This is a genomic window from Mycoplasmopsis caviae (genome assembly GCF_024498215.1).
In the GTDB taxonomy this organism is placed as follows: Bacteria; Bacillota_I; Bacilli_A; order Mycoplasmatales; family Metamycoplasmataceae; genus Mycoplasmopsis; species Mycoplasmopsis caviae.
Window position 1 is genome coordinate 115,343 of sequence record NZ_CP101806.1, and the last position, 230,686, is coordinate 346,028.

206 protein-coding genes, 8 tRNA genes, 2 other RNA genes and 3 pseudogenes (1 of these 219 only partly in view) are annotated in these 230,686 nt (G+C 27.8%); 125 read left to right on the top strand and 94 right to left on the bottom strand.

Annotation, left to right across the window (positions count from 1 at the left end; all coding sequences use genetic code 4):
- Nucleotides 1–194: 194 nt before the first annotated feature.
- Together NPA07_RS00535 and NPA07_RS00540 are read left to right on the top strand one after the other, a co-directional pair.
- Nucleotides 195–353 carry a hypothetical protein gene (locus tag NPA07_RS00535; RefSeq protein WP_256553223.1) on the top strand — a complete coding sequence of 53 codons (159 nt, stop codon included), beginning with the start codon at nucleotides 195–197 and terminating at the stop codon, nucleotides 351–353.
- Nucleotides 329–778, top strand: a complete 450-nt coding sequence (locus NPA07_RS00540; RefSeq protein WP_256553224.1) for a hypothetical protein — start codon at nucleotides 329–331, stop codon at nucleotides 776–778. Before NPA07_RS00535 ends, NPA07_RS00540 begins: the two co-directional genes overlap by 25 nt.
- A gap of 70 nt (nucleotides 779–848) precedes the next feature.
- Here the strand turns inward: NPA07_RS00540 and tyrS are convergent, their stop codons facing one another.
- From tyrS to secG, 8 genes are all read right to left on the bottom strand, one after another.
- A complete protein-coding gene (gene tyrS, locus NPA07_RS00545) occupies nucleotides 849–2,087 on the bottom strand; it encodes a tyrosine--tRNA ligase (protein WP_126118124.1) in 1,239 nt (412 codons plus the stop codon).
- Between the two features lie 8 nt (nucleotides 2,088–2,095).
- Nucleotides 2,096–2,731: a TyrS-associated PheT N-terminal domain-related protein TapR gene (gene tapR / locus NPA07_RS00550; RefSeq protein ID WP_126118123.1), complete on the bottom strand. Its 636-nt coding sequence runs from the start codon at nucleotides 2,729–2,731 to the stop codon at nucleotides 2,096–2,098.
- A 148-nt stretch (nucleotides 2,732–2,879) separates the two neighbouring features.
- Nucleotides 2,880–3,887, bottom strand: a complete 1,008-nt coding sequence (gap, locus tag NPA07_RS00555) for a type I glyceraldehyde-3-phosphate dehydrogenase (protein ID WP_126118122.1) — start codon at nucleotides 3,885–3,887, stop codon at nucleotides 2,880–2,882.
- 190 nt (nucleotides 3,888–4,077) lie between these two features.
- Entirely contained in the window at nucleotides 4,078–4,362 is a 285-nt protein-coding gene (locus NPA07_RS00560; protein ID WP_126118121.1) for a hypothetical protein, read from the bottom strand.
- Nucleotides 4,363–4,371: 9 nt separating this feature from the next.
- Nucleotides 4,372–5,916: a methionine--tRNA ligase gene (metG, locus tag NPA07_RS00565; protein WP_126118120.1), complete on the bottom strand. Its 1,545-nt coding sequence runs from the start codon at nucleotides 5,914–5,916 to the stop codon at nucleotides 4,372–4,374.
- Nucleotide 5,917: 1 nt separating this feature from the next.
- The gene (locus tag NPA07_RS00570) at nucleotides 5,918–6,703 is read right to left on the bottom strand and encodes a tRNA1(Val) (adenine(37)-N6)-methyltransferase (RefSeq protein ID WP_126118119.1); all 786 of its coding nucleotides are present in this window, start codon (nucleotides 6,701–6,703) and stop codon (nucleotides 5,918–5,920) included.
- A 2-nt stretch (nucleotides 6,704–6,705) separates the two neighbouring features.
- On the bottom strand, nucleotides 6,706–8,901 hold the full coding sequence (rnr, locus tag NPA07_RS00575) for a ribonuclease R (RefSeq protein ID WP_126118118.1): 2,196 nt from the start codon (nucleotides 8,899–8,901) through the stop codon (nucleotides 6,706–6,708).
- 4 nt (nucleotides 8,902–8,905) lie between these two features.
- On the bottom strand, nucleotides 8,906–9,142 hold the full coding sequence (secG, locus tag NPA07_RS00580; RefSeq protein WP_126118117.1) for a preprotein translocase subunit SecG: 237 nt from the start codon (nucleotides 9,140–9,142) through the stop codon (nucleotides 8,906–8,908).
- Between the two features lie 471 nt (nucleotides 9,143–9,613).
- Here secG and NPA07_RS00585 point away from each other — a divergent pair, with 471 nt between their 5' ends.
- The 6 genes from NPA07_RS00585 (at nucleotide 9,614) to NPA07_RS00610 (ending at nucleotide 14,882) form a co-directional block, all read left to right on the top strand.
- Entirely contained in the window at nucleotides 9,614–10,918 is a 1,305-nt protein-coding gene (locus tag NPA07_RS00585) for a hypothetical protein (protein ID WP_256553225.1), read from the top strand.
- A gap of 97 nt (nucleotides 10,919–11,015) precedes the next feature.
- Nucleotides 11,016–11,630: a guanylate kinase gene (gene gmk, locus NPA07_RS00590; RefSeq protein WP_126118115.1), complete on the top strand. Its 615-nt coding sequence runs from the start codon at nucleotides 11,016–11,018 to the stop codon at nucleotides 11,628–11,630.
- Entirely contained in the window at nucleotides 11,615–12,382 is a 768-nt protein-coding gene (locus NPA07_RS00595) for a PP2C family protein-serine/threonine phosphatase (RefSeq protein WP_126118114.1), read from the top strand. The genes gmk and NPA07_RS00595 overlap by 16 nt, the downstream gene beginning before the upstream one ends.
- Nucleotide 12,383: 1 nt before the next feature.
- Entirely contained in the window at nucleotides 12,384–13,382 is a 999-nt protein-coding gene (locus NPA07_RS00600) for a serine/threonine-protein kinase (protein ID WP_126118113.1), read from the top strand.
- A gap of 11 nt (nucleotides 13,383–13,393) precedes the next feature.
- Nucleotides 13,394–14,230 (top strand): ribosome small subunit-dependent GTPase A, encoded by an 837-nt coding sequence (rsgA, locus tag NPA07_RS00605; RefSeq protein WP_126118112.1) that lies wholly within the window; start codon nucleotides 13,394–13,396, stop codon nucleotides 14,228–14,230.
- Nucleotides 14,223–14,882, top strand: coding sequence for a ribulose-phosphate 3-epimerase (locus NPA07_RS00610; protein ID WP_126118111.1), 660 nt, complete (start codon nucleotides 14,223–14,225; stop codon nucleotides 14,880–14,882). The genes rsgA and NPA07_RS00610 overlap by 8 nt, the downstream gene beginning before the upstream one ends.
- A 315-nt stretch (nucleotides 14,883–15,197) precedes the next feature.
- On the opposite strand, the gene rpmB is transcribed toward NPA07_RS00610, so the two are convergent.
- Nucleotides 15,198–15,398: a 50S ribosomal protein L28 gene (gene rpmB / locus NPA07_RS00615; protein ID WP_126118110.1), complete on the bottom strand. Its 201-nt coding sequence runs from the start codon at nucleotides 15,396–15,398 to the stop codon at nucleotides 15,198–15,200.
- 232 nt (nucleotides 15,399–15,630) lie between these two features.
- On the opposite strand from rpmB, the gene rpsT reads away from it, so the two are divergent.
- Complete coding sequence (gene rpsT / locus NPA07_RS00620; protein WP_126118109.1) at nucleotides 15,631–15,906, top strand: 30S ribosomal protein S20; 276 nt, start codon at nucleotides 15,631–15,633, stop codon at nucleotides 15,904–15,906.
- 57 nt (nucleotides 15,907–15,963) lie between these two features.
- Here rpsT and NPA07_RS00625 read toward each other — a convergent pair whose 3' ends face one another.
- From NPA07_RS00625 to argS, 4 genes and pseudogenes are all read right to left on the bottom strand, one after another.
- Nucleotides 15,964–17,328 (bottom strand): FAD-dependent oxidoreductase, encoded by a 1,365-nt coding sequence (locus NPA07_RS00625; protein ID WP_126118108.1) that lies wholly within the window; start codon nucleotides 17,326–17,328, stop codon nucleotides 15,964–15,966.
- 154 nt (nucleotides 17,329–17,482) lie between these two features.
- Nucleotides 17,483–18,793: an MAG3090 family protein gene (locus NPA07_RS00630; protein ID WP_126118107.1), complete on the bottom strand. Its 1,311-nt coding sequence runs from the start codon at nucleotides 18,791–18,793 to the stop codon at nucleotides 17,483–17,485.
- Between the two features lie 329 nt (nucleotides 18,794–19,122).
- Nucleotides 19,123–20,817: pseudogene (locus NPA07_RS05735) on the bottom strand (IS1634 family transposase).
- 306 nt (nucleotides 20,818–21,123) lie between these two features.
- Entirely contained in the window at nucleotides 21,124–22,776 is a 1,653-nt protein-coding gene (gene argS, locus NPA07_RS00645; protein WP_126118105.1) for an arginine--tRNA ligase domain-containing protein, read from the bottom strand.
- 66 nt (nucleotides 22,777–22,842) lie between these two features.
- On the opposite strand from argS, the gene NPA07_RS00650 reads away from it, so the two are divergent.
- From NPA07_RS00650 to dcm, 8 genes are all read left to right on the top strand, one after another.
- Nucleotides 22,843–24,102, top strand: a complete 1,260-nt coding sequence (locus NPA07_RS00650) for a class I tRNA ligase family protein (protein WP_126118104.1) — start codon at nucleotides 22,843–22,845, stop codon at nucleotides 24,100–24,102.
- 45 nt (nucleotides 24,103–24,147) lie between these two features.
- Nucleotides 24,148–24,843 carry a 23S rRNA (guanosine(2251)-2'-O)-methyltransferase RlmB gene (gene rlmB / locus NPA07_RS00655; protein ID WP_126118103.1) on the top strand — a complete coding sequence of 232 codons (696 nt, stop codon included), beginning with the start codon at nucleotides 24,148–24,150 and terminating at the stop codon, nucleotides 24,841–24,843.
- A gap of 1 nt (nucleotide 24,844) precedes the next feature.
- Entirely contained in the window at nucleotides 24,845–25,438 is a 594-nt protein-coding gene (locus NPA07_RS00660) for a hypothetical protein (protein ID WP_126118102.1), read from the top strand.
- Nucleotides 25,439–25,647: 209 nt separating this feature from the next.
- On the top strand, nucleotides 25,648–25,797 hold the full coding sequence (gene rpmG / locus NPA07_RS00665) for a 50S ribosomal protein L33 (protein WP_126118101.1): 150 nt from the start codon (nucleotides 25,648–25,650) through the stop codon (nucleotides 25,795–25,797).
- Complete coding sequence (secE, locus tag NPA07_RS00670) at nucleotides 25,797–26,009, top strand: preprotein translocase subunit SecE (protein ID WP_126118100.1); 213 nt, start codon at nucleotides 25,797–25,799, stop codon at nucleotides 26,007–26,009. The genes rpmG and secE overlap by 1 nt, the downstream gene beginning before the upstream one ends.
- A 12-nt stretch (nucleotides 26,010–26,021) precedes the next feature.
- Nucleotides 26,022–26,627 carry a transcription termination/antitermination protein NusG gene (gene nusG, locus NPA07_RS00675; RefSeq protein WP_126118099.1) on the top strand — a complete coding sequence of 202 codons (606 nt, stop codon included), beginning with the start codon at nucleotides 26,022–26,024 and terminating at the stop codon, nucleotides 26,625–26,627.
- A gap of 174 nt (nucleotides 26,628–26,801) precedes the next feature.
- Nucleotides 26,802–27,881 carry a DNA cytosine methyltransferase gene (locus NPA07_RS00680; protein ID WP_126118098.1) on the top strand — a complete coding sequence of 360 codons (1,080 nt, stop codon included), beginning with the start codon at nucleotides 26,802–26,804 and terminating at the stop codon, nucleotides 27,879–27,881.
- A gap of 31 nt (nucleotides 27,882–27,912) precedes the next feature.
- On the top strand, nucleotides 27,913–29,073 hold the full coding sequence (gene dcm / locus NPA07_RS00685; protein ID WP_235659533.1) for a DNA (cytosine-5-)-methyltransferase: 1,161 nt from the start codon (nucleotides 27,913–27,915) through the stop codon (nucleotides 29,071–29,073).
- 108 nt (nucleotides 29,074–29,181) lie between these two features.
- On the opposite strand, the gene rsmG is transcribed toward dcm, so the two are convergent.
- Nucleotides 29,182–29,877 (bottom strand): 16S rRNA (guanine(527)-N(7))-methyltransferase RsmG, encoded by a 696-nt coding sequence (gene rsmG, locus NPA07_RS00690; protein WP_126118097.1) that lies wholly within the window; start codon nucleotides 29,875–29,877, stop codon nucleotides 29,182–29,184.
- Nucleotides 29,877–30,857 (bottom strand): ribose-phosphate pyrophosphokinase, encoded by a 981-nt coding sequence (locus NPA07_RS00695; protein ID WP_126118096.1) that lies wholly within the window; start codon nucleotides 30,855–30,857, stop codon nucleotides 29,877–29,879. Before NPA07_RS00695 ends, rsmG begins: the two co-directional genes overlap by 1 nt.
- 220 nt (nucleotides 30,858–31,077) lie before the next feature.
- On the opposite strand from NPA07_RS00695, the gene prfA reads away from it, so the two are divergent.
- The 4 genes from prfA (at nucleotide 31,078) to NPA07_RS00715 (ending at nucleotide 33,230) form a co-directional block, all read left to right on the top strand.
- Nucleotides 31,078–32,154, top strand: a complete 1,077-nt coding sequence (gene prfA, locus NPA07_RS00700; RefSeq protein ID WP_126118095.1) for a peptide chain release factor 1 — start codon at nucleotides 31,078–31,080, stop codon at nucleotides 32,152–32,154.
- A gap of 1 nt (nucleotide 32,155) precedes the next feature.
- Nucleotides 32,156–32,869, top strand: coding sequence for a peptide chain release factor N(5)-glutamine methyltransferase (gene prmC / locus NPA07_RS00705; RefSeq protein WP_126118094.1), 714 nt, complete (start codon nucleotides 32,156–32,158; stop codon nucleotides 32,867–32,869).
- Nucleotides 32,870–32,889: 20 nt separating this feature from the next.
- Complete coding sequence (locus NPA07_RS00710) at nucleotides 32,890–33,123, top strand: acyl carrier protein (protein ID WP_126118093.1); 234 nt, start codon at nucleotides 32,890–32,892, stop codon at nucleotides 33,121–33,123.
- Nucleotides 33,124–33,155: 32 nt separating this feature from the next.
- Nucleotides 33,156–33,230: transfer RNA gene (locus tag NPA07_RS00715), tRNA-Trp, on the top strand.
- Nucleotides 33,231–33,307: 77 nt separating this feature from the next.
- Here the strand turns inward: NPA07_RS00715 and NPA07_RS00720 are convergent.
- Nucleotides 33,308–37,054 (bottom strand): hypothetical protein, encoded by a 3,747-nt coding sequence (locus tag NPA07_RS00720; protein WP_126118092.1) that lies wholly within the window; start codon nucleotides 37,052–37,054, stop codon nucleotides 33,308–33,310.
- Nucleotides 37,055–38,055: 1,001 nt separating this feature from the next.
- Nucleotides 38,056–41,718, bottom strand: a complete 3,663-nt coding sequence (locus tag NPA07_RS00725) for a hypothetical protein (protein WP_126118091.1) — start codon at nucleotides 41,716–41,718, stop codon at nucleotides 38,056–38,058.
- A gap of 672 nt (nucleotides 41,719–42,390) precedes the next feature.
- Between NPA07_RS00725 and NPA07_RS00730 the strand changes: the two genes are divergently transcribed.
- The 11 genes from NPA07_RS00730 (at nucleotide 42,391) to smpB (NPA07_RS00780) (ending at nucleotide 51,310) form a co-directional block, all read left to right on the top strand.
- Nucleotides 42,391–43,098 (top strand): phosphorylase family protein, encoded by a 708-nt coding sequence (locus tag NPA07_RS00730; RefSeq protein ID WP_126118090.1) that lies wholly within the window; start codon nucleotides 42,391–42,393, stop codon nucleotides 43,096–43,098.
- Between the two features lie 60 nt (nucleotides 43,099–43,158).
- Nucleotides 43,159–43,413: a hypothetical protein gene (locus NPA07_RS00735; RefSeq protein ID WP_126118089.1), complete on the top strand. Its 255-nt coding sequence runs from the start codon at nucleotides 43,159–43,161 to the stop codon at nucleotides 43,411–43,413.
- A gap of 164 nt (nucleotides 43,414–43,577) precedes the next feature.
- Nucleotides 43,578–45,380, top strand: coding sequence for a DNA polymerase III subunit gamma/tau (gene dnaX / locus NPA07_RS00740; protein WP_126118088.1), 1,803 nt, complete (start codon nucleotides 43,578–43,580; stop codon nucleotides 45,378–45,380).
- 18 nt (nucleotides 45,381–45,398) lie between these two features.
- Nucleotides 45,399–45,695 (top strand): YbaB/EbfC family nucleoid-associated protein, encoded by a 297-nt coding sequence (locus NPA07_RS00745; RefSeq protein ID WP_126118087.1) that lies wholly within the window; start codon nucleotides 45,399–45,401, stop codon nucleotides 45,693–45,695.
- 2 nt (nucleotides 45,696–45,697) lie between these two features.
- The gene (locus NPA07_RS00750) at nucleotides 45,698–46,288 is read left to right on the top strand and encodes a toprim domain-containing protein (RefSeq protein WP_126118086.1); all 591 of its coding nucleotides are present in this window, start codon (nucleotides 45,698–45,700) and stop codon (nucleotides 46,286–46,288) included.
- 20 nt (nucleotides 46,289–46,308) lie between these two features.
- A complete protein-coding gene (gene tmk, locus NPA07_RS00755) occupies nucleotides 46,309–46,965 on the top strand; it encodes a dTMP kinase (RefSeq protein WP_126118085.1) in 657 nt (218 codons plus the stop codon).
- Nucleotides 46,965–47,879, top strand: coding sequence for a DNA polymerase III subunit delta' (locus tag NPA07_RS00760; RefSeq protein ID WP_256553228.1), 915 nt, complete (start codon nucleotides 46,965–46,967; stop codon nucleotides 47,877–47,879). Before tmk ends, NPA07_RS00760 begins: the two co-directional genes overlap by 1 nt.
- Entirely contained in the window at nucleotides 47,872–48,582 is a 711-nt protein-coding gene (rsmI, locus tag NPA07_RS00765; protein ID WP_126118084.1) for a 16S rRNA (cytidine(1402)-2'-O)-methyltransferase, read from the top strand. The genes NPA07_RS00760 and rsmI overlap by 8 nt, the downstream gene beginning before the upstream one ends.
- Nucleotides 48,583–48,666: 84 nt before the next feature.
- Nucleotides 48,667–50,319 (top strand): ribonuclease J, encoded by a 1,653-nt coding sequence (locus NPA07_RS00770; protein ID WP_126118083.1) that lies wholly within the window; start codon nucleotides 48,667–48,669, stop codon nucleotides 50,317–50,319.
- 187 nt (nucleotides 50,320–50,506) lie between these two features.
- Nucleotides 50,507–50,821 (top strand): thioredoxin family protein, encoded by a 315-nt coding sequence (locus NPA07_RS00775; RefSeq protein WP_126118082.1) that lies wholly within the window; start codon nucleotides 50,507–50,509, stop codon nucleotides 50,819–50,821.
- A gap of 45 nt (nucleotides 50,822–50,866) precedes the next feature.
- Entirely contained in the window at nucleotides 50,867–51,310 is a 444-nt protein-coding gene (smpB, locus tag NPA07_RS00780; protein ID WP_126118081.1) for an SsrA-binding protein, read from the top strand.
- 35 nt (nucleotides 51,311–51,345) lie between these two features.
- Here the strand turns inward: smpB (NPA07_RS00780) and NPA07_RS00785 are convergent, their stop codons facing one another.
- The gene (locus tag NPA07_RS00785; protein ID WP_126118080.1) at nucleotides 51,346–52,302 is read right to left on the bottom strand and encodes a LacI family DNA-binding transcriptional regulator; all 957 of its coding nucleotides are present in this window, start codon (nucleotides 52,300–52,302) and stop codon (nucleotides 51,346–51,348) included.
- Nucleotides 52,303–52,466: 164 nt separating this feature from the next.
- Between NPA07_RS00785 and ffs (NPA07_RS00790) the strand changes: the two genes are divergently transcribed.
- The 4 genes and pseudogenes from ffs (NPA07_RS00790) to smpB (NPA07_RS05685) all read left to right on the top strand — a co-directional run bounded on the left by ffs (NPA07_RS00790) (nucleotide 52,467) and on the right by smpB (NPA07_RS05685) (nucleotide 54,037).
- Nucleotides 52,467–52,561: signal recognition particle sRNA small type (gene ffs / locus NPA07_RS00790), an RNA gene on the top strand.
- Between the two features lie 145 nt (nucleotides 52,562–52,706).
- A tRNA-Gly gene (locus NPA07_RS00795) sits at nucleotides 52,707–52,776 on the top strand.
- A 426-nt stretch (nucleotides 52,777–53,202) separates the two neighbouring features.
- Nucleotides 53,203–53,517, top strand: a complete 315-nt coding sequence (locus tag NPA07_RS00800) for a thioredoxin family protein (RefSeq protein WP_126118082.1) — start codon at nucleotides 53,203–53,205, stop codon at nucleotides 53,515–53,517.
- 45 nt (nucleotides 53,518–53,562) lie between these two features.
- A pseudogene (gene smpB, locus NPA07_RS05685) lies at nucleotides 53,563–54,037 on the top strand (SsrA-binding protein).
- Between the two features lie 57 nt (nucleotides 54,038–54,094).
- Here the strand turns inward: smpB (NPA07_RS05685) and NPA07_RS00810 are convergent.
- From NPA07_RS00810 to NPA07_RS00820, 3 genes are read right to left on the bottom strand one after another with little or no spacing between them, the layout of a single operon-like run.
- Nucleotides 54,095–54,343, bottom strand: a complete 249-nt coding sequence (locus NPA07_RS00810; protein ID WP_256553229.1) for a hypothetical protein — start codon at nucleotides 54,341–54,343, stop codon at nucleotides 54,095–54,097.
- The gene (locus tag NPA07_RS00815; RefSeq protein WP_256553230.1) at nucleotides 54,343–54,762 is read right to left on the bottom strand and encodes a hypothetical protein; all 420 of its coding nucleotides are present in this window, start codon (nucleotides 54,760–54,762) and stop codon (nucleotides 54,343–54,345) included. The genes NPA07_RS00810 and NPA07_RS00815 overlap by 1 nt, the downstream gene beginning before the upstream one ends.
- Nucleotides 54,740–54,997: a LacI family DNA-binding transcriptional regulator gene (locus tag NPA07_RS00820; RefSeq protein ID WP_256553231.1), complete on the bottom strand. Its 258-nt coding sequence runs from the start codon at nucleotides 54,995–54,997 to the stop codon at nucleotides 54,740–54,742. The genes NPA07_RS00815 and NPA07_RS00820 overlap by 23 nt, the downstream gene beginning before the upstream one ends.
- Nucleotides 54,998–55,159: 162 nt before the next feature.
- On the opposite strand from NPA07_RS00820, the gene ffs (NPA07_RS00825) reads away from it, so the two are divergent.
- Together ffs (NPA07_RS00825) and NPA07_RS00830 are read left to right on the top strand one after the other, a co-directional pair.
- An RNA gene (gene ffs / locus NPA07_RS00825) (signal recognition particle sRNA small type) lies at nucleotides 55,160–55,254 on the top strand.
- A 140-nt stretch (nucleotides 55,255–55,394) separates the two neighbouring features.
- Nucleotides 55,395–55,468, top strand: a tRNA-Gly gene (locus tag NPA07_RS00830).
- Nucleotides 55,469–55,563: 95 nt separating this feature from the next.
- Here the strand turns inward: NPA07_RS00830 and gyrB are convergent.
- Complete coding sequence (gene gyrB / locus NPA07_RS00835; protein WP_126118079.1) at nucleotides 55,564–57,486, bottom strand: DNA topoisomerase (ATP-hydrolyzing) subunit B; 1,923 nt, start codon at nucleotides 57,484–57,486, stop codon at nucleotides 55,564–55,566.
- 430 nt (nucleotides 57,487–57,916) lie between these two features.
- On the opposite strand from gyrB, the gene NPA07_RS00840 reads away from it, so the two are divergent.
- The 3 genes from NPA07_RS00840 (at nucleotide 57,917) to NPA07_RS00850 (ending at nucleotide 61,256) form a co-directional block, all read left to right on the top strand.
- Nucleotides 57,917–59,317 (top strand): DUF2179 domain-containing protein, encoded by a 1,401-nt coding sequence (locus tag NPA07_RS00840; protein ID WP_126118642.1) that lies wholly within the window; start codon nucleotides 57,917–57,919, stop codon nucleotides 59,315–59,317.
- Between the two features lie 66 nt (nucleotides 59,318–59,383).
- Nucleotides 59,384–60,274 (top strand): alpha/beta hydrolase, encoded by an 891-nt coding sequence (locus NPA07_RS00845; RefSeq protein WP_256553232.1) that lies wholly within the window; start codon nucleotides 59,384–59,386, stop codon nucleotides 60,272–60,274.
- A 16-nt stretch (nucleotides 60,275–60,290) separates the two neighbouring features.
- Nucleotides 60,291–61,256, top strand: a complete 966-nt coding sequence (locus NPA07_RS00850) for an HpyAIV family type II restriction enzyme (protein ID WP_126118077.1) — start codon at nucleotides 60,291–60,293, stop codon at nucleotides 61,254–61,256.
- 279 nt (nucleotides 61,257–61,535) lie between these two features.
- Here the strand turns inward: NPA07_RS00850 and NPA07_RS00855 are convergent, their stop codons facing one another.
- The 4 genes from NPA07_RS00855 to NPA07_RS00870 all read right to left on the bottom strand — a co-directional run bounded on the left by NPA07_RS00855 (nucleotide 61,536) and on the right by NPA07_RS00870 (nucleotide 62,744).
- Nucleotides 61,536–61,958, bottom strand: a complete 423-nt coding sequence (locus NPA07_RS00855) for an IS3 family transposase (protein WP_334303157.1) — start codon at nucleotides 61,956–61,958, stop codon at nucleotides 61,536–61,538.
- A complete protein-coding gene (locus tag NPA07_RS00860; RefSeq protein ID WP_256553182.1) occupies nucleotides 61,874–62,191 on the bottom strand; it encodes a hypothetical protein in 318 nt (105 codons plus the stop codon). Before NPA07_RS00860 ends, NPA07_RS00855 begins: the two co-directional genes overlap by 85 nt.
- A gap of 29 nt (nucleotides 62,192–62,220) precedes the next feature.
- Entirely contained in the window at nucleotides 62,221–62,388 is a 168-nt protein-coding gene (locus tag NPA07_RS00865) for an IS3 family transposase (RefSeq protein ID WP_256553183.1), read from the bottom strand.
- A gap of 197 nt (nucleotides 62,389–62,585) precedes the next feature.
- The gene (locus NPA07_RS00870; protein ID WP_256553106.1) at nucleotides 62,586–62,744 is read right to left on the bottom strand and encodes a helix-turn-helix domain-containing protein; all 159 of its coding nucleotides are present in this window, start codon (nucleotides 62,742–62,744) and stop codon (nucleotides 62,586–62,588) included.
- Between the two features lie 30 nt (nucleotides 62,745–62,774).
- Between NPA07_RS00870 and NPA07_RS00875 the strand changes: the two genes are divergently transcribed.
- Nucleotides 62,775–62,912, top strand: a complete 138-nt coding sequence (locus tag NPA07_RS00875) for a hypothetical protein (protein WP_256553107.1) — start codon at nucleotides 62,775–62,777, stop codon at nucleotides 62,910–62,912.
- A gap of 169 nt (nucleotides 62,913–63,081) precedes the next feature.
- On the opposite strand, the gene serS is transcribed toward NPA07_RS00875, so the two are convergent.
- The gene (gene serS, locus NPA07_RS00880; RefSeq protein ID WP_256553233.1) at nucleotides 63,082–64,356 is read right to left on the bottom strand and encodes a serine--tRNA ligase; all 1,275 of its coding nucleotides are present in this window, start codon (nucleotides 64,354–64,356) and stop codon (nucleotides 63,082–63,084) included.
- Nucleotides 64,357–64,619: 263 nt separating this feature from the next.
- On the opposite strand from serS, the gene rpmH reads away from it, so the two are divergent.
- From rpmH to NPA07_RS00900, 4 genes are all read left to right on the top strand, one after another.
- On the top strand, nucleotides 64,620–64,769 hold the full coding sequence (gene rpmH / locus NPA07_RS00885; protein ID WP_126118074.1) for a 50S ribosomal protein L34: 150 nt from the start codon (nucleotides 64,620–64,622) through the stop codon (nucleotides 64,767–64,769).
- A 17-nt stretch (nucleotides 64,770–64,786) separates the two neighbouring features.
- Entirely contained in the window at nucleotides 64,787–65,119 is a 333-nt protein-coding gene (gene rnpA / locus NPA07_RS00890) for a ribonuclease P protein component (RefSeq protein ID WP_126118073.1), read from the top strand.
- Nucleotides 65,088–67,118 carry a membrane protein insertase YidC gene (gene yidC / locus NPA07_RS00895; protein WP_256553234.1) on the top strand — a complete coding sequence of 677 codons (2,031 nt, stop codon included), beginning with the start codon at nucleotides 65,088–65,090 and terminating at the stop codon, nucleotides 67,116–67,118. The genes rnpA and yidC overlap by 32 nt, the downstream gene beginning before the upstream one ends.
- A gap of 129 nt (nucleotides 67,119–67,247) precedes the next feature.
- On the top strand, nucleotides 67,248–69,197 hold the full coding sequence (locus NPA07_RS00900; RefSeq protein WP_126118072.1) for a transketolase-like TK C-terminal-containing protein: 1,950 nt from the start codon (nucleotides 67,248–67,250) through the stop codon (nucleotides 69,195–69,197).
- A gap of 129 nt (nucleotides 69,198–69,326) precedes the next feature.
- Here NPA07_RS00900 and NPA07_RS00905 read toward each other — a convergent pair whose 3' ends face one another.
- The 14 genes from NPA07_RS00905 to NPA07_RS00970 all read right to left on the bottom strand — a co-directional run bounded on the left by NPA07_RS00905 (nucleotide 69,327) and on the right by NPA07_RS00970 (nucleotide 84,417).
- Entirely contained in the window at nucleotides 69,327–70,142 is an 816-nt protein-coding gene (locus NPA07_RS00905; RefSeq protein ID WP_126118071.1) for a hypothetical protein, read from the bottom strand.
- 138 nt (nucleotides 70,143–70,280) lie between these two features.
- Entirely contained in the window at nucleotides 70,281–73,526 is a 3,246-nt protein-coding gene (locus tag NPA07_RS00910) for a transcriptional regulator (protein WP_256553235.1), read from the bottom strand.
- A 435-nt stretch (nucleotides 73,527–73,961) separates the two neighbouring features.
- Nucleotides 73,962–74,558, bottom strand: a complete 597-nt coding sequence (locus tag NPA07_RS00915; RefSeq protein WP_126118068.1) for a ribonuclease HII — start codon at nucleotides 74,556–74,558, stop codon at nucleotides 73,962–73,964.
- Nucleotides 74,559–74,695: 137 nt separating this feature from the next.
- Nucleotides 74,696–75,649, bottom strand: a complete 954-nt coding sequence (locus NPA07_RS00920; protein ID WP_126118067.1) for a hypothetical protein — start codon at nucleotides 75,647–75,649, stop codon at nucleotides 74,696–74,698.
- Nucleotides 75,650–75,684: 35 nt separating this feature from the next.
- On the bottom strand, nucleotides 75,685–76,599 hold the full coding sequence (locus NPA07_RS00925; protein ID WP_126118066.1) for an RluA family pseudouridine synthase: 915 nt from the start codon (nucleotides 76,597–76,599) through the stop codon (nucleotides 75,685–75,687).
- Nucleotides 76,600–76,637: 38 nt separating this feature from the next.
- Nucleotides 76,638–77,303: a chromate transporter gene (locus NPA07_RS00930; protein ID WP_126118065.1), complete on the bottom strand. Its 666-nt coding sequence runs from the start codon at nucleotides 77,301–77,303 to the stop codon at nucleotides 76,638–76,640.
- The gene (locus tag NPA07_RS00935) at nucleotides 77,303–78,010 is read right to left on the bottom strand and encodes a chromate transporter (protein ID WP_126118064.1); all 708 of its coding nucleotides are present in this window, start codon (nucleotides 78,008–78,010) and stop codon (nucleotides 77,303–77,305) included. Before NPA07_RS00935 ends, NPA07_RS00930 begins: the two co-directional genes overlap by 1 nt.
- A 110-nt stretch (nucleotides 78,011–78,120) precedes the next feature.
- Nucleotides 78,121–80,061 (bottom strand): transketolase family protein, encoded by a 1,941-nt coding sequence (locus tag NPA07_RS00940; protein ID WP_126118063.1) that lies wholly within the window; start codon nucleotides 80,059–80,061, stop codon nucleotides 78,121–78,123.
- Between the two features lie 17 nt (nucleotides 80,062–80,078).
- On the bottom strand, nucleotides 80,079–81,905 hold the full coding sequence (locus NPA07_RS00945) for a PTS ascorbate transporter subunit IIC (RefSeq protein WP_218017465.1): 1,827 nt from the start codon (nucleotides 81,903–81,905) through the stop codon (nucleotides 80,079–80,081).
- Between the two features lie 34 nt (nucleotides 81,906–81,939).
- Entirely contained in the window at nucleotides 81,940–82,215 is a 276-nt protein-coding gene (locus NPA07_RS00950; protein ID WP_126118062.1) for a PTS sugar transporter subunit IIB, read from the bottom strand.
- Nucleotides 82,216–82,235: 20 nt separating this feature from the next.
- Nucleotides 82,236–82,685, bottom strand: a complete 450-nt coding sequence (locus NPA07_RS00955) for a PTS sugar transporter subunit IIA (RefSeq protein ID WP_126118061.1) — start codon at nucleotides 82,683–82,685, stop codon at nucleotides 82,236–82,238.
- A gap of 13 nt (nucleotides 82,686–82,698) precedes the next feature.
- Entirely contained in the window at nucleotides 82,699–83,064 is a 366-nt protein-coding gene (locus tag NPA07_RS00960) for a hypothetical protein (RefSeq protein WP_256553236.1), read from the bottom strand.
- Nucleotides 83,057–83,332: a hypothetical protein gene (locus tag NPA07_RS00965; protein WP_126118059.1), complete on the bottom strand. Its 276-nt coding sequence runs from the start codon at nucleotides 83,330–83,332 to the stop codon at nucleotides 83,057–83,059. The genes NPA07_RS00960 and NPA07_RS00965 overlap by 8 nt, the downstream gene beginning before the upstream one ends.
- A gap of 407 nt (nucleotides 83,333–83,739) precedes the next feature.
- A complete protein-coding gene (locus NPA07_RS00970) occupies nucleotides 83,740–84,417 on the bottom strand; it encodes a hypothetical protein (protein WP_126118058.1) in 678 nt (225 codons plus the stop codon).
- A gap of 422 nt (nucleotides 84,418–84,839) precedes the next feature.
- Here NPA07_RS00970 and NPA07_RS00975 point away from each other — a divergent pair, with 422 nt between their 5' ends.
- Nucleotides 84,840–85,715, top strand: a complete 876-nt coding sequence (locus NPA07_RS00975; protein ID WP_126118057.1) for a MurR/RpiR family transcriptional regulator — start codon at nucleotides 84,840–84,842, stop codon at nucleotides 85,713–85,715.
- 181 nt (nucleotides 85,716–85,896) lie between these two features.
- On the opposite strand, the gene NPA07_RS00980 is transcribed toward NPA07_RS00975, so the two are convergent.
- Entirely contained in the window at nucleotides 85,897–86,916 is a 1,020-nt protein-coding gene (locus tag NPA07_RS00980) for a hypothetical protein (protein WP_126118056.1), read from the bottom strand.
- Between the two features lie 254 nt (nucleotides 86,917–87,170).
- Here NPA07_RS00980 and NPA07_RS00985 point away from each other — a divergent pair, with 254 nt between their 5' ends.
- The gene (locus tag NPA07_RS00985; protein WP_126118055.1) at nucleotides 87,171–87,800 is read left to right on the top strand and encodes a hypothetical protein; all 630 of its coding nucleotides are present in this window, start codon (nucleotides 87,171–87,173) and stop codon (nucleotides 87,798–87,800) included.
- 24 nt (nucleotides 87,801–87,824) lie between these two features.
- Nucleotides 87,825–89,744, top strand: coding sequence for an MAG3240 family lipoprotein (locus NPA07_RS00990; RefSeq protein WP_126118054.1), 1,920 nt, complete (start codon nucleotides 87,825–87,827; stop codon nucleotides 89,742–89,744).
- 36 nt (nucleotides 89,745–89,780) lie between these two features.
- Here NPA07_RS00990 and NPA07_RS00995 read toward each other — a convergent pair.
- Nucleotides 89,781–89,870: transfer RNA gene (locus tag NPA07_RS00995), tRNA-Ser, on the bottom strand.
- A 102-nt stretch (nucleotides 89,871–89,972) separates the two neighbouring features.
- On the opposite strand from NPA07_RS00995, the gene NPA07_RS01000 reads away from it, so the two are divergent.
- From NPA07_RS01000 to pgsA, 3 genes are all read left to right on the top strand, one after another.
- The gene (locus tag NPA07_RS01000) at nucleotides 89,973–90,443 is read left to right on the top strand and encodes a hypothetical protein (RefSeq protein ID WP_126118053.1); all 471 of its coding nucleotides are present in this window, start codon (nucleotides 89,973–89,975) and stop codon (nucleotides 90,441–90,443) included.
- Nucleotides 90,444–90,563: 120 nt separating this feature from the next.
- Entirely contained in the window at nucleotides 90,564–91,100 is a 537-nt protein-coding gene (locus tag NPA07_RS01005) for an MHJ_0274 family protein (protein ID WP_126118052.1), read from the top strand.
- The gene (gene pgsA / locus NPA07_RS01010; protein ID WP_126118051.1) at nucleotides 91,084–91,722 is read left to right on the top strand and encodes a CDP-diacylglycerol--glycerol-3-phosphate 3-phosphatidyltransferase; all 639 of its coding nucleotides are present in this window, start codon (nucleotides 91,084–91,086) and stop codon (nucleotides 91,720–91,722) included. Before NPA07_RS01005 ends, pgsA begins: the two co-directional genes overlap by 17 nt.
- 38 nt (nucleotides 91,723–91,760) lie before the next feature.
- Here the strand turns inward: pgsA and NPA07_RS01015 are convergent, their stop codons facing one another.
- Nucleotides 91,761–92,045: a hypothetical protein gene (locus NPA07_RS01015; protein ID WP_126118050.1), complete on the bottom strand. Its 285-nt coding sequence runs from the start codon at nucleotides 92,043–92,045 to the stop codon at nucleotides 91,761–91,763.
- A 325-nt stretch (nucleotides 92,046–92,370) separates the two neighbouring features.
- Here NPA07_RS01015 and NPA07_RS01020 point away from each other — a divergent pair, with 325 nt between their 5' ends.
- Nucleotides 92,371–93,474, top strand: coding sequence for a hypothetical protein (locus NPA07_RS01020; RefSeq protein WP_126118049.1), 1,104 nt, complete (start codon nucleotides 92,371–92,373; stop codon nucleotides 93,472–93,474).
- Between the two features lie 231 nt (nucleotides 93,475–93,705).
- The gene (locus NPA07_RS01025; RefSeq protein WP_126118048.1) at nucleotides 93,706–94,635 is read left to right on the top strand and encodes a hypothetical protein; all 930 of its coding nucleotides are present in this window, start codon (nucleotides 93,706–93,708) and stop codon (nucleotides 94,633–94,635) included.
- A 17-nt stretch (nucleotides 94,636–94,652) separates the two neighbouring features.
- On the opposite strand, the gene rsmD is transcribed toward NPA07_RS01025, so the two are convergent.
- Nucleotides 94,653–95,201, bottom strand: coding sequence for a 16S rRNA (guanine(966)-N(2))-methyltransferase RsmD (gene rsmD, locus NPA07_RS01030; protein ID WP_126118047.1), 549 nt, complete (start codon nucleotides 95,199–95,201; stop codon nucleotides 94,653–94,655).
- Nucleotides 95,202–95,254: 53 nt separating this feature from the next.
- On the opposite strand from rsmD, the gene def reads away from it, so the two are divergent.
- The 11 genes from def to NPA07_RS01085 all read left to right on the top strand — a co-directional run bounded on the left by def (nucleotide 95,255) and on the right by NPA07_RS01085 (nucleotide 107,546).
- Entirely contained in the window at nucleotides 95,255–95,824 is a 570-nt protein-coding gene (def, locus tag NPA07_RS01035) for a peptide deformylase (protein ID WP_126118046.1), read from the top strand.
- Between the two features lie 13 nt (nucleotides 95,825–95,837).
- Entirely contained in the window at nucleotides 95,838–97,292 is a 1,455-nt protein-coding gene (locus tag NPA07_RS01040) for a DUF4013 domain-containing protein (protein WP_126118045.1), read from the top strand.
- Nucleotides 97,293–97,435: 143 nt separating this feature from the next.
- Nucleotides 97,436–99,349 (top strand): DNA topoisomerase IV subunit B, encoded by a 1,914-nt coding sequence (parE, locus tag NPA07_RS01045; RefSeq protein WP_126118044.1) that lies wholly within the window; start codon nucleotides 97,436–97,438, stop codon nucleotides 99,347–99,349.
- Between the two features lie 12 nt (nucleotides 99,350–99,361).
- Entirely contained in the window at nucleotides 99,362–101,932 is a 2,571-nt protein-coding gene (locus NPA07_RS01050; protein WP_126118043.1) for a DNA topoisomerase IV subunit A, read from the top strand.
- Between the two features lie 94 nt (nucleotides 101,933–102,026).
- Nucleotides 102,027–102,365 (top strand): metallophosphoesterase family protein, encoded by a 339-nt coding sequence (locus tag NPA07_RS01055; RefSeq protein WP_126118042.1) that lies wholly within the window; start codon nucleotides 102,027–102,029, stop codon nucleotides 102,363–102,365.
- Between the two features lie 77 nt (nucleotides 102,366–102,442).
- Complete coding sequence (locus NPA07_RS01060; RefSeq protein WP_256553237.1) at nucleotides 102,443–103,393, top strand: IS1634 family transposase; 951 nt, start codon at nucleotides 102,443–102,445, stop codon at nucleotides 103,391–103,393.
- Nucleotides 103,394–103,530: 137 nt separating this feature from the next.
- The gene (locus NPA07_RS01065) at nucleotides 103,531–103,854 is read left to right on the top strand and encodes a hypothetical protein (RefSeq protein WP_256553238.1); all 324 of its coding nucleotides are present in this window, start codon (nucleotides 103,531–103,533) and stop codon (nucleotides 103,852–103,854) included.
- Between the two features lie 140 nt (nucleotides 103,855–103,994).
- The gene (locus NPA07_RS01070; RefSeq protein ID WP_256553310.1) at nucleotides 103,995–104,534 is read left to right on the top strand and encodes an IS1634 family transposase; all 540 of its coding nucleotides are present in this window, start codon (nucleotides 103,995–103,997) and stop codon (nucleotides 104,532–104,534) included.
- 332 nt (nucleotides 104,535–104,866) lie between these two features.
- Nucleotides 104,867–105,280 carry a hypothetical protein gene (locus tag NPA07_RS01075; RefSeq protein WP_256553239.1) on the top strand — a complete coding sequence of 138 codons (414 nt, stop codon included), beginning with the start codon at nucleotides 104,867–104,869 and terminating at the stop codon, nucleotides 105,278–105,280.
- Between the two features lie 176 nt (nucleotides 105,281–105,456).
- Nucleotides 105,457–107,205 carry an IS1634 family transposase gene (locus tag NPA07_RS01080; RefSeq protein WP_126117908.1) on the top strand — a complete coding sequence of 583 codons (1,749 nt, stop codon included), beginning with the start codon at nucleotides 105,457–105,459 and terminating at the stop codon, nucleotides 107,203–107,205.
- Between the two features lie 113 nt (nucleotides 107,206–107,318).
- Complete coding sequence (locus tag NPA07_RS01085) at nucleotides 107,319–107,546, top strand: metallophosphoesterase family protein (protein WP_126118038.1); 228 nt, start codon at nucleotides 107,319–107,321, stop codon at nucleotides 107,544–107,546.
- A 238-nt stretch (nucleotides 107,547–107,784) separates the two neighbouring features.
- Here NPA07_RS01085 and NPA07_RS01090 read toward each other — a convergent pair whose 3' ends face one another.
- Both NPA07_RS01090 and NPA07_RS01095 read right to left on the bottom strand, forming a co-directional pair.
- Entirely contained in the window at nucleotides 107,785–108,258 is a 474-nt protein-coding gene (locus NPA07_RS01090; protein ID WP_126118037.1) for a hypothetical protein, read from the bottom strand.
- Nucleotides 108,259–108,440: 182 nt separating this feature from the next.
- Nucleotides 108,441–108,734 carry a hypothetical protein gene (locus NPA07_RS01095; RefSeq protein WP_126118036.1) on the bottom strand — a complete coding sequence of 98 codons (294 nt, stop codon included), beginning with the start codon at nucleotides 108,732–108,734 and terminating at the stop codon, nucleotides 108,441–108,443.
- Nucleotides 108,735–109,414: 680 nt separating this feature from the next.
- Here NPA07_RS01095 and NPA07_RS01100 point away from each other — a divergent pair.
- The 8 genes and pseudogenes from NPA07_RS01100 to NPA07_RS01135 form a co-directional block, all read left to right on the top strand.
- Nucleotides 109,415–110,005: pseudogene (locus NPA07_RS01100) on the top strand (ABC transporter ATP-binding protein); the annotation flags it as partial.
- Nucleotides 110,006–110,110: 105 nt separating this feature from the next.
- Entirely contained in the window at nucleotides 110,111–110,398 is a 288-nt protein-coding gene (locus NPA07_RS01105; protein WP_256553240.1) for a hypothetical protein, read from the top strand.
- Nucleotides 110,399–110,662: 264 nt separating this feature from the next.
- A complete protein-coding gene (locus NPA07_RS01110) occupies nucleotides 110,663–110,968 on the top strand; it encodes a hypothetical protein (protein ID WP_256553241.1) in 306 nt (101 codons plus the stop codon).
- Nucleotides 110,944–111,693, top strand: coding sequence for an IS1634 family transposase (locus NPA07_RS01115; RefSeq protein ID WP_256553311.1), 750 nt, complete (start codon nucleotides 110,944–110,946; stop codon nucleotides 111,691–111,693). The genes NPA07_RS01110 and NPA07_RS01115 overlap by 25 nt, the downstream gene beginning before the upstream one ends.
- 656 nt (nucleotides 111,694–112,349) lie before the next feature.
- Entirely contained in the window at nucleotides 112,350–113,723 is a 1,374-nt protein-coding gene (locus tag NPA07_RS01120; RefSeq protein ID WP_126118033.1) for an ABC transporter ATP-binding protein, read from the top strand.
- Nucleotides 113,707–114,546 (top strand): ABC transporter permease, encoded by an 840-nt coding sequence (locus NPA07_RS01125; RefSeq protein WP_126118032.1) that lies wholly within the window; start codon nucleotides 113,707–113,709, stop codon nucleotides 114,544–114,546. The genes NPA07_RS01120 and NPA07_RS01125 overlap by 17 nt, the downstream gene beginning before the upstream one ends.
- Nucleotides 114,539–115,393 (top strand): ABC transporter permease, encoded by an 855-nt coding sequence (locus NPA07_RS01130; RefSeq protein ID WP_126118031.1) that lies wholly within the window; start codon nucleotides 114,539–114,541, stop codon nucleotides 115,391–115,393. Before NPA07_RS01125 ends, NPA07_RS01130 begins: the two co-directional genes overlap by 8 nt.
- Complete coding sequence (locus NPA07_RS01135) at nucleotides 115,359–116,933, top strand: type 2 periplasmic-binding domain-containing protein (RefSeq protein WP_126118030.1); 1,575 nt, start codon at nucleotides 115,359–115,361, stop codon at nucleotides 116,931–116,933. Before NPA07_RS01130 ends, NPA07_RS01135 begins: the two co-directional genes overlap by 35 nt.
- 841 nt (nucleotides 116,934–117,774) lie before the next feature.
- Here NPA07_RS01135 and NPA07_RS01140 read toward each other — a convergent pair.
- The 4 genes from NPA07_RS01140 to NPA07_RS01155 form a co-directional block, all read right to left on the bottom strand.
- Nucleotides 117,775–118,212: a hypothetical protein gene (locus NPA07_RS01140; protein WP_256553242.1), complete on the bottom strand. Its 438-nt coding sequence runs from the start codon at nucleotides 118,210–118,212 to the stop codon at nucleotides 117,775–117,777.
- Nucleotides 118,106–118,450, bottom strand: a complete 345-nt coding sequence (locus tag NPA07_RS01145) for a hypothetical protein (protein ID WP_256553243.1) — start codon at nucleotides 118,448–118,450, stop codon at nucleotides 118,106–118,108. The genes NPA07_RS01140 and NPA07_RS01145 overlap by 107 nt, the downstream gene beginning before the upstream one ends.
- A gap of 149 nt (nucleotides 118,451–118,599) precedes the next feature.
- Nucleotides 118,600–118,740, bottom strand: coding sequence for a hypothetical protein (locus NPA07_RS01150; RefSeq protein WP_256553244.1), 141 nt, complete (start codon nucleotides 118,738–118,740; stop codon nucleotides 118,600–118,602).
- A gap of 42 nt (nucleotides 118,741–118,782) precedes the next feature.
- Nucleotides 118,783–119,034, bottom strand: a complete 252-nt coding sequence (locus tag NPA07_RS01155; RefSeq protein ID WP_256553103.1) for a hypothetical protein — start codon at nucleotides 119,032–119,034, stop codon at nucleotides 118,783–118,785.
- 312 nt (nucleotides 119,035–119,346) lie between these two features.
- Between NPA07_RS01155 and NPA07_RS01160 the strand changes: the two genes are divergently transcribed.
- A complete protein-coding gene (locus tag NPA07_RS01160) occupies nucleotides 119,347–119,538 on the top strand; it encodes a hypothetical protein (protein WP_126118028.1) in 192 nt (63 codons plus the stop codon).
- A 71-nt stretch (nucleotides 119,539–119,609) separates the two neighbouring features.
- On the opposite strand, the gene NPA07_RS01165 is transcribed toward NPA07_RS01160, so the two are convergent.
- Together NPA07_RS01165 and NPA07_RS01170 are read right to left on the bottom strand one after the other, a co-directional pair.
- On the bottom strand, nucleotides 119,610–120,188 hold the full coding sequence (locus NPA07_RS01165; RefSeq protein WP_126118027.1) for a thymidine kinase: 579 nt from the start codon (nucleotides 120,186–120,188) through the stop codon (nucleotides 119,610–119,612).
- A gap of 71 nt (nucleotides 120,189–120,259) precedes the next feature.
- A complete protein-coding gene (locus NPA07_RS01170) occupies nucleotides 120,260–121,630 on the bottom strand; it encodes a M17 family metallopeptidase (RefSeq protein ID WP_126118026.1) in 1,371 nt (456 codons plus the stop codon).
- A gap of 135 nt (nucleotides 121,631–121,765) precedes the next feature.
- Here NPA07_RS01170 and NPA07_RS01175 point away from each other — a divergent pair, with 135 nt between their 5' ends.
- The gene (locus NPA07_RS01175; protein WP_174705415.1) at nucleotides 121,766–123,496 is read left to right on the top strand and encodes an McrB family protein; all 1,731 of its coding nucleotides are present in this window, start codon (nucleotides 121,766–121,768) and stop codon (nucleotides 123,494–123,496) included.
- A 4-nt stretch (nucleotides 123,497–123,500) separates the two neighbouring features.
- The gene (locus NPA07_RS01180) at nucleotides 123,501–124,733 is read left to right on the top strand and encodes an LlaJI family restriction endonuclease (RefSeq protein WP_164535713.1); all 1,233 of its coding nucleotides are present in this window, start codon (nucleotides 123,501–123,503) and stop codon (nucleotides 124,731–124,733) included.
- A gap of 128 nt (nucleotides 124,734–124,861) precedes the next feature.
- Here NPA07_RS01180 and NPA07_RS01185 read toward each other — a convergent pair whose 3' ends face one another.
- Genes NPA07_RS01185 through NPA07_RS01195 form a run of 3 tightly spaced genes read right to left on the bottom strand, consistent with a single transcriptional unit; the run spans nucleotide 124,862 to nucleotide 128,155 of the window.
- On the bottom strand, nucleotides 124,862–125,563 hold the full coding sequence (locus NPA07_RS01185) for a PhoU domain-containing protein (protein ID WP_126118024.1): 702 nt from the start codon (nucleotides 125,561–125,563) through the stop codon (nucleotides 124,862–124,864).
- Nucleotides 125,564–125,567: 4 nt separating this feature from the next.
- Nucleotides 125,568–126,338, bottom strand: a complete 771-nt coding sequence (locus NPA07_RS01190) for a phosphate ABC transporter ATP-binding protein (RefSeq protein WP_126118023.1) — start codon at nucleotides 126,336–126,338, stop codon at nucleotides 125,568–125,570.
- Nucleotides 126,339–126,346: 8 nt separating this feature from the next.
- Nucleotides 126,347–128,155, bottom strand: coding sequence for an ABC transporter permease subunit (locus NPA07_RS01195; protein WP_126118022.1), 1,809 nt, complete (start codon nucleotides 128,153–128,155; stop codon nucleotides 126,347–126,349).
- Between the two features lie 77 nt (nucleotides 128,156–128,232).
- Here NPA07_RS01195 and NPA07_RS01200 point away from each other — a divergent pair, with 77 nt between their 5' ends.
- From NPA07_RS01200 to NPA07_RS01255, 12 genes are all read left to right on the top strand, one after another.
- Complete coding sequence (locus NPA07_RS01200) at nucleotides 128,233–129,360, top strand: type 2 periplasmic-binding domain-containing protein (protein ID WP_126118021.1); 1,128 nt, start codon at nucleotides 128,233–128,235, stop codon at nucleotides 129,358–129,360.
- Nucleotides 129,361–129,529: 169 nt separating this feature from the next.
- On the top strand, nucleotides 129,530–130,471 hold the full coding sequence (gene hprK / locus NPA07_RS01205; RefSeq protein WP_126118020.1) for an HPr(Ser) kinase/phosphatase: 942 nt from the start codon (nucleotides 129,530–129,532) through the stop codon (nucleotides 130,469–130,471).
- On the top strand, nucleotides 130,461–131,405 hold the full coding sequence (gene lgt, locus NPA07_RS01210) for a prolipoprotein diacylglyceryl transferase (protein WP_126118019.1): 945 nt from the start codon (nucleotides 130,461–130,463) through the stop codon (nucleotides 131,403–131,405). The genes hprK and lgt overlap by 11 nt, the downstream gene beginning before the upstream one ends.
- Nucleotides 131,405–132,337: an NAD(P)/FAD-dependent oxidoreductase gene (locus tag NPA07_RS01215; protein WP_126118018.1), complete on the top strand. Its 933-nt coding sequence runs from the start codon at nucleotides 131,405–131,407 to the stop codon at nucleotides 132,335–132,337. Before lgt ends, NPA07_RS01215 begins: the two co-directional genes overlap by 1 nt.
- A gap of 12 nt (nucleotides 132,338–132,349) precedes the next feature.
- Nucleotides 132,350–132,898, top strand: a complete 549-nt coding sequence (locus NPA07_RS01220) for a hypothetical protein (protein ID WP_126118017.1) — start codon at nucleotides 132,350–132,352, stop codon at nucleotides 132,896–132,898.
- A 93-nt stretch (nucleotides 132,899–132,991) separates the two neighbouring features.
- Nucleotides 132,992–134,596 (top strand): type I restriction-modification system subunit M, encoded by a 1,605-nt coding sequence (locus NPA07_RS01225; RefSeq protein ID WP_126118016.1) that lies wholly within the window; start codon nucleotides 132,992–132,994, stop codon nucleotides 134,594–134,596.
- Nucleotide 134,597: 1 nt separating this feature from the next.
- A complete protein-coding gene (locus tag NPA07_RS01230) occupies nucleotides 134,598–135,332 on the top strand; it encodes a restriction endonuclease subunit S (RefSeq protein ID WP_256553245.1) in 735 nt (244 codons plus the stop codon).
- A gap of 8 nt (nucleotides 135,333–135,340) precedes the next feature.
- Entirely contained in the window at nucleotides 135,341–136,408 is a 1,068-nt protein-coding gene (locus NPA07_RS01235; protein WP_256553246.1) for a restriction endonuclease subunit S, read from the top strand.
- A 16-nt stretch (nucleotides 136,409–136,424) separates the two neighbouring features.
- Nucleotides 136,425–137,570, top strand: a complete 1,146-nt coding sequence (locus NPA07_RS01240) for a restriction endonuclease subunit S (RefSeq protein WP_256553247.1) — start codon at nucleotides 136,425–136,427, stop codon at nucleotides 137,568–137,570.
- A gap of 13 nt (nucleotides 137,571–137,583) precedes the next feature.
- Complete coding sequence (locus tag NPA07_RS01245; RefSeq protein ID WP_164535712.1) at nucleotides 137,584–138,225, top strand: restriction endonuclease subunit S; 642 nt, start codon at nucleotides 137,584–137,586, stop codon at nucleotides 138,223–138,225.
- Between the two features lie 21 nt (nucleotides 138,226–138,246).
- Nucleotides 138,247–141,537, top strand: a complete 3,291-nt coding sequence (locus tag NPA07_RS01250; RefSeq protein ID WP_126118012.1) for a type I restriction endonuclease subunit R — start codon at nucleotides 138,247–138,249, stop codon at nucleotides 141,535–141,537.
- Between the two features lie 465 nt (nucleotides 141,538–142,002).
- Nucleotides 142,003–143,868 (top strand): hypothetical protein, encoded by a 1,866-nt coding sequence (locus NPA07_RS01255; RefSeq protein ID WP_126118011.1) that lies wholly within the window; start codon nucleotides 142,003–142,005, stop codon nucleotides 143,866–143,868.
- A gap of 61 nt (nucleotides 143,869–143,929) precedes the next feature.
- On the opposite strand, the gene NPA07_RS01260 is transcribed toward NPA07_RS01255, so the two are convergent.
- Nucleotides 143,930–145,033 carry a hypothetical protein gene (locus NPA07_RS01260; protein WP_126118010.1) on the bottom strand — a complete coding sequence of 368 codons (1,104 nt, stop codon included), beginning with the start codon at nucleotides 145,031–145,033 and terminating at the stop codon, nucleotides 143,930–143,932.
- A 756-nt stretch (nucleotides 145,034–145,789) separates the two neighbouring features.
- Here NPA07_RS01260 and NPA07_RS01265 point away from each other — a divergent pair.
- The 3 genes from NPA07_RS01265 to NPA07_RS01275 are packed head-to-tail and all read left to right on the top strand — an operon-like array spanning nucleotide 145,790 to nucleotide 148,598.
- Nucleotides 145,790–145,975 (top strand): hypothetical protein, encoded by a 186-nt coding sequence (locus tag NPA07_RS01265; RefSeq protein WP_235659528.1) that lies wholly within the window; start codon nucleotides 145,790–145,792, stop codon nucleotides 145,973–145,975.
- Nucleotides 145,975–147,753 (top strand): PTS transporter subunit EIIC, encoded by a 1,779-nt coding sequence (locus NPA07_RS01270; protein WP_126118008.1) that lies wholly within the window; start codon nucleotides 145,975–145,977, stop codon nucleotides 147,751–147,753. Before NPA07_RS01265 ends, NPA07_RS01270 begins: the two co-directional genes overlap by 1 nt.
- Entirely contained in the window at nucleotides 147,753–148,598 is an 846-nt protein-coding gene (locus NPA07_RS01275; RefSeq protein WP_126118007.1) for a hypothetical protein, read from the top strand. Before NPA07_RS01270 ends, NPA07_RS01275 begins: the two co-directional genes overlap by 1 nt.
- Before the next feature lie 118 nt (nucleotides 148,599–148,716).
- On the opposite strand, the gene NPA07_RS01280 is transcribed toward NPA07_RS01275, so the two are convergent.
- Nucleotides 148,717–149,436, bottom strand: coding sequence for a hypothetical protein (locus NPA07_RS01280; RefSeq protein WP_256553248.1), 720 nt, complete (start codon nucleotides 149,434–149,436; stop codon nucleotides 148,717–148,719).
- Nucleotides 149,437–149,859: 423 nt separating this feature from the next.
- On the opposite strand from NPA07_RS01280, the gene NPA07_RS01285 reads away from it, so the two are divergent.
- The 3 genes from NPA07_RS01285 (at nucleotide 149,860) to NPA07_RS01295 (ending at nucleotide 151,324) form a co-directional block, all read left to right on the top strand.
- Nucleotides 149,860–150,165, top strand: a complete 306-nt coding sequence (locus tag NPA07_RS01285) for a hypothetical protein (RefSeq protein ID WP_256553249.1) — start codon at nucleotides 149,860–149,862, stop codon at nucleotides 150,163–150,165.
- An 11-nt stretch (nucleotides 150,166–150,176) separates the two neighbouring features.
- The gene (locus NPA07_RS01290; RefSeq protein WP_256553250.1) at nucleotides 150,177–150,611 is read left to right on the top strand and encodes a hypothetical protein; all 435 of its coding nucleotides are present in this window, start codon (nucleotides 150,177–150,179) and stop codon (nucleotides 150,609–150,611) included.
- Nucleotides 150,612–150,850: 239 nt separating this feature from the next.
- Nucleotides 150,851–151,324 carry a hypothetical protein gene (locus NPA07_RS01295; protein WP_256553141.1) on the top strand — a complete coding sequence of 158 codons (474 nt, stop codon included), beginning with the start codon at nucleotides 150,851–150,853 and terminating at the stop codon, nucleotides 151,322–151,324.
- 368 nt (nucleotides 151,325–151,692) lie between these two features.
- Here the strand turns inward: NPA07_RS01295 and NPA07_RS01300 are convergent, their stop codons facing one another.
- Nucleotides 151,693–152,379, bottom strand: a complete 687-nt coding sequence (locus NPA07_RS01300) for a hypothetical protein (protein WP_126118003.1) — start codon at nucleotides 152,377–152,379, stop codon at nucleotides 151,693–151,695.
- Nucleotides 152,380–152,444: 65 nt separating this feature from the next.
- Here NPA07_RS01300 and mnmE point away from each other — a divergent pair, with 65 nt between their 5' ends.
- The 7 genes from mnmE to NPA07_RS01335 all read left to right on the top strand — a co-directional run bounded on the left by mnmE (nucleotide 152,445) and on the right by NPA07_RS01335 (nucleotide 157,042).
- Complete coding sequence (gene mnmE / locus NPA07_RS01305) at nucleotides 152,445–153,785, top strand: tRNA uridine-5-carboxymethylaminomethyl(34) synthesis GTPase MnmE (protein ID WP_126118002.1); 1,341 nt, start codon at nucleotides 152,445–152,447, stop codon at nucleotides 153,783–153,785.
- Between the two features lie 13 nt (nucleotides 153,786–153,798).
- On the top strand, nucleotides 153,799–154,572 hold the full coding sequence (locus tag NPA07_RS01310) for a TatD family hydrolase (protein ID WP_126118001.1): 774 nt from the start codon (nucleotides 153,799–153,801) through the stop codon (nucleotides 154,570–154,572).
- Entirely contained in the window at nucleotides 154,556–155,332 is a 777-nt protein-coding gene (gene rsmA / locus NPA07_RS01315; RefSeq protein WP_126118000.1) for a 16S rRNA (adenine(1518)-N(6)/adenine(1519)-N(6))-dimethyltransferase RsmA, read from the top strand. Before NPA07_RS01310 ends, rsmA begins: the two co-directional genes overlap by 17 nt.
- A gap of 5 nt (nucleotides 155,333–155,337) precedes the next feature.
- A complete protein-coding gene (locus NPA07_RS01320) occupies nucleotides 155,338–155,760 on the top strand; it encodes a hypothetical protein (RefSeq protein WP_126117999.1) in 423 nt (140 codons plus the stop codon).
- Nucleotides 155,761–155,772: 12 nt separating this feature from the next.
- Nucleotides 155,773–156,768, top strand: a complete 996-nt coding sequence (locus NPA07_RS01325; RefSeq protein ID WP_174705413.1) for an NAD(P)H-dependent glycerol-3-phosphate dehydrogenase — start codon at nucleotides 155,773–155,775, stop codon at nucleotides 156,766–156,768.
- Nucleotides 156,769–156,886: 118 nt separating this feature from the next.
- Nucleotides 156,887–156,961 (top strand) — tRNA-Cys (locus tag NPA07_RS01330).
- A 4-nt stretch (nucleotides 156,962–156,965) separates the two neighbouring features.
- Nucleotides 156,966–157,042, top strand: a tRNA-Arg gene (locus NPA07_RS01335).
- 24 nt (nucleotides 157,043–157,066) lie between these two features.
- On the opposite strand, the gene NPA07_RS01340 is transcribed toward NPA07_RS01335, so the two are convergent.
- Entirely contained in the window at nucleotides 157,067–158,473 is a 1,407-nt protein-coding gene (locus tag NPA07_RS01340) for an MAG0480 family ComEC-like protein (RefSeq protein ID WP_408634421.1), read from the bottom strand.
- Nucleotides 158,398–158,913, bottom strand: coding sequence for an MAG0490 family ComEA-like DNA-binding protein (locus NPA07_RS01345; protein ID WP_126117997.1), 516 nt, complete (start codon nucleotides 158,911–158,913; stop codon nucleotides 158,398–158,400). Before NPA07_RS01345 ends, NPA07_RS01340 begins: the two co-directional genes overlap by 76 nt.
- 138 nt (nucleotides 158,914–159,051) lie before the next feature.
- Between NPA07_RS01345 and recU the strand changes: the two genes are divergently transcribed.
- On the top strand, nucleotides 159,052–159,540 hold the full coding sequence (gene recU, locus NPA07_RS01350; protein WP_126117996.1) for a Holliday junction resolvase RecU: 489 nt from the start codon (nucleotides 159,052–159,054) through the stop codon (nucleotides 159,538–159,540).
- 9 nt (nucleotides 159,541–159,549) lie between these two features.
- Here the strand turns inward: recU and NPA07_RS01355 are convergent, their stop codons facing one another.
- The 4 genes from NPA07_RS01355 to NPA07_RS01370 all read right to left on the bottom strand — a co-directional run bounded on the left by NPA07_RS01355 (nucleotide 159,550) and on the right by NPA07_RS01370 (nucleotide 163,946).
- Entirely contained in the window at nucleotides 159,550–159,825 is a 276-nt protein-coding gene (locus NPA07_RS01355; RefSeq protein WP_126117995.1) for an HU family DNA-binding protein, read from the bottom strand.
- A gap of 186 nt (nucleotides 159,826–160,011) precedes the next feature.
- Nucleotides 160,012–160,347, bottom strand: a complete 336-nt coding sequence (gene hinT / locus NPA07_RS01360; protein ID WP_126117994.1) for a histidine triad protein HinT — start codon at nucleotides 160,345–160,347, stop codon at nucleotides 160,012–160,014.
- Nucleotides 160,348–160,360: 13 nt separating this feature from the next.
- On the bottom strand, nucleotides 160,361–161,686 hold the full coding sequence (locus tag NPA07_RS01365) for a HinT-interacting membrane complex lipoprotein P60 (protein ID WP_126117993.1): 1,326 nt from the start codon (nucleotides 161,684–161,686) through the stop codon (nucleotides 160,361–160,363).
- A gap of 16 nt (nucleotides 161,687–161,702) precedes the next feature.
- Nucleotides 161,703–163,946: a HinT-interacting membrane complex protein P80 gene (locus NPA07_RS01370; RefSeq protein ID WP_126117992.1), complete on the bottom strand. Its 2,244-nt coding sequence runs from the start codon at nucleotides 163,944–163,946 to the stop codon at nucleotides 161,703–161,705.
- Between the two features lie 100 nt (nucleotides 163,947–164,046).
- On the opposite strand from NPA07_RS01370, the gene NPA07_RS01375 reads away from it, so the two are divergent.
- A complete protein-coding gene (locus tag NPA07_RS01375) occupies nucleotides 164,047–164,631 on the top strand; it encodes a hypothetical protein (protein ID WP_126117991.1) in 585 nt (194 codons plus the stop codon).
- A gap of 766 nt (nucleotides 164,632–165,397) precedes the next feature.
- Here the strand turns inward: NPA07_RS01375 and NPA07_RS01380 are convergent.
- From NPA07_RS01380 to NPA07_RS01395, 4 genes are all read right to left on the bottom strand, one after another.
- Nucleotides 165,398–165,658, bottom strand: a complete 261-nt coding sequence (locus tag NPA07_RS01380; protein ID WP_256553171.1) for a hypothetical protein — start codon at nucleotides 165,656–165,658, stop codon at nucleotides 165,398–165,400.
- Between the two features lie 69 nt (nucleotides 165,659–165,727).
- The gene (locus NPA07_RS01385; RefSeq protein WP_256553251.1) at nucleotides 165,728–166,090 is read right to left on the bottom strand and encodes a hypothetical protein; all 363 of its coding nucleotides are present in this window, start codon (nucleotides 166,088–166,090) and stop codon (nucleotides 165,728–165,730) included.
- Nucleotides 166,091–166,222: 132 nt separating this feature from the next.
- The gene (locus NPA07_RS01390) at nucleotides 166,223–166,363 is read right to left on the bottom strand and encodes a hypothetical protein (protein WP_256553252.1); all 141 of its coding nucleotides are present in this window, start codon (nucleotides 166,361–166,363) and stop codon (nucleotides 166,223–166,225) included.
- 42 nt (nucleotides 166,364–166,405) lie between these two features.
- Nucleotides 166,406–166,657, bottom strand: a complete 252-nt coding sequence (locus NPA07_RS01395) for a hypothetical protein (protein ID WP_256553103.1) — start codon at nucleotides 166,655–166,657, stop codon at nucleotides 166,406–166,408.
- A gap of 317 nt (nucleotides 166,658–166,974) precedes the next feature.
- Here NPA07_RS01395 and pyrH point away from each other — a divergent pair, with 317 nt between their 5' ends.
- The 3 genes from pyrH (at nucleotide 166,975) to NPA07_RS01410 (ending at nucleotide 169,676) form a co-directional block, all read left to right on the top strand.
- Nucleotides 166,975–167,691: a UMP kinase gene (gene pyrH, locus NPA07_RS01400; RefSeq protein WP_126117990.1), complete on the top strand. Its 717-nt coding sequence runs from the start codon at nucleotides 166,975–166,977 to the stop codon at nucleotides 167,689–167,691.
- Complete coding sequence (frr, locus tag NPA07_RS01405) at nucleotides 167,691–168,242, top strand: ribosome recycling factor (protein ID WP_126117989.1); 552 nt, start codon at nucleotides 167,691–167,693, stop codon at nucleotides 168,240–168,242. The genes pyrH and frr overlap by 1 nt, the downstream gene beginning before the upstream one ends.
- A gap of 96 nt (nucleotides 168,243–168,338) precedes the next feature.
- Nucleotides 168,339–169,676, top strand: a complete 1,338-nt coding sequence (locus tag NPA07_RS01410; protein WP_126117988.1) for an MAG4530 family protein — start codon at nucleotides 168,339–168,341, stop codon at nucleotides 169,674–169,676.
- A 41-nt stretch (nucleotides 169,677–169,717) separates the two neighbouring features.
- On the opposite strand, the gene NPA07_RS01415 is transcribed toward NPA07_RS01410, so the two are convergent.
- Nucleotides 169,718–173,644, bottom strand: a complete 3,927-nt coding sequence (locus tag NPA07_RS01415; protein ID WP_126117987.1) for an SGNH/GDSL hydrolase family protein — start codon at nucleotides 173,642–173,644, stop codon at nucleotides 169,718–169,720.
- A gap of 191 nt (nucleotides 173,645–173,835) precedes the next feature.
- Here NPA07_RS01415 and dnaE point away from each other — a divergent pair, with 191 nt between their 5' ends.
- The 5 genes from dnaE (at nucleotide 173,836) to NPA07_RS01440 (ending at nucleotide 181,174) form a co-directional block, all read left to right on the top strand.
- On the top strand, nucleotides 173,836–176,739 hold the full coding sequence (gene dnaE, locus NPA07_RS01420; protein ID WP_126117986.1) for a DNA polymerase III subunit alpha: 2,904 nt from the start codon (nucleotides 173,836–173,838) through the stop codon (nucleotides 176,737–176,739).
- Nucleotides 176,739–177,623 (top strand): 5'-3' exonuclease, encoded by an 885-nt coding sequence (locus tag NPA07_RS01425; protein WP_126117985.1) that lies wholly within the window; start codon nucleotides 176,739–176,741, stop codon nucleotides 177,621–177,623. Before dnaE ends, NPA07_RS01425 begins: the two co-directional genes overlap by 1 nt.
- Before the next feature lie 300 nt (nucleotides 177,624–177,923).
- A complete protein-coding gene (locus NPA07_RS01430; protein WP_126117984.1) occupies nucleotides 177,924–178,403 on the top strand; it encodes a hypothetical protein in 480 nt (159 codons plus the stop codon).
- A gap of 140 nt (nucleotides 178,404–178,543) precedes the next feature.
- Complete coding sequence (mf1, locus tag NPA07_RS01435) at nucleotides 178,544–179,341, top strand: diacylglycerol cholinephosphotransferase Mf1 (protein WP_126117983.1); 798 nt, start codon at nucleotides 178,544–178,546, stop codon at nucleotides 179,339–179,341.
- A gap of 18 nt (nucleotides 179,342–179,359) precedes the next feature.
- Nucleotides 179,360–181,174 carry an aminotransferase class V-fold PLP-dependent enzyme gene (locus NPA07_RS01440; protein WP_126117982.1) on the top strand — a complete coding sequence of 605 codons (1,815 nt, stop codon included), beginning with the start codon at nucleotides 179,360–179,362 and terminating at the stop codon, nucleotides 181,172–181,174.
- An 84-nt stretch (nucleotides 181,175–181,258) separates the two neighbouring features.
- Here NPA07_RS01440 and NPA07_RS01445 read toward each other — a convergent pair whose 3' ends face one another.
- From NPA07_RS01445 to mf1 (NPA07_RS01465), 5 genes are all read right to left on the bottom strand, one after another.
- Nucleotides 181,259–181,531 carry a hypothetical protein gene (locus NPA07_RS01445; protein ID WP_256553084.1) on the bottom strand — a complete coding sequence of 91 codons (273 nt, stop codon included), beginning with the start codon at nucleotides 181,529–181,531 and terminating at the stop codon, nucleotides 181,259–181,261.
- 517 nt (nucleotides 181,532–182,048) lie between these two features.
- Nucleotides 182,049–182,306: a transposase gene (locus tag NPA07_RS01450; RefSeq protein WP_256553085.1), complete on the bottom strand. Its 258-nt coding sequence runs from the start codon at nucleotides 182,304–182,306 to the stop codon at nucleotides 182,049–182,051.
- Nucleotides 182,300–182,779: a hypothetical protein gene (locus NPA07_RS01455; protein WP_256553253.1), complete on the bottom strand. Its 480-nt coding sequence runs from the start codon at nucleotides 182,777–182,779 to the stop codon at nucleotides 182,300–182,302. The genes NPA07_RS01450 and NPA07_RS01455 overlap by 7 nt, the downstream gene beginning before the upstream one ends.
- A gap of 5 nt (nucleotides 182,780–182,784) precedes the next feature.
- Nucleotides 182,785–182,997 carry a hypothetical protein gene (locus tag NPA07_RS01460; RefSeq protein ID WP_256553208.1) on the bottom strand — a complete coding sequence of 71 codons (213 nt, stop codon included), beginning with the start codon at nucleotides 182,995–182,997 and terminating at the stop codon, nucleotides 182,785–182,787.
- A 181-nt stretch (nucleotides 182,998–183,178) separates the two neighbouring features.
- Nucleotides 183,179–183,937, bottom strand: coding sequence for a diacylglycerol cholinephosphotransferase Mf1 (gene mf1, locus NPA07_RS01465; RefSeq protein ID WP_235659526.1), 759 nt, complete (start codon nucleotides 183,935–183,937; stop codon nucleotides 183,179–183,181).
- A gap of 259 nt (nucleotides 183,938–184,196) precedes the next feature.
- Between mf1 (NPA07_RS01465) and NPA07_RS01470 the strand changes: the two genes are divergently transcribed.
- Both NPA07_RS01470 and NPA07_RS01475 read left to right on the top strand, forming a co-directional pair.
- A tRNA-Leu gene (locus tag NPA07_RS01470) sits at nucleotides 184,197–184,283 on the top strand.
- A gap of 26 nt (nucleotides 184,284–184,309) precedes the next feature.
- Nucleotides 184,310–184,385: transfer RNA gene (locus tag NPA07_RS01475), tRNA-Lys, on the top strand.
- A 95-nt stretch (nucleotides 184,386–184,480) separates the two neighbouring features.
- Here NPA07_RS01475 and NPA07_RS01480 read toward each other — a convergent pair.
- The 6 genes from NPA07_RS01480 to NPA07_RS01505 form a co-directional block, all read right to left on the bottom strand.
- A complete protein-coding gene (locus NPA07_RS01480) occupies nucleotides 184,481–185,875 on the bottom strand; it encodes an HAD family acid phosphatase (RefSeq protein WP_126117981.1) in 1,395 nt (464 codons plus the stop codon).
- A 148-nt stretch (nucleotides 185,876–186,023) separates the two neighbouring features.
- Nucleotides 186,024–186,239, bottom strand: coding sequence for an MAG6790 family protein (locus NPA07_RS01485; protein WP_126117980.1), 216 nt, complete (start codon nucleotides 186,237–186,239; stop codon nucleotides 186,024–186,026).
- A gap of 77 nt (nucleotides 186,240–186,316) precedes the next feature.
- Nucleotides 186,317–188,812 carry a hypothetical protein gene (locus NPA07_RS01490; protein ID WP_126117979.1) on the bottom strand — a complete coding sequence of 832 codons (2,496 nt, stop codon included), beginning with the start codon at nucleotides 188,810–188,812 and terminating at the stop codon, nucleotides 186,317–186,319.
- Nucleotides 188,813–188,847: 35 nt separating this feature from the next.
- Nucleotides 188,848–191,349 (bottom strand): hypothetical protein, encoded by a 2,502-nt coding sequence (locus tag NPA07_RS01495; RefSeq protein ID WP_126117978.1) that lies wholly within the window; start codon nucleotides 191,347–191,349, stop codon nucleotides 188,848–188,850.
- A 318-nt stretch (nucleotides 191,350–191,667) separates the two neighbouring features.
- Nucleotides 191,668–193,008, bottom strand: coding sequence for an IS1634 family transposase (locus tag NPA07_RS01500; RefSeq protein ID WP_256553254.1), 1,341 nt, complete (start codon nucleotides 193,006–193,008; stop codon nucleotides 191,668–191,670).
- 81 nt (nucleotides 193,009–193,089) lie between these two features.
- A complete protein-coding gene (locus NPA07_RS01505; RefSeq protein ID WP_256553255.1) occupies nucleotides 193,090–193,362 on the bottom strand; it encodes a hypothetical protein in 273 nt (90 codons plus the stop codon).
- A gap of 605 nt (nucleotides 193,363–193,967) precedes the next feature.
- Here NPA07_RS01505 and NPA07_RS01510 point away from each other — a divergent pair.
- Nucleotides 193,968–196,010, top strand: coding sequence for an MYPU_1760 family metalloprotease (locus tag NPA07_RS01510; RefSeq protein WP_256553256.1), 2,043 nt, complete (start codon nucleotides 193,968–193,970; stop codon nucleotides 196,008–196,010).
- On the top strand, nucleotides 196,011–196,676 hold the full coding sequence (locus tag NPA07_RS01515) for a DUF402 domain-containing protein (RefSeq protein WP_126117976.1): 666 nt from the start codon (nucleotides 196,011–196,013) through the stop codon (nucleotides 196,674–196,676). It abuts the gene before it with no gap.
- 5 nt (nucleotides 196,677–196,681) lie between these two features.
- Here NPA07_RS01515 and NPA07_RS01520 read toward each other — a convergent pair whose 3' ends face one another.
- The gene (locus tag NPA07_RS01520; protein WP_126117975.1) at nucleotides 196,682–197,740 is read right to left on the bottom strand and encodes a Fic family protein; all 1,059 of its coding nucleotides are present in this window, start codon (nucleotides 197,738–197,740) and stop codon (nucleotides 196,682–196,684) included.
- A 264-nt stretch (nucleotides 197,741–198,004) separates the two neighbouring features.
- Here NPA07_RS01520 and pdhA point away from each other — a divergent pair, with 264 nt between their 5' ends.
- The 5 genes from pdhA (at nucleotide 198,005) to cypl (ending at nucleotide 205,787) form a co-directional block, all read left to right on the top strand.
- Nucleotides 198,005–199,114, top strand: coding sequence for a pyruvate dehydrogenase (acetyl-transferring) E1 component subunit alpha (pdhA, locus tag NPA07_RS01525; protein WP_126117974.1), 1,110 nt, complete (start codon nucleotides 198,005–198,007; stop codon nucleotides 199,112–199,114).
- Nucleotides 199,115–199,116: 2 nt separating this feature from the next.
- Nucleotides 199,117–200,118: an alpha-ketoacid dehydrogenase subunit beta gene (locus NPA07_RS01530; protein WP_126117973.1), complete on the top strand. Its 1,002-nt coding sequence runs from the start codon at nucleotides 199,117–199,119 to the stop codon at nucleotides 200,116–200,118.
- 57 nt (nucleotides 200,119–200,175) lie between these two features.
- The gene (locus NPA07_RS01535; protein WP_126117972.1) at nucleotides 200,176–201,129 is read left to right on the top strand and encodes a 2-oxo acid dehydrogenase subunit E2; all 954 of its coding nucleotides are present in this window, start codon (nucleotides 200,176–200,178) and stop codon (nucleotides 201,127–201,129) included.
- 1 nt (nucleotide 201,130) lies between these two features.
- Nucleotides 201,131–203,317 (top strand): dihydrolipoyl dehydrogenase, encoded by a 2,187-nt coding sequence (lpdA, locus tag NPA07_RS01540; RefSeq protein WP_126117971.1) that lies wholly within the window; start codon nucleotides 201,131–201,133, stop codon nucleotides 203,315–203,317.
- 1,102 nt (nucleotides 203,318–204,419) lie between these two features.
- The gene (cypl, locus tag NPA07_RS01545; RefSeq protein WP_126117970.1) at nucleotides 204,420–205,787 is read left to right on the top strand and encodes an ABC transporter thiamine pyrophosphate-binding lipoprotein p37/Cypl; all 1,368 of its coding nucleotides are present in this window, start codon (nucleotides 204,420–204,422) and stop codon (nucleotides 205,785–205,787) included.
- A 60-nt stretch (nucleotides 205,788–205,847) separates the two neighbouring features.
- Here the strand turns inward: cypl and NPA07_RS01550 are convergent, their stop codons facing one another.
- From NPA07_RS01550 to NPA07_RS01570, 5 genes are all read right to left on the bottom strand, one after another.
- Nucleotides 205,848–207,158, bottom strand: a complete 1,311-nt coding sequence (locus NPA07_RS01550; protein WP_126117969.1) for a coiled-coil domain-containing protein — start codon at nucleotides 207,156–207,158, stop codon at nucleotides 205,848–205,850.
- A 291-nt stretch (nucleotides 207,159–207,449) separates the two neighbouring features.
- Nucleotides 207,450–208,391 (bottom strand): prolyl aminopeptidase, encoded by a 942-nt coding sequence (pip, locus tag NPA07_RS01555; protein WP_126117968.1) that lies wholly within the window; start codon nucleotides 208,389–208,391, stop codon nucleotides 207,450–207,452.
- An 81-nt stretch (nucleotides 208,392–208,472) separates the two neighbouring features.
- Nucleotides 208,473–209,204: a signal peptidase II gene (locus NPA07_RS01560; protein WP_126117967.1), complete on the bottom strand. Its 732-nt coding sequence runs from the start codon at nucleotides 209,202–209,204 to the stop codon at nucleotides 208,473–208,475.
- On the bottom strand, nucleotides 209,197–211,863 hold the full coding sequence (ileS, locus tag NPA07_RS01565) for an isoleucine--tRNA ligase (RefSeq protein WP_126117966.1): 2,667 nt from the start codon (nucleotides 211,861–211,863) through the stop codon (nucleotides 209,197–209,199). The genes NPA07_RS01560 and ileS overlap by 8 nt, the downstream gene beginning before the upstream one ends.
- 9 nt (nucleotides 211,864–211,872) lie before the next feature.
- Nucleotides 211,873–213,486 carry a CTP synthase gene (locus tag NPA07_RS01570; RefSeq protein WP_164535728.1) on the bottom strand — a complete coding sequence of 538 codons (1,614 nt, stop codon included), beginning with the start codon at nucleotides 213,484–213,486 and terminating at the stop codon, nucleotides 211,873–211,875.
- 297 nt (nucleotides 213,487–213,783) lie between these two features.
- Between NPA07_RS01570 and NPA07_RS01575 the strand changes: the two genes are divergently transcribed.
- Entirely contained in the window at nucleotides 213,784–215,940 is a 2,157-nt protein-coding gene (locus NPA07_RS01575; RefSeq protein WP_126117964.1) for a Tex-like N-terminal domain-containing protein, read from the top strand.
- A 39-nt stretch (nucleotides 215,941–215,979) separates the two neighbouring features.
- Here the strand turns inward: NPA07_RS01575 and NPA07_RS01580 are convergent, their stop codons facing one another.
- From NPA07_RS01580 to NPA07_RS01600, 5 genes are all read right to left on the bottom strand, one after another.
- The gene (locus tag NPA07_RS01580; protein ID WP_126117963.1) at nucleotides 215,980–217,377 is read right to left on the bottom strand and encodes a glycoside hydrolase family 1 protein; all 1,398 of its coding nucleotides are present in this window, start codon (nucleotides 217,375–217,377) and stop codon (nucleotides 215,980–215,982) included.
- Nucleotides 217,378–217,399: 22 nt separating this feature from the next.
- Entirely contained in the window at nucleotides 217,400–219,127 is a 1,728-nt protein-coding gene (locus tag NPA07_RS01585; RefSeq protein ID WP_256553257.1) for a GIY-YIG nuclease family protein, read from the bottom strand.
- Between the two features lie 2 nt (nucleotides 219,128–219,129).
- The gene (locus NPA07_RS01590; protein WP_126117961.1) at nucleotides 219,130–219,471 is read right to left on the bottom strand and encodes a thioredoxin family protein; all 342 of its coding nucleotides are present in this window, start codon (nucleotides 219,469–219,471) and stop codon (nucleotides 219,130–219,132) included.
- 8 nt (nucleotides 219,472–219,479) lie between these two features.
- Nucleotides 219,480–221,528 (bottom strand): ring-infected erythrocyte surface antigen domain-containing protein, encoded by a 2,049-nt coding sequence (locus tag NPA07_RS01595; RefSeq protein WP_126117960.1) that lies wholly within the window; start codon nucleotides 221,526–221,528, stop codon nucleotides 219,480–219,482.
- Between the two features lie 158 nt (nucleotides 221,529–221,686).
- Nucleotides 221,687–223,813, bottom strand: a complete 2,127-nt coding sequence (locus tag NPA07_RS01600; RefSeq protein WP_256553258.1) for a hypothetical protein — start codon at nucleotides 223,811–223,813, stop codon at nucleotides 221,687–221,689.
- A gap of 410 nt (nucleotides 223,814–224,223) precedes the next feature.
- On the opposite strand from NPA07_RS01600, the gene NPA07_RS01605 reads away from it, so the two are divergent.
- Complete coding sequence (locus tag NPA07_RS01605; RefSeq protein ID WP_256553259.1) at nucleotides 224,224–226,272, top strand: bifunctional metallophosphatase/5'-nucleotidase; 2,049 nt, start codon at nucleotides 224,224–224,226, stop codon at nucleotides 226,270–226,272.
- Nucleotides 226,273–226,311: 39 nt separating this feature from the next.
- Here the strand turns inward: NPA07_RS01605 and NPA07_RS01610 are convergent, their stop codons facing one another.
- Together NPA07_RS01610 and NPA07_RS01615 are read right to left on the bottom strand one after the other, a co-directional pair.
- Complete coding sequence (locus tag NPA07_RS01610) at nucleotides 226,312–227,151, bottom strand: deoxyribonuclease IV (RefSeq protein ID WP_126117957.1); 840 nt, start codon at nucleotides 227,149–227,151, stop codon at nucleotides 226,312–226,314.
- A gap of 2 nt (nucleotides 227,152–227,153) precedes the next feature.
- Nucleotides 227,154–227,987 (bottom strand): HAD-IIB family hydrolase, encoded by an 834-nt coding sequence (locus NPA07_RS01615; protein ID WP_126117956.1) that lies wholly within the window; start codon nucleotides 227,985–227,987, stop codon nucleotides 227,154–227,156.
- A 61-nt stretch (nucleotides 227,988–228,048) separates the two neighbouring features.
- On the opposite strand from NPA07_RS01615, the gene NPA07_RS01620 reads away from it, so the two are divergent.
- The 3 genes in view from NPA07_RS01620 to dnaB are tightly spaced (each overlapping or abutting the next) and all read left to right on the top strand, a layout consistent with a single transcriptional unit that may run on beyond the window.
- Nucleotides 228,049–230,019: a GGDEF domain-containing protein gene (locus tag NPA07_RS01620; protein WP_126117955.1), complete on the top strand. Its 1,971-nt coding sequence runs from the start codon at nucleotides 228,049–228,051 to the stop codon at nucleotides 230,017–230,019.
- Nucleotides 230,000–230,455: a 50S ribosomal protein L9 gene (rplI, locus tag NPA07_RS01625; RefSeq protein ID WP_126117954.1), complete on the top strand. Its 456-nt coding sequence runs from the start codon at nucleotides 230,000–230,002 to the stop codon at nucleotides 230,453–230,455. Before NPA07_RS01620 ends, rplI begins: the two co-directional genes overlap by 20 nt.
- A protein-coding gene (gene dnaB / locus NPA07_RS01630; protein ID WP_126117953.1) for a replicative DNA helicase crosses the window boundary here: on the top strand, nucleotides 230,445–230,686 show its beginning. It continues 1,183 nt past the right edge of the window; 242 of the gene's 1,425 nt are visible here — the first part of the coding sequence; it begins with the start codon at nucleotides 230,445–230,447; its stop codon lies off the right edge, out of view. The genes rplI and dnaB overlap by 11 nt, the downstream gene beginning before the upstream one ends.

Here is a 230,686-nt window from a genome sequence, read left to right on the forward strand (position 1 = left end):
TTGGCAATAATTTTAATAACACTTTTACAATTTTAAGGTTAAAATGTGCCGATAAATTAAATAATACCACAAAATAGTTAAATGTAATTAATTCTTTTTCTGTCAATAATAAGGGAAAAAGTGTAATTAAATGCATATAACACGTTTTGAGAAAAGTCTTAAAAATGCCTAAAAATTAATGTTTTTTGTGCTTTTTGCCAAAAATTGAGCCTTTTAGTGTGTCTAACTCCGAAACTCGGGATTACCACGATGAATTTGAAAACCTTAATTTATACATTGAAGCAGATATTAATCAAATAAAAAATGAATTTGATGAATATCTTGATGAATGAAAAACCTTTATGAAAAAGTAGAAAAATTTGAAAAACAAATTTCAAACAATGCAAATAAAAACAAATATTTAAATACTTTTACAAAATCTGAAGAATATACAAAATTCAAAGATAAGACAAATATTGAAGGCTATAACATTCTAAAAGATGAATTAATTAACATAACATCGAAAGTTAGAAACAGTTTTTACACAACAAAGAAAGAATTTTCAAAAGATGAAATTAAGAGACTGTTAGAGGAATTTGTTGAAGTTGGCAAGAAGTACAATAATGATGAGACATATAGACAAATTTCATTTAGGGTTCAAGGACAAGGTAATAAATCGTATGAAGAACTCAAGGCATTAATGAACACTTACGATGATGATTTGCAATATGTTGAAGCATTATTAACTGAAGTTGAGAACAAATTAGATGGCTATAAGAAAAAATTGCAAACTACCTAATTTGCCAAAACACCTGTTTTATAGATATTTAAAGCAAATAAAAAAAGCAGATACACACCTGCTTTTTTGATTATTTTTTTGTTCTAATTAATATTGTTTGCTTCTTACCTTTTCTAAAAAAGGCATATTTTTTAGAAAAGTTTTTTGGACAATATAACGAGTTCTCGTCCATAAGATCCTCATCTAATTTTAATGCTTTTGTTGATATAAATTCTCTCGCTTCACGTTTAGACGCTATAAATCCTTCTTGAATTAATGCTTCAACAATATTTTCATTTTCTTTGATTTCTACTAGTGGTAAATATTGTTCGATATTACTAAGGTCTTTTAATGTTAATGAACCAGTGTCAAAATTTTTGTTATATAAAACCTCGGTAATTTTAAGTGCTGAATCAAGTTCATCTTGGCCAAAAATATCTCGAACAACCTCACTGGCCATAATTTTTTGAGCTAAATGCTTAAATGGTGCTTTGTTATGTTCACTCATAATTTTGGCAATTTCTTCACTACTTAAAAACGTTAATCAATTTAAAAATGTTCCAACTTTTGAATCGGGTTGATTTAATAAATATTGATACATACTATATGGCGAGGCCATTTTTTTATCTAATCATAGACTTCCGCCACCTGTAGATTTACCTATTTTTTTGCCATTTTCATCGGTTAATAAATCGGTTGTAACTAAAACTGCTTTATGGTCTTCACCAATTACTTTTGATATTATTTCCAAACCTGTTGTTAAATTTCCTCATTGATCAGAACCGCCTATTTGTACCATAACATTGTACTTTTTGTATAATTGCAAAAAGTCTCAACCTTGTAAAAGTTGATAAGAAAATTCAGTAAATGATAAGCCTCTTTCTATTCTTTTTTGAACAGATTCCTTACTCATCATATATGAAACATTAACTAATTTTCCTGCATCTCTTAGGAATTCTATAACATTCATTTTCTTATAAAATTCAAGATTATCTATTACTTCCAAACCCTGTGATTCAAGTTGTTTTTTAATTTTGCTTTTATTTACCTTTAATGTTTTATTATCTAAAAGAACTCTTTCAGTATCCTTAAATGAAGGGTCGCCAATCATTCCAGTTGCTCCACCAATAATCCCGTAAACTTTAAAGCCATATTGCTTAAATCTTTTAAGAACTGAAATTAGTACATAATTACCTAAATGTAGACTTTGTGCTGTTGGATCAAAACCACAATAAACAGCAACTTCACCTGGAACAAGTTTATTAAATTTATCTTCATTGCTGATCTGTTTAAGTATTCCTCTTGTTCTTAAATCTTCAATTATTGTCATATTAACTCCTAATTATTTATTAATTCAGGTATTATTTTTCAGATAACTTTACCCTTGTATTCTTCTTTCTGTTCTTCTCTAAGTTCATTAAAAAAACCATCTTTAAATTCTGGATATTTGTCTGCTTCAAGTCCTAAAGATTCAGTTGAACAAAGCATTCCATTACTTTCCTCATTCATTACTTTGCCTTCTACTATTTCTAAACCATTTGCTGTTATTGAACCAGGCAAACAAAAAGTAAAATATTTGTCTGTTAATGTATAAGTTGTATTAGTTACTATTTGCTTCTGACAATTTCCAAAGTCCACTTTCAACACAAACAGTTTATCACTTTTTGGATGAACCTTTCTTTCAATAATTTTGCCAATTACAAAATGTTCAAGATTTTTAAGAGTATATTCTGCATTGTGCTTTAATAACATATTAATAATTTTATTAACTTGTTTTATACCTAAAATGCCAAAGGTTTTTTCACCTTTTTTAACTTTTTGGTTCAATAAATTAATTGAGTGTACATTATTATCGTTATCACTAAAAACAACCATGTCATCATAAACGGTTTTTGTGGTTTTTTTAACGCTGGTATCAAAATAAACTATTTTAGTGTTCTTAAAAGTTGAATTTAAATTAAAAAATATTGCCATAATGTTTTTATTATATAATAATAAGCCTAAAATTTGTAATAGTTGTCAACTTCTAAATCTAAAAAGTGAAGTGTTGCTAATAATGCCACTTCACTTTTTAGATTCTTGAAATTAAAAGCACTCATGAAGAGTGCTTTGAAAAAAATGATTATTTTAGTTTTGAGAAGTATGATAATGTTCTAACTAATTGTGCAACATATGACATTTCATTATCATATCATGCAAACACTTTGTAAAGTTTTTGACCATTTGCTTCTTTAACTTTTGTTAATGTTGAGTCAAATAATGATCCGTAGTGTGAGTTAATAACATCTGATGAAACGATTTCATCTACAACATATTTCATTGTTTCATTTTCTGCTTTTTTGAATGCAGCATTAAGTTCTTCAACTGTTGGTTCTTTTTTCAATTGAACTGTTAAGTCAACAAATGAACCTGTAACTGTAGGAACACGAAGTGCAGCACCATCTAGAAGACCTGATGCTTCAGGAATAACTAGACCAATAGCTTTTGCAGCTCCTGTTGTTGATGGAACAATGTTTTGTGAAGCTGCACGAGCACGTCTTAAATCACCTTTACGGTGTGGACCATCTTGTAACATTTGGTCACCAGTGTATGCGTGAACTGTTGTCATGTAACCATTTAGTAAACCAAATTTGTCAACAAGAACTTTAACAACTGGAGCTAAACAGTTTGTTGTACATGAAGCACCTGAAATAATTTCATCTTCTTTTGTTAATGTTTCATGGTTAACGTTGTAAACAATTGTTTTAACATCTTTACCGGCTGGAGCTGAAATAACAACTTTTTTAGCACCTGCTTCAATGTGTTTGTGAGCAAGTTCTTTTTTAACAAAGAAACCTGTACATTCTAAAACGATGTCAATGCCTAATTCACCTCATGGTAAGTTAGCTGGATCTTTTTCACAGAAAACTTTAATTTCTTTACCATTAACTTTAATAGCATTTTCTTTAACTTCAACTTTGGCATCCAATGGACCAAACGCTGTATCATATTTAAGTAAGTGAGCTAACATTTTTGGATCTGTTAAGTCATTAATAGCAACAACTTGAACTTCCTTATTTTGTGTTTCTAATAAGTGACGTAGTGTTAGACGACCAATACGACCGAATCCATTAATAGCAACTTTTTTCATTTTTCTCCTTATTTCAAAATTATAAAAAGCTTTTTATGCGCTAGTACGCAGTATTCAATTGAATAAATACATTTAAATTATATATTTTTTTAGACTTTAATTTTTTTAAGGTTTCTAAAATAAATATTTCTTATGTGAACAGTTTCACAAATTAGAGAAAAAATAAAAGGTCAATTATGACCTTAAATTATTAGCAAATTGTATCTCCGGCATATATTCTAATTTCATCGCTGAAGTATTTTGATAATGCCTTTCATTGAAGTTGTGTTTCCTCTTTTTTGTTAAATTTTTTGTATGAGTCAAATGTGCTTCATCTTTCAATAAAGGCAAATGTATTGTCATTAACTCAATAACCGTCAAATGATAAATTGTGTTCTTCTTTTTTAACTTCACTAATTCATAAGTTAACTGTTTTTTCAAAAATCAACTTACTCTCAGGTCTAATTCTTGCTCGTTTAAAAATTGCGTAAATCATCTTATCTCCTTACTTTAGTCTATTAAATAATAAGTATTTTTCTTCACATACAACTTGGTCAAATTTTGAAAAATCGTCAATTTTTTCAAAGTCAAATTTCTTAACTTTCAAAACTTTTGCAACTTCATCAAGTTTACTTGGTAATACTATTTGTAATGCACAACTAACTGCATATATTCCATTTAATAATCTTACTAAAATTGGTTCTAATTCTGCAAGATTATCACTTAATTTTCATGGCATTGTTTCATCAATATACTTGTTCAACTTAGAAGATAAATCAATAGTTTTCTTGAATCCTTTATCAATTTCAAAAGCATCCATATGTTTTTGAAATTGAGTACTAAATTCCTTGATTTCTTTCTCGATATCTTTATGTATTTTTTTACTATTTTGACTATAAAACAGACCTTTTGGGAAAGAGTTGTGAATCATTTTTAATGTTCTTGAAACAAGATTTCCATAGTTATTAATTAAGTCAGCATTAATAACATCTCTTAGTTTTTCTTCACTGAAATTACCATCTTCACCAAATATAATTTGAGTAGCAAAATAGTATTTAATCATTTCGTGATGGTACTTTTCAAATAAGTAATCAGGTGCAATAACGTTATTAAGTGACTTAGACATCTTAAGTCCATCTTTATCTCTTAGTAGTCCGTGGCTCACTATGTGAGAAGGTTGTTTTAAACCTAGCGATTTTAGGACAATTGGTCAATAAATAAAGTGGAATCTTGCTATTTCTTTGCCTAAAATATGAACCACTTCATCCCCTTGTTCTCAGTATTTAACAAAGTCTTCTTTTGGTTTATCAATATCATAGCCAAGTTTTGTTACATAGTTAAATAATGCATCAAATCAAACATAAATTGTATGCTTTGGATCATCAATAGTAGGAATTGATCACTTAACATTAGTTCTTGTAACTGATAGGTCTTCTAGTCCTTCTTTAACAAAGTTGTTAGTCATTTCATTAACAACTTTTTTTGACAATAAAAAACTATTATGTTTTTTATTGTAATCAACTCACCATTTTTGAACCTCGCTCATTTTGAAGAAGTAACTTTCTTCTTCCATATTAACTAGTTCATGCTTTGATGATGGGTGGTAATATTTACCATCTTGAAAAAGTGCTTGGTTTTTAGTTAAAAATTCTTCATCCTGAACTGAATATAAACCTTGATATGAACCTTTATAAATTAACCCTTTTTGTAAAAAATGCTTAAATATTTTTTGAACTGATTGCTCATGAAATGTGTCAGTAGTTCTGCTAAAATAATCATAATCAATTTCTCACTTAGCCCACATTTCTTTGTAACTTTTTACTAATTCATCAACATATTGTTTAGGTTCTTTATTAGCAGCAAGTGCTTTTTCTTGAATTTTTTGCCCATGTTCATCACTACCAGTTAAAAGTTTAGCATCATAGCCTAGTGCTCTTTTGTAGTTTCTTAAAACTCAAGCCATAATTGTACAATAAAGGTGTCCAATGTGAAGCGGACCTGATGCATAATAAATAGGTGTAGTTATATAAAATGTTTTTTGTTTTTTCATATTAGTTACCATCCTTAACTTTAATAGGTTTGTACAACTCTTTTATATTTTCTAAATATTCATGCTGTTGCTTGTCGTTTGGATCATGCAGGTACAAATTAGGTAAGAAATGAACACCCCAACCAGCCTTATAACGGCCCTCAACTAAAACAAGTTTAGGTTTGTCTTGCACTCGCGGAATAATAAATTGCACCCGTTTTGGTTCAAAGTTGTATTTTCTCATTAAACAAAAACAGTCAACTAGTCGCTCAACTGGAATTACTAGGTTTAGATAGCCTTTTTGTTCAATGAGTTTTGATGAACCTAGGATAATTTGTTCTAAATTAATTTTATATTCATGAGTTGCAATTAGTAATTCTTCACTAGTGTTTTTGCCTACTTTTGTACCTTGCACTGTATAAAAAGGGGGATTGCAAACTATTGAGTCATATTTAGCTTCGGCATTCTTAATTTTTTCTAAGTAAAAATCATTGAAGTCTTTGTTAATTACTGTAATTTGAGCATTCTTATTATTAAGTTCAATATTACTTTGAGCTAATTTGCAAGCCTTAGTTTGTATTTCAACAGCATCGATTTTTAACTTTTCATTTCGTTCAGCGATAAAAATACTTAAAGCACCATTATTTGTTCCAATTTCTAGTAAATTCTTGATCTTATTATTTAAAAAAACAAAGTTGCCAAGCATAATTGTATCAACTGAATAGTTGAACATTTCTTTGTCCTGAACAACATATAAATTTGAATCAAAGCCTAGCGAATTTTTAACTAGTTTTTGTTTTTTATCCATAATTATTTACCTGTTTTTTTATGCTCTCGTGCACCTTTGAATTTTGGTTTTTCTTCCTTGATATTAAGTTGTTTTTTAATTTCATCTAGATATGAACCATAACATTTAGCAAGCACTGCATCAATTTTTCCGTTTGTTTCATCAGCACCAGCAATAACAACATCAACATGGTCGCCTAATTTAAATGTGTGATGTTTACTCTTTAATTCAGTAAAACTTTCATTAGCCTCATAATCGCCATCACAAAATGTTGAAATATGAACCAAAGCCTCTATTTTACAGTCAAATTCAACAAACATACCAAAGCGAACAATACTTACAATTTGAGCACTCATCATTTGGCCAATTTTACCTTTAAAGAATTCAGCATATTTTAAATCATTGGTATCGCGTTCAAGTTGCATAGCCTCTTGTTCGCTTGCAGAATTAAGCTGAGCAATGTTAGTTAAAATATTTTTATAATGTTGTATTTTATTTTTTTGCTTATTAAAAATTATGTCCCTTAGTATTCTATGCACAATTAAGTCAGGGTAACGACGAATCGGGCTTGTGAAGTGACAATAAAATTCACTAGCAAGACCAAAATGGCCAATATTGTTTGGAGAATATTTAGCTTTTTGCATTGTTCTTAAAAATACTGCTTTAAGAAATTCATCATCCCGTTCTTCTTTGATTTTTTTAATGACTTTTTGGAAGTTTTTTGGATTAATGTTGTTGCGGTCAATTTCAACCTTGATACCTAAAACATTAAGCACATTTAGAAATGAATCAATTTTTTCACTATCAGGAATTTCATGAACACGATAAAGAAGCGGAAGTGACTTTTTAGCTAAAAATTTAGCCACCTCTTCATTAGTTCGAACCATAAAATCTTCAATTAAATTTTCACTAAAACCATTTGGCCTAATGATAATATCAACTGTTTTGCCACACTTATCCAAGATAATTTTAGGCTCTTTAATCTCAAAATCAATATAGCCCTCATTTGTTTTGAATTTTCTGATAATTTTAGCTAAGCAACCTGCATGCTCAAGCATAGTGTTTAATTTTTCATCTTCAAATTTAATACCTCGATCATAAAACTCATTAACACGTTCATATGTTAAACGATATTTAGAGTTGATAATACTTTGATAAACTTTTGCATCAGTTGTCTTACCGTTTTTGTTGATTTTCATTATTACACTTAAACAAAAACGATCCTCATTTGGATTAAGCGAACAAATTCCATTTGACAATTTATGTGGCAACATAGGTATTACGCCACTAACTAGGTATCTTGATGTTCCACGCCTTAGTGCTTCTAAATCTAAGGGTGAGTTTTCTTTGACATAATAACTTACATCAGCAATATGAACACCTAATTCATATGAGCCATCATCAAGAACTCGAACACTAATAGCATCATCAAAATCCTTTGTGTCACTGCCATCAATTGTAACAATTAAGTTATTTCTTAGATCAAGTCTTTCATCAAGTTTTTCGCCACTAATACTATCTGGGATATTTTTTATATATTCATAAACATCTTGTGAAAAGTCGTCAGGTTCATCTCTTAAAATTGTCAATGCTTTAACATATGCCATTGGATCATTGTTTGCTGCTATTTTTTTAATAACATTAAGTTCGATAACGTTTCCTTTGTATGAAACCAATTCAGCTAAAACCACATCATTAAGTCTTGCTTCTTTAACCATATTTTTGATATTGTAAGTTATCTTTTTGTAGTCGTTTTTAAGAGGTTTAAAAATTATTGAACCCTTATTCATGCTTAAGGTTCCAACAAACTTACTATTGCCTCTGTTAATAATCTTTTCAACGATACCAAAAGTTTTATCATCTTTTGAATGATAATTTTTATAGACACTTATTTCAACAAGGTCATCATTTAATGCTCGGTTAAGGTAAATACCTGGTACAAAATAACTTTGGCTCTCGCCTTCTTGTTCTTCTTCAACAAAAGCGAATTTGCCTTCTGAGGCAAAGCGAATTTTGCCCTTTACTGTTTTAATTTTTTCTACTAATGTGTAAGTTGAAAGTTTACTATTTTTTATTAATTTTCTCTCATCAACTAACTTATTTAAAAGTTCAGTTAACTTATTGTTGTCTTGGTACTGAATGTTAAGTGCTTTTGCGATATCTAAAAAAGTCTTATTATCATACTTTTTTAGATAATTAATTATTTCTAATGAATTCATAAAATTATGCTATAACCCTTAAAACGATAGCAAAAATCATCAATATTAATCCGCCAAATAACATTGAATATTTCAAAACCTTTTTAAGACCTCTTTCTTTTGAATATTTAAAAAGTTCTAGATCACCACTACCAACAAGTGCTCCAGAAAAACCGTTACTATCAGGTGACATTAAGAGTGAAATAACAATAATAGCCACTGATAAAATAGCAATAACTACTGATACTATTGCAACCGCCATATTTCTCCTTTCAACTATATAATTAGTATTAATATTAAGATTATAACAAAAAGCAACAAATTTTATACATTTAGTACAACTAATTTAACAAAAGTTAATTTTAATAATTTTTTAGTGGTAAAAACCATAATTTTTTGTATTCTGATTCAAGTAATTTTGTTCATTTTTTGATTTAAAACCAGCTGTTTTTTGCCTAATTTGACCACTTTTTAGAACACGATTTCTACAATGTTTGTAAATCTAACTTTGGTCTATTTTGAATTTTAATTCTAGTGATTTTTGTACACTTTTTACTATTAAAACAGGTTAATTTCACAACAATTATTTTTGTAGATTTTGGACAAAAACACATAAGTAAAAAACTTATTTGGATCTAAACATAAGGTTTAAAAAATAGCTGTTTTGTTTCTATTCTTTTGCATTTTTTAATAATTCTTTATAATTATTAAGAAAAAAATTAATGGAGTAAGTATGAAGAAGAGAAAAGAGATATCAAAACACAATATGTGTGAAATTTATGAATCATTTAGTTTTATACAACCTGAATATAAAAGTAATGTAAACTCTCTTAAAAACAAAAATGAAAATGATGAATTTTTACTCAAAGCAAAAATGGAAAGTGCCAGTGCTTTAAATGAGTACATTGATTCAAAATTAGAAAGAAAAAAGATAAGAATATCTAATAAAAAAATATCTAGGATTTCAAGCACTTTTATCCCTTTAATTGTTTTCTTCTTAACAATTGTTTTAATAGTTGTTGCCTACATTGCATATGTGGCAGCAAATTATATGGTTAAAGATACTGAAGTTTACACAATGTTTTCAATTTCTGTTGTTTCGCTAATAGTGGCCACTGCACTTTTTGTGGTTTACTTCAAAAAATATTCATATTATACAAATGATAAAGCTAAATATTTCGAGAAAAAACTGAGAGAAGAAATTAAAATTGGCGACCTAAAATCAATGGTTTTAAAGAATAAAAACACTTTAAATTTCCAAGAAGATGTACCTTCTTTAACATTAGCAAGCGACCTAAAATATCCAGATATTCCTGCTGGTTACAAAATTGAAACTGAAAAATATGCAAAGAGATTTACACTTTATGGAATGAATGTTTTAGCACAAGATGCAACATTAGTTAAAATTGACAAAAAAGAAAGTGAAAAAGCTGAAACAGATAAAAGTATTATTCAAGAAAAAAGCAAAAAAATTAAAATCTTTGAGTTCTCATTTATGAATAGTCAATTTGACAAAATTTATTTACCATTTGTACTATTTAATAAATTCGAAGCCTTTGATTCCAAATTAGAACCAATTAAAAGTAATATTGAAGATATTGATAAAGTATTCAACATTCAAGCAATTAAAAACCCGTTAAATGAAAAACTTTTCAATGCTCTTAAATTGTGAAAAAATAATGTTCACTTTGCGAAAACATTTATTCCACAAGAGTCAGGAATTAATTATTTCAATTTCAAACTTACTGCAATTTTTACACTAAAAGACAATTGCCAAGATGAATTTAGTCTCAAAACAAAAGCAAAAGAATGAAAAAATCCTTTCAAAATTGAATTACCTGCAATAATTGATGATTCAACAAAATTACCTATGTGATTTATCATTAACAATTTCTACAAAGTTGTTGACTATATTGCTTACTCAAAAGCTGTTGTTGAGAAATATGTTATGCCAATGGTATTTTACTTATTTAATGAAATTAATGATACAAAAGTTTTCAGCGAAAAAACACTTTCAGAACTATACACAATTGAATAAATTAGTCAATTTACCCGTAAGGGTAATTTTTTATTTTTCAGTTGTTCATTATTAGAATTTATTATTAATATTAAGAAAAAAATATATAATGAATTGTATGAATAATTTAATTAGCAATCGCAAGCCAATAATAATATTTACAGGTCCTAGTGGCGTAGGCAAAGGAACAATTGAAAAGTACTTATTTGACTTTAAAGAGTTAAAATTACACCTATCTTGTTCAGCAACAACTAGAGCACCGCGTGAAGGCGAAATTGATGGAACACACTACTTCTTTATCAGCAAAGACGAGTTTAAAAATCATATTCAAAATGATGAACTTTTTGAATATAGTTTTCACTTTGATAATTATTATGGTACGCTTTATAGCCAAATTGAAAAAATTCACCATGAAGGTAAAATACCTGTTTTAGAAATTGAAACAAATGGAGCTAGACAAATTCTTCAAAAGGTTGCTAATAACAAAAATTATAAATTGATCACTTTCTTCATTTTACCCCCATCAATTGATGAGTTAGAAAGAAGAATTATTAATCGTAAAACTGAGGGTAAAGAAGCAATTAAAAAACGCTTAGAAAAAGCTCAAGCTGAAATTGCTGAAAAAGATATTTTTAGACATCATATTATTAATGATGATCCACTTAGAGCTGCTAATGAAATTAAAGAAATTATTGAAAAGGAATATGGTATCAGGAAATGGAATATGGAATAACAAGCGACATGGGTCGTGTTAGATTAGAAAACCAAGACAAGGCTAGTTACTTTGCAAAAGGTAACTATTCTTTATTAATTCTTTGTGATGGAATGGGCGGCCACTATGGTGGTGGAATTGCTTCTAGAACAACAATTAATACTTTCAACAAGGCTTTTAATAATTCAATTCCAGCAGACAATTCTGAAATCAAGGATTATGTTTCGTGGTTTAAAAAAACAATAGACTCAGCTCGTGATGAAATGATTAAAATTAGTGCTAATGATGAGGCAAAGTTAGATATGGGAACCACTGTCACAGCAGCACTAATTAATAACAAGACAAAATTACTTCTAATTTTCAATATTGGTGACTCACGCACATATGCAATGACAACTTTTGGCGAGCTAAAACAAATTACAGTTGACCATAACTTGTACAATAAATTAATCAATGAAGAAGGCAAATCACCTTATGAAGCTAAACTTAATAGATTTCATGCCTCACTAACATCTGCACTTGGTCCAGATAAGAGAACAAAAATTGAAGTCTTTGATTTAAGCAGCCAATATGATCATGTTTATAGTTTGGTAACAACTAGTGATGGAGTTCATGACTTTATCGAGAAACCTAAAATGGAAATGATTTTAAGAGAAAATCTTAATGCAGAGGATATGACTAAAAAATTAGTAATTGAAGCACTAGACAACAAATCAACCGATAATTGTTCAGCTGGTATGGTTGTTTTAGATAATCATAAAGAATGGAGCTAATATGGCAATAAAACCACAAAGTAACATATACAAAAAATATCGTATACTATCAACAATTGGTGATGGTGGTTTTTCTCAAGTTTATAAAGTTGAACCTATTACTGATAGAAGCCCAATCAAGAAAAAATATGCTCTTAAATATAGTGTTAATAAAAATCGAAATGACGAAGATATTACACGCAGAAGATTTGAGCAAGAGATTGCTATATACAAAAAATTAAACACAGAACGTGTGGCCTTATATCATGACTCATTTTGTGATGATTATGAACAATATTTAGTTATGGAATTTGTTGAAGGTCAAAACTTAAGAGAAATAATCAAGCGTAATGGTAAATTAACTACAACAGTAGCAGTTAATTATGCTATCCAAATTGCTGAAGGTATTAGCGAACTCCATAATTTAGGTGTTATTCACCGTGATATCAAAAGTAATAATATTCTAATAACAAAAGACAAGAATGTTAAAATCATTGACCTCGGTTTAGCTCTTGATGATGAAAGTCAAAGACTTACACAAGAAAACAAAGTTGTTGGTTCAGTTTTTTATATGGCACCTGAAATTTGTCTTGCTAATTCTAAACCATCAGTTAGATCTGATATTTATGCACTTGGTATTTTACTTTTTGAAATGCTTACTGGTTCATATCCAATTTCAGGTAAAGATCAACAAGAAACACTAAAATTACAAAGAAGTGCTAATGTACCAAACTTATTAAATTACATTAACGCACCACAAGCATTAGCTAATGTTATTATTAAAGCAACAGCTAAGGATCCAAACAAAAGATATGCAACAATGTGAGATATGCGTCGCGATCTTTCAACTTGCCTTGATACTAAAAGGGTTTATGAAAAACCTCTAGACTTACGTAAGGTTAAACCTAAAAATACAATTCAAGAAAAAGTTAACAGTAAAAAATTCATTATTGCAAGTATTTCAGTTATCGCACTTATTTTATTAATTGGAATTATTTTATTAGCTGTTTATATCAGGTAATGAGGTGTAATTTGAAAGGCAAGATTTATTCAATTAATTCTGGTAAGTATTATATAAATGACCAAGAAAACAAAATACATATTCTGCCAGCAGCAGGTGTTTTTAGACATAAAGAAATAAAACCTCTTGTAGGCGATATAGTTGAGTTTGACAAAGGACAATATATAAAAGAAATATATCCTCGTAAGAATTCATTTATTAGACCAAAGGTTGCTAACATTGACAATATTGTTGTTGTTATGTCAATTGAGAAACCAAGCTTCCAAAGTTATATAGTTGATAAATATTTAGCCTTTATTGAAAGCAAAAACATTAAACCAATTATAGTTTTAACTAAGAGCGATCTTGGTTCAACACCTTATTATGAACTGTACAAAAATATGGGTTATGAAATTTACCAAATCAATTATAAAACAGACGAATGAGTAAAAATTTTTGCCAAAATTTTTGACCATAAAACTTGCTCACTAATGGGTCAAAGCGGTGTTGGTAAAACAACACTAATTAATAAGTTAACAAACAATAACTTTGAAACAAACGAGATTTCTAAAAATGCAAACAGAGGTAGACATACTACAAGAATAGTTCAAATAATACCTATTTTAAATGGAGAATTAATTGATACACCAGGTTTTAGTTCATTTGATTTAAATATGAGCAAATTAGAACTTGCTTCCTCATATGAAGAATTTAAGAAGTTAGGTAAACTATGCAAGTTTAAAAGTTGCTTACATGAAAACGAACCACAAGATTTCTGTAATATCAAACTAAATGTGAAAAATAAAATTATTCCTGAATTTAGGTATCAAAATTATTTAAAATTATTAAAGGAGATAAGTCATGACTAAGAAACAAAAGTATGTTACACCCTCACTTTTAAATGTAGAAAAAGAAGAACGTTGCAATATGGCAACATTATTAGTTAACAAAGGTATTAAATGAATTCACTATGATGTTATGGATGGAAAATTTGTACCTAATAGAGCTATTGAATTAGAAGAAATTAAAAACATTAACCAAAATGCACCTAAACATTTTAAAGATGCTCACTTAATGGTAGAAAATCCACTTGACTATTTAGATGAATTTAGAGATCATGTTGATATTACTACTATTCACTATGAAGCGGTTGATAAAAAGAAATTAACCAAATTTTTAAAAGATCACCATTCTGCTTACAGTATAGGCTTAGCTATTAAACCAGTAACAGAGGTAAGTGAAATAGTTAAACTATTACCTTACCTACAGCTAGTACTAGTTATGTCAGTAGAGCCTGGAAAAGGTGGACAAAAATTTATAGAACATGCTGTTGACAAAATTAAAGAGTTAAAAGAATTAAGAGATACAAATGGCTATAAATATTTAATTCAAGTTGACGGCGGAATTAACGGAGAAACTGGACCAATATGTTTTGAAGCAGGTGTTGATGCAACTGTTGCTGGAACATATATTGTATCGGAACCAACCGAAGAGAGAATTAATAGTGTTTTTGGTAAATAATAGTTGCTATGTGCAACTTTTTTTGTACTTATAATGCTTTCCCACTTTAAGGAGAAATAGAAACGGGTTTCGGAGTTAGTTCGCACTGATTTTACCAAAATAACTGTTTTATAGGCATAGAAGTAAAATTTGATAACTTAAATTAATAACACTTTTAAGGGTAATAAAGACCTTTCCCACCATAGGGAGAAATTAAATTTCATATTGAACAATAATGATTAATGTTACCAAAGGCGGTCAAAAAATCATAAAAAAATATGCTGGCTGAACAACATATATTTTTCTATTATTTTGCTTATAAAAGTTTATTTGAAATTAAGCAACAACACTAGCACCTTTGTTCTTTAATGTTTTAGCTGTTTTAGCACTAACTCTTAAAGTTACTTTTTTGCCATTAATATTCATGGTTACTTTTTGTAAGTTAACATTGAATTTTCTTTTTGAAGCGTTCATAGCATGTGAACGGGTATTACCAACCATAGGTCCCTTACCTGTTAATTGATCTCTTCTTGACATAGTATTGCTCCTTTCTTAGTTGTATATAGTAATTAAATGTATATAAGTAAGTTAATTATACATTATAAGTTTTTTTATTAAAATGTTTTATTTTATTTACATGACTTTTTCCAATTTCATGAGATAGAGAGCTTAAAATATTTTGTTCATATATTTTGCTTTTAATGTATAATAATTTAGATTTTTTCAATTACTTATTATTAATTAATTTATGAAAAAAGAGGAGGCTATTATGGCAAATATTAAGTCAAAAGTAAAAAGCATTGCTAAAATGGAAGAATTCCGTGTTCGTAACAATGCTATGAAAACAAGAGTTCGTAAAGCAATTAGAGCTGCTAGAGAAGCGGTTTTAGCTAAGGATGCTAAAGCACAAGAATTAGTTAACAAAGCTCACTCAATTATTGCAACAGCTGTTCAAAAAGGTGTTTTTCATCCAAATAAAGGTTCAAGAAAATCATCTCGTTTAGATAAGTTTGTTAACGGACAAAATGCTAAAAAAGATGCGTAATTAGCTTCTTTACTTAAAAATTAAAACCAGAGCAAAATCTCTGGTTTTTTTACTTAATTATGCCTTATATTTAAGACCTAATGCTTTAAGCATAGGCATTAAAAAGAAATTAAATGGTTTGTTGAAATGTGGCAAGAAGAATACATCAGTTAGAGCACATTCAGGTAGAGTCAATTTTCTTTGAAGTGCTAATGCGAACATATAAATTACTTCTGTATGATTGTTTTTACCTCATGAACCAATTTGTACTCCAAGAAGTTTTAGTGTCTTCTTGTCATAAGTAATTTTGCAAGCCACTTTTTCACTTTTACCTGCAAATTCACATCGGTCATTGTCTTCAAAATATTCACTGGCTGCATCAAAACCGTGAGCCTTAGCTGTTTCTTCTGTAAAACCTGTTGCTGCATAATGACAATCAAAAACATTTATTGCATTTGTACCTACAACTCCTGGAAAAGCAACTTTTAGACCTGCTAAATTTAGTGCCGCAACAATACCAGTCTTAACTGCATTGGTTGCAAGAGCAACATGTTCATATGTATCAGTTACACAATGTTTAAGTGCTGCTGAGTCACCAAGTACATAAATATTTTGATCGCTGATACTTTGTTGATATTCATTAACTTTAATTGCACCATTTGGTAACTTTTCAACATCACTTAAAATGTCCGTACGAGGTTTAAAACCGATTGACATTATTACTAGGTCTGCTTCATATCGTCCCTTGTCTGTTATAACCTCTGAAACGTATTTGCCATCTTTTGATTTGAATTCAATAACTTTTTCAGCAAGTGCTAATTTAATACCTTCTTTTTGCATATTTACTTGCATTTTGTCTGTAAATTCGGCATCTAAATAATTTGGAACAACTCGATTTGCCAAATCAATTAGTGTAACTTTTTTACCTTTTTTATGGAATGCTTCGACTAATTCAACACCAATATATCCTGCACCAACTACAACGACATTTTTAACTTTTTTATCGTTTGCTTTTTCAACTAATGCTTGTGCATGTTGATAAAGTTTTGAAAGCATAATATTTTCATATTGAATGCCAGGAATTTTAGGTTCAATTGGTCATGTTCCGCCCGCGAAAACAAGTTTATCATATGTGTCAATAAATGATTTTCCACTTTGAACATCTTGAACTGTTATTTCTCTTTTAGTTCTATCTATGGCAATAACTTCATGCGAAGTTTTTAATTTAATTCCATATTCTGCTTTTAATATCTCAGGTGATGAATAAAACAGACCTTTTGGTTCTTTAACTTTTCCGCCAACTCAAATTGCGATACCACAACCTAAAAATGATGTATTTGTATTTCTATCATATGCTGTAATATCAGCATCAGGATTGATTGTTTTCAATGTTCGTAGGAAACTTGTTCCTGCGTGGTTTGCACCAATAACTATTATTTTCATATAAGCCCTCTCTTCATATTTAAAATAATTTATGTAATCTAATTTTATTTTAAAAATAAAGCTTTTAATCTTTTGTGAAAAATTTAATCAACAACTATAGCAAAAATAAAACCCACCTATGCGGTGAGTAAATTTTAAAAATAAAATTATATTATTAGAATATTTGAGCAACGTTTGTTAAACTAAGTAACACTAATATATCTAAAATAAAGATAACTAATAATACTGTTGCAGCTATTCCAACACCTACTCAAATACCAACATCCGATTTCTTTTGTACAGGATAGAATTGAGTACCATCGTACATTCCAGTTGGATAGCCATAGTTAGCGTCGTATGGAGTAAGTTGACCATATGGGTCTTGTGTAGTTGCTAAATAACCACCTTGTGTTGCATAAGGGTCAGTCATAATTGTTTCACTTTGAACATATGGATTATTTCCATAAGCATCTGCTTGGGGTTGTCCTGCATAAGGATCCATAACTGGATTACCAAAAGCATCAAATTGTGGTTGAGCCTGTGCATTTGGATTTTCCATTGGTTGTTGAGCCTGTGCATTTAAATCGTCCATTGGTGCTTGAGTTTGTCCTGCATAAGGATCCATAACTGGATTACCAAAGGCATCAAATTGTGGCTGAGCTTGCGTGTATGGATCTACTGGTTGTTGTGTTTGTCCTGCATAAGGATCCATAACTGGATTACCAAAAGCATCAAATTGTGGTTGAGCCTGTGCTTGTGCATAAGGTTCTGAAGGTTGTTCTGTTGGTGAATTTGCAGCAACTTCTGCTTTAACTTCTTCAATTTTCTTTTCTGCTTCTTCACGAACAGCGTTTATTTCTTGTTCTTTTTGGTTCTTGATTGCTTCAATTTCTTCTTCAACCTTCATAAAGTCGAATTTTTTGTTTTCTAGTTGTTCTTTAAGATTGTTAATTGTTTCGTCTGATGCATTTTTTTGTTCTTCAAGTTCTTTAATTTTTAGTTCAAGAGATGCCTTAATAGCGTTAAGGTCAACATATGATGATTGGCTACGTTTTTTCATTTCAAGATCTGCTGGGAAGTATGTAGCAGGATCTGAAATTAATACAAAATCAATTTCAGGAACTCTTTTAGCTAATGCTGATTTATAAGGTTCTCTTGAAAGATATGATGGGTGAATACTGAATTCCTCACAGACACCATTATATGTTTCACCACCATCGAAACCTGAAACTTTTGGAATTGATAATAATTTTTTAGTATCCTTATCTTTTGGGTTTTCAGATTCAAGAACTGCTAATTGTCCACCAAAAATTCCTTCGCTATTTTGGAATCAAATGTAAACTTCATCTCCAAAATTTAAGAATCAGTCAACAGCGTCTTGACGTGTCTTGAATTTTGCTAATCCTTCTTTAATTTTTGGATGTTTTAAAAGTCATGGATATGTTGCATCTTCTTTTTGTTTTCATAAAAGATTAAGTCTCTTCATAATTTTTCCTCATTCTCATAATATAAATATTAATTGTATAAATTATAGATTAAAATTAATATTAATAGTAGAAATAGTCTAAATATAAGTATAAAAAGCCAATTATTTGTATAAAAAAGGCATTTTTAACCTGTAATTGTGCAAAAACAACCATTAATTTTAATTTTTAGTACTAATCACAAAATTTATGATTTTAATTTAAATATACATAATGAATATTTTCTAAAATATCTGTTTCCGACTTTCGGAGTTATAAATTAAAAAATTACCAATATGCCTATAAAATAGACATATCGGTAAAATTTTGCAATAAATTTTAATAACACTTTTTAGACTTTTAAATTATTAATTATGTTTAATATTCTTGTATATAGTTCATCTGTTGATGCCTCTATTTTCTCCCTACATAAGATTGTTTCATTTGCATACTTAATACATTCTTTTGCGTTATTTAAACATTCGATGATTTTTTGACATGACGCAGTCTCAATTAGTCCATACTGATTAATGTTTTCTTGGTAAAGAAGTTTCTTAATAAATGTAGCAATAAATAGTGCTATATAAGACAACACAAAGTGTCCTCTAATGTGATTATCAGTGTAAACATAAATAGGTCTTACTTTTAGAGTACTTTTTAGAATTCTAAAATTATCTTCAATTAAATATTGTTGTTTGTATGTTTCCACAATATTGTCTATTGGCATATCAATTAATGTTGTTTCATAAACATACAAACCATCATATTTCTCATCTTCCAAAATTTTTTCATAATCAAGTTTGTAAATGTGTTCAACTTTATTATCTCTAATTTTATCTGCAATAATTTTTTGTTCATTATTTGCATTATCTTCAATGGCGACCTTTTCGAAATATCTGTATTTTTTATATTTGTTATTTAATTCATCTTCTGTTACAAAGTCTCGACCCTTTGCTTGTTTCTTGAAATTGTCAATTAATTTTTCTCTATCTTTTCTATCTTTTTTGCTCTTTTTCACTATAAGTAATTACTCTTTTCTTCATTTTTTATTTCCGTTTTTGTCTAAATTATCAGATTGAAATTTGTATTCCTTATATCAAATCCCGTCATAAGTTTTTGTCATATCTTCCTTATTTATAGCAAAATCCTTAAATTCATTTGTTGATGATTTTAGTCTATATGACATAATAAAATTGATGTTATGGCTTTCAAGAAAAGACAAATTTTCTTTTGTTGACATACCCCTGTCTGCAACTATTGTTACATTAGATAAATCTTTAACTCTAGACAGGTCATTTATATATGGTTTAAGTGTTTTTGAATCAATAGTATTGCCTGGAAAAAGGTTATAACTAAAAGGTACACCATAACTATCTGTTGCCATCGAAAACACCACTTGATCTTCATTTACCTTGTTTTCTTTTGAATATCCTTTCATTCTTAATCCATCTTTTTCGAAAGTTTCAAAGTATACTGTTGTTGAATCGTAGAACATTAGTTTTTCATTTCTTGTAATGAATTTACGACAATTTTTATTTAGTGTTTTAATGATTGAATCTTTATTAGTACAAAGTACATCTAATAGACTATAAAAGGTATCAATTTTAGTGGTTACATCATTTGTATATTCATCCTTGTTTTCAAATGAGTGCTTTATACTATAATTATCTCTTAACATTTTTGAGGCAACTTGATAGTTAAAAACAGCCTCTAAATTTTTGTGTTTAGAACCTGAAATAGCATCAAAAACTTCTAACTTTTTTAGCAATGTGTAAATAACTTCTGAGCCTGTGTTTTGCTCAGTATTTTTAATATTTTTTAACTTATTTAGGAGAAAGGTTTTAATGTCATTTTTATCTTTGAATGTATTCTCTAAAAGTGCTCTTTTAAATATTTCTTTGTAGTCTTTTCTAATTTTTGAGAGTTCATTTACATTGCCAAGGCTTACTATCCTATCAGCACCTTTGTTATATCCTTTAGGTCTTATAACATAGCAATATTTTTGTTTTCCATTAGAACAATCAGTTATAACCAAATCTTTTTTCATAATAATATTATATCATAAATGCTATTAAATGATATTAAAAAAATAAAAAAATTTTTTAAAAAAAGTGCAAAAAACACTTAAAAATTTGTATTTTTCACACTTTTTTAGTAAAAATAGTACTTTTTTAATGGTCCCAACTCCGAAACTCGGGTAGTACTAATCACAAAATTTATGATTTTAATTTAAATATACATAATGAATATTTTCTAAAATATCTGTTTCATAGTCATTTTAGGAAATAGTGTTTTATTTAATGATTAAAAAACATAAGGTCTAAGTCCTCGTGTTATGTAAAAACTTGTTTTCTTATCCTTGTTTAATTTTGTCTGAATTAATATCTAATAATTTAAATCCATTATCAAACACATTTTTAATTGACTCTAGGATTGGGTAAAAATTTTTATAATTTCTTTTGACTTTATCTTTAAAATTTTTGTTTACCAAAATACACAAATCCTTTAAATATTTTGTCAAATAAAAAGGGTTTACTTTGCTGATAACTTTTCTTAAAACATAAGGAAAATAATCAAGTCTTAAAATAAGATGGCTAAGGTTACTATTTAGGCTCATTTTGTTACTATAACACTTATTATTTTTAGAACCATCTAAAAGCTTGCAAACTTTGTTATATGTTTTTGAAATGAAGTTAAAAGAATGACAAAGTTTGTTATTTTCAAGGTTTATTTTATCAATTGAAATTTGCTGTTCAGCTCGCTTTTCAAGAAAGAAAAATTTTAACTCATCTATGCTAATATTTTTGACCAATTCATCTATAAAAATGTTGTTTTGGTTAAATTTACTAATAGACTTTAGACACTGATTTTCTTTAAGTTGTATCTTTTCACAAAAAGCAAGATCTACACGATCTTCTGATACATTAAGAAATCTTAGAACTGATAATAGTGCATTTGAATATTGAATATGATCACTATCCAAAATATCGATAATTTTATCCGCCCTCTTAAGTTTTTCAAGATGATAAATTATATCTAAAAGCAAGTATGAATTTCTTCCGCTTTTGTGTACCAAAATTCTATCTTTTGAATCTTCTTCATTTGTGTTTAAAAATAAGTTTGAATCATTGTCATAAATTAATGGAGATAAAATTTCAAGTGTATGTTCTACCTTTTTTCTAACTAAAATGTTTTTAAAATCACTAACAATATCAAAGAGAATTCCAAAGTTATTAAGTTGATTTCTTGCTTGTATTACAAAATATTCGACTATTGAACTATTAAATTTATTTAATTTTTCATTTTCATCTAAATTAATAAAAAAGTTATCATTTTGACTCTTAATTCATTTCGCAGCCTCTAAAAACTCATCGCTTTCACACACTTTGTCTTGCTGTGTTTTATCATTAAATAAATTTAAATATTTTTCATGAACAATTTTACTAATCTCATTAATTTTTTTATAGCCTTCATAAACTAAATATTCTCTTGTTACTTGATAACCTAAAAATTCACATACCTTAGCAAGACATTCGCCAACAAGAGCATTTCTTAAATTATGAACTGTTAGTGAATTAAGTGGCAAGGCTGAGGCATATTCAATATTAATTTTTAGTCCATTGTTTTTTACTCAACCATATTTTGCACCGCTTTTAATAATTTCATTAACCACAGAAACAAATTCTTTTTCATTAAGAATAATATTTATAAGTCCATAACGGCCCAATAAAACATCCTTAACCATTGAACTCTTAATTAGTTTTGCTTTAATTTCTTCTGCTAACTGAACATAAGGTAGCGGGCTAAATTTTTTAAGTTTAAAAACTATATCACTTTCAATATGGTTAATAACATTTGAATTTTCAAGTTTTTCTTTTCGAGAAACCATAAGTGAAAATTTGTGCTCACCATTTGCAAATTCAAAAGAACTGAAAACTTTATTTTCAGTTTTTAATTCACTAATAATATTTTTAATTAATTTGTTCAGTTTATGAACGATAAGCATATTACTCCCAAGGTATATTTAAACTTATGTATTAAATATTTTAACTTATTTATTATAATTTAACAAATGTTAAAAATATATGTTTGTGGTCCAACAGTTTACAACGATTTACATATTGGTAATATGGTACCAATATTAACTTTTGATCTTATGCTTAAAGCATATAGATCGCTAGGAAAAGAATTTAAATTTATTCACAATATTACAGATATCGATGACAAAATTATTAATAGGGCTGCTCAACTTAATATTAGTGAGCAAGAACTAAGTCAAAGATATACTGATGCGTATTTAGAATTATTAGAGTGCTTTGGTGTTGATACAATTAGCAAAATTGAAAAAGTAACTAGCAACATTAATGAAATAGTTGATTATGTTAAGCAACAAGTTAAAGAAAAAAATGCGTACATTGATACTGAAGGAAACGTTTGATTCGATGTTAAAAAATTTCAAGGCCACTATGGTTGTGTTTCAAATTTAAAACTTGATAAAATGCAATTCGAGGAGCAAAATCAAGACAAGAAATTTGAGGCTGACTTTGCACTATGAAAGAAAACAAAAGTTGGTGTTACTTTTAAAACAGGAGACCAAAATATAGCAATTGGTCGACCTGGCTGACACACAGAGTGTGCAGTTTTGGTACAAAAGCACTTTGGAAAAGATGGCTTAGACATTCATGGTGGCGGAATGGATTTAACATTTCCGCACCATGAAAATGAAAATATTCAACACTTTGCTCTTTATGGTAGAGACATTACTAAAAATTGAATTCGATGTGGGCAAATTAATTTTGAGGGTGAAAAAATGTCTAAGTCGCTTGGTAATGTAATTTTAGCTAAAGACTTTATTAAGCAATATGATCCTTTTATCTTAAAACTTATTATTTTAAATTCAAAAATTTCTGCACCAATTAATGTTACAAGTGAATTTATTGAAAATATGCAGACTATTGAAAAAAAATATAAGAAAGTAATTTTTAGCTTCTTTACAAATTTTGGTACTAATGTCTTTGTTAATCAAAAACCACCACTTATGAGATCAAATGCTAAATTTATTAAAATTATTAATTCATTAAAAGAAGGAAATTTTTCTGACTTTAACTTTCATTTAAATGAACAAATCAAAGAATATAATAAGTCCAAAAATCTTGAAACTGCTAAAGTTATTTTTAGCATACTTGAAGTTATCCACCCTTTATTAACAAAAGTAAGCAATTATGAAAATGAATTGGAACTTTTTACCAAATGAACTGTTTTAAAGGAAAAAAAGGATTATATAGAGGCTGATAAAATAAGGGAAAAATTAATGAAAAGTGGCCTTTATTAACATTTTTTAAATTATTACTTTTTAGGAAAAAACGAGGTACTAAATATGGAAAAATTATATTTGTGTGGGAGAAATTCAGTTGAGGATGCACTTAGGGCCAAGTTACCTATTGAAACTGTGTTTGTCAATTCAATTCAACTTGCACAAAAATTTAAACAAATTACCAAGGCAAATGTTGTAATTAAAGATAAAAATTTCTTTGCACAATATCACAATTATAATCATCAAGGAATTGTTGCAACCCTAAAAGATTTTCCAATTTATGAACTCGAATCAATTAAAAAAGACAGTGCTGAAGTTGTACTAGTTTTAGATCACATTCAAGACCCGCATAATTTGGGCGCAATAATGCGAAGTGCTAATGCATGTGGAATTAAACATCTAATTATTAGTAAAGAACGCTCTGCTAATATTACTTCAAGCGTTCTCAAAGTTAGTTCTGGTGGCTTTGTTAATATGAAAGTTATTAAGGTTAATAGTATTAGTGCTAGTTTAACTAAACTTAAGAAATGAGGGTATTGAATATATGTTTCTGCACTTGACCAGAATGCTCAAAGTGTTAGCAAACTTAGTTTTAATAAACCATGTGTTTTAGTTGTAGGTAACGAGGGTGATGGTGTAAGTAAGTCAACATTAGGAGAAGCTGATCAAGTTGTTTATATACCACAAAAAGGAAGTGTTCAATCTTTAAATGTTTCAGTTGCTACTGGTATTTTGTTGTATGAAATAACAAAGGACTAAAATGAAATATTTAAATAAATTTTATGATCTAAGTCAAACTACTTCTCAAGAGTTTGATGATTTCTTATCAAGTTTAAAAGATAACCAGTTAATTATGGTGCTTAATCATTTTTATAAGAGTGAATTTATTAAAAATATTAAATCTACCTTAGTAAAATTTCCTTATATTCCACTCGAGGCAGAAGACATATATGTTGAATTTTTGCAACTATATTTAAGTGAGGTAAAGAAATATAAATCATATGAAAAGAACGTAAAGTTTCTAAATTATTTTTTAAATATTTGCAAATTCTTCACATTAAATAAAATAAGATATTGACTAAGAAAGAAAAGAATTCACAACTCTCTTATGCTTTCAACAGACGAACTCATTTATGTTTTAGATGAAGATTCAGGAAACAAAATGAATGAAAATATAGAAAGCATTGATGTTGAAAATTTTTATAAATCATTAAGTCAAAAGGACAAAGGAATTATTGAATACTTAAAAGTTCAAGAAGGTAAAAAAATAAAGTTATTAACACCAAGAAAGCTTGAACAATTTAGAGTAAACTTTTTGGAAAAATTCAATAATTACTTTACTTTTGCAAAGTAACACACGAGATAAAAAAGCATCACTTATATTTAGTAAGTTTGCTTTTTTAATAGTTTTTTCATATATTTTGGCCACTTTTTTGTCTTTGTTTAACTAAAATTAATGTTCATTTTTGAACTAAAAAATGGATAAAAAAAGCAAATTTTTAGACTTATTAAGGGTGCAAAAATAAAGTTGTTTTTTTAAAATTATTCTTTATAATTTACAATATGCAAAAGAGAAAAGTGACACTTTCTTGTGAAAGTTGCCAAAAACTTAATTATTCAACGAATAAAAGTCTAAGCAACCCAAAAAGAATAGAAATTAAAAAGTTTTGTCCAAATTGTAGATTGCACACAACACATAAAGAGGAAAAATAATGAAGAAGGATAAAGAAACAAAGGTCAAAAAACCTAGAAAATATCTATTTAGACGTTTTGTTAAAGAAATGAAGAGAGTAAGATGACCTTCTAGTCGTAAAAACTGAGTTTCTTTTGTTCAAATAGTTATTTTTGCATTTATATTTACATTGTGTGCTGTTTTACTTGGAGTTCTTTTCTCACTTATTCTTACAAAAGCAGGCGTTAAATAATTGGAGGATATAATGGATTCAAACTTTCAATGATATATGATTAGTACAGTTTCAGGCAAGGAAGACAAAGTTGTTGAAGCACTAAAAAACAGAATTATTAGTGAACAGGTTGAAGATTGTTTCAATCATAAAGCTACTGAAGATGGTGCGTTTAAAATCTTTAAGAAACCTGTGCTTACACCAAAAGAACTTGAAAAACAAAGAAATGGTGAAGAATACAAAATTAAATATATTAATATGTATTCAGGTTACATTTTTATTAATATGGATATGACTGATAGGGCCTGATTTATTGTGCGTAACACTCAATATGTAACTGGTCTAATTGGTTCATCAGGTAGAGGTGCTAAACCAACACCAGTTTCACAGCACCAAATGGATAAAAGTTTTAAAAAAGAACTTAAATTACAACAAGATTTTGAAAAAGGAATTGTCAATACACAATTCCAAATTGGTGAAATAGTTGAGGTTGTTGATGGACCATTTAAAGGCGAACAAGGTAGAGTTTTAGAGTGTTCAGAATCAAATAAAAGAGTAACTGTTGAAATAGAATATTTAGGTAAGAAAACTCCTGCAGATTTTGATTATAGAGAAATTAAAAGTCAAGAACATGAATAATAAAAATGAACTGGTGAAAACTGGTTCATTTTTTACCAAAAAAGTTGTTTTATAGGTTTTTTGGGCACTGCTGTAAGATTTAAATTTTTACTGAATTTAACAACTTAGTAAGATTTTAATAATTGATATAATTTCATTAATGAGCATCAGCAAATTAATTAAGGAATCGTTTATATGAAAAAATTAGTTAAAATTTTTAAGGATTTTAAGGCAGAATCATCCACTAGTAAATTAAAAAAACAAAAATCATTAACTAAAATAAATCTTAATAAGTATTATCAAACTTTTGTACCATTTCCAAACAATAAAGATGCAAGGTATAAAATGATTGATTTGTTTGCTGGAATTGGTGGGATTAGACTTGGTTTTTATAAAACAGAAGCTGTTAATGTTGTATTTAGCAGTGAAATTGACAAGTTTGCTATTAAAACATACAAAGCTAATTTTGGTGAAATCCCTTATGGTGATATAACAAAAATTGATGCTAAATCTATACCTGATCATGATATTTTAGTTGGTGGTTTTCCGTGCCAAGCTTTTAGCCAAGCAGGCAAGAGACTTGGCTTTGATGATACGCGCGGGACATTATTTTTTGAAATCGCTAGAATAATCAGTGAGAAAAGACCAAAGACCTTTTTACTTGAAAATGTAAGAAATCTTAAAACACATAATAAGGGTAAAACATTCAAAACAATTATCTCGACCTTGCAAAAATTAAATTATTGTATTTACACTACTACTTTTAAAGCAAAGGATTTTGGTATTCCCCAAAATAGAGAGCGCATTTATATCGTTGGTTTTGATACGAATACAGTTTCGAATTACAATGATTTTACATTTCCAACGCCTGATTACTCTAAAACTTGTGTTGGCGATATTCTTGAAAATACTGTTGATGATAAGTATACAATTTCAAATGCATTATGACAAGGTCATCAAAAAAGAAAATTAGCACACATAGAAAAAGGCAATGGATTTGGATACAGTTTATTCAACAAAGACAGTGCTTATACAAACACAATTTCAGCAAGATACTATAAAGATGGAAGTGAAATTTTAATTGAGCAAGAGAACAAAAATCCAAGAAAAATAACCCCTCGTGAGGCCGCAAGACTCCAAGGATTTCCAGAGAATTTTATTATTCCTGTTAGTGATACACAAAGTTATAAGCAATTTGGCAATTCGGTTGCTGTTCCAGTAATTTATGCAATTGCTAAGGAAATAATTAAAATATTGGATATTAATTTAAAATAATAGTAAATCTTATTAGAAGAAGGAAAATAAAATGAATAGTAAAACAAGAATTGAAAAAGATGAAAATGGCGTTCCAGTTGGACAACTAATTAAAGAAAAGCGTTTAAGACTTCAAATGACTCAAATGCAATTAGCTGATGCACTCGGTATGTCGAAATATGGTTGCCGTTCAATAAGAGGTTGAGAAAAAGGTGAAAATATACCATCCTTAGTATCCTTAAACCGAATTTTAAACATTCCTGAAAATATACCTTTCCCAAACATAGAAAATGCGAGATATAAACTAGTCGATTTGTTTGCTGGCATTGGCGGAAACAGACTTGGTTTTTATAAGACAGAAGCTATTAATGTTGTATTTAGCAGTGAAATTGACAAGTTTGTTGCTAAAACATACAAAGCTAATTTTGGTGAAACTCCTTATGGTGATATAACAAAAATTGATACTAAATCTATACCTGACCATGATATTTTAGTTGGGGACTTTTCTATCCATGACTTTAAAGAAATTAGAAAAAAGATAAATATTAATCGTTTTACAGGGACATTATTTTATGATATTGCAAAAATTATAAAAGAAAAAAAACCTAAGGTTTTCTTACTTGAAAGCGACAAAAAACTAGAAGATCATAAAAGAGATATAATAGTTTGAGCAATTGAAACACTATTTAAAGAATTTAATTATTGTGTTTACTCTTCAGTTTTTAATGCAAAAGATTTTGGAATTCCGCAAAATCGAGAACGTATTTATATTGTTGGTTTTGATATGAATTCAGTTCTAAATTACAATGATTTTACATTCCCAACGCCAGATTACTCTAAAACTTGTGTTAGTGAAATCCTTGAGTCAAAAGTTAGCGAAAAATATACACTTTCGAATAAGTTATGACAAAATTATCAAAATGAAAAAACCAATATTAATAATTGCTTATTCAATAAAAACAGCGAATACACAAATACTATTAACGCTTGATATCGCAAGAATTATGCTGATATTTTAATTGAGCAAGAGAACAAAAACCCAAGAAAAATAACCCCTCGTGAGGCTGCAAGACTCCAAGGTTTTCCAGATAACTTTATCATTCCTGTTAGTGATACACAAAGTTATAAGCAATTTGGCGACTCAACTGCTGTGCCAGTAATTTATGCAATTGCTAAGAAAATTATTGAATTATTAGACAAAAACACAAAATAAGGTTTAAAAATTAGTTCTTATTTTGCGTTAGCACTTGTAAGTTCTTAAAATGGCTGTTTTATAGGTCTTTAGTGAAAATTAAAAAGCCCAATTTAGGCTTTTAAATTTTTACATTTTAGAAATTTTTACTCATGGTAGCGGTCAAGTTTTAGGAACCTTAATCTTATCAAAAACAACAACATATGACAACCCACCAGCGAGATTATCATATTCAGCAGCTTCAAATGAAAGGCTAGTAAGTTCATTAACTGAATAAAGATCTAATAATTCTTGTTTAAAATTTTCGCCTTTTAGTAATACAAATTTTCTATTGTCTTTTAATAAATGCATTGATGATAAGCAAATTACTTTTATGCTTGCAAAAGCTCTTGCAGTTATGATGTCAAAATAGTTTTTATAGTTCAAAACACTTTCAACTCTATTATTAATTATATTAACATTCAAGTTAAATCTTTCCTTAACTTTATTAAGAAAATCACATCTTTTTTCTTGTGCCTCAATGATTGTCAATTCAAAACTATTGTCTAGTGCAATCAACAAAGGAATTGATGGAAAACCAGCACCAGATCCTATGTCAAGTATTTTCTTTCCTTCTAATCTATCATCAAATTGCATCACATAATTTTCAAAAGCTAAAATTGAATCTAAAATACCTTGTTCATAAATATCTTTTAGCGTTTTAAAGCCTGTAATGTTCATTACCTTGTTTTGATCATAGATCATTTGAGCATATTCTTTTAATTCTTTAATTTTTAAATCATATTTTTTTAGTAAATCTTTTTTTGTAATTTCTCTATATGCCATTATTTATTTGAAGCGATTTCCTTTGCAAATTGTTGGTATAAACCTGAAATAGATTTGCCTGAAATCGATGATTCAATAACATTAGCTAAGAAAATATCTAAACTTACAACCTCAAGTTTTTTAAATTTACCATCTCTTAATTCAGCATTTTCAATTGAGTCAGTAATGATAACTTTATAAACATTAGGATTGTTTTCAAAAACTTCAAAACCTTTTGTAAAAATACCATGAGTAGCAGCCACTATAATCTTCTTAGCCCCGTGTGCCTTGAGTGTATCTACTGCCTTTAATATTGTTCCACCAGTATCAATAATGTCATCAATAATAACTGCATTATGACCTTTAATATCCCCAATAAGTCCTAAAACTTCAGTTTGGTTTGTGCCAATACGACGCTTGTCAATAATACAGATTTTTACGTCATTAGAAATTAATTCAGCTAGTTTTCTAGCTCTAATTGTTCCACCATGGTCAGGTGAAACAACTGTAAATGATTCATGAGTGTCTCTTATAGCTCTTGCTAAAGTATAAGCACCACGTAGATCATCAATAGGAATGTTAAAGAAACCTTGAATAGCTGGATTATGTAAGTCGACAGCAATAATTTTGTCAGCTCCTGCAGCTTGAATTAAGTCAGCTACTAATTTAGCTCCAATCGGTTGGCGGCCGCTTGCCTTACGATCTTGACGTGCATAACCATAGTAACTAAGTGCAACAGTTATACTCTTAGCACTAGCTCTCTTAAGTGAGTCAATAAATAAGAATAACTCCATTAAGTTTTCATTAACAGGTCTTGATGTTGAAGCAATAATAAAAACATCTTTTTCTCTAACTGTTTTATCACTTACCAACATTACTTCACCATCAGCAAATCTTGTTTTAGTAATTGATGTTAAAGGAACTTTAATAATTTTTGATATTTTTTCAGCTAAAATTTGACAATTTGGCATACCAAAAAGCATTACATTCTTTTTGTCCATTGAATAATTCTCCTTAAAGTTAATTTTTATATTATTAATTTTATCCCAAAATTTAACCAAATATAACCCATTGATAAATTAGAGTTTAGTTTTTCACTAAATTTTATTTTTAAAACAATAAAAGAAGTTTATTAACTAATATATTAAGTTCAGTGTTATGTTTTAGTCCAACATCTCTAAAATCCTTTAACATAAAAATTATTCTTATATAATAATAATCATGGAAAAAAATATGTTCAATTCACTTAGTGAAATTAAAAAAACCTATGACAATTTAGTTAAAAAACTTGATGAGCCAGATGTTATAAATAATATTAAAGAATATACAAAAATTAGCAAAGAAGTTAATAAAATTAAGGATATTGCTCAAACTTTTAATAAATATTTAAACCTACAAAATGACTACAATGATGCCAAGGAAATGATTAATTCTAAAAATGAGGAAGAAGTCTTGTTTGCCAAAAGTATTATTGAAGAAAACGAAGTTAAATTAAGCAATCTTGAAGAAGAATTAAAAATTTTAATTCTTCCAAAAGATGAAAATGATGACAAAAATGTCATCATTGAAATCCGTGGTGCAGCAGGTGGAGACGAAGCAAACATTTTTGCTGGAGATCTATTTAAAATGTACACAAAGTTTACAGAAGATTTAGACTTTAAAGTTAAAATTATTTCTTCTTCAGCTGCTAGTGTTGGTGGTTTTAGTCAAATTGTTTTTAGTGTTAAAGGCGATAAAGCATACTCTAAATTAAAATTTGAAAGTGGTGTACATAGAGTTCAAAGAGTTCCCGTAACTGAAAGTTCGGGTCGTATTCACACTTCAACAGCAACTGTTACAGTTATGCCAGAAATTGATGATAGTGTTGATATTGATATTAGGCCACAAGATTTACAAATTGATACATACCGCTCATCTGGAGCTGGTGGGCAATCAGTTAATACAACTGACTCAGCCGTGCGAATAACACACTTACCAACTGGAATTGTTGTTTCTTCTCAGGATGAAAGAAGTCAAATTGCTAATAGAGAAACTGCGCTAACAGTTCTTAAAAGTAAGCTTTATGATTTAGAAATTCAAAAGAAACAACAAGAAGAAGCGGGATATAGAAAACTCGCAGGTCATGGTGATCGAAGTGAAAAAATAAGAACATATAACTATCCTCAGGATAGGGTTACTGACCACAGAATTGGTTATTCAACAAGCTTAAAACAAGTAATGGAAGGAAAACTTCTTTCAATTATAGAAGCATTACTAACAGAAGAGCAAAATCAAAAAATTAAGGAAAGTGGCCTATAAAATGAATAGGGAAGAAGCTTTAATTTTAGAAAAAAAACGTTATGGTTTAGAGCCAAAAATAAGCGAACAAGAATATGAATTATTAAAGCAAAATTATCCTATCCAATTAATAATGGGATATGTAGAATATCTAAACACACGAATTAATTTAAGAAGAAAAGTTTTAATTCCTCGTTATGAAACTGAGGAATTAGTTGATATTTTTCTCAAAGAGTTTGCAAAAGAAAACCAAGAAATTTTAGATCTTTGTTGTGGTTCTGGTTTTATTGGTTTAGCTATTAAGAAAAACCTACCTTCGGCAAGGGTTAGTCTTGTTGATATCAGTGAAGAAGCAATCAAACAAACCATTGAGAATTCAATAGTAAATTTTGGTTTTAATCATGATTTAAAAATTTACCAAAGTGACCTTTTTACAACTGTTAAGGAAAAATTTGACATTATAATTTCAAATCCGCCTTATCTTGACATTAAAGACCAAAGTATTGATTTAGTTGCACTAGGTTTTGAACCAGAAAGCGCATTATTTGCACCACAAGAAGGTTGATATTTTTATGATAAAATCTTGAAACAATACAAGAATTATTTAAAGAAAAAAGGTTGGTTAATTCTAGAAATTAATCCACAACACATTGACAAGTGAAAACAAATTGAAGGAGCAATAATTAGAAAAGACATTAATGGTAAATATAGATTTGTATTTATTCAAAATGTTTAATTTAATTTATAATTAATATCATGGACAGAAATAAAATTAAAGATATTGTTGTTGCTAGATTAGAAAAAATTTCTAAGAAAAAAATAACACCAGAATCATCATTGGAAGAGTTAAAGATTGACTCACTTTCATTGGCTGAATTAATTTATGAAACAGAACTCGAATTTAAAATAAGAATTGAAGACGAAGCATTATTAAAAATAAAAACAGTAAACAATGTTATTGATACAATTTTAAATGCTAAGAAAAATTAATTATTGTGTATAATTAATTTTAGCTTATTTATAGGAGTATAGTTCAATGGTAGAACAACGGGCTTCAACCCCGTGTGTTGTGGGTTCGAGTCCTGCTACTCCTGCCATATCACTAATGACCAAGGCAACATTGTGTTGCTTTTTTTATACAAAAATGAAGCCGTTTTGGCTTCATTGCTAATTATTAACTACCATTAATTTGAATTTCAGTTGTTTCTTTTGTTCCCTTAATGCGGATAGAAACAGTGAGAACATTGTCCTTTCGCTTAGCTGAATAAATATAAATATTATTAACAATTTCTTTCTTAAATTCTTCATCAATAATAGAATTATGTATTACTATATATTCTTTAAATTTATCAAAGAATTCTTTCTCTCTAACAATTGTATTAATTGATCACTCATCTGTTTTATCTTTTACTAAATCAAATAATTCTTTTTGTTTGTCATTTTTTATACTAATGTATCCGCCTAATGAATACATATGTATTTCATTCATCTTTTTAATAATAGGATTAATTAAACCAAAGGCTTCTGATTTTAATTGCTGTGCATCAAAGTTTACTATGTATGGTGCTCAGAAACCTAGAACTTCTCTCATTTTTGTATCAATAATATATGAAATTAAGTATTCTCTTTGTCATCTTTGAGGTTTAAATAAAAATCTTTTTCCTTTATCAGTTGTCTTATTATAATCAACCTCAATTATATTGTTAATTGAAACATCATCTAATGCTTCATCTAGAATTCTGCCATCTTTGAGTTTTAGCACACCATTTGTTCGTAATTCTTCATTAAATTTTTGAAGATGTCTATTGCTTGTGAATTTAATTAAATCTAGTATTTTGCTATTAAAGGCAGAACTATTAACATTAACCTTAACTATTTCACTGAAATTTCTTAGTGAAATTTCCACTTTTGATGTCTCTTCATTGTAGTAGAAACCCTCAATTATGTTAGTTCAAAAATTATTATAGTTTTTAACTATTAATATTTTTTTCAAATATGTTTCTATAAATGAGACAGCTTTTTTATGCATTGAACCCTTAAACCCACCATTAGACACTAATAAATTGTAGAATTCAAGTTTATCTTTGTTTGTTGATAATGCTTCATTGTAGCCAAATTTTGTAACTAAATCTATGAGTTTTTGTTCATTATCTTTTGAAACTTCAATTTGAGCATCCTTCAATTGATTACTTATATTAGCAGATTCGCTAATATGTTTCTTTATTATTTCTGAATCATGATGATAATTAAATTCAAATTCATTTACAACCAATCATTCTTTGGTTTCGATCAAATACATTTCAGCTTGCAATTTAACTTTTGATTGGTATGAATCAATGTTAGTAAACTCTTTAATTGTGTATTTGAATAATGCTTGATCTCTTTCAATTGTATTAGTGTTTATTGCTTGGTATGCTTGATTCTCGTATGCTTTTATAAAGCTAATAAATTGAGAACTTAACTTACCATTTAAATAATCGTTAATGTTATTGACCATCACAATATCATTTTTACTAAACTTATCTGTTTCAAATGAAATGAAATCATCAAGTTTAAAATCTCTAATTTGTTTAGTTGAATTTTTTGTTTCATCCTTAATAAGGTCGTAAATGTTGAAATTATTAATTATATTTGCTTCAAGGTTTGTCTTAAAATCATCTGTTTTAACATAATTTTTAATTTTTTCATCATTTGTAGGGTGAATGTATTTTTCATTGTTTTCAGTTTCTAATAATTCTTTATATGTTTGTTTAGCAAAATCTAAATCAAAACCATTAAATTCTGGTTTGTAATTATCATAACCATCAATAACTAAACTAATATTGATATTATTTTTTACCTGATTAATTCTAAAAACAACATTAGGAACCATTGATGAATAATCGCTTTCCTTTGCGAGTTCTGAATTAAGGGCATTAATATCTCAATTTTTAGCATAGTAATCATGCAATTTTGCTAATGCTTCTTTGTTTGAAAATTCAATTGGAAAATAATTAACTGTTGAATTAATTGATGAACCATTTTTTCAATTAACAATCAAATCAATTATACTACTATAAAAATCTTCATAATTGCTCTCTGGGTTGATTACTATGTTCATTGACTTGTTTAGCTGTTCAACTAATTCAATTAATGAATCAATTTCATTAAAACCATCATATTTTAGTGTTCTAACTTTACTGAAAACTTGTTGTAAGTTTCCATTATTATCGTATTTGTTATAGTTAATTGTTACATCTATTTCAAAGGAAGTCTTGTCCAAGCGATAGTTAACAATATTTAAATAAATGTTGCTTTCATTAACATCATTCCATGTTTTCTTTAATTCTTCAAGTGCTTTCTTTTTGCGTTCGACACCAAAAAAATCTAATTTTTGCATTGTTGAATTAGTATATTCATCAACTTCATTTTTAACTAAATAGTTTAAGACTTTAAAAGCGTGAAATTGTTTTAATCCATAAGGAAGATCAAAGTTATAACTATCAATTAATTTGTCAAGATGCTCTTTTTCATTATTTGAACTTTGTGCTAAGTCAATTTCTTTTTTAAATGATTTGTTTGAAATTAAACCTTTACCATCATAATTAGCATATAGTTTAAATTCTACTTCTGCTTTATTCCCATTAATTTTGTAACCAACCAAGACAAACTTAGTGTCTTGATATGCGTTAAATTCTTCAAGGTTTTCAAGTTTCTTGTAACTATTAAATGAAGTGGTAGATGTTAATGGATCAACTTTTGCTGCTTTTTCTAAAACCTCTTCAGTTATGCTGTTTACTTTTGTGTTTTTATCATCTGTCCCATATACCACATGCTCATTAGAATAAATTGCAAAATTTTGGTTTTTTTCATAAAAAGTTTTTGCAACATCAAAATTATCATCTAGAAACTCAACTAATTTTGTTGTATCACTTACTTCTTTCTTTGGTGCGATAACAAATACACCATTTGAAGATGTGTCAAGCTTAGTTTTTTTACTGTTAAAAACTGTTTTCTTAAAGCCATCAAGAATTGCAACTCTTTGAACAAAACTGTTATCGTCCTTTTTTATATATCTTCATTGAAAAATAACACTTGAATCTTTTTCAATTATGCTTATGCTTGTTTCATCATCATCTACTTTAGCATCATGTGTTCCAGAATGATTGTTGTTAAATTTTAATAAAGCTTCATTAAAATCTGCAACTGTGGAGTTTGCTATGTCCTTATATGAAAATGTTACTTCCTTTGATTTATTTGCAATATCCGCTTTTTCAGGATCACTACTATCAAAAGGTTTAAATCCAGAAACTTTATAATATCCATCAACAGAAATTCCATTTGATTTTTCAGTCATTTTATAAAAAACATAAATTTCGCTATTTACTTCATCAATGTATTTTTTTGTAAAGTTTAATGAATATAAATTACTATCATATCCTGATGCCACAAGATTATAAGAATTTTCATCAGCACAATCTAATTCATTTTTATTACTTTCAACACAATCTATGATAACTTTTTTTGACTCTTCAATCAAATTTGAAGTAGGATTATAGCTTGGAACATAATTGGCTGCTAATTGATCAGGTTTTTTGAATCCTACTATTTCATAGGTGTTTTTGTCACTTGTTAAATTTTTAGAATTCATAACCCTATATTGAATTTTTACAGACGTTTCAAAAGTTTCGATACTAAAATCAACAATTGAATATTTACTTTTATCAAGGTTATTAATTATCAAATTGCTTACATCTTTAATTTCATTTGATAATTTATTTTGCTTGTCTTGAACATCAAAAGAGACATTTTTAGCTATTTTATTTAAATCTTCTCTTGTTTCATCTGTTCTTGTTTTTCCACCACCACAACTACTAGAAGCAAATATCATTGGTAGCGTTCCAAATGATGATAATAAAGTCAATTTCTTCCTATTTTTCATAATTTCCCCCCCTTTAAATTAGAATTAAATTATCTATTCAAATTTATTTATTATGATATGGTAATTATACTTAAATTAAGCGAACGCTATTGCTTTGAGAATTATTTATGTTATGATTTTCATAATTTTTGATGTCTACTATTGTTTTTGATTATCATTTGGGGCAAAAATTTGACAACTAGAATTTTCTTAAAAGGATTTTTATAGGCTTTTTAGTCATTTTTATTCAGTTAATAGTGATTATCACATAAATTTAAATATACAAGAACCTGCGTTTTTTAATTAGAAATACAGATTATAAAAATGAGGTTTTGTTACTAGTGATACTTCATTTTTATAATTTGCAGGTAAAAAATATCTTGATTATGTTGTTAATAAGATTATATCAAAGAGCAAAAAAATGAAGATGATGCAAGATGAGGCAGCTTCTATCACAAATTCACAAACAACCTAAATAGTTTTGTATACTTGCAGAAACTTTGGTAGATTAAATAATCATTTGGAATATTAAAAACAGCATTTGAAGCTAGAATTGTTTATCTTTGAAAAAGAGAGTATTGAAGACACATTGCATTATGCTATTTAGTATTAGCAATTCGTAGATTATTAGAATTCACACTTGAACCAGTTATCATCTTTTAAATTTATAACAGATAATATTGTCAGTGCATTATGAAAACTTTAAGCAGTCACTTTTAATGACGTAAATAGTTTATACAAATATTTTTTAAAATTGAAAGAAGCAATTATTTATAGGTGTTTGAGACATGTTTTGAGTATAAAAAGAATTCCAAAATGAGAAAAACACAAAAGAGTTTAAACTGTTGTAACACAAAATTGATTGATTAAAAATTTACTAATACAACTATTTTATAGATGTATTAGTAAATTTTTTTGATAAAAAGTGTCAAACAAAAACAGTGTTTTGTTAGTAATGATATCTCACTTTTGTAATTTGAGAGATATGTCGTTACCATCAGCTCTATGTTCTTCCCATTTTTTTAATTACTAACAGGTTTATATGATCCCATTCTGTTAATTCAATCAGTTGAATAGAATTTACTAAATTCTTCATATTCAACTCCACCATTCATACTTCGGTCAGGTCTATTGCCATATTCTTTCTTATATTCTGCAATCTTATTAAATTCTAGTCAGTCAAGATATTTTACTGAAAATAATGTGTTGAATTCATCATTAAATTCTATCTTGTTAATAAATAATGCATAAATGTTTGGATCAGTTCTGTTATATATATTAGAAAATGTATGTGCTGTTTTTCATATTATTGGAAAACCTAAATCGTCTAATAAACTATGGTTATGTTCAGAACCATTCCTAAATCCAAAAGCTTCATATTCATGAAAACTATTATTTCTTTCTCAACCTCCTAATAATCTAGTTCTTTGCCATAAATAACCATCTTCCCTTATTTCATTAAATTGAGAATTGATTATTCAAATATGATTAGCACTAAGTGCAAATTTTCTAGTTCAACCTGCTCGTTTTAATATACCGAGTTTATATATATTTTCTTGATTAATCCCAACTTCATAGTTATCTTTTGCTATTTTATTAGATTCAAAAGAATTTAGTATTATTGTTGTGTTACAATAAACAATTTTTGAAAGAGACATAACAAATTTAGAAAAAATTATATCATATTTATTTTTATCAATGATAGTACCATTATCAATTAGCAAATTTATAACCTTATGACTTAATTCATTTTCATAATTTAGTAATTTTAAAAAAACATTTAAAACATATACAGGATTGCTATTTAATTCGCTAACTTCTGTTAAATTAAAATAATCATTTGAAATCGTATTGTTAGAATTATATAAACTTGTTCTCCTATATTCACCACGAATTAAAGAATCATATTTTTTTTCATAAATTTTATATTTTATTTCTGTATTAGTATTTAAATTTGATTTGTCAATTAAATAAATATTATCAAAACCATAACGATGATATAATTCATCATTGTTACTAGCTTCAGTGCCAAACTTTTGTCTTGGTTTCAAACTATTATTAGCATATTTCTTGGCATCTTCCATCGCTTTTGTTTTATTTTTATAAGAAACATCTCCATTTGAAAGAATATTAATTCTAGAGAAATTAAATGAATTTCCATCTCATGAATATTTAGGAACTTCAACATTATATGCAACATCATACCCAAATTGATTAACAAGAATATTGTAGAAATTTTTAACAAAACACACAAGCAATGTCTTTTCTGCATTTAAGAATTCATCACTTTTTGATTTTTCAGGTTTTTTAGTTCAGTCTATTGTTTGTTGGTCTAATTCATTGTACACATTGTTAACAAGTGTTTCGATTAACCTTTCTTGCTGGTCGCTGAATTTTTTTGCAGCTTCACTAACATATTTAATGTCCATATGTGAATAATTGGTAGTAAATTCATTTTTAACTTTTTCTTTTTCATCATAATATTTATCATAATTTTTGAACACTTCAACTCATGAGTACATATAGTTATTTTTTAATTGTTTAGCACTCTCTTCTATTTTTGATACAAATTGAGCTTTGCTATTTACATCAAAATAATCTAATTTTGCTTTTGTTATGATTTTACTAATTGCTTCAGCGTTTTTTTGAAGATTATTATGTCCATTAGTACCAATACTTTTTAATTCATCAATATTAGTCGCAACTTTGTTTATGAATTCTTTATATTCTTCTCTAAGTGATGACAAATTACTTACTTGTTCATTTATCTCATCAATAGAATTGAATAAGGTGGTAAATGTTGACTTAACTGTATCGATATTACCACTTGATCATTGTTCAAGATTTTCTTCTTGAATTAATGAATTTTTAGAATCAATTTTTTTCTTAATGTCAATTGTATCCTCAAGTTCAATTAAAGGTTTGAATCCATCAATTTTTGCATCTTTAATTTTTAAACCTGCAGTAAAATTATTGTCAATATTGTTTTGTGTTGTATCTTTAATAACTTTTAGGTTGTTAGTATCAATAGCAACTAAATCATTTAGTGATGAAATATCATCAAATAAATCTTTAAGGTCCTTATTTTCATTAATTTTTGAATGAATGTTTTTTGATATTAAGTTGTTAACTAACGCTTCCTGTTCATTAAATTTTGAAAATGAAAAATTAAACAATTTAAAGTTATCTAATTTATGTTTTTTATTGTTGTAAGCTTCTTTAAATGCCTTAACTCTATCTAAACCATAGTTATAGGTTTCAATGCTTTTATCTTTTAGTTTAATAATATTGCTTTTGGTTTCATAATAGGAATCTATTAAACTATTTCTTTGACTAATATATTCATTGCCTTTTAACTCACTAATTTTTGGACTTGTACTATTTGCAAATTCAACTACTTGACTTCATTCATCTTGCAATTGCAAAAATTTTGCAACAGGATCAATGCTATTTTTTGATCCATTAACATTATTCTTTAATTCATCATTAATAAACAAGGTTAATTTTTCACTCAAAATTCTATCCTTATTAATTAAATCAACACTTTCGCTTATTAAACTATGAACCTTATCTAATGCAAAGGTTGAATTGCTTGAAATCAAGTAATTTAATCTTTTACCTTGTTCTAAAAGATTCTCATATTCACCTTTGTTACTACTAAAATCAAGCAGTTTAGTTTTTTCTAATATATTTTTAGTTGTTAATTTATCTCTTAATGAACCGACAAATGAATTATTAAATGTTTCAATATCCTTATTAAAAATTTCTATATTATCATTAGCAATTCTTAAATTGTCAAGAACATCAGATCTAGTTATTGATTTATCAAGTTCTTTTATATATCCTTCTGTTGTAAAATACTGTTTTATAGTGTTTTTTGCTAAATCGTATTTTTCAAGAGATATATTACTAAAATCATCTAGTTTGTCTACTAGATTGCTATTTAGTATGTTTTTACTTATTGAATTGGTTGTTACTTTTTCATTAAATTTAGCTAAAATACCTTCATCCCAAACTTTTTGATCTGCATTGAATAGATTGATAGCTGAAATAATATAACTTTTAGTTAGTTCTTTATCATTTTTTACAGCAGGTTTTTCTTTTTCTTCATTGTAAGAATTAATTGCGTTTTTAAGAGAGTTAAATTTAACTTCTTTATCAGTTAATGAATTGATTAACTGATTATTTGAATCTTTATGTTTAACTAATTCTATTGACAAATTTGCAATAGCATCAAATTTTTCTTCAAAAAGTTCAATTTGCGAAAGTCTTAAAATTCTTTTGGTTTCATTAACTGCACCAGGAATATTAACATCAAACAAATTTTTGGTTTCTCTATTCTTTTTAGCTCTTAAATATGTTAAGTTACCAAAATGATGACCTACACGATACTTTTTATGTTTCTCTATTATTGTTTCTAACTTTTTGCTCAATTGATTATTTAAATCTAATTGTTTATTATAAACATCAATAATGCTGCTTAATTTAAACTTAATCTCATCATCAAGTTGGATTGTTGATAATTTATCATTTAATCCATTTTGTTTTGCGATAAGTTTTTCTTTATATTCATTAAATTTAACAATCTTGTTTTCAATATCTTTTAACGATTTTTTATAATTGGACTTATCAACTGAAAAAGCAGCTAGTGAACCAATTGAAACTACAGATACAATCCCCCCCAATGGATGTGGATATTGCTATCATTTTCTTCTTCTTTTTAGTCATTTTATCCTTCGATAAAATAGAAAAGACTAATTTTTGCAACACAAGAGATTTTATGTCGCATATTATGTTCAAATTCTATTTAATTTTTCTCTTCCTATTAATACATACACACACGCATGTATGTATTAATATTATATATTGTGCATAATTTAACTAATATGCAACCTTTCTTACTGGTTCTTATAAAATAACATAAATATACAAGTCATTATAAATTTTGTCCAAACCGTTTTTTTCTAAAATGGCTGTTTTATAGACTTATTATTTAAAAAAGCAAATTTAAAATATTTAAAGTTTTTTGAGACATAATTTCTCTTTATGTCCCTTTTAAAAATGTGGTAAATTTACCAACTAAAAGCGGCATTGCTGCCGGTTTTGGGTTTACGGTTTTTTAATTTTTCTACAAAATGGTTATAAATAACGAATGAGAAAAATTTGCGTTAAGTCTACCTGATTTTCTTATTTTGTTCATTCTTATTATTGCATTGTTAGTAACAAAACCACCGAGCTATTTTTAGTTCTTCAAAGCCCTCATTAACATTAGAGAAAATTTTAATTTCTTTTGTTAAAAAAGAATGTTTTTTTGTTTAAAATAAATCTATAATGATTAATAGTAAAAGGAGTTAATTATGTCGACACACATTGGTGCTAAAAAAGGTGAAATAGCTAGGGTTTGTTTTCTTTCAGGAGATCCTTTAAGATCTAAATTTATGGCTTATAAATACCTTAAAAACGTTAAGGAAGTAAGCAATGTTAGAAATGAAACATACTTCACAGGAGAATACAATGATATCAAGGTTACCTTTGGTGGCCATGGAATGGGGATGTTTTCAATAGGTGCTTATGCACATGAATTATTTAATGAATATGATGTTGATGTCATCATTCGTCTAGGTTCAACCGGTTCATATTATGAACAATATAATGTAATGGATACAGTAATTATTGATCGTGCTTTTAGTGATAATGTTTCAATTGCACAATTAATTAATAATGAAAATGTACATGAATACTTTCCATCAAAAGAAGTAACTGATGAGTTGGTTAAGGTAGCTAAAAAATTAGGCAAAAAAGCACCACTTGTTTCAGTGCATTCAACAGATGTTTTCTATGCAACTAGACCGCTTGAAGAAACTAAGAGAGTTTCAGGTTGTCAAGTGGTTGAGGCTGAGAGTTATGCACTTTTTGCTGAAGCTAAAAGAAGTGGTAAGAAAGCAGCAACAATATTACAAATTAGTGATTCATTAGCTAAAATGGAATTTACTGATTCATTAACAAGAGAAACTAAATTCACTGATATGTTTGAAATAGCACTTGAATCATTAAAAAACTTATAGATAGAAAATTTAATAAAATATTTAAAAATAATATTTTTAGACAAAAAAATTGGAGGTAATATGCAATATTCGCCATTTGGGTTTTCTGCTTTTTTTATGTTTTGAGTAATTATTTTATGCTATTACTATAAATGAAAAAAATGACGCGACACTGAATTATATGTTGTTGATGATGAAGGACACCCAAGCACCATTGTCGATGTTGAAAGAAATAAGAAAAAATTAACTCTTTATTTTAAACTTGCAAAAGATAGTGAAAAAGAGGATGGCAAAGTTTATGTTTCAAGAACAAATTATGCAATCACTATTAAATAAAAATAATAATTAATTATTTAACAAAATTCAAATTTTCAAACTTTTCCATAGTTTGATTATTTTTTTAAACTTAATTAAAAAGTTAAAGCATTTTTAATATATCATTTTAATATATATAAATTTAATTATTAATATTAAATGAAATTTAGGAGAAGAGAGGTACTATGGCATATAAAGCACTTTATCGAAAATATCGTCCTAAATCATTCGATGATGTTAAGGGTCAAGATCATATTGTGCAAACATTAAAAAATATTATTTTGAACCAAAAAATAAGCCATGCTTATTTATTTAGTGGACCTAGGGGTGTTGGCAAAACATCGGTTGCTAAAATATTTGCTAACGTTGTCAACTGTGGACATGGTGAAGATTTAACTAAGTTATGTGAAAGTTGTGCTAAGAGAAGTGAGCAAAATTTTGATGTTATTGAAATGGACGCGGCTTCAAATAATGGTGTTAATGAAATAAGAGACCTAAGGGATAAAATTCAGCACTCACCTGCAAGTGGAAATTATAAAGTCTACATCATTGATGAAGTTCATATGCTTTCAAAAGGTGCATTTAATGCTCTTTTAAAAACATTAGAAGAACCACCTGCACATGCAATATTTATTTTAGCCACAACCGACCCGCAAAAAATACCTCTCACAATTCTTTCAAGAGTTCAAAGATATAACTTTAGAAAAATATCAAACAGTGTTCTTGTTGGACAAATTAAAGATGTACTTGATAAAGAAAGTATTAAGTATGAAGACTCAACTATAAATTACATTGCACGACTTGCAACAGGTGGTATGCGTGATGCACTCTCAATTGTTGATCAAGCAGCAGCATATGGCAATGGCGAGATTTCACTTAAAGATGTTATGTATGCTTTTGGAGTAACATCAAATGAAAGCCTAATTCAAATTGCTAACTATCTTTATGAAGGAAAAATCAAGGAAGTTCTACTTTTGTTTAACAACCTTAAAAATGCTGGAATTGATTCAAACCAATTTGTGCAAGGCTTAATTGAACTTTTTAAAGATTACTTAATTTATTCAAAATCAAAAGATGCAAATTTACTAGAACTCTTATCACTTGAAGAATTAAATACCTTAAAAATTGATACAACTTTTGCTTTCAGTAGTTCTGAAAAATTGTATAAACTCTTCAAAGAACTCTTTTATACTGAAAGCCCATTCCATCTAATTGAACTTTATTTAATAAAACTTAATCAAACACAAAACAATAAGGAGAAAACTATGTCAATTGACCAAGATAAAATGAAAGTTAAAAAAGAAGACACGATTAAAACTGTCTTAAATCAAACACAAGAATTAGTGCTTGAAGCCAATAAAGAAGCTGATGACAATTTTAGTATCGACCAAGATCTTTTAAGTAGCAACTTTGATGTTGAAGACTATGATGATGGTTTAGTAAGCACTGCTGAAATTCAACTTGATGATGAAATTCAAAATATGCCAAAGCCAATAGCTATACCTGCTTTTGATTCAAAATATAAATCATTAAAATCATTTAAGTCAAATTTATCAAAAAAGGAATTAATCAACTTACTTAAACAATCAACATTAACTTTTATAAATAAATATAAATCAAATCTCGAAATTGTAATTGGCACAGTTCAAAATCCAATTTACAATGATTTGATTTCTGTGCTTAAAAAATGTAAAATTACAGCAGCAGGACCAGGTTTTATGATTTTTATTTCAAAAAATATTCCTGAATTATCATACTTGCAGGAAAATGGATACAACTCGAATATTCAAAAATTTATTCAAGACTACTTTGAAGACTATAAGCATCTATATTGCTTTGGAACAGATGAATTTAAAGAAATAGCAAAAGAATTTGCACAAAAGATGAAAGAAGGCAAATTAGATACATCTTTTAGTGCTCCAGGGCCAGTCATTTTACAAAATGTAAAAAGCCCAACTGGAAAACTTTTTGAAAAGTTTAAAAAATAATTAATCAAGGAGAAAATTATGGATCAAGCAATGTTAAGAAAAATGCAAAAATTACAACAAGAAGTTCAAGAGAAAACCGAAAAGTTTATGGAAGAGTCTTTTGAATTAGAAAAGCACGGCATTAAAGTTATTGCTAAAGGAAGCAAAAAAATTGTTTCAGTTAAAATTAATGACTCAATTTTATTAGACCCTGAAGATGCAGAAACATTAGAGGATTTATTGTCATTAGTTATTAATGAATTATTTGACACAATTGATGAAGAACAAGAAAAACTAATGCCTGCAATACCTGGCTTAGGTGGACTTGGCTTTTAGTTATGAAAATTGAAACAATCGAAAAATTAAATCAAGTCTTAAATACTATTCCTGGTATTAGTAAAAAACAAGCAGACAAAATGTCAAACTTTTTTCTAAATCAAGATCAAGAATACATTGATAATTTAGTTAAAAATATTTACGATTTAAAAAATAACATCACATATTGTTCAATATGTAACTTTATAAAAGAGAACAATAAGTGTTTAGTTTGTGATGATAAAAGTAGATATAACTTTTTAATGATTGTCGAAAATGTTGCAACACTTCGCAAAATTGATGACATGGATTTCTATAGTGGGTACTACTATATTTTGCCTTATTTACTTAGTTTAAAGGGAAATAAGGAAATTAAAAACTATGATTACACTGAGTTAATGAATTATATTCAAAGAAAAAAATTCGAAGAGGTAATCATAGTTTTAAGTCCCTCGTTGGAAGGTGAAATGACCACGAGTCATCTTTTAAAATTAATTAGTAGTCAATTTAAGGTAAAGGTTAGTAGAGCTGCAATTGGTATGCCTATGGGTTCTAATCTTGAATACCTTGATACTTTTACAATCAAACAATCTATTGAAAATAGAAACAAATAAAAATTATTAGGAGGTTAATTATGTTTATAACATTTGAAGGGCCGGATGGCAGTGGAAAAACAACAATTATTAACCGCCTAATTAATGAATTAATAAAAAAATATCCTAAATTAGCACTCAATTATGTTTTAACAAGAGAACCTGGTGGTAAAGACATAATTGAGGCTGAAAAAATAAGATCGCTAATTTTAGATAAGGAATCTAATCTTTCGCCTGTGGCGGAAGCACTTTTGTATACTACTAGTAGAAGAATTCATCTTGAGAGAGTTATTTGACCGGCACTAAAAGAAAACAAACTTGTTCTTTGCGATCGCTATGTTGATAGTTTCTATGCATATCAAGGATATGCCAGAAATTTAGGTTTTGACTTTGTAAGAGACCTAACAAATCTAATAATTGATAAAACAATGCCCGACATAACAATTTTTTTCGAAATAAAACCTGTTGAAAGTAGAATTCGACGAGAACAAATTCGTATTATTAGTGATAGACTCGATAGCGAAACCGAACATTTTCACCAGAGTGTTTACGACGGGTATCATCAATTAATTAAGAGTGAAAAAGAACGCTTTATTGTAGTTAATGCATCAAAAAGTATTGAAGAAGTTTTAGATGAGACTTTAAACAAATTAATTAAGCACTCAAAATTTAAGGCTTGAATTAAGGAGTTTAAATAATGGTTTCAAAAAATGTTATTACAATATTAGAAAACTCACTAATAAATAATAAACTTAGTCACTGTTACTTATTAAAAGCACCCTACGGTTTAAATATTGATGATTCGATTTTATATATGGTCAATAAGATATGTAATTCAAAATTAGAAACATTAAATCTAGAAACAATGCTTCCAAATGTGCAAATTTTTGAAGATAATGGCAATGAAAACAATCTTAAAAAAGAAAAAATTGTTGCTGGCTTTGAAGAAACAAGTTTATCTTCATTTATTGAAGGGCAAAAAAAGATAACTATCTTTAAAAATGTTGAAAATGCATCAAAAGCAGCACTAAATTCATTACTTAAAATCATAGAAGAACCAAGCGAAAATGTTATTTTTATTTTAACAACAAACAACATTTCAAAGGTTTTAGAAACTATTAAATCGCGCTCAATTACAATAAATATAAGTGCCCCTTCAACTCAAGAGTTGGCAAGTGAACTATCAATAGAATACAGTGAAGATGAAACATGATTTTATAGTCATATTTTTACAGATTTAAGCCAGGTAAAAAAATATACAAATAGCGAGTCATTTAGGTTAATTAGTGAGCTCCTTGAAGCTGTTGAAATGAGTATGAAAAATCCTCACTACTTATATATTTTCTTATCAAAATTTACTAAAAAAGATCTTAAAGATGACTTCGTATTTTTATCAATGACCTTGCGTTTTATTTTTTCTTGACTTTGAACAGCAGATAGTTTTTGTCAAAAAAAATATTCTAAATTATTGAGTAAATTAAAGAACACAAAATTTGACTTATTCAACTGTTTTATAGTCATTGACGACTTTTTAAAGACTCAAAATTCGAATGCAAACTTTTTCTTACAAGCTGAAAAAATGTTAATTAGATTATTGGAGTCATATGCCTAAAATTTATATTGTTGGAACACCTATTGGCAATTTAAAAGATATAACATTAAGAGCACTTGAAACTCTTAAAAATGTTGATATTATTGCCTGTGAGGATACTCGCACAAGTAGTAAATTATTAAATCATTATGAAATAAATAAACGCTTAATTTCATATAACAAAATTAATGAGAAGGCAAGTGCGAACGGTTTAATAAACTTAATAAAAAAAGATAACTTAAATATAGCTCTAATTAGTGATGCTGGTATGCCACTTGTAAGTGATCCAGGATTCGAATTGATTAAGCAAGCAAGATTGAATAAAATTGATGTTGAAATAGTTCCTGGTGTCAATGCTGCTATTAGTGCTTTTGCACTTAGTGGCTTATCTAACACTTTTGTTTTTATGGCATTTCCAAAGGAAAAAAGTGGCCAAAGACTTGAACAAGTTAAGTCTTTTAGTGCTGAACATTCTTATGTTTTTTATGTGGCTCCACATAAGTTAGAAAACTTTTTAATTGATATTCATAATGTTTGATCTGATCAGGCACAGATTTTTATGGCTAGGGAAATTACTAAATTACATGAAGAATTCATTTATGCAACGGCCAGTGAATTGTTAGAAAGAAATAAATCAAATCCATTTAAAGGCGAAATAACATTAGTTATTAAGTTAAAAGAACATAAAAAAGAAAAAATAAACAAATATGCATATTTAAAATAAACAATTAATATATAATAAAACTAACTTAATTGTTTATTTTTTCTTTTAATGATTTCTAGACTCATATACAAAAAAGGAGATAATATGAATCATATTAATATTTTTGCTCTCGGCGGGCTTGATGAAAACGGTAAAAACTGTTATGTTTTTGAATTTAATAATGATATTTACATTATTAATGTTGGAACAAAGATTCCAATCAACTCAAACAATGGTGTTGATACACTAATCCCATCTTTTGATTATCTTGAAAAAAACAAGGATAGAATAAAAGGCATTTTTATCTCAGATGTTAAAAACGAATCATTTAGTGCACTTCCATGATTATTAATGAAAATACCTAATTTAAATATATATACATCACTTTTTAACAAAATAATGATTCTCGATCGTCTATCTAAGTATAAGATCGGTCCAAAGAACTACAAAGTTATGGTTATAAATAAAACAATGCCCTTTGGTGATAAACTTTTTGTTAAACCAATTGATTTAGCTGGCTCAATGCCAGGCCACATTGGTTTTGACTTTATTACACCTGATGGAGATGTTCTATTTATGTTTAACTTTATTGAAGGCGACTTAGGAATTTATGGTAAGTTGAACTTCAATGAATTGAAGCAAAAATTTACAAAACGTAAAGTTCTAGCACTTGTTGTTGATGCTGGTAAATCAAACTACGAAGGCAAGGCTATTGATAAAATTAATTTACCTGATGGTATTCGTGATGTATTTTTTGAAGCAAAAGACAACGAAAGAATCATTGTAGGTGCTTATGATGAAGAAATGGTTGCTATTCACAAAATACTTGATCTAGCCAGAGAAACAAAGCGTCCAGTAGTAACTTATGGTAAAACATATGGTCAAATATTTTACTTAATTAAGAAAGCGCATCCAGAACTTAAGTTACCTGATCTTATTGATTATCGTAGTGCAAACAAAGTTAAAAATGCTGTTATTTTAGTAACTGGTGCTACTGAAAGACTTTATTCAAGATTTTTAAGAATTACAGACAATAATGATGTCTTCTTAAAATTACAAAAAAGTGACTCAGTAGTTATGATTGCTCCCCCAATTAATGGTCTTGAGAGTCTGGAAGCACTAGCTCTTGATGATATTGCAAGAATAACACCAAAAATTAGTGATGTTAGTGCTAACGAATTTTACAGATGTCGTCCAGCTAAGCAGGACTTAATTGACCTTGTTAATGCACTTAATCCTTCATATGTTATTCCAGTTCAAGGTCTTTATCGTTATTTAAATGAAGCTTCACTTTCAATTGCTAAAAATACAGAACTTAAACAAAATCAATGTCTAATATTACAAAATGGTAAAATAGTTCACTTTATTGATGGCAAAATGGCAACAGTCAAAGGCAAAATTAAAGAAATAGGTGACACTATCATTGATGGCTTTGGTGTTGGTGATATTAGTACTGAGGTTATAAATGAGCGTGAAGTTCTAGGTCGTGAGGGTGTAATTCTAGTTTCATCTCAATATAATCCAAAAACAAAACTCTTAAGTGGAAAATTACAAATAAATTATGTCGGTGTAATTGATAAAGAAGAAAAAAATGAAGCAAGTGACATTATTAAAAGCACACTTGTAAAATTAATTGAAACAAATAATTTTAATGGTATTAAAGATTTTCAAAATGAAGCAAGACATGCTATTAGAAAGAAAATATATAAAACTTTTGAAAAAGAACCGATGGTTATTGTAACATTGTCTCAAATCTAAAAATCATAGTTATTTAGCTATGATTTTTGTTTAATTTTTTAAAAACACCGAGTTAATAAAAATTGAAGAAAAAACCAAAAAGTGCATTTTTGCTCAAAAAAAAGCCAAAAAATTAATTTTTTTATTTTTGCAATTAAATAAAATGTGCTAATATTAGATTAGAAAGAAAATAAATTAAGGAGATTTTATGTTAAAAGAAATTAACCAAACAGAATACAAGGAAAACATTGAAGGCAAGGAAAAAGGTTTATATTTATTAGTTTTTCATGCACTATGATGTCCACCATGTAAAATGTTTAAAACATCACTTGAAGAACTAAACAAAATGGATGGAATTCCTGTTTATCGAATAGATGTTGATCAAAATACTCAATTCACACATGAAATGGGTGTAAGTTCAATGCCAACTTGATTTATTATTAAGAATTCAAAAGTAATGGAAAAAGTTACTGGTTATATTCCTTATGAGCAACTTAAAGCAAAAGTTATGGAATACAAATAAATAATTAAATAGGCAATGCCTATTTTTTATTTTATAATTGAAACCATGAAAATAATTAGCGATAACAAGCGGGGTATACACAATTACAAAGTAATTGATAAATATGAAGCAGGAATTTCTCTATTAGGTTGAGAAGTAAAAAGTGCCCGTGCCAGCACAGTTAATTTACTTAATTCATATTGCTTTTTTAGAAAAGGCGAGATTTTTTTGTGCAATGCTCAATTTAAACAATATATGTTGCTTAAATGTGATGAGACCAGAGATCGCAAATTATTAATGCATAAGAGTCAAATTATTAGACTTCAATCTAAATTACATAAGCTAGGTCGTGCAACAATTATTCCAAGTAAGATTTATTTTGATAATCGCTCTTGTATTAAGGTTGAAATAGCTCTAGTTATTGGCTTAAATAAAGCTGACAAACGCGAAGAAATAAAACGAAGAGACAATGAACGATATATAAAGAAAGTTTTAAAAAATATATATTAAAAATGATGCATCCCTTCGTTGCATCATTTAATTTTCTAGTTATCGAAAAGAATTTTAGGTTTAAATACTTTGCTTTCAATAGTGTTGTCTATTTCACTGTTGAAAAGAATTTTTTCAATTTCTAGTCCAACCGCTGGATAGTCAATAAATATTTTGGCTTTATATTTGTGTTGGTAATCATAAATTGAAACTCAGCCAATATCTGTTAGTCTTAGGTTTCTATCACCTGATGAAATTAGGCTAATGAAAACTTCATGTGTAGAACAAACAACGTTTACTAAATTATTGTTTCTTAAATAATTTAGTAATGTTTGAACTTCCTTGTTGTTTTTATTCATTAGTGGATAAATTTCATATTCAACATTACTTCTTTTACATGAAAGTTCAAAACCGATTCTTCTTTGTTTTTTTTGTTCTTCTGTGAGTTTAACATCTTCAACAAAAACAATCTTTTCACCTTTATCAATGTAACTAATAAATCTTGTTGTTAAGTGGTGGAATGAGTTTTCTTCATCAATTTTGATTCAGTTTAAACCCTCAACTTCCTTGCCATAAATTAAAATATTAGATTCAAAAATTGTATTTTTAATGAAATTAGTTATAACATTTTGATGATCTTCTGGTAAGAAGAAAACAATTGACATTGGTTTTCATGATGAAACGTATTTAATTGTTTCAATATATTCATCTGGGTTAGTTGAAGAGTGTGTAATAACAACTTTCTTACCTTTTGATTTAGCTCCTTGTTCAATTCCATTCATTATTTGAGTATATGAATTTTCATATCACTCAGGCACAATAATGAAGATAGATGAGTCGCGACCACGAATGGTTCTAGCTCCATGATTAGGATAATAATCGTTCTCCTTAATTATATTTGCGATAATTTTCTTTGTTTCTTTACTTACATAACCACCACGATAGTAACGGCTTACTGTACTAATTGAAACCCCTGCTTCTTTTGCAATATTTTTGTATGAGAAATTCTTCATACACTAATTATATATAAAAAAATAAAATGTGGAAATTTCCACAATAAAATTTATTTTAGCGACACTCTTATTCTACTTATCTGGTTATTTAATAGCGTAAAAAGTCAAAAATGTGAACCCAAATTTTATCTCGTTCCTTTGTATAAAAAAGTTTTTTGATATAATTGAAAAGTCAGTAGAACAATAACCTTGTAACCTGGTCAGGTCAGAGATGAAGCAGCCATATCGAGTAGTGTTGTGTCTATTGACTTTTATTTGCTTTGATACTTAAAAAATCAAAGCAAATTACCAAATCAAAAAGCCTAATTAATTATTTTGCAGACTCATGCTTTTTGAAATTTTATAAAAAATAAAAAATTCTTTACATTTTAAAAAATGTGTTAAAATAATTAATGCAAAAATGCGAATGTAATTTAATGGTAAAATGCCAGCTTGCCATGCTGATAATGGGGGTTCGATTCCTCCCGAGTTTCGGAGTTAGACACACTAAAAGGCTCAATTTTTGGCAAAAAGCACAAAAAACATTAATTTTTAGGCATTTTTTAAGCTTTTCTCAAAAACGTGTTATATGCATTTAATTACACTTTTTCCCTTATTATTGACAGAAAAGAATTAATTACATTTAACTATTTTGTGGTATTATTTAATTTATCGGCACATTTTAACCTTAAAATTGTAAAAGTGTTATTAAAATTATTGCCAAAATTTTACCAATATGCCTATTTTATAGGCAAATTGTTCATTTTTTAATTTTTAACTCCGAAAGTCGGGATAAAAATTGAAGAAAAAACCAAAAAGTGCATTTTTGCTCAAAAAAGCCAAAAAATTAATTTTTTATTTTTGCAATTAAATAAAATGTGCTAATATTAGATTAGAAAGAAAATAAATTAAGGAGATTTTATGTTAAAAGAAATTAACCAAACAGAATACAAGGAAAACATTGAAGGCAAGGAAAAAGGTTTATATTTATTAGTTTTTCATGCACTATGATGTCCACCATGTAAAATGTTTAAAACATCACTTGAAGAACTAAACAAAATGGATGGAATTCCTGTTTATCGAATAGATGTTGATCAAAATACTCAATTCACACATGAAATGGGTGTAAGTTCAATGCCAACTTGATTTATTATTAAGAATTCAAAAGTAATGGAAAAAGTTACTGGTTATATTCCTTATGAGCAACTTAAAGCAAAAGTTATGGAATACAAATAAATAATTAAATAGGCAATGCCTATTTTTTATTTTATAATTGAAACCATGAAAATAATTAGCGATAACAAGCGGGGTATACACAATTACAAAGTAATTGATAAATATGAAGCAGGAATTTCTCTATTAGGTTGAGAAGTAAAAAGTGCCCGTGCCAGCACAGTTAATTTACTTAATTCATATTGCTTTTTTAGAAAAGGCGAGATTTTTTGTGCAATGCTCAATTTAAACAATATATGTTGCTTAAATGTGATGAGACCAGAGATCGCAAATTATTAATGCATAAGAGTCAAATTATTAGACTTCAATCTAAATTACATAAGTTTAGGTCGTGCAACAATTATTCCAAGTAAGATTTATTTTGATAATCGCTCTTGTATTAAGGTTGAAATAAACTCTAGTTATTGGCTTAAATAAAGTCGACAAACGCGAAGAAATAAAACGAAGAGACAATGAACGATATATAAAGAAAGTTTTAAAAATATATATTAAAAATGATGCATCCCTTCGTTGCATCATTTAATTTTCTAGTTATCGAAAAGAATTTTAGGTTTAAATACTTTGCTTTCAATAGTGTTGTCTATTTCACTGTTGAAAAGAATTTTTCAATTTCTAGTCCAACCGCTGGATAGTCAATAAATATTTTGGCTTTATATTTGTGTTGGTAATCATAAATTGAAACTCAGCCAATATCTGTTAGTCTTAGGTTTCTATCACCTGATGAAATTAGGCTAATGAAAACTTCATGTGTAGAACAAACAACGTTTACTAAATTATTGTTTCTTAAATAATTTAGTAATGTTTGAACTTCCTTGTTGTTTTTATTCATTAGTGGATAAATTTCATATTCAACATTACTTCTTTTACATGAAAGTTCAAAACCGATTCTTCTTTGTTTTTTTGTTCTTCTGTGAGTTTAACATCTTCAACAAAAACAATCTTTTCACCTTTATCAATGTAACTAATAAATCTTGTTGTTAAGTGGTGGAATGAGTTTTCTTCATCAATTTTGATTCAGTTTAAACCCTCAACTTCCTTGCCATAAATTAAAATATTAGATTCAAAAATTGTATTTTTAATGAAATTAGTTATAACATTTTGATGATCTTCTGGTAAGAAGAAAACAATTGACATTGGTTTTCATGATGAAACGTATTTAATTGTTTCAATATATTCATCTGGGTTAGTTGAAGAGTGTGTAATAACAACTTTCTTACCTTTTGATTTAGGCTCCTTGTTCAATTCCATTCATTATTTGAGTATATGAATTTTCATATCACTCAGGCACAATAATGAAGATAGATGAGTCGCGACCACGAATGGTTCTAGCTCCATGATTAGGATAATAATCGTTCTCCTTAATTATATTTGCGATAATTTTCTTTGTTTCTTTACTTACATAACCACCACGATAGTAACGGCTTACTGTACTAATTGAAACCCCTGCTTCTTTTGCAATATTTTTGTATGAGAAATTCTTCATACACTAATTATATATAAAAAATAAAATGTGGAAATTTCCACAATAAAATTTATTTTAGCGACACTCTTATTCTACTTATCTGGTTATTTAATAGCGTAAAAAGTCAAAAATGTGAACCCAAATTTTATCTCGTTCCTTTGTATAAAAAGTTTTTTGATATAATTGAAAAGTCAGTAGAACAATAACCTTGTAACCTGGTCAGGTCAGAGATGAAGCGACCATATCGAGTAGTGTTGTGTCTATTGACTTTTATTTGCTTTGATACTTAAAAAATCAAAGCAAATTACCAAATCAAAAAGCCTAATTAATTATTTTGCAGACTCATGCTTTTTGAAATTTTATAAAAATAAAAATTCTTTACATTTTAAAAATGTGTTAAAATAATTAATGCAAAAATGCGAATGTAATTTAATGGTAAAATGCCAGCTTGCCATGCTGATAATGGGGGTTCGATTCCCCTCGTTCGCTCCATATGCTCCTTAAAAGCACTAATCTGCATTATGCAGGTTTTTTATTCTTGTTTTTTAAAAAATACCACCTTTCACAGTGGTATTTTTTGGCTTGTATTAGACATCAATGTTTTTTACATATTTGGCATTTTGTTCAATGAATTCACGACGTGGTAATACTTCATCACCCATAAGTGTTGTAAAAGCTCAATCAGCTCTTGCTGCATCCTCAATTTGAACTTGAAGCATTTTTCTATTAACCGGATCCATTGTTGTTTCTCAAAGTTGTTCAGGATCCATTTCACCAAGCCCTTTGTAACGTTGAACAGTTACTTTAATGTTTGGATTTAAGCCTTGCATAATTTCTTCTTTTTGAGCATCATTATAGGCATATCCTACAAATTTATTTTGAGCAATTTTATATAAAGGCGGTTGAGCAATATAAATAAAGCCATATTCAATAAGTGGTCTAAAGTAACGATAGAAGAATGTTAGTAATAATGTTCTAATGTGAGCACCATCGACATCGGCATCGGTCATAATAATAATTTTGTGGTATCTAAGCTTATTAATGTTGAATTCTTCTCCAACACCTGTACCAAGTGCAGTAATTAGAGATAGAATTTCGGCATTAGCAAAAACTTTTTTAGGTTGATTCTTTTCTGCATTAATTACCTTACCACGTAAAGGTAAAATGGCTTGTGTTATTCTATTACGTCCCATTTTGGCACTACCACCAGCAGAATTACCTTCGACAATATAAAGTTCACTAATTTCAGCATTCTTTGAAGAACAATCAGCAAGCTTTCCAGGAAGTGAGCCGGTATCAAATACAGTTTTTCTTCTTGCGGCATCTCTTGCTGCCAAACCAGTAAGACGAGATTTTTTAGCAAAAATTGTCTTTTGAACAATCATTTTTGCTTCTGTTGGATGTTCATTTAAGAAACGAGCAAAAGCATCGCTAAACACTTTATTAACAGCCATTCTTGCGTCTTTATTACCTAATTTTCCTTTGGTTTGACCTTCAAAAATTGGATCAGTATGCTTAACTGAAATAATTGCAACAATACCCTCACGAACGTCTTCACGGGTTACTTTATCGTCTTCGTTTTTAATTAGTCCACATTCAGTTCCATAGTTATTTACAAGACGAACTAGTGAATCGTAAAAACCGCTTTCATGTGTTCCACCTTCAACTGTAATAATATTGTTTGCATAGGAAACAACATTTCCAGTAATTCTTTCATTATATTGAACTGCAACTTCAACCTGAACTAATGGAGAATCTTGAAATGAATATTCACCTTCAGCATAAATTACATCAGGGTGAATTAATTTTTGTCCAGAGTTAAGTTCTTTAACATAGTCAACAATACCACCTTCAAAGTAATATTCTTCACGACTATTATCTCGTTCATCATTAACAATAATTCTTAAGCCTTTATTAAGATAAGCAATTTGTTTTGCGTGGTCAACAATAACGCCTTTATCTCACTCATTTTTGTCCATTATGCTAAAGTCTGGGTGAAATTTAATTCTTGTTCCTGTATCTTGAATATTACCCTCTTCAATTACAGTAAGACCTTGTACTGTTTTTCCACCATTATTAAAGTGCGCATAATGCAATTTACCATCACGTTTAACTCAGACTTCAAAGTCAGTACTTAATGCATTAACAACTGAAGCACCAACTCCATGAAGTCCACCAGAAACTTTATATGAATCAGAGTCAAATTTACCACCCGCATGGAGAACTGTTAAAACTGTTTCAACAGTTGAAAGTCCTGTTTTAGGGTGAATTGCTGTTGGTATACCACGACCATTATCAGTAACATCAATGTAACCATCTTTTGTTATGGTAATTTCAACCTTATTAGCAAAACCTGCCATTGCTTCGTCAACAGAGTTGTCAACTATTTCTCAAATAAGATGATGAAGACCTCTAATTCCTGTTGTTCCAATGTACATTCCTGGTCTAACCCTAACAGCTTCCAAACCTTCTAAAACTCTTATATTCGATGCATCATATTCTTTTGACATATTGCCTCCAATTCTCTATATTCTTAATATTAAGATTATACTCTAAAAATATGAAAATAATATGAAATTTTTCACAAAATTAACACTTATTTTTTGCAAAAAATTTAATAAGTTTTTATTTAATTAACTTATTATTTATTTTACTAAAACAGACATAAAATAGGGTTTTTAGTAAAAAAACTAAATAATAATAAAATAATTAATTTTGGTTTTTGATTTAAAAAAACATAATACATTTTTGAACCAAAAATTTAGGCATTATAAAATAGTGAATTTTGGAGTAAAATAATACAAGTGCTTTCGCGCTTTTTTAAAATTTTTATTAAATTCAATTAATCAAAAAGAAAGGAGTTATATGAAAAAAAATCACGAGAATGAAGAAAAAGAATCCGCTTCATTAAATCAGGATCTCGGTCCAAATGCTGAACAAATGCAGGCAGAAAAAGATAAAGAAATTCTTAATGAAGTTAATGCTTATGAAAGAGATGTACTTTTAAATAACACTCAAATTGAAAACAAACATGTCGAAGAACACCATGAAATAAACTCAATCCATTTAGATGATGTTGTTAATAAAAAAAATACTCAATATAAATACACAAAAATGTCAAACTTTGTATTGAAGTTATCTCGCTTTTATGCACCTATGCCCCTTTGAAAACTAGGTTTAATTACCGCAGCACTAGCAGTTTTTTTTGGTGTTATTGGTATTTTCTTTGTTAAAAATCCAGGGATTTATAACTTTGGTTTAGCTGCCTTTGGTCAAGCTATTTCAAGACTTACTAATGTTCTATTAAGAGGAAACCCTAATGTTACACCTGCAATCTATAATGTTATAGACCATGCTCTCTTCTGAATTCTTTATTTAGTTTTAAGTATTCCAATTTTTATTTTTGGATGAAAAAAAGTTGGTAAGGTCTTTACAATACTTACTTTAGAATTTCTTGTTGTAAGCAGTCTTGTATCATTTGCTCTTGGTCAAATTCCAGGAATAAGTAATGCTTATATTATTGGTAACTTTTCTCATGAAGATATTCCAAATGAATTAAGAGAGGCAATTCAAAAAAAATATTGAGCTAGCAAAGGGCAACTTTGGTCACTAATACCACTTCAATGAAAAGATGGTGGCAACATAGTTGCACAAGTAATCTTTTCAATTGCTTATGGATGAATGCTTGCTTTCTTCTTCGCTATTATTGCTATAATGGGTGGTAGTGCAGGTGTTACAGGAATTATCGGCGAATATATGGCTGTTGTTAAACAAAAGAACTTTGGAACAATCAATGGTTATATAAACCTAGTTATCATTATTGTTTCAGTTATAATAGGTACTTATTTACCTGGAAGTCTATTACTCCAAGATTTAGCTAAATTTGAAAATGAAAACATAGTTCTATATGAAAAATTAATTAAGAGTGACCCATCTATTGAAATTGCTTATAATTCACTTAAATCATTGGCTTGAAAACCTCCTCTTTATTTCTCTCCTAACTTTATTTCTACTTTTGTATGTAACGTTATTTTTGTCATCTATCTTAATAAACTATTTCCACGTTATAAAATTGTTCAAGTTAAAATCTACTCACCTCATATGAGTGCAATTAGAGAAGCAATCATCACAGATAGAAAAACAGTTAATAGTTTTACTATTACCAAAGGTGTTGGTGGTTATTCAGGAAACAATACAAAAGTTCTTTCATCAATCACACTTTATAATCAAGTTCCTCGGCTTATTAAAAAAGTTAGATCAGTTGATCAAAATTCACTTATTACAATTAGTAATGTGGCCAGTGTTGATGGCAAAATCTACTTGCCAGAAGCCAAATTTTAAAATTACAGCATATGCTGTTTTTTTATTAAACTTGTTAGTGTTTAATTTAATATAATAATTAATACTATGAAATTAAACTATATAGAATACAACGGTGATAAAGTTCCTCTTTATGTTGAAGATAATAAAAGCGATGTTACTTTTTTGTTTCTTCATGGACTAAATTCTAATTGAAAATATATGCAACCACTTCTTGAATATCAACACAACTATAATATAGTAGCAGTTAATTTTCCTGGTAGTAAGTTTTTCAAAGAAGTTAAACCTGAGGAAATTACACTTGAGTGATGAATTGAAATAACCAAAGAAATCTTGACACGTATTAAAACTAAAAATGTAATTGTGGTTGCTCACTCAATGTCAGGTGGTGTTGCAAGTACACTAGCAGACGATCCAAAAGTTAAGAAAATAATTATGATGTCAACTATTAATCCATATATGAAAGAGTCTTCTTCATATTCAGTGCTTCAATCAGTTATTGATCCACAAAGTAAATGAAGTTCATTCATTGGTAAACTTTTCTCAAAAATGGCAGCCAAATTTAAGAAAACTGAAAAGCTTATTGAATCATTTACACGTAAAGGATCATGATTCAATCTGCTTGATAAGTATGTTTTAAATGCTGATTACATGATTAAATTAGACCAACAGTACAAGGAAAATTGCGATAAGATGATTTTTTTAGTTGGCGAGAAAGATAAGATAATTGGTACTAAATATTTTAATGATTATGCAATAAGTCTTGAGGTTCCATTTTTGATTATGGGTATGGGTCATTCGCCAATTAAGGACGAACCACGAAGAATAGCTAAGTATTTTAATAGTTTAGAGCCATGTAAAAAAAGACATTTTTGACAAAAATTTATGGATATTAAAATGAATAAATTTTTGGAATTTGATGATGAGAAAACTAAGGAAGAGGAAATTCTTCTTGAACTTGAAGAAAACGTTGGTTAATAATTAGGAGAATATTATGGAATACAATCAATTTGAAATGGAATTAAGGAATGCACTAACCACAGGCAATGGAACTAAACTCTTATACAAAATAATTGATGCACCTTTTAGATTTTTTTCACCTTTGCAACCTTTTAATTTTAAAGTCAAACTAGAGCAGTCATTTTTAAGAAACCAAGAAAACACTTATGTAAAATACATTAAATTTTGCGCTGAATATTTAATTAGTCAGTATGGTTTTTCATTAGAAAAGAGTAACTTTAAATATACCTTGGAGCAAAAAGAAGGTCAAGAATTTCCAGAAGATATTAAGGTTAATGCCACAATGATATTTAAGCAAAGATTAAGCGACCGTGAAGAAGGAAATGAAGATATTTGCGTGGTTTATTTGAAGAAAAGAGACTTCTATGGAGCAAAAGAAGTATCAAAAATTCATGATAATATTATTAAGCAACTTTCAGTAATTAGACTTATTTATCCTAATAATAAAATTAAAGGAATCTTGTGATTTTTAGATAATGACTATAATAAAAACATTAACTTTTTTAATGAGTGTTATGATAAAGAAAACACATTTGGCTCACCTGGATTTAGAGCATATTATGGTGCAGAATTTTTTAAACTTTTCGACAAAGAAGAAGACTGATTAAATATTGAGTCTCATATTAGAAAATTTAAAAGTAACAACTATGATTATTTTTTAAAGATGCCTAACTTAGATCAAGATGAAGACGTTTTGAATGCAATGATTAATTTGAATGAACGTTCTTGACAAAAATTAATTTCGCCTGAAGAAGTTTACAAAGATATAAGGCAATATATCTTTGATGAAAGAAATGAAAATTCAAACTTATTTAAGGCTCTTAAATTAAGAGAAATTAAGCAAACATCAATTGATGATGATGAAGAAAAGCGAAGAATTATCGAACTACAAAATTCGACAACTGATGTGAACCCCAAAACTTGTACAAAAAAATTATAAAATATTTGATTATTTTTATCAAGCGGAATCCGCTTGATTTTATTTATTTCGCATTTTTGATCAAAAATGCGAAAAAGAATCATTAATATTATTTTCTTGGGTTGGCTTCTAGCCAACCAATTATTTTTTATTTAGTTTTTAAAATTAATTTTATTAATTATTTTTGTGGAAATGCGTTTTTCCAATTTATATAAAATTAATTTCTCAATTTGTTACATTGTTTGTGTTGCGAATTTATTTAAAAGATATGATTTAATCATAATTAATTTTCTTGACAATCTAGTTCATTTCTTTATATTGATCCATATTACATCTCTTCCAATATTCAGCGGGTGACATTTTTAATCTCAGAATTATTCTTTCATTATTGTAATAATCTATGTACTCATTAATTTTTTGTTCTAACTCATCAATCGATTTATATTCTTTTCCATAATATATTTCATTCTTTAATTGTGCAAAGAATGTTTCCATAATTGAATTGTCAAGACAATTGCCTTTTCGAGACATACTTTGGATAATACCTCTATCTTTTAGTTTTTTCTGATATTGTGGCATTTGATATGGTCATCCTTGATCTGAATGAAATATCAATCCTTCAAGGTTATCGAATTTTGCTAACGCCTCGTCCAACATATCTTCAACCATTTTGAAATTTGGACTTTTTGATAATTTTCTAACAATAATATAACCTGTATGCATATCGCGAATTGGTGAGAGATATGTTTTTTGTCTTTCACTTTAAATTCGGTAACATCTGTTGTTCATTTTTGATTTGGCTTTGAAGTTTTAAAATTTTGACCTAATTTGCCTGTTTTATAGCCTTTTTCTTCTTTCTCTTCTAATAAATGATTAGGTATTTTCTTATTAAGTTCACCCTTAAATGATTTGTATTTTTCTCTTGGTTGAATTCCTTTTAATCCAAGTTCATTCATAATTCTTTTAACCTTTTTATAGTTAATTTTTAACCTTTTTGTAGTTCAATAGTGATTCTTCTATACCCATATCTTCCTTTGTGTTTTTCGTAGATAGATATTATTTCTTGTTTAATTTCACTATCAACTTCTGTTTTATTTACTCTTTTCAGATAGTAATAATATGTTGAACTAGAAGTTCAAAAATAAGAAATCAACTCACTTAATTTATAAATATGCCTTAGCTGATTTACGATTTCAAATCTGTATTTATTGATTTCTTTTTGCTTTCACCTTTTCAGCTAAGGCTATCGATTTTTTAAAATATCATTTTCCATTCAAAGAATTCTAATTTGTTCTTCATAGATTTTGCATCTTTGTTCTGAATCAATATTCTTGTATTTTTCATTATTAGTTAATAATTCTCTTCTAAGTATTTTTTAATTCTTGACTTTTTCATAAGTCCATTATATCCTAATTCTTGGTATTTCATTACCCAAGATCTAATTGCACAATAACTAATTTTTTCTTGTATTGATATATCTTGTATTGTTTCACCATTAAGAACTCTCAAAACTATGAGATGCTTAAATTCAGGTGATTTATGAGTGGAATTTTTCTTGGTTCGAAACTTGTTTTACCAAACGCGTTGTATTTTTCGATAACATTAGTAACTGTACTTTCTGATAACCCAAACTTCAATGATATTTGACTTTTTATCATTCCTTTTTATAAAAATTAACAATTTTTTCTTAATACTTTTATCTAATTTCATATAAAAACCCCTAAAGTTCTTTTGTACAACTTTAGGGGTTCACTTCACAACTTAATATTAGTTTTTTTGCTAATTAGCCCATTTTATAGACAAAAAATAAAATCAAGCAAACCTGTGTTACTTGATTTTTGCATAATTATTCTTTGGTTATTTTGCTAATTCCACCCATATAAGGAACTAATTTTTTAGGTATAGTAATTGAGCCATCCTTGTTTTGATAATTTTCTAAAATAGCAGCTATTAATCTATCGATTGCAAGACCTGAACCATTCATTGTGTGAGCATAAACATTTTCACCGTCTTCGTTCTTGTATCTAATCATTGCCCTGCGTGCTTGAAAATCTCCCATATATGAAACAGAAGAAATTTCGCGATATTTAATTTCAGATGGTAATCAAACTTCAATGTCAATTGTTTTTCTACTTGCAAAACCTAAATCACCTGTACACAATAATAATTCTCTATAAGGTAATTCAAGTTCATCTAAAACTAGTTTTGCTTGTTCTAACATTTGATTAAATTCTGCTTCTCAATCTTTTTCGCTGACTATTTTTACCAACTCAACTTTTTTAAATTGGTGGTTTCTAATAATACCTTTGGTGTCTTTTCCGCTGCTTCCAGCTTCCGATCTAAAACATTCAGTAAAAGCTGTCATTCTAATTGGTTTTGATAAGTCAATTATTTCATTATTGTAATAATTAGTTAAAGGAACTTCGGCAGTAGGTATTAAATAATTTTTAGTATCTTCAAGAGCAAATAAATCTTCTTTAAATTTTGGTAATTGACCTGTACCAAATAAAATTTCAGGTTTTACTATAAAAGGAACCGAATACTCTTCGTAACCATTTTTAACATGCAAATCTAACATAAAATTCATAAGTGCTCTTGCTAATCTGGCACCTAAGCCTTTATAAATTACATAACGAGATCCAGACATTTTAACTGCTCGTTCAAGGTCAATAATGTTTAAGTTTGATGCAATTGTGTAGTGTGGTAGAACACCTGAAACAAGTCCGCGACCTAAATTGTCATGATTTTTTAAAACTTTGTTTTGTTTTTCATCTTTTCCAAGTGGTACATCATCAAGCGAAATGTTAGGGATTCTAATCAACATTTCATCAACCTTTTTTTCAATGTTTTTAGCTTCTTCTTCAAGTTTGACTTGTTCTTTTTTTATGATTGCAACTTGTTTTTGTAGTTCTGAGAGCTTAACTTTGTCATTTTTGTGTTTTGCAAATTCCTTGCTAAATTTTGTTAATTCAGCTTTTTTGCTTTGTGCTTCAAACATTAATTTTCCACGTTTGTTTGCTTCTTTTATGAGTTCATTAAAGGTTTTTAGGTCAAAATTTCTATTTTTTAATGCAACCTTAACTTTCTTTTCGTTTTCTAAAATATATTTTAAACTTAGCATTTTACCTTTCCGCTTATTTTATAGGCTTTTTAGTCAAAAATTAAGCTCTAAAAATTACTATCATTTTATTAAAATTATCTTAATAAAATGATACAACATTATTGGTTTTTTGATAATTTTTTTGCCAAAAATGGTTGTTTGTAAATTCTTTTGAAATTTAAATATTTAATATATAATTAAATCACATTTTATTAGTACTTAAATATTAATACATTTTGATAAAATGAATATATAACATTTAAAACAATTATCAAGGAGAAAATATGAGTTTAAGAACATACCAACCAAACAAAAGCAAACACATTAAAACTCATGGTTTTAGAGCTAGAATGGCAACAGCAAATGGTAGAAAAGTTTTAGCAGCTAGAAGAGCTAAGGGTAGAGCAAGACTTACAGTTTCAGATAGTAAATAATAATTTTAATTTGTAAAATGAAAAAAATTTATCGCCTTCAAAAAAGTTGAGAATTTGATTCTGTGATCAAATTTCAAAAGCAAGTTTTGAATAAGTATTTAATTATTTATTACAAACCTAGCGATAATTTTAAAATTGGTATAACTGTACCAAAAAAGTTTTGCAATGCAGTTTTAAGAAATTACTACAAGCGTCAATTAAAATCAATTATCCATTCTTTGGATTTATATGGCAAGAGAATTCACTTTGTCTTAATTCCAAGAAAAGATTTTTTTAATTTGAGTTTTGAAGAAAAATTCAATATAACAAAAAAATTATTTGAAAAGATTAAAGATGAAAAACAAAAATAGATCTGATAAATTCAATTATTTTTCAGATGCTGGTTCTGACAAAGAAAAAAGAAAAAGTCTCTGAAAAAAAATATGATACTGAACTAAAATAGTTTTATATACATTGCTATTCGGTTTAAGTATGACAGGTTGCATCCAAACAATGGTTATTAAAACATCATCATACTCGGGTGCAGGTACTGAATATTACACATCATATGATAAACTTAGTCCTAACGTTACAACACTAGAACCTGGTAAAAAAGATCCAAAAGTTGATAAAGATGAGAAAGCTTTAGAAACCGGTGAATTTAAAAAAATTGTTGTAAATGACTATGCAAACTACCACGTTAATTACAGAAACCATGCTGAATTACTTAAAAAATTAAGACAACAAGCTGGCGAAGATGTTTATGGCAAATATAATTCATATTCATCTTCAATTCAGTGATATTATGACATTCATGATGAAAACGGCAAACTAAAGAATGATTATGAAAAATTTGCTGTTGTAAAAGGTAATAATGATAAATATCTTTTCAACATGAGTGAGTCATCAATATATCAACCAATTTATACAACATATAAAGATATTAAATTTATTGATCCAAGATTTAATTTAATTTCATTGTACAATCTAATTGATCCAAAAGATGTTTCAAAAGGTTATGAACTTAAAGTTGCTAATCTTGAAAAAACATATACCGAATATGAAACAACTAAAAATAAACTAAAAGCAACTTTATTTTCGATTGCTACCCCTGACCAAATTAAATTGAAGAATAAATTAAATGGTAGAGACATTAGCAATATCGATCTCTCAAAACAACTTTATGCACGTGATGTTCTTGAATTTTTATACAACAAAACATTTGTTGAACAAGTTAATGGTAAAGATAACTATTTTGTAAGAAGGTTCAAGGATACTGCTGAAAATGGTGGATTTAGTTCATCTGATTATAATGACATATTTAAGAAAATTGTTGTTGATAAATCATTAACCAAACTTAATCAAAAACAATTTGACCTTCTTTTAGAATACTCAAGTATATTAGCTGAATACTTTAAGAATACCGGTTTTACAAACAAGTATGATGATACACAGTTTGAAGAGAGAAAACTTCATACTCCAAAGGATAATAAGACAAGCGAAAAAATCATTAAGGAAAATGCATTTCTTATACCTGACACCAAATTAGTCTATTCACATAGTGAACCATTTAAACCATTTGTTACATGGGGCGATTCATGAAGACATTGAGGTCCTTTCTTTGGTTTATTTGTTTATCCTATTTCTTGACTAACAGGTTCAATACGTGAAAAAATGCCTTCTTTATCTGGCTGAAGTACAATATTTGTTATTATTATTGCTGTTATAATAACTCGGCTATTTTCTCTTGCTATTACTTGAAAATCTCAAGTTAATCAATCTAAGCAAGAAGATATTAAAGCTAAGAAAGCTAAAATTGATGCTAAATATGCAGACTTCAAGGGCAATAAGCAAATGAAGATGAGGCATCAACAAGAAATTGCTGCTTTATATAAAAAGAATAATATAAACCCTCTTGATGCTTTCTTAAATGTTATTATTTCCTTCCCGATCTTTATTTCAATGTGAAGAGTTATCCAAAGCATACCGGAAATGAAGTCAACTGTTTGATTAGGTATGAGTTTTGCAGCAACAAGCTGGAAGAGATTGTTTGCTGGTGAATGAGTATATCTTGGAATCTTAGTGGTTGCTCTTGTTGTTCAATTCTTCTCACAATTCTTACCTAAATTACTAACACGTAAGAAATTTAAAGAAAGAACAACAATTGAAGAAGAAAAAGCACTTAAGAAAAGTAATAAAACGCAGAACATTGTTATGATTGTCTTCTTATTCATTACTTTGATGTTCTCTTGCGGTGTTCAAGTGTACTGAATTTTTAGTGGGCTTTGAAACATTATTCAAACAGTCGCAATTCATTACTTTAAAAAATCTGCTTACTATAGAAGAAAATATATTAATGCAGTCACTTAAAATAAATATAAAACCAGAGCAACTGGTTTTATTTTTTTAGTAGCTTTATGGAGTGTTAATGTTTTCACATTATTTAAAAAAATGGCTACTCTAATAATTTATAATTGATATATAAATCTTGGAGGGATAATGAAAAATAATAACTTAATAGAGAACAAACTAATTGCTTCAATGCGTGGTATTGCGCTTGATTCAATTAATAAAGCAAAAGGTGGCCACATAGGAATGGCTATTGGTGCAGCCAATATTACTTATTCACTTTTAGGTAAGGAATTAAAATTCTCAAAAACTGATCCAAAATGAATCAACCGCGATCGTTTTGTTTTATCGGCAGGTCATGGTTCAATGGCTTACTATTCAATAATGCATTTTTTAGGTTTACTTAGTAAAGAAGATATGCAGAATCACAAAACGCTACACTCAAAAACACCTTCACACCCAGAATTAGAATACACTTCTTTTGTTGATGCTTCAACAGGGCCACTAGGTCAAGGTGTAGCAATGGCAGTAGGTATGGCGCTTAGTCTAAAAAGCCTACAAAATAGATTTAATCGTAAAAAGTATGATCTAATTGATCATTACATCTATGCACTTCACGGTGATGGTTGCATTCAAGAAGGTGTTGCACTTGAAGCTATTCAATTTGCTGGTACAAATAAACTTGATAGACTTATTTTAATACATGACTACAATAATGCACAAATTGACACAAGAGCACAAGATGTAAACAATATTGACTTTGTTAAATATTTAGAAGCATGCAATTTTGCAACATTTATTGTCAAAGAAGATAAACCAGAACTAATTCTGGAAGCTATCAAAAAAGCAAAAGCATCTAAGAAACCATCATACATACAAGTTCATACAAAAATTGCAAAAAATACGAAATTCGAAGATAGTCCAAAAGGACATCATGGCCTATTAAAAGAAGAAGATACAATTGAATTTAAAAAGAAATGTGGCCTAGCTTCATATGCTCCATTTGAATATGACAGCGATGTTTATGACTATGGAAAAGAATTGTTAACTAAAAAAGAAGAAGCATACAAAGAATGAGTTAAATTATATGAAAAGTATAAGAAAGAATTTCCTAACGAAGCAGATGAATTAGAAGGTTTGTACAACAACAAAGAAAAATATGATTTTAGCGACATAACATTTAGTGAAACTAATGTAGCAACTAGAAATTATTTTGCTCCAATAATGCAAAAAATTGACCAACAATATAAAAACATTGTTGGTGGTTCAGCAGATTTAACATCTGCAACAAAGGTTGGTTTTTCTAAAAATATTGTTGATGGTGGCAAAAATATTCATTATGGAATTAGAGAATTTGCAATGGTTGCTATTAACAATGGTATCTACTTGCATTCACATTTAAGAACCATTGATTCAACATTTTTATCTTTTGCTGACTATGAAAAGGGTGCACTAAGATTAGGTTCAATTATGAAAATTCCAAGTGTTCACGTCTTTACACACGACAGTTATCAAGTTGGTGGCGATGGACCTACACACCAACCTGTAGAGCAATTAAGTATGCTTAGATCTATTCCAAATCTCAAGGTTATTAGACCTATGGATGAAAGTGAAGTTAAAGTAGCTTTCAATTATGCACTAAATCAAAGTGAATATCAAGTTGCTATTATTGGTTGTCGCCAAAACGTTAAATCATATAACTTACATAAAGAAAATCAATTAATGCCAGCCTATGTTATTAAAGCAGCAAAAAACCATGATATTAGTATTCTTGCTTCTGGTAGTGAAGTTGATTTAGCTGAGAAAGTTGCTAATAAACTTGTTGGTGCCGGAGTTAAAGCGCAAGTTATTTCAGTTCCACTATTGCAAGATTTAATTAATGATGAAAAGTTAATTAAATCGCTTAATCTTGATAAGAAACCTATGTTTGTAATTGAGGCATCAAATGATACACTTTGATATAAATTAAGTAAATACAACAAAATTGATGCAATGTTAGCTGATGGATATGGTTATTCAGCAGACGGTTTCGAAGTATATAAAATTAAAGGATTTAGTTTAGAAAACGCCCAAAAGAGAATATTAGAATTTCTTAAATAATGAACAAAACGGTCTTATAATAAGGCTGTTTTTTAATTCAAGATTTATCTTCTAAAGCATGGTTCTTTAATTCAAATTGAATTAAAAATTTACTAAAATGCTGTTTTATAGGCATTTTAGTAAATTTGATTATCAGGTAACAGTTGCCCTATAGAGAGCAGGAAAGAATTTAGACATTATTTTTTTGCCATAGATTACTTCCATAATTCATTCTCTTGGAATATCGTTTTTTTGGATTTCATTTTCAAATGTCAGATGTTCTAATTTAACTTTTATTTCAATGAATTTCGATACAGCATTAACTTCATTAAGTTTAATAGCATCTAATTCGAGATTAATTTTTGAAATATAAGCTGTTTTCTTAATATCAATTTCATAATTTGTTTTATTGACTCTATTTCATCTCTCAATAGCATGATCAGAGACGATAATGTCAAAATTTTCAATTGCTAAATCTCTTATTTCTCTAAAGAACTTAGCATAAATATCGTGCTTATATCATCTCTTAATTTGGTTTAACTCATCTTTTGACATTTTCTTACTTCCGCATGGATTGTACTCCAAGGCATATTCTTCAAGTTTACTTGAAGACAATTGATTAAAATCAGGAATATAAACACCTGACACCAAATTTATTTTAGCAACCTCACTTGGTTTAAATGTTTCTAAAATAATTTGATAATCACAGTTATCCAAGCTCAATGTTTCTTCATTTAATATAACATCAAAGTAAATAAATGCACCATATTGTTTTTCTAATTCAATCTTTCGGGCTACTATTTCATTAAATTTTTCTTTTAATACTTTCTTGCCACATTGAGCAATTAGTTTACTTTTTGAAATTGGTTCATCGTGTTTCAATTGTTCATCTTGAATTAATTCAACTCAATCATCTTGTGGATATTTCTTGTCAATTATTGTCATGCTTGATTTAATTAATGTCATCTTCTATTCTCCTCTTGGATAAAATTCATATTTATATTTAATATAGCACAGAATTAGTTAATTTCGTACAAATTTAAATAATTACAAAGTTAAATAAAAACACGATAAGTTGAATAAAAAATTCGTGTTTTTATTATTTTATTCTTCAACAGGCTTGTAATTTTTGAATTGATCAATTCTTTCATCATTATAGAAACTAGTTCAATTAAGGTATTCAATGCCACCTTCAAGATAACCACCCTTTTTGCCATACGAGTGCTTGAGTGAATCATATTTATGAAAAGTTAATCAATCAATGTAATCGTAATTGAATTCATTGTTAAAACTATCCTTAAATGAAATATTACTTATGAATGAAGCTCAAATTTTATTATATGGTTTATATTCACGCAATATCTTATGATAATTTTTTCCTAATTTTTGTTCATGAAAATCTCAACCTACAAAAAAATTTGATGTAAACAAACCAGATGTTGAAATAATGTGTCCTGTCTTTCACTTAATCGGCATTAAATCAACAAGATTATTATTTAATATACTTTTTGCTACATCAGTTGCTTCAGCATCAGAAATTTTAATTGTATCGATATACACTTCAAAACCATTTTCAGTAGGGTGTAACTTATAACCTTTAAAATATTCGTGAGCCATAACTTCTATTGTTCTTGTTGTTCCAGCTTTTTGTCAATTACCAAGTAGGAAATTACTTGTTGTTGAATATTTAGAATCATTTCCTGAATATTGGTTTGAATTTTGAATTAACATAATATTTGCAAAAACAATTTTAGAAATGGTTTCAACTAACTTATTCATAAGTTGATCGTAAATCGTTTTTGTTACAATTGTGCTTTTTTGTATCAATATGTCCAATATATTATTGGTTGTCTTTTTTTCAAACAATAACAGTTTTAAAAATATATCCAATGTATAATAAAGCTTATCACTCTTAATTTCCTCAATTGTTTTCTGTTCATCCTTACCAAAATTATATGTATTAAAAATATTATTAAATCTTGATTGTATTCACATTTTATCTTCAAAGTCTTGATAATAACCTTGCTCAATATAATCAACCAAACGATCATTATAGTCAACACCATAGAATTGAAACCCAAAGAAAATCTTATCAAGTCCATATTTCTTATAAAGTTCAAGATTCTCTTTTCCATAAGGTTTCAATTTATTTGCGTTTGATTCCTGTTTTAAAGCATCACTCATTGCTTTTGTTTTATTCAAATATTGAGGGTCAGCACTAGATAAAATCTTAACTGTTGTATATTCAAATTTTTTTGCTTCATTGTTTCAATTGTATTTAGGTACATCAAAATTGTACATCTTGTTATATCCAAATTGATTAACAATTATGTTGTAGAAATTTTTTACGAAACTAACAAGTAAATCCTTTTGACCATTAACAAATTTTTCAACATCATCATTATTTGGTAATTCTAATCAATTAATAGTATCCGCTTCCAGTTTCTTATATAAATTATTAACTAATTCATCTATAAACCCTTGTTGCTGGTCAATAAATTGTTTTGCACTTTCTCTTGCATATTGAATATCGAGATGTGAATAATTACTATCAAATTCTGATTGCACCGCTTTTTTATTTACAATGTATTTTTCGTAACCTTTAAACACACCAATTCATGCGTTCATATAATTTTCTTTTTTAACTTTTTCACTTGAACTGATTTTTGATTTAAAATCATTCTTATTATTAACTTCTAGATAATCCTTTTTTGCTTTTAATAATAACGTATTTTTAGATGTTATATTTTTCTCACTAACTATTTCATTTACATTTGAAATTCTTATTAAATTATCCATATTGTTCTTAACAGTATCTAAGAATTTCATGTATTCAGTTTTTAATTTTGAGAGTTCTATAACATTGGTATTGATCTGTTCAATATAATTAAATATATTAGTAAATGATGTTTTAACAATATCAATATTATTGGTATCCCATTTGTCAATTTCTTTTGATGTTATATTGTTGCTATTTGTGTCAATTATTTTCTTATGTTCAATCGATTCTTCTAATTCAAGTAATGGTTTAAAGTCTGTAATTTCAGTTGAAATTTTACATGCTGAAATAAGTCTATCAGCATTTGATACAACTGAGTTTTTAATAATATTGTTATTATTTAGATCAACAGTTATTAATTGTCCAATATTTACTAAACAATCTAATATATCCTTTAAATCTATTTTATTAGAACTGATATTTAATTTATTTATGGATGTCAAAATCTTATCAACTTCAATAAGTTGACTACTTAAGAGTGAATATGTGAAACCAAATTGATTAAAATCAATTAATTGATTTTGTTTTGTAGTATACGAATCTTTGAATGCTAAAAGCCTTGATTTGGCATAGTTGTAATGTATAAGACTTTCGTTTCTTAGTTTATTAATTTTTTCTTTTGTAGTTGCTAATTCAGTTAAGGTTTTAGTTCTGTTCTCAATGGCATTTTCATTTATTTTTCCATCTTGTTCAAAATAATTATTTATTGATTTTTTTATAGTTTCAATCTCAGTTAAATCCAATTTTGTTGTATTTGCTACTTTTTTCAAATTTTCACTGTTTAATATTTGATTGATTTGTTGATCATTCAAAGTATTTTTTATATTTATACTACTTAAAATTGTATCTTTTCAAAGTTTGTTATCTACATTCATTAAATTTAAACCTGCTTCAACCAATGATCCAGTGAGTTTTTTATTGTTTTGAACACCTGGATCAATTTTTGATTTGTCATAATTTTCAATAGCTTTTTTAAGGTTGTTGAATCTTGAAACTTTATTTGAAATTGAATTAATAATTGTATTATTACTGTTCCTTAGTGATTCAAGTTCTTTTGCTTTCTTTTCAACTTCATCAACAATTTTAATAAACAAATCCGATTCTTCTTGTTCTAAAATTTCTTTATTTTTTAATTCAACTTCTGGAATTGTTTTATTAATTAAATCATATGCATTTTTATTTTTGGTTGCTCTAAGATATGATGTATTTCCAAAGTGGTGACCAATGCGATATTTTTTGTGTTCATCCAAAATTTTTTGAATTTCGATACTTAGTTTATTATTCTTGTCAATTTGGTTGTTATATACATTAAGAATATTATTTAGTTGCGACTTGATTTCATCCATTAAATTAAATGAACTAATAGTTTTGTTAATTCTATCTCTTGAATCCCTTAGTTTAAGTGATGAACCATTAAAATTTTTAATTTGGTCTTCTAATCATTTTTTATTATTTCGATAGTTAGTTTTGTCAACAGATAATGCAACAATTGCCCCTAACGAAATAGTTCCTACTATTCCACCCGCAATGCCTGCCGAAATTGAAATAATTTTTTTATCTCTCTTTTTCATTTAAATCCCCCAAAAGCTTAAATATACCAAAGCATTTAATCTATTATTTAATTATATTAAATAATAGTGGTGAGTTACTTTGTCAAGCGGGTTTCACTTGGAACAAGACCCAACAAAAAATAATTATTTTTTTTTTTTTTTTTTTTTTTGTAAAGCACTTTTTTACAGCATTTTTAGTAAAATCATTTTTAAAAAAACAGTAAAAAATTTATTTTACATTTAATAAAAAGCTGTTTAAATTTTTAAATTTAATTTGTGAAATTTATTTCATTTATCTATGCTAACATGAGCAAAGAGCAAATAAAAAATCCAGCATCATATATGAACGACCAGATTTATTCGATTTAAAATTTTGCTGATTTGACAAGAAAATTCAGATAATCAATTTTTCAACTAATTAACTAACTTAATAATAAAACAATTTTTAAGAACTCCCTATTTTAAATATTTAGCAACGTTCTTATATGTTCTCCTGTGCTGTTCACAGACTCCATATTTTTCCATTGCTTCTTCATGTTCTTTTGTACAATAACCTTTATTTTGTTTTCAGTTATATTCCGGATATTGTTCATGCAACTTATTCATAATTCTATCTCTGGTAACTTTTGCAACAATTGATGCAGCAGCAACATTAATGCTCAAGCGATCACCTTTTACAAGATTAATTTGCTCAATAAATGTGTCTTCAATTTTTTCATAATCTGTAATAAGTATACGTGGCACTAGATACAATTGTCCCAAACACCGTTTCATTCCAAATTTTGAAGCTTGCTTTGGATTTAGTTCATCTACTACATTAGCATCCACAACATAAGTAGTATATTCTAATGCGACTTCTGTAATAATTTCATATGCTTTTTCTCGTTGCTTTTCATTCAATTCTTTTGAATCTTTTATTAGTCTGTGTTTAAAGTTTGCTGGCAATATAACAGCGGCTACAACCAATGGACCTGCACAGCAACCCCTTCCTGCCTCATCGAAACCAGCAATTAGATTAACACCTTTATAATTTTTTAATTCGTAATCATACATGATTTAATTATATTAGACAAATGTTAATTACTATATTTTATTGTGTTCTAATCCCATATGAATTTTGTCTGGTTTGCTAAGTTGTTTAATTCTATTAAATAAAAATGAAATGCACAAAGTTGCATTTCATTATGAAATTATTTTGTTTCTTCTTTATCCTTGTCCTTATTTGCTTCTTCATCTTCTTTAGCTTTTTGTGAGTCAACAATTTGAACAATTAAGCGACAAAGTTCTTCTTTATCCATTTTTTTATAGCCACTAATATAAAGTGTTTCAGCTATGCTATAAAGTTTTGAATTAGGTAAATCTAATAATTTTTTAATTTTATCTTTTGTTTCTTTTTCAGCATTTTTAATAACAGCTTTATTATCAACTATTTCTGCTTCTTCAATTTCTTCATCTTTTGAACTGCTTTCGCTCTCATGTTCAACTTTATCATTAATATCATTTAAGTTAATGCCAAAAAGATTATTAAAAGCATTATTTTCACCTAACATACCAGATTGTTTTAGTGCATCTTGGACTTTTTTAAGTTCTTCTAGTCTTTTAGCATTAATAAAAGCCAATTTAAAATATTTTAGTTGGTTAACAAATAAGAATTGAAAAACCAATAAAATAACATTAATTAAGAACATAGTAATTGTTATAGCTAATAAAATAGTGTTGCCTTTATTGATTAAGGTACGAATATTTTGGTCAATACTATAAAAATTAACTAATCAACTAAAGAAATATAAAGTTGATGGTCATATATGCATATTAATAAACGTTTTTTCCTTGAAAGTGCGTAAATAGAAGGTTGTAAATATAATAATTGAAACTAGCATCACTGTTGCAACTAATCCATTAACAATAATCATACTTGTAACTCTTGAGTTTGCTTCATTGCTTGAATTTGTCCCATTAAAAAAATATGTAACTAAAGAATCCTTAAAGCCAATATATAAAGTTGTAATTGTTGCTGAATTAACAAATGAAATGATGAATGCTAAAAGAGAAAGAATTATAACCGGTCTAAATCTTTCTTTTTCTAGAGATCATAATTTCTTTGCACTTTTAATTTCTAGATATTTTTTGTCAAATAAATTCATCTCTCTCCTTAATATACTACTAATATTATAAATTATTATTCTTTTGTGAGTGTATTAAAATCAAAATCAGCAACATTAAATTCTTTTGGTACAGGCGAGTAAATACATATTTCTTTCTTAGAAACAGGATGTATAAACTTAAGTTTGTAAGCATGCAATCTTTGGTTAAATTCATCAATACTCTTACCATAAGTTGGATCACCATAAATTGGATGTTTGATATATGCCATATGAACCCTGATTTGGTGAGTACGACCTGTTTTTAATTCACATTTAATTAGCGACATTGGTTCTTTGTTTAAATAAAAATGCTTAAGTAGGTGTACAAAAGTAACTGCTTCTTTACCTTCCTTATGAACACTCATAACTTTACGATCTTGCACGCTTCGGGCAATAGGCAAATTAATTTTAGTTAGCGGGTTTTCAATTAAACCTTTAGCGATTGCCACATATGTTCTTTCAATTTGGTGTTGCTTTAACATCTGGGCAAGAAGGTTGTGCATTGTATTATTTTTTGCAATAATTAAAAGTCCGCTGGTATCTTTATCAATACGATGAACTATACCTGGACGAAGAAGCCCGTTTTCATTAGACAAATTATTTTTAAAATGATATAGAAGACCATTAACTAATGTGTCATTATAGTGACCTGGAGAAGGATGGACAACTAGTCCGCTTGGTTTATCAATTATTACCAAGTCATCATCTTCATATTTTATATCAAGTGGTATATTGACAGGCTCAATATTGATTTCTTTATCAAGCAATTTAACAATTGTAATTTCTTGTCCTTCACGGACAATGTAATTACATTTGTGAACTTGAATATTTTCGCCAATATAGACTGCACCCTGCTCAATTAATTCCTTAATATCATTACGACTTAATTCGCTATTTTGACCTATATATTTGTCAATTCTTTCTTTATATTGAACACTTAATTTTAACATAGTGTAATTATATATAATAATTAATAATTTATAAGTTTTTAACCTAGCCAGGGTTCAAATATGATTAATGCAAGTGCAACATTGCTTAATATTAGAGCTATTATTGGTACTTTTTTAATATAAAGAACTGCTGAAATAATTATTCCGCAAGGCACATAACAATATAGAGCAATTTTTCTTCAAGCACTATAAAACAGTACTTTTGGACTATTATGAATATACCCAACATATTGACTAAGTGATTTATTAAAGAAAAAATGTGGTGCTAGAGCAGAGATAAAAAGTTGAATAGCTAATGCACAAATAATAGCAGTAACAACAGGATTCATAACATTAATTAACTTAGTTAGAAACTTATTGTTCTCAAATTTCTTTGAATATTTCATGGCCAATTTCATCATTAAAATTGGCGGTATAACAAACACTAAGTAAGTTAAAAACATTACTATAAAACCTCATCACTCTTTGTTAGCTATGAAGTATCCAGTTACCAGTGCAAATTTTGTTGAAAGAATACCTGGTGTTGCATTTCCAATAGCAAATGCTTGTGCAATATCGCTTTGTGTAATATTGCTACCAAATCAACTTCTAAACAGTTCTCAAAATCAACTAAAAATTGGCATGAAAACTTGCCCACCACCAAAAATTGATAAACTTATAAGAGTTAAAAATACTATTGCAACAAACAAGGATAGTCAAAGCATTATTGGCCTCCTTTTTGTTCACCTGAGTTATTGTTATTTTGCTCGCTTTCATCTTTTTTAGTCTTGTTTAACTCATTTTTATTTTCTTGCTCAATTGCTAATTTTTTAATCTCTTTTTTATGCTTAATAACTTCAATTGAAGCAAAAATAGAAGCAATTAAAAGCATAATAATTACTGGCATATTTCAAGGCGAAGGAATAAAGAAACAAAATGCAAAAGTTACTAAAAATAGAAAAAATCATAAACTGACTTTTAGTTTACTTCTGCCTTTTTTATAGTATTCTAGAGCAAAACCAATTAGTGAACCAATTATGGCCACAATCACACCTAATTCAATAACAAATAAATATTTTTGTGGTATATAACTAACAAAATAAAATATTAAAAAGAAAACTAAAAGATGTGGCAAAGCAGCTAAAATTACCAAAAACATTCCCTTTTTAAAACCTAAAAGTTTAATAGCAATGTAACTCATTGCTTCAATGACACTAGGTCCGGGTAACATATTTGTAATAATGACATTTTGTTCAAATTCATCAGGACTTAACCATTTATATTTATCTACTGCATACTTTTTAATTGTTGGCATCAGTGCATTACCGCCACCAAAACTAATAAAAGTAATAAGTAAAATGAAGCAGAAAACATTAAAAAATGTTGGTTTTTTGGTATATTGAAACTCCTGGTTTTTCGATGAGTTATTCATAATTTGAATTATACTTTATTTAACACAAGGCAACATTTAAATAAATCTAAAACAGAGTTACTACAACCCTGTTTTAATCAATTAATTGACAAATTGAATATTAAGAAAAACTATTTTAGAAACTCAATTATCTTATTTGAAATGTTTAATTTAGTAAATCCTTTTTGAGAATAAACCAGTGCACCATCAGCAGAAAAACCATAGTCTTTTGCCAAGAAAGCATCTATTTTATTATATTTACTTAATCTGTATCACATAGAATCGCTTGTTGCTTCAATTGCAAACATTGGAGCTTTATTTAAACCAAGTTCAAGGCATAATTGCTCATTTTCGATTAAATCTTGTAAAAGTGGAACTGAAATTACTTGTGCATTAATTTTGTATTTTTCAAGTACACTAGCAACATCACAAGCTAAATTAACTTCGCTTCCAGAGGCGAGAATACTAATTTGATAATTGTCGCAAGTCTTGATTTTATAGGCTGCAACAAGATTGGAATTAAGCATATTATAAGATTTTAAATCTTGTCGACAACCAATTATTACAACCTGGTTTTTGTCTTGGTTAAATGCATAATTAAATGCTGCTCTTACTTCCGATTCATCTGCGGGTCTAATGACTTTAACATTGCTCATAGCTCTAAGCATTGGGATTTGGTCAAATGGTTGATGGGTAGGTCCATCACCTCCAACCTGGTAACTATCATGTGTGTAAACATGAACTGATGGAATTTCCATCATTGCTCCAAGTCGTAGAGCTGATTTAGCATAATCAACAAAAGCCAAAAACGTTGAATCAATAGTCTTAAGATTTGAATCTAAATATATTCCATTGTTTATAGCACTCATTGCAAATTCTCTTATACCATACTTAATATTTTGGCCACCATCAATAATATCTTTTTTGAAACCTATTTTTGTAGCTTTGGTAAGATCAGCAGAACCACCAACAACATAAGGGTTGTTTTCTAACTTTGCCATTATTGGAGCAAAATAATTTCTAATTGCACAATTACTTTGACTAAATTCGACATCGCTGAAGTCAAATTTATATTTCTTGCTAGTTAACATTTCTAATTCTTTGGCAAGCTCTGGATATTCGCTTTTGTATTTGTCATATTTTTTAAGCCATCTGGCATAAGAGCGAATTTTTTCTAGTTGTAATAAAGCACCATATTCGTAAATCTCGTCTTCATATATGAAAGGGTTTAAAGTTGAAAGTGAGTTTAATTGTTTGAATTTGATAGTTTGTTGTTCATTTAATGTACCATTATGGCCATCTGGAGTATTTTCAAATGGGGTACCTTTAGCTATGGTTGTATTTACTTTAATATAACAAGGTTTATTTGATTTTTTAGCTTGCTTGATAGCTTCAAAGATATCATCAATGTTGTCTCTAACATTGAATGTTTTAAAGTTATATGACTCAAAGAATTTTATTAGATTGCCACCATTTACATAATTAGCAAGCGAATCAATTTGTGCATTATTTGAATCGTGCAAAATTATTAATTTACTTAATTTTAGAGTGCCTGCTAGTTGAATAGCTTCAAGTGCCACACCTTCTTGCAAGCAACCATCACCAACAAGGGAAAAAATATGATGATTTATAATCTTGTGATTTTTACGATTATACCTGTTTTGTAGGTATTTTTGACTAAGAGCCATACCTACAGCCATTGCTACACCTTGACCTAGTGGACCTGTTGAAGCATCCACATATTGAAGTTTATCAATCTCTGGGTGTGATGGTGTTTTTGAATCCATTTTTTTATGATTTTTGATTTCATCAAGACCAAGCAAATTAAGGAAATGAAGTACTGAGTAATATGCCATTGAACCATGACCGGCTGATAACACAAAGCGATCCCGATTAATTCACTTAGGATCTTGCTCAACAAAGTTAAGAGTTTTGCCAACTAATGCAAAGGTAATATTGGCTGCACCAATAGCCATTCCTATGTGTCCACCTTTTGCATTATTAATTGAATCTAAGGCAATACCTCTCATTGAAGCAACAAATTTATTTTCTATTGACTTACATGATTTCATAAATTTTAAATTACTAATTAAGCATTTATTGGTTGAGTTTGAACTTTTTCTTCTACTTTTTCTCCACTATTTGAATCTTGTGGAGCATTTTTAGATTTTTTCTTATCAATAAAGTGTTTTATGAGACCATCGATCATTAAACTAATGTAGGTTAATACAGGAGTAACAAATGCAATTCATTTTCCTGCTTTAGGAATTTTTCCTAAAATACCTGGAATAAGTCCAATGATATAATCTGTATCTCCCCAGTTTAGAGATTGAACTGTATCAACATTTTTACCAGCTAGTTTTGCAGCTTCTCGTACATAATACATAATGTTGTTGTCAGTTGTTGATATCACTGTATGCATTAGGCTATTAATTTCACCAGAAGCCGTAATTCCATGACTAGCAATTAGTGCTTTATATTCATCAAAGAACGCTTTTAATACAGCAGCATCTTTAGATGCAAGATCAAATTTTTGTGCAGCTTGTGCTACTTCAAAAGCACCAGTTGCTTTACCGCTAACACCTTCAAGTTCTTTTGTGAAAGCAAGTGTTTGTAGGTAATCATTTGTAGCAGGTACAAAACCACCTCAAATAAAGAATAATGGCACAAATGTAATAATTAAACCATGAACAAATGGTCCAACAATAGCACCAACTATTCCACCCTTAATATTTCCAAAAACACCTGAGGTAGCACCTAAAAAGAAGTGTGGAACAAGTCCAGGTAAAATAATAAGCGCCATTGGACTTCCTGATGGTCAAGCAAATGAAATACCCATTGTAATAAATAGTCCAATAATACCTGCTACGAAACTTGAAATAAAGCCAATTAGCACAGCATTAGGTGCATAAGGGAATACTACAGGACAATCAACTGCTGCTTTTGAATTTTTAATTAATTTGTCACTAAATGCTTTGAATGTAGGTACTAATTCTCCCACAAACAATCTAACACCAGCAAGCATAATTTCAACACCTGCTGTAAATGTAAATGCCTGAACAAACATTGTAACAAGTCAATTTTGTCCACTAAGAACATCTACTGCTGCTTTATCACTAAGCTTTCCTAATTGGTACATTACTCCACCAGGTAAGAAAGCAAACATATAGAACACCAAAATTGTAAGCGATAATGAAACTAAGGTATTTCTAAAAATATAAAGACCTTTTGGGAAGTTAATTGACTCAGTTGAAACAACTTTTGTCTTCATTAATTTACCAATACCTTCGCCAATGTAACCACTTAATGCATAACCAAATCCACCTGTGTGACCAAGTCCAATTTCATTTGAACCTGTAATCATATTCATGTGTCTTTGTTGTAATGCAGGAGATATAACCATATAAGAAGCTAATAATGTTGCACCTGCAAAAAGCACAATTGCAAAATCACCAGCATTACTTTGTGGTCTAAATCCTAATGTTAAGAACACGGCAGCAATCATTAATGATGAGTAGAATAATACGTGACCTGAAAGGTAAACATATTTAAATCTTGATGTAACTGCTAAAACAATATTAAGTATCATTCCAAGAACCATAATTAATGATCCTATTTGAACAATAGCTTGTATGTAAGTTAACGCACCTGCAAAAGCATCGTTGTTAGGAATAACACCTTTAAGTCCATAGGTTGCTTGGAAGACTGGTTGGAATTTTCCTAATGATCCAACTAGAACGCCAGCACCACCACCTAGAATTAAGAATCCAATGGTAACTTTAAAAGCACTAATGACTACTTGCGAAAACTTTTTACGTAAAGCAATCGCACCAATCATTGTAAAAATACCAACAATGAAAGCAGGTGTAGCTAGAAAGTCCTTAAAGAACGCTAGCATAAACCAAACGAAACTCATAATAATAAGCCATCCTTTCAATTTTAAAAAGGCTTTAGTTTATATTTAAAACTTTTTTCAATTTTTCAGTTAATTCTTGTTTTGACAAGATATTAACTAAAACAATCTTTCTCTCTTCAGGGAATTCAAGAACTGGAGCTATATCAGCACCAACAACCACATAGTCAACTCCCCTTCCATCGAAAGATGAAACATTGGTATGCTCAACTGATTCATATTCAACACCCAATGAGTCTAAAACTGATTTGACATTCATTTCTACTAATAGTGAAGAGCCTAAGCCCGATCCACATACTGTTTTTATAACCATATTAACTCCTCGATTATTTGCTAATTACTTTTATATTTTTCTATAAGGCTCATTAAGGCATCAACTGTATCTACTTTATAAGCCTCTTTCTTAAATTCTTCATTTTGGAAATAGTTACTTAGTTCCATTAAAAGTGATAAATGTGAATTAGAGTCAGTTGCACTTAGAGTGATAATAATTTTAGCTTCTTTACCTTCTTGCTCATTGAAGCGAACAAAGTCATCAAGAATCATTACAGAAGCACCAGTTTTAAGAGAATAATCACCAACTGGAGCATGCAAAAATGCAAGACCTCTTTCTAAAACATAGTAAGCACCAAATTTTTTAGTTGACTCCAAAATAGCATCTTCAAGACTTTGCTTTGAGTAGCCGAATTCAACGAGGATCTTAACTCCTTCGTGAACAACTTGTTTTCAATCACTTACACCATGTAAACGTTTAGTCATATCTTTATTAAATAATTGGGACATAATAAACTCCTTTTTATCTATTTGCTAAGAATGCAAAAACCATAAATCCTGCACCAGTTAAAAGCATAACTGCACATCAAACTAGAAAGACTATAAGACCACCCTTAGTTGAAGAATTAACTTTATGTTCTTTTGGTTTAGGCATACCTTTAATCATTCAAAATTTATTTGGATTTTCATTGTAAATTGACTTTTCTTTTGCTTTTTCTTGCTGTCTTTCCTCAAGAAGTTTTTTTAATTCATCTATGCTCATTTTTTCTAAATCAACTGTTTTATAGTCATATACATTTTCTAGTAAAAAGGTATATTGTTCCCTGATTTGCTTATTTTCGCTTTGCAAAGAGTCACTTTGTTGATTGTTTAAATTATTATTATTCATCACTTTTACCTCAGTTCTTGAATCAATTTAATAAATTAACAATAGGCATAGTTAAACTACAAAAGAATAGATCTAGATACTTAAATTTAAATTGATTAAGTACTTTAATAACCAATTCAAAATCACTTTGATCTTCAAATTCTCACTTAAGAAATTCATATGTAGCCTGAATTGCTTTTGTTAATTTCTTTTTGTTGACAAGGGAAACAATTAGAACAATTAACAAATTAAGTACAATAAGACATAAGGCAATAATTCACATATTCATAATTAAAAGCCATATAACATTTATATTTAGAAAAAAGAAAACGAAGCGAATTATTATCTCATAACTAACATATTTTGATGAAAACAATTTTGACAGGAAAGAATTAAATACACACAAACAACAGAAATAAATGCTATTTTTGCCTTCAAATTTGTCTAAGTAAATTATCCTTTTCTTATTGTTAAATTCAGGAACAAAATATGAATTTATAAACCTTAAAAAATATTTTTTGCCATTTTTTTCACTTATTGCCTTTGCATAATAGATAGCACTTGAAGTTGCACTAGAAATACGACTTTTTGCTCTTGAAAATTTAATTGGTCTAATAACAAAACAGTAAATTAAAAATAGTAAGAAAATTAAAATTGAACAAGCCAGCCCATAATAAGAAAATTTAAAAGAAAACATTATTTATTTACTTTCATTTTATGCATATTAGACGCATTAAGTTTTTCAACCATCTTCATTAAATCATATTCCAGAAGGTTTGATTCTCCTGTATTTTTAGCAATAACATTTGAAAGGTTTCAAATGTTTGCAAAAATAAAGTCGCTTTTGTTTTCTACAATTTCAACTTCATTTGATAATAAAGCAATTTTAGTAAGTTTTATATCTTTTATTAATTCACGGTTAATGTATTTTTCAATCTCACGATATCATTTTAAGCTAATACTTTTATAATCCTTGATCTTATTGGCATTTGTTTTATCAATTAGCGAGAGAGATAAATCATCATTTACAGTCAAATTATATTTTTCATTGATTTCAATAAGATTTGAGATTAAGAAAACATTCTTTTTGTGAATTATTAAGATTGGCAAAAGAGAATAATTTTCCTTGGCATATTTGTTTTTAAAAACAATGTTGTAAATTATTTGAAAATCTTTGTTGGCTGAAAGATCAAGCACAATGTTATTCATTTTTTTGCTTAGAGTTCCAACCTGTTTTTTGACTCTTATATCATTGCGAGAAACTATTCTTCAAATTATTACACTAATTAAGGCTAAGATCAAAAATGAAGCTAAGATTCAAAAGGTAATATTGAAAAATGTTGGTTTTGAAAAATCTCAAAACGATGAGTTCATTTATTACCTCCTTTTTAGTCAATTTGTATTTAAAATTAAATTTTGATTAAAAATAACCCAATTTTAACATTTGAAAATTTATAAATAGTAATTTAACAAACATTAATTACTTTGGAATGTTGAATAGAACATGCCAAATTGAAGCGGTATAGATGGACACAAAAAATGAAAATAATTATATGTTCATAAATAAATGATTACTGTTGAAATATATCCTAAAGTTGCATAAGCAAACTTTAAGAATTAGCACTATTTTGATTTTTTCTTAATGATTATCATTCTTTTTTTAAATAAATTTTCAATCAATTTTTTTAAAAAAATTCGCCCTTTTTATACCATTTTTATTTTATTAAATATTATATATTTAAAATAAACTTTCAATATTTTGAAAGAAACTTTCACAAGTTTAATATAATTTTTTTATGGAAAAAATTACAAATTTAATCAAACCTTTTTTAGAAAACTCACTTAAATTCACAAATGCCGATAATGAGATTGTTAACTTTATTAACTCATACGAGGGTGATAATTTTAATTTAAGTCAAAAAGAATTAGCAAAAATAACCAACACATCTGAGGGGAGTGTAAGTCGTTTTGTTAAAAAATTAGGCTTTAAGAACTATCGAGACTTTTATGGTAATATGAACAATATTATTGGTGAATTCAGCAAAAACTTCATTAATAGGGATTACATTAAATCTGAGAATGCGTCAAAAGATATTTTACTATTTCACAAATTTGCCCTTGACGAAATGATTAGCAGAAACTTTACACCAGAAATTGCAGAAATATCTAACCTCATTCATATTTCAGAGAAAATATATATCCTTGCTCTTGGATCATCACAAAAGTCAGCTATGGAACTCAATGCAAACCTTCTAAAAATTGGAAAAAGTAGTTTTGTTTGTTCCGATTTCTACACTTTTATACCTATTTTAGGAAATTTGTCGCCAGATGATCTATTGTTAACAATTAGCGATCAGTTTAAGAATGATGACATTATTTTTGGTATTAATGTAGCAAAAAGTTACAATGCAAAAATTGCTATTATTACATCAAATCCACTTGTTGCAAACAAGTATAAAGTTAATGCAAAAATGGTTTATAAAAAGGTTGAAAGTCCTTACAAGTCTGTGCCAACATCTTCAAAGTTATCACAAATAATAATTTGTGATTTAATATTTGATATGTTGATTCAAAACCATCGAATTTATCAAGAAAGATTACAAAGAACTAAAAATGTTTTAGATGCTTGAATCAGAAGAAAACTAAATTTCAAAATTGTTAATGAAAACTAAAAACAAATATTAGTTATTTTTTGTTAAAAAAAAGCAAAATGGAATGTGAAAAACTTTAATAAGTTTTTTATCAAAAATGAAAGTAAATAAAAAAATTCCTTGTTCATATTAGAAACACATTAGCCATTGTTTATTCAAAGGTTTACAATTTTTGAACATAAAAAACAAAAAAGGCAACCTTTTAATGCCCTTTTTTGTTTAGTAATATCCATTCTTCGCCATTGTCGTTTTCATCACTTGCTTCTTTTTTGGGTCTGAAACCAAAATTTTGCAAAATCATGCTTATTCTTTCATTTGCCTCTTTGTTATTAATAATTCGTTTTTTAGTAAAATCCCCTTCAAGAATAACCATTATACTTTTTTGCATAGTTTCTAATTTTTTCATTGTAAGTTGTTTGTTATAAATGCTATATGTATCACCAACCTGACGTCAGCTAGTTAAGCCTAGGAGCAACGCCATTTGTTGACAACGTATTTTTTCATGGTCAAAAAGGTTGAATGTTTTTCTTAATGATTCTGCTGAAATATTGTCAGTGAACACAAAATTTGAATGAATGAATTTTTTAAAATCAGCAAACATTTTTTTAACTGAACTAGCACTTAAGCATAGATAATCCTTATACTTAACAATTGAATCCTTAAGATTTTCAAAAAAACTTGATTTATAATCAATAATTGTAATAGCTCTTGTTTCATTACCTACCTTTATATTGGCACAAAAATCATTTTCAATCATTTTGTCTCAGTCAATTTTTTCAAATTCTGCTGGTTTAAGTCCATTTAAAAATGTTACTTTAAATATTGTTTCAAATATTGGATTATTATATTGTTCTAATGCTTTAAGTAAATTTATAAGAGTTGGTATATAATGTGCGTTTCTATACGGATCTTCCAATGTTGTATAAGGTTTAATTACTTCATCAAGTGCAATAGGTTTAATTCTTCTTTCATCACAAAATCAAAGATAAAAAGCCTTAAAAACTGATCTTATAACTTCCATTCTTTTTTTGCCAGTGTGAGGACTATATTCATTTAGAATAGCTTTCATTTGATTAAAAAGCTGAGTTTCACTTTCAAAATCGCTCAATTGATTTAAATACTCGCCATAAAACTTTCTAATTCCCTCTGCTTCATCTTCATCTTCAGCAAGATTTATATCTGCATATTCAAAAAATCTCTTTAATAGTTCTTTTATTTTCATTATTAATTATTCCTTTAAATATTTTTATAATTTTTTCTTTATGAACTTAATAGTATTATATAGAATAATCGCTTCTTTTGTCATAAAAGTAAAAGCTTGATTTAATAAATTTGTGTTCATGATCTAAACTATGAACACACTTTTAAAAATTCTTAGTGCCACATTATTTTAAAATAGTTAGATTATTTATTTAACTTGTATAATTTAAAAGTAATCATTTTTTTAATTAATGATGTAGAAAAAGAGATTTAATAATGAAAAAAATGAAATGAATTTTAGCAACAAGTTGTGTTGGCACTTTAGCAATGCCATTAATTTCAGCCCGTTGCCTTGCAAAAGATGATAAATGAATTGCGTTACAAAATTTTGTAGATAATCTAAGCGAAGGAAAAGATTATTCATTTGGTGTTTCAAACGAGGACTTAAAAAAACTATCTAAACAAATAGCAAATGAATGAAAAACAAATCAAGATTTCAAAAATAGATACAATAAAAATTTATTACCACCATCTGCAGTTCAATTAATTGACAATCCAAATGCAAACATTAATCCAAGCATATCTGAGTATACTGCAGAATATTTATGACTAAGTGACTGTATTAAAATTGAGTCAAAAAATCCTAAATATAAATTTGAGATATTTGAAGTTTACGACAATGGGAAAGGTAAAAGCGCTCAAGTTGGCTTTAGTGTTATAGATGTGGAAAACAATGAATATAATGAAAAAATTTCTACCAGTGAATCTAGGATTTTAATTAATGGAACAAGAACATATAATTCACACTATCATGTTGATAAAACTTCATACAATACAATAAAAAGCAAAGGCTTAATTTTTACTTATCGATCAAATCTAGATGTTAATGAAAGTTACAATTCATAGGTAACTGTAGAGAAAAATTTAAGAATGAAAAAGTTATTAAAAAATCTAATTCGCTTTTCATTAATATTTAATCCAATTGTCACCGCTTCTTGTACAAAATGACAAGAAGCACCTTTTGATGATAAATTACTTAAAGCTAAAAATGATAATAGCCGAATAATTGGGTTGAAAGATGAAGAATGTTCAAAGCTTAATTTAGATCAATTAAAAATTTTTATAGAAAAAACAGACAAAATAAGACTTAAAGAAAATTTTGTTCTTGAAGGTGTGCAAAAAGAAAAAGGCGATCTTATTCTAAAAATAAGTGGTAAAAAATACTCACTAAAAAGCTTATTAAAGTCGCTTGATAATGTTTGAGGCAAATTGGAAAATAATTATCAAGTTAGAGAAAAAGATAATATAAGAATTATTGAAAAAGGCAAAGGCAAAACAGATGTAAGTATGTTCTTTGAAAATGATAATTTAGAGTTTAAAAACAAAGAATATTTTGAATATTATAAAGAAATATTCAGGTCAAAATACAATGACTTATTAAACGTTAATAAAGATTTACCTGATTTGCAACTTATTTTGCAAAAAACTTTTTTAGGCAATGGTAAATTTTCATTAAGACATAATCAATTAAATTCAAATTTGTTAAGAATTGAAAATATTTTTGATAAGGATGCTATTTTAAATCAGTTCAAAGAGTATTTTGAAGACCAAGTTACCTTTTACTTAAAAGCCTATAAAATAGTCAACAAGGACAATTTAGAATTTGACAGATTAGTCGTAACAATCAAAGAAAAAGAAAATAACAATAATAAACAATTTCTAAAAATAAATGTCGATATGCTTGATAAATCTGGCGTAAGTTTGCTAAATAATGAACAAAAAAATAAGATTTTTTATTTAACTGACTTTCAAGATACGAATGAAAGATATCATTCTTTTAAAAAATATGGCAATTTTGAAATTGACTCTTCACTTGGTGATAAAAAAGAAAAATCATTATTTAATGAAATGTTCAAGGATGCAACACTGAATTTTGAAAAAAATATTTTTAACATTAGCGATTTTGATTCTTTAATGCATCCACTAAAACCTTATTTGTCATTCAATCTAAATTCATTTATGCAATTCTTTAATGCTTATAAGGATGAAATTAAGATAAATTTAGTTGATAAAAACTATGAGGCAGTACTTGAAAATATCGAATTTGATAAACTCCTTAATAATTCACACTCAATTGGAAAAGCAACTGTTAAAATCACTAATAAACAAAATAAAAAAAGCTCAAAAACAAATTGATTTACAATTGATTTTACTAATGCTCATAAACATATTTTTGATGGTTTCTATATTCAAAATAAACTTGATTGTGATAATTTAAATAGTGATGAATATTTTAGTTACCATATTAACAAAGGAGTTGATGCAAATAATGAATTAATACTTCCTAAAGGTATTGTTGCAAGTGAATTTTATGAAAAAAATTTAAAAGACATAGTTAACTTTGTTATTTATCAAAACAGAGAATCATTAAGTATTTGAAACAATAAAAAAATGTCTCAAAATAGTGTTTTAGAAATCATTCAAAACAAAGAAAAATTTGAAAAAATTTTGAGCACACTAATTTCTCAATATGTGCTTAAATTCTTTATAAACAATGAAAAACTAGGGTATAAAAATCTAATAAAAGAGGTTAAAGTAACCATCGATTCTGACAATGATTATGATGTTCTCAAATATGGTGTTGGTAAGTTACCTATTAAAATTGATTTTATTAACCATGATAATGAAGATATGATTGATGGTATTAGCGAAAAGAATAGAAAATTTCTTCTAGGTGGCTTCATTGGTTTTAACTTTAGCGACGTTGATGCTAAAGTTAAAAGTTTAAGCGAAGGCGATTTAGAAAAGCCTCTTAAAGATAAAACGCCACCATTTTTATTAGATATTTAAACAAAAAACTTGCCGGCTTTGGCAAGTTTTTTCATATGGCCGATAGTAAGGGATTTGAACCCTTGAATGACTTGCGCCATTTTCAGTTTTCGAGACTGACCTCTTCAACCACTCGAGCAACTATCGATAAAAAAAATTATAATTTAAAACTTTGTATATTAATAAATTTCTTAAATAAATAGAAACCTTTAAAATATAATCAATACAAATTTTGATAAGGGAGCAAATATGAAAAAAGTTTTACAGGAATATGATAAATCATTTAATGAATTTATGGATAAGAACGAAGACAAAATTACTTCGGCAAATATTGGTGAATATATTGAATTAATTTTTGATTATGTATATGACGAAAGACCAACATTGTGTTTTAATGTTCTTAAGAAGAAAGAAAATGCAGAAATTAAGGATGCTAAAAAAATAAGTGAGGCTTTTGAACGACACCTTGAAGAAGTTTATCCAAATGAAGAAGAAAGGGAAGAAACTTTTAAAACTTGTGTAGATTTATTAACTAAATACTTAGGTAAGGATGCACTAAAACGTGATAATCTTCCTACTTTCCAAATGCTTGAAGATGGTGGTCCTTTCTTTGATGCTTATGGTCACAAAGTTAACTATCTACACATTTACATTTTTGATGAATCAACAAGTATCGAGGAATTTACTACATATTTTGAAAACACAGAAGTAAGATACTAAACTTTTAATTAAAGAAATTTTAATATTGAATTGCAACAGATATGCTGTTGCTTATTTCTTTAATTAAAAGTTTTTATTATAATTAAGATACTTTTTATTTATTTAATTAATGGGGGACATATGCAACAAAATATGACAATGTGAATAATTCTTGGGGTTTTGGTAGCTGTATTAGGTTCATTTTTTGTCTGAAGTGCGATTAAAGAAAAAATCAAAAGAAAGCAAAGAAGAAAGCAAGAACTACAATTTAGAAAAGATCTTGATGAGCAAGTTAGATTACTTGTTTTTGCTCTTAAAATCTTAATTGATAAAAATAATGATTATTTAACTAATTTCCAACCATCAATTGGTGAATATAAAATGTCAAATATTGTTAATACTGCACACAAATTTTTGGAAAAATATCAAGAAGATCCACTCTTTAAAGAATGTATTCTAAGTAATGCTGATGCAAAAGAGGAAATTTTTGCTTTTAGTATCTTAAGAGATACAAGAAGCAATTCTTGAAATAAACGTGCAAGTGATAAACTTGAGTGAGTAAGTGAAAGATTTAACTCATACGATTTAACTCTTTATGAAGATGATTACAAAAAAATGCAAGAAAGAATTAATGAATATTATGATGCGGAGTTTTTAAAAAATGACGAGCAAAATTAATTTACCTAATAAATTAACAATTTTTAGATTAATTTTATTTATTCCGCTTTTAGTTCTTTTTATATCTTATAAATTAATTCAATTTTACATTGATTATTATTACATAATGCTAGGTCGCATAATATTATCAGGTATTTTAACTATTTTCTTAATTGGAATGATTACTGATTACTTTGATGGTAAGATTGCTCGAAAACATAATATGGTAACAAGTTTTGGTAAGCTTTGAGATCCATTAGCTGATAAAATTGTTGTTACAAGTACACTTATATTTTTAGGGGCCGAGAATTTTATTCCACTTTGAATTGTTATTGTTTTTGTTATTCGTGACTTAATTGTTGATGGTTCTCGTGTAATGATGGCAGAAAAAAATATTGGTGTTGAAGCTTCAATTTGAGGTAAAATGAAAACCTTGTTTCAAACTTTTGCCATTATCATAATTTTAATTATTGCAATAAGTTTTAATTATCCATATGAATTACACTCATACATTGAGAAAAAACCTGTTGTCCAATTATGTATTTATTGTATAAATATTGTCACATTAGTTGCACTATTCTTTAGCGTTTACTCAGGTATTTTATATGTAAAAAAAATTGTGCCACATCTTCAAATGTCTTAGTAAATTTAAAAGTTGTTTACCTGTGAAGCAACTTTTTATTATTTATATATGTAAACAATTAGTGCGATAATTAAAATAACAGTAATTGCAATCATTGCACCAGCAACAAGAATAATAGCTAATGTTGAGAGATATCTTTTACGTCGATTCGCAATAATATTTTTTTGATTCTTCTCGGTACTATTAATAGCATCATTTATTAACTCTTTTCTTTGTTCAGGTGTTAAGCTGTTTAGGTCATCGTTTTTAAGAATCTTAAACTTTTCAACATTATTTAATGTTGTAATTTCTAAACTATTTTCATCCTTATTTTCTTTATTCATGGTAATTTTATTTTATCAAAATTGCAATAAAGAACTACAAATTAATAAATATTAAACTGCTTCTAGACAAATTATTAATATAACTATTTTATAATTAAATTGGTTAAATTAACAGTTAAAATAAGTGTTATTTTATAATTTTTTAGTCTTTGTTTAATTAGTCTTACCTCAAACTTTAGAATGTTAATTTGCTGTCGCTATTTTTGTCCAAAAAACCTATAAAACAGGTCTTTTAGACAAAATGAAATTAATCAAAATATTAAAAATATAACCTATATTTAATGGTATACATATGATATAATTTTAAAAAATATAAGGGGTTAAAATGGGTGTTACAACTAAGCCAAAAGAATATAAAGAATTTTATGAAGAAAATGTTGCTTATATAAGGAAGATGGTTACAAAACACGTAAACCATGAAGCAAAGAGTAATAGGGATATTACTATAAAATTTTGAGTGCAATTATTTTTTGGAATTTTTTCTTTGCTTGTTGGTTTAACATTTTTAGCATTACTTATTGGCTTCTGAATTAAAGGATTTATATATATTTCGCCTGTACAAAAGTTTTTTTGATTCATTGGTGCTGTTTTGATTGCCGGATTTGGTTGCTTTTTATGTGTATGAGCAAAAGAAAACTCTGATTTTATAAGGGCAAATTTTAGACAATCTATTAATAACGAAAAATTTTATGAAAAAGCACTGGAAAGGCTTTCGATAAAAGTAATAGATGTAAATGATGCAAATAATGATCATTTAATTGAAAAATTTGATATGAATTATGATGATAATCTTGAATGTTTATCATGAGCCCACTCACTTCCTGCAACTAGTTGAATTCCGTATGATGCCACTGTTTACACAGCAGGTAAAATATTTCTTATCATGGATAAGTATAATAATCCATGAGCTTTTCAAAACATTAAATACTCGTATACTAAAAAAATAAGAAACCTATCAGGCGAAGAAGATACTAAAGATTTTTTTGAATATGCAACAATATTTGAGGGTATTCTTCTATCTTCTCCTAAAACTAAGGACTTCACACTTGCACTAGGCGAAAGATGTGGTTTGAGTTCTCATATGCACTCAAATGTTGATTTTGAAGACAAACAATTTGCTAAAATAATGCGTCCACATACAGATGGTGAACTTGATATTTATAATATTTATCAACCTTATGCTATGGAAGTAACGCGCGAGCATTGAGAACAATATAAAAAACATTCAAAATGATTTGGGACATTACTTGAAAAACAAAATGTTAAGGCTTGAATACGACCAAGTGGTAACATATTTGAATACAACAATTCAAATATGTTTAAGAGTAAAAAGGATAAAATAGAATCAGTGACAAGAGAAGTGCTTAGTGATGCATACTCTGTATATTGGGTATTATCATTTATTCAAATACCTGGTTATTTTAAATAATTGATGCAGATTGAAAAAACATTGACAAATTTGATTATAGTTATGATGAAAGAAGTAGAACATTTGACTGAGTTGAAAATGTTCTTGAAATTCATTTTATTCCAGATGGTTCATTTATTTATTCAGTTGGAAAATGAACCATTATATAGATCAAAGCGGAATTTATTGAGTTTCATCATTTATTCCAATAACAGGCAAAAAAGTTAAATAACTTTATTTATGGAGACAATTATGAAAGAAACATTTAATCAATTTTTAGCAAGAAACTATGAACCATTAAACAATCATTTAATAGAACAAGATGAAAAAAATGAATCAGATAAGTCATCTAAATCTTTTATATGAAAAATAATACTGTGTTTATGTTTGTTAATAAGCCTTACATCAATTTCAATTGTGGTTATGACTACATTTTTTGAGGATTCCAAAAAAATTCAAATAATTAAGTGGGCATGTGTTAGTGTTTTTGTTGCTTCAATTTTATCATTTGGATTTTGCTTCACTTTTTTAAAAAGAAGTAAGATAGCAGAAAAACGTGAATGATTAAGTCGAGTAAATTTGTCAAAATCTCTAACTTACTTATTTAGATTAATTAATTTTAAATTAAATGAAGATCAGGAAACCAAAAATATAGCATGAATAGATTTTTGTAAGAAAATAAGTGAAAAAGGCGAAAGTTCAGAAGTCGAAAATTTACGAAAACCACTATTAAACAATGAAATTGGTAAAAATAATATTTGAAAAATTCAAGAAGTTAAATTTAAGGAAACAAATGAAATTTTTCTTTTAATTGAAGGCAAGCATGAAAAAATGATTAATAAATCATACATTTCATGTGGATTAAAAAATGGTATTTATGATTATTTAAAAGACAGCGAAAAAATTAAATTTAATGTTCATAATGAAACTCTTAATTTTGAAACAAATGACAATAATCCGTATGACTTAGGTAAAGTTAGCGAATTGTTTAAAATCTTTAACTTAAGCGAAAAAAAATACGGATTCATAATTGATCCAAAGAATAAAACTTCATGCAGTTGAATAAAGATCAAAAAAGGTTTTTTAAATGTTCAAGGTAGTGAAGACACAGTTAAAGCAATCTTAAATCATCTTTATTTAGTATATGCTTTATGTGAAAATATAAAGCAATTTGTTAATTAGAAGCATAAGCTTCTTTTTTAATTGTTATTTGCTATAAACAATATGTCAACTCTGCCATATTTCTTTTGTTTTTGAATAGTTAACTTATCAGGAATATTAATTCTTAGGTGATTATCAGTTTCTAGAATAATAAGACCATTTCTTGTTAAAAACTTATGATTGCAAATTAGTTCAAGGCATTTATTAACTAGTTCATATTCGTTGTAAGGAGCATCAATAAATATAAAGTCAAATGTACGGCCAATTTTTGTATTTAAAAAATTCAACACATCATCTTTTATGATCTCTATGTTTTCTATTTTTAACATTAGGGCATTTTCTTTAATAGTATTAATTGCCTCACTATTGTTGTCAATAGCAACTGACTTAGCTGCAAAGTTACTTAATGCCTCAAAACTGTATGCACCACTACCAGCAAAGAGGTCAAGAATACAAGAACCTTCTAAATTAAACCTTATTGAAGAAAAAATAGCTTCTCTAACTCGATCCATTGTTGGTCTTGTGTTTGTTGTTTTAGGTTGCTTAATATTTAAATGTCTATATTTGCCACTAATTATTCTTAACATCTTAAACTCCATAATTAATTTATTAATATCTATACTTAATATATAATATAATCATGAAATTTAAAGTAAAACTGGTGCAATTACCTGAAAAAATATTAAGAAAAAAATCTAAAGAAGTAAAAATCCCTTTATCAGAAGAAGATGATAAGTTGGCACAAAAAATGATTTGACATATTGATGAAAGCCAAAAGAACGATTCAAAAATGGGTTTTAGACCTGGTGTTGGTGTAGCAGCAATTCAATATGGAATTCCTAAACAAATGTTTTATATAAACATTAACAATGAATCAATTAATGGCAGAAAAATTGATGATTTTAGAGACGTTTTAATAAACCCAAAAATTATTGCTACAAGTGAATATGAAGTTTCTCTTAAAGGCGAAGGCTGTCTCAGTGTAGGGGATAATATTAAAAATCAAGAAGGATATGTTTATCGTAAGAAAAGAATTGTTGTTGAAGCCTATTCATATTTTGATAAAGAAGTTAAAACATATGATTTTAATAATTATGCAGCAATTGTTGCACAACATGAATTAGACCACCTAGATGGCAAATTATTTATAGACAGAATTAATAAAAAAGAACCATTCAAAGTTAGAAAAAATTCTGAAATATTAGAATAATAAAAGAGGTACTATGAGAACTTTTGAAGATAATTGAAAAGCACTTGCAACCAATGGTTGAGGAATATTAATTTCCCTATCTATCTTTTTTACAATACTTTTGGTCGCAACAATCATTGGTGCTAAACGTGGTTTTTATGCTGCTTTAATGTCTCTAGGATTTAATTCTGTTGGTTTTATTATTGGCTTGATTTTAGCTCCAATTATTTTGGACACTTCGATAAGTCTAAAACACTCAAACGCTAATTTAATGAACAAACTTATAATTCTAAAACCGATGTTGGTTGGAATTATAATATTGTCATTTACTGCTCTGGTCGCAATTATTGGTGAGATTATTTATGCATTAACAAAAGATTTCTTTAAAAGATCGATAATAAAAAGAATGAATAAGGGTGAAAGCACCGTTTTCTATCGTTCAATGGGAGCAGTTGCAGCCGGAATTTCTGCTCTTCCTGGTGCAATACTCACAACTAATTTAGCTGGTTTTGTTGACCAAAATTCATTCATAAATAATGCTAATAATAGTGTTCTTAATTTCTTAACGGTTGGTCAAGCAAAAGGTGTTAGCAAATATGCTCCTGGACTTGTGATGCTTAATAAAATTAAGAATGATGAACAATTTAAAAAAGATATTTTTAAGTATGTTCAATCAATTTTTAATCTTGATAATTATGTCTTCAAAATGAAATCTAAGTCAACAATCGATAAGACATTAAATGATGAAAAAGTTAATTCAGGCGACACCATAACAAATAATAAATTATTAAGTGAAATTTGATTTGTTCCTCTTGCAAACTGAAGTGATGATGAAATCGAGAGACTTCCTAAAATTAAAGAGTGACTAAATTTCATTCTTAATGATGAAGATTCACTTGATTTACTTTATAGTAATTATAAATATTCAAATGGCCAAAAATATACCTTTGCAGGTTTACATAGTAAGGAACACCCAACTTGACATACTAAAATTACAAGTGATGATGATTACTATTATTACAAAAAATTTCAATTTGGCAACTCTGAAAGTTGATCACCTGAAACTCAACCATTTGAAGAAACAAAAGAAAATAAATTTGATTTTAAAACCATGTTTTCTTGAAATGTTGAACAAAGCAACAAAACAATTAGCAAGCTACTTAGAAAATATTCAAACCACAGGTTTGCAAAAGACAAAGATACTCAAAAAGAAGACTTTAGTAAAGTAGAAAAAATTGCTAATGAACCTATATTTAGCCTTGATATTCAAGAAGAACAAGCAAGAAAAAAATTAATATCAATTTTCTATGAAATTGTTTTTCCAAACGATAAAACATTTAGAAATATTGAACAAAAGGATGCTTTTGAAGAATATGATTCAACAAAACTTGTAGCAAAGAACAAACTTGATGAAATTTCACAAAAGAAATTCCATCTTGTCTTCAACAAGATAATTGAATCAATTCTTCAAGAAATTAATATAAACTAAACTTGTGTTAATGCACAAGTTTTTTTACAAAAACAAAAAGTTTTATGAAAAAAGGGACTTTACTTATTTAAATTTTGAAAAAATTTAAGAATAAAAAATAATTTTATATTTAATATTAGTATTAAAAATAGTATTATTAATATATGCAAAAATATGATGAATCAAGTATACAACAGTTAAAAGGTTTAGAGGCTGTTAGAAAACGTCCAGGTATGTACATTGGTAGTACTGATGTCAATGGACTACACCATTTAATTTGAGAAATTGTAGATAACTCAATTGATGAAGCATTAGCAGGTTTTGCTAATGAAATTAATGTAACTTTAACAAAGAGTGGTTCAGTTAGAGTTCTTGATAATGGTCGTGGAATTCCTGTTGGAATGACACCTTCTGGCAAGAGTGCTGTGGAATTAGTTTTTACAGAACTCCATGCTGGTGGTAAATTTAATGAAGGTGCTTATAAAACAAGTGGAGGGCTTCATGGAGTGGGTTCTTCAGTTGTTAATGCATTAAGTACAAAATTAATTGCTACAGTTTATCGAGATAAAAAAATCTATGAAACTATTTTTGAAAATGGTGATAATATTGTTCAACGAACTCTTGAAGTCGGTAACACAAATAGACATGGAACTATGGTTGAATTTTGACCAAATTATGAAATCTTTAAGCGTGCTAGATTTAGTTATGAAACCATTGCTGAGAGACTTAGGGAAAGTTGTTTTTTAATTGGTGGTCTAAAAATTCATTTCAAAGATGAAATTAGTGGTAGAGAAACTGAATTTATTTATGAGGATGGTCTTCATGCATTTGTTGACTTCATAAATGATTCAAAAAATGCACTTGGTGATATTAAAACCTTTAAAGAAACTAAAAGAGATATTGAAGTTGAATGTGGTTTTCAATACACCGATAGTTACAATGAAACATTTTTAAGTTTTGTCAATAATGTTAAAACAAAAGATGGTGGAAGCCATGAAGTTGGTCTTAAATCAGCTTTGACTAAAACATTTAATGAATTCGCATTAGAAGAAAAAGCACTAAAAGGTAAAAATACTTTTGATGGTGAAGATATTCGAGAAGGCTTAACAGTTATACTTTCAGTTAAGATACCTGAAAAACTTCTTGAATTTGTCAGTCAAACAAAAGATAAGTTAGGTACTCCTGAGGCTAAGGGTGTAGTTGAAGAAGTCGTGTCAAAAAACTTTAAAATATGAATTCATGAAAATAAACCTTTAGCCAAGAAAATACTTGAAAAAATCAAAAAAGCCTCCGAGTCTCGTGCAGCTGCACGTAAAGCAAGAGCTGAAGCTCGAAGCACTAAAAATGCACTTAAAGAAAAGCAAATTTTAAGTGGAAAACTAACACCAGCCCAAAGTAAAATACCTGCAGAAAAGGAATTATTCTTAGTCGAAGGTGATTCTGCTGGTGGTAGTGCTAAGCTTGGACGAGATCGAAAATACCAAGCTATTTTACCATTGCGTGGTAAGGTTATTAATACTGAAAAAGCAAGACTTTTTGAAATACTTAAAAATGAAGAAATAGCAACAATAATTAATACAATTGGTGCAGGTGTTGGTGACGAATTCGACATTAAAAAAGCCCAATATGGAAAAGTTGTAATTATGACTGATGCCGATACTGATGGTGCTCATATTCAAATATTATTGCTAACATTCTTCTTTAGACACATGCGCCAACTTGTTGAAAATGGTATGGTTTATATTGCCTTACCACCATTATTCAAACTAGCATCAACTAAGAGTAAAAAAGAAATTTTATATGCTTGGGATGAAAATGAATTAAGAGATCTTCTTCGTTTACCTAACTTTAAAAACGCAGAAGTTCAACGTTATAAAGGTCTTGGCGAAATGAATGCGGATCAGTTGTGAGAAACCACAATGAATCCGGCAACTAGAACCCTTGTACAGGTTAAAATTGAGGATGCTGCCCTAGCTGAACGTCGTGTTTCAACACTTATGGGTGACAATGTTGAGCCACGTAAAGAGTGAATTAATAAGAATGTTGAATTCACTCTTGATGATGACTTTGAAATCTAGAAAGGAGCCATTATGAACAAAAATCAGGAAAATAAATTAAATGATTTATTAAGCAAGATTATTAAAGAAAATCTTGATACTATAATGGCTGACCGATTTAGTCGTTATTCAAAGTATATTATTCAACAACGTGCTCTTCCAGATGCACGTGATGGTCTAAAACCTGTTCAAAGAAGAATTCTTTATTCAATGAGTGAATTAGGGTTACAATGAAATAAACCTTTTAAAAAGTCAGCTCGTGTTGTTGGCGATGTTATTGGTAAATACCATCCACACGGCGATAGTTCTATATATGAAGCTATGGTCAGAATGGCTCAGGATTGAAAAATGGGCCATACTTTGTTAGAAATGCACGGTAACGTAGGTTCTATTGATGATGACCCTGCAGCTGCTATGCGTTATACCGAAGTTCGACTTGCTGCTCTAACAGATCTAGTTATAGGTGACCTAAAGAAAAACACAGTAAAATTTGTTCCTAACTTTGATGATAGTGAAAAGGAACCATTGGTTCTACCATCACTAATTCCTAATCTATTGCTTAATGGTGCTAAGGGAATTGCTTCTGGTTTTGCAACTGAGATGCCACCGCATAATTTAAATGAAATTATTGATGCATCTATTGCAAAAATTAAGAATCCAGATATTCAACTATCTAAACTTTTTAAATATGTTAAAGGTCCAGATTTTCCTACTGGTGGTATTGTTTATGGACAACAAGGAATTTATGAAGCTTTTGAAAGAGGAAGAGGGCGAATAACACTAGTTTCAAGATATAAAACTTTTGAAGATAACAAAAATAAATATATTGAAATTGTTGAAATACCTTATGGCGTAATTAAATCAAAACTTGTTCATGATATTGATCTAATCATTGCAAAGGAAAGTGTTAGTGGTCTGCTTGAAGTTAAAGATCAATCTGATCGAAGTGGAATAAGTATTCTTATTACTTTAGATAAGAAAGCAAATGAAGAAGTTATTTTAAACTACTTACTTCAAAAGACTGAGATGCAAATTTATTATACTTACAATAATGTTGCAATCAAAAACAACTCACCTCAAACATTGGGCCTAAATGATTTACTTAATTGCTATTTAGATCACGTTCGCGACGTAAAGAAAAAAACGCTTGAATTTGATCTTGTTAAATACAAGGCAAGACTTGAAATTGTTTTAGGTTTCTTAAAAGTTGCTGAGATTACTGATGAAGTAATTAGTGTTATTAGAAAGAGCGAAAACTCCAAAGCAGGTGTTATTAAGAACTTGATGGAACACTTTGACTTTACTCTTAATCAAGCCACAGCTATTGCTGAATTAAGACTTTATAAACTTTCAAAGACTGATAAAGAGGCTTTCTTATTAGAAAAAGAAGAATTAGAAAAGCAAATCAAACATGTTGAATTGCTTTTAAGTGATCAAGAGGCTTTTGATCAATACCTAATTGAAACTTTACAAGAGATTAAAAAACAATTTGGCCGAGCACGAAAAACAACCATAACCGAGGAAGCATTTAAAGTAAGTTACAATGAAGCTGACTTAGTTAAAGAAGAAGAAACATTCATTGGAGTTACAAAACATGGTTATCTTAAGAGAATGAGCAACAAGGTTGTAAGTTCAAATGACTTCTTAACTTACGGAGTTAAAGAGGGTGACAAAATTATTTGCTTTGAAAAAAGTAACACAATTAACAATTTGTTGTTATTTACTAATTTAGGTAACTATGCTCAAGTACCTATTTATAAAATCGAAGAAAGCAAATGAAAAGACTTTGGAGTCCATTTAAGCGAATTTGTTGAACTTGCTTCAGGTGAAGAATTAGTTGGGGCTATTAATGTAACTGACTTTAACATTCAAAATTATGTTTGCTTGTTTACAAAAGAAGCACAAGGCAAGAGAGTTGTACTTAAGGAATTTGAAGTTAGCAGACCTAATAAAACATTTACAGCTATGAAGTTAAGAAAAGGCGATGAATTAGTTGGTGCTAAACTTTCGAATGGTTATAAAGATGTTTTATTAATAACAAAGCGAGGTATGTCATCTCTATATACAGAAAATGATGTCCAAATTTATGGAACCAAATCAAGTGGAACTAAAAGTTGTTATATGCCACCGATGGATTCTATTGTTGCTTTTGCAATGGTTGAAGCACATGAAACAGTAGCTCTTTTAGCTAATGAAACATTCGTGAAAAGAATTCATGTAAGTAATATCCCAAAAGTTAATAAGAAAAATTTAGGTAAACCACTCTTTTCACAACTTAAGACAAAACCATATGTAGTAACTGATGCTTATCCAATGACTGTTGATGACTATATTTTTGTAACAAATGCTGAGAATCAGGTCATACTAGAACGAATTGTTGAGTATCCAATTACTTCGATTAATGAAGGTTTTTCAAAAATTAAAATTAATAATTCAACAGCACTTTCGTTTAAGAAAAACGAGACATCATCAACAGCTAAACCTGTGGAAATTAAATTTGAGCAACCTGCACCAACTGAGGATGCTAAGTTTGAAAAGTCAGAAGAAACTATTGATGTTTTGACAAAGCGAGTTGAGGAAATCCTTAAAAGATTTGGCAAATAAACCTATAAAACAGTTGTTTTAGTAGATTTTGAATTCAATAGTTGTCAAGCAGTGAAACATTTTGAATTCTATCTAATTAGAAGATGGAGAGATAATGAGTTGAAAAACAAAGATTTTAGTTGTTAGCGACATACATGGAGATCTTTCTACATTAAGTGCAATAGTTAGTGTGGAAATGCCTGATTATATTATAAGTTGTGGAGATAATCTATTACCAAAAAGTTTTATGCAAGAAATGTTTAGTTATTATGTAGATGGCAATAATGATGAATTGGATGAAGAATTTTATTCAAGAATACCATCCGCAAGATTTGAAATAGATGGACTATGTTTTTATGTAGAACATGGACACAACCTAGGAAATTATGAATTATTAAGAGATCCAAAAAAAGTTTATCTTGACTTTGACACTTTAGCCATTAAAACATATTAAAAATAAGGCTCATATACATAGTATATGAATTTTTTATTTTTTCTTGTAATTCTAGTAAAACATAGTATAATATAATTATGTTTGTTAAAGTTATTAGAGTTAGAAATAAAGAATATGTTAATATTGTGAAAAGTTATTGAGATAAGGAAAGCAAATCTTGTAAACATAAGGTTGTCCAAAATTTGGGATTATTATCCAAATTAGAAGAAAACGATCCTAATTTTTTAGAAAACCTGAGAAATGAATTTAAAAAGTATTCAAAAGATAAGGAAGAAAAAGAAGTACTTTTAGGCAGAATGCTTGGGACATTTAAAGATGTTTTATCTGACGATAACGTTGACGGTGAATATGATATTAGAGATGAAAACAAGATACACAATAAATATCAGAATGAATTAGAAGTTTTAAATTATGGCAATTTAATACTAAACAATGTTTACCGAAAGTTAGATCTAGATAAATATTTTGAGAAATCAAAGAGTATGAAAAGAATCAAATATGATTTGAACAATATTGTCCAAAATTTAGTCGCAATGAGATTTTTAAAACCTTGTTCAAAAAGTAAAACATTTAATATTTTTAATGAGTATACAATAAAGAATGATGACACCCTTAAATCAATTTACAGAAGCCTTGAAATTTTGTGTGATGAAAGGCTAGATATCATTGAACATATCAACAAAAAATTAATTGAACTATTTGATAGAAACCTAAAAGAAACATTTTACGATGTTACAACTGTTTACTTTGAAAGTATTGAAAAAAATGACTTGTTAGATTACGGATTTTCTAAGGATGCAAAAATTAATAATGTACAGGTTGTTCTTGGGATGATGATTGACGCTTATGGAATTCCAATTGCATACAAATTGTTTGCCGGAAATACATGTGATTTTAAGACTTTTATCCCTTTTATAAAGGAAGTTAAGGAAAAATTAGGTATTGAAAATATTACTGTTATTGCAGACAGAGGGTTAAACTCTGGTCCTAATCTTTTAGAACTTAAAAAGATGGTTTTGAGTTCATAATGTCTCACAAAATTAAAGGAAATAAGAACCTCCCAAGTTTGACGAATCAAAAATGAAAATGAACACTTCATATACTAAAGTATATGAAATTTTTTCATTTTTTCTTATTTTGTGTTATAATATGTTATAATATAATTATGTATGTAAAAGTTTCAAAAGTAGCAGGCAAAGAATATGTTCAAATTTGCCATTCAGTTAGAATAAAAGGAACAAATAAAACAAAGCAAGTGGTTATTGAAAAACTTGGTCTTTTATCAAAACTGCAAGAAGAAAATCCTAACATTTTAGAGGATTTAAAAAATAAATATCAAGGTTTGAGAAATGAAGCGAGAGATAATGAATTATTGAAGTATAGAGTTCACAAATCTATTGATGCTTTATTTGACACAGAATTCAATGAAAGGAATGAATTCAAAGACAAATTAACATATGAAGAAAAGGCTGAAAAAGTAAAAAAATAGTTAGAAAAAATATGGTAATTTACTTTACAAAACGATTTACAAAAACTAAAACTTGATGAATATTTTGATTTAAAAAGTAAAGAATTTCTTTTCAGATATGATTTAAATAATATTGTTGAGAACCTAACTTTTTAAGAATTTTAAAACCTTCATCAAAACTAAGAACAGTTCAATCTTATGATTCATATTTAATAGAGAATGACGACACGTTGAAATCTCATTACAGAGCATTGGAAATTTTATGCGATGAAAGATTAGATATTATTAAACATTTAAACAATAGATTATCAGAATTAATGGACAGAAATCTAGAAGAGGCTTTCTACGATGTTACAACAGTTTATTTTGAAAGTTTCACAGCAGATGATTTTAGAATCTTTGGTTTTTCAAAGGATTTAAAAGTTAATCAAACACAAGTGGTATTAGGTTTGATGATTGATGCAAATGGAATACCAATAAGTTACAAACTTTTTCCCGGAAATACAAGCGATTTTAAGACTTTTATCCCTTTTATACAGGAAGTTAAGGAAAATTTAGGAATCGAAAATGTAACGATAGTTGCTGATAGAGGACTTAATTCTGGGCCTAATTTACAGTCGATAATTGACAATGGTTTTAAATTTATAATGGCAGAAAAATTAGAGCAAAAGGCAAAATTGCCTCTGAAATACTTGACTTAGATTCATATGATAAAATAACTGAAAACTACTTTATTAGAGATCGTAAAGATACAAAATTTGTAAAAAATGAAGATGATGAGAAATATATAATTGATGGTAGACTTGTTCTTTCTTTCAGTGAAAATAGAAGAAAAAAGGATGAGAGCGACCGCAAAAGACTTATTGAAAAAGCTTTAAAAGGTGTTCAAAACAATGCTTCAAAAGCTCGCTCAGAATTAAGTAGAGGCGGTAGAAAGTATCTCGATTATAATGTTAAAGAAGTAACGATAAAGACAACAAAAATTGAAGATGATGCAAAATGAGATGGCTTTTATGGAATATTCACAAACGATATGGAAATGAAGACTGATAGAATTATTTCAACATATCGAAAACTTTGAAAGATTGAAGATTCGTTTAGAATGCTAAAAACATCATTTGAGGTTAGACCTGTTTATCTATCAAAAGGAAGACAATTGAAGCGGCATTTTCTTATTTGTTATTTAGCCCTTGTACTCCAAAGATTTCTAGAATTCACTATTGACTCAATAGTTGAAGATGATCACAAATTTACTACTGAAAAAATACTCAACAGTATTAGAGAAGTTGAACTAATAACCTTTAAAGATTATGAGAATGATACAGAGTATTTTATGAGAACTGATGAACCAATTGAATACCTTGAATTAATTGAAAAATTAAATATTGAAAGACTTCCACTGATGGGAAAAGTCGATGAAATTGAGGGTATTATAACACATGGCTAAAATTGTAAAAATGACCAATACACCTATAAATAAGGCGTATTAGTCATTTTTAATACTCCTTTTTTAATTGATTCGTCAAACTTGGGAAAACATATTAAAAATAAGGCTCATATACATAGTATATGAATTTTTTATTTTTTTCTTGTAATTCTAGTAAAACATAGTATAATATAATTATGTTTGTTAAAGTTATTAGAGTTAGAAATAAAGAATATGTTAATATTGTGAAAAGTTATTGAGATAAGGAAAGCAAATCTTGTAAACATAAGGTTGTCCAAAATTTGGGATTATTATCCAAATTAGAAGAAAACGATCCTAATTTTTTAGAAAACCTGAGAAATGAATTTAAAAAGTATTCAAAAGATAAGGAAGAAAAAGAAGTACTTTTAGGCAGAATGCTTGGGACATTTAAAGATGTTTTATCTGACGATAACGTTGACGGTGAATATGATATTAGAGATGAAAACAAGATACACAATAAATATCAGAATGAATTAGAAGTTTTAAATTATGGCAATTTAATACTAAACAATGTTTACCGAAAGTTAGATCTAGATAAATATTTTGAGAAATCAAAGAGTATGAAAAGAATCAAATATGATTTGAACAATATTGTCCAAAATTTAGTCGCAATGAGATTTTTAAAACCTTGTTCAAAAAGTAAAACATTTAATATTTTTAATGAGTATACAATAAAGAATGATGACACCCTTAAATCAATTTACAGAAGCCTTGAAATTTTGTGTGATGAAAGGCTAGATATCATTGAACATATCAACAAAAAATTAGCTGAACTATTTGATAGAAACCTAAAAGAAACATTTTACGATGTTACAACTGTTTACTTTGAAAGTATTGAAAAAAATGACTTGTTAGATTACGGATTTTCTAAGGATGCAAAAATTAATAATGTACAGGTTGTTCTTGGGATGATGATTGACGCTTATGGAATTCCAATTGCATACAAATTGTTTGCCGGAAATACATGTGATTTTAAGACTTTTATCCCTTTTATAAAGGAAGTTAAGGAAAAATTAGGTATTGAAAATATTACTGTTATTGCAGACAGAGGGTTAAACTCTGGTCCTAATCTTTTAGAACTTAAAAAAGATGGTTTTGAGTTCATAATGTCTCACAAAATTAAAGGAAATAAGAACCTTGTTCCTGGCATTATAGATCTTGCAACATATGAGCAAGCAGCTGAAGGTTTTTATGTAAAAAAAGCACCATTAACTAAAAAAATTAAGGATGAATTAGGACTTGATAATTCATTGGATGGAAATTTAATTTTAAGTTTTTCAGAAAAAAGAAGAAAAAAAGATCAAAGTGATAGAGAAAGACTGATTAAAAAAGCCAAAAGTTGTGTTGAAAAAAATGGCTCAAAAGCGATGAGTGAATTAAAAAAAGGTGGCAAAAAATATGTCAACTATTCTGTTGGAGAAATTTCATTAAATGAAGAAAAAATTATAGATGACGCAAGATGAGATGGATTTTACGGAATATATACAAGCAACAAAAATTTAAGCATTGAAACAGTAATAAGAACATATTCAAATTTATGAAAGATTGAAGAATCATTTAGGATTTTAAAAACAACTTTTGAAACTAGACCGGTTTATTTGTCAAAAGAAAAAACAATTGAAGGTCATTTTATGATTTGTTATTTGGCATTGGTTATTGAAAGATTCATAGAATTTTCATTAAGTTCATTAGCTAATAACAGTTTAACAACTGACAGAATTGTTGATGCGTTGAGAAAGGTAAAAATAGTACTTATTGAGAGTTTAGACAAGAAAGAAAAATACTTTTTAAGAGTTAGAGAACCAGAAGATTACACAAATTTAAGAGAATCATTGGGTTATCAAATAATTCCTAAATGGGGAAAAGTTGATGAATTAGGCCCTGTTTTACTAGAATCTAAATAATAGACTTTCCATAAAAGCCTATTTTATAGGCTTTTTAAAAAATGAATTTTTAAAGTGTCAAAGTCGAGAAAAAAGTTTATGAAAAGATTAAACATAATGACATTGATTTCTTTTTGTATGGTCACAGCCATTATCCAGTTAAATACTACAATGAAGAAGATGGAATGTATGTAATTAATCCTGGTTCAATTTCTGAACCAAAGTGAGGATCTTATCCAGGTTACACAGTCATTGAAATAAATCATGGTAGTAAACGACATACTATTGATGTAAAAATGAAGGATATCAATAAAAATAGGGAATTACTAAAAACAAAAAGTAAATTTGATACAATTATGTAAATATTTACATAAAAAAACTTTTTAAGGAAGCAAATGAGTAAAGAAACAAAAAGGTTCAACATTTATTTGCTATCTCAAGTTTGACAAATCAATAAAAAATAAGTATTAAAAATGACCAATATGCCTTATTTATAGGTGTATTGGTCATTTTTACAATTTTATGACGTGAACCTGTTAAGTTGGACAAAAAAATCAAACGTATACCGTTTGATAAAATAATTTAAATTTGTATTATTCACTAATTGTCATTTTCTTGTGCAATTTCTTGACTAATTTCTCTTTTTACACGTACATATCTTACTAAAGCAAGTATAAATGAAGTAATAAGTATAAGAATATAAGCTAATTCAAGTGAAACTCTTGCAATAGTTATATACTTGGTTACTTTCATACTAAGTTCTTCATTTCCACTTTTTGATATAACTAAATTATTTCATACCATTAATAATACTATAACAAAACTTAAAACGGTAGCAACAATTGCAAATATTGCAGCTCAGGCGAATTTCTTTGTAAGAAAGCCAAAAACAATATAACAGATGTATAAAATAAAAGACGCTAATGATAATATTTTCAATATTTCACGCGAAGTTCTAATTTTAACGATAATTTCCTTTTTTGAAATAACTAAACTGGCTATTAGTATACCTATAAGTAAAGCATTAACAATTATGAATGCTAAGAGTCTACTTTTTTCTCTTTCTTTTGTCATTATTCTCCTATTCAATTTTTCAACATAATTATATATTAATTATGAATTAGATGCCAAATGAAAAGTTCAACAGTTAATAATTTTGATATATCAGTCTTATTTAATGTATGAAATAATTAATTGTTTGCGTATAGTTAAAAAAAAGAAGTGTCATTATAGACACTTCTCATTTTTAATAATTATTAATTTGCGTTAGTTTTCTCATCTTTTTGTTTATTAATTTTAATTTTATCATTGAGTTTTCCTAGGTAAATTGATGAAACTATAAGTGAAGCAATTAAAGTAGCAATGTAAGTAATAATTATTAGGAATGTGGTAATTGCAATGAAACTACCAATAGTAACAACAAATCCTGCTTCAGGAGTAGTGCCATAAGACTTAAGTATTGTTAAATACAATACGAATATAAGTACTACAACTGATACAAACTCATAAATAATTGCAATTATAGAAGCTCATCTTAGTTTCTTAATCATAAATCCGTAAACAATATAACAAATATTCATAGCAACAAAAAAAATGTTACATATATTTTTGCTGGTTCAAATAAACCAACTGAATTTGTAATTAACTGAAATACTAATAATATAAGAATTATAGAATTAACAATCACAAAAGTTCTCACTCTATTTTTTAATTTCTGTGTATTCATTTAATATCCCTTCGATTTGATAGTTAAATTATATATGAATTTGTATTTGGTAGTTCAAATAAATGGATGCAGGTAATAAGCATTTAAAGTAAATTTTTACTTAAAAATCTCAATTAATTTATATTATCGTAATTATATAAAATATAATTAAGCATTAAAAAAGATATAAAAAAACACAAAAAATTTTTAAAAAATTTATTTATAAATTGAATTTTTATAATTATAATTAATCACATTATGAGAATAGAAAATTTAAAAAATGACAAATTTAAATCTAAATTTGTATTGTTAAATTTTTGTGAAGATAGAAACCCAGATCTTCAATTTTTTGTTATTGAATATTCTCAAGATATCTTTGATTTAGCCTCCCTAATAAGTCAGTCAATTTAATTAAATTTAGTTAAGTTTGATTTGACTCAAAATAAAATATTTTAAATTTATTTTACCAAAAACACTATAAAACAGATTATTTAGAAAATTTATATTTCATTTTCAGGAGAATTTATGATTAAGAAAAACAACTCACCTTATATCATTGAACTTAAAGAAGTTGTTAAAGAATTTGACGATAAGGTTGTTTTAGAAAATGTTGATTTAAAAATTAACAAAGGAGAATTTGTTACATTATTAGGCCCTTCTGGTTCTGGAAAAACAACAATTCTTAGATTAATAGCAGGTTTTGAAAGAGCAACACGTGGTGAAATTAAATTCCATGGTGTTGATATTAAGGATTTACCTCCACATAAAAGAGACCTTTCAACTATTTTTCAAGATTATGCACTATTTCCTCACTTAAATGTTGAAGGTAATATTAAATATGGTTTAGCACTTAAGAGAATGCCGAAAGAAGTTATCAATGCTAAACACGAAAAACTATTAGCACAGAAACAAAAAAATGAGAAGAAAGAGCAAAAGTCTGAAATGAAAAAACTTGATGTTTTGCAAACAAAATATGAAAGAGAAATGAAAACATTAAAGAAAAATACTTTTGCTTATAGACGTAGACAAAAATGATTAGATAAGTCAGACTTTAATTATTCATATTGAGAAAACTATGTAGATCAACAAACAGAAAACTTCGAAAAACGTTATCTCCCAAGTTTGACGAATCAAAAATAAAAATGAACACTTCATATACTAAAGTATATGAAATTTTTTTCATTTTTCTTATTTTGTGTTATAATATGTTATAATATAATTATGTATGTAAAAGTTTCAAAAGTAGCAGGCAAAGAATATGTTCAAATTTGCCATTCAGTTAGAATAAAAGGAACAAATAAAACAAAGCAAGTGGTTATTGAAAAACTTGGTCTTTTATCAAAACTGCAAGAAGAAAATCCTAACATTTTAGAGGATTTAAAAATAAATATCAAGGTTTGAGAAATGAAGCGAGAGATAATGAATTATTGAAGTATAGAGTTCACAAATCTATTGATGCTTTATTTGACACAGAATTCAATGAAAGGAATGAATTCAAAGACAAATTAACATATGAAGAAAAGGCTGAAAAAGTAAAAAATAGTTAGAAAAAATATGGTAATTTACTTTACAAAACGATTTACAAAAACTAAAACTTGATGAATATTTTGATTTAAAAAGTAAAGAATTTCTTTTCAGATATGATTTAAATAATATTGTTGAGAACCTAACTTTTTAAGAATTTTAAAACCTTCATCAAAACTAAGAACAGTTCAATCTTATGATTCATATTTAATAGAGAATGACGACACGTTGAAATCTCATTACAGAGCATTGGAAATTTTATGCGATGAAAGATTAGATATTATTAAACATTTAAACAATAGATTATCAGAATTAATGGACAGAAATCTAGAAGAGGCTTTCTACGATGTTACAACAGTTTATTTTGAAAGTTTCACAGCAGATGATTTTAGAATCTTTGGTTTTTCAAAGGATTTAAAAGTTAATCAAACACAAGTGGTATTAGGTTTGATGATTGATGCAAATGGAATACCAATAAGTTACAAACTTTTTCCGGAAATACAAGCGATTTTAAGACTTTTATCCCTTTTATACAGGAAGTTAAGGAAAATTTAGGAATCGAAAATGTAACGATAGTTGCTGATAGAGGACTTAATTCTGGGCCTAATTTACAGTCGATAATTGACAATGGTTTTAAATTTATAATGGCAGAAAAAATTAGAGCAAAAGGCAAAATTGCCTCTGAAATACTTGACTTAGATTCATATGATAAAATAACTGAAAACTACTTTATTAGAGATCGTAAAGATACAAAATTTGTAAAAAATGAAGATGATGAGAAATATATAATTGATGGTAGACTTGTTCTTTCTTTCAGTGAAAATAGAAGAAAAAAGGATGAGAGCGACCGCAAAAGACTTATTGAAAAAGCTTTAAAAGGTGTTCAAAACAATGCTTCAAAAGCTCGCTCAGAATTAAGTAGAGGCGGTAGAAAGTATCTCGATTATAATGTTAAAGAAGTAACGATAAAGACAACAAAAATTGAAGATGATGCAAAATGAGATGGCTTTTATGGAATATTCACAAACGATATGGAAATGAAGACTGATAGAATTATTTCAACATATCGAAAACTTTGAAAGATTGAAGATTCGTTTAGAATGTTAAAAACATCATTTGAGGTTAGACCTGTTTATCTATCAAAAAGGAAGACAATTGAAGCGGCATTTTCTTATTTGTTATTTAGCCCTTGTACTCCAAAGATTTCTAGAATTCACTATTGACTCAATAGTTGAAGATGATCACAAATTTACTACTGAAAAAATACTCAACAGTATTAGAGAAGTTGAACTAATAACCTTTAAAGATTATGAGAATGATACAGAGTATTTTATGAGAACTGATGAACCAATTGAATACCTTGAATTAATTGAAAAATTAAATATTGAAAGACTTCCACTGATGGGAAAAGTCGATGAAATTGAGGGTATTATAACACATGGCTAAAATTGTAAAAATGACCAATACACCTATAAATAAGGCGTATTAGTCATTTTTAATACTCCTTTTTAATTGATTCGTCAAACTTGGGAAAAATCTCAATTAATTTATATTATCGTAATTATATAAAATATAATTAAGCATTAAAAAAAGATATAAAAAAAACACAAAAAAATTTTTAAAAAATTTATTTATAAATTGAATTTTTATAATTATAATTAATCACATTATGAGAATAGAAAATTTAAAAAATGACAAATTTAAATCTAAATTTGTATTGTTAAATTTTTGTGAAGATAGAAACCCAGATCTTCAATTTTTTGTTATTGAATATTCTCAAGATATCTTTGATTTAGCCTCCCTAATAAGTCAGTCAATTTAATTAAATTTAGTTAAGTTTGATTTGACTCAAAATAAAATATTTTAAATTTATTTTACCAAAAACACTATAAAACAGATTATTTAGAAAATTTATATTTCATTTTCAGGAGAATTTATGATTAAGAAAAACAACTCACCTTATATCATTGAACTTAAAGAAGTTGTTAAAGAATTTGACGATAAGGTTGTTTTAGAAAATGTTGATTTAAAAATTAACAAAGGAGAATTTGTTACATTATTAGGCCCTTCTGGTTCTGGAAAAACAACAATTCTTAGATTAATAGCAGGTTTTGAAAGAGCAACACGTGGTGAAATTAAATTCCATGGTGTTGATATTAAGGATTTACCTCCACATAAAAGAGACCTTTCAACTATTTTTCAAGATTATGCACTATTTCCTCACTTAAATGTTGAAGGTAATATTAAATATGGTTTAGCACTTAAGAGAATGCCGAAAGAAGTTATCAATGCTAAACACGAAAAACTATTAGCACAGAAACAAAAAAAATGAGAAGAAAGAGCAAAAGCTGAAATGAAAAAACTTGATGTTTTGCAAACAAAATATGAAAGAGAAATGAAAACATTAAAGAAAAATACTTTTGCTTATAGACGTAGACAAAAATGATTAGATAAGTCAGACTTTAATTATTCATATTGAGAAAACTATGTAGATCAACAAACAGAAAACTTCGAAAAACGTTATCTTACACGTAAAATAACAAAAGAAGAAATGGATAAAGAAGTTAAGGAAATTGTTGAACTTGTTGGACTACAAGGTAATGAAAGAAAATCAATTAATGAACTTTCTGGTGGTATGAAACAACGTGTTGCACTAGCTAGATCACTTGTTATTGAGCCTGCTATCTTATTATTAGATGAACCATTAAGTGCACTTGATGCTAAGATAAGACAAAGAATGCAAGTTTTATTAAGAAGTTTACAACAAAAATTAGGCCTTACATTTATTTTTGTTACTCACGACCAAGACGAAGCACTTGAACTCTCTGATAGAATAGCAATCATGCGTGCTGGCAAAATTGAACAATATGACACGCCAAAAAATATTTATGACTATCCAGTTAATAAATGAGTAGCTTCTTTTATTGGAGACTCAAATATTTACAATGGTATCTTTAATAGCGATGGCACTGTGACAATGTGAGATCGCAATTTTAAGACAATTCATGATGAAGATGAATTTGCAAATCTTACTGAAGTCGATGTATTAATTAGACCAGAAGACATTGACATAATGTCTTATGATGACAAGAAAAAGGACAAACTTGTCGGTGAAATTATTAATATGGCTTACCGTGGCAGTTATTACTATTTAAAAATCCAACTTGATAATGATGAAATTATTTATGTTGAAACAGCTAAAAAGTTTGAAATGGGCGAGAAAGTAAACTTAAGTTGAACAATTGACTCAATTCACTTAATGAATAAAGATAGCAAGTGAGATTATAAAACTAATGAATTTAAGAATTAAAAATAAACTAGCACTAAATAAAAGATTATTACTTTTATTGCCTTATTTATTAATTGCTATCTTCTTAATCATTTTGCCAATTTTATTAATAGTTATTAATGCACTAAAGCCACAAGAAGATTTTAATGCTGTTGCACTCTTAACAGAAGTAAACATTTGATTAATAATTTGACGTAGTTTAAAAATTGGGCTAATTTCAGCAATTCTTTGCTTGTTAATAGCTTTTCCATATGCTTATTTTACAGTCATGACTAAAAGTAAATATTTAGCAATTTATTCATTAAGTTTAATACTTAGTCCAATGTTAATTTTTACAATTGCTAAAATTTATGCAATTAGAGGCTTCTTCTTATCAGTTTTTGAACAAGAAAGCCTTAATGCTGAATGATTTATGGTTTTAGGTTTAACCTACTTGAATTTGCCATATATGGTTATGCCTCTTTATACTGTTTTTAAAGATATGCCTAAAAACATACTTGAAGCTAGTTCAGATTTAGGTTATAACAAATTTCAAACAATGTTTAGAGTTGTTGTTCCATATAGTTTTAAAGCTATTTTAAGTGGTTTTAGTTTAATTTTCTTATCATCTGCAACTACATTTGTTATTAGTGCTAAATTACTTCCTAATGGAACTCAATTGCAAACAATTGGTGCTGTAATTAGTGAATATTCAAACCCTGCTAACAAGTTTGAATTAGCACTAGGAAGCACACTTGTTTTAGTTGTATCAGCCATTTTTATAGGTTGTTATGGAATGATAAACTTTATACCAAAAGTTATTATTAGATTTAGACAAACTAGAGGAGGTAAGAAAAATGACTAAATTTTGAGAAATTCTTAAACGAAGTTATATTTACTTAATTTTAGTTTTTACTTACATCCCATTAGTGTTTGCGGTTATATTCAGTTTTAATAAACCAAGTGATAAAGGTTTTTTATCATTTAATTGAAATACATATTCAAAGGATGCATGAGTTAATTTCTTTGATGAGGGCAGAGGGAATGCATTAATTAATTCAATTATTATCGCATTCTTTGTTTCAATTTTAGTAGTTAGTATTTCACTTGTAACAGTTTTTGCAATGTGAAGACAAAAAAATAAAAATTACTCAAGAATAGTTAGAGCAGTTAATAATGTCCCACTTATCAACCCAGACAACATTACTGCAATTGGTTTAGTTTTAGTTTTTAGTGCTCTATTTGGAACATTAGCAAGCACAAGAGAAGGAATGCTTCGAGGAATTGTTGGACATACAATTATGGCCCTACCTTATGGTATAACTCTAATGTATCCACGTAGTGAAAAATTTAATGCTTCTTTATTTGAAGCAAGCCAAGATTTAGGCTATTCAAAAATTAAGTCATGATTTAAAACTTATTTTATTTACATGATTCCATCAATTATTTTTGCTGCACTTGTCTCAATATTTCTATCATTTGATGATTTCATTATTTTGCAAACAACATCAAATGTAAGTACTCTTGGAACCAAATTGTATGAAGGTCAATTTAAGGCATGAGGTCTTGTAGTTGGAGCAAGTTTATTATTTCTTACTATTGCAATCAATGCTTGTTACATAGGTTATAAAGCATATATTATAAAAAGAAGTGTTAAGAAAGTAAAGAAGGTAAAAAATGAACAACAACAAACCAAAGAACAATTCATTTAAAAATTTTATTAAAAGTAAAATTTTAACTAAAACTTTTGGTTATAGTGCACTAGCAGTTCTTGGTACAGTAGCACTAACTGGTGCACTAGTTCATAAATATAGCGGGCGTGCAAAATATAAACCTTCTTTTTATAATTATCAATCATATATTGATGATGACTCTAAAAGAGTTATTAATGAAAACTTTACATTCAAAGAATTTGAAGAAATCCAACACTTTACAAAATCAATTTTGACTAATAAAGCAGCTGGTGGAATTGGTAATGATGCACAAGCAGTTCAACTAATTAGAGATGGCAAACTTCGTAAAATTGATTATGCAAAGATGTTTAATGACCCAAAATACAAAGATCGTGAAAAGGTTTTAGAACTCTTAAGCGATACAGTTAAAGAACACATTAAATCATATGATAAATTTTTAACTAAAGATCAATGTATTGAATCTGATGGAACAGTAGCAAAAGAAGATAAACATCTTATTGATTACTTTGCTCCATATTTCTCACAAGATATGGTTGTAGCATATAATCCACAAAAAGTCTTAAAGCTTAATTATAATGATGCATATTACCATGCTAAAATTACAGCTCACGAACAAGCAATTCAAGAACACTTATTAAAAGTTTCTGAAAACAAAGGCGAATTTAGATTAATTGACATAATGAAAGCCTTAACATTAAAAGGTTACAATTATTGAGAAGCAACTTATGCTATGAGAGACAATATGATTTATGGCTCTGCATATGTTAAAGACCCAGTTAAAGGATATATTGATGATCATGCTACTGGAAAAGGTTCAACTCCAGATAAGCCAAATTGATACAAGGAGCATATTGATCACTTCGTTGAACTATTTCAACACGGCACAAATTATAGCATTAGAGATACAGAACATGTTGTCTTTAATGGTGATGGCCAATGACTTTTGAATAATTTAATTAACCCTACAACAAAAACAAATGCTGGTTTAATTTACAATGGAGATGCACTTGATGCTTACTTTTCAGAAGATAACTTTGAAAATAAAGTTCAACAAGGTACACTTAGATTTTTTAGACCAAAAATTAATTTATTGTTAGTGGACGGATTGGTTATCTCAGAGAATACAAGTGACCATTTTGCTGATTTAATTTATGAAAGTGCACATAAAAGCTTTTTATCAGGTGTTGAAAGGAATGATTGAAATAACGGACCAAAATGAGTTAAAAAAATTGACCCAAAAAATGGTGAAGATATATCGGAATTCGAAAACATTGAAGAATATAAATCACTTTTAACTTTTGACCACGTTGGCTATACACCTGCATGAAAGAATTTATATAATTATGTAAAAGACAACTACTTTGACAAAGTTAAAGAAGAAAAACAAAAAAACTATATTGCAAGTCTTTATGAGATTGGCAAAGAGCAAAAAATCTATGGTAGCGATGATACAACAATAAAAGCGACATATGAGGTTAAGCATTTTCCAATTGAACCTGAAAGTAAGAAAACACAAGCGGAAATTAAAGTTTATTATGATACAAAACTAAAAAGTTAACAAAATTTTTAATCCTTGTTTTAGCAAGGATTATTTTTTAACTTCTAATTATTGAGACTTTAGGTTGTTAATAAAACACAAAGTTAAGGCTGCAAAAATTTTTTTAATATTTCTTTTTTAATTTATTAAAAAAGGCTAATATATCCAAAAAATTTGCTTTTTAATTGTTGATAATTTTCTTCTATTTTGTCCAATTTTTAAGGTTGTAAAAATTATAGCCAAAACACATAAAAGTTTGGCTATTTTTTTAACAAAACAGCAAAAAATGTGTTATTTTTTGTTTTTGTGTGTACAACATTAAGGTTTACCGCATTTTTAAATGTTAAATTACATTTTTTAAAATTTTGCATATTAAAACATACAACATCATTAAGAAGTTGCTTTTAATTAATTCATTTTGTCTTCAATCCTAAAGTTTTTTCATAACTTTTGGGGATTGACATCATTTGTTAATTTCTTTTTAAATATTCTTCAATCAACAAATAAATTGTTGATTGAAATAAAAAATAACTTATTTAATAAGTATTGAGCCGTTGGCTCTTATTAAGACCTGTCGGTCTTAAGAAGCAAAACTTCTTTTTGTCTTGTAAGACAGGCTTTCTTCTTTTTAAAAAAGAAGAAACAAGAAAAACTTACTTAAATGATTTGTAATTAGCGTCAATAAATTCCTTCATTTCTTTTGTAATATCATTTAACTTTTCAAGATTTTCACTTAATAGTTTTTAATAAATTCAATGTCTTTATTGTTTGGGTTTGCAGAATTCTTAAATATATTTTCAAGTTTTTCAAATGTACTGGATGTTCATGTTCTATTATGAAGCATGGTTTTAATTGTAGGCTCTTACACCTTGATGTTGTGGATCAAGATTTTTTGATATTGCATATACATCGATTGCACTCAATTCGTTTCCTTTCGGTACTCTGGCTTCATATTTTCTTTTCCCTCAACAAAGAATAATTTATTTTCAGGAGTTACCATAAGCTTTGCCTCTCCACTTTCAAACATAGAAACCCTAACGCCATTATTATCAAATGGAGCAAGATATTTGTTGTCATATCTCACAGTATGATTAACTATTTTTCTTTTAATTACAAGATTCATCTCTTCTTCAAAAATTTCAGTATTTGGCTTTCTAAAAACATTTGATTTTTTACTTACTGCTTCGGCCTTTTTAAATTGTTTGTTGTATTCATCAATTAAAAGTTCAATTTTTCCCAAAAAGTCTTCAAAACAGTTGATTCCGCTTGTATGAAAGAATGTTCCTATTCATCTTTGCAATGTTCAAAATGATCTTTCAACATTTGGTTTTGCCTTTGGATTGCTTGCTTGTTATAAGTTCAATTCCTCTTGCATTTAGTGCTTCTTCCATAGCTTGTTCTTGTACTATCTGAACCTCAAAAGTTCTTCTTCTATCCGTTATTATTACTTGTGGAATGCCATACCTTTTAAATAATTGTGTTAGAAGATTTTGATATCCAATTGTTGTTTCCTCAATGTCAATTCAGATTGCTAACAAACTTTTTGTTGTCGCATCAACAACATTATAAATATGGTACTTCTTACTTTCTCCAAAAAGATGAAGTGGTGTTGCATCAATTTCAATAATTTGCCCAAAATCATAGTCAGAACTTTTATTTTGGTAAACACCTTTTAATGGATTTTTATTTAGAATTTTTCATAAATTTTAATAAACTGTGCCTCGATTTTAGAAATATCTTGACCGTTTTCTAAAAACATTCTTCTTCTCTTAATCTCATTTTTTACTTTTCTCGTTGCATATGAACTGCAATAACCAAGTCTAAGCATTCTTTTATAAAAGGTAGTGAAAGGCAACAATTTTTTTCATCATTAGTAAGTCTCATTATTGTAAAAATGCAACAAGGCTACACTAAGATCACCTTTTGATATTTTCTCAATATGTTCCACTAATTCATAATATCTATTAGTTAAATCAATAATAACTGAATCACTTACTTTCACACCCCTAAGTTTATTTTTATTACCATGTGATATACTGATTGCATCTTGGTTATTTGTAGATGCAATCAATATTTGATTTCTATATCTTTTAATTGTTTTTGTTGATGTTCTACAACCCAATTTTCCTAATATTTTTGATATTTCGGCATTTGGTCTATTTCAATATTGTTGAATTTTTTAAATCTAAAATTTTTTTATCTTCATAATCAGTTGTTTTACCTGTATCAACTGCTTGAAATCTGGTTTTAATTACAAGATTTTCCATAATTTAAATTCTCCTTTTTAAAATAATAATTGAAACCTAAAATGGACAAAATAAAAGATAAAAACAGGGTGGACAAAATAAAATAAAACCATTATATCCAAAAAATTTGCTTTTTAATTGTTGTTTTTACCTTTATAATGTTTGTACAAAAACAAGGAGATTTAGCCATGAGAAGAATATTATTACCCAAAACATACACACAAGAAGAATGAGATGCATATAATAGAGAAGAGGCTAAAAGAATTGCCAAAAGAGATTTCTTTAGACAACAATATATTAAAGGTGCTGATGCAAGGTTAGACAAACAACTTGATATTGCCATTATTAAAGTGGACAAATTTGAACATTTATTCAAATAGTCAAATTTACAAAAAGACCTGTTTTATAGGTTTAATGAAAAATTGCAACCGGAATGATCCAGTTGCAATTTTTACTTTTCTTCTTCTTTTTTCTTCAATTCGCCTTTAATGTGGCAAACTCGACATCGGGCTTCGTAAGTGTCATCACCAAGAGAATTAAGGTCTTGTTCATTGGTTTTACGAAAACTAAATCCAGCAATTGATTTACATTTCATACACACAGCTTTAAGTTTAGTTATATGATCAGCAATTGCTAATATTGCAGGAGTTACACCAAAAGGCCTTCTTAAAAAATCCATATCCAAACCAGAACACAAAACCCTAACGCCTTTTAGAACTAATTCATCAATTACATCAAGTATACCTTCATCAAGAAAGTTGATTTCATCAATAGCTACTGCTTTATATGAAGAGTTTCAAAATTTCATTATGTCGCTTGAATTTTGTATATTTTTAGCCACAACCCTCGCACCTGTTCGACTTACTATTTCGGTTTCAGAAAAACGGTTGTCAAATTTAGGCTTAAGCACCAATGTTTTGATGTCTGCAATTTCTAAGATTTTAATTCGTTTAATCAACTCCTCTGTTTTACCTGAAAACATTGGACCTGTTATCACTTCTAAAATACCATCACTTTGTTTTAAATACATTATTCCCCCAAATTAGTAAATAAAAAGTCCAATAGTGTTAAAGTAATAAACAATGGACTTTATTATTAAAATTAAATTAAAGCAAGTTCTGTAAGTGTTTTAACTAAAACACCTTGTGGTACTTCATTAATATCTGCTGTACCTGCAACATCACAGTGAATGTATTCAATACCATCTGTGAACTCTTTTAAGAACATAGCGGCTGAGTTTGAGCCACCATTTCCACTTAAATCTGTGTTTTTAAGATCAGCAACTTTTGAAGCTTTAATATTTTTTGAAAATGCTTCATCAAAAGGCATTCTTCAAACTAATTCATGTGCATTCTTTGCTGCCTTTGAAATATCTTCTCAAGCTTTTTCACTTGTAGCTCAAATACCTGTGTATGTGTGACCTAGTGCAATTAAGATTGCTCCTGTAAGTGTTGCAACATCAACTAATCTAGTTGCATTTAGTTTTCTAGCTGCATAAACTAGACCATCAGCCATCACTAAACGACCTTCAGCATCTGTGTTGTTGATTTCAACACTCTTGCCATTCATTGCTTTTCAAACTGAATCAGGTAATGAAGCATCGCCATTAATTCTATTGTCTGTTATACACATAATTGCTGAGACATTTTTCTTAGGTTTAAGTTGTGCAATGGCTTTTAGTGTTGAAGCGACAATTACACTACCAGACATATCAAATTTCATTCCAAGCATACTTCTTGATGGTTTTAGTGAGTATCCACCTGAGTCAAATGTAATCCCTTTACCTACTAAAACAGTTTTTTCTTTACTTGATGGATCCCCTACATATTCAATAATAACCACACGTGGTTCATACATTGAACCTCTATTTACTGAAAGTAATAAACCCATTTTGTTTTCTTCAATTTGTTTTTTATTTAAAACAGTAATTTTAAGATTTTTGTATTGACTAAAATCTTTAACAATTTGTTGTGCTAAATATTCTGAGTTGCACACATTTGGTGGAGTAACTTGTAAGTTACGAGCATAATTTGTAGCTTCTGCTAAGATTAATGATTTTTGGAATCTTTCTTCAACATCTTTAGTTGCTTTTTCAATAAATGGAACTAGTAAAAATTCTTTGCTTTTTTCTTCTGTTTTTTCATTGTAAAGTGAAGCTCTTGTAAAATAGATTGCTCTAGTAAATGCTTCAACCACATCAGCAACAGAAAGAGTTTCAGTTGTAAAAGAAGCTAAATCCACACAGTAATTTCTTGCTGCACTTTCGCTTAGTGTTCTAAAGAAAATTTCAAGTGAATTAAAGTCTAGTTTGCTTTTTTCTCCTAGGTAAACATATGCTTTATTTTCATTAAGATATTCTGTGATTTTGTTGTTTTTTTCGATTAAGTATTCAATTTTTTTAGCATCCTTGAATGTTGCTTGAAGCAAAACATCTTTAGTTGCTTTATTTACTAATTTTGTAAAAAGTGACATATAACCCTCCTATTAATTATTTAATTATTATTATTTTACATCATATTAAATTTGCTGATTTAAAAGAGTTGAAAAAACAATAATTTGCATCTAAAAAAGTGTACAATAAAAACAATATTAATTTCTGGAGTAAATATGAGTAATAATGTAAATAAATTAACAAGAGAATTAATTGATAATTGAGTTATTGAAGAAGTTAATAAACTCGAAATTGAATACAAAAAAGCAAACAATATTATAAATGAAAATAGAATTATTTTTAAGCAGAGATTCGGGATAAATGCCCTCCTGGAGGAAGGGTTAAATTTTTTAAAATTAATGTTTAATAAATGTATCATTGGTCTTCCACTAAAAGAACAAAGTTTATTATATACTCTTGAATATGGTTACAAAAATTGAGAAGATGCTGAAAAAGTATTTGGTAATGTAGAAGAAGCACCATATAAATACCCTGTGTATTCTGATCAAAAGAAAGTAAATGATTATTGATATCTTGGCAATAAAAAAAATAAAGAAGATAAAGAAAATATTACCGATGATAAAGCAATTGAAATTGCTTTAGAATTTAGAAAAAACCTTGCTTTATGTATTGATATAATAGTTGAAAATTCAACAAATTTAATAAATAAAGAAGATTATTTGAATTTATTCATCAAACTATCAGCAGTAATTCCTAATTTTATTAATGAAAACTGAATAATTAAATATTTTCATATGTTATTTCCAACAATTTTTCCTGCAACATTTGGCAAGGAAGCACAAGATCATATATTAAAATATTTGAAACTTGATACATCTGAAGAACAATTTGAAAGATTATTTTTTATTATGAGTTATATTAAAAAACTCAAAATTTCACCATATAGTTTTGCAAGACTATGCCATTTAATTAGAAACAATAAAACAAAAATTAAAATTATGGAGAAGATAACTAAAAAATATGGCATAAACGAAATAATTTATGGTGTTCCTGGATCTGGGAAGTCGCATTTAATAAAAAATGAATATTGCAATAATGATGAATTTATAGAGAGAATTGTTTTTCATCCTGATTACACATATTCAGATTTTGTAGGGCAAATATTGCCAAAACTAAATGATGAAGGTAATATTGAATACAGTTTTAATCCAGGTCCATTCACAAGAATTGTTAAAAAAGCATATGAAAACAAAGAAAAAATGTGATATCTAATAATTGAGGAGATAAATAGGGGTAATGCGCCAGCAATTTTTGGTGATATTTTTCAATTATTGGATAGAAATGAAAATGGAGAAAGTGAATATTCAATTTCAAATAGTGAAATTGCCAAAGAGATTTTTAAAGATGAAAGCAAAAAAATTCGAATACCGTCAAACCTAAGCATCATTTGTACAATGAATACGTCTGATCAAAATGTATTTACACTTGATACTGCATTTCAAAGAAGATGAAACATGAGACTGGTAAGTAACAATTTTGATGAAAGTGAAAGCGATTTTGCTAAAACAAAAATACTTGATACATCTGTCACATGAAAAAAATTTATTAATGTGATTAATTCAACTATTCTAAACAAAAGTATTCAGTTATCTTCATCTGAAGATAAAAGGCTTGGGACTCATTTTGTAAGTAAAAACGACCTACTCATGAGCAAAGACAACCAATATAAAAATAGTTTATTTTCTCAAAAAGTTCTAAGGTATTTATGAGATGATGCATTTAAATTCAATAAAGAGGATTTATTTAATATTGTAGATGTTAATAATTTAGAAGGAATAATAGAAAATTTCAGTCGTTCGAAAGAAGATGATAGGTTTAGAGCAATTTTTAAAGATAATATTTGTGAGTTATTGTTTTCTAATGAAGAAAATAATAAGGGTATTTAAAAAAATGAATGCAAACAGTTTAAATTTTATCTTATCGGAACATTGTTCTGTCACCGACAAAAAAAGTGATTCTTTTGTTGGGGTTAAGATAAGTCAAAATGATTTTTCTGTTCATTTTCCGATAGGGTATCAATTGCCAGATAATGATGATGATTTAATGAAAGATATTAAAAACCTTATAAATATTTTAACAATATTTAATGATAAAAATGAAGGTACTATTAGTAAAGGAAATTTTAATTGTACAACTGATTCATCATTTCCTTTTCAATCATATATAAATGTAATTAATTATTATCTAAGACATAATGCAAACTATTATAACGAGATTGTGCCAGTATATAAAATTGCTAAAAAAGGTAAAATAGATTTTAAACGTACGATTCAAAAGGTAAATCCTGTATTAAACAACAAAAACATTGTTTATTTAGATATGGTAGTTAGAAATAATACACAGAATTTTGATAATTTAATTACACAAATAAACAAATATTGTGTTTGGGAAAGTTTCAATAAAATTGGTTGACTATTTTCAATAAGTAGCCCTGTTAAACCAGATATTTCATTTGATAAAAATATGTTTATTATGGCTCTAAAAATAAAATTAAATAGTACAAATAAAGATGTTGATAAACAACTAATATTATCTATGATTGCAATGATTGAACATATTGCAAATTCTACAAATGATATTGAGATGTCATTTGGTACGAATAAATTTGAGTATGTTTGAGAGGGGCTAATTGATACTATTTTTGGCATAAAAAATAAATCTAAGTATTTTCCGATGGGTATTTGAAAAGATAAAAATAATAATGAACTATGTTCCAGTGTCCTTAAGCCAGATACAATTATGTTTTATGGTAACAAATATTATGTTATAGATGCTAAGTTTTACAAATATGGATTTGAACCAAATCAAGGAATAAATAGTCTGCCTGCAACAACGGACATTAACAAACAAATTACATACGCTCAAAATGTTAAATCAAAGCATCCTAATTCAGAAGTGTTTAATGCATTTTTGATGCCATATAATAGCCATAATAATATTTTTAATGCAAATGAACCTTATTTCCTTGTTACTGAAGCAAAAGCAAATTGAATTAGTAATCCTCAAACATATGAAGTTATAAAAGGCATTGTTGTAGACGTTAGATACCTTTTAAAAAATTATCAAGAAAGCTATAACAAAAATAAAAAAATGTTAAGTGTTGAAATTGAAAAAAGATTGTAATTAATTGAAAAAATAAAAATTTGAATTGACACAAAATATCTATAAAACAGGCTAATTAGTCAAATCTAGTAAATTAAATCCTAAAAACTGGAACATAAATTTGCTCCAGTTTTTAACTTGTTCTTTTCTTAAAACATTTCTTCATCGTCCAATTTCTTTCTAAAGAAATCTGTGTCGTGTATAAAAATTAAGTTTTCAATAATGTTTTCTAATCGCTCAACTACACGATAGTATGAGTGTAATTCAAAAGAAAACTTAATTATCATTTCATATGAATATTCATCTTTTTTGCTTAATTTCTTAGCAATCTTTTTGATTTCATTATCACAAAAAGCCATATACTCTTCTTTTTGTTTTTTAAACTCAACAAAGAATTCTTTAGTTGATTTTTCATCTTGTAATCTATTACTATATTCCTTGAATATTTTGCTTAGTTCAATATTCATAGATAATGCCACATCAACAACTTCTTGTGGTATTTTTTTGTTTATATAAAAGAATTTAGACATATGAAATAAATAGTCGCAAATTCTTTCAATATCACTTGCTGATGTTAGGACGCAAATATATCAACGTAAGTGGCTTAATAGTGGTTGGTCCTTTGATATATCTCACAATAACTCGTCAATTGTATTAACTTGAGTTAAATCACTTTGTTTTTCTCGTTTCTCAATATCAAGAAATAGCCCACTAATATCTGCTTTATTTTGATACATTGAGATAAGATTTGTTAATTTAGTATGCATTTTGTATGCTTGGTCTAAGTAGTCAAAAAACATTTTTCTTAAATTTTCTTCACTTTTCTTCAATAAGGTGTAATTTATAGCCATATTTCTAACCTATCTTTCCCATAATGTAGTCTTTTGTTTGTTCTTTTAATGGTTTAGTAAAAATACTTCTTGTATCATTTAATTCAATTAATTCGCCATCTAAAAAGAAGGCAGTTTTGTCACTAACACGTTGAGCCTGTGCCATTGAGTGAGTAACTAGAATAATTGTGTAATCTTTTTTAAGTTCTAAAATCAAGTTTTCAATCTTTTGAGTGGCAATAGGATCTAGTGCGCTAGTAGGTTCATCCATAAGTAAAACTTTTGGATTTAGAGCAATTGCTCGCGCAATAGCAAGTCTTTGTTTTTGACCACCACTAAGTGCATCTGCACTCTCTTTAAGTTTGTCCTTAACCTCATCATATAGTGCAGCTTTTTCAAGGGCTTCTTGAACCCTTTGGTCTAAAATTTGCTTATCTCTAATGCCTATATTACGCAGACCAATTGCGACATTATCATAAATAGAAAGTGGAAAGACACTTGGTTGCTGAAATATCATTCCAACTTGCTTTTTAAGTTCAATATCACTAAGTGACTTTTTGCTAAATAAGTCATTATTTAGATATTCAACACTACCTTCTAAATAATTGCCGGCACTTGGTCCATGAATTCTATTAAGTAACTTTAATGAAGTGCTCTTACCACAACCACTAGGTCCAATAAGAGCCACGGTTTCATTTTCATAAAATTCAATATTTACATTTTTAAGAATTTGTTTTGACTTTTTGCTATATCAGAAGTTAACATTACTTAATTTAAAAATAATTTTTTTATCCATTTTGGCTCCTAGTGTTTCAATTTTAACTTGCTTAATTTTGGTATTAAGAATTCAGATAGACTTAAAAGAATGAAGATTGTAACAAATGACATCATGGCACAATAATACATAGTTGGAATCGAATATGATGATGGTAGTGATAATTGAGCATACATACGAGTAGTTAGTGTTTGACCAAAAAGTAGAAGGCTAATGTGTTTTGAATTATTTAGTCCACTAGTAAGAATAAAGAGTGTTGTTTCTGAAAATATTTTAGCCAACATTAAGATGCATATATTCAATAGTGCAGGCCAAATCTTGACTAATTTTATTTTAAACAATATGGCACTTTCACTTAAACCAAGTGCAGCTGCACTGGTAACAACAACTTGATCAACTGACTCAAGTGCATCTTTGATTCACTTACAACTAAAAGCAAAGAGCATAATACTCATTGTTAAGGATCCGGCTAAGAGCGAATTACTTGCTTTACCACCAAGAGCAAGTTGGCATATTTCTAAAAATAATAATGAACCAAAGACACCATATAGTAGTGCAGGCATTGATGACATGATATTAATCGCATTTTCAAAAATCATTTTTGCTTTCTTGTTTTTTGAAAATTCAACAAAATAGACTGTTACAAAGAAAGCAAAAGGAAATGTTATTAATATTGTTACAAGTGCTATATAGAAAGTGTTAAACAGAGCCCTAAAATTACCTTTATTTGTTAGTGCATCTACTTTACCTTGTGCCAAATAATTTAGTGTTCTATAAGTTAGGTCAATAGTAAACCATGAATAAAATATAAGTGTAAAAGCAAGTGCTACAATTTCCCAAAACCACTGTTTTACAGTATATAAGGTATTAATGAGCTTATAGTTTTTTTGTTTCTTTAACAATAAATCCTTTACTTCTTGTCAACTTTTGAACTTACTTAATAAACTTGGTTTTTTGACCTTTAAATTAATAATTAGAATGATTAATACATTAATTAAACTTATTACAATAAGCAGAACAAAAGCCAAATTAAACATATAACTTCTAGTTGCTTCACCTCCATTTTCAGCAAAAAAGTTAACATTAATAAAAACTGAAAGAGGTCTTAGAGCAGAGTTGAAAAATGATTTAATTCCGTTGAAGTGATCAAGGTAATTATTGCTATTTAGTATATAAGAAAGTGCAGCTGATTCTCCTATAACTTTGGCAAAAGAGCCCAAATAAATTAATAATATTTTTCTATTTAGCGACTTCTTAATTAGTTGATAAATAACTTTGGACTCACTAAGACCAATTGCACTTCCGGATAAATAAAGTCCCAAATCCACTTTTTGAAATTGACCAATTATGCCACTAATCATTGTTGGAATACACATAAGAGTTAAAACCATTGTAGCACTAAATAAATTAGTTGCATTTTCCATATGTAAAATATGTTTATTCATTCAACTTAGTGGTATAAAACCAAAAAGTCCATATAACACCGAAGGTAGTGCACTTAGAAACATAAAGGTAAATTTGAGTGTTCTAAAAACTTTATAATTTTTATTTCGATAAGTAATTAAAATTGCAATTCTTAGTGCTACTGGACAAGCAATTAGAAGTGTTAGTGTACCCAAAATCAAACTTGTTAGAAGTGGAAAATATATACCGCCTCTAACACCAGCAATCTTGTAGTTAAAATAGAAAATTTTAGTCCCAAATTCTTTTCAACTCAATAATGATTTAAAGAAAATAAAGCCAACAAAGGCAATCAAAATGGCAAGAGCTAGAAAGCTCAAAATTAATGTAGAGTACTTTAAAGTTTTATTTTTATTACTTTTTAGTTTCTGCTGCATATTTCACCAATTAATTAAATATTAACAAAATAAGTTTAATTAAAATCAAATATGCAAAAAATTTATATAATAAAAATATGAAGAAGAAGTTAACTTTTTTTAGCTTAATGTTGCCAACAATACCGCTGGCAACATTAAGTGCATCTTCTTGTGCATATAATACACCTGTCTTGAGTTTTAAAGGTTCAAGCAATATGTTGCAATTTTTAATGGATATCTCAGATCATTTTGGCAATAAATTTGAAATGAACATTGTTGGCGGTGGCAGTGCAAATGGTTATAGTCAACTAATTCAAGGTCGAACCTATTTTGCTTCTATGAGTAAAGATCCACGATTTGGACTTAATAATGTTGATAAAGCGAAAGAAAAAAAAGAATACTTGGACAATAAACTTAAAACATTTTTAGTGGCAAAAGAAAGGCTTGCTTTTGTTCTTAAATTGCCAAGCAGTAGTCTTGATTTAAGTAGTGGCTCAATTGATATTAAGGATTTAAAAACCTACTTTAACAAGTCTAATTGGAAGAATATACTTGAAGCTTTTGGTGGTCAAAGACAACTTAACTTAGGTGATTTGACACATAATAGTGATCCAAACTTAACTAAAATTAATATTACTCCTTTTTATAAATCTGGTGGACTCAATTTTAGTGGTACAGCTGAAGCTTTTGTTAAGCAAAATCCTTTTAGCGACATTAAACCTTCTGAGAAGGCACAAAAATTTCTTCAAGATACAGTTGATGAACCTAAGTATGATGTTCATTTAGCAAATGAGTCAAGTAATGAATATTGAATTGCAATGAAAAGTCATGAGAGTGCTGCACTAGGTTTCCTTACACTTGATTTTGTTATGAAGAATCAGGCTGACTTTGAGAATGAAAATTGCTTAATTTTAAGTTATTATGATCCTAATGATAATAAGTATTATAGTCCGCTTGATTTTGATAATTTAAACAAATATATTTGAAACATTGGTCTATATTTAATAATGAGTCTTAAAGGTAATTATGATAGACAGCTTGAGTTTTTATATATGCTATTTAATCCTGAAACTAAAAATCGTGAAAAAATTAAAGAAATTTATCAAAAGAATGCATTAACATTACCAAGCGAAGATGAAATTATTGCTAATTTTAATATTGATAATATTAATAAATTTAAGTGGCCAGAAATCAAGGATAAAGTTAAGGCAGACAAAATAGATTAGCAAAGTGTGCTAATCGTTTTTTTCTTTGACTAAAAGTGCTATCAAACAGACTTATTGGTCAAAATTAAGCACATATACAAAAACCTATTTTGTCAAATTTATATATTTAATTTAAATTTAATATAAAATATTAAATATATTATTAAAAGCACACACTAAGAGGCTAAGTATGAAAAAAAGAAAAATAGACATAAGGGAAATTATTAAGGAATTTGACCTAAAGATATGTAATACTGAATGTGAGCCAATTTATCGTTACGTTCAAGAACCGGCAATTAAAAGATTAGGACTTGAACTTTCTGGTCAAACTGAAAATTCATATTACTCAAGAAATATTATTTGTTGAGGTACGAGTGAGTCAATCTTTTTTCTAAAAAAAGGTAAGGAAGAAGCACTAAACATACTCGATAGAGTGCTTAAAGTTCAACCACCATTAGTAATACTCTCAAAAGGTGTAAGTGAACTACCTAAAAAATGAATTTTGAAAATTTGTAACAAGTATAAAATTCCTGTTTTTGTCACAGAGTTTTCTTCAACTTCAAGAATTACTGCATCAATAGGAACCTATCTTAGTGAAAAATACTCAGAAGAAGTTCAAATTCATGGTTGCTTGGTTTTAATTGGCGGTGTTGGTGTTTTAATAGTTGGCCCAAGTGGTAGTGGTAAGTCAGAAGCAACACTTGAGTTGATTCAACGTGGCCACATATTTGTCAGTGATGATGCTGTGTTAGTTAAATTAGTAGGTAACACATATCATGGTAAAAGTCCTGCTATTACAAAAAACTTTTTGGAAGCTAGAGGTATTGGTTTAATTGACATTAAATATACATATGGTATTAAATCAGTAACTGACAATTGCGAAATTGATCTTGTGGTTGAATTAGTAAGTAACCGAACAGAAGAAGCAAAAGACTTAGATCGTTTAGGTTTGCTAAACTTAAAGTTTCCAATATTAGACTCAGCGTTGCCTAAGATCCAAATTCCAGTTAAGGATGGTTCTAGTGCAGCTAGTTTGATTGAAACAGCGGTAAGTACATTCTTAGCAAGAAAAGACGGTATTGATGTGCTAAAAGAAATTCAAGAGAGAGGAGAGAAAGATAATGAAGTATAAAAATACTTTATCACCAATTGCAGCCAATACAAGTGTGCCATTATTTAAAATTGGTAACTGGCCAATTCAAGTATATTCACTGACATTGATGCTTGGTATGATAGCTTCAATATTAACAATAGCTATTTTTTGAAGAAGAGAAAAGTATAAGTGAGAATACTTTTTAACTCTTGTTTTAATAACAGTACCTTCTGCTATTATTGGTGCACGGCTTTGAGATCTAGTTGAAGAAGCAATTTATAATCCAAATTATAATTGGTCAGGCTGATATAAAGTTTGAGAAGGTGGACTAAGTATCCAAGGTGGAGTTGTGCTTGCGTTTCTACTTGATATATTTTATGTTTATACAATTAGAGATAAAGTAGACATTCGCAAAGTTGCTTCAATTATTATTCCTAATATTTTAATTGGGCAAGTAATTGGTCGTTGAGGTAACTATGCTAACCATGAAGTTTATGGCAAAATAGACTACACAGGTGCTAGTGTTGAAATATGAGGTAGATCATTTGCTCAAAATATGTACATAAGTGACTCGCTGGGTGCACATTATAGATATCCGCTATTTTTATATGAGTCACTTGCAAACCTGGTAGGTTACATAATTTTAGTTTGAATTATTAATCAATTTGGCTTACTAAAACCTGGTTCAAGTGCTGCTCTTTACTTTATATGATATGGACTTGTGCGTTTAGCAATGGAACCACTGCGTCAACAACAATATCATATGTATACAGTTGCTGCAATTGTCTTTATTGGTGGTGGTATGATTGCATTTCTACTTTTTGAATTCTTCAATCCTACTCACTATATAAGAGCTTGAAGAAAAGGCAGATTCCAATATGCTTATGCTCATCCTGAAAAATATATTCAATGAATTGAAAAAACAAGAATTAAATTTAGAAATTCAAAACCTATAAGTGAATTGGGGCAATAATGGACAAAAAAGAAGTTAAACAATTTGATGTCTTAATTATAGGCTCTGGTCCAGCAGGTCTTAATGCTGCTCTCTATACATCTCGTGCTAATTTATCAGTGGCATTTATTGACAATGACATCTATGGTGGCAAAATTCAAAAAACAGCCAAGGTAGACAACTACCTAGGTATCGAGGATGTTAGTGGTTTTGATTTGGCTCAAAAGTTTTATCAACATGCCATTAAATATGGAGCCAAACACCTTTATGGTAAAGTAGTTAAAATCAACTCAATTAACCAAAATCTACAAGAAGCAATTTTAGAAAACGGTGACATAATTCAAGCCAAAAAACTAATTATCGCTTCTGGTATGGTTAATAGAAAACCATCTTCAGTTGTAAACTTTGATAAGTTTGCTCATCATATAAGTTATTGTGCTATTTGTGATGGTGCCATTTATAAGAATCGCAAGGTTGTTGTTCTTGGTGGCGGTAATAGTGCAGTTGAAGAAGGAACATTTTTAGCAAAATTGTGTTCTCAAGTAAGCATTATTACAAATCAAGCATCTTTTAGTGCTGAAAAAGAGCTAATTAGTGAACTAGAAGCACAAAAAAATGTTGATATTTATTACAACAGCGAACTTGTTGCACTTAATGGAGATGAAAGTCTTAGTTCAGTTACTATAAGCAACAAGTTAACTAACAAACAAACAAATATTGAAACTGATGGCTTTTTTGTCTTTATTGGTTTTATACCAAACCAAGATGCATTCAAACATCTTAAAATAACTACTAAGGATGGCTTTGTTAAAACCAATGAAGATATGGAAACAAAGGTCAAAGGCATTTATGCAATTGGCGACATTAGAGATAAAAAAGTAAGACAAATTATTACAGCAGCATCTGATGGAGCAATAGCTTCTAAGCATATTAGCGATATGCTTAAGGATTAGAAAGGATTAATTATGTTTAGAACATTAAAAGAAAAATATATAACATTAACAGTTATTTTCGCACTAACTTGTATATTAACAATTATTTCTGCAGCACTTTTAGCTGCTGGTAGATTTGAAACATATATAGAAGGCAATTTAGTTTTAATTGCAGGTGTAAATCTTGGTGTTTTAGTTGCGACAGTTATTTTTACAATGTTTACAACTGCAACTATTGTATTAACATTTATACTTTACAATTTGAAGATGGCAAAAAGAATCGAAGACTTCAAGCGTTTTAAGTATGCAAAATTAACACTTATATTTGTATTTGTTGCACTAATTCTATATTCAATAGCAACCACTTCTGCATTTTTATACTTTGTTTTAGGATTAGTTGTTAAGAATATGAAGAATGCAAATCTAAATCTTGTTTCAGTATTCTCAGATATTTTTTCAGTATTATTTTACCTAACAATTCTAGTTGGTTTAGGTTTAATAGTTACTTACTATGTACTATTTAATATTATCTACAAAAATATCTCAAGAGCTAGAAGAGAACAAGCAAAGAAGAATGAGTAAATATTTAAGTAAAAAAGTAAAAACAGCGTAAGTTGAATTTTACTTTTTCGTTTTTATTATCAATATATAAATTAAATAAATGGAGAACATGTCATGAACAACAAAAAAGAATTAGAAAGAAGAGAATTACACAAAACAATTTGAAATATGGCTGACCAATTGCGTGGTGCAATTGACGGTTGAGATTTCAAAAGTTATGTTTTAGGTTTCTTATTTTACAGATATATTTCTGAAGGTTTGACACAATATATTAATAAAGACCACCGTGATGCGTTAGAAGAAGTTAATTGTGCATCTTATGAAACAATGACAGATGAACAAGCAGAAGGTGCGAAGGAAACAATTATTAAGGCAAAAGGTTACTTTATTAGACCAAGTGAATTATTTATTAATGTTGCCAAAAATTGTGATTCACACAAAGAAGATTTAAATGAATTATTACAAAAAGCTTTTAATAATATTGAAGCATCGGCAATTGGTACATCAAGTGAAAAAGATATTAAAGGTTTATTTGCAGATATTAATTTAACAAACACTAAATTAGGCAATACGGTTATTGAAAAAAATGAAAGATTAATCAAAATAATTCAAAACATTAATTCAATGAATCTTGGTTCATTTGAAGATAATACAATTGATGCTTTTGGTGATGCATATGAATTTTTAATGGGTATGTACGCACAAAACGCAGGTAAGTCAGGTGGTGAATTTTTTACGCCTCAAGAAGTTAGTGAATTATTAGCTAAATTAACATTAATTGACTATTCAAAGGCTGAAAAACCATTTAAGAATAAAGTATTAAGAGTTTATGACCCTGCTTGTGGTTCAGGTTCATTGCTCTTAAAATTTGCAAAGGTTTTGGGTGCTGAAAATGTTGGTGGTTTTTATGGACAAGAAATCAACCATACAACATATAATTTAGCAAGAATTAATATGTTTTTACATAATGTTGGTTTTAATAAATTTGAAATTGCACTAGGTGACACATTAATCAAACCAGATCCTGGTCTTGATACAAGAAAACCTTTTGAAGCTATTGTATCTAATCCACCTTATTCAATTAAATGAGAAGGCGACAATAATCCTTTATTAATTAATGATGAGAGATTTGCTCCTGCCGGTGTATTGGCTCCAAAATCAAAAGCTGACTTTGCGTTCTTAATGCACTCATTACACTATCTAAAAGAAAATGGAACAGCAGCAATTGTTATATTCCCAGGCACTTTATATCGTAGTGGTGCTGAAGCGAAAATAAGAAAATATTTAGTTGAACAAAACTTTGTTGACTCAATTATTCAATTACCTGATGACTTGTTCTTTGGAACAAGTATTTCAACTTGTATTATTGTATTTAGAAAGAACAAAAACGACAACAACGTCTTATTTGTTAATGCTTCAGATCTTTTTGAAAGAAGTGGTATTAAAAATAAATTAACAGGGTCAAATATTGACAAAATTCTTACATACATTAAAGATAGAAAAGATTTTGAAGGTGTTACAAAATTAGCAACATACCAAGAAATTGTTGAAAACAATTATGATCTTTCAATCAATACATACATTAAGAAACAAGAAGTTAAGGAAAAGATAAACATTAAAGAACTTAATCAAAAAATTAAAGAAACAGTAAGCAGAATTGATGTTTTAAGAAAAGAAATTGATAAGATTGTTGAAGAAATTGAAGGAATGAATAATTAAAATGTCAGTCAATAATTTTTATTTAAAAGATGTTACATTGGTTAATAATTTTAAACAAATAGGAGCAGATGAATTGGAACAATTAAGGGTTGAATCGGGAGATGTAAAACTTTTACCTAGTTCAAAAAACTATGATTGATATTCAACAAAAAAAAAGGTTGGAAGCAATCTTTGTGAAGGTGAAGTTATTACACTCGGAAGAGCAAGATATGCAAATGTAAAATACTGAAAAGGTTCTTTTGTAAGTTCAAATAATATCATTGTATCATCAAAAGACGAGAGCAAACTATTAACGAAATTTCTTTATTATTTTTTAGTTGAGAAACTCCTTTGCTTTTATACAACAACTTCTACATATCCAAAATTTGATAAAAATATTTTTAATAGAACAAAAATAACAATTCCTCCTCTTGAAAAACAAAAAGAAATAGTTGACAAACTTGATAAGTTTGCTACACTAGAAGCGGAGCTGAAAGCGGAGTTGGAAGCAAGGGGGAAGCAATATAATCATTACCGAGACCAATTGTTAAATTGCACAACTTCAAATATATTTAAAAATGTTATTGAGAGTGAAAGAACAGTTCTAATAACAGATTTATTTAATTATGAACGTGGCAAAAGACTCATTAAGGCAAATAGAATTAAAGGTGATATTCCATTTGTAACGGCAGGACATTTAAATGATGGAATCACTGAATATATTTCAAATGAAGAAAAATATTTGAAAATTGTATAACTATTGATATGTTTGGTAACATTTTTTGAAGACCATATAAATTTATGTGTGATGACAATATAATTTGCCTAGGTTCAGATTTTTTAAATGAAAGCAATGCTCTCTATTTTGTTGAGAAAATCAAAATGACTATCAATAAGTTTGATTATTCAAAACAATATAGAATTAAACATCTTGAAAATCATAGAATTTCAGTTTCATTTATTAGAAATGAGTTAGACCATAAAGCAATAAATAAAGTTTCATTATTACTTAATATGATTTGAAAATACACAAACAATTTATATGCAGGTCTTCCAAATGAGATTGAGTTAAGGGCAAAACAATATGAATATTATCGCAATTTATTGTTAGCGCCAGCTAACCTGAGAGAGAGAGAGAGAGAGCACCTATTAGAAATCATATTTAATGAGTTTTCAAATTTGCTTGATATAGTTAAAAAGCCCAAGTACTACTTCACTAATACTCAAAAATTATGACAAATTGCAACTTTTGATAAAAAATTCAAAGATGTTGAAGACTATAAACAACCTGAGACATTAAAAATACATCATTTATTAGCTTCTAAAATGAAGAAATTTGAAGAAAAGAATGGAGATGTCTTATTATTATCAACAGGAAATTACATTTCATATACTAAAAGCGAAAAAGTAAAAGAATACCTAGTTGATGACGAAATTATTTCAATTCAAGGCGGTGGTTCTTGCAATACCACTTGTAATATAAAATATTACAAAGGAAAATTTATTACTGCTGACAATAGAATTTTTAAATCAAAAGACCAAAGCAGGGTTTTAACAAAATACATTTACTATTATTTGAAAAATATAGAGAATGAAGTAATAAACTTATATCAAGGTTCAGGTATTAAACACCCAAATATGAACAAATTTTTAAATCTTGATATTACATATCCGCCATTGGAAGAACAAAAAAGAATTGTTGAAATATTAGACAAATTCTCAACATATGCAGAAAGTAATGTTGAAGGTCTTTTAGCAGAAATTGAATTAAGAAGAAAACAATATGATTATTACAGAAATCTATTATTAGTATCTGGAATTTGTAATAAATAAAAATTAAAGGGAAATTATGAGAGAACTTAAATATTATAAAATTGGTGAAATATGTGATATTTCAAGAGGCAAAACATATACAAAGCAATATATTGCTAATCACTCCGGAAAATACCCACTTTATTCCTCACAAACCATAAATAATGGAGTTCTTGGTTACATTAGTTCTTATGACTTTGATGGCGAATATGTTACATGAACAACTGATGGAGTTTATGCAGGAACAATATTTTATAGAGATAAAAAATTCTCATTAACTACTCACTGTGGCTTATTATCAATAAAGGATAAGAATATAATTTCTCCTAAATTTTTATCATATATATTAAGTATTAATTCAAAAAAGTATGTTAATTATGCATCCTCTAATCCCAATTTGACAAGTAATGTTATGGCTGAAATATCAATACCTGTTCCTCCTCTTGAAAAACAAAAAGAAATAGTTGACAAACTTGATAAGTTTGTTACACTAGAAGCGGAGCTGAAAGCGGAGTTGGAAGCAAGGGGGAAGCAATATAATCATTACCGAGATCAATTGTTAAATTGAACAACTCCAAATATATTTAAAAATGTTATTGAGAGTGAAAGAACAGTTCTAATAACAGATTTATTTAATTATGAACGTGGCAAAAGACTCATTAAGGCAAATAGAATTAAAGGTGATATTCCATTTGTAACGGCAGGACATTTAAATGATGGAATCTCTGAATATATTTCAAATGAAGAAAAAATATTTGAAAATTGTATAACTATTGATATGTTTGGTAACATTTTTTGAAGACCATATAAATTTATGTGTGATGACAATATAATTTGCCTAGGTTCAGATTTTTTAAATGAAAGCAATGCTCTCTATTTTGTTGAGAAAATCAAAATGACTATCAATAAGTTTGATTATTCAAAACAATATAGAATTAAACATCTTGAAAATCATAGAATTTCAGTTTCATTTATTAGAAATGAGTTAGACCATAAAGCAATAAATAATGTTTCATTATTACTTAACACGATTTGAAAATACACAAACAATTTATATGCAGGTCTTCCAAATGAGATTGAATTAAGGGCAAAACAATATGAATATTATCGCAATTTATTGTTAGCGCCAGCTAACCTGAGAGAGAGAGAGAGAGAGAGAGCACCTATTAGAAATCATATTTAATGAGTTTTCAAATTTGCTTGATATAGTTGAAAAGCCCAAGTACTACTTCACTAATACTCAAAAATTATGACAAATTGCAACTTTTGATAAAAAATTCAAGGATGTTGAAAGGTATAAACAACTTGAAACATTAAAAATACATCATTTCTTAGCTTCTGAATTAGAAAAATTTGAAGATAAAGACGGTGATGTTTTATTGTTATCTACCGGAAATTATATTTCATATACTAAGAGCGAAAAAGTAAAAGAATATCTAGTTGATGATGAAATTGTTTCAATTCAAGGTGGTGGTTCTTGTGATACAACATGCAACATCAAATATTACAAAGGTAAGTTTATCACTGCCGACAATAGAATTTTTAAATCAAAAGACCAAAGCAGGGTTTTAACAAAATACATTTACTATTATTTAAAAAATATAGAGGATGAGGTAATAAACTTATACCAAGGATCAGGCATTAAACACCCAAATATGAATAAATTTTTAAATCTTGACATTACATACCCACCGTTGGATGAACAAAAAAGAATTGTTGAAATATTAGACAAATTTTCAACTTATGCAGAAAGCAATGTTGAAGGTCTTTTAGTAGAGATTGAATTAAGAAGCAAACAATTTAACTATTACAAGGATAAATTACTAGAGTTTAATTAAAAAAAGAAGAGGAGAATAATTATGGAAAAGCTTCAACTAGTTATGGCTCACGATGATTGAACTGTTGTTGATGAATATAAGCCAAAGGGTGAAATTCGTACTGAAATACAATCTGAGGAAGAATTAGAAAACGAATTAATTAACAAGTTGGTCGGTAATGGTTATCAAAGAGTTTTTATTCACTCTCCTAATGAACTCCTTTCAAATTTAAAAGAACAAATTGAAAAACTAAATGAGTATAAATTTTCAAATGACGAGTGAAAGAGATTTCTTTGTGAATATTTAATAAATGAAAAAGACACCGTTGCTGATAAGACAAGAAAAATACAAGAAGATTACATTTATTCATTGCAAAGAGACAATGGAACAGTAAAGAATATAAAAATTATTGATAAGCAAAATATTAACAATAATTTTCTTCAAGTAATAAATCAATATACTCCAAAAGATTCAAATTATAAAAATAGGTATGATGTTACTATTTTAGTTAATGGTCTTCCATTAGTTCATATTGAATTAAAGAGAAGAGGTAGAAAACTTAGTGAGGCTTTTTATCAAATTGAGAGATATAAGAATGAATCATTTTGAAGTGATAATGGTTTATATAATTATGCTCAAATCTTTGTTATAAGTAATGGGACACAGACAAAATATTATTCAAATAATACGAGAGAACAAATTCACAAAGATAATAAAGAATCTAAAAAAACAGTAAAAGTTATTAACAAAAATGCATTTAAGTTTGCAATGGATTGAACCACATCAAAAAATGAACATATTGAGCAATTATTAGATTTTGCAGACACATTTTTATCAAAAAGAACCTTGTTAAGGATTCTTACTAAATATTGTGTATTTACTGTTGACAAAGAACTTTTTGTAATGAGGCCTTATCAAATTGTCGCTACTGAAAGAATAATTAACAAAATAAATTATGGACTTCAAAACAACATAAAGGACAGAAAAGAAGTTTCTGGTTATATATGGCACTCAACAGGTTCAGGAAAAACACTAACTAGTTTCAAAACCTCGCAATTAGCAAAAGAGTTAAATGGCATTGATAAGGTATTATTTATTGTTGATAGAAATGATTTGGATTACCAAACATTAAAAGAATATGAAAAATTTCAATCCGGCTCAATAGCATCAACAGTTAACACAAGTGATTTGGCTAATAAACTTAAATCAGATGATTTAAAAAACAAAATTGTTATTACAACCATTCAAAAAATGAGCATAATGATTAACAAATTTAAAGCACATGAAGTTTATGGCAAAAAGGTTGTTTTAATTTTTGACGAGTGTCATAGATCACAAGCCGGTGAAATGCACAGAAAAATTGTGCAAAAGTTTAAGAATTATTTTCTCTTTGGATTTACAGGAACTCCAATATGGACTGAAAGGCCTTTTAGTGCACACAAAACAACAGAATCACTATTTGGTGCAGAGTTACATAGGTACACAATGTTTGATGCTATAAAAGATAAGAATGTTTTGCCATTCAAAGTTTCAAATGCGGATACTATAAAATTAAAAAATGATGATAAACTAGAACAAATAAAAACCGATGCTAAGAGAGTAGATGAAGAAGAAGTTTTGAATAGTCCTGAAAGAATAGAAAAAAATGTTACCTACATTCTTAATAACTATTCAACATTAACAAGAAAAAACAAAACCCATTCAATGAAAGTTATTTCTAATGTTGATGAATTAAGTAAGCAAAAGAAAAGTGACATTATGTCAAAAGGATTAATTAAAGCTAAGAGAAAAATTTTGACAAAAAGTGGTTTCAATGCGATGTTTGCAACATCAAACATTGATGCAGCTATTAAATATTATGATGAGTTTAAAAAGCAATTGTGTCAACCAAAAGGAAATAAATCTCACAATTATAATAATGATAATTTTAAGATTGCTATGATTTATAGCTATACTCCAAATTCACCCGAGTTTATTTCAAAGGTTAGTGAAAAACAATTAACTCAATATGAAACATTTGATGTAGATAATACATCAACAATTGGTCTAGATGAAACCCAAAGAGAATCATTAGAAAGAGCAATTGCTGACTATAACAATTATTTTAACACTAGTTATGATTCAAGAGATAGCTTTTATAATTACTACAAAGATGTAAGTATGAGAGTTAAGAATATGGAAATTGACTTACTAATTGTTGTTAATATGTTTTTAACAGGTTTTGATGCACCAACACTTAACACGATATTTTTAGATAAATTTTTATTTAAACACAATTTGATTCAAGCGTTTTCAAGAACTAACAGAGTATTTAATAACAATAAGCCGTATGGCGTAGTTGTAACATTTAGAAACATTAATGATGTCATTTCAGAAGCAGTTAGAATGTTTTCAGGTTCAGTTGAAAATCCTAATATTTTGATTAAGACATTTAATGAATACTATGAAGATGGTTTTAGAGAAAATGGTAAGGAATACATGAGTTATAAAACATTAGTTTTAAACTTTATTGAAAAATACAAAAGCGATTTATCATGTGAATCATTTTTTACGACTATTAATGAAAAGAAACAATATATTAGATTGTATAATGAAATTTTAAAGCGTAAAAATCTCTTAAAAGCTTTTGATGAATTCCAGGATGAAAAAACAAGAATTATTAGTGATTATCAATATCAAGAATATAGTGGTATATACAATAAATTAAAAGATGAAATTACTGAATACACAAGAACAGATAGAATATCAATTATTGATGATGTTGAGTTTGAAACTGATTTAATTAAGGTTGAAGCAATTGACATTGAATATATACTTAACAAGGTTTATGAATGATCACAAAACCAAGATACAAAAAAGAATAAAACTGATAATAGTACACAAGAAAAAATGGAAATTAATCAGCAAAAATTATTCGATAATCTAAAGAAAGATCTTTTGGTTCATGTCAATGCATCTCCATTTTTAAGAAAGAAAAGTGAATTAATTATTAAGTTTTTGGAAAAAATTAATGCAGGAGATTCATACTACACAATTGTAGATTCATTTTATGAACTAGGAAACCAAGCTGTACTTTCAAAAATCAAGGAAATTGCTAAGAAATTTGATTCAAAAGAAGAGGATTTAATTGATTTTATGAAAAAATCATTTGAAAGAAATGAAATATCAAATGAAGGTGTTGAATTTACTAAATTATTGCAAACAAAGGGACTTTTTTCAAAACCTAATGATGTTCTTAAAAAATCTAACGAACTGTTTGAAAATTTGAAAGAAATTTATTTAGAGTATGACGAATTCCAAAATGACTTTACATCATTAACTAAAAAGAAATAAAAGGCGAGAAATAAAGTAAAGCATTTCATTAAATCTAAATGTTTCCTAATTTAGTTAAAATTTGTTTGATTATGATAAATTTTACTAGAATCTAAATAATAGACTTTCCAGATAAGCCTATAAAATAGGTGTTTTTGAAAAGTCTATTTTTAAACTGTCAAAATTAGCAAAAGTATGGCGAACTAAAAAATGTATTTAGTCTTGCTGTTTCATAAATAATCTAAATAGGATAAATATCCATTGATTTTGCATTTTGAGTATCGCAAACCTACTAAACTTAACAATTTGAACTAAATCCCCAAAAGTTGAACTAAAAGCTTATCAACTTCATATCTATCAACCTGTATTGTTCTTTATTTTGAGAAAAAAAGTATAATTCATTTAATTAATAGTTAAGAGTAATTTACCTTAAACTATTATAAAAAAAAGAAAGGTTTTAATTTATAAATTAATAAAAACGATATTATGAAAAAAAGAAAAATAATTCTTTCTTTAAGTGCTATTCCTGTTTTAACACTTTGTGCTACTTCAATTTCAACTAGTTGTGGTGAAAAACCAAAGAATAAACCATCAATTGAAAATCTTAAAAAATTGGAAAATGAAGTTAAAAGAATTGAACAAATGAAAATTTTTGATAATCTACTTGAAACAAATGAAACAGACCCATCAAAAATTGAATTAAATAAAAAATTTGCATCTTCCCAAGATGTTAATGAATTTAAACAAGCATTAGCAAAAGCTAAATCAGTAGCATCTGAAGATGAGGCTGAAAGTGAGTTGTTAAAACTTAGACAAGCATTGGATAAATTTTTATCATCAATAAAAACAGGTTCAAAATCATCAACAATCACTCCACCAAACCCAACCCCTATACCAAATCCCAATCCAAATCCTATTGTTCCAAGTGTAACTGATTGAAAGGAAGTTCAAGAAACTATTGATGGAATTACATACAGTAAGTTTAGCAAATTAGGGACTATATTAGGTTTATCTTCTACTAAAACAGTTAGAGAAAACATTGAATTATTAAAAGATACAACAAAAGATAATGATATTATTTCAAGCATTAGTGCTGTTGCATACAATGAGTATGAAGGTAAAATTACTGTTTCAGTAAAGATTACATCAAGAGGCAATGAATTAGGAACACATGAAATAGAAATGTCAGGGTTCAAGTCGTTTGATTTACCAAAAGAACAAAAGGCAACAAGTGTTAAGGTTGACCTTAAAAAACTAATTAAGGAAAAGAAAAAACTTGAACAAATTAGCGACAATGATTTAGAAAATTACATTCAAAAATTTGAAGTTCTAGGAACAAAAAGTGCAACGCTTGATATTCAAAAACTTATTGTTGAATACAAGGATTATTTCAATTCAAAATCATATTCATTAGTTGGAAATAATAAAGATGAATTAAACTTTAGTGGAGAATTCCAATACAAGAAACTTGCAAAGGGTTTATCTGTGGAAACTGTTAAAGTAAAAATTGAATTTTTAAAAGCAAAAATCGACAATTCAACATACACTAAACAAGACATTTTAGATTATATTATTTCAACAGCAAGAGTTGAAGAAAACAATTCTGCAATAACAGATGCTTTTGCTTCATCATATTTAGAAAAATTTAGAAGCCTAAAAAGTATTGCTTTGACTTTAATCAAACATGATGACGAAGACTATTTTAATGATCAAAACCTTAAAATTCAAACAGAAAATGAAAACATTGAAACAGATGATAATGATGGCACAATGAAGATTAACTATCAATTATCAGTTGAAGATGCAAGCAATCAAAAAGTTGTTTCTAAGGAATACAAGGAAATTACTGTTAAAGGTTTCAAAAAGATTGATGATAAGTATTTATCAAAGAAGATTGCTATTGTAGTTTCTGTTGATACAACCGGTTCAAAAAAACTAAAAGATGAAGTTAGGAGTGCTTATAATTCAGGAAAATTTGAACTTGATGAAAATTGAATTAAAAATAAAATAGGTAATTCATCTCATATTTTCGTAAGAAGAGAGAATAGTGGAGTTAATGAAATTTTAAAATATATTAAACACACATATTTTAATTTGTTAGGTAATGGAACCGATTTTACAAATTCAATAATAAACAAGGCTATTAATTTTGATGACAGAAATAAAACGCAAAATCAATTTGAGGTAGAAACAATTGCTGTTAATTTTAAAAAGATTGAAATACCTCAAAATGTATCAGGGAATAGAGTTTCATTTAAAATTTCTTATGAAGTCATTGTTTCATCAACAGACAAAAACAAATTAGATGTTAAATTTAGTGCAGTAACAAATAGTTTCTTTGTTATCAACTAGGAAAATTTATAATAATAAAAAGTGAAGTTTTTTGGTAATGTACTTCACTTTTTTAATTTCATTATTCATCATCTTCAGAATTATTTTCGTCAAATAATTTGAAATCAAAATCAGTCTTAATCTTTTTGATTTCGCCAACTTTTTTCATAATAAACAAGCTAATTTCATTGCTTTTATCTAGAAAATCATCAAAACTTTTAACTGCTTGTTTATATGTTTGTTTTAAATCTTTTTCATAATCTTCTAATTCTTTTTTGATTTTGCTTAAACTACTATCGTTTCCAATTTTTGAAATCAAATCTTCAATTAGTTTTATTTCTTCATTATAGTACTTTTCAATAATGATATTTCATACTTTATCATATTCTCTCTTTAGAGTATCGTATATGGTTTGCAGTTGTTCTTTTGTTTGTGTTTTGTCTTCTATTTTTTTGCTACTTTCATTGACTAATTTATCTAAATTTTGTACAGATTCACTATCAAGTCAAGTAATAGCTTTCAATGCTTTTACTACTTTGTGAAGCGATTCAATTTGTTCAATAATTTCTGTTGTTTTATTCTCTTGCTTATTTTCATCTTTATTTACATTTGGTTGATTGGTTGCCTTAGGCTTCTGATTATTGTCATTTGCTTTTGTAGTTTGTGAATTCTTGTTATTTTGTTTGTTAGTGTTTGTTTTACTGTTTATATCTTTGTTTTCGGTTGCCTTTGGAGTTTGCAAGTTTTTATTTTCTTGTCTGTTAGTTTTGTTTTGATTTTCATTTGCCTTATTTGTTGTTTTAGGTTTCTGTTCATTACCATTTACTTTTGGAGTTTGTGAGTTCTTGTTATCTTGCTTGTTAGTGTTTGTTTTACTGTTTATATCTTTGTTTTCACTTGCTTTTGGAGTCTGCAAGTTTTTATTTTCTTGTTTGTTAGTTTTACTTTGATTTTCATTTGCCTTATTTGTTGTATCAGGCTTTTTTACTTTATTGTTAGATTCTGCTTGAGAATTATTTTTGTTGTTTGAATCACTTTTATTCGCTGAATCTTGTGATTGAGTTTTTTTAGTGTCAACATTTTGTTGTTTTTCATTACTTTTGCAACTTATTGATACAAATGGAATGGCTCCAGCAATCACGGTTGAAAAAGCGAAAAAATTTAGCTTTAATAATTTTTTAGTCATTATTATCCCCTTACTTATTTTTTAAAAGTATTTAATATTATAAGTATCCACATTTAAACCACTAGAAAAAAGTAAATATTATTTAAAAATCTTGTTAATTATTGTAAAAATGTAACACAAAGGCAACAAATTAAAATAGCGTAAAAACAAATATATATAAAATATCACAATTGTCCAAAAGACCTTTTTTATAGCACTTTTCGACAAATGCAAGCAACGTAAATCAGAGCCATAAGGTTGTACAAAAACCAACATCTCACTTCAATCTTGCTAAAGTCTTAACTACCAAAATGCATATTTTATAATGTTATTTAAAAACTTATTGTGCTTGATGTTTATGTTTGAAAAACAAAATTAGGACTCAAATTAATCAATACACTTTCCACTTACTGATACAAAATAACAAACACCACATTATAGACAACTAATTTCCCTTGCATAACATATTTAAAAACCACAATATTATCATTATTCAAAGCACCTTTTGCAAGCAAACCTTATCTTTAATTCAATTTTGATTTATGGAAAAATTACCAACTTTAAGCTTAAAGAAACTAAAAAACACTTAAAAGTACTCTTTTTGTTACAAATTAACAAGTGCCTTATTTTTAATAAATTAAAAATATTAAAATATTTTATGGAACTATTATTAATTAGTTCCATAAACGTATATACGCGAAAGGAATGATTATGCTCAAAAACATGACGCGTAATAAGTGAATAATTTTTTCACTTTGAATGGTATGTGTTCTGTTTATGATTGCAGCAATTATTTTAGCTTCTGTTAAAAATAGTTTTCCTACTTTAACAACAACTGGTGCTATCTATGTTGCAATTGTAGCTTTCTTATTCTTTATATCTCTTGTTGGTGCTATCATTGGCACAACAATTATTAGTATTATCGAAAAAAAAGAACTTCAATGCCAAAAAGGAGGTAAGTAATGTCTACTACTAAGTCAAAAGTTAAAGACTCAACAAGACCTTCTTTTGGAAAAAGATTGCTAGAAAGACTCGGTCGAATCGGTCGTGTATTAATGTTCCCAATTGCAGTTTTACCAATAGCTGCTATATTATTAAGAATTGGTGCTGACTTGCCTACTATTTCACAAGCCACAGCACTACAATATAATATTTCGTATTCAACAGCACAATTCATTAATTTTGTGGCCCAAATGATTACTGCTGGTGGATCAGTTGTCTTTGACAACTTACCAATATTATTTGCTGTTGGTATTGGTTTTGGTTTTTCAAAAGACAATCGTGGTGAAGCAGCTTTTGCTGCTCTTATTGGTATGTTATTACTTATGCTTCTTATGAATAAAGGTGCATATGTTGATAAAATCTATGATTCATTTACTTTCAAAAATGCTGAATTTAATGCCCAAGGTCAAAAAATAGGAGCATTTATTTTAGGAGCAAAACCAGGTGAAACTTTTGTTTATGCCACAGGTTTTGCTGGTATATTTGGAAGCAAATATAATGCAATTTTATCTGGTAACGTACTTAATGGTATTATTGTAGGATTTATAGTTGCTGCAATTTATAACCATACAAATAGTGTTCAATTACCTAAGGTATTAGGTTTCTTCTCAGGTAGAAGACTTATTCCTGCATTAGCAATTCTTACAACACTAATTTGAGGTATTGCTTATGCATTAATTTTTCCATGAGTAGGTTACTTAATCTACTTAGTGTCTGTTGCCTTGACAAAAGGTGCTCAAAGTGGTCGTTGAGGTACAGCTGCCATTATGGGTATTTATGGTGTGCTAAATAGACTATTAATTCCTTTTGGCCTACACCACATTCCAAATAACTTGTTCTGATTCCAATTAGGTGAACACGTGACACCTGATGGTTCACTTGTATTTGGCGATATCTTTATTTTCCTAAGTGGTAAAGCAAAAGGAAACCACGCTGGAATCTTCCAAGCAGGTTTCTTCCCAGTTATGATGTTTGGACTTCCTGCTCTAGCATTTGCTTTCTATAAAACTGCAGATAATAAAGTTCAAAAACAACGTGTCTTAGCAATCTTTGGTGCAGCTGCTGTTGTTTCTATTCTATCAGGTATTACTGAACCTATTGAATTTGCATTTATGTTTGTTAGTCCACTACTTTATGGCTTCCACTGCTTATTAACAGGTATCTTTGCATTTATTACTGGTGCATTTGGTATTCAAATTGGTTTTGGTTTTTCAGCTGGACTAATGGACTACCTACTTTCAATTCCTAAATCACTTGAAATTATTAAAGCAAACAAGAGTGGTGCTGATGCAGTTATGGCAAATCCAGGTTGAATCTTAGTAATAGGTGCTGCCTGTGCTCTTAGTTACTACTTTGTAGCATACTTTACAATTAAAGGACTTAAGTTAGAAACTCCTGGTCGAGGTTCAAATCAACTACCAGATCCAAATGCATTAGCAGCAAATCAAAAAGTTAGTGATGCAGAAGTAAAAGTTGACGATAAGTTAGCAAACTTAAGTCCAAAAGCAAAAGCTATTGTTGAAGCCATAGGTGGTTATGAAAATATAACTTCATTTTCAAACTGTACAACAAGATTACGATATGAAGTTAGAGACGCTGATATTATTGATGAAGCAAAATTAAAACTTGCAGGATGCAGTGGCTTAATTAAATTAAGCAAGACATCAGTTCAAATTATCATTGGTGTTGAAGCTGAAAGTCTTAATGGCGAAATTGAATCAGGTAAAGGAGCTCAATAATGAAAAAGACTAAAATATTTCTTTCACTTGCTTCATTAAGCAGTGTTGGTTCGCTTGCTCTTTGTACAATTTCATGTAACCCATATGCCCAAAGACAATTGACTGATGAAGTAAGTCCATTGATTAACCTAAAACTTGATACAAAACTTAAAGTTAGTGACTTTTACAATCCAACAAAAAGCCAAGTTGAAGAATTGAAAGAAAACATTGCATTCTTTGATAGATCAAAAATTCAAGACAATATTGCAGTTAAAAAACCTATTGAATATTCAAATGATTATAAAATTGTAGACTTTGGCATTGAAAAAATGAAGTCAGTACAAACTGATGTTGTATTAATTCGTATTAGAGTCAAAAAAGGCAACATTACTTCTTCAACAATCTACAAAAAACTCAATGGATTTGCAGAAGATGAAAGCACAATTAAATATTCTGTTGAACTTTCAACACACTTTAGCGATAAACGATTTGACCTTGCACATTTATTAGCATATAGTCAAGACAAAGGTGAAGAATATCTTTCTACACAAGGTATTGGCGCAAGTGATGAAGAGAAAGAAAAACTTGAAAAATTTAAACAACTAGTTGAAACTGCTAAAGCAAAAGGTAATGATGTATTAAAGGCTCATGCTAATAAAATTTTAAAATTCTCAATTCCGTTTTCAAAATACTTTTTAGATAAGGTTGAAATTAAGAAACTTGAAGCAAACAGTAAAAAAATAAGTGTTACTTTTTCATATGATGTAAATGAAATCACATATGATGAAGCGACAAAAACACCAACAGTAAAAAAAGTTACTACTATGACAGACTTCTCAAGGGATTTTGAAATACCTGAAATCTAGATATCATTAATGATTAAATTAGGAATACCACAAGGTATTCCTTTTTGTCAAGACTAAAAGGTCGAATGCACTATTATGCATTCGACCTTTGAATTCAACTTCAAATATAATTACACATTTAATTAACGTGTTGTTTCAAAATTATGATAGGTATTAATACATAAAAAACTTTCTTATATGTCTTAATTTTAATTTTTGACTTAACTATTAAATAAATATGAAGAATTATAGATGTAATGTATCATAGTAAAAAATGAACAACTGGACAAATTATTAATAGATTTAAGGTCAGTCAAAATATATGACTAATATGAACCCTGATTAAAACAATTATAAAAATCACAATCATTAAAGTAACAACATATGAAGCAATTGATAATACATTAATAAAATTGTGCTTATCATTATAACGATTAACTTGTTCATCTATTGATTGTTTTTTAACTTTAACTATCTTAATATTTAAAAGCAATAAATCAAAAATTAAATATTTAATAATAAAAGTTATTGATAATACAGGTGCTACGAAATAACTTCCTTCTCACAAATGAAGGCTTTTTACCATTTCAATTGAAATAATATATAAAAAACTTATTATTCACAAGGTAGTTAACATAATAAAATTTGAAAGTCTTATACCTAAATTAAATTTAAAAGGTTCTTTTCCTAACTCAATTAGTTTAATATCAATTGCAAGAGTATTAAACTTTGATTTATGTACATTATCAATTTTTATATTTTTATAACTTTTAAAAAATGCGACTATGTAAATTAAGAAAATTAAAGGAATAATTCCGAGTATAGAAAGCCAGGCAACATTTTTTGAAATTAATATCAATTGGGGTAATTCAATTTTTTAGTATCGCTTATTATCAAATAAATAAAATTTATAATTGGAGAAATGACTAGTAAACTGATTAATAATGAAAATATTATAAAGAAGAAATTTCACTTTCTTTCTTTTCTTAATAATGATGTGAATTCCAAAACAAATTGAGCTCTTTAAATTCTAAAACAATTTGAACACTTTATGGTAATTTTTCATTAGATTATTTTATAAATAAAGACACAAAAAATAAGGCATCAAAAAGTTAATTTTATAATTTAGTGCCTTATTTTTTATATTTATAAATATCTGTATGAAAAAATCATTTAATACTAAACACAAAGATTCAACTGAATATGAATTAAATAAAAAAATTAATATTGAAAAAATTGTTTTCTATTTAAAAAGGGCTTTACTGCAAGAAGAATTCATTCTTTGATTGGAGATGGATCGAGTGGAATTTCTTATTCAACTATTAGAAGATACATTAAACAAATTAGAGTGTGTGAAAAGGAAAATGCAACACCAATTGTAATGTATTCACATGGAAATTTAAACAACAAAAATGCAGAAAAAGATTTTAACAATGAAATAGAAAAGGCAATTACAAATATGAAATTAAAGGACAAAGAATATTTTAAAGATAGGGATGAAAATAAGTTTTCTGTACCTTTTAATCATTTTTTAAAAATAAAGACGAAGATAAACTTAAAGAAAAAATGTGCCTCACAACATTCATAAATAAATGTAATATGACAGGCTATGTTAAACCTACACAACATAAGAAAACAAGGAGAAATGTTAGAAATTATTTAATTGTATTAACAAAAACAGAAGATAAAAATATAAACAAAAAACAGCCTTATATAAAGATTAAATCAATTGATAATATGGAAAATGTTAAAAGGTTACCAAGAACAATGAATTCAGTTAAATTTGAATTTGGTGAACAAGTGCAAGCAGATGTTTGTTATGAAGCGTGAATTAAAGAATTAGACAATTTTCATATATATACAATTGTAGAAACATCTTCCAAAATGTTGGTCTCAATATATGCTGAGAAAGAAGAAACAACAATAGGTTATATGAAACTTTTGAACTTCTTTATAGGGCTTTTGGGATTCCAATGTCTGTTAGAACAGATAAAAGAACGTGCTTTTCTTACAAAGGGAATGATACTGAATTAGCACGATAAATCATAAAAAAGGTACTGAAGTATCGTCTGCAAGTTACGGCGAATTTAAACCAGATGTGGAGCGAACAAACAGAACTTTACAACCTTGGTTAATAATTTTTTACGTGATAATAATATAAAAACTATTGATCAAATTAATGAAAATGCTCTCTTGATCATTAATAAATATAATGAACATTTCAATAAAAAATAGGTGATAAATTAAATTTCTTTATAAAACCAAAAGATGAAATGGATACAAAGTTATATTTATCAATTGATAGAAAATTCAACAATGGTGTTATTCAATTTCAAAATAAATTTTATATACCGGTTACAGATGATAACAAGTACAAAATTATACAAAACGGTGTGGAATTGAGGTTCGTTCATAATTCAAATAATGAGTATTTCTTCATTATCAACAATAAACTATTCAAAGCAAGAATATTACGTGATGATGAGTTAACTGAGTTTCAAAAATTTTGTAAAACATTTCATTTGTTCTATGATGACAAAAGATCAGAATGCTTATATCGGGCCACAAAAGCAAGTAAAGATTTTTTACCTTACCTACGAAAGTTAATTGATGACATTAGCAATACTTCTAATTGCTCAAATGAACTCCTTAAAGAAAATCTAAATATGGCAGAATTAATTTATAAATCATTAAGCGATAACTATAAATTATTGCTAGATTCAGTTGAAAAAACAGCCAGCAACTAACTAACTGTTTATAAAAAATAAGGCAATAATGGAGAATTTAATTCTCCATTTTTATTTTAAAAAATAATAGTTAATTCCAAAACAAAAGGAGAACTTATAGGAGCTCGTTTTGTTTTGGAATTAAACACAAAAAAGAGCTCAATTTGTTTTAAAACTTACAAGAAGAAATTTCACTTTCTTTCTTTTCTTAATAATGAAGATATAGATAATGAGTAGAGTAAATTATTTTTTAACAACTTTTCCATATTTTGCTCACTTGTATAATATTAATGGATTTTCATTAACGAAAAACAGCATATTCTCTATTCTGCTTTTTTTTATTTAAATTATACTATTTTAAATAATCTTCACATAAATAGAAATTTTGCCTAAACTCTTATCTCCTTTTCCTGTATTTGCCTCTTGTTTAAAAAAGCAATATCAATACTTTGTGTATTTTGTAAATCAACCATTTTTTGACTGCTTTTCACTTTGATTGAAATCGGTATAAAAACACTGTTCATTAAGTTCTTATTTTTATTAAAGAAATGAGCTTTTTCCTTTGAATTGCCGCTATATAAATCTCCAAGAATTCCATAAATTATGCATCTATAACCTTCATCATTTGCCTTTGTAACTAGCATAAGTTGAGAGTGATTATAAACTCCTTCAATGTCAAATTTTGGCTTTAATTTAAAATAATCAAAAGCAAAAGTAAGTGGTTTATTTTCATTAATTTGGCTTAAAATATCAACAAAAATTTCAATGGCTCTTAATTTTTTGTTAATCAAAAATTGTTTACATTTATTTATGTTGCTTGTAAGAGTTTGATAGTTTAGTTTACCGGTTTTAACATCTGTATAGAGTTTAAAATAGTTTGATTTATACTCTGTAAGCAAAGTTTTGTTATATTGCAAACCAATGGAGTGAAGTAGGAATTTTTGCGTTAAAATCAAGCGTAATTTGATATCAAATTGGTTTGTATTTGAAGCATTCTTTAAAATTGAGATACTCTTAAATTTGTAAAAGAGTTCAATATATTTTGTTAGTAATTGACTAAAATTTTCTTTGTTCATAAGTCTCCTTTTTATAGTGTTTGCTAGTGTGCGAAATTTAAATTTAATGTTAAAATATAAACATTATGATAAATGATACAATTGCAGCTATTTCCTCAGGTGGAAAGATAAATCAAGCTATTTCAATAATTAGAGTTAGTGGTCACGATAGTATTGATATTGTTTCAAGAGTTTTTAAAGGTAAAATTGGAACAAATCAAACAATAACTTATGGCCATATTTTTGATAATAAGACTAATGAAATTGTTGATGAAGTTTTAGTGGCTTGATTTATTGGAAATAAGAATTTTACAGGTGAAAATACTGTTGAAATTAACTGTCATGGTGGTGTTTTAGTAACTAACCGAATCCTTGAGTTAATAATTGCAAATGGTGCACGAATGGCATTGCCTGGCGAATTTAGTAGACGTTCATTTTTAAATGGAAAAATGGACTTAATTAAAGCAGAAGCAATTAATGACCTAATTCATGCAAAAACACTTAAACAAAGTAAGTTAGCAATTAAGAAATTTGATGGAAAAACATCAGATATGATTAAGTCATTAATTGACCAATTGGCCTATTTGATAGGCCAAATGGAAATTAATATTGATTATCCCGAATATGATGATTTCGAAAATGTACTTACTAATGAGTTAACTAAAAAACTTGAAAAATTGCAAGAGCAACTAGGTTTAATTATCAAAGAAAGCGAAAATTCAAGACTTATTTTTGACGGTATCAAAGTTGCTATTTTAGGAAAGCCCAACGTTGGAAAAAGTTCATTATTAAACTGCTTGATTGATGAAGAAAAAGCAATTGTTAGTGATCAAGCCGGCACAACTAGAGATATAGTTGAAGCCACTTATCAAATTGATGGTTTATTATTCAAACTTGTTGACACTGCAGGCATTAGAAAAACAAGTCGCAAAATTGAAAAAATTGGTATTGAAAAATCATTTGAACAAATTGAAAAATGTGATGTAGTTATTCATGTTAATGAAGCAAATGTTGCAGAAAATGACTTTGATCAAAAAGTTCAAGAACTAGCCACAAAATTTAATAAGCCAGTTATTAAAGTTATCAATAAAGATGACTTATTAAAAACTAAACAAAAAAATGGGTTTGTTTACATAAGTGCAAAAAACAAAAACATTGAAGAACTTAGAAAAGCACTTGTAAACATTTTTGCTAAAAACGAAATTAACAACGAAGAGTATGTTGTTAATTCAAGACAACTAGCTTTAATTAAAAAAGCTTCATTAAGCATTAGCGATGCAATCAATTCCATTAATAGTGGAATTGATGTCGATGTTGTTATCATCGACATTCGTCAAGCTTGGTCATCATTAGTTGACATCTCAGGTCGAGCAGACAATGAATTGTTACTTGACGATATGTTTAAAAACTTTTGTTTAGGAAAATAAGAAAGGAGCAACAATGTCGCTTAAATATGTTGATGCACACACTCATCCATTAAAAGAATATTATGATGACAACTATCACGTGATTGAAAAAGCATATGCAAAAGGTGTTGCTGCTTTGTTAATAACAGGGTGCAATGAGCTAGAAAATGAAGAAGTAATTAAAATTGCTAGAAACTTTCATTATACTTTTCCAGTTATTGGCATTCATCCAAATGAAGCTAATGGCAAAATTGATGGTCAAATTATTGAAAGGCAATTAGATAGCTCAGTAGTTGCTATTGGTGAAATTGGTTTAGATTACTTCTATACACCTGAGAGAAGAAGTATTCAAATCGAATCACTGCATGCTCAAATTCAAGTTGCACTCAAGCATAATTTACCAGTTGTTATTCATATGCGAGATTCCTATGAAGACTTATATGAAATTATTAAGCAATATCACAAAGAAGTTAAATTCATGATCCACACATACAGTGGAAATTTATATTGAACAAAGAAATTTTACAAATTAGGTTGCTATTTTTCATTTAGTGGAGTAAGTACATATAAGAATGCAGCTGAAACAGTTGAGGTTATTGACTGAGTACCTGTTGAAAGAATTTTGACTGAAACCGATGCTCCATATCTTGCACCTGCTAACAAAAGAAGTAAAATTAATTATCCAAATTATGTAATTCATACTGCAAACTATATTGCTGGAATTAAAAAGATGTCAATTGAAAAATTTACTGATCAAGTTTTAAAAAATGCAAAGGAATTGTTTAAAATCAATGTTTCAAGAAAGTAAGATTAAAGCAAAAAAGAAGTATGGTCAAAATTTTTTAAATGATCAAAATACAATTAAAAAGATAATTGATATCATTAATCCTAAGGATCAAAAAATAATTGAAATTGGTCCTGGTAAGGGTGCATTAAGCAAGATTTTAAACCAGCAAGCAAGCGAGCTTGTGGCTTTTGAAATTGATACAGATATGGTCAATTATTTATTAAACAACGACATTTTAGATAACAATCAAATTGTCGTAGGAGACTTTTTGACAGCCGATTTGGGAAAATTTAAGGACTACATTGTAGTCGGCAATATTCCTTATTATATAACCAGCGATATTATTTTTAAATTGCTTGAAAACAGACATAATTTTAAAAAAGCAATTCTTATGGTACAAAATGAAGTTGCTCAAAGATTAGTAGCTAAGGTTAATGAAAGTGAATACAGCAAACTCTCAATCACGGTTCAATACTGTGCTGATGTTAAAAAAGAACTATTTGTTAAAAAAAGCCTTTTTGATCCAATTCCAAAAGTTGACTCAGCTATTGTTTCACTCACATTTAAGCAACAAAAAGATGACAATTTTGAAGAATTGAGCAAATTCTTCAAATTGTGTTTTCTTGCAAGAAGAAAAAAATTAACTTTTGCATTAGCAACAAAATATAGTAATGATAAAATTAAAGTTGCATATAGTAATTTAAATCTTAAGGAACTTGTAAGAATACAAGAGTTAGATTTAAATACAATATTAGCTTTATATGAGCAATTAGAAAAGTAGGAATAATGATCTTAGACCATGAATATGAAAAAGAATTAGTTGTAATTTGTAAAAATTACCATGAAGATGTTAAGTCATATAAAAATGCTAAAAGACTAATATTTGGTTTAGTTAGTTGTTGCTTTTTAATTTCGCTCATTATATTAGTATTTTGATTGTCTCTTTCATTAACTAAAGGTTTTAATTTTTTTAATGTTCCAGCATTAATAGGTATGTCATTATGCTTTGTTATATTTCTAGTCTTTGGAACAATGCAATTAGCAAGTTGGATATTAATCATCAAAGCCATAAAATACTATGAAACAGGCGAAAAAATAAAATCACTTAAATATTATAAGGCTTATTGTACAATGTCATTTAAACGCAAAAGCGACCTTAGAAACAAATATTTTGGCAATAAAAATAATAAATCAAATGACGCAAAATAATTAAGGGGCATTATGAAAAAAGTAACTATTATTGGAACTGGTGCTTGAGCAAGTGCTCTTGCAACAGTTCTAACTAAAAATAACAACAAAGTTCTTATGTGAGGTATTGATCAATTCGAAGTTGATTCAATCAATAAAGGTAAAAATCCAAAGTATTTTAGCAATACTTTATTTAATAATGCTTTTAATGTTAAAGCCACACTTGATTTAAAAGAAGCCTTATGTGATTTTGACTATTTACTTTTGGCTGTGCCTTCAAGTGCAATAGTTTCAGTTTTGAATCAAATCAAGAAAATAATTGGCAAAAAGAAAATTAATGTAATTAATGTTGCAAAAGGTATCGATGATGAATCAAAACAATTTTTCTCAGAAGTTTTAGTAAATCAATTTTCAGATAATCTAAAAAATTATTGTACCTTAATTGGTCCATCATTTGCAACTGAAGTTTTTGAAAATGTTTTAACAATGATCAATGTTGTAGGACCGAAAGTAAGTTATCTAAAAGAAATGTTGAAGTTGTTTAATAATGATACATTCAGACTTGTGCTTAATGAAAACGAACATGGTTCAGAGTTGTTTGCGGCACTAAAAAATGTTTTAGCAATTGGGATTGGTATGCTTGATTATTCACTTCCTTATCGTAATACAATGGCTGCTTTGCTTTCAATTGGCGTTAAAGAAATTCATATGGTTTACAAAGCAATTTTTCCTAATTCAAATGACAATATGGGTTTTGAGTTAGCAGGTATTGGCGATATATTTTTAACTTGTTCAAGTCCAAAAAGCCGTAACTTTTCTTTTGGTCGACAAGTTGCAGAATTTGGTCTTGAAGCAACACTAAAAGTCAATAATAAAACAATAGAAGGTTATCACGCAGCTAAAATTTTAGACAAAATACTAAGAAAAAATAAGGATTTAAAAACCGTGTTTTTAAGAAGTATTATTGATATTCTTCACAGAGGCAAAAAACCTGAACTTCTCCTCGATTTTGTCAAAACATATAACTAAAAATAGGTACTTTTGGTCAATTTTTATCCACAGCCATAGTTCATTTTTTTTATTTATTTAAAAAAATAATAGTTGTATAATTAATATGGTCGTTTTTGTTATATAATAGATTGCAGATGACACCATAGCCAAACGGCCAAGGCATGAGTCTGCAAAACTTTGATTACGGGTTCGAGTCCCGTTGGTGTCTCCATTTTGTACCCATAGCTCAACTGGACAGAGTGTCAGGTTACGGCCCTGAAGGTTGCGGGTTCGACTCCTGCTGGGTACGCCATTTCATTAAATTGACCAAAGTAGCTTAGGCTACTTTTATTTTTAAATTTTTATTCATTTTCCCTAAGTTAATGAACGAAATACTTACGTATCAAAAACTACATCAACCAATGATTATTCATCAATTGAGTTCAATATTTATTTTTAAACTTATTGTATATTCAACCAAGTAGTAGAGCAAATTATCTATTAAATAATACATTCAATTTAGCATTGCAGGACTCCATCAAAACAGTGTTGAAGCAATGTGGTAGACTTGAAAAATTGGGGCCATAATAATTCCTAATAGTAGCCCGAAATAGTTTCAATATTCACTTATGTAGAGCAGTAGCGGAACATTAAATAAATAGATTAGTGATGCCAGCATTAGCGTTTTTATAAAAGCATTATTTTTTTTGTTAGTAATTAATGGAACTAATAGCATTATTGCGAAAGTTGATGAAAAACTTAATATAAATGACATTGAAAATAAATAGTTATTCTTAATTAGAAATAAAATTAGAATAGCAATTATTAAGCCATCATATTTTTTAAACTTACCATTATTACTAAAAGGATTTTTTGAATTTTTGACCACTTGCATAATGTAAGCTCGCAGTGCTGATATTGGGTTAGAAAGCAAGGTTAAATAGTAGAAAATTAAAGCAAAAGCAATGTATTTGCTTTTAAGTTTAATTTTATCTAGAGGTTTTAATATTTTTAAAACCAAATAAAAGAGTAAGTCGAAGTGTAAACCTGAAATGACAATTAAGTGAACGATATTTAACCTGTTAACTTTTTCTAAGACTAACTCCCTTGAATCATATGAACCAAAGACAAGGAGTCTTCAATAAGAATCAAAGAGTTGACCATTATTTTTTGAATAGTTAATTATTGATTGTTCAATTGAATAATTTGCCTTATTTACAGTTAAAATGGTTGCTTTCTTTAATAAATAATTTATGTTATTTTGCAAGTAAAATGTTGCAATTTTACTCGAGTTAATTTCAACTGAATTTAATTCACCTTGGATTTCAATATTGTCTCCTAGACTTAGGGGTGTAGCATTTTTTAGCCCACTTGTATAAACTAGTATATTATTGTTATCATTTGAAATAACTAAATATTTTTCACTTAATGCACTTATTGATCCTCCAATTTTATAAAAACCTTTTTCATAATAAATTTTGCTTTTACTTAGGCTATAACTTAAATATAGACACAATACAATTGATGCTAATATTAAGAATTTAGGCTTTATTAATGCAATAGTTAAAATGTGAATTATAAATAAAATAACTCAAAAGATTTTACTTTCATAAGCATTAATAATTAAGTGCAATAATACAGGTGATAGAATAACAAAAAGCCAAAAACTTACAGAATTAAAATTGTTTTCAATTTCTCTAAGGTTAACTTGCCAATTCCTGATATATTTTTTAAATCGTTTCATGTAATATTGTTTTTTTCGTGTCTTAAATTAAGTATTTTAACTGCAATTGATTTCTTGATTTCAAAATCCATAAGAAGCTTCAAGTGATCATTATTTAAATTACTTCATTTTAGAAATGGCAGATTTGACTTTTTGTATGGAATGTAAATATTAAGATTTTCTTTTATTTCTTGTCTTAGATTGAAATTACTCAAATCTGCGTTTTCATAGACTTTTGCTATATTTAATAATTGTCTCAATGTTAATGGTTTATCAAAATAATAACTTTTAGCAAAAACTACAGCACCGGAAAGTTTAATGCTAAATTTTGCTTCATTTTTATGTTCGCTGTCATCAATTTTTGCTACTTTTGTTTTTTGAATATTAAAAGCAATTGTACTTGTTGAAATTACAATTGTTCCTGCTAGTATTGTTCCTAATATCATCTTTTTATATTTCATTCCACTTTATACTTTTTGTTTATTTTTCTATTTTTTTAATTTAGGAAAAACTTGGTATTTTTGGTCAATTTTTCCCAAATTTTTCCAACCTTAAAGCATTATGATAATAAAAAGGTAAGTTAAATTTTGAGGTATTTTATGCAAAAAAATAGAGGAATGTTACTTGAAAAAATAATCAACAAAACTATTGAATATTATTCAAAAAATAAGTTGGCCTACATTGAAAAGAAATCATTGCCAGTTAAATTCAAAAAAGTAAATAATGAACATCTTAAACTTGAAGAAGCATTTATTTTAAAGAGAAGTACAGTTGATTATATAGGCTGCTATAAAGGTTTCTTTGTGGCTTTTGAAGCTAAAAGTACAAATGAAAAGAGGTTACCAGCAAATAATATTGCAAGCCACCAAATTAAGTATTTGCTTGATATTGAAAGCAATCATGGACTTGCGTTCTTTATAGTGTTTTTTAGCTTTTGTGATGAATTTTATATTGTTAAAGCCAGTGAATTATTTAGCCATATGAACAAATCTATATCATATGAAGAAATAAAAAACATAGGTTTTAAAATCGAGTTAACCTATCCTGGAATAATCGATTTCTTACCCTATGTTCAAAATTTTTATTAGTTATCAATATTAGAAGTTTACGATTTCTCTTAAATATTTAGAAGGTGTGAATTTTACAACACGTTTTTCTGGAACTTGAATTGGTTCATTTGTGAAAGGATTAATTGTTTCACGTCCTCTTCTAATTTTTGTTTCAAATGTTCCTAAATCTGAAAGTTGAACTTTGTCTTCAGCAATAAGTTGTTCTTTTAAAACGAATAAGAAAGAATCAAAATATTTGTCTGCAACTCTTACAGGAACTTCCAACATATCAGCAACCTTTTGAATAAATTCTTTTTTAGTCATACTTTCCTTTCTTGACTTTGTTATACAATAATGATACTATATTTTTTAATAGTTTGTAATTTTTTTGCTTATTTATAGTGCAATAGGGAAAAAGTGAAAAAATCAAAAGTAATTACTTTTGATAAATAGTGATGCATTTTAGCCATAAATCTTAATAAAAAAATGGCCAAGTAGTAAGCCATTATTTTAATTATCTTCAACCTTTTCACGATATGGAATAACGTGAACGTGAGTGTGGAAAATTGTTTGGTCAGCAGCTTCACCGGTGTTAATTAATATTTTAAAACCAGGTATTTTTTTATCTAGCACTTGTTCTTTTCCAAGTTTGCGAGCCATATTTATCAGATATGCAGCAGTTTCATCATCCGCTTCTGTAATATTTCTACTGTGTTTTTTAGGAACCACTAAAAAGTGTCCAGGTTGAATAGGAAATTTATCATAGAAAGCAATGCATATATCATCTTCATAGATAATATTTGCTTCTGCTTTTTTATCAATAATTAATTGAAAAATATTTTGCATAATTCTCCTTTAATTATTTTTTGGTTTCGTCAAGACCATCAACAAATTTTTCACCTTTAAGAATTTCTTTTAAGGTTTCATTTTCTATCTTTAATTTGTAACCTAATTTAATAAATGCTTGTTCAGCTGTATCAACTAATGAAGAGTCTTTAAGTGTAAACAATAAACTTATTTTCTTAAGATACTTTTCATATTTAGTACCTTTGAAAGAAAGCAATTTAACTTTTTCTGTCTTCTTTTCATCAGCTTCTGTCGGTAGTTCAATTTCTGCCTGACCAATTGGTGCTATTTGATTAACATAAGCAACAATTATTTTTTTGTCAGCATTTGCACCTTGATAAGGATTGTAACCCTTAATAAAAAGTTGATCTGTTTTTTGAACCAATCTATCTTCGCTTGGTGCATAAAAACCAAATAATTTGCTTGCTTCGGTTTTAGTTAAATTCTTCTCATCTCACTTTAAATTATATTCACTAAAGTTTAAGTTGATTCCTTGGTAACCAAGCAATTGTTTTTCATCGTCATCACTGTCCGAAATTTTCTCTAGTTCACTTCGCTTTTTGTCCTTATCTTCACTATCATTCATAAATTCATTGAATGTGTCAATGCTTTTAATTGTTTTTTGTTGAGTAACAAAGAACGCTTCCTCAGAAGTAACACTTGTATTTGCTGTTTTTCTTCATAGTTGAACAGGTTTCTTTTCAAGAACGTATTTTGTTAAATTATAGTTTTCTAATTCATATTTTAAAAATGATGAATTATATTTAAATTTTTCGTAAAGTTTAGTTAATTTTTCTTTATCACTTATTTCAAAGTACTTTTGGACAAAAAGCAATTTTTGAACTTCGCTTCTGATTCCTGTTTTTTCAGCATTTCAAAGTATTTTAAATATTTCTTCACTTGGTATTTCTGAAGGCGTTAAGAACTTCATTTTTTTCTCTTGATCATCTGTAAAATAATTATTCTTTTTTCACTCTAGATTTTTCTTTGTGAAATAAAAACCATCTGCACCGTTCTTAAATATTTTTTCTTCTGCATAAACTTTAAATGCTTCATATGAGTCTTTATAAAGTTGAGAACTTGAATCGTTAAAGGTTTTTATGTATTCAGAATTATCCGTGTTATATGATGCTGTTACATTAATGTTATACAATGAAGCAAGTGTTACCTGTCTTCAGATATTTTTAATCTCTTCTTTTCTTTCAGCAGCTTTTAAAAAATTGTCTTGGATTTTCTTTTCAGGAGTTTCAACTTCTCGGCCACAACTAGCAGCAACAAGTGGAAAAGTAGTTAACAAACTAATACTTCCTAATGAGATTATTAATTTTTTATTTTTCATCAGTTGTCTCCTTTTTTTAATTAAAAACCTTTAAAATAGTCTTAAGTTTTTCATAAATAACTTTTGAAACTTCATCTGCATAACTATTATTGTTATTTGCAAAATAAACTTTGTGTCCATCTTTAATTTCAAGATCTTTATCTTTTTCATTTTTAGCACGTGTCTTAATTCAAGTTGTTAGTTTTTCATTAACATCTAATGCCTTTTGTTCTGCATCAATTAAGTATTTACCACTATTTAATTTCTCTAATTCTTCAATATCTTTTTCTGTATATTTAGTATCTTTTAACAATTTACCATTAGAATCTAGTGCATAGATATTATTTTGTTCTTTAAGGTATTTTACAAAGTCAGCATCATTTAACAAAACATTGTTAACATAATAATCAGATTTAAGATTTTTTGAAATAACACTTAAAGCATTGTATTTTGTTGTACTAATTGATTTATATTTTTTAGATAAAATGAAGTCATTTTTAAGAAGTTCAAGCATTTTTTTTCTGTTTTCTTCTTGTGGGCATTTGCTTCATCTTTTAGCACTTAATGATTCAGCATATACAATTGTTATACCTTTGCTGTTTAAATAAATGTATGCATTATTCATACCTTTAACTTTTCAAAATGTTCTAATTTTTTTATCATTGTCTTCAAAAGCCTTTGAAATTATTGGTGTAATTAATTCTTTAAGTTTATCATCATATAAACCAGTTTTTTTAGTATTGTCAAAGTCTCTAAAAATTTCAATTAATTTTTTATTGTAATCACCAACCTTTTTTCGCTTGTTGTCAATTGGTGTACTTTCATCATAACTTGCCTTTGCAGTTTTAAGGTCATTAAATTCCTTTTCAAGTGTATCTTGAATTTGTTTAAACATATCTTTTAAATCAAGCTCAGGAATTTGAAGTGCATTAGCAGCAGCACCAACATAATTTTTTTTATTATAAATTAAATCAGGTATTGCTATTAGCCCTTTAATAACTTCATCGTTGTTTGATTTTAGAATGTCACTTAATGAAAGTATACCTTTTGTTCCAAAATTATTTTTATATTCATCATCATCGGCAGCAATTCAACTTAAAAATGTTGTATAGTCAACAACTTCTTGTGGAAGATTAGTTGTGTCTGTTGCATCTTTGATTATTTTTGAATAATGAGAATATGACTTAAAGTCAGAAAAGATTTTTTCATATGATTGAGTTTGTTTATTCTTTTCATCAGCAGGGTAAAAATATAAAAGTTTTCTAAGAGCAGTTCTATCAATTGTTCATTCAGGTTCTTTTTCGCCTTTCTTGGCTAATTTAGTTGGTGCTACACCTGGAATTGTGAATTGTGTGAACACATAAGGGATGTCATTTTTGTAATATTCATCAATAAATGTACTTGCATCTTTATATTTTTTTGAAAAATCATAACTATTAGTTGTAAATGACATATATTCATCATTAACTTTGAAATAGTTTTTGTTTTCTTCATAATATTTAAAAACTTTTTCGCCCACATTAAATAAAACTTTACTTGTGTCTGGATTGCCTTCGTTGTCTAATTCATAGATTTTTTGGTTTGCCTTACGATTTGCAATTTTGCCAATATCAACTGTTGAAAGTTCAAACCTTCTCAATGCATCTTTTTCAATTGACTTAAAAATTTGGAAGTCAACAGCTTCCTCAATGTTTTTAGCTCCATTGTAATTAGAAACAAGAATTTTGTTAAATTCCTCTTCTCATTTGTTATATCCTGCTTGTTTTTTAAAGTTTTCTTGAATATCTAAAATTTTGTTTCTTTCTCTTGTTCTAAGTTCATCAACGGTTTTTAATTTGAATGAGTTTGTTTCTTCCTCATTTCCTTCTCTTGACATATTTCAAAGTCTTTGATATTCAGCTGATGCTTTAACTTCCTTGTCATACAAATAAAACATACCAAGTCTTCTTACTTGTTCAAGTATTTTTTTAGGATCTTTGGCATCTTCTTTTTTGTTTGCATTTTGAAGGTCTTTAATTGTAATTTTATGTTCAACGGTTGAACCAGGTAATTTAAATGTTAAAACAGCACTGTCTTCACTAAGTGCATATTTATATTTTGTCTTTGATGAATTGACAGCAACTGGAACTGTAATACCTGTAGCTATTGCACCGGTTAATAAAGTACCAATCAAAATACCTTTTCACTTTTTCTTCTTAGTACTTGGTTCATGATTCTTATTTTCGTGTTCAGCATTTTTTCTTGTTAAACGTTCGAAGAATGACTCTTTTCTTTTACCCATACTTCCTCCATTATCAAAATTTAATATTAATATTATATATTAAATTAAAAATAGCAATAATTTTCTATAAGGTTTGTATTATCTTATTTATAATATTTTTATGACTAAAGAAGAACTTTGAGAAACATGAGATGAACTAAAAAAAATTCTAATTGAAAACAAGATTCCATACTCGTTAAGTCCACTAACAGCAAGAACTATAGCCAAAAATGAGAAAATAAATTGTGAGAACTTTCGAATTTCAATTTGATTTAAAGATTTTTTCATTCTTAAATATTTAAATAATTTAAGTTTTTTAACAAATGAAGAAACAAACGAAAAGGATTTAAGTCCATTTTTCAAGTTCAAAAACCGTAGAATTTATTTTGATTTAATAGTTGGAACAACTAAGGAAAAATGTAACAAGTTATATAATTTTAAATTTCATAACAGATTATTATTTTGAGGCAAAAATAACACTAATTTATCAGCAAAAATTTTTGCAAAGAGATCAAAAATTTTAACACTGGACGAACTAATAAATTATCTCAATGAAGAAAGATTTTTGAGAATCATTGTGTTAGGTTCGAACCATGAAGACTTTAGATTTTTTTCAGATTTAAACTGAAAAACAGTTGAATATGTCAAAATTAATGATTACAATTTTCCAATATTCAAGCAATTTCTAAAAATTAATAAAGATTAAAAAAGCATAAAAAAAATATAAAAATAATTTTTTATAAATTTAAGTGCTTTTTTTAATTTTACAAAGTATTTGTAAGATAAAATATTAAATTTTTTGTATAATTTTCTTCTATTTTGTCCAATTTTTAAGGTTGTAAAATTATAGCCAAAACACATAAAAGTTTGGCTATTTTTTAATCAAAACAGCAAAAAAATGTGTTATTTTTTGTTTTTGTGTGTACAACATTAAGGTTTACCGCATTTTTAAATGTTAAATTACATTTTTTAAAATTTTGCATATTAAAACATACAACATCATTAAGAAGTTGCTTTTAATTAATTCATTTTGTCTTCAATCCTAAAGTTTTTTCATAACTTTTGGGGATTGACATCATTTGTTAATTTCTTTTTAAATATTCTTCAATCAACAAATAAATTGTTGATTGAAATAAAAAATAACTTATTTAATAAGTATTGAGCCGTTGGCTCTTATTAAGACCTGTCGGTCTTAAGAAGCAAAACTTCTTTTGTCTTGTCAGACAGGCTTTCTTCTTTTAAAAAAGAAGAAACAAGAAAAACTTACTTAAATGATTTGTAATTAGCGTCAATAAATTCCTTCATTTCTTTTGTAATATCATTTAACTTTTCAAGATTTTCACTTAATAGTTTTTAATAAATTCAATGTCTTTATTGTTTGGGTTTGCAGAATTCTTAAATATATTTTCAAGTTTTTCAAATGTACTGGATGTTCATGTTCTATTATGAAGCATGGTTTTAATTGTAGGCTCTTACACCTTGATGTTGTGGATCAAGATTTTTTGATATTGCATATACATCGATTGCACTCAATTCGTTTCCTTTCGGTACTCTGGCTTCATATTTTCTTTTCCCTCAACAAAGAATAATTTATTTTCAGGAGTTACCATAAGCTTTGCCTCTCCACTTTCAAACATAGAAACCCTAGCGCCATTATTATCAAATGGAGCAAGATATTTGTTGTCATATCTCACAGTATGATTAACTATTTTTCTTTTAATTACAAGATTCATCTCTTCTTCAAAAATTTCAGTATTTGGCTTTCTAAAAACATTTGATTTTTACTTACTGCTTCGGCCTTTTTAAATTGTTTGTTGTATTCATCAATTAAAAGTTCAATTTTTCCCAAAAAGTCTTCAAAACAGTTGATTCCGTTTGTATGAAAGAATGTTCCTATTCATCTTTGCAATGTTCAAAATGATCTTTCAACATTTGGTTTTGCCTTTGGATTGCTTGCTTGTTATAAGTTCAATTCCTCTTGCATTTAGTGCTTCTTCCATAGCTTGTTCTTGTACTATCTGAACCTCAAAAGTTCTTCTTCTATCCGTTATTATTACTTGTGGAATGCCATACCTTTTAAATAATTGTGTTAGAAGATTTTGATATCCAATTGTTGTTTCCTCAATGTCAATTCAGATTGCTAACAAACTTTTTGTTGCTCGCATCAACAACATTATAAATATGGTACTTCTTACTTTCTCCAAAAAGATGAAGTGGTGTTGCATCAATTTCAATAATTTGCCCAAAATCATAGTCAGAACTTTTATTTTGGTAAACACCTTTTAATGGATTTTTATTTAGAATTTTTCATAAATTTTAATAAACTGTGCCTCGATTTTAGAAATATCTTGACCGTTTTCTAAAAACATTCTTCTTCTCTTAAGCTCATTTTTTACTTTTCTCGTTGCATATGAACTGCAATAACCAAGTCTAAGCATTCTTTTATAAAAGGTAGTGAAAGGCAACAATTTTTTTCATCATTAGTAAGTCTCATTATTGTAAAAATGCAACAAGGCTACACTAAGATCACCTTTTGATATTTTCTCAATATGTTCCACTAATTCATAATATCTATTAGTTAAATCAATAATAACTGAATCACTTACTTTCACACCCCTAAGTTTATTTTTATTACCATGTGATATACTGATTGCATCTTGGTTATTTGTAGATGCAATCAATATTTGATTTCTATATCTTTTAATTGTTTTTGTTGATGTTCTACAACCCAATTTTCCTAATATTTTTGATATTTCGGCATTTGGTCTATTTCAATATTGTTGAATTTTTTAAATCTAAAATTTTTTTATCTTCATAATCAGTTGTTTTACCTGTATCAACTGCTTGAAATCTGGTTTTAATTACAAGATTTTCCATAATTTAAATTCTCCTTTTTAAAATAATAATTGAAACCTAAAAATGGACAAAATAAAAGATAAAAACAGGGTGGACAAAATAAAATAAAACCATTATGTAAGATAAAATATTAAATTTTTTGAAATAATAATTTATAATTTTACAATAATGTTAAATTTTAAGTGAGGATGAAGTGAAATACAAACGAATATTAGTAAAACTTTCAGGTGAAGGTTTAGTAAACAAACAAAAAAGTTTAGCAATTGATTATGATTTAGTTGAAAATATTGCTAAACAACTTAAAAAAATAATCGAAAAGAATGTACAAGTTAGTGTTGTTATTGGTGGTGGAAACTTTTGAAGAGGTGCTTCAGCCGAAAAGAATGGAATACCAAGAAACAGAGCTGATTACATTGGTATGCTAGCAACAATTATGAATGGTCTAGCACTTAAAAGTGGTTTTGAAAAAGTTGGTCTAAAAACCAGAATTCAATCATCAATTGCAATCGATCAAAAAGTTGCAGAAAATTATATAAATGAAAAAACACTTAAATATCTTGAAGAAGGTGAGGTTGTTATTTTTGTTGGTGGTACAGGAAGACCTTACTTTACAACAGACACAGCCGCAACACTTTTTGCATCCGAAATTAAGGCAGAAGTAATTTTGATGGGTAAAAATGGCGTTAGTGGAATTTATGACTCCGATCCAAAGAAAAATCCAAATGCCAAAAAATATGATGTTGTAACATATGATGAAATTTTAGATAAAAAATTACAAGTTATGGACTTGACAGCCACAAGTATGGCAAGAGATAACAACATTAACTTGATTGTGTTTAACATTAAAGAGAAAAATGCAATTGTTAATGCACTTGAAGGAAAGATGGAACTTACAGAGGTAATTAAATAATGGAACTAGATTTATATTTATTGGATTTCTTAGAAGAAGCAGAAAAAGCTATTAATCATTATGCATTTGAATTATCAAAAATATCGACAGGTCGTGCCAATCCACAAATTATCAAAGGTGTAAAAATTAATTATTACGATACATTAACACCTCTTGAAGAATTAGCAACCATTTCAGTACCTGAACCCCAACAATTGCTAATTAAACCTTTTGATGTTTCATGTAATCATGAGATTGCTAAATCGATCATGAATGCTAATTTAGGTTTAAATCCTGTTGATGAAGGTAATCAGGTAAGAATCACTTTTCCGCCACTTACAACTGAACGCCGTAAAGAAATGGTTAAAAACCTTGCAAAGCATACCGAAAATGCAAAAGTCGGAATTCGTAATGCAAGACAAAATGTTAACAAAGCAATCAAAAAGGATGAAGAATTATCAGAGGATCAAGAAAAGAAATTTTTAGAAGAAATTCAAAAAGAAGTAGACAAAAAAATTGAACACATTGATAAGATGACATCTAACAAAGAAAAAGACTTAATGAATATATAAGACTGTTTTATAGGCTTTTACAATTAATGTTAATATTTGCATAAGTGAGTCGCACATTCATAAATTGATATAATACAATTAAGGATAAACGATACAATGCTTTTAATCAAGAAACTTAAACCATATTTTGCTAAATATAAGAATTCGTTGGATAAAATTCATAATTTAATGTTATTAGATTGATTAATAGCATTACTTTTATTTGTGTTTATTTCAGCAATAACTATTCTATTACAATTCTTTTATGATTGAAAACTGCCTTTTATAAAGATAAATAGTTTTGCATTAACAATTATTTTATATCTTATTGTTACCATTGATACAATAGCAATATCAATTTTTCTTATAATAAAGAGATATTATCTTTATTGTTTCTTAGTTAATTTTGATAATAATTATCTTAAAAGTTATCAATGTATGCTTAAGCATTTATGAATAAACCTTAAATATAAAGAATATAAGGAACTTAAAAACTTGATTTTTGATATTGATGACAGTATTAAAGAATCTATTTTATCAGTTGCAAGCGATGAAAAAATTTCATTGTCTGAATCAACTGCACTTATGTGAAAACAACAAAACTTTTATCGTGAACCAGACAGATTGCATTTTATAAGTTGTGATAAAAAAACAAAAAATAATATTTTTAAAATTGGTGAATATAAAGCAATTATTAATAAAGAAAATCTCTTTGTGGGCCAAGTTAAAAATAATGAAATTGAAATAGAATATTCTAAATTAATACCATCTAACTACATAGAAAAAGTTAGAGGTATAAGCATTCCAAATGGATATTGACAAATGTCATCATCTATTTTCAGACTACTTCAATTTATTAATAATGATGAAGTAATTAGTGACTCAGTTTTATATTCGATTTTAAGTGACATAGGTTTTATTCTTTCAAAGTGAAAGAAATGAAAAATTAGCAAACTTAAAAACACCTTTGAATTATTTTTAATTTCAAATATGTTTTCAGCATTCTATGACAATTCAGAACATTTAAAATTCTCAATTAGAATACTTGATATTTATGAAAGCACAAAGCTTAAAAATATATTTACAGCACTTAAAAATAACTCAAAATTTGGCTTAAAATCACTTTATAATTTTTACGAAAAAGTCATTAAAAAAGTCATCTTCGACAAAAGTGTTGTTGACTTATCACAATCAATTAAAAACACAATTTTAGGTCGTGATATTATGCTTAATGAATATTATTCATCAACTTCGCTTAATGCTTTTGATAATGATACAATGTTTTTTAAGTTCAAAGATAGTAATGAATTGAGAAAATATTTAAACAAAGTTGAACCAACAAGAATTTATTTTGAATCAAGTAAAGTATTTCTTAATTATCTAGAGCCTAAATCAAATGAAACCCAAATTGATATTCGTTATGTTCTAACTAAACTTATTAATAACTATGTATAGATAATAAACAAAAGTGAAGCAAAATTGCTTCACTTTCAATTTTATTTTTTGTCTTTCTTGTCATCAAGTAGCATATAGCCATTAATTAAATCATCAATAAGAACATCTTTTCTTGTTTCATTTGGATTGAAGTTTCAATCATATTCATTTAAATAATACAAGTATGACATAACTTCATCTCTTTGATATGAAGTGTATGATTTTTTGTTTGAATTATATCCAGATAAGAAATCATCTAGTGCAACAAATTTATTATTAAATCCGATGATTTTTAGTTTATTTGCATAAATATCTTTTAACTCACTAAATTCATTTTTAAGGTTTTCAAATGATTGTCAAAAAGCTTTTTTAATTGTCTTTTTGAGTAGTAAGCTATATATTTTTTTACCAGCTGCTTTCATTGCAAAAGCATTAACAAAAACATAGAATCTTCAGAGTGCTTGATATGTCTTTGAATTTTGTTTAAGTTCTTTTAAACTTTCAAATGCTCTATTCTTTTCTTTGAGTTCGCTAAAATATGATTTAACAAAAGGTTCAATAAATACTTGGAGAACTTTTGAAACATTTTTACCTGATAATTTAAAAATGTTTCCAAGTCTAATTTTGATTTTCTTGTTTTTTTGACCAAATAAAATATTATATATGCCACCACTTTTTGGCGAAGATTCAAAAATCATATTGACTAAATCAACAAATAATTGTGGATTAATTTCATTGACAATATTTTTTAAACTCGTAATATAATCGATTACTCTTGAAATTTTAAATTTAACTCTTGAATTATATGTTGGAGCTGATAAACTACTTAGAACTATATTCTTAAGTTGCTCAACAAATTGCTCAATTTTTGATAATTCAGCTTTTTTTATGTGTGCAAAAATTGAATTAATTATATTGTCATAAGCATCAGATTTGACAAAACTCAGATTAAATTCCCTTAAAAAATCTTTGATTAAATTCAATTTATCATTCTCAATGTTTCATTTTCTCAATTTAAGAACTCAATATATTAGTTTACTTGTAACAATAAAAGTTTCATCAGCTTTAATAATGTCGCAAACTGAATTCTTAGAATTAATAAGAGAATCTTTTAGGTTATTTAGTTCATTAACAATTTTAACTTGTTTGTTTAATGAAGAAAGTTTCGCTTTTGTTTCGGGACACTTATCTAAGAATTCTTTAAAATTCTTACTTATGTTTAATCAACCTTTAACACTTGAATTATTTGCTAAAAGTTGTTTAGTTATAAAGTCATTAAGTGTTTTTTTAAATAAATCGTTAGTAAAAATACTTTCAATATGAATAGAAATATTTAGACTTTCTAATAACTTATGAATGTTTTCAAATTCATTTTTAAAGAACAAGAAAAGCGAGTCATGATATATGTTGTCTTTGGCAAAATTTCAGGTTTTTTTGATTATGTCATTATACAATTTTTGACTAATAATCCTGTTATATAGTATTTTTAGTAAATCAATTAATGTTTTTGCTGACTCAATTTCACTATAAGGAATTGAATAAATATCACAGATAACATCGATGATATTATTATAAAAAGAAAGTAATTTATAGCCTGAATTAATAAAGCGGTTTATTAATTTCTTATTTGCTAAGTCACCAAAACCATCAAGAATAAAGTTGCTTATGTTTTGAATAAGATCCTTATTTTCACGAAGCATTTTAACTATATTTTCATTTAATTTTTTTAAGATTGGAATATAAACTTTGTGTTTTTGACTAAATAAAATTTTAAATAATTTTAATATTGCACCATCAATGTCTTGGTCTTCAAGTTGTTTAAAGATTTTTTTAATCGAATCAAATAAAAGAAGAGAAAAGTTAATTTCTTTTAGTGAAACTTTAGATAAAAGATTTAAAAATCTTGTGCTTAAAATTTCAAAAAACTTATATTCATTTTCGAATTTATTATATCCATTTATTATGTCAAAAATTAGATTTCTAAATTCGTCCTTATCTATTCCTTCAAGGATAAAACCAGCTTTTTCATTAATAAAATTAGTAATTAATATTGCGATAATATTTTTAAATTTATCATCACTTAGTAACTCTTTTGAAACTGCTGAATTGATTTTTCTAATATTTTCAATATTTCTTTTACTAATAAAAATATTAAATAAGTCTTTAAATTTAACTACATCATTGTAGTTACTTGAGTCATTGGCAAAATCACTAAAAGCCTCAATTAACTTGTTTTTAAGTTGCTTTTTATTAAAGACAACAACAATTAAATCAAGTAGTAAATCTTTAGAAAGAATTCTTCTTAGTGATGGATTTAAAAATTTGTATAAGTAGTTAACTAGTGGTTCAATATGAGTGTTATTTATTTCTGAATTAATAATATTAATAATTAATTTTTTAACAATTAATTTAAGTTCAAGGTTTTCGCTTTTGAATATATTTGCCGGGAAAAATGAAATTATTAATTTAACTATTTTTTCTTCATCAAAAAATGTATTGCAAATAATTCTTAATAAATTATTCCAATTATTATTTTTTTCAGAAGCATCAATAGAATTTAAGAAATTGTTTTGGATTGTTATTAGGAAAGAAGACAAAAATTTGTTTCTCATAACCCATGACTTAAGTTGTTCAAAACCTGAATTTTTATTGTTTAAAAAATAGTTACTTAATTCATGGTCAGGGTCAATCTTATCATAGAATTTTTGTCTTCACAAAATATTAATAGTTTCAAAAACTGCATTACTAAATCTCGCTTCAGTTAAAACCCTTTGCTCATAGTTAAGTTCGCTAAATTTATCTTCAACTGCTTTATAAAACTTATCTCTTTCAAGTAAAAATTTTTCACTATCTTTTGTAAATCTTTTCTCAAAGATTTCAAAAGGATCTTGGTTGATTTCAATTCTGCACTTAAATGTATCTTGGTCTCGATCAAGAAACTCTTTTGGTCAAGGTAATTTTGAGTACTGGTCTTTAATTTTGTCCCTGTCAATAAGCAATTTAATAAAAAGATCAATAGCCATCTTTTTATAGCCAACAATTGATGGATGGATATCAAACATTAAAGGAGTAAGAATTCTTAAATTCTTACTTCAGTAGTTTTCTTCAAAAATTTCGATATAGTTGACATTATTTTCGAGTGCAATTTCTTTAATTGCTTCATTAAGTTCCTCAAAAATAGATCTTCCATTTTTATCTAATATACCTTCTTCTTTAAGTTTTTCTTCAAATGCAGAAAGTATAATAGCAAAAGGTTTTGGATAGCCTACAAAAATTAGATTTGCATTTGGATTGATTTTTTTAATATGATTAATTATTTTAATTTCTTCATTTTTAATGTCTTGTAGAATTTCATCCTTAACTCTTACAATTTGGTCCATTAAGAAATTGAAGCCTAAGCCTTTTTTAAAGCCCTTTACGATTGTTTGAGGTAAATTAGATCTAACTAATTTCATGAATAGTAGAATAAAGAAATCAATTCCACCTAAGCTTATTGTTATAAGATTAGACTCATTAATTTTTTTAACTAAATTTTGATAATATGACTCTAAATCTGCATCAAAAAAGTAATGCATCTTTATTTTACGAAGAGGATCTAGTTGATCATATTTGTGTTCAAACAAGTAGTTTCAGTCTCAAAATGTACAACCACTGATTGCATAATTATAAAAACTTTCGAAACGTTCTTTAAATGTATCTAATAAAAATCAAGATAAATAAGTTGAATAAGAAATGCCTGATAATTCTCCATTTTCAAACTTTCCTGGGTAGTCTTTGTCTAAACTACCATCTCAACCAGCACTTACCGAGTCACCAAGTGTCAAAAGCTTAATATTTTCATCAAGTTTAATTATTTTTTGACTAACAACTTTTGTCTTTTTTGACTTTAATTTTTTAGTTTCTTTTTTTGTATATTGTTTTTTATATTCTAGTGTTAAATCCCTTAGTTTATGACCAAAACGTCTTAAAATTTCATAAATAATTTTCATAATAGGAAAATTATAATAATTTAATTTAAAAATTAAAAAAATATTGTACAAAGTAGGCAAATTTCGATATCAATTTAGAATTATTAAACCTGATTTTTTACAAAATTAAAAGCAAAAATAAAACTCAAATTAAATATACAATTTAGCTGCCTTTTACTTTCATAATTAAATTTAATTACTATAATTAAATTATGAAAAAATATGTCAATTTATACAACACAACTGAGTACACTTTTCTAGATTCACTTATTAAAGTTGATGATCTTGTTAGGGCATCAAAAGAAAAAAATCTACCCGCTGTAGTTTTAAGTGACCACAACAATTTGTTTGGCCTTGGTGCCTTTATGGAAGCTTGCTTAAAATATGATATTAAAGGCATTATTGGTGTTGACTTAGATGTGCAGGAGTATCGATTTATAATTTTGGCTAAAAATTATGTTGGTTTTCAAAAGATAAACCAACTAATTTATAAAAAGAGCAAAGGTGAAATTATTGAAATTAGTGAGCTTTGAAATCCTAATTTAATTGTCCTTGATCATCCAAGATATGGTTACTATGCACAAACGCAAGATAATAAATTTTTAAAGGCTAAAAATTATTATATTAATTCATCCGATGCATCATTGCCTAATTCAATATTAATTAAAGAAAATAAACTTTTTAACTCTGATGATAATGAAACACTAAATTACTTGCAAAAGTTAGCTAATTTAGAAGAAACAAAGCATTATTCAAACTACTTTGATGATGTTAGTGTTGATGAGATTATAATTGAACGTATTTATAAAATAATTGATGAGTGTAACGTTGTTTTCCCTAAAAAAGAACTTCATCTTGCACCATATTTGAATAACGATGAACAAACTAATGAAGAATTGTTTGTTTCACTTCTAAAACAAGGAAGCAAGCGTCTTGCAAGTGAGTTAAGTTACTATCCACAATGAAACAAGCGTCTTGAATACGAATTTAATGTTATCAAAAAATTGGGCTATATAAACTACTTTTTAATTATTCAAGATTTAATTAATTGAGCTAAGTCTCAAAAGATTGCAATAGGACCTGGTCGTGGTAGTGCGTCTGGTTCACTTGTTTCATATTTGCTTAATATAACAGAAATTAATCCGCTAAAATATAACCTTCTTTTTGAAAGATTCCTTAATCCAGAAAGAGTTAGTTGACCTGATATTGATATTGATATCCAAGATGATCGAAGACAAGAAGTTTTTGATTATTTAAGAAATAAATATGGTAGTGACAAAGTGGCCCTTATTTCTACTTTTCAAACTATTGGTGCTAAAATGGCTATTAGAGATATGGGCCGTGTAATGGGTATTAGTTTAATTGACATTAATCGTATTAGCAAAACAATTAAGAGCGATAATTTAAGTGATGCATATCAGAATGATTTAGATTTTAAAATTGAGATGGATAACTATCCAGAACTATATAAGCATGCACTAAGGATCGAAGGTTTGCCACGACAACAAAGTTTTCATGCGGCAGGTTTTATTATTGCAGATGATAAACTTTATAATTATGTGCCACTTTGTCAAAGCAATTTAGAGAACTTTCAACAAGTTCAAGTTCCAATGAATTATATTGAGAGCTTCGGCTTACTTAAAATTGACTTACTTGGACTAAGAACATTAAGCGAAATACAACTAATTGAAAAAAGTTTAGAAGAAGAGCAAAAATTTGACAATCTTGTTAAAAAAGATCCACAGGTTTTAAATGATCCTAGTACTATGATGATGCTCAATTCAGGTTTTACTGAAGGTATATTTCAATTAGAATCTCCTGGGATGAAGAAAACAATTCAGAAAGTGATGCTTAATTCATTTGATGATCTTTATGCTATTATTTCGCTATTTAGACCAGGGCCAATGGAATTTATTACTACATATGCCGAAAATAAAAAGAGCAATAATTTAGTAAGAAAAATTCACCCTGAATATGACAAAATTGTAGCAAGTACTCATGGTATTATTGTTTATCAAGAACAAATTATGCAAATAGCTCAAAGTATCGGTGGAATGAGTTTTTCTCAAGCTGACTTATTACGTAAGGCAATTAGCAAAAAGAACCAAGACGAAATTAAAAAATACCGAGGTATATTTTTCGAAAATGCCTATAAAACAGGCATTAGCGAAAAAATTATTAATACAATTTATAATAATATTGAAAAGTTTGGTTTATATGGCTTTAATAAATCTCATGCTGTTAGTTATGCATATTTAACTATGAAAATGTCATATTATAAAACACGTTATACACACTTATTTTATAGTTCGCTAATAACAAATGCGGCTGGTGCTCAGGCAACTATCAATAAATATGTAAATGAGATCAAAAAGTTAACTTTTCCAGTGTATTCACCTAACATTTTGTACTCAAGTAATAAATGTGAGATTAGAAAAGAAGTAATTTATTTGCCTTTTGAGATGATTAAAGGTTTTGGTGCTGAAGGTGTTAATAAAATAATGGCAGATTTAGAACAAAATGGTCCTTATAAAAATAACTTGATTGACACAATGTTAAGATTACGCTTTGCTGGAATTAAAGACTCAGCAATGGAAACACTAATTAAAGCCAATGTCTTTAGAGATTTTGGCCACACTAAACATATTCTTCAATGTGATGGTCAAATTAAAGATATTTTTAAGGTTTTATCTTCACATAGCACTTATAAAGAGGCAATTTCTGACATTGAAAAAATGGGATACTTTAATATAACATTTGATGAAGAGATCAAGCGAGATATATTTTACGAAATGGACAATGAAACAGCCCTTTTGGGCGAATTATACAATGCTTATAGTACAAGCGAATATGAGGCTAAATATCAAAATAAATTAATAACAATTACAACTTCAACACCAACAAAAGTGGCTGTTGAAGTTGCGGATTTAAGAAAACCAAGAGGTAAGGAATTCAGCATACTTGAATTAAGAGATAGTACAACAAAATTAACATTTTTTGTAAGCAATAAAACACTTGCTAATAATTTCACTCTTAAAAAAGGTCAAATAATTGAAGCTACAATTAGTTTTAATAGAAACAAACACATTTTGCTTGGATGGAAGGGAATAAATTAATGAAAAAAGATAAATTTTTATTAATCGATGGGAATTATTTATTATTCTCTTCATTTTACGCTTCATATAATCAATATAATCCTGAAAGCACAATGCGTTCTCCACAAGGTATTACAACTAATGGAGTTCATGTTTTTTTAATAACATTAAGTAAGTTATTAGCTTATTTTAAACCTAAATATTTATTTATTGCTTTTGATGCTTTTGGAAAAACAAAAAGACACCAAAGTTATCAGGATTATAAAGCCGGTCGAATGAAAGCTCCAACAATCATTTTTGAACAATTTAAAACAATTAAAGAAATTTTAACTAAACTAAATATTAAATGGTTTGAAAAAAGCGGTGATGAAGCTGATGATTTAATTGCAACACTTGCACAAAGTCAAGGATGTTTAAATTTGATTTTTTCAAAAGACAAGGATCTACTACAATTGGTTAATGGTAACACATGTGTTGTTAAAACAGTAAAAGAAGGTTTTAAGATTCATTATGAATTAGAAACCATTGATAATTTTGAATATATTTATGGTATCAAACCTAATCAAATTCCAGATTTTAAAGGACTTGCAGGTGATTCATCAGATAATCTAAAAGGTGTAAGCGGAATTGGTGAAAAAGGAGCAATTAAGTTAATTAATGAATATGGTTCTCTTGAAAATATTTACCAAAATATAGACCAAATTAAAGGAAAAACAAAGGATAAGTTAACTATTGATAAAGAACAAGCATATATGTGCAAAAGTTTAGCAACTCTAAATTTAAATGTTGAAATGGATAAAAACCTTTCAACATATCTTTTAAACTTTGACTGAGATAAAGGAATTGAACAAATGCAATATTATGGTTTAAATAGATGTGCTGAATTATTTGAAAAACTTAAATAAAATCGAGAATTGTTGAATGTTTTAACTTTTTGATTTTGAAGTCAAAACTAAGATAAAATTTATTACTACTAGTAACCCGCATTTTTCAATTTGTTGAAAAAATGTATAATTTATAAGTCTTAAAAATTTATCAAGAAAGGTGGATTTATAATATGAGCAAAAAAGAAATAATATTATTTTGGACAATGTTGTTAGTTGCCTTAATTGTTTTATGTCTTATTGATTGGTTGCCATTTTTTATGATTGATTTAACATATGCAAGTTCAAGTCTAAGAAAGTTACCGCCTTTAAAAATTTAATATGAAATTAGAATTTTGAAAAAATAGATACATCTATTCATTTATTGCTTTGCTTGCTATAAATTTAATATGAATTACTTGCATAATAATCAATATTTCAGTTACAGGTGGAGATTTTACAAAAGGAATAAATGATAAATTTATTACATTACGGCTATCAAATTTATGACTATATATTTTTGTTAAATTAACTTCATTTGTTTTATTATATTTACCTTTTGGTCTTTTACTAATACAAGGCATAAAATACATAAAGAGAACAAGCAATAAGACTTTCAAGAAGTTTTTTGCTCTTACAATGACAATAGCAACAACCGAATCATTAGTAGTAGTTTTATATTTTGACTACATTGCTATGTATATGACTATGCAACTTGTTTTTCTTATATTTCATATCTTGCTATTAATGCTAACTATTATAAGTTTCTTGATTTTTATTAAAAAACAACAAGATTTTGCAAACAAAAAAGTTTGAGAATAAATTGAAAAATAAAAAAGTGAAGTGTCATTGTTTATTAAACTTCACTTTTTTATTTTATTGCTTAAGTAACTTATTAACTTTAAGTTAATTATGTTTTATAATTATGAGCAATTAAACTTATAACTTAGGATGGTTTTAATATGAATAATGAAAATATTTTAAATTCACAACAACTGAAACAAAAAGAACAAACCTTAGAACTCTTTTGAGAATTCAAGGAATTATGTGATAAACATAATTTAAAGTACTCAATTGCGTATGGAACAGCATTAGGTGCAGTACGTGAGAATAAGATGATTCCTTGGGATACTGACATCGATGTCTTTATTACAAAAGAAACCTATGATTTTTTATTAAAAGAGTATCCTGAAAAGTTTTTGAATAATAATAAGCGCTGATATATGTTAACTTTTCCAAGGTTTGTTAAATCACAAGAAGACATTGTCATCAAAAACCAATATCCTGTTTATCTTGACCTATTCATATTACAAAAATCATCATACAAACGAATTAAAAAATATAATTCATCATTTTTTAATAAATTAAGATGCTTAAAATCTATTGGCTGAGTTTCATATCACTTTAGAAATGTATTTTGAACATGAGTAGCAAAGATATTTATCTTTTTATTTTTGTTTTGAGTTCCTAAATTAACAATTAAATCTAGTCTTAAACAACTTGCTGCAAAAAAGAATGAATGGCAAGTAGTTTATGTAGCTAATTGTTGACCGCTTTCAAATCCTAATTATTATATGAATTCAGTTGTTCCTATTGATGACTTTGACAATCTCTGTGAGATTGAATTTGAAAATAAAAGGGTCAAAATTATAAGAAATGTTGAAAATCACTTGATAACAACCTATGGAAGTGATTGAAGAATTCCAAAAGTTACAAAACACGCAATTTATTATGGTTATTTTGAAATGAGTAATAAATAATTAATAAAGGAGAAAATTATGCAAAAAGTTGATAATGCTATTATCTTCGCAGCTGGAAAAGGTACTAGAATGAGTCCTTTAACTCAATATACGCCAAAACCATTAATAAAAGTTTTTGGCGAGCATATGATTGAAAGAAACATAAAGTTCCTTATCGAATCTGGTATTAAAAAAATCTATGTAGTTGTTGGATATCTTGCTGAACAATTTGAGTTTTTAAAAGAAAAATATCCTAACTTGACAATTATTAAGAATGACTCATATGATGTAACAAACAATATAAGTTCACTATTTGTATCAAAAGAATTTTGATCTAATACTTTATATATGGATGGCGATATATATTTAAGAGAAAATATTTTTCCTAAATTAATTGAATTAATTAAGAAAAACAAGACATCAATAGCTTTTAGTCAAATATACAAAAAACATTCACCAGAATGGTCATATAAAACCGACCCAAATAATTTTGTCAAGTTTCATGAATTAGAAAAAGATGCATTCAATATGAACGTTTGAAGCGGTTTTCTTTATTTAAATAAAAAAACAAGTGATGAAGTTAAACATAAACTAGATGTCTTTTATGAAAAAAATAAGCAATCTTATCTTGAGAGTTTCTTTTGAACACTTGAAAATAAATTTAAACATGTGGCACTTGATGATGTTGAGATTGATGAACTTGACAGTTTTGATGACTTAATTTCTATTGATTCAAGTTATAAAAGTCACCAAAACACAATTTTATTTACGCCCGGCCCAGTTAATAATTTTGATGAAGTTACTTCAATATTAGGTGAAAGTGTAATTCATCACCATTCTCAACTATTTTCATACTATATGAGCGAAACAACAAAACTTATGAAAGAATTTTTTAAAACTGAAAGCGGACTTCCTCTTTTTTTAACAGCATCTGCTACTGGTGTTATGGAAGCAATGGCTCTTAACAGTGTTGAAAAAGGCGACAGAGTTTTAGTTATTGAAGCTGGAGATTTTGGTAAGAGAATGGAAATCATCCTGAGAAAAATTTTAGATGATTCTGATCTTTGTGTTTTAAGTTATCCAGATGGTCAAACATACAATTTAAGTGAAGTTGAAAACACAATAAGAAATAATAAATTTAAATCAATATTTATAACCCATCATGAAACTTCAACAGGTGTGCTCCACGATATCAAAAAAATTTCTGACTTGATTCAAAAATATTGTCCAGAAACACTATTTTTAGTTGATACTGTAAGCTCATTTATTCATGAAGAAATCGAGTTTGATAAGTGAAAAATCGATGCTGCATTAGCAACAAGTGGTAAGGGATTTTGTGTTATGCCTGGACTAAGTTGCATTGTGCTCTCTGAAAGAATGCAACAAGTTGTTAAGAAAAATAAAAATGTTAAATTCTACTTTGATTTAGCTTCTTATATTAAATACTATGAAGAACAACACTCAACTCCTTATACCCCTGCAAGTTCAATTCTAATTGCACTAAATGCTTCATTAAAAGTTATGAAGAACCTAACTCTAAAGAAAATGAATGAAAGAAGAAAACAAATTTATGAATATATAAGGAGCGTTCTTGTAGATGATTTAGGTTTTAAGGACGCAGTAAGCAGTAACTCAATTACTCATGGTTTATTAGTGTTAAATTTACCTAATGGATATGATGCTGAGATATTAAGAAATTCAATTGAATACAAGGAAAATATTTATTTTGAATTAGGCCGTGCTGAGCGAAGACATAGCCAAATCAGAATTGGAATTCCTAATACAATTAATATGAGAAAAGCAGTGTTTCTTGTTGAGAAAATCAAGGAGCATCTAGAAGAGGCAAAAATTTAATTCACATAACATTTTCTTGACTTTGACACTTTAGAAATTCATTTTTTAAAAAAGCCTATAAAATAGGCTTTTATGGAAAGTCTATTATTTAGATTCTAGTAAAACAGGGCCTAATTCATCGACTTTTCCCCATTTAGGAATTATTTGATAACCTAATGATTCTCTTAAATTTGTGTAATCTTCTGGTTCTCTAACTCTTAAAAAGTATTTTTCTTTCTTGTCTAAACTCTCAATAAGTACTATTTTTACCTTTCTCAATGCATCAACAATTCTGTCGGTTGTTAAACTGTTATTAGCCAATGAACTTAATGAAAATTCTATGAATCTTTCAATAACTAATGCTAAATAACAAATCATAAAATGTCCTTCAATTGTTTTTTCTTTTGACAAATAAACTGGTCTAGTTTCAAAAGTTGTTTTTAAAATCCTAAATGATTCTTCAATCTTTCATAAATTTGAATATGTTCTTATTACTGTTTCAATGCTTAAATTTTTGTTGCTTGTATATATTCCGTAAAATCCATCTCATCTTGCATCATCTATAATTTTTCTTCATTTAATGAAATTTCTCCAACAGAATAGTTGACATATTTTTTGCCACCTTTTTTAATTCACTCATGGCTTTTGAGCCATTTTTTCAACACAACTTTTGGCTTTTTTAATCAGTCTTTCTCTATCACTTTGATCTTTTTTCTTCTTTTTCTGAAAAACTTAAAATTAAATTTCCATCTAATGAATTATCAAGTACTAATTCATCCTTAATTTTTTAGTTAATGGTGCTTTTTTACATAAAAACCATCAACTGCTTGCTCATATGTAGCAAGGTCTATAATGCCAGGAACAAGGTTCTTATTTCCTTTAATTTTGTGAGACATTATGAACTCAAAACCATCTTTTTAAGTTCTAAAAGATTAGGACCAGAGTTTAATCCTCTGTCTGCAATAACAGTAATATTTTCAATACCTAATTTTTCCTTAACTTCCTTTATAAAAGGGACAAAAGTTTTAAAATCACTTGTATTTCCGGCAAACAATTTGTAGGCAATTGGAATTCCATAAGCATCAATCATCATCCCAAGAACAACCTGTACATTATTAATTTTTGCATCCTTAGAAAACCCGTAATCTAACAAATCGTTTTTTCTATACTTTCAAAGTAAACAGTTGTAACATCGTAAAATGTTTCTTTTAGGTTTCTATCAAATAGTTTGGCTAATTTTTTGTTGATATGTTCAATGATATCTAGCCTTTCATCACACAAAATTTCAAGGCTTCTGTAGATTGATTTAAGGGTGTCATCATTCTTTATTGTATACTCATCAAAAATATTAAATGTTTTACTTTTTGAACAAGGTTTTAAAAATCTCATTGCGACTAAATTTTGGACAATATTGTTCAAATCGTATTTGATTCTCTTCATATTCTTTGATTTCTCAAAATATTTATCTAGGTCTAACTTTCGGTAAACATTGTTTAGTATTAAATTGCCATAATTTAAAACTTCTAATTCATTCTGATATTTATTGTGTATCTTGTTTTCATCTCTAATATCATATTCACCGTCAATGCTATCGTCAGATAAAACATCTTTAAATGTCCCAAGCATTCTGCCTAAAAGTACTTCTTTTCTTCCTTATCTTTTGAATACTTTTTAAATTCATTTCTCAGGTTTTCTAAAAAATTAGGATCGTTTTCTTCTAATTTGGATAATAATCCCAAATTTTGGACAACCTTATGTTTACAAGATTTGCTTTCTTTATCTCAATAACTTTTCACAATATTAACATATTCTTTATTTCTAACTCTAATAACTTTAACAAACATAATTATATTATACTATGTTTTACTAGAATTACAAGAAAAAATAAAAAATTCATATACTATGTATATGAGCCTTATTTTCAATGTGTTTTAATGGCCAAAGTGTCAAAGTCAAGAGGCAAAAATTTAATTCACATAACATTTTGCAACAAGAAAATATTAAAAATCACCAATAAAAGTGATTTTATTTTTTACCCTTTCTATAAAACTTAGCCATATCATATCAGCCGAGATGTTCACCTGAGCGAAATTTAATTGGCGTTCTTCAGTTCTTGCCATAATTGTGTTCAAAAACTTTTTCATAATCCTTAACAATGTTGATTTTGATATCTTCAAAATCAACTTTTATGGTATCCAGAAGATCAATATCTTTATATGTGTTTTCTTTCATTTCTTTTTTAGAAATAAAACTTATTACATGAGTTATTTTTGAATCAGGTTCATATAATTCATTATAAGCATCAACAAAGGTTATTTTTTTTGTTACTCAGGTTCATCATAAAAAACATTTAATTAATTTAAGACCCCAAAGTCCTTTTAGGATTGGCCTATGTGTAAAATTATGGGCAAACCTTATTTTATTAGTTAATCTATTAAACTTTTTTAGTTTCTTTTCAGTTGTTGGTACAGTGACGAAAAGGTCTATAAAACAGGCATTTTCGCTATTTTTATTTTCTAATGAAAATTTAGGAAAAATCATTGGGCTTTTCTGTGTTTCATTATCAACAATATATTCATTGTAATTTTTCTTTAGGAATTCATATGTTTCTTTTGATATTAAAAAATCAGCATCATCATCTCAAGGTATAAAACCTTTGTGCCTAATAGCACCTAATGCAGTCCCGAAAAAAGCACTATATTTTAAATTGTGCTTGTCGCATATTTCGACAAATTTCTTAATTACTTCATAAACTTTTAACTGCTTTTCATTTAACTTATTCATTATTGACCTTTTCTTAAATATTTTTATGCAATTGTTATTTTATTATAACAATAATTGTGTTAACAATTTTAATTATTTACAGTTAAAATTATCAAATACTTTTACACAAATATTCAGGTTAAGAAATGTCTTAATTTTGTCAATTTTAGGTTTAAAATCATTAACTTTTTTCAAAGAAAAAATCTAAAAAATATTTTTTAAAAAATGTTTGTATTATTTGCGAAATGCATTATAATTAAGTAGCATTTTATAACAAGATGCCCAGGTGGCGGAATAGGTAGACGCAAGGGACTTAAAATCCCTCGAACGTTAGTTCGTGCTGGTTCAAGTCCAGTTCTGGGTACCAGTTGTCTACTAGTTAGGCATCTAAATGCGTCCTTAGCTCAGGCGGTAGAGCAAATGGCTTTTAACCATTGGGTCGGAGGTTCGAGTCCTCTAGGACGTACCATTTCATAAAATTGACCAAAACATCCTTAAATGGGTGTTTTATTTTTGCAAAAAATGTTAGGTTACACACACCTAACCTAACATTTACTCATATTGTTAATCCTGTTTTTCGTTATTAGGATCACTTTCACTTCGTTCACTTTGATATCTAGGATCTGCTAAAATAGATTTTAGTTCTTGATAAATCATATTGTATGTATCACCATAACCAAATTCTTCTAGTCAGCCACCATATTCACTATTTCCAGGAATCATACTGTAGCCTTGTCAATATGTTTGCTTTTTGAATTCCCCATATTTGCCATCAGCTTTTTTAACATATTTTAAGCCTTCAGCACCTTTAATATTTGTGAATAGTTCTCTCATACCCTCAGTCTTAAGATATTGATTTGTGCGTTCACCATTATTTTTGCCTTTTGAATTTCTATCAAAGAAATCGTTAAAGTTGTCACCGATTCTCATGAGAGTTCTTAATTTAACTGCATTACCCGATTTAGAGTCTATCGATGATAGATTTCAACCCTTATCATTGTCATCTAAACCATTCATACGGTCGGTTTTATATACTTTTTTACCTAAAATTTCTGCAGCACTTGAATTAGTTCATGTTCTTCAAGGTGTTGCTTCAAAATCGCTTTTAAATGTCATTTTATTAGCTAGTTCTTTAAGTTCATCTTTGCTCATATTTTTAGTCATTTCATCACTAATAATAGTTGTTCCATCTACTGCCACATATGGCATTGAACCACGCATTCAAAACTGAAAATCTGCAACATATTTAATACCTAAATTTTTCAGATTTTTCTTAAGTGCATCTCTAACAGCAGTTGATTGATTCATATCAGAGTTATAAACAACTAGTGCACCTTTTGATTGTACATGATTAATGAATTTTACTGCACCAGGAACAGCAAATCTCTTAGCTTGAAGATCATTTTTTTCTTTCATCTTGCCACTATAACCACCATTAAGCATTCCGTAAACTTCTGTGTAATCATTTTGTAATACTGTTTCATCAATGTCCATGAATACAACGGGTATGTAATTACCATTTGATGCATTATCAACCTGTTGTTTAGTGTTGAAATCTTGATTATATTCAAATTTATCAGTTGTTGCACGAGTCATTAAGTTGTCAAAAACTGCAGTTGCTCTGGCATATTCTGCTTCTTTTGCGATTCGTGCTTCAACTGATTTTATGTATCAAACTATTGAGCCAAATTGAGCAGCATCTTTATTAAGTTTAGAAATTAGTGCTTCTTTTTCATCCATTGATAAGATGCTTTTGTAATCAATTGAATTAATTAGGGCCTTTTTGCCTTCATCATTTAACTTTGCAAATTCTTCCTTAATAAATTTATTTTTTTCTGCTGGAGTTAATTTATTAAAGTCAAAGTTTTCTTGTTTGTCTTTTTCGCAACTAGCTGCAATTGTAATTGGGCTAAGTGCTACTAATGGAGCTAGTGAGCTAAATAAAAATTTTCTTTTCATAAAATCTCCTTTATTAGTATTTTTAGATTAATTAAATACTATGATTTAATTATAGATTTTTCCACATTAATGTTGCTTGGTGTGGTAAAAGATTAAATTATTAACACATAAAAAATAGGGCATAATAGCCCTATTAATTTATTGTTTATTAAACAACTTTAAGAATTTCTTCTTTTGATTTATGTTTGCCTTTTAAAGAATCCCTTTCAACATGTATAATTTGGATTTTATCGTTGGCTCTTGTGTGTTCATCATATTTTTGTTTACGACGAAAACCAAGGATTAATCCTTCAATTTCTTCAAGTGAGTTAGCTTGTGCAATTACCTCTTGAGTTGAAACTAATTTGGCTTTAAATCTGTACATAAATCTCCTTCTGTGACAATATTATTGTCACTAGTATCTATTATATCAATTAATATTTTGTATTAAGAATATGTTTTTTATTTAAGTGCTCCTTTTAGTGTTCTATTTAATTTTTCTTCAAAACCAAGAGCACTTTCAGCGCTTGAACTATCGGGTTCTTTATTCAAATCAATAACACTAGAATTTAAGTTTGAAAATAAATTGTTAAAAATATTTTCACTGCGGTGACGTGAATTAAAGAATTCTGCACTACTTACTACACTATCGACAAATCCTTTTTCTACACATTTATTTCACAATTTATCAGTCTCTATTTTTAGGTTGCAATATGCAGAGTAATTATTCATAATATCGATTCATTTTTCTACAAATGAATTAATTTTTTCTTGATTAAGAGAAATTTTGTTTGTAAATTCATCTCTATTATTAACATCCAAAAGTGTTTGTTTGATTTTGTTTGTTATAACTTTTATTCCATTAGATATTTTGTTATTTTGCGACGTTAGGTGTGCAAACTCGTTGGCCTTCTTCTTAATTTCAATACTAACATTATTAAGATAAGTTTCATATTGAACTTTGAGTTGTGAAATTTTACTTATTTCATTATTTATTTTTGATATTGAGTCAAATATTTTGGTAAATAAATTAACCACATCATTAGTATTATCAATCGATCAAATGATTGTATTCAAACTATTAACAAAATTATTTTCAGTTTGAATTAAATTAATAATTGTACTAGCATCGCTTAACTGTGCCAGTGGTTTATAATCATTAAGTAACGAATCATCTATTTTAAGTTTTGAAACCGAATTGTTAAATATACTTAAATTAGAATTGATTGTTTTCTTAATAGTATTAAAAATATCAGTATCCACTTCAATTAACTCATTCAATGTTAATAATTTGTCTAAAAAAGGTGTTAATTTTTTTTCATTAAAGGTATGAGTAATATTTTTTGCAAGTATTGATTTGGATGTTTCTTCAAGTTGAATGAGTTCTTTATAAGAAAGTGAAAGTAAGTTAAAGTTATTCAACTCTTTCTTCTTTGTTAAATAAACATTATAAAAAGTTTTTATTCTATTTATTCCATATGCAAACATTTTGCTTGCACTTTGTTCGAGATTAGAAAATATTTCTTTTACATTAATAAATAAATCAATTAACTTGTTTCTTTCGCTAACATATCCAGCATCTTTTAACTTAGAAAAATTGTTTCTTGGCATGTTTGCAAATTGAATAATTTTTTCTCAATCATTTTCAAATTTAAAAATTTTTAAAATTCTAGTTATATCCTTGTTAAAAGCTAAAATTTTTTGCTTAATTTCATTTTCTATAAAATCAACAAATTTTTCGTTTAAGCCTTTTTCATAGTTTAATATGTCAACTGATTTTTCTATCAACGGAATAACTTTTTCTATATTTAAAAGATTATTATTTTTACTATAAGTACTTAATTCATTAATTTTACTAAACAATAATTGATATTTATTTTTTTGTGAAGAATAATCAAATAATTTATTTGCATCTAAAATACTAGATGCATTAATTTTCTCTTTTAAACTACTTATTGAATTTGTAACAAGTGCAACCAATTCGTTGTTAAATTCATTAATGTTTTCATTTGCACTTGCTAGATTATTAAGTAACATAATACGATCAATTTTTTCAATATCTCTAACATAACCATCAACCGTAAAATATCTTTTAAGTGTTTCACACACTTTTAAGTATTTAGCTCTTGATATATTGCTAATTTGACTTAATGTATCAATTTCAGTACTGCTTAAAATTGACTTACTAATCGAGTTCCTTGTAATTTTTTCATTGAATTTTGCTAATATCTTTTGCTCAAATATTTTTTTATCCTCAATAATTAATCTAGCACCTGCATTACAAAAATCAGCACTGATTTCTCTGTTGCCACCAAACCTAAGTTTTTCCTTCTCATCCTTATATTTAGTTAATGCTTTTTCAAGTTGTTTAAATAAGATGCTTTTATTTGGCATTGATTTGATAATAAAGTTATCACTGTTTTTTAATTCTAATAGTTTGTTTACTTTCTCTTCAACTTCATCAAATTCTTTGAGAAAAAAATCGACCTGCGAGATATTTATAATACGATTTGTTTCGTCAACGGCTTCCTTAACTTGTGAGTAAAAAAACTTTTGATCATTAGCATTAACTTTTTTTCTTATATATGTAGCATTGCCAAAATGATAACCTAAACGATATTTACTGTGTTTATTTAATATTTTCTGTAGACTGTTGCTTAGTTCATTATTTAAACTAATTTGCTTTTTGTAAATTTGAAGAATTTTAATTAATTCAAACTTATAAGTGGCCTCAATGTTTAATTGGTCGATTTTTTGGTTTAATGTTCTGTGTTTGTCTTCTAATTCCTTGTTTTTTTCAGAAAAAACTTTTTTCTTATTGTTAATATCATTAATTGAATTCTTATATGAAGATTTATCAAGCGAAGTCCCAATTATTGTTCCTATTGATACAATAGCAACAAGCGACCCAAGAACACCAAGTGAAATCTTTAAATTCTTTTTATTTTTTTGAGTCATATTTTCCTTTATAAATTTAATATTTTAAAAATATATTAAAGATGTGTATTTAGATAATTGTAAAAAGTTGTAATCATTTCGACCGCTTTATCACATGGTTCCCGATTTGGTAATTTATTTAAATCAATATTAGGCGATGTTAGTTCTTTAAATATTTCATCAAGTCATTGTTCGGTATCTTCTTGAAATTTTTCCATAATTTTTTTAAGATTTTCAACTAGTGGAAAGTCAAATTGATTTTTCTCTAGACATTCATTATATTTTCTAACTAGAAGTGGTTTCATATTTTCAAATTTGACATATTCATCAAAAATATAGATTAATTCATTCATAAATGATGTTATCTTTTTAGTGTCATTAGATATTTTTTTATCAAAGTCAACTTTTGAATTAACGTTAACGAAATTATCCCTAATTGCTTTAATAACTGAGTCATTTACCATTGGAATTCTCAATGTTTCAAGGTATTTTTGTTGCTTTAATGTGACTTCATGTTCATTAATAATTCGGTTTGCGTTTTGAACGTATATAATGTATTCAGCTTTAAGCTCTTCTGCTTTTTTAACTTCTTTATTAATCTTGGATATTGATTCAAATAACTTAGTATATAACGCACTAATGTCGCTAATGTTGCCTATTTTTCATTCAACAACTTGAGCATTTTTAATTAAGTTACTTTCTTTTCTTATTATATCAATGGTGCTTTTAATTTCTTCTAATTGATTTAAATCCTTAAAACCTTTAAGCAATGAATGGTCAATTTTAAGACCTGTTGGCAATTTATCATTATCACTTATATTTGAATTTATTACTTCCTTAAGAATTCTTATGTTATTAATTTCACAAGAGATTAATTCATTAAAAATTAGCATCTTCTTTAGATATTCTATTAAATCCGTTTTTGTACTAGTGATTTGTAATTCCTTAGACAAAAGTTCATTAGATTTCTTCTCAAAAATTGAATAATCTGAGTATGTTACATTTAAAGAATTGAATGAATCTAATTCATTTTTATTTGTTAAATAAGCGTCAATAAATTTTTTAATTCTTTCTTTACCATAGTTAAATAATTTAACAGATTTTTCATCAAGATCACTAAACGATGTTTTTATTAAAACAAATTTGCTTATTAGTTCATTTCTTTTTTTAATATACTCACTAGGACTGAGACTTGAAAAGTCAACTCTAGGCAAGTTTGCAAAAGCTTTTACATTTTTCCAAGAATCTTCAAAATTGGCAATTGAAAATAATGATGTTAAATCTTCATTAAAGGAATTGATCTTTTGTTTTAGTTCATTTTCAACAAAATCAACAAATTTTTCATTGAGCGATTTTTCATTATTTATTAGTTCAATTGACTTTGTGATTAAATAATTAACTTTTTCAAAATCTCATAAAATGGTATTTTTGAAACCTTGGTTAAATTTATCAAACTGATCAAAAAGATTATCATATAAAGGTTTATTAATGCCAAAATCGAGCAAACTACTTGAATTTAAAATACCATTATTGAACATTTTTTCTTTTAATTCTTCAATATATTTAGAAATTACATTAAACAACTCATTATTAAATTCTTTAATATTTTCATTTGCACTTGTTAAATCATTAATTACTTTAAACCTTTCAACATCATCTAAATTTTTTAATGTTCCATCAGCATTGAAATAGGTTTGCAAAATAAATTTAGCTTTTTCGAATTTAGCACTAGAAATACCACTTATAATCTTAAGTTCATTAAGTTTTAAATTATTTAGAATACTCTTACTTATTGAATTCGTTGTTACTTTTTCATTAAATTTTTCTAAGACTTTGTCTTCTCACAATTTTTTGTTTATCGCTTCAAGTTTTATAGCTTTTTCATAATAACCAATTGTTAATTCTCCTTTTTTGAATTCTTCTGATTCTTTTTCATTTTTATATAGAGCAACAGCAAGTTCTAAATTTTTGAATGATTTTTCTTTTTCATCGACTGAGTCAATTATGAAGTTACCACTATTTTTTAATCTCAATAATTCATCAGCTCTTTTTTCTATTTTGTCAAAACTTTCTTTAAAAAGTTCAACCTGAGAAAGAGATAAAATATGATCAGTTTTTTTAACCGCATCCTTAATCTGGTTATAAAAGAAATTTAGGTCATCACTATTCAATTTTTTTCTAATATAAGAAGAATTACCGAAATGAAAACCAACATGATATTTACCATGTTTATTTAATATTTCTTGTAATCTGTCATTTAAAGCACTGTTAACACTAGCTTGTTGATTATAAATCTGAAGAATTTTATCCAATTCAGACTTAAAATTAGCACTAATATTTAAGCTATTAACTTTTTTGCTTAATGTATCATATTTTTTTGCTAGTTCCTTATTTTTGCTATTAAAAAATTCTTTTTTATTGTTAACTTCACCTATTGAATTCTTGAAATTGGTCCTATCTATCACAGCACCAACAACAGTGGCAAGTGAAATTGTACCCACCAAACTGGCACCAATAGTAAGAGAGATCTTAATTATCTTTTTGTTTCTTCTATTCATATTATCCTTTGCAAAACAAATACAGAACATTGAGTTCGATATTGTTTTGATTAATATCACTACTTAAAAATTATATTAAATTAAATGTTTAATATATCTAATATGATGGACTTGTAAGAGATAAAAAAGTAAAGCGAAGATTAATTAAAGATATTGTTTGCTGGATAAAAATTAAATACAAATTATTTTTACATAGAATACTATTTTATAGTCAAATAGATTACACTAACTTTATAACCCGACTTTCGGAGTTATAAATTAAAAAAATTACCAATATGCCTATAAAATAGACATATCGGTAAAATTTTGCAATAAATTTTAATAACACTTTTTAGCTTTTAAATTATTAATTATGTTTAATATTCTTGTATATAGTTCATCTGTTGATGCCTCTATTTTCTCCCTACATAAGATTGTTTCATTTGCATACTTAATACATTCTTTTGCGTTATTTAAACATTCGATGATTTTTTGACATGACGCAGTCTCAATTAGTCCATACTGATTAATGTTTTCTTGGTAAAGAAGTTTCTTAATAAATGTAGCAATAAATAGTGCTATATAAGACAACACAAAGTGTCCTCTAATGTGATTATCAGTGTAAACATAAATAGGTCTTACTTTTAGAGTACTTTTTAGAATTCTAAAATTATCTTCAATTAAATATTGTTGTCTGTATGTTTCCACAATATTGTCTATTGGCATATCAATTAATGTTGTTTCATAAACATACAAACCATCATATTTCTCATCTTCCAAAATTTTTTCATAATCAAGTTTGTAAATGTGTTCAACTTTATTATCTCTAATTTTATCTGCAATAATTTTTTGTTCATTATTTGCATTATCTTCAATGGCGACCTTTTCGAAATATCTGTATTTTTTATATTTGTTATTTAATTCATCTTCTGTTACAAAGTCTCGACCCTTTGCTTGTTTCTTGAAATTGTCAATTAATTTTTCTCTATCTTTTCTATCTTTTTTTGCTCTTTTTTCACTATAAGTAATTACTCTTTTTCTTCATTTTTTATTTCCGTTTTTGTCTAAATTATCAGATTGAAATTTGTATTCCTTATATCAAATCCCGTCATAAGTTTTTGTCATATCTTCCTTATTTATAGCAAAATCCTTAAATTCATTTGTTGATGATTTTAGTCTATATGACATAATAAAATTGATGTTATGGCTTTCAAGAAAAGACAAATTTTCTTTTGTTGACATACCCCTGTCTGCAACTATTGTTACATTAGATAAATCTTTAACTCTAGACAGGTCATTTATATATGGTTTAAGTGTTTTTGAATCAATAGTATTGCCTGGAAAAAGGTTATAACTAAAAGGTACACCATAACTATCTGTTGCCATCGAAAACACCACTTGATCTTCATTTACCTTGTTTTCTTTTGAATATCCATTCATTCTTAATCCATCTTTTTCGAAAGTTTCAAAGTATACTGTTGTTGAATCGTAGAACATTAGTTTTTCATTTCTTGTAATGAATTTACGACAATTTTTATTTAGTGTTTTAATGATTGAATCTTTATTAGTACAAAGTACATCTAATAGACTATAAAAGGTATCAATTTTAGTGGTTACATCATTTGTATATTCATCCTTGTTTTCAAATGAGTGCTTTATACTATAATTATCTCTTAACATTTTGAGGCAACTTGATAGTTAAAAACAGCCTCTAAATTTTTGTGTTTAGAACCTGAAATAGCATCAAAAACTTCTAACTTTTTAGCAATGTGTAAATAACTTCTGAGCCTGTGTTTTGCTCAGTATTTTTAATATTTTTAACTTATTTAGGAGAAAGGTTTTAATGTCATTTTTATCTTTGAATGTATTCTCTAAAAGTGCTCTTTTAAATATTTCTTTGTAGTCTTTTCTAATTTTTGAGAGTTCATTTACATTGCCAAGGCTTACTATCCTATCAGCACCTTTGTTATATCCTTTAGGTCTTATAACATAGCAATATTTTTGTTTTCCATTAGAACAATCAGTTATAACCAAATCTTTTTCATAATAATATTATATCATAAATGCTATTAAATGATATTAAAAAATAAAAATTTTTAAAAAAGTGCAAAAAACACTTAAAAATTTGTATTTTTCACACTTTTTAGTAAAAATAGTACTTTTTAATGGTCCCAACTCCGAAACTCGGGAAATACAGAACATTGAGTTCGATATTGTTTTGATTAATATCACTACTTAAAAATTATATTAAATTAAATGTTTAATATATCTAATATGATGGACTTGTAAGAGATAAAAAGTAAAGCGAAGATTAATTAAAGATATTGTTTGCTGGATAAAAATTAAATACAAATTATTTTTACATAGAATACTATTTTATAGTCAAATAGATTACACTAACTTTATAAAGATTAAAAATATTGCTTTTAAAATTAACTAGTTATTAAACTCCAAATCATTATGATTAATGAATCCAGTGTGAAAAGAATCTAAATATTCATTTCGAAATAACTTGTTCGATTTTGTTATATTTCTCACTAATTTATCTATTTTTCTTAAATATATTTAAAAATGCATAAATATAGATTTGATTCATTTATAATAAATATGTTAGTTAAACACTAATGTATTATTTTTATATGAAAGGTACAATGATCCCACCTCAAAATATTAAGCAAAGAGGATCAAAAAAGCGCAACAAAGTATTATTTTGAATATTGATTTCATTGTCAATTTTTTTATGTTTTATTCTTTTATTTATTGGTACTTATTTTCTTTTACTAAAAACCTTTAGTAATATAAATGATAATGAAGATTTTGTCAAAGTAACTATTCAAAAAAAAGAAGACAAAATAGGACTTAGGAATCAAGAAAATTATCTAAACAAAAACGAGAAATTAAAACTTAATGATTTTAATAATGTTACAGATGAATTAAAAGAACAATTCATTGATTTAAAATTTAATGATTATATTTTAGAGAATAACTCTGTTTTACAGTATGATTTGACAAACAAAAATTACATTTTTAATAAAGAAAACTGAGTAAAAAAAGGGGAATTTAAATTTCAAAATAATAGTTGAGTATATATTGATCCACTACATAATGTTAAATTTACAGATAAATCATATGGATTTGATGAAAACGGTAAGCCACGTTTTCTTTTAGGGCCTTATGGTTTAGCACTATTGGCTAATTATTTCTATTCTAGAATGACATATGGACCAGAAATTAAGTTCATTGATTCTATAAATATTAATGATTTTTCAATCATTGGCAAAACAGCTGCGGGTATATACTTGCCTACAATACAGAGAATTTATTTAAATGGTTCTGTTTATTCTGAAAAAGGAATTAAATTAGAACTAAAAGTTAGACAAATGCTATATGCATTATTTCATGAATACATGCATCACTGAGGATATTCGTACGCCTCATATGGTTCATTAAAACAAGTGACAGAAGGTAAAACCTCACTTATAGCTTATCGATCAGATTTAAATGATAAACTTTCCCACGGATATTGATACAAAAAGTTTGCTGCAGACTTTAAAAAAATATTATATTTTGATAATAAATACAAATCCACTATGAATGAAGAAACAAATTTTGTCCCTTATCTTTTTAGTTTAAATGATTTGTGAAATTTATCAAATTCAAATGATAATCTTTTATTAGCAAGGCTAAAATTAATTAATTCAATGCATAAATATCTCTCATTTGTTGAAGAGGGCGAAAAAACTGTTCCACAATTTACTAGCACAATCTTAACTGAAAATATTCCATATTATTATTCACTTACAGAATTACTACCAAGAGAGTGGCAAAAATTTGCTTACATTCCATTTAATGATCCAGATAATCCTTATGACCATAGATATTGAAAGGTTTTTAAATCTGAAACAATTGAAGGTTTAAAAATTGGTGAATCATTTTATGGTTTATCTATAAGTAAAGGAAAAAGTGGTGTAACCTATAGCAGTAATTATTCAAGTGATTGATCCAGAACAATCTATAAAGCCGAACTGGAAAATAATAGAAATATTTATGATAACAATATTTATGAGCATAATAATCAAGAAGAATTTTACAAATTATTTCTTGAAACAATGGGTTATGGTAAAGTTATTTCACAAGTTAAAAGTAAAATTAAAGTTAAGGAACTAAATGCTTCTGATGATAATAGATATTCAGCTGATATTGATAAAAAACAAATATACCAAACAAGATTAAGTGGTTATCTTAATAATAAAAAAATTAAAGGTTTCTACTATATTGATAAAAAATCGGGTGATAAAAAATTAGTTAGATTAAATTTTTTAAATGCTTTTAAATTTGAAGCAAAAAGAAATTTATTTGATACTAACTTTTCGCTTTTACCATATGAAGTGTTAAACAATTTAAGATATAAACATGCTGCATATGTTAGTGATTATTTTGACTATCAAATGATTAAAGTTAATTCACCTATTTATTTTTGAAAAGATGATAACAATGATAATATAGTTCAAGACAATGAATTAATTAGCGAATATGATGATAACCCATTACCAGATAGATATTTGATCAGTAGTGATACACCGAGCGATTTTGAAGTTAATAAATATGATTTGAAAGCAAACTTTGTAAGTAAATTAAATGCAAACAATAGGTATTCTATTTACTTTAATGAGGAAAAATAGATGAATAAAGATGTATCTAAAAGTCTTCCTACTAAGGAGATTTCAAGAGTTAAAAAAATAGTATTTCCACTAATTGGCTCTATTGTTAATGTTCAAGCTTTTAAATACAACGGTGAATTATATCGTCAATGAAATGGTGTCAAGGTTTTAAGAAATACAACTCAGCATTATGTACTACTTATGTATAAAACAAAAGTAGCAGAAGCAAATAAGAAAAGTTGAGTATATCGTAAATATGTTTTATGATTTTTACCTAAAAACAGCATGTATAATGCTCTAATTTTACTTAAACAAAAAAGTAACTATGTTTATGTAAACTTAGCTTCAAAACCTGTTTATGAAGATAACACAATCAAGTTTATTGACCTTGATTTAGATGTTAAAAGTTATCCAAGAAAACAATTTTCAATTGTTGACCGTGAAGAATTTTTATTCAATAGCAAAGAATTAAAATATCCAAAAAAACTTATTAATATGATTGCAGATAGTTTAGATGAAATAGTTAACAAACACAATAACAACGAGTATTTTTTTAATAGCGACGTAATTGATTATTACATTGATCAGGCTAAAAAAGATAAGTCAATTCATGAAGATTTTAGAGTTGTAAAACAAAATCATCATAAAACAAATAAGAAGTTACAAAAAAATAAGAACAAAAATTAAAGTTCTTATTTTTTTGTATTAGCCTGTTTTATAGTATATTTAGTACTCTTGCCAATACCGGTTTTGCTTATTAAATTGTTTTTAAGTAAACTATTTAGATATCTTTCAATTGTCCTTTTACTACTTTCAGGCAACAAGCAAATTAATTCATTTTTACTGAGTTTTTTAAACTTTAATAAAAGTTTAACAATCTCCTTTGCAACATCAATTTTTTTATATTCAAGTGTTGTAAACAGACTTTCAAACTCTTTATAAACTTGCAAAATTATCTTTAAAATAAATTCAATAAAAATAAAATAATTGTTTTGATTTTCAAATCATTTATATGAACTTTTTTGTAGAATATTTTGATACTGTGAATGATTTTTGTAAATTATTTTTTCCAAACTTACATATTTTACAACAGCAAAGCCACAATAATTAAGTAAGTAGTTTAAGAGAATTCTTGATATACGGTTATTACCATAGTTAAAAGGTGAAATGCATAAAAAATCCAAAATAAATGCGATGCTAGGAAGAACTATATTTTGCTTATTATCATGTTTTAACTCATTAAATTTATTACACATACTAGAAACAAAATCATTGATTAAAAAACTTTTTGTAGGAATGAATTTAATTTCTTTTTGGCCCTCAAGAGTTGTTTCCAAAAAATAATTATCGTTTAATTTAAAACGACCTTTAACCTTGCTGTTTGAATATTGAAAAAGCTGATAATGTAAGTCAAGAAGAAAATTTGGATTTAGTTGTATTTCTTCTGCCTTAAATAAATTGTTAAGCACTTGATAGTAACCTTTAATGTCCTCTTCTGCATCGCTTTTTGGCGCTTCATTATCTATCAAAATATCTTTGATTCGCTTATTACTTATTTCAATTTCTTCAATTTTATTTGAATAAATTGAACTATCAATTAAACTCTGTTTCATAAGTTTGTTGATTTCATTTTTTTTATTATTAATATAGATATTTTGGCGACCCTTATATTCATGTATTTGAGTTAGCAGATTAACAATATTTAAGTCTATTCCTTTGACAAAAATTCTCTTATAATTGATGTTTTTCATTATTCAAATTCCTTTTATAAGCCATTATATCATTTTTGGCGTTGCAAACACATAAATCGAATATGAATTTTTTGCACAAAAAATTGAAAATAAAACTTCTAACTAAACATATTGAGTGATTTAAGTGGAAAAATTTCCATAAATAACTTTAATTAAAAGATATAAAAGCCAATTTAAGATAGTTGTTTATTATAAATATTAAAATTTAATTAAGTCTATATATAAAAGACTCTAAAATTTTGACTCAAGAAAGGAAGTATCTATATGAAAACAAAGTACAAGTATGTCGATGTTAATAAAATTATGGATGATCCAAAGAAAATCATTAGACATTTAGATGTTAATGGCAACGTAATTGAGAAAAATTACAAGGCGCCATTAAGTAATTCTGAAGTTTTAGATGCTTATAAATGAATGGTCTTGTCAAGGCAACAAGATACATACATGTTGCAATTACAACGTCAAGGGCGCATGCTTACTTTTCCACCTAATTTAGGAGAAGAAGCATTGCAAATTGCAACAGCAATGGCAATGGAGAAAAAAGACTGATTTCTCCCAGCATTTAGATCAAATGCTGCAATGCTTCGTTTAGGTGTACCTATGCTTAGTTTAATTCGCTACTGAAATGGTCAGGAGTGAGGCTGTCATCATCCAAAGGATGTGAATGTTGTGCCTGCGAACATTGTTATAGCAACTCAAATTTCACAATGTGCTGGTGTTGCTTATGCGCAAAAAGAATTAAAAACTGGTGGTGTTGCTGTTTCATTTATTGGAAATGGTGGAACTACTGAGGGTGAATTTAGTGAAGGTGTTAATATGGCTGCTGTTCAACAATGACCTGCTGTTTTTTGTGTAAATAACAACCAATGAGCTATTTCAACTCCAAATAGTGTTGAATCAATTTCATCAACAATTGCTGCTAAGGCACATGCGTTTGGATGTGCTGGAGTTAGAGTTGACGGTAATGATCTTTTAGCTTCTTATGAAGTTATTAAGGAAGCAATTGACTATGCCAGAAAAGAAAGCAAACCCGTGATTGTTGAGTTTGTAACCTGACGTCAAGGACCACATACAACTAGTGATAATCCTAAACTTTATCGAAGTGAAAGTGAAGAAAAAGAAAACGAAAAATGAGAACCTATGCATCGTATTGAAAAATACATGAAAGACAAAAAAATTATTACTGAAAAGCAAAAGGAACAAATTTGAGCCAATGCACTTGAACAAGTTAAAAACACTTATGAAGAAAGCATCAAAGACATCAACACTAAGCTTGAAGACATTTTTGATTACACATATGAGAAACTTGATGATGATTTATTAGAACAAAAAGAAGAAGCTATTAAATTTTGAGCATCAAAAGGAGGTAAATAATCATGGCTGATGAAAAGTTAACACTAAATAATGTTCAGGCTGTTAACAATGCTTTGGACATTGCTATGGCTAAGGACTCTCGTGTAGTTTGTTATGGTGAGGATGCTGGTGTTGAAGGTGGCGTATTTAGAGCTACGGAAGGCTTGCAAAAGAAATATGGCAAAAGCAGAGTTTTTGATACTCCTATTTCAGAAGCAGCTATTGTTGGTGTTGCAATTGGTGCTGCTATGGCAGGACTAAGACCAATTGCAGAAATTCAGTTCCAAGGATTTAGCTATCCTTCAATGCAACAATTATTTACTCATGGTGCAAGATGAAGAAATAGATCAAGAGGACGTTTTAATGTACCTATGGTTATAAGAATGCCAATGGGTGGCGGAATTAAAGCTATGGAACACCACTCAGAAGCAATCGAGGCAATGTATGCTCACATTCCAGGTATTAAGGTTGTTATGCCAGCATTTCCTTATGATGTTAAAGGCTTATTATTAGCTGCACTAAAAGATCCGGATCCTGTTGTATTTTTAGAAAATAAAAAACTTTATCGTGCTGGAAAACAAGAAGTACCAGCAGGCGAATATACTGTTGAGATTGGAAAAGCAAATGTCTTAACTCAAGGAAACGACTTAACAATAGTAACTTATGGAGCTCAGGTTTTTGATTCAATTAATGCAATCAAAAAGTACAAAGAAATCAACCCATCAGCTTCAATTGAACTAATTGATTTAAGAACAATAAAGCCGCTTGACACTAAAACAATAGTTGAAAGTGTTAAAAAAACTGGACGACTATTAGTAGTTCATGAAGCAGTTAAATCATTTTCAGTTTCAGCTGAAATTATGGCTAGGGTTAATGAAAAAGCATTTGAATATCTTAAAGCACCAATGACAAGATGTACAGGCTATGATATAACAGTTCCTCTTGCAAAAGGTGAAGCATTTATGTGCATTAACGAAGATAAAGTTCTTGCAAAAATTAAAGAAGTAATGGACTTTAAATTTTAATTTTAAGTCAAATAATTTTACTAAAAGACTTGTTTTATAGTTTTATAAGGAGAAATAATGAAAATTAAATCAACCCCTATTGCAAGAGCAATGGCTGCTAAAATGGGAATTGATATTAACCTTGTTAGTGGCTCAGGCATTAATGGCCGAATCCTTATTGAAGATATTCAAAAATTTAAAACACAAGCAACATCTACATCACTTCACAATAATTTTGCGCCAACTCCTGCATCTATTAATCAACCTATTATTCAATCTCAAAGTCAAACAATTAATAAACCAAACCCTACCCCAAGACTCACAGTTGATCGCTCAGCACATTCAGAACCAGTTAGCCCAATTAGAAAGGCAATTGCTAAAGCAATGACTAATTCATGAAGTAATGTTGCTTACACAAACCTTGTTCATGAAATTGATATGAGCGCACTTTGAGATCTACGCTCAAGAATTAAAGATTTAGTTCTCAAAAGTGATAATGTTAAATTAACTTTTTTACCTTATATTATTAAAGCAGTAGCAATTACACTAAGAGAATTTCCAATATTTAGTGCAAAATATAATGAAGCAAACCAAACATTAGATTATCCTGGAGTAATTAATGTAGGTGTTGCAGTTGATACTGAAGCTGGACTAATGGTACCTGTTGTAAATAATGCTGATAATTTAAGTATTATTAATATAGCAAGTGAGGTAAGTAGACTAGCTAGTGCTGCAAGAAATAGAACTATTAAACCTGCTGAAATGAAAGATGCTGGATTTACAATAACAAATTATGGTTCAGTTGGCTCACTTTTTGGTGTCCCTGTTATAAACTATCCAGAATTAGCAATTGCTGGTGTGGGTGCTATTATCGATAAACCTGTTGTTAGATCTGGTCAAGTTGTTCCAGGTAAAGTAATGTATTTAACTGTTGCTGCTGACCACCGCTGAATTGATGGTGCTCAAATTGGTCGCTTTGCCTCAAGAGTTAAAGAATTATTAGAAAAACCAGATGTTTTAGGAGTGTACTAATATGTATATATTTAAATTTGCTGATATTGGCGAAGGTTTGCATGAAGGAACAGTTGGCGAAATTCCAATTAAAATAGGCGATAAAGTAAAAGAAGGTCAAACACTTTTCTCAGTTGAAACTGATAAGGTTGCCTCAGAAATTCCTTCTCCTGTTGATGGGATTATTAAAGAAATTAGAATGAAAAGTGGCGATGTAATTCATGTCGGCCAAGAAATAATTGTTATTGATGATGGTAAGGGTACATCAGTTGAAACACCAGTGGTTAAAAATGAAACAACATCAAATTCAACTACAAGTTATTATGTATTTAAATTTGCTGATATTGGCGAAGGTTTGCACGAAGGAACAGTTGGCGAAATTCCAATTAAAATTGGTGATAAAGTAAAAGAAGGTCAAAAACTTTTCTCAGTTGAAACTGATAAGGTTGCCTCAGAAATTCCTTCTCCTGTTGATGGGATTGTTAAAGAAATTAGAATGAAAAGTGGCGATTTAATTCATGTCGGCCAAGAAATAATTGTTATTGATGCTGGGGATAAAAATCCTACAACTAGTTTTGCAACTAATACTGTAAAAAAAGAAACTGAAGAAGAAAAATGCTTAGTGGGTGATGCACCAAATTCAAGTGAATTAATTGACCTAAATTTTGATTCTTTAAGTGCTTCTACATCAGCAGTAGAAGTTGATAAAGTAGAAATTCAAACTCCTTCATATGAGTCTATTGATGATGAAGATAGTATTTCATTTAGTACTGAAGGAAAAAAATACGATGGTAAGGTTGATGAAGAATTCGATGTTGTTATTATCGGTGGTGGACCAGGTGGTTATTTAGCTGCTGAAGAATTAGGTAAAGCAGGTAAAAAAATATTAATTGTTGAAAAAGAATTTTGAGGTGGTGTATGTCTTAATATTGGATGTATCCCAACTAAAGCAATGCTTAAGTCAACAGATGTACTTGAAACTGTATTAAATGCAGCAAGTTATGGTGTTGTTGGCAACCTTGATAAGTTAAAAATAGATCTACAAAAAACATGAGTCAAAATGCATGAACGTAAAAAAGGTGTAGTAGATCAAATTTCAAGTAGCGTTAAGAAATTAATGATTGCTTCAAAATGTAAAATTGAAGAAGGTGAAGCAGAATTTGTTGGTGCTAGGGAAATTAAAGTTAATAATAAAGTGTATCGTGGTAAGAATGTTATTCTAGCTACTGGTAGCCACTCGCGTAGACTGCGTGCCTTACCTGGTTTTAAGGCAGGATATGAAAAGAACTATGTTCTTTCAAGTCGTGAAGCTATTAATTATGATTCAAAATTACCAAGTTCAATAGTTATTGTTGGTGGTGGTGTTGTTGGTGTTGAATTTGCTCAAGTATTTGCTTCAGCAGGCTCAAAAGTTACAATTATTCAAAACCAAAATCACTTACTCCCTGGAATTGATCATGATGTAACTAATGAAATTGTTAAACATTTAGAAAAGCATGGGGTTCAAATTATTTATAATGCAACCTCAACTGGATTAAGTAATAAAAACGAATTAGTTTATGAAATCGGTGGCACCGAGAGAAAAATTAAGGCCGATGTTTATTTAATTGCTGTTGGTCGTATTCCATCAAGCCAAGGTCTTGCTGAAATTGGTGTTAATGTTGGAGTTAGAGAAGAAGTTCCAGTTGATGAAAAAATGAGAACAAATGTTAAAAATGTTTATGCTATTGGTGATCTAACAGGACAAAATATGCTTGCACACGTTGCATATCAACATGCTTTAATTGCAGTAGGTAATATTTTAGGTGAAAATGTTCGTTATCATAACAAACCTGTTCCAGGATGCATTTATACAAACCCTGAAATTGCATTTATTGGATTAACAGAAGAAGAAGCAAAGGAAAAGGGACACAATGTGTTTATTTCTAAATACTTGTTTTCATTCCTTGGAAAAGCTATTGCGACAAAACAAACTTCTGGTTTTGTTAAATTAATTGTTGACCGTGAATATGGTCAAATTCTAGGTGCTCACATTATTGGTGCACATGCAACTGATTATATTTCTGAAATAGCGCTTGCTATGGAACAAGAAGTCAGTGTTAAAGAAATTGCTTATACTATTCACCCACACCCAACATATTCAGAAATTATTTGAGAAGCTGCAAGATCTGCTGCTCTTAAACTTTACTTAGAAGAACATAAAAAATAATAATATTTGACTATAAAAAAGGCTCTTTGGTTAAAATTGCCTTTTTTATTTTTATAAACAAAGCCCACTTAAGACATAATTATCATTTTTTGTTGGTTGAATATTTCAAAAAGATAACATATTTACCAAAGATTTACAAAATTTATTAAATTATTATATTAATTTCAGTAATAATTTGTACTCCGTTTCAATTTTAGTTAATACTAGATTGCTACTAATTTGACTGTTTTATAGTTGTTTTGTAAAAAATTACATTTTATTTTAAATGAAATTGTCGGTGTAGTAAAATGGTAAAAACAGGAGCAAGTTTTTTTAATTCAAGTGTATTTTGTCCATTTTAAATGTAGATAAACTTATTTAGTGTTCCTGTCTTAATTTGAAAAGGAGAATAAATTATGAAAGTTAAGAAATTTTATTTTTTACCAGCAACACTATTTTCTGTCTTATTTTTAGACTTCAAGTTGTTCAAATCCCGACTTTCGGAGTTAAAAATTAAAAAAATGAACAATTTGCCTATAAAATAGGCATATTGGTAAAATTTTGGCAATAATTTTAATAACACTTTTACAATTTTAAGGTTAAAATGTGCCGATAAATTAAATAATACCACAAAATAGTTAAATGTAATTAATTCTTTTCTGTCAATAATAAGGGAAAAAGTGTAATTAAATGCATATAACACGTTTTTGAGAAAAAGCTTAAAAAATGCCTAAAAATTAATGTTTTTTGTGCTTTTTGCCAAAAATTGAGCCTTTTAGTGTGTCTAACTCCGAAACTCGGGATAATTATCATTTTTTGTTGGTTGAATATTTCAAAAAGATAACATATTTACCAAAGATTTACAAAATTTATTAAATTATTATATTAATTTCAGTAATAATTTGTACTCCGTTTCAATTTTAGTTAATACTAGATTGCTACTAATTTGACTGTTTTATAGTTGTTTTGTAAAAAAATTACATTTTATTTTAAATGAAATTGTCGGTGTAGTAAAATGGTAAAAACAGGAGCAAGTTTTTTTAATTCAAGTGTATTTTGTCCATTTTAAATGTAGATAAACTTATTTAGTGTTCCTGTCTTAATTTGAAAAGGAGAATAAATTATGAAAGTTAAGAAATTTTATTTTTTACCAGCAACACTATTTTCTGTCTTATTTTTAGCTTCAAGTTGTTCAAATAAAAAAGCACCCGTCGAAAATAAAAAAGATATATCAAATAGAAATGACAAAACAGATATAAAAAAAGTCGATAGAAAAATTTTAAAAAATAAATCAAAAGTTATTTGAGATGACAAAATAACCATTGGTTATAAAACAAGTAATTTTGGATTTGAAAAAATTCAGCCAGCAGATAATAAATCACAAAAAGACAAATTTCTAGAATTATTAACTAAAAGATTTAAGGAATTTCAACAAAAGGATGAAACACTTAGGAAGCTACCTAGTGTATCATTTGAACTAAAAAGGAGATACCAGGATAATCAATTATATAATGATTTAAAAGCTAATAATTCAGAAAATGTTGATCTTGGAATTGTTTCATATTCTCTTTTTTCTTCATCATTGAAAAATGATGAAGATTACAACAATTTATTACCTATTATTGCTCAAACATCAACATTAAAATTCAAATGATATGACGGTGCATCAGTTGATGACTTTGCTTATTATGTTGATGGCAAATCAAATGACAAGTTAAGAAAACTTGCAGACAAGCAAAATGATACACAATTTAAGAAATATGAATATCCTGAATGGTATAAATATGAGAGTGAATTAAAATGAGATGGAAGTAAGTACAAATTATTTCACGATGAAAATGATACAGCGTTTACAAAGCATTCTGCAATTCTCATTTCAGGTGATGATGCTAAGCGTGGCGAAATTATAAGTGCTTGAGAAAACAAAAACTGAGATAAGTTTAAAAGTTTTGGTTTAATTTATGAAGATAAACAAACTGATAAAAAATACAAATACCATTATGTGTTGTTAGCATGACATTTTAATAAATCAATAGAACAAATTAGCAGAGATATTAAAAGTAGAACGAATCTTAATGTTTTAAAAGTTGGAAACATGAAGTATGGCTTTAATGTTTCTGTAAATAACAAAAGTTACCATATAGGTTTTGATGAGGCGGGTGCTTTTAGTTGAACGAAAAGTGAAAAAAATTCTAAAAACTATGTTGCTGCTAATTATCCTAAATCTCATATTCGCAATTTAATCTATACTAATCCAGTTCCAAATGATTTAGTAATTAGTAGAAATGGGCTTGATATAAAACAAAAAAAACTATTAATTAAGGCACTAACATCATTATCCATCGACGAAAATATTTTTGGCCATTATACCGGTTACAATAGATTTCACGAACTTTCCTTTGAAAATTTCAAGAGAATGTTGTCTTTTCAAAAGTTTGCTGAATCGAGCACAACAGATTATAAAGAACTAAAAAAACCAGATTTTAAATAGGTGTTAAACTTAACAAAAAACTAATATTGCCTTATAATGAACAATATTAGTTTTTTTAGCTTAATTTATCATGTTTCTTTTTGCACGTATACGCTCTAGAAAACTTTTAATTTCAGCATTAATGTATTTTTTTTCAAAACTAGATAGGTCATTTAATACTTTCTCAGTTATTCTTTCTAGTTCATTTTTTGACTCAATATTATAATTCTTAATATTTTCTTCATTAATAAATAGTGAATATTCATTAGATGAATTATAAATTTTCATTAATTCTTCTTTATTTTGCAAATTTGTAATTTTATTTTCAATGCTTTTAATTTCATCAAAAACTTTTTGTCATTGTTTAAGATATTCATTATATTCAGTTTTTAATGAATCAGTTTCATTTACAAAAGTTGCTTTTTGATTAGATATATTTTCTTTAATTTCTGACAATTTGTTTACTATTTGATCAGTTGAAAGATTTGATAATGATTCATCTTCAAGTTTAATGAGTTCAGCATTGATCTTTTGTTTTAAATCATTAATTTTACCTTCAAAAAGTTTTTTGCCATTTTTTTCTTTAAATAATTCTTCATAATTTTTGGCATTTTCAATATCTTGAATGACATTTTCAATTTTCGCTTTATTCAACTTTGCTTTTTCTTGTGATGCTTTTAATTCTTCTAATGCTTTTTTGTACTCGTTGATTTCTTTGTTTGAAAGAGACAACTTCTTAACTTTAGCAATTTGACTCTCAAGTTCGCTTTTTAGTGATGCAAAGTATTTCTTGTTTTCAAATTTTTCAATTTCTAACTCTGCTACTTTAATTTCGCTGTCAAGTTGTTCTTTTGCTTGTCTATTTATATTTGTAATTTCTGATGCAAGTTTATTTTTAATACTATCTAAACTTTCTTCAGTTGCATTAGGTTTTGTTAATTCATTTTCAGCATCATTAATAATACTTTCCAATTTATCAAATGATATATCAGGATTATTTTTTTTAGATTGTTCTTTAAATTTTTTAGCTTCAATAATTAAATTATTCAATTCATTTTTAACTTGATTATATCTTTTAACTTTTTGTTCCTTATCGACTTTTAATTTATTATATTGCAATTCTAATTCAGTAATTTTATTATCAACTTTATCTTTTGATTGGTTTACTTCTTCAAGCGATGTGTCTTCCTTAGTTAATAAAGGTTCATGTGTTTTGATTGTTTCATCAGAAGATTTTTTGAGTTCATTTAGTGTTTCACGTGTATATTTTTTGTTATTAGTTTTAAGAATTTCGATAGATCTTTTTAGTTTAGCTTTTGCACTTTTTATTATTTCGCTTTGTGTTTGTTTGTTTGTTTGTTTGTGGTGTTGGATTATTTTTACTCTTGTCATTACATTGAGCCGCAATGAGTGGTAATGCACCAACAAGACCACAAGCAGGAATAATTAATTTATTTAACCTTAAAGATTTCTTTTTCATTTTAATATACTCTCTTTCATTAATAATAAATTTCAAATTTAATGTAAACACTATTATACATACAGACAACAAAAATGATAGAAAATACTTGCTTCCAGCATATGTTTGTGTTCAAAACCTAATTTTAATTTATATAAAAAAACCAAAAAGACCTATAAAACAGCCTTTTTGGTAAATTTAAATTTTTGTAAAAAATTTACAATTTATTTTCTAATTATGTTAGTAATCTTAATTAATTCCTTTGTAATGCCAACTTCTCTTTGAGTATGAGCAGACTTTTTGACCATAATTAAATGAGAATTGTTTAGATTTTTATGAAGATCATAGGCATTAACAGGTGGACAAATTAAGTCATATTCACCATGAACAATAAAAGTTTCAATGTCTTTAATTTTGTCAACATTGTTCAAAATATAATTTTCCTCAAAGAAACAATTGTTTACAAAATAATGGTTCTCAATTATTGAAATTTCATATGTAGATTTTATATTTTTAGGTTCTTTATAAGGCCTTTCATTCAGATAAAGCAATGATGATTCTCATTTTGTCCACTCAATTAATGCCCTATGTCTTAGAATTTCATTGTTTGAGTGCATATATTTGTGATATGAATTAATTATGTTTTTCTTCTCTTTGTTCTTTAATATTGAAGTAAATTCTGCAAAGCCTTTTGGCTTAATATAACTTGCTCCCTCTTGGTATAATCAATTAATATCGCTTTTACGTGCTAAAAATACACCTCTAAGTATTAACTTGTCAACTCTTTTAGGATAACTAATTGCATAAGATAAGGATAATGTCGTTCCCCATGAACCGCCAAAAAGAATTCATTTCTCTATCTTCAATTCTTTTCTAATTGCTTCCATATCACTAATTAAATCTCATGTTGTGTTGCCTTTTAATTCCATGCTTGGAGTACTTTTGCCACAACCCCTTTGGTCAAATAATACTATTTTATAGTATTTTGGATCGAAATATCTTCTGCATTGTTTACTAAATCCACCACCTGGACCACCATGAACATATACAACTGGAACACCATTTGGATTGCCACAAACTTCATAATAAATTTGATGTATATCATCAACCTTTAAATAACCTTTTTGATAAGGTTCAATTTCTGGATATAAATATTTTCTATACATAGTTTAATTTTATTACTTTCATGTAACACCTATATAATTAATTTTAAAAATGAACTCTAACAAATGCTAAAGTTCATTTTATTATTCATCCTTGTCATCTTTTATTTCATTATTTATGTTTTCTTCAACATTATTATTTTTGTTATCTTCTTGTACTATTTTATCAATTATTTCTATATTTTCTTTTTCTTTATTGGTTCTAATTTTTTCAATAAATATTTCGGTAAAAATAAAGATAACTAATGAAATACAGCCTACAACGATACAGACATCAGCAAAGTTAAAAGTCCCAAGTGTTCTACCACTTCATTTTTCAACAAATGGTACAAAAAAGATATCTTTAACCATCATATTAAATAGAAAGCGATCTAACATATTTCCAAAATCACCTGCTCAAATTATGGCACAAATAATAATAGTTGATAAATGTTTTGATAATAGCGGAATTGTTAATAGTCCAATTAAAATTATTATGCTTAAAAATTGAATAAATATCAATGGACCGCGTTTATGTTCAGCACTTGGAATAAAGGTAACTCCATAGTGTCCAACAGACCTTACGCCAATTAATGTTCCTTGATATGTTGTATCATTTGAACCGCCAGTATGAGCACTATTTCACTCAAATAAAAAAGTTTTTGTTAATTGGTCAATTAATATTGCAGCAATAGCAACACCAAGAAAAATTGCATAAGCAATAAGAATTTTTTTGTAATCATTTTTACAATGATCTACAAGCTTATTTCATCAATTTATAATTTTTTCTTTGAAAGATTCGTTTTGCGGATCAAGGCCATTATATTCTTTACTCATTAAATACAACCTCATGACAAAGCGGACAAATATCATCTTTTATTTGAGAAGCCATAAAGTGATTTCAACATCTTTGGCATTTAAGCGATTTAAATATTGAAACAGACATTTGAGCACCAAATTCAACTTTTCCAACCATTAAAAGTTGTCTTAAATCTAAACATTTAATAAAGTCGCTGTCACTTTTAATTACAATTTTTGCTTCATTAGTTCTCTTAATTAATCCATCTTTGATTGCATTTTCAAGTAACAAGTTTACCTCATCACGAAGTCTAAAGAACTCATCTCATTGACTTAAAACTTTTTCATCAGCATTTTTGGCGTCGCTAAATGATTCAAGGTGAACGCTATCAAGTTTATTAACTTTATTAAAGTTTTTGTAGGCATCCTCTGCTGTGGTAGGTAAAATAGGAGCAAGTGCAACAATTAGAAAGTCAACAATTTCATAGAGATTAGTTAATGTCATTAGTCTATTTATTGAATTTTTAGACTCAACATATAAAACATCTTTTGAAATGTTTAAATAGAAACTAGATAATTCAACTACATAATTGTTTAAAATCTTAATAACATTAATAAATTTGTAATCATCATAAGCCTCAATAACTTGTGCTTTAATTTTTTCTAATTGCTCTTTAATATAGGCGTGTACTCCAATTCTTTTTAGTTTTGGATCGTATTTAAAATCATTTAAGTTACCAAGTAAAAATTTAATAGTGTTTCTAATCTTACGATAGATTTCACTGTTTTGATTAATGATATTATCGCTAATACTTACATCATTTGAAAATTCAGAATTGGCAACTCACAAACGCAAAATATCCGCACCATTTTTAGTAATTATTTTCAAAGGGTCAACAACATTACCTTTTGATTTAGACATCTTTTCACCTTTGGCATCAAGAACAAAACCATGTGAAACTATATTTTTATAAGGTGCTTTACCATTATAAGCAACAGAGTTAATTAATGAAGAGTTAAATCAGCCTCTAAATTGGTCGCTACCCTCAAGATATAAATCATATGGCGTTTCTAAACCTTTGTCAATGTTTGCAGACATAAACGATGAACCTGAGTCAAACCAAACATCCATGATGTCATTTTCTTTTGTATAACCTTTGTTTTGATATTTTTTAGGTAACAATTCATCAGCACTCTTTTTGTATCAAATATCACTACCATTTTTTTCCACAAGTTTAATAATATGGTCAAAAATATCTTCTTTAAGTACTGGTTTTTTATTTTTGTCATAGAAGATAATAATTGGAACACCTCAGGTTCTTTGACGACTAATAGTTCAGTCATCTCGGTCAACTATCATGTTGCTTAAACGTTTTTTAGCTCAATCTGGATATGTTTTGACTTTTTCTAATTCGCTCAAGATTTGGTCTTTGACTTTGTTAATTGAAACAAATCATTGAGGAGTGCCTCTGAATAAAATTGGTTTATGAGTACGTCAATCATGTGGATATGAGTGAGTAATTGAGCCATCTAATAATAAGTTTTTTGAATTAGTTAATTCATTAATAATTAGTGCATTAGCTTTTTCATAAAATAAACCTTCATATGAGCCACCGTCTTTATTGATTTTTCCATCGTCTTCGATGTGCATAATCATTTTAAGTGAATTTTTAATTCCAATTTGGAAGTCATCTTCACCAAAAAGTGGTGCTATATGAACAAGACCACTACCACTCTCAAGACTAACGTGATGACCTAAAACCACAGGGCAAATATTTCTATTAAGCATACTTGTATATTGCATGTTTATAATTTCTTGGCTACTAAAAGTATTGGTTATTTTGTAGTTTTCTCAACCTAATTGAGCAGTCACTTTTTCAACTAACTCATTTGCAAAAATATAACCTTTTTTGTTATATTCAACTCTAGAATATTGAATATCTTGGCCGACTGCAACAGCAGCGTTAGCTAGTAGAGTTCATGGCGTTGTTGTTCAAATTACCAAATAGTCACCTTTTTTAATTTTTTGACTTTCCAAATTATCGCTGATTTCGAAAGATACATATATTGAAGGTGATTTAAAATCTTTATAAACAACTTCAGCCTCAGCTAGTGCTGATTGACTAGAAGGTGATCAGTAAACAGGTTTCAATCCTTTATAGATTAAGCCACTAAAAACCATTTTTTTAAATAGTCTTAATTGCTGTGCTTCAAATTTTGGGTCCATTGTAATGTAGTATTTTTTAAAGTCGCATAAAAGTTGCATACATTTGAATTGCTCAGCTTGCTTGTTAACTTGATCTTGAGCATAAAGAGCTGCTTTTTGTCTTAGATCAATTACACTTAATTCATTTTTCTTTAGGTGTGCTTCTTCAAGCATTTTGTGTTCAATAGGTAGTCCATGTGTATCTCAACCAGGTACATATGGAGTATAAAAACCTCTTAGTGATTTGTAGCGAATTACAATATCTTTAAGAATTTTGTTTAATGCATGACCAATATGCAAGTTACCATTGGCATACGGTGGGCCGTCATGAAGAATAAAAGGAGTATTCTTTTTGTTTTTCTTTAAAATTTTTTCATATATTTTGTTATCTTCTCATTCTTTTCGAAATTCAGGCTCCTTTGTTGTCAAATTAGCTCTCATATCAAAGTTAGTTTGAGGCATATTTAGTGTCTTTTTGTAGTCTATTGACATTATAATCTCCTATTTTTTGTTTTTAATTATTGCTTTGAAGAAGTGATCAAAAAGCGGGTTAGAGGCTAGAACTCTTGTACTAAATTCTGGGTGGTATTGAACACCTAAATAAAAAGGGTGCTTCTTAACTTCACAAATCTCTGCTACTCTTCGACTTGGATGAGTTGCACTAAAGACAAATTCATCATCTTGCAATTTATCTACATATTGTGGACTAATTTCATATCTGTGTCTGTGGCGTTCATAAAAAACTTTATTACCATAAATTTCCTGAGCCAACGTACCATCTTTTGCCAAAACTTGATCTTCACCAAGTCGTAAAGTACCACCAATGGCCATTTTGTCTCCATTTTCATAAAATGGTGTCAAAACAAAAGTTTGTTCAATGTTGCCCTGAGCAAATTCCTTGCTAGTGGCATTTTTAATACCAATTGCTCTTGCTTGAGCAACTGCCATAACTTGAAAACCTAGGCAAATACCCAATGTTGGAATTTTGTGTTCCCTAGTATAAGTTGCTACATTAACTTTTGATTCAAAACCTCTAGCACCAAAACCAGGGAGAATCATTACACCGTCATGTGATTTTGTTAAACTTTCAATATTTTTGCTGTTTACTAAATCAGCATCAATTAAGTCATAGTTTAGTTCAACATTTTGATGCGCAGCTGCAATTTTTAGCGAAGAAATAATTGATAAATAAGCATCTTCTAATTCAGTATATTTGCCGACTAATAATAAGGAAATTTTGTGTTTTCTATCTGCATGATATTTGTTTAGGAATTCTTTTCATTGACCATAAACTGAGTCTTTAATTGCCTTTTTAATTCCAAAGTGGTTATATATTATTTTCAAAATATTTTGCTCATATAAAAACATTGGTATTTCATAAATACTACTTTTGTCAGGGACTCCAATTACATGATTCGGGTCTAAAAATGAGGCTTCAGCAACCTTGTTGATTATTCTTTTGTCAACTTCGCCTTGGCTTCTTAAAAGTAAAACATTAGGATTGATTCCAAATGATCTAAGTGAAGCTATTGAAACTTGAGATGGTTTTGATTTGTATTCTTTTGATGCTGTTAGATAAGGTATGAAAGCTAAATGAGCAAAGAAGACACTTTTTGGATTTAGGCTTGCAAACTTACTGATTGCATAAATGTATGGATTACTTTCAATGTCTCCAACAGTACCACCAATTTCAATTAGCATAAAATCAGGCTTTTGTTTTTTGGTTGTATTTTCAATGATATCAATTATTTCATCAATAACATGAGGCACTATTTGAACTGTTTTTCCGCCATATAAACCTTTTCGCTCTTTTTCAAAAAGACGAGTAAAAATTCTTCCGCTTGTGTAATTGCTTTCTCTTGTTAATTTAACATCAATAAATCTCTCATAATGTCCAAGATCTAGGTCAGTTTCTCCACCATCAGCAGTCACAAAAACTTCACCATGTTCAATTGGACTCATTACCCCAGGATCAATGTTCAAATATGGATCAAGTTTTAGAGCAAATACTTTAAAGCCTTGTGCCTTTAATAAGTTGCCAATACTTGCACTAGTAACACCTTTTCCTAACCCAGATAAAACGCCACCAGTTGTTACTATAAATTTAGTCACAATAAACCTCCTTATAATATAAGTCTTTAATAATTCTAATTTTAATTATATAACTAATTAATTATATTAATAATAAATAATTTTTGCATTAGTTTTTAATGTTTTAAAATTTGACTAAAAGGTCTGTTTTATAGGTTTTTTAGTCAAAAAAATGGATATTTTTACATTAAAAAGATAAATATATTTGATTTGTAGCAAATCTAATTTTAAAATAGTTATTTTGGTAAAAAACACCAAATTTTTAACATTTTTTAGTAAAAATATTAGTATAATTAGCATATTAATTATTAGGAGGAAGAGATGGATTTATCTAAAAAATTTGTTGCCCAAAAATTAAGTTTAAATGAGGAACAAGTTGAGGCAGTTCTTAAATTATTTGACGAAGGAGCAACAGTGCCTTTTATTGCTCGTTATCGAAAGAATATAACTGGTGGACTTGATGAAGAAATAATTCAACAAATTGGAGATATGTATGTTTACAATGTTGAATTGAACAAAAGAAAAGAATCAATTATTGAGATTTTGAAGGAAAAAGGTCTACTTACAGATGAAATAGAAAATAAGCTAAGGCAAGCTGAAACAAAAGCAGAAGTTGAAAATATTTATGAACCATTTAAAGTAGGTAAGAAGACCAAAGCTAGTGAGGCAATAGCCCTAGGATTAGAACCACTAGCTAAAGCAATTATGGAAGCAAGTGATGAAAAATTTGACCCTTATCGCGAAGCAAAAAAATATTTAAATGATAGAGTTGCAACCGTTGAATTTGCTATTGAGCAAGCACAATTTATTATTAGTCAAATTATGTCTCAAGATCCACAAAACCGTGATTATGTAAAGGAACAAATTTACAACTTTGGATTTATAGTAACAAAAATTAAGAAAAATGCCGAAGATGAAAAAGAAGTTTTTAAACAATATTATGATTATAAAGAAAGAGTGAAATTTATTCCTAATCATCGTGTTTTAGCTATTAGCAGAGGCGAAGATAAAAAAATTATAAGTTATGATATGACTTATAATTTAGCAAAAATTACTTATGATTTAGATAATAAATATTTCAAGATTAAGAGAACCGGAAAAATACTAAATGAATCATTAAAAGATAGTTTAGAACGTTTAATTTTGCCTTCAATTGTTCGTGAAATTAAGAGCGATTTGTTTGCAAGAGCTGAAAAGGAAGCAATTGTTCTTTTTGCTAACAATTTAGAAACTATGTTACTTTGACCAGCGGTTAAAGACAAAGTTGTAATGGCTATTGATCCTGCATTTGTTAATGGTTGCAAAATTGCAATTTTAGACCCACAAGGTAAGTTTTTAAAAAAATCTATCATTTATCCTAATCCACCTCAAAAATTTGTTGAAAAAGCTAATGAAATAGTTAATAGACTTTTAAGTGATTTTAAAGTTGATGTTATTGTTATTGGTAATGGAACTGCATCAAGAGAAACAGAAGAGTTTATTTCTAATTTATTAAAAGAAAGAGCAACAAGATTACCAAATCAAGATATTTCCTATGCAATTGTAAGTGAAGTTGGTGCCAGTGTTTATTCAGGTTCAAAATCAGCTAATGAAGAATTTCCTGAATTTAGTATTGAAGAACGTTCAGCAGTAAATATAGGCCGACGTTATCAAGACCCCCTTAATGAATTAGTTAAAATTGATCCAAAATCAATTGGTGTTGGTCAATATCAACATGATGTTAATCAAAAAGATTTATCAAAAGCACTTGATTTTAAAGTTGATAAAGTAGTTAATATGGTAGGTGTTGATTTAAACAGCGCTACAAAAGAAATATTATGCTACATCTCCGGATTAAGTAAAACATTAGCTCAAAATATAGTTGAATATCGTGAGAAAGTTAAAAAATTTAAAGAAAGAAAAGAGTTATTGAAAGTTAAGGGATTGGGCGAAAAAGCATATGAACAAGCAGTTGGTTTCTTAAGAATTCACGATTCGAAAAACTTTTATGATCGCACTTCAATTCACCCAGAATCATATGAATTAGCTAACAAAATTGTTAATTATCTAAATATCGACTTGAATGAGATTGATATTAAGACAATTGAACAACAGGATATTAAAAAACTTGCAAGTGATGTTGAATCAAATGAATATGATGTCAAATTAATATTAGATTCTTTAATTAATCCAACAAAAGATATTAGAGATGACAAAGACGGCTATATTCTTAAAAAAGATGTTCTCAAACTTGAAGATTTGAAAACCGATATGATTTTAGACGGCTCAGTTCAAAATATTACAGATTTTGGAATTTTTGTTTATATTGGTATTAAGCAAGCAGCTCTAATTCATATTTCTAATATGAAGAAAACAAAGGACCACTATATTTCTCATCCTAGCGAAGTAGTTAAAACAGGTGATAACATCAAGATTCAAATTATTGAAATTGATAAAGAAAGAGAAAGAATTCAAGGAAAATTAATTTGAACAGAATAATCATAAATTAATCAAAAAATGGCAAGTTGCCATTTTTTCTTATTTTAGGCAATTTTGCCCATTAGTCATGCAGACCTCTTTATAGAATTCAAAAGAATCCTTTTTAATTCGTTCAAGAGTTCCTTTACCGTTATCATCTAAATCCACATAAATGAAACCATATCTCTTTGACATTTGAGCTTTTGTATTAGATACAACATCAATACCAGCCCAAGTTGTATAACCTATTATTTCAACACCATCCTCGATAGCTTGATGTAATGCTTTTATATGCTTTTTATGAAAATCAATTCTGTAGTCATCATGAATAACTTTTTTACCATCTAGTTCTACAATCTTATCATCATATCCTAATCCGTTTTCCACTATAAAACAAGGCTTTTGGTAACGATCATAATATTGATTTAGTGCAATTCTTAGTCCATCAGCATCAATATTTCAACCTCATTTATTTTTTTCTAAATATGGATTTTCAACCCCACCTAAGAGATTTTCTTTTGAATTATTGTCAGCTTCTGAATCAATCATTCTTGACATATAATAACTAAAACCAATGTAGTCAACTGTGTTATTTTTAATGACTTCTAATTCTTCTTTTGTTTTATTGATTTTAATGTCATTATCATTAAAATATTTATCTAAATATTTTGGATAAGAACCACGAGCAAGCACGTCAGTAAAATATAGATTTTGTCATTCTTTTTCCATTTTTATAAGTTGGTCATCAACTTTTGCACTTTTTGTGTAAAAAGGCATAGCTAGAACCATTGAGCCAACCTTAATATGACTATAGTTTTGCTTAATCATTTCCTTAACTTTTGCAGAAGCATACAGCATATTATGTGCAGCTTGATAAAGAGTACCTAGGCCACTTTGATTTTTTAGTATAGCTGCATTACAAAATGGAATATGCAATAGTGAGTTAATTTCATTAAAAGCAACTAAATAATCAATATATGGACCAAAGTTTTCTAATACAACTCTTGTGTAATTTAAAAAGAAATCAACAACAAGTTTATTACTAAATCCATTATATTTAGTAGCCAAAAAGAGTGGTGTTTCATAGTGGCAAAGTGTCACAATGGTTTTGATTTTATTCTTTCTCAATTCCTTAAAAAGTCTTAAATAATATTCAATTCCGCTTTGATTTGCAGACTTCTCATCTCCTTTTGGAAATAGTCTACTTCAAGCAATTGAAATTCTTAATACATTAATATTCATTTGTTTCAATAGTTCTATATCATCTTTATATCTGTGGTAAAAATCAATAGCCCTTCTTTTGATATTAAACTCTTTTAGTTCTAAATCGATATTACCTAATGCACCATTTGGCAATGCATCTTGCACACTTAGACCTTTACCATCTTCATTGTAGGCACCCTCAATTTGATTAGCTGCAAAAGATGTACCTCATAAAAAATTTTTACCAAAGCTCATTGTTAACTCCTTAAGTTATTAATTATTTGTATTTATCTTTAAAAGTATTTTTAATTTCTAATGCTAATTTTTTAGAAACAACTTTTTCTAATTCCTCAATTGATGCATTAAATATATTGACATAAGTTTTAAAAGTATTTAATAATTTAATTTCAGTATTTTTTCCAACACCTTTAATAGATTGCAATGAACCCTCAAAGGTAGTTATTCTATTTCTTTTTCTTAAATGACTTTTGGCAAATCTATCAACTTCAATTTGCATACTTGCTAAAAAATTTAGCAGTTCTTTATCATCTAGTTCAATAAGGTTTTCTTGTGTATCAATTAGAGCTCTTGTTCTGTGATAATTATCTTTAACAAGACCAACAATTGGAATATTAATCTTTAAATCAAAAAGAACCTTTTTAGCTTCATGAATTTGAGCCAAACCACCATCAACAATAACTAGATCAAAATCCTTTTTGTTATCTTGTGATTCAAAGTATTTTTTAATTGTTTCACTCATATATTCAACATCAGCATCTCTAGAATAAATGTCCATATGATTAAATTTTCGATATAAATTTTTGTTCTTTTGACCATTAGTGTAAACAACAGCAACACCAACAGGATTAAAGTTTGCAAAATTTGAGTTGTCAAATATAATAATGTTTTTTAAAGATGTTAAATTTATGATTTTTTTAAATTTATCTAAAACCTTAATAATATGCTCACTTTTATTTTTAATAAGTAAATGTTCCCTGCTATAAAATTCTTCCAAATTTAACTTAGCAATCTCAATTACTTTTCTTTTTTCTCCAATTTTAGGGCAAAAGATATTTAGATTTTCATCTAAATTCAAATTTAGATTGATAAGTTTTTTTTCAACTAAAATTTCATCAGGTTTAATTTTTTCTTCATAATATTTATTAAAGAATTTTTCAAGAGTTTCAGTTTCATCAATATCAACACTAATTGCCTGATTATCTTTATTTATTAGAAGACCCGAGCGATAAAAGAGAGTGGTAATATAAATTACATTTTCAACTGTTTTATAGGTAAAAACGTCTAAATTTCTGATGTTTTTTAACTCAATTATTTGTTCTTCTTTAAGTTTGTTTAAAAACACTCAAGATGCCTTTAAGTCTCTAGCAATCTCAAAGTGTTGAGCCTCTGCCTCCTTAAGCATTTTTTCCATAATTTCATTGATATATGAATTATCTTTAAAACTTAATATTGATTTGATTTTATTAAATTTTTCTTGTCAAAATTTAGGATCCTTATTTTTAATTTTTAAACCTTTTTCATAAAAAGCCTCACGCTCAAGCAATTTTAAAATTTGTATTGAACCATAACCAATAGGGAATGGCCCGAAATAAAAAAGTTTATTGTTTTCATTTTTTTTATTTATTTTTCTTGATAATGAAATTTCGAGTTTGCTATTAAATAATTGTACTTTTAAATATGGATATCTTCGGTCATCCAAGAGCAGAATATTGTATTCAGGATTATATTTATCAATGTATGATTTTTCAAGTAAAAGAGCTTCTTTGTTTGTGTTGCAAACAAAAACTTCATAGGCATATATTTGTTCCACTAGCCTACTTGTTTTATATGAGTTGATTGCACCTTCAAAATACTGATGCATTCTTTTTCTTAAATTTTTTGCCTTACCAACATAAATAACATTATCATCTTTATCTTTTCAAAGATAAATGCCAGGTAATGTTGTTACAGCTTTTAACGAAGCAATTATTTCACTCTTAGTCATATTTATTCCAAGACTTTTTCTACTCAACTGCAAAGAATTTCTTTTGGATAGTAGTTTTCCCCTCTTTGAATAATCTTATTATTTTTCATTATTAAAAATGTTGGAACGTGAAGTATTTTTCAACGGTTATTTATTTTTCTAAAAAGTTGTGCTTCTTCCGCATCAACTTCGAGAAAAATAACCTCAGAATATTCTTTGTATTCTTCTTCAACACTTTCAACAACTGGTTTCATAACCTTGCAGTCAGGGCATCAAGATGTTGTAAATGTTATAAAATAGACATTATTTTGGTTGTTGCTATTTGCAACAATACTTTGAACATCATTTCATGCAACTTGTTTCATTTTATCTCCTAGTTATCACTTAAAATCGGACTTACTCAACTATCATCTTCATCAAAGTAGTCAACTTTATCGTTATTGGTTTCTACACTGTTATTTATTAAAATTGTATTTGTGTCAAACATAAATTGAAAGTCCTTATTTTTGTTGACTTGATTATCATTTAACTTAATTTCTTTTGAATTTAAATTATCAATTTCAATACTATCTAGTTGAGCAATAAATTCCTCTTTTGATTTCAAATCATCATCTTTTTGAACATTAACTTCATAAGAATCCTCTGGGATTATGAAACCAAGAGATTCATCAATTTTCTTATCATCTAGATAATCAGTTTGTTGATTAGCAATATTAGTCTTTTGTTTAATTTCATCAATGTTAATAACAACTGTATTTTCAACAGAATCAATTAAAAAACCAACCTGATTTTGAATTTTTTCATTAGTATTGTTTTCTTTACTATATTCATTAGTTTTTTCTAATTCGATTGTTTTATAGTTGTTTTGGTCAATTAAGTCTTTTTTGATTTCTTGAGTGTATTCACTTGTATTAATTAATTCATCTGTATTTACTAAAGGCTGTTGAGTGTGAGACTGTGTTTCAGGTATATCAGTTTTTTTGTTAATTATTTGGTCAACTTGTTGAGTAATTAACAAAATATTTTTATTTGCTATTTCTTCACTAGCAACTTTATCTTTAATGTTAATTTTATTGTATTCAATGACAGTTTCAACAGTTCGCATCTTCGTTTTTTTCTTAGTTTTTTTACTCTTGGGCTCTAAATCCATAATCAGTAATTTAGTTGACTCATGGTCAACAGCTTCAATTTCAGCTGTTTCAACATAATTTGACATATATCTTTCTTCTGTTAAATCAAAATCTTTTGAAAACTCGCTAGTTGATTCATTACTAATATATGAGTTAATTTTATTTCCTTTGCTATGAATTAATAAGTCTTGTGCATTTACGCTTGGCATCTTAATGTCAGCAGCCACATCCAGCGTAATTGTAGTAGTTGATGAATTGGCTGGATTATTTTCAATTGTTTTAAGAAACTCTTCTGTTTCAAGTACCATTCTTGACTTTTTAGCCTTAATATTCTCAAAATATTTTGCTGTTAATGTATGAGTTGATAAAAGATTCATATTCTTTTTTGCCATCTTTTTCAAATAATTAAAATTGAATTTTAAATAATCTATTTTAAGAACATTAGCTACGTCTTTATAAAATTTAAAAAGCTTTTTAACTTCAGGTGTATAGTAAAATAAACTATTAACTTTTTGTAAGTATTGCTCAATCATAACTATTGTTTTCTTACGTTCATTAATATTCTTAAAATATTTAAATGGATTAAGAGTTACTAGGAATACTCAAGCCAAAGTTCAAATTAATAATGCACTTACAATTGCTAAATATGGACTAAATGAAATTACATAAAGAAGATTAAATAATGAATCTAGTATAAAACCAATGTTAAGGTAAGCAACCGGATAATCAACGCTCTTATTTGCTGCTAATTCAATTTGATTAGTAAATGAATAATACCAACCTTTTATGTAAATATTTTTAACATCATCGATTGAGTAGTATCAAATATTTTGAACTCTAAAAGAAACTAAAACACAGTGGTAAATTAAAGCAATAAATAATAATGTTAATCAAACAAAAGTAATTATTTTTTTTCTTAAAATTCAGTAGTCAACTTTAATGTATGGTTTAAATCACGAGAAGTAATAATTCTTAAATATTGAACCGCATCAACGTACACAGAGTGTTAAAAATGAACCTAAGATTATCAAGTTCATAACATCACCAAATGCTAAGCCAAAACTATATAAATAAATTTTTCTAATGATGTTAATTATTTTATTGTCATTATTAAAAAATAGGTCTTGATACTGAAACATCACAAAACAAGTTGCAACAAAAAGTAAAATTAAAAACTTGAAAATTTCACTGGGCATTGAATAACTAACATCTCCTACAACGTCGCTATCATTTTTCTTTTCTCTTGTTAAAAATTTTAATTTTTTCTTAACATTATTAACTTCAATTTTCATATAGTAATTATATATAAGTTTTAAAATTAATATTAATATTAAAAATAACTAGCCCGTGTTAAATTTTAAAAAAATTAAAACAAAACTAGTTATTTAATATTAAAATTTTTTATTAATATGCCTGTTTTATAGGCGAATTAGTGAAGAAAAAACAGAATTTATTTTAGCAATTCATATTCAAATAATTTTGGTAGAATTTTTTCATTGTAAAAGATTTTTAGCTCTTCTTTTAATGCAATTATCAAACCATTTAAATCGCCATCATCAAAGAATTTGTAGTGATCTTTTCCAAATTTATCTTTATAGCTAAAAACTTTAATATTTATTTCCTTCATAATTTGATTTAAGCCATACTTATATCTTGGTTTATACATTTTTGAATTTCTTGTAGAGTTCATTATATTTTCTCAAATTTTAAATATTCTTTTATATTCGTCCCCTTGACAAAAATAGAGATTTAGTTTTTTGAATGCTAAACCTTCTGGGCAAATTTCATTAATTACATCACTATTTGAAACACAATAATTCTTGTTTGTATAGAGAGTTCAAAATAAACAATCATTAAGAAATAATTTATCCTCTCATGCTTGATGTTGTTTGTCAGCTGACTTCATTATTGTTAATGGATCTATTATATAGTTTTGTGAACTTCAAGAGTTTAGACAATTTAGCACAGATATTTTTTGTATATTCTTATTGGAAACTTTAAAAGCTTTATTACTATATCTTTCTGTTTCAAAATTAGTCAATATATTGCCATTATGAACAGCCATATTTCCAATAAATAGTTTTGCATACACATTGTCTTCGTAATCATCCTCTTCAATAGAAAATTCAGAAACCCTATTTTTAATTTGTTTTAATATTGCGTTTTCAAGTTTGATAATGCTGGTCATATTTGTACCTTTTCTCCATCTTATAATTGGCAATCCACCTGTTGTTGCATTATAGTGTTTTCTATTTGAAATAAAACCTTCAACAAATTCAAAATTTATGTAGTTTCATTTTCAATATTTAATTGGAGAAATTAGGCAATATTCATCACCGTTTTTCATTAAAGAATTTGCACTGTAAATAAATTGAGTACTAATGTCCCTTATTTGTTGTCTAGTAAAACCTTCTTCTAACGCTTTTTCAATCACAAAGTTTTGCTTTACTGATTCACCTTTACCATGACTATTAGCTGTTGCATCTCGAAAAGGTGGGTTTTCATAAAAAATAATTTTTCCATTAGGATTTTGATTTCTTCACTCTTTAATTTCATTGTCAAGTCATAAATTGAATTCTTTAGTTAAAGCATCTCCTGATTGCATTAGATTTTCATCAATATACACATCTGAAAGCCTTGCCGATATGTATGGAGGCCTAATGCATTTAACTTTGCTATTAAAATTGTAACCAAGATGCACTCACTCACAAAATTCATATGTATTTAGAATAACATTTTTAAGAACATCATCAGGTAGTCCTTTTTCTAAATTTCCAGATCCTGCACATCTATCAATTATCAAATAAGGCACCAAATTATTTTTACACTCATTTATACAATTCAATAAATAATGTTGCATCTTCTTGCAATATTCAGGTGGAGTAAAGAATGCCCCTCTTTTTTTTCTTGATAATTCGCCCCCAACATGATCCCATTTTTTTGCAATTATTTCCTGCATATCTGTGATAAAAACAGGCTCAACTCAATCAATAATCTTTTTTGAATTATTTAATTTTTCAAGAGATATTTTTAAATTATTTATTTTAATTTCATAATCCTTATCGTTTTTATCATATCCAGAGTTCAATAAACATTCTTGAATGTCAATTCCTTTAACTAGTTCTTTGATAAAAACGCTTGGTTCATCGTTTGTTAGATCATTGTTTTTATAAAAATAGTCATTTATTTTAGAAAAATTATGTAGATTTAATCTTGTTTTTAAATATTTTTCTTCTCCTTCTCTTGGTTTAACCTTTTCAAGTAAATCATCAGGATCTAATCAAATTCCAGCAGGTTCTAATGTAAAAGTATGTGGACTATTAGAAGGAATATTGTATAAATCTTCATACTTTTGGTCATAGATAAATTCCTTGAAGTTATTTGCATCTATTAATCAGTATTTTTTTGAATCAAATGTTGCAATACAAATTCATCGTGGTATTTTCTTTAATCCATCGTTATTAAATTTTCTTAAGTATGAAAGACTTTCGCCAAAAGCCCTATATACTGTTTGATTTGTTAAGTTCTTTTTAAATTCGAATAGCACACCATTATGAATTCCATCAGTTTGATACAAAAGTTTTTCTTCGTAGTATGGGTGATCTAAAATTTCATTACTTTCATCAATGTAAATACCTTTAATTACATAATTTCAAAAAGCCTTTTGGCAATCTCTTTCATTATGTACTAGTCAGTTAAATTCATTCTTACTCTCTCTCTCTCTCTCTCTCTCGGTTGCGAGATTTGATTTAACTTATTAATCATTGTTCTCTCCTTAATTTATATAAATTAACCTAATTTTACATTAGGAAAAAATATTTCAATAAAACATTTGGAATGAAAAACAACAAATTAAAATAGAGCAATCCTTTTAATAAATATAAAAGTGAAAAAAAGTGGAATTTTTACAAGAAATCCATAAAATAGCCATTTTAGTCAATATTTTAATAAAATTTATGTTGTAAATACTAATTTAGGAGTTATTTCATGAGTAAAAGAAAAAGAATTTTATTAACACTTACACCACTTTCTCTTGCATTTTTGCCAATAGTTGCAATTTCTGCACAAGGTTGTTCAGGAAGTAATATAACTGTTGAAGAGCACAAGGCTAAGTTAGCCAGAGACAAGTATTACAATTTCCTTGATAAATACAACTCATATTTGTCAGCACAAGCAAAAATTTATTCAACTAAGAAAAAAGAATTGTCAGCAATTGACAAGAAATCAAAAGAGCATGAATATAATGCTAAGCAAAAAGAGATTGATGAATTATTAAAATCAACAAAAGTAGTTCTTAATACAAAAAGAGAACAACTTAACAAGTTATATGATGAGTTAAAGGTTGCTCAAGAAGATCAAAAGATTCAAACAATTAGAATTTTACACACTAACGATGAGCATGGCAGAATTAAACAGGATGATTCAAAATATAATAATTATGCCGGTATGGTTGGTTTTTCAAAATATATAAAAGATCGTAAATATGACTTGCTTCTTTCATCAGGGGACTTAATCCAAGGTTTACCTTTTTCCGACTCAGATAAGGGCAAAACTATTACAAAAATAGCTGCGCAAATGGGTTATGCAGCTATTGCTGTTGGTAATCATGAGTTTGACTTTGGTCTAGAGCACACAGTTAAATTAGATGAAGAAATTAAATCAAGTGGCACAAGATTCTTGTCAGCTAATGTTGTTTATAAAGATAAACAAACTATTGATCCAACACTTATGGATAAAGCAGGAACTAGACCATATACACCATATTTAATTAAAGAGTTAACTAATGGTCTTAAAGTTGCACTAATTGGAATTACAACTCCAGATAGTGCCTATACTTCACATCCTAAAAATTCAGTCAATGTTAATTTTGTTGATCCTGTAACTGCAACAAAAGAAATATTGCAAGAAATTAGACAAAGACATCCAGATGTTAATTTTACAATCGCATTAACTCACTTAGGAGTTGGGCGAAATGAAAAAGCATGAGAGTCTACCTATTTAGCTCAACAAGTTCCAGAACTAGATTTGATTTTAGATGGTCACAGTCATACTAAATATGAACTTAGAGAATTGGCTAAGTCATATATTTCTCAAACTGAATGCTACACAAAATACTTTGGTGATATAACATTAGATTTTGATAAATCAAGTGGCAAAATCGTTTTTGCACGTGAAGAATTAAGAGATATAAATCAAATTATTTTGGAACAATATGGCGTTGAATTAGATTCTAAAATTAGTCGATTAATAAGTGAACTTGAAACCACATATAAGGATACATATAGTAAGGGAGCATTTACTCTTGATACTCAATTATTTAACACGAGAGAAACAGAATTTAATGGTCAAAAATTTTGAGAAGGAAGAGTTAAAAAATCAACATTAGGTCTCTTTACTGCGGAAGCAATGGCTTGAGATTTTTATACCGCTAAAAAAGATCAAATTGCTGATTTATCACTTGAAAATGTTGTTGGGTTACAAAATGGCGGTGGAATTAGGGCTGATTTAACTCTAAATGATCCAGATAAACCTGAGGAAATTAAAAAGGAAAGTGTGTTAGCAGTTGCACCTTTTGGTAATATGATTGATGCAGTTTCTCTCAAAGGAAGCAGTCTTAAAGAAACAATCAAACATGGTTTAAGTAAAGCTGGATCAGGTGCATTTGCTCAATGGTCAAGCAATGTTTCATTTACGGTAAATAAAGTAACTACAAGTGATGGCAAAGTTAAATATGAACTTGATGAAAGCACTCTTAAATTAGGCGGAAAAGCAATTGATGATGACAAGACATACTATGTTGTAACTAATGACTTTATGGTTGCAGGTGGTGATGGTTATAAAATGCTAGATTATCATGGAAGTAATGATGTAAAACAAGTTTATGAAAGTCAAAGTTTATTTGATACATTTATCAAATTTGGAAAATACCTAAATGAACACAAAGGCAAGGCTGATAAACTTGGCAAAGAACCATTTACAAAAGAAATGACCGATTATGGCAAGGAAGAGTCATTAAAGTTCATAACCTATAAATAAGGTAAAGTTAAAAAATACACTGAACAAGCAGTGTATTTTTTAACTTTTGTAATTCAATAGTAGTGCAATTTCTTGGTCATAAATTGGACCTTTTTCTGGAATTGGAGTTTCTAAAATAATAGGAATATTATCAAAATCTGGATCGTGAACAAATTTGGCTAATGTTTCAATTCCAATAAAACCTTTGTCGATATTTTCGTGTCGATCTTTATGTGAATTTAGGTCATTTTTTGAGTCATTTAAATGAATGACACTCACATGTCTTAATAAATCATATTTAATAAGTTCAGCCTTAAATTCTTCATAATTTTTAATATTGTACCCAGCATCCCACAAGTGGCAAGTGTCAAGACAAATTTTTATTCTATCATTTGCTAATTTGCCTATCAAATAGGCTAATTGGTTAAAATTAATACCAACTTCGCTTCCCTTACCTGACATTGTTTCAATACAAATTATTACATCTTTTGTCTTTGCTAAAACTTCACTAAGAGAACTAACTAATTGTTCTAGAGACTCTTGTAATTGATATTTTGTATAAGAACCAGGGTGGAGTACTAAATATTTAGCACCAATATAATTCATTCGTTCAATTTCCTTTATTAAAAAATCAATTGCAAAACTACTTTTTGACTTATCTTTACTTGTGGGATTAATAATGTAAGGAGCATGAATTATTATATCTTGTGGCTTAATTAAATTTTCATATTTTTGCTTGTATTCATCTAGTTTATAAAGAGAAGGTTCAACTCTTTTTGTATTTTGTGGAGCACCTAAAAAAATCATTGTACAGTTGGCCTTATTTTTAAGTGATTCTTCGATAGAACCAACTAAATAATTTGGTGATTTAAATGAAATATGACTTCCTAACTTAATCATTTTTACTTCCTATTTTTACTTTTGCTTGGCGAAATAAAATAACGATATAAACCACCATTTTTGTAATTGGGTGCAATTTCATCAGCTATTGCTTTTAGATCACTTGTGCCATTATCCATGGCAACTAATTTGCCAACATAACCTTTTACTGAGGCATCAGCCATTGAGTCACCAATATGAATTGTATTTAACTGATTTATACCCTTAAAAGCACAATATGCCGATGCAGATAAACCTTTATTTGCATCAATTGTTGTGATTTCTAAAACATAGTTTGCACTTGCTAGATATGAATTGGTAATATCGCTAAAATTAACTCTAAATGTCTTTAATGTGCTTTTAGCTCTTGCCACATTTTTTAAAATAAGAGCTATTTTTGTAATGTTTTTGTGTCTATTGAAATCAAAGTTCTTATTTTTTCTAATTGCATGTAGTTTTTTAGATAAAAACAATTTATTAAGTCAATAATCTATTGCATTATGAGTATAAATTGTTTCGCCATTATCATCAAAAATAACATAAATTATTTTGTTATCTTCTGCAAATTTCTTAATTTTTTCAACTGCTTCCTTGTTAAATATTCTTTGTCAAACCAATTGATTATCAATATAAATTTCAGCACCTGAAGCAGTGATAACATCATTGATTCCAAGTTGATAAATTGCTTGTTGAACACGCTGGTCGCTAAAACTTCGCCCTGTTGATAAAACAACATTTGCGAAGTTTTTTAATAGCAAAATAGCACTAACATTCCTAGCACTAATTCTGCTTTTTTTATGTTGGTCAAATAAAGTGCCATCTAAATCAATGAAATAAGTTTTTTGGTTTGCATCCATAGTTCACAAATTATACACAAAAAATTTAATTTTATTATTAATACTAATATATAATATAAATATGAACTTAAAGCAAAAAATTATATTCTATTCTTTAATATCTGTTGCTGGCTTTTTTTTAATGATTGGTTCAGTAATTTTGTATTTTAATAATTCAATGACTTACAGCAATATTCTTGCAATTTTTGGGATTTGTATTTCAGTAATTATTGTTGGAATATTTGGTATTTTAGCTCTTAAAAGTTTTTTATCTACTCAAGCAATTGTTAAAAAATCTTTTAATAGTTTTATAGATGAAATTATTAGTCATAATGCAATCGGGGTTTTAATTTTTGATAGTGAAGGCCAAATTTTATGAACTAGTAAATTTATTAAGAATCGCTTTGGAAGAAAATGAGTTGGCTCTAAATTGGTTGATTTTTTTAAAAAATTCAACATTGATTTTGACTCAAACAATATTTCATTTGAATTTAGTTTTAAGGACTTTTCATATACGGTAAATATTTGGCCTTTTGAAAATTGTTTAAGTATTAAAGACAATACACTTGAACAAAGAACACTACAATTATATGAAGACGAGTTAACTGTTTTAGGTGAAATTGAAATTGATAACTATCAACTTTATCAATCAATTCTTTCAGAGGAACAACTTTATAATGTTACAAAAGAGGTTGTTGCTGTTTTAGATGACTTAGTATGTGATTATAATTTAGTATATCGACAATACAATACCAATGGTAAGTTTTTAATTGTAACAAATAAACAAGCTCTAGACCAAATGAGTCAAAAGAATTTCAAGTTCTTTGACAATTTGCATAATTCTTTAAAAAGTCAAGATATTATTGTTTCAGTTTCAGCTGGTTTTGCCTATGGTACTAAAAACCTGTGAGAAAAAATGGAACAAGCGAAGAATGCACTTCTTCAAGCTCAAAGTCGCGGTGGAGACCAAGTTGCAATTTTTTCAAGAAATAATCAACCAAGATATTATGGTTCAACAAGTGAAATTTTGCCAAACATTAACAGAGCAAAGATCAAGTCTCTTGCTTACTCGATTGAAAAGAAATTATTGGATCCAAACATTAAAAGAGTTATTGTATATGGACATATGAATGCTGACCTAGATGCGATTGGTTCAGCATTAGGTATTTATGCAATTGCAAAAACTTTTAATAAAGATGCTTATATTTGTACAACCACACAAGATGCAACAACAAAAAAAGCTATTTCAAAATATTTTGGTGATGAGTCCGCAATTTTTATAAAAACACATCAAGCAAACACCTTAACTGATGAAAACACAATTGTATTTTTGGTTGACAATGCACTTCCAAACCGTACTGATAATGCAGAATGTGTACAAAAAGTAAAAAACACAAATATTTTTATTTTAGATCACCATAGATTAAATTCTTCTATTGACTTTTGTCCAAAAATAAATAGACATATTGAGCCTTCTTCTTCAAGTGCAAGTGAAATAGTAACTGAGTTAATGTTCTTTATTAATCGACAAGTTGAAATTAAAAAAGAAATTGCACAAATGTTATTAAATGGAATTTATTTAGATACATTACAATTCCAAAAACACGTTTCTTCAAGGACTTTTGAGGCAGCAAGTTGGCTAAAAAATAGAGGAGCTGATTCAACTGAAAGTTCAAATATTTTAAAAATTGATGCATCAACATATAACAAAGTTGCAGAGGTTCTAAAAAACATTGAAGAAGTAAAGCCTGGTTTCTATTTAGCATACAAAGATATTCCACTTTCAAATGATGTTATTTCAATAGCAGCTGAAGAAATTTTAAGAATTAGTGGAAGAAAAGCAAGTTTCGTTGTAGCACGAAGTGAAAACGATAAATCATATAAATTAAGTGCCAGAGGCATTGATACAAATGTTCAAATAATATGTGAGGCTGTTGGTGGTGGTGGTCACTTTGGAACAGCTGCTGCAGTAACAAAAGAAGACTTAAAAACATTTGTTGATAATATTAAACAAGCGATTGTGAGTGTGAAACATGAAAGTAATATTGATTAAAGATTGTGAAAAAGGTAAAGCAAATACAATTATTGAAGTATCAGCCGGTTATGGTAATAACTTTTTAATTGCGAAAGGTCTTGCTGTTGCCTATAATGAAAAAAACAAAAAAGAATTAGAAAAAAGACTTAGTGAACTTACTAACAATGAAATGGAAAAACGTGCAGAAGCATTAACGCTTAAAGGTGAAATTGAAAAATTAACTCTTAAATATAGCCTTGATGCTCATATTGATAATAACGGTAATTTAATTGCTCATGGAGCAATATCAACCAAGGACATCGTTAAAACATTAGTTTCAAAAGGCTATAAATTAGATAAATATGCTGTTCAAAAAGTTCATTTAGTGTCTAATGGCACGCATGATATTGATGTTATTTTATACAAAGATATTGTTGCAAAATTGAAAGTAGAAGTGATAATAAATGCAAAATAACAACCTAAATAATAAACCGATAAATTCATCTCGACATATAAATGCAAAGTATGAAGAGTCTCTTTTAGGTTTGATTTTAACCAACAATAAAAACGCCTCTAAGATTGTGCCTTACTTACTTGAAGAAGACTTTGCTATTTTAGAAAATCAAAGGCTTTTTAGTATTTTTAAGGAACTTTTTGAAAATAATATTTCAATCAATGAGGAAAATATTTTTATAACTGCTGAAAA